The sequence below is a fragment of the Marinomonas sp. PE14-40 genome (assembly GCF_051623805.1).
Classification (GTDB): domain Bacteria; phylum Pseudomonadota; class Gammaproteobacteria; order Pseudomonadales; family Marinomonadaceae; genus Marinomonas.
The window spans coordinates 3,138,356-3,369,041 of sequence record NZ_CP130700.1 but is presented as its reverse complement, the minus strand read 5'-3'; the positions used below and the strand labels follow the sequence as shown (position 1 = coordinate 3,369,041).

The following is a 230,686-nucleotide window of genomic DNA, read 5'->3' as shown; positions in this document are numbered from 1 at the left end:
TAAAGGGTTCTAGCGCTTTCTGTCTCAATATAAAGAGCAGATTGCCATTCTTGACTATGATTTTAAATCACACTAGCCGTTGAAAATAGAAAATTATCACCAATCTATCTTAGATAATGAATTTTTACATATTGCTTTAATGCGATAAAGCCAAACAAATAAGGATACCTGTTTATGTCTGTATCAGTATGGGACGCAACAAAACTACCTGAGTTCTCCAGCATTAAATTGGCTGAAGTAGAGCAAGCGTTAGATGCTATTCTGGCGACAAACCGAGATAAAATAGAAACTTTGACTAAGCGTGAGCTAGACCAAATTAGTTGGGCAAACTTTGCCGCCCCAATGGAGACCCTAAGTGATGAACTTAATCAGTTTTGGTCCCCCGTAAGCCATTTAAATATGGTGCAAAATACCTCTGAATTAAGAGATGTGTATAACGCTTGCCTACCTAAACTGACTCAGTACTTTACTGACCTTGGGCAAAATAAAGCCTTGTATCAGGCTTACAAAACCTTAGCCGAACAAGACGTTGATTTAGATACTGCTCAAAAAGAGGCTCTGCGCCAAAATATCCGCTCCTTTGAGTTATCTGGTGTGGCGCTAGAAGGTGATGAAAAGCAAAGGTACGGCGAAATTAGCACACGTTTATCAGAACTTAGCAGCAAGTTTGGTGAGAACGTTCTAGATGCCACTCGCGCTTGGACTAAGTTGATTACGGATGAAGCAGAGCTAGCTGGCTTACCCGAGTCCGCTCTGGCACAAGCTAAGCAAATGGCGCAAGCAAAAGAGCTAGATGGCTGGTTGTTTACCTTAGATGCGCCTTCTTTTATGCCTGTGATGAGTTATGCGGACAATCGAGAACTAAGGTTTGAAATGTATCAAGCCTTCTCTACTCGCGCCTCTAACCAAGGGCCAAACGCTAACGAGTTTGATAATGCACCGCTTATTGATGAGATGCTGGCGCTTAAGAAAGAAAAGGCAAGCATTCTAGGGTTTGATAATTATGCTGAATTATCGGTCGCAACTAAGATGGCGGATAACGGTCAGCAAGTTATCGATTTTCTTGAAGATCTAGCGGTTAAATCTAAACCTGCTGCAGAACAGGACTTAGCTGAGCTAAGCGCTTATGTTAAGCATGAGTTTGCAGTTACTGAGTTAGAAGCTTGGGATGTAGGCTACTACTCTGAGAAGCTTCGCGAGCATAAATATGCCATTTCTCAAGAAGTACTAAGACCTTACTTCCCGATTGATAAAGCGTTGGCTGGTCTATTTAAAGTGGCTAATAGCCTATTTGATGTGGAAATACGCCAAGAAGTCGAATTTGATACTTACCATGAAGATGTGAAGCTCTTCACCGTAAGCAAGTCTGGTGTGGATGTAGCACGTTTCTATCTTGATCCGTTTGCCCGTGAAGGCAAACGTGGTGGCGCTTGGATGGATGACTGTCGTTGCCGTTACCGTATGGAAGATGGTCGCTTACAGTTGCCTGTTGCATACCTTGTCTGTAACTTTACCGCCCCGATTGATGGTAAACCGTCTCTCTTGACTCACAATGAACTGACAACGTTATTCCATGAGTTTGGCCATGGCTTGCATCATATGCTGACACAAGTGGAAGTATTAGATGTGTCTGGTATTTCAGGCGTGGCTTGGGATGCCGTTGAGTTACCAAGTCAGTTTATGGAAAACTGGTGCTGGCAGGAAGAGGCGTTAGCCTTTATTGCTTGTCATCATGAAACGGGTGAAACCTTACCTGCCGAATTACTGGAGAAGATGTTAGCAGCGAAAAACTTCCACGCAGCGATGCAGATGGTAAGACAAATAGAGTTCTCTCTTTTTGACTTTAGATTACACAGAGAATATCAAGAGGGTACAGATGTTCAGAGCTTGCTAGATGAGGTACGCTCAAATGTGGCTGTGATAAAAGCACCTGCTTTTAATCGCTTTCAAACGGCATTCTCTCATATCTTTGCAGGTGGTTATTCTGCTGGCTATTACAGCTATAAATGGGCTGAAGTACTCTCTGCTGATGCATTTTCTAAATTTGAAGAAGAGGGTATTTTTAATGCTAAGACGGGTTTAGCCTTTAGAAGTACAGTACTAGAAAATGGTGGCTCCCGCCCTGCAGCAGAGCTTTTCGCTGCTTTTAGAGGCCGTGAACCTAGCATAGAAGCCTTGCTACGCCACAATGGCATAGCCGCTTAAATAAAGCATTTTTAATAGCAGTTTTCCAAGGGCTAATTTAACCATTAGCCCTTTTTTCTGCCCAGCTAAAGGGCGGGATATGTTAATATGCAGCTTGAATTTGTTTTGCGCTTGAGAAAATAGCTATGACTGTTAAACGTTTTATCGCGGGTGCCGTGTGCCCACGCTGTAGTGAGATGGATAAGTTGCGCGCTTGGCGTGATGATGAGTTAGAAATTCAATATCGTGAATGTGTGTCTTGTGGCTACAGTGACGAGCAATCCACTGTGATTCAAGCTCAACCAACAGAGTTAAGCACTCGTGTTAATCAGCCTCATGTGAGTGAACCAGAAGCTGAAGCCTCTGTTATCCAGTTTGTGCCTAATCCAAGTACAACCAAACACTAAAAATGTATTCAAATAGGATCTAAGCGTTATTAAATTTCAATGCGCTTAGATTTGATTGAAACCTTTCCCTCCCCATGCCTTATTTGTCTATGACAACTGTGCTGATTTAGATAACTCGAATTTTCTTTTTAACTTACTGAATTGATGCAAACAGTTTACTTATTAGTTGCAAGCTACTCCTGTCTAATAAATATTTCACAATACTAATTTATTGAAATCTAAAGCAATTGAGCCAATTCATCTTCAGAGAGTCAGAGTGGACCTAATTTTGTAAAAAAATCGGCCGATAACTCAATGATAAGAGTAAAAACCTCACGTTATTACTCATAGAAAGGGAGAGCCAGTTATTTAGTGGGGCGATGTTTGATGTCTTTTTTTGCTGTATTTCGTTTTATTTTTTTGAGTGCTTTGCTGATACCTTTGGTGTCTTGCGTCGCTGTGCCTGATTTTGAAGCCATGTTTGGGCCCTATAAAAGTGCCAAGCTTGAAGGTCAAGATATCAAAATAATGGCTGAAGATAAGTCATTTGAAATCGTGTCGGGTGAATTTGAGCCGCCCTTTCAAACCTCCCCTATGTCCCCCATCATTTGGACATCTATTTATAGTGAAACCCTCCCTGATGGTTCTATTTATGACACCCGTCTCGAAGACTCTGCCGTTCATGCATTAACTTACGGCGCTAAAAAAGTGAGACTTTATCATCCTGTTGTCGATCAGCCTTTGTACGGAGTGTTACTTTTCAATCAAAAACCTGTCACGGCCGTGGGTCCTGCTGCCAACTTCTACTCCATTCAAATTCCAGAAGATAAAATTGAAAAGGTTAAACAAGGTACGGTGCAAGTCTTGTATGAATCGGTTGATCGAACCGATTACAGCATCAATATGTATGCTTGGGTGCTTTGGGTTTCTGCTGAACCTTTCGAGTAAAATGACTCTCCTTTCTAGGTGTTAATTTAAGCCTTTTTTGGGCAAAGCATGTATCTCAGTTTCTTTAGAGCGTATAGTGCAAAATAAAGTCTTATATAAGACCTGTTTTTTGCAGTTAGAAGCTATTTAGGGAAGAGACATGGTATTTGATCTCAACATCTTGTTTTTGCTGGTGGTTTTTGCAATTGGTAGCTATGTGCAAGCCAGTACCGGCTTTGCCTTTGGCTTGATTGTCATTAGCAGTATTTCGGCATTAGGGTTAGCACCAATCGAAGTCACAGCCTTTGTGGTGAGCTTGCTAAGCTTGATGAACTCCATCATAGGTCTACAAGGTGGGCAGTGGCGCAAAGCAAACTTTAAAGCCATCTTATACTTCTCTATCCCTTGTTTGCCGGCAACCTTTGTTGGGATTTGGCTATTAGCCTTTTTAGGCGAAAATCAGCTAAACATCCTTAAAATTATTTTAGGTGTGACTATCGTGGGTAGTAGCTTGATCATGATGTTACAGACTAATCTAGCAAAGAAAGGATCTTCGATTCCCGTTTTCTTATTAGGTGGTCTCTCGTCAGGTTTGATTGGTGGTCTGTTTTCTACTTTTGGTCCACCGCTAACCTATATTATGTATCGACAGCCAGATACTTTAAAAACCATTAGAACCACGCTTCTATTAGTATTCGCCATTACCTCTATTATGCGTTTATCTTTTGTTATGGCGACACAAGAGGTGAGCATGCAAACCTACTTACTCAGTGCAATTGGGTTTCCTGCTGTGGTGTTAGCGGCTTTAGCAGCGCGCTATTACCCTATTCCTATTTCTGTCGATACTATGCGCCGTTGTGCCTATGGCATATTACTGGCGTCTGGGATAAGTCTGATTGTACAGGGTTGGTAGCTCCCTAAAAGAGTGCTAATTAAGGTCCACTAGATAGTGAAGTTGTTCGCTATCTACGCGGCTGACTCGATATTCAACTAAACGGCCATCTAATGCTTTGGCTTGGCGTGTGACTTCTAATAAAGGCATACCAGGAGTAACACCAATCAATTCATAGTCAGTGTTATTGGCTATGACAGCGCGTATTCTATCTGCTGCTTTATTTATCGTGACGTTAAAGCGCTCTTGATAATAGTGATAAAGGGAGTTGGGTAAATCCCCTTCTATGTCTAGCTGAGTGAAAAAGCATTGAGGTAAGTATATTTGCTCTGCAATACAGGGTTTTTGTGCCAGTTTGCGGATACGTATTATCTTAATAACCGCATCCCCTTGGCAGAGCTCTAGCTGGTTAGCTAGTTCTGCATTAGCATCAATGAGTTCGATATCAATGAGTTCAGCACTGGGTAAGCCTTTCTCTTCTTCATCATTGGCCTTGTAATGAAAGAAATGAAATAGCATATCTTTTAGCGTGTTTTCAGATACAAAGGTGCCAACCCCTTGGCGGCGAAAAACGATGTTACTTTCTCCTAGGGAATTTAATGCTTTGCGAACAGTACCTTGGCTAACATTTAATATATCGGCCAATTGGAACTCGCTGGGAAGCATCTCACCTGGTTTCCATTCACCGGCAATAATTTTATTGGTAATCACCTGCTCTATTTTTTGATAGAGAGGCTGAAACTCACTGGCATTTTGTTCTTTAAGGCTCATGTTACTTAGCAATCTCTGGTTAAAATCAGGCAGCAAAACAAAGTATAAATAAGTTTTGGCGCTTTAAATACCGTCGATATTTTCATCTTTTAGTTTATGGCTTGATAACGTATTAAATTAAAGGCAATAAAAAAGCCCTTCAATACTCAGTATTAAAGGGCTTTTATTTGCCAGCTAAAGGCGATTAAACCTTTAGATTACACCAAGCTCAACAAGACGCTCGTGTAGGTAGCTACCTGCTGTGTGGCGTTCAGAAAGCACGACTTCAGAATGAGGATGTAAGAACAAAGGCAAAGAAATACGAGACTTAGTCTTATCCGCCCCTTCTGGGTTAATCACGCGATGTGAAGTCGATGGGAAATATCCGTCAGACGCTTCTTGCAGCATGTCACCAATGTTGATGATAAGCGTACCAAAGTCACAAGGAACATCCATCCAGCCGCCATCTTGTCTTTGAACTTGTAAACCAGGCTCATTGGCAGAAGGAAGAACGGTCAAAAGGTTAATATCTTCGTGTGCACCTGCTCGAATCGCACCTAGTTCTTCATCACCTTTAAGTGGCGGATAGTGCAAAACACGCAATAGAGTTTGTTCGCTATCTTCTACCATGCTAGATAGGTTTTGAGAGTAGTTTTTGGCGACATCTTTTGGTGTGTGTGCTTCAACCCAACTAAGGAGCTCTGCAGCTAGCTTATTCGCTTCTTTGTAGTACTGAGCAAGTTGTTCTTTTAGCTCAGCAGGACATTGGCCCCAAGGGTAATAGTGGAAGTATTCTTTGATATCTTTCTTGCTATGACCTTTTGCAGTTTCAGACACATCTGGTGGGAAGTAACCATCTTGAGTGCCAACATTGTAGCGGTAGTCATTCTTTTCTTGGCTATCAAAAAATGTTTGCCAAGCTTGGTATATATTACTGACAAGTTCTTGTTGTATAGGGTGATTTTTTAAAACACCAAAGCCTGTTTCGTGCAGGGATTTAACAAAATCTTGTTGTGCTGTAGCGCTTGTGTAGTCAACGGCTTCTAATTTCATGGGTAGATCCTAAATTTTCAAAACGAGTTATTTCACGTCGTGCCAAAAGGAGACGTGGAGAGTTAATTTAACTGTAGTTGAAAGAGTGGCTTAAGATGACCAACCGCTGTGAAAGAACATCCGCATATCGATGGCTTCAGCGAAGTAATGACGTTGCCAACTTGCCAAATCCACCGTATCCAAGCGTGGGCTAGACATAAATGCCTTACCTTGCTCTGATGATGGGATGAAGTCTGCGATTTGCATTACGGAATTCCTAAAATAGGGAAAATAAAGAGGTTAAATTGAATTAACTACTAGCAAGTGTACCTTTAGGTAAGCTAGTTTTAAAGCGCTAGTTAACGAAAAAAATAATTTCAGGTCTGGGGAATTGACAGACTTGGCCTATACTGCAAAAGTTAATAGCGAGAGTTCACTCAGGCTTTTAGCAGTGATTGTTTGCTAACTTAAGCCTGATTCAGTTTGATTTTTTATTTTAAAAAATAAGAGGGTCGTATTATGAAAAATGCATTTGAGTCCCTGAAAAATCACTTTTTAATCTCCATGCCCCAGCTGAACGATCCAAATTTTCAGCAAACGGTTACCTATATCTGCGAACATACTGCAGAAGGTGCCATGGGGATTATTATTAATCGTCCATCAAAAATTGACTTTACTGAATTAGCGAATCACCTAGGAATACAAATCAACACTCCCCACCTGGCTAACGAGCCGATTTACAGTGGTGGTCCGGTCGAATCTGAACGGGGTTTTATCCTTCACACCAGTGATAAAACTTGGGTTAATACATTACCTGTTACTGAGGAGGTTGCTCTATCTGCTGCATTAGAAACATTGGAAAACATCGCCCATGGTGAAGGGCCTGAATCCTTTTTAATTAGCTTAGGTTGTGCCGGTTGGACGGCTGGGCAATTGGAAGAAGAAATAAGTAATAATGTTTGGCTAGTATGTGAAGCTGATTTGGACGTATTATTTAATACACCAAGTGATCTTCAGTTCTCAGCAGCGACCAAGGTGTTAGGGATTGATATGAACTATCTCTCATCGGATGTAGGACACTGTTAAATATGAATATAACGTCGATTTCTGACGTCAATAAAAACGCCGCTCGAACCCTGCTAGGGTTCGATTTTGGAACAACTCGAATTGGCATTGCCGTAGGTCAAGAAATTACGGCAACCGCCACACCTTTAAACCCGATAAAAGCGCGTGATGGTATTCCAAATTGGGATACTATTGCTGCTGTTGTAAAAGAATGGCAACCAGATGGCTTTGTTGTGGGTTTACCTCTCAATATGGACGGCAGTGAAAACGAAATGTGTCAAAGGGCAAAGAAGTTTGCCAATCGTTTGCACGGGCGTTACAACAAGCCTAGCTATATGATGGATGAAAGACTGTCCTCTTATGAAGCTAAGGGCCAAGTCATTAGAGAAGGAGGCAACCGTAATTTTAAAGCAAACTCTGTTGACGGTTTAGCAGCGCAAATGATTTTAGAATCTTGGTTTTTAGAAAACCAAGAATAATATTTCCATCATGATGCCAAATGCATCATAGCGAGCAAATAGAGATTAATGCATGAATCTGGATATTGAAGCAACGTTGGAGCAGATGTCAGATGCTCTTTCTTCTTATTGTCAGGATAAGAAAATCGAAAACCCAGTTATGGTGGGAATTCACTCAGGAGGAGTGTGGGTTGCTGAACGTCTTTTTAAGCGACTCGTAACGGATGTTCCTTTAGCCACGTTAGATATTACTTTTTACCGCGATGATTTTACTCGCGCAGGGTTACATCCAAAAATTAAACAAACCTCTTTGCCAAGTGTGGAAGATAAGCACATTATTCTTGTGGATGATGTTTTGATGTCTGGCAGAACGATTCGAGCAGCCATGAACGAAATTTTTGATTATGGCAGACCTGCGAGTATCAGTTTGGCAATTCTTTATGATCTTGATCAAGGCGAGTTGCCAATTAAAGCCGATGTGGTTGGACAGGTGTTAAACTTAAATCCTGACCAAAGGGTTAAGCTATCTGGGCCTGATCCGATAAAAGTTTCCTTAATTGAGACATAAACTTAGGCTTTCTCGCTTTCTTTTTGTAGCAACAAGTACGACAATTAGTACATGGCGTTATCTTATTTGGCGCAAAATAATTTAGTCATTTATGGCACTGAATAAGTGTTATGAAAAGACGTAAATTAGACATTATCATTAAAGAGTTCACGTCAAATTGTCATGCCCAGGGTAGTTTCTGCACTGGGCATTTTCCTATCATTTAGCGAGATGATTAGAATAAGGCGGGATCGTCTTCCAGTTGAGGACATTAAGCATGATACGCTCCGAATCTCGGGCACTACAATTAAACGATCAAGGTCAACTTAAGCACTTCCTAACGCTTGATGGATTAGATAAATCCATATTGACCGAAATACTAGATCGCGCCGACTCATTTTTAAGTATGGGTGAGCAATCGGTAAAAAAAGTACCGCTACTTCGCGGTAAAACAGTTGTTAATCTCTTCTTCGAAAACTCCACCCGTACTCGTACTACCTTTGAATTGGCTGCAAAACGTTTATCTGCTGATGTCATCAATCTCAATATCGAAACATCAGCGACGTCAAAAGGTGAATCTTTACTAGATACCTTACAAAACCTTGAAGCAATGCAAAGCGATATGTTTATCGTGCGTCATGCGGATAGCGGTGCGCCACACTTTATTGCAGAGCACTGTACGCCTAATGTTGCCATCATAAATGCAGGGGATGGTCGTCACGCTCACCCTACTCAAGCTATGTTGGATATGTTGACTATACGTCGCCATAAAGAAAAGTTTGAAGGACTTAAAGTGGCAATAGTGGGCGATATTTTACACTCACGTGTTGCACGTTCTCAGATCCACGCACTGAGCACTTTGGGTGTGGATGAAGTGAGACTTATCGGTCCTAAGACGTTAGTGCCTGAACATTTTAAAGAAATGGGTGCGGAAATCTTTCATGAATTAGAGCCTGGTCTTGAAGATGTTGATGTCATCATCATGCTGCGTTTGCAAAAAGAGCGAATGCAAGGTGCACTGTTACCAAGTGAAAGTGAATTCTATCGTCTTTACGGTTTGACCGAAGCCTCTCTTGCTTGGGCGAAACCGGATGCCATAGTGATGCACCCAGGTCCAATCAACCGTGGTGTTGAGATTTCTTCTGAAGTTGCTGATGGTGAACATTCAGTGATTTTGAACCAGGTAACCAACGGCATTGCTGTTCGTATGGCGGTTTTGTCCATGGCGATGAGCGGCCAGCTACAGGAAAAAGAGCAACAGGCGTCATCCACAGGAGAGATGGTTTAATATGAAAACGTGTATTAAGAATGGTCGTATCATTGACCCTAGCCAAGAACTGGATGCGGAATTAGACCTTTATATTGAAGATGAGAAAATTGTCGCTTTAGGGGATGCTCCTGCTGGTTTTGTTGCCGATGAAACGATTGATGCATCTGGACAATGGATTTTGCCCGGTTTGATTGATTTGGCCGTTTCCTTACGTGAACCTGGTTATACCCAAAAAGGTAACATAGCGTCAGAAACCTTAGCGGCTGCCTCGGGTGGTGTAACAACTCTTGTTTGCCAACCTGATACCAAGCCTATTGTTGATACGCCTGCTGTTGCAGCCTTAATTCAAGATAAGGCTTTTGAATCGGGACGCGCGAATGTCCTCCCTATTGGGGCCTTAACTCAAGGTCTTGAAGGTGAAAAATTAAGTAACATGGTCGCTTTGACTGAAGCTGGCTGTGTCGCTGTCTCCAACCATAGGCACCCTATGGTGAGCACTAAGGTGCTATCTCGTGCGCTTGAATATGCATCAACCCATGACTTATTAGTCATTTTTCACCCAGATGAAACTAGTCTGTCAGATGGTGGTTGTGCTCATGAAGGTGTTGTCTCGACCATGCATGGTTTATCTGGCATACCTGAAACGGCTGAAACTATCGCGCTTGCACGCGATCTTATGCTGATTGAAAAGACCAAGGTTAAGGCGCATTTCGCTCGCTTAAGCTCGGCTAAGGCGGTTGAGATGGTAGCTGATGCTAAAGCATCAGGCCTAGATGTGACAGCAGATGTGGCATTACATAACCTTCTACTCACTGATAACGTGTTAAGCGAGTTTGATGGTCATTATCATGTCTTGCCACCACTTAGATCTGAAGATGATAGGTTAACACTGATCGAAGGAATCAAAGCGGGCGTCATTTCAGCGATTTGTTCTGACCATCAGCCCCATGAAAAAATGGCTAAGATAGCACCGTTTTCTGCCACTGAGCCTGGCATGGCTAATTTAGAGATTCTTTTACCGCTTGCGATGACACTGATGGACGAAGGTGATTTCGACTTTAACTTGCTTCTGTCATGCTTAACTCAAGGTCCAGCATCTTGTTTGGGAATTGATGCAGGTTCATTAGCAGTTGGCAGTTATGCTGATCTTGTGTTATTTGATAGTACTCAAAGGTGGGAATGGTCAGGATCTAATCGTAAAACCAAAGGTCAAAACTCACCATGGATTGGAGAAAACCTGATAGGTAAAGTGGTATCTACCTACCTTTCAGGCCAAAAAGTTTTTCCTATCAATTAGTTAAGTCAGCATGACTGTTAACAAATTGTAATTGAAATGAAAAAAAGCTTACGCTTGATAGCTTTACTTTTAGTTGTGTAGAGTTAATCTAGTTTAAGGGTAATAGATTCAACCTAATGGCCAGGATTACATGACAAACCAATTATCAGAGCATGACATGCAAGTTAAAATAGCCCAACTGGAGCAACAGTTGGAACAGGTCCGTAATGAGCGCGATGCGATGTCGCTGATTTACGACTCAAGCTACCAGATTCTTCACTACATTGCAGAGGGTGCACCGACTGCAACCATCTTTGATGGCATGATGGATCAAATTGAGCGTTATTTTCCAAGCTATCAAGCCTGTTTAATGTTGGTCGATGAAACTGGCTCTCAGTGGCGAGTAGAGGCTGGTACAGGGATAGAGCACGACTTAGCGACACCTTCTGGTGTGATCGAAGACTTCCCTATGCAGTACTTCACTAATCATCTTGAACAATCTAAAGAATGTCTTTTATTCGTGCCAAACCTGACACAAAATCCGGCTTGGCGAGAATGGAATAAGGTACTTAATCAATACGACGTTGATGTTTGTATCGCTCAACCTTTCAATTTCGAGAATGAAGGCTTCTTAGGTTACATGGTGGTATTTGCCCCGAGTTCTGAATCTCAAAATATTAATGTATTTAAGCGTCTTCTTGATTGCCTAATGCACATGTTGCACTTGTCTAGCCTAAGACAAAATGCGCAAACTCGTTTGCTTAACTCAGCAAACCATGACCCTTCAACTGGATTAGCTAACCGCTATAACTTTAATACCAACTTCTCCATGATGCTGAAAGACGCTAAGCGTCACTTCCAGCGTTTATCTGTGATAGTGATAGAAGCGCATCAGTCTAAAGACTTTAGCGCACCTGCGGCAGAAGACATTAAAGACAGCATTATGAAAGTCGTGGCGAAGCGGCTACAGAAAAGTGTGCGTGACAATGACTTGTTAGCGCGTTTTAGTGATGCTGAATTTGTTATGGCGTTAAGAGTTAAGCACCTAGAAGACTCTGAAATCATTGCCAATAAGATTTTGCAAAGCATGGAAGAAGCGATTGTTATCGAAGGGCTGAGTTACAATATTACCCTTTCACTAGGTATTAGCTACTACCCAGAACACTCAAGTTTCTCTGAGCTTTATTCTGCTGCTACTCATGCGAAGAATAATGCCACAGCAGAACAAAAATATTGCATTGAATACCATGGTCGTTTCTGCAAAAGCAGCGCAGATTTATATGACTTTTAGTAAATAATGATATGATGCCTAACTTATAGCGAGTGTGAGCTCTGGTGTCGGGTTTACCCATGACACCAATGATTTACATTAGGTTAGGCATATTATCCAACTCGTTCAGTAGCTATCTAATCAGGTTATGAGATAGCGTCATTAGACAAGCTGCTTTCTTAATACTGAACAAACCTGATAAAGCCTGATTGTTTTGAGTCACCAGTCGTGCTGGTAAAGATAAGAAACCGACCACACCCGCCAAAATTATTTCATCAATTTTCTGTTAGGAGTGAAAACTCTCCATGGCTATTGCCGAAAATATTTCTCAGACAAAACAGCAAATAGCACAGCTTGAGCAGGCGTATCAAAGAGCTGAGCACAGTGTTGCCCTACTGGCTGTGAGCAAAACCAAACCCATCTCTGCAATTGAAGAAGCATATGCCCAAGGGCAGAGAATGTTTGGCGAAAACTATGTGCAAGAAGCCGCTGATAAAAGCCAGAAACTGGCTCATCTAACGGACATTGAGTGGCATTTTATTGGACCGATACAATCGAATAAAACACGTACCGTTGCCGAGTCTATGAATTGGGTGCATACCCTAGACAGAGAAAAAATTGCTACCCGCTTGAGTGAACAAAGGCCAGCAGACTTACCAGCACTAAATGTGTGTATTCAGGTAAATATTAGCGGAGAAGCCTCTAAATCCGGTATTTTACTCACCGAATTAGACACACTTGTTGAAATTGTGAACAATCAGCCCAATCTTATTCTTCGAGGCTTGATGGCAATACCCGCGCCACAAACCTCTTTAGAAGATCAACTCGCAACCTATAAGCCTTTATATCAGGCTTATCAGGCGTTGGCTGAGAAATACGACACAATTGATACCTTATCCATAGGTATGTCGGGTGACATGGAAGCAGCGATTGCCAGCGGTAGTAGCATGGTACGCATTGGTACCGCTATATTTGGCGCCAGAGATTACACTTAGATTTATGTGAATTTAGATTATCATTAGGGCAAACCGAGTGATTGAAGATTAGGAACTAACATGCAAGCAAGCATCGCTTTTATCGGCGTAGGCAATATGGCAGGCGCAATTATTCGCGGCCTGATTCAAAACGGTTATCCAGCAGATTTAATTACAGGCACAGCAAGAGGTGAGGAAAAGCGTCAGGCTTTTACTCAAGAACTTGGCATCAATATGACAGACGACAACAGTGCAGCTGTTGCTGAAGCTGATGTGGTTGTTTTATGCGTGAAACCCGCACAAATGTCTGATGTGATCGCTGGTTTTAAGTCAGTGATTAGTCCAGACCAAGTTTACTTATCTGTCGCAGCTGGCTTAGGTTTAGAGAGCTTAAGCGATTGGTTAGGCGATGTGGCAATTGTACGTAGCATGCCAAATACACCTGCACAGCTAGGGTCTGGTATGACAGGCTTGATTGCCAACGACAAAGTAACAGATGCCCATAAAGATTGGGTGACTGAGTTATTTGCCAGTGTGGGTGACTCTCTATGGGTCGAAGACGAAAAGCAGATGCACACGGTAACGGCTCTTTCTGGCAGTGCTCCCGCTTATTTCTTTCGCTTTTTAGAAGCTATGATCAAAAGTGGCCAAGCACAAGGCTTAGATGAAGCCTCTTGTCGTAAATTGGCATCTCATACCATGTTAGGTGCTGCTAGGATGGTGACAGAAACTAGCGAAGATATAAGCCAACTACGAATCAATATTACGTCCCCTAATGGGACAACAGAGCAAGCGCTAAACTCGTTTGAAGCGAGTGATATTGACCTGATAGTTGATCAGGCAATGCAGGCTTGTATTAATCGATCGAATGAAATGGCGACTTTATTTGCCTCAACAACAGACAATAAGGACTCATAACGATGACGTCAGATCCACTCATCTTTTTACTGAAAACACTGGCAAACCTCTATTTGTTTGTGGTTTTGCTAAGACTCGTTCTACAACTAACAAAAGCTGATTTTTACAACCCAATCAGTCAGGGCATTGTAAAAGCAACTAACCCTCTAATTCTGCCGATTCGAAAAATAGTGCCTTCTGTTGCACGTGTTGATAGCGCTTCAGTTGTTTTAGCTTTATTAGTGCAGTTGGTAACGGTTGCGGTCATCTTCTTCCTTTCTGGCTACAATGCCGGCCCTTCTCAATACTTCATTTATACTGTGATGGGCGTGATTTATCACTTTTTAGACCTGTATTTCTGGGCTATGCTGATTTCAGTTATTTTAAGTTGGGTAGCGCCTAATGCGAGTCATCCTGGGGCACTATTAGTGCAACAAATAACCGAGCCTTTATACCGCTTTGTTAGAGGCTTTGTGCCTAACCTTGGTGGTTTAGATATTTCACCGATATTTATTTTCTTAGGTATCTCCTTTGCTAAGCAAATGCTTGCAAGTTACGGTGTCATATAAGATTTTCTATGATTATGCCTTCTAGTTAATGTCAGGTATCTAATCTAGTGAATTGAGTACAAGGGCGTTATTCGATATGATGCGCGCCTTTGATGGAAAATATGTGTAGAAACAAAGTGTGTTATTCACTGTTTCCTCCTTTAAAATATAAGTTCGGATGAGTGCTATGAGTGCAATTGCGGTTTACCCTGGAACATTTGACCCTATTACCAATGGCCATGCTGACTTGGTTGAGAGAGCTGCACGTTTATTTAGCAAAGTGGTAGTTGCTGTTGCAGCTAGCCCTAAAAAACGCCCAGTGTTAGATCATGATGTACGTATTGCCCTAGCGCGCAAAGTATTAGGCCATTTACCAAATGTTGAAGTGGTTGGCTTTGATAACTTGCTAACTGAATTTACTCGTTCAGTGAATGGGCAAGTGGTTGTGCGTGGACTACGTGCGGTTTCTGACTTTGAATACGAATTCCAACTAGCGAATATGAACCGAGTGATAGCACCAGATGTTGAAAGTTTATTTTTAACACCTTCTGAAAAACACTCTTATATCTCATCTACACTAGTGAGAGAGATTGCTTCTCTAGGTGGCGACTTTGGTTTGTTCGTTCATCCTGAAGTGGAATCTGTATTGCAAGCACGCTATCTAAGCTTGAAAGCTGAATTAGAAGCTAAATAGGTTTATTAGATAGTCGTTAGCGTTAGGAAATTATTATGTCTCTAAAAATTACAGACGAATGCATCAACTGTGATGTATGTGAACCTGAATGTCCTAACGAGGCCATTTACCCAGGTGAGCTAATCTATGAAATAGAGCCAGCTAAATGCACCGAATGTGTGGGGCATTATGATGAGCCACAATGTCAGATAGTCTGCCCAGTAGACTGTATTCCTCTTGATCCTAATCATAAGGAAACAGAAGAACAGCTAATGGAAAAATACCTAACCCTGACAGGCCAGCTGTAGCAAATAGTTTGCATAAAAAAGCCAGTACTGGAATCCAGTGCTGGCTTTTTTTATGCCGTTATATTTAGTGAGTAAAAAGTGCCTGCAAACCCTGCTTATCTGGCAAAGCATTATCGTCATCTACCATCACGATCAGAGAGTTCGCTTGGATCTCTAACTTAGCTTTTGGCTGAGTCACTATCTCACCTTGAGTGTTTTCATAACCCAAAGCCGTACCTATCCCTGCTTTCATCAAAGTAATCACTACATCAGCCCAGCTTGTATCACGAATCGTGACCTGCAAACGAACCGTGTGATCCCCTTGGTGGCGGAATAAGTCTTCGAGTACTTGTTCTGTGCCAGGGGCGATAAGAGAGCGCACCAACATTTCAGGGTAAGCTCTTACAGGGCGAATAACCGCATTAGCGCCCGCTTCTTTAAATCTAGCTCTATTATGGTCATTAACCGCCTCAGCTAAGATATAGGCTGAGCTATTAAGTGCTTTGATACGGTGAAGAATATCGAAGACGAGGCTATCACTGTGAGCATTTTGGCTATCAGGGCTCAGTACCACGATAAACTTGGCTTTTTCAGCACTACAGGCTTCTAACGCACCTTCATTAGTGGCTTCACCTGTCTGGTGAACTGCACCAAAGCTTCGTAAACTAAGTGGCAAGCCTTCCGGAAAGTCAGGCGTCAAAAACTGAATAGGCGTATTTTCAAGATCAGGGGTATTACATACTTGATCAACCAAACGCTCTAAATAGGATTCAGTGTATAAAGTCGGGGTATTGATAATTAACAAATGGTCATGCATGTTTTCCCACTCCAATTGGCCTTTAATGCCCATCTCTTTCTTTTGAATTCTAAGTTCTATGTAATCACTGGCAATCTGTGCAAGTAAGGCTATGCCTAATCCGTAAATTAGCACTATGGTGGCCGCTTGCCCCCAAAAACTTGCAGCAGAAATATCGCCATAACCCGTGGTACTTGCCGATGTCATAGTGAGCCAAAAGGCTTGCCACCAATCCATCTCTTCAAATAGCACCATGGCGATGCTATGGGCAGCCAACACCAAGGCTAATAGCATAAAACGGGTTTTTAAATCTCGAGCAGCATGCATAAAGACACGCTTACGAAAATCACCGCGCTTTCTTTTCTTCCTGAAACTTGACCAAAATGAATGCATCTTAGTGAATCACCCCTCTTACTTAATCCTAATCGCTAGCGTTTAACTGGCTTCTAGTCTAAATCTGCTGGCATAGCATAATCCAGCTGACGCCAAGACTCATACACCATGATGGCAACCGTATTAGACAGGTTCAAACTACGGCTATTAGGTTGCATAGGCAGTCTTAGTCGCTGCTCTTCTGGTAAGGCTTCGATAAACTCTATGGGTAAACCACGGGTTTCTGGGCCAAATACCAAGACATCGTTTTCTTCAAACTTAACTTCGCTTGGTACCTTGCAACCTTTGGTCGTTAACGCATAAACCTTGCCTAACTCTTGAGAGTCGACAAAATCTTGCCAGCTTTTATGGCGTTTTACACGGGCTACTTCATGATAATCCAAGCCAGCACGACGTACTTTTTTCTCGTCTAAATCAAAACCTAAAGGCTCGATCAAATGCAGCCTATAGCCAGTATTGGCACATAAGCGAATGACATTACCTGTATTAGGTGGAATTTCCGGTTGGTACAAAACAATATTAAGCATAAATTGGGCCTCTTTAGATAGGCTGCATATTATCAGAAATTCAAGGATAGCTAAGTCATTGTTAAAAAAATCAAAATTATTTAAAAAAGTGGTTGACGACTAAGCCGTCTCATATATAATACGCCGCACTTGCCCTGATAGCTCAGTCGGTAGAGCAGAGGATTGAAAATCCTCGTGTCCGTGGTTCGATTCCGCGTCAGGGCACCATTATTTCCGAAAAAGGTCAGCTTTCAAGCTGACCTTTTTTCGTTCAGTCTTTCGCAAATAGAGCAATTTGCAAAAGCAAAAAGCCCCATAGGCCTTGGTCTGTGGGGCTTTTTTATTGCCTAAATTTTATAGTCTTATGCTTATTGGTGCGAGATACTGCTTTACCCCTATCATGGCATGAGTCATCAACGCTGGTTTAGGTACTCTCTCCAGAACACTTGCGGCATCACAAGAAAGGCTGGCTTTTACATACAATCACCTTTTTTAGCATTAACATGTCCGGTAGGCTTTATGGACAGAGGCCAAGATTGGTCTTATTTAGATCTAGAGAATAATCAAAACTAAGGAAAGGTATGGACGCCATCGAAAAAAGAGATACAAGTATCGCCAATCAGCTAGGAAGCAATGAATTACCTGAGTTTGATGCCATAGGCGTTGAGCAGCTCGAAGCCATGTTACGTTTAAGGATGGCCGACTTTCTCGTTAACCAGCAAGAAGTAGACGGCCAAATGTGTAAAGGCAGCCTCAACCTACTGTCCGAAATGTCAGATGTCCCCTCCTCTTACTTACATCAGTTCTTTCAAGAGAAATCTATTTGCATTACCAACATGAACAAGTTGGCCAACCATTTCAACGTGAAGTACATAGTGATGAACTTTCCAGTATGATATGACACGCCTTTTATTTTACAAATAGCCCTACAAACCTTTGAAATAAAAGGATGATTTTAAGTCTATTAAATTTGGTCATTCTTTTTTTAGCTAATAAGCTCTCTAATGATTCGCTTGAAAGCGAGATGGTCTTACTACCTACTGTAAGATCATCTCTAAAAAACCTTTGACCTGTCTATTGGTGACACCTTGAAAATACCTATCCAGTTGAATAAGGTGAATCAATTATGCTCAGTCTCATGAAACAATATCAATTACCCAAACCCTTGCAGGGCGTGGCTCTCGCTCTGGTTTCTACGTGTCTGTTTGTGTGTGTAGGCGCCCTAGTGCGAATTCTCAGCGAGCAAATAGACCTGTTTCAAATTCTCCTTGTGCGCCAGCTCGTGTTTATTCTGGTACTGACGCCTGCTATCTGGGTGTCGTTAGATGTATTGCTCAAACCTGCCAAAGTAAAACTACATCTGTTGCGTATTTTAGGAGCCTTTTTAGCTTTGTACCTAGGCTTTGTCACGGTCAGTAATTTGCCTTTGGCAGATGCAACGGCCCTTGGATTTACTCAAGTGTTATTTGTCGCCTTCATTTCTAAAATCTTTTTATCCGAAACTGTTGGCGTGAATCGAGTTATGACCGTTTTGGTGGGCTTTGTTGGTGTCATGCTGGTGGTGCAACCCAGTTTTGAAGCGGCCTCCTTCTTGTATACCTTAGCGGGTTTAGGTGGGGCTTTAGGGGCTGCGATTGCTGTGGTGTGTGTGCGTCAGATGTCGAAAACAGAATCACGTACTGTCTTGCTTACTTACCAAGCTGTGTTTGTTGGTTTGATTGCGCTCATTCCTAGTTTGTTCGTCTGGCAATGGCCCACAGCCAGCCAGTGGCTCTTACTCGTGCTCGTGGGTGTTATTTCATCTATCGCTCAGTGGATTGGTGTTAGTGCTTACAAACTTGCTGAAGCAAATATTGTGGCTAACGTCGAATATGCCAAAATGATCTACTCATTGATATTGGGCTACTTTCTCTTTAGTGAATTACCTAATGAGTTAGCTGTGGTGGGTGTTGTTATCATTATTGGTAGTGCGTTTCTGCCTTTCATGGATAAAGTGTTTAAGAAACGAACCTCTTTTTAAAGCTTAAAAAGGGTTAACTGTTGAGTGTTAATTGAGCACTTTTTTTTGCAATGAGAAGTGACGCTAAGATACTGAAAAATAAGGTCGCGATTTCGCAAAACATCCTATATAATGCTGCGCGATTGCCCTGATAGCTCAGTCGGTAGAGCAGAGGATTGAAAATCCTCGTGTCCGTGGTTCGATTCCGCGTCAGGGCACCATCATTCAAAAAGGCCAGCTTTTATAGCTGGCCTTTTTTTGGTTTAAATTGCCACTTTTCTATTCTTTTCTTTCTTTTTAAGGCTTTCATTACCTGTTTCTTCTCAGGAAGCTTTTTTCTAAATGCGTTATCCGTTAAAGGCTTTCATCCAAGCGCTTAGATGTTGTAATAGCTGATGAGGACCTGCTGATAATTGACGACCAAGCCGTGTGATCATGTGGGCTTCCCCTTGGGCAAGAAGCTGATTATCTATGGGAATTGCCACAAGCTGCTTGTCTTCTATTTCCCTTGAGACGACAAAGGCTGGCATAAAGGTAAAGCCCATTTCTGAGCGGACAAACTGCTTTAATACCGCGATAGAATCTGTGGTTAAAACAGGTTTAAAGCGTATCTTCTCTTGGAATTCAGCCATGGCTAGCAGTTGTCGCATACCAAATTGCGGCTCTTGCAAGGCGACGGGATAGTCTAATAATTGCGTTAGGCTTAGTGGCCTTTCTAGCTGAGTAATTGGATGGTCAGGAGAGACTATGGCGCAAATGGGCTGGCAGCTAATGGCTTGAGAGCGAATATTAGGCTGGCTGGTTGGATGAAATAACAAACCCATGTGGGCTTCGTCTTCTTCTACTTGGCGAATTACTTCATTAGAGCCACCCATATTGATAGAAAGTGTTAAAGCTGGGTAGCGTTTATTAAACTCAGGTAAAGGGCCAGACATGAGATCACTGACAAAGCCTTCTCCCACTGCGAGTTTGATATGGCCTCTTTCTAAACCTTCTAACGCCTGTAGTTTGGCTAAACAAGTTTCTTCGCTAGATAAGGATTGTCGATAATAGCTGAGTAGTATTTCCCCAGCTTCTGTTGCAGTTACACCTTTTCGGTGTCTTTCTATTAGGGTACAGGCGAGTTCTTCTTCTAGTAAGGCAATTTGTCGACTGACCGCAGATGGGGCTAAATTGAGCTTGTCAGCAGCGGCTCTTACCGTGCCTAGGCTAACGGCCTCATAGAGGTAAGCAAGACGCTGTTCTTTTATCTCTTTCATTGCTTCTCCCTATGTGGCTATGCTGATTAGCTTCTCATTATAGTTCGCTATTTATGGCGAGCTTATGTTGTGCCAATTGCACCCAAAAGTTTGCGCCTAGAGCCAATACCTTGTCATTAAAATCATAGTAGGGGTTATGTAACCCTCGACCACCTTCCGCGCTACCATTGCCTATCCAGATGTAAGCCCCAGGTTTCTGCTCTAGCATAAAGGCAAAATCTTCTGCACCCATACTTGGGTCTAGATTACGCTCTACTTTTTCGCTACCAACGAGTGAATTAGCCACTAAAGCGCAGGTTTCACTATGTTCTTTATCATTAATGGTACTGGGATAAACACGGCGATAGTCTAACTCTCCCACGGCCCCATAAGCTTGGCACAGGTTTTCGACTTGCTGGCGCATATTGGCTTCAAGCAAATCCTGAGTTTGTTTAGAGAAGGCACGACAGGTACCAGATAAGGTGGCACTATCAGGCACCACATTATAAGCATCGCCTCCTTGCATCTTGGTAATACTGATGACACCCGATTCAAGTGGGTTTAATACTCTTGAGACGATGCTTTGTAGTGAGGTGATTAATTGTCCTGCTATCACGACAGGGTCGACACCCATATGAGGCATGCCTGCGTGGCAGCCATTGCCTGTGATCTTGATATCAAACACATCCATAGAAGCCATAACAGGGCCATCATGGACGGCAAAATGCCCTTCTTCTAACCCTGGCCAGTTATGCATACCGTAAACCGCATCTATGTTAAAACGCTCAAACAAACCTTCTTCACACATACGTTTAGCGCCGGCTTCACCTTCTTCCGCGGGTTGGAAGATAAACACTAAACTGCCTGCGAAATCTCTATGTTCAGCAAGGTATTTCGCGGCGCCTAATAACATAGCCGTATGGCCATCATGGCCACAACCATGCATTTTGCCCTTGTGTTTAGAGCAATGGTCGAAGGCGTTAAGTTCTTCTAGATGAAGTGCATCCATGTCGGCTCTTAGGGCGATAGTATTAGGGCCTTCTTGCTTGCCCTTAAGCGTCGCCACTACGCCAGTTTCGGCTATGCCTGTGGTGACGTCTAAGCCAAAACTTGTTAGTAGCTCGGCCACTTTGGCCGCCGTTCTGTGTTCTTCAAAGGCGGTTTCTGGATGAGCGTGGAGATCTCTGCGCCATTGACGCATGGTCTGGTGTAATTCCCCTTCGGTTGGGATGAATGACATGCTTAGTCCTCAGCTTCTTCTGGGTATATTTCAATAATGGTATTGCCCGCATAGCTTGCCGGGATGCGCAAGCCACCTTCTTCTGTGGTGTGGTAGCTTACCTGATTTTTGTCCAAATGGGCTTTCGCCTTGGTAATAGAGTGTGTTGTGACGCGAATCGCGACACCACTCGGCTGTTGTTCAGGGGTAATAGGCACCTCTACACCTGCAAATCTTATTTGAGCCTGTGCTGGTGTGAATATTTCAAAATCACCTCTATCTGTACTCACTTCTAACATGCTTTCTGTAAGTGTTACTGCCTCTTCGCCATAGATACCGACAAACCTTGGATAAAGGATTTCTGGCGAGTCTGCCACATAACTGACTTTGGTAATGGCATTTGCGCCATTAGCATGTGTCATCCAGTCTTTAACCCAGACTAGATGGGGCTTGTGCTGGTGGCAAAAGAAATGAGAAATAGCCGGAAACTCAGTATTAATTAGCATAACAAGGGAGACAACAGCTTCTTCCTCGCTGCCATCTGGCCTGTGGGCGATACGACGAAAGTCCACTAAACCTTGGTTTTCGACGTGTCTATCCTGCATTAATTGATGATCTTGCCTAGCATCTTCACTGTGCAGTGCGACTAGGGCTAAGCCTTCTTTGCGCGCTAAGGAATCACTGATAAAACGGCCAAAGGCAAAGCCTTTCTCATTTTTCTGATCCAGCTTAGAGGCGTCATAAATACTGATCACTTCGATAAAGTTCTCAGGAAACATAAGCAAGTGGTTGTCTGTTCCCCAAGGGTGATGGTGTCTAGGGTTAATAAAGAAGCCTAAGCGAGCAAAGTCTTTACAGGCCTTGTCCATATCCTTGACTGCAACCAGAGGGTGATCTATTCCAAGATGATTCTTAGTCATGCCTAATCCTTATGCTTTTTTATGTTTGAAATGAGAGGGCTAGATGCAAGCGGCTGAGCAACCTTGCCAACCACTGTGGTATTAGCCGCAACCGCTTTTACCACCACAGTGCCCCCTGCTACCTTGGCGTTTTCACCAATTTCGATATTGCCAAATACCTGAGTGCCCGCGCCGATAAAAGCGCCCTTACGGACTTTAGGGTGTCTATCGCCCTCACCTTTTCCTGTGCCGCCTAGGGTGACACTTTGGAACAAAGTCACATCATCTTCAATAACTGCCGTTTCGCCTATCACGATACCTACCGCGTGATCCATAAAGATGCCTGCACCTATTTTCGCCCCAGGGTGTATATCGACCCCAAAGAGAGAGACCATGCGGCCCTGAATATACAAGGCGAGTGCCTCTTGATTGTGGTGCCAAAAATAGTGAGAAAACCTATGACACTCAAGGGCTTGATAGCCACCAAAGTACAATAAGGGAGTGTAATGATCCTTGATAGAGGCATTCGTTTGTAATTGACACAAAAGGTCTGCCAAGGCGGCTTGGTATATCTTAGGTTCAGCTAACATGGCGGCTTCTAATGTGTCTTGCCATGTTTCTACTTGCTCTGGAGAGTCGCTTAGCTTTTCGGCAAGTACATAGGCAAGCGCAGCCTGATAGCTAGGATGTTGAAGGATGTTTCTTTGGTAAAAGCGACTTAGTAGCTCAAATTCATTTGCTACCGCTTGCGCTTCCTCAAGAATCTTTTGCCATAGATTCTCTGTGTCTACTTCGCGTTTAAAATCGGCCATCTTACCTCCGAATAAAAAAGCAGCGCCTCTTACACTAGTTAAAACAAGCACTAGTTAAAACAAGCAAAACAAGGCGCTGAAAAAGTGCGCTTCTGCCATATCCTGTGAATCAGAGGTAGCAGAAACGCTAGGGTCTCATCGTGAAAAGATGAGGCTGCACTTACTCTATTGAATACCCAAATTGAATCGCCGCATCTCTGGCGGTTTCGACCCAGACACTCTTGGTTTGAGTGTATTCCAACAAGCCTTCATAGCCACTTGAGCGGCCATAACCACTCTCGCCAAATCCACCAAAAGGCGACATAACATTGATGGCTTTATAACTATTTACCCAAAAAGTGCCGGCATTCACTTGAGCTGCCATTCTATGGGCTCTTCCTACGTCCGCTGTCCACGCTGCTCCCGCTAGACCAAAGCGACTTGCGTTAGCAATGGCAACGGCTTCATCCTCATCATCAAAAGGAATCACAGACACCACAGGGCCAAAGATCTCCTCTTGTGCCACGGCCATGGCATTATCAACGTCAGCTAATACGGTGGGACGATAGAAGTAACCTTCTTCACCGCCATGAATATCTGCTCGACAGCCTCCGCTAGCAACCACAGCACCTTCAGCAACCCCTTGATTAACCAAACTATTGATATGCTGGTATTGGGTTAAGTTATTAATTGGGCCTACCATGGTGTCGTCTAGCCAAGGCAAACCAACTGGAATTTTGCTGGTCGCAGAAGCAAGCCTCTCGACCATTTCTGCGTAAACTCCTCTTTGTACTAATAAGCGTGAACCTGAGACACAGCTTTGCCCCGCCGCTGCAAAAACGGCTGCTTGTGCGCCGACGACGGCTCTGTCTAAATCACCGTCATTAAAGACGATATTGGCAGACTTGCCACCTAGCTCAAGTACACAAGGGATCACCCTTTGGGCGGATGCCGCAGCTATGATGCCGCCTGTTTTAGGTGAGCCAACAAAAACAACTTTTTTTGTTGCTGGGTTCGCAATAGCAGCGGCACCTGTGGTGTGGCCTAAGCCATTAATAACGTTAACTAAACCCTTGGGTACACCTGCTTCCTCAATTAATTTAACCAGTACAGTTGTGCTTAAAGGGGTTAATTCTGAGGGTTTTAATAACACGGCATTGCCGGCACAAATGGCAGGTGCTATTTGCCAACCTCCCGTAAAGACAGGAGCATTCCATGGGGTAATTTGAGTGACCACACCATAAGGTTCGTGACGTGTGTAGTTCAGGTGGCTAGTGGGTACAGGGATAACCTGACCTGTCATCTTGTCACACCAACCGCCATAGTATTCAAACATATCCGCGACTTTAGCGACCTCTACTCGACAATCTCGAATGGGCTTACCGGCTGAAATAGACTCTAGCTGGGCAACTTCTTCTGCGACTTGGCGTATTTTAGCGCCACAAGCCCACATAATCTGGCCTCTGGCGGTTGCTGTTTTCGCCCACCAGAGTTTTTGCGCAACCATGGCGGCATCCGCAGCGGTTTGTACAATTGCTTCGCCTGCATCTTGGTAGCTCATAAAGTGCTGGCCTGTGGCAGGGTTAGTCAGATGAATTGTTTCGCCTTTACCTAAAGCCATTTCACCCGCTACCCAACTGCCAAAGCGACTATCACCTAAAAGTGTGATTAGAAGTTGCTCGACTTCTTGCTCTCCGTTTTTTTGGATATTAAGGCTCATGACTTTTCTCCTGTTGGGTGTTCGTTGATCTGGTCTATATTTTTGATGATGCAGTTAAAGTCGTCTTGATCGGCGATATTGTCCGCACTTGCACGCCAAATTGACGAAGTTTGCTCAGCCATTGGCAAGCTTAGCCCCATGTCTTCAATCAGCTGCTTAGCAAGACGCACATCTTTACGCATAAGTTGCATGGTAAAGCCTGAGTTAAATTCCTCATTTAAAATCCAGCGAGGAAAGTTCACCTCACTCACCGCACTTCGGCCCGAACCCGCATTTAAACCTGCAATTAAAGCCTCTGGATCAAGCCCGGCTTTTTTACCAAGAGAAATGGCTTCGGCGGTGGTCACAAGATGGGCAGCGCATAAAAGGTTGTTGATTAACTTAGCTACATGGCCATTACCAGATTCACCTAGGTGCACAACCTTGCTGCTCAGCGCATCTAAAAAAGGTTTTGCTCTTTGTAAGGCTGTGACGTCACCCCCGACCACCATCACCATGGTGCCAGCCGCTGCGCCCGCTGGTCCGCCACTGACTGGGCTGTCTAAAAGCTGGTGGCCATGACTCGCTAACTCAGCTGCTAGAGCGCGTGTTACCTCAGGTTCAGAGGTAGACGTATCCATAATCAAGCTATTGGCTTGCGCGTTTTCTATAATGCCGCCCTCACCCTTGATAACCGCTTGCACATGTTTAGCCATAGGCAGAGACAGAATAATCACTTGGCAGCTTTGGCAAAGCGCTTTTGTATCAGCTGCAATGGTAACGCCCAAAGCTTGGGCTGCTTGCTTTTGCTCTTCGCCAAGATCTGTCCCTATGACATGAAAGCCCTCTCGTATCAGGGTTTTAGCCATGCCATAGCCCATGCTACCTAAACCGATAATACCGACTGTTTTGCCTGTCACCTTTTCACTCATATTCACTTCTGTCATAGCTGCCTCTGAATTCTTTACTTAGCTTTCATGCCATTCTTACTAATCTCTTTGTTATGAATAAGTAGTTGGAAGTGAATTTATTGTTCTAATTTTCGCAACACAGAATAAGATGAGAGTTTTGGTACAGCGCAATAACGTTCAATCTTTTCGAATAAGGCTGATTTAAGCTGGAGGCATTCATATCGTGTGAGAATCTTTTGAGGATACTTAAATGTTTGCTGTCGTTATTTCTATGATGTTGTTTGCCCTGATAGGCGCTATTTCCCCAGGGCCTGTGAATATTATCGCCACAGGAACCGCTGCCAGTTTTGGTTTTAAACGTACCCTTCCACATGTGATTGGCGCGACGCTGGCATATACCTTGATTGTGTTCTTGGCTGGTATTGGTTTAAGCCAGCTGCTCTTTGCATTTCCTAGTTTGAGCCAAGTGCTACAAGTGTGTGGCTCTGCTTTTTTGCTTTATATGGCCTATAAAATTGCCTCGGCACCTGTGCAATCCATGGAAGACGATAGTCAGAAAAAATCGCCTCCTAGTCTATTGCAAGGGGCTTTAAGCCAATGGCTCAACCCTAAAGCTTGGTTAGTGTCTATGTCTGGTGTAGCGGTATTTGTGAATGTGAATAACCCTTACTATCTGTACCTCTTAGCCTTCTGTCTCGTTTCATTCTTTATGTGTTTTATTGGTATAGGTTCTTGGGCTTTGATGGGAGATGTAATTCGTCGCTTTTTATCTAATGCTAAACAGCAAGTGTTATTTAATCGACTTATGGCGATCTTGTTAGTAGTCTTAGTAGCCTTGATGATTAGCTTTTAGCCAAAGGAAGGAGGCAGTTGATGGCCCAAGACGATACGGTCTTTTTCAAAAAAAGTCCTTTATTACCTTATGCCGAATTACGTCGAGCCAATGGGTCTACTGCTTGCTATCAAACACACAGCCATGATGAGTTCTCCTTTGGTGTAATAGATAAGGGCAGAGCAAATTATCAAAACCTGAATAAGCACAATGACATCTCCCAAGGTGATACGGTTACCATCAACCCTGGCGATGCTCACTCATGCAACCCTGCCGATGGTGAATGGTCCTATCGTATGCTGTTCGTAGATGCGGCTTATTTAGGCCAGCAGCAACACGAGATTTTCAAAGGAGATACATGGGATTTTTTGCCATTTGATGACAATTATCAGAAAGATGCGAGAAGTTACCAACTTTTTGAACAGCTTTTTAATAGCTTGTTATCACAAAATGACCTACTGGCTGCCGAGTGCTTGTTACTAGACTATATACAGCATGCTTTTGAAGCCAAACATGCGATACACCCTGACCTGATTCGCCCTGATATTAATCGAGTTAGCCGTGTTAAAGACATGATAATGGATGCCTTAGAGCAAAATATTGCCTTGGATGACTTCTCCCAAGAAGTCGGCTTGAGTCGTTATCACCTAGTACGCAGTTTTAAACAGGCCTATGGCCAGTCCCCCCACGCTTTTCAGCTAGATCAGCGTATCAAGAAAGCCAAACTGCTACTGCAAGATGGCCGTAGTCTTATCGATACCGCAAGTGATTTAGGCTTTGCAGATCAAAGCCACTTTCAACGACATTTCAAAAAACGTATGGCCATTACCCCAAGACACTACCAGTCTTTTTTTGTTTAAAATCAAAGTCTTGAAGGCTATTTGTTTGGATTGTTGACGTCATTCCTTCTTTAGTCAGCAATATCTAATTGTAAAAACCTCATGCTCGATTCATCTATTTACTATCAAAATTCCAACCTCAAATACTCTCTTCAAACTAACAAGCTAAACTTAATCATTCACTATTTTAAAAATTATTCTTGTACATTATAGTTTTATGTACAAGAATAAACTTATACAAAAAATTTTATTGTATAAATAACTGTCTGTTTTTGTACAACTCGATGAGTCTATTGGAGTGGGCTATGTCTTTTGAAAATAAATTGCCTGTTGAAAAAAACGAATCTGCAAACCGAGAAACATCCGCTGAGTGTGTTGATGTGGCGATTATCGGTGCAGGGACATCAGGGTGTTTGATGGCGAACTTGTTGCAGGAAGCAGATATAAATTGTGTTTTGATCGAAAAAAGCAGAGGTCTAGGTGGACGCTGTAGCCGCCGGCGAGTAACGGTTTCTGCACCATCTTCGGTTGCTCCAAATATGCTGTCTAACAAGAGTCCGAATAACGAACCTCAAGTGAGCCTTGATATGGGGGCCGCGTCATTTTCTCCGGAATCCATCAAGTATAAAACCCTTGAAGATCGTATTCATACTTGGCAAGAAGCGGGAATTTTGACCTCTTGGCGTTATCAAACTTGTCACTTTGGTTTTGAAGCCTTTGAACATCTTGAAGAGCCTGCCTATGAGCTTACCGCGTTTCCTTCTATGAATACTTGGCATAAACATATGGCGACAGAGGTTAAGCAAATTACCTCTTGTCGGGTTAGCCAAATTAATCAAATTAGCTCGGTATGGTACTTATACGATGAGGAAGGTGAGCTTATTGTGATGGCCAATAAGGTCATTATCACCAGTCCTGCTGAGCAAACCTTAGGCTTGTTAACAACATCTGAATTATTTGAAAAATCTCCTGAATTTCAACGAGTTAAAACAGCTTCTGAGATGAGTTTAGGCCAGTATGTTTGTGCGATAGAAACCAATACCTTCTTTGATCACAGGGTAGGCGTGTATCAAGGCGGGCATGGCATTTTAGCGAAAGCGACCCGCTTATCTTATAAAAGCATTTTGCATGAGGCGGTCAATCATGCTGCTGATAAAGACATATGGATGCTAGAGAGCTGCCCTAAATGGGCCAAGGCACAGGAACAAGAGGGTGTTTCTCATGAAGACGCGGCGTTAGAGCTGGCCCAAGCATTCTGTTTACAGTTTGCCATTCATGATCCTGTGCGTATTTTAACCTCCCATTATTGGCGTTTAGCTAGGCATAGGGTGGGCTCAGATGAAAGCCATTCTTATATTTTAGATACAGAATCTAATCTGGGCATTTGTGGAGACTGGCTAGATTCAGGTGATATTGCGGGGGCGCTTAACAGTGCTCAAAGCCTTTTTAATGCGATGAATCAAGCGCTTATAAATGATGACCTAAGCCATCAAGGGGATAGAGTATGAATGTATTCGAGGTGACGCTTCAGCCTGCTAGTCTGAAAAATATCGTCATTATTGGTTGCTCCGGTGCTATAGGTAAAGCCCTCGTTGAGGCGCTTATTAGCCGCTTTCCTGATGCTAGTATTTATGGCTTTTCTCGTACCGCTTCTTTTCATTCTTTAGAAAAAAAACCAGATAAATATCAAGAGGCTAGGATTGATTATGAAGATGAAGCGTCTATTGCGAAATGTGCTGCTTTGGCCGCAGAAACGGGCCCTCTTGATCTAGTCATAGTGGCGACAGGCATATTACATCAAGGGGAGATAACGCCAGAGAAATCATTGAGAGACTTATCTGCCGAAAAGATGATGGCACTTTATCAAGCCAATTGCATTACGCCGAGTTTATTAGCGAAACACTTCATCCCAGAATTAAATAAGGGTTCGACTTCAGTTTTTGCTGCCTTATCCGCCAGAGTGGGCAGTATTTCTGATAATGCTTTAGGTGGTTGGTATGCCTACCGTGCTTCGAAATCCGCCCTTAACATGGTGATCAAAAATGCGGGAATAGAAACCGCAAGGCGTAATAAGAGCGCCATCATAGTGGGCCTGCATCCAGGTACAGTAGACAGTGATTTATCCAAGCCATTTCAGGCCAATGTCCCTGCAGGCAAGCTCTTTCGCCCTTTAGACTCAGCTAACTATTTACTGCAAACCTTATTGCAGTTAACGCCCAATCAAACTGGCAAGTGCTTTGCTTGGGATGGTCAGGAGATAGCGCCATGAGCAAACCTTTAGTGATCCATTGGTTTCGCCAAGACCTGCGTTTATCGGATAACCCTGCGCTGAGCGCTGCCGTTCACCAGGGCGATGTGCTGCCTATTTATATTCTTGATGATAAGAATGCTAACGAATGGGCGATGGGAGGAGCCAGCCGCTGGTGGTTACATCATTCTTTAACTGCGTTAGAGACTTCACTAGCAGATCGTTTAAATCTGTATCAGGGTGAGCCACTTAAGGTGCTGTTAGCGCTTATTGAAAGGCTTGGTGTGACACAAGTGGTTTGGAATCGTTGTTATGAGCCTTGGCGCATGGCACGAGATGAGAAGATTAAGCAGGCATTGAAAGAGAAGGGCATTCGAGTTGAAAGCTATAATGGGTCGCTGCTATGGGAGCCTTGGCAGATTAAAAAGCCGGACGGCACACCTTATAAAGTCTTCACACCTTTTTATCGTAAAGGCTGTTTAAAAGCTGACATGCCGAGAGAGCCCTTACCTCGACCTAATAATAAAGATGCTTATCTTGTGGATGATAAATGTCAGACGTTAGATAGCTTAAATCTGTTACCAAAAATTGCTTGGGATGAGCCATTTAAGAGCCTGTGGCAGATAGGTGAAGATAAGGCACAAAGCCAGTTTTTTCAGTTTCTAAAAGAAGGGCTAGCCAGTTATAAAGAAGGGCGAAATATCCCTTCGAAGCCTTTTGTATCACGCCTTTCCCCACACATTCATTTTGGTGAAATCTCGCCAAATCAACTTTGGTATGGGGTGCAAAGAGAAGCGGACAATGAGCATGTGGATCATTTTTGTAGCGAGCTGGGTTGGCGTGAATTCTCCTATAGCCAATTGTTTGTGAATCCCAACTTACCCACTCAAAACCTTCAGCCTAAGTTTGATGACTTCCCTTGGCTGGCGAACGATGGGACGCATGAAAGCGCGTTACTTAGTGCTTGGCAGCAGGGGAAAACAGGCATTCCTATGGTAGATGCTGGCATGCGAGAGCTATGGCAAACTGGCTATATGCACAACAGGGTACGTATGATAGTCGCTTCTTTTTTGGTGAAAAATTTGCGTATTCACTGGCAGCATGGCGAACGTTGGTTTTGGGATACATTATTGGATGCAGACCTTGCCAATAACAGTGCCAGTTGGCAATGGGTTGCAGGTTCTGGTGCGGATGCTGCGCCTTACTTCAGGATCTTTAACCCTGTGGTACAAGGACAAAAGTTTGATACCGAAGGAGAGTACATTAAAAGGTTTGTACCCGAAATTTCTTTGTTACCGAAAAAGTACCTATTCTCGCCTTGGGAAGCCCCTGAGTTAGTGCTGCAAGAAGCCGGAGTCAAATTGGGAGAGACTTACCCTCATCCTATTATTGATTTAAAAGCCTCCCGCGAAGCCGCATTAGAGGCGTTTAAATCACTTAAATAAGCTAGGATTTAGCGACTGATTAGCTACCGAGTATCTTCATCGGAAGTGAAAGCGCTTCGTTATCGCCTTGGCCAAGCACATAAATAATGCTGGCTAAGGCAATCATGGTGCCTAGATACCAAACGATAGAGAAGATTTGTCCATATCTATCTAGCGGCAATAGCTGATTATGCTTGCGCATTTTCCATTCCATCATGATCTCACTACTACCAATTGCGAGCATAAGAGCAAGCAAGGCTAGGCCAAAGTAGTAACTCGTCAGTACACCTAATGCCGCCCCAAGAATACAGAGTACCAAGCCCACCACAGAGTGCATGGAAAAAGTAATACTCTTCATAATGTGGCCGCCATCTAATGGCAAAATAGGTAATAAATTGAAGAGGTTAAGTAGGGCGTTATACACCGCGAGTCCGGCAAACATTTCTATCCCCGTGAGCCAATAAATGACTAAACTGGCTAAGGATAAGATCAGCCCAAAGAAAGGCCCCATGATAGCAATGACCACTTCTTGCCAACGGGTGTTTATCTTGTTTTCTGAGAGCGCTAAACCGCCCACAAAGGGGATTAGATAAATGCCTTTGGTTTTCATGCCAAAGTATTTCATGGCTCTAATATGACCATATTCATGTACCACAAGGCAGAGGATTAAACCCAGCGCAAAAGGCAGTGAAAACAACCAAGAGTAAGCGGCTAAACTACCAGCAACTAGCAAGGCTTTGATGACCTTAACGCTTTTAAATAATTTAAAGGCTAAAGACATTAAGCCAAACGCGCTGACCTTTTCTTTTGGCCCTTGTCTTTCTTCTGGAATACGTTTTTCGATATCGGACTGTTGCACGCGATTAGAGCTAACCATTTCTTGGTTGATCTTGAGTTCATACTCTAAACCAAAGGGTTGCCAATCTAGCTGACAATTGAGCTCGCATAGGATTTCGGTTTCGCCATTTTGCAGGCTAAAACTATGATTCGACATTGGGTCTGGATCTGCACTGGCATTTTTTTCTGAGACTAACTGATTATCCCAAAATAATGCCTGCCAACCAGATAAAGTGCCTTCTAATCTTAGCTCTTTGCCCAAACAATCTATACTGAGTAATTGCACTGCAATTGTCCTACATTTGTGTGATGAGGGCTCATTATCATCAAAAAATGCTGTGTGACAAGGTAAGGCATAAACCATTTGTTTCACAATTGTGGATTTATGTGAATTTACCCATATTCAAGTGTTCAGTTTTTTGCGCTCTTGTTACTATGATTGAGTGAAATGGACTCAACACAAACAATAAAAACTAAAGCCAGTTATGAATGACCCTTTTAGTAAATTAAAAACAGCCGTCTGGGTTTACGATATAGATAATTTTTGTATTTCTTGGGCGAATGAAAAAGCATTAGATCTTTGGGAAGCGGATAGTCCTGAAGAGCTACGCACGCGTGATTTCAAGGTTGGCTCTTCGGATGCGGTAAGGTCGAGTTTATTAGACTACCAGCAGGCTTTTCGAAGAGGCGAAACTCGAGGCGAATTTTGGACTTTCACTCCTAAGGATATTGTCAAAAAAGCCTTGTTAATCATGAGTGGGCATGTGCTTAAAGATGGCCGTATGGCGATGCTTTGTGAGGCACTTACCTTGGACCTGATTCCAGATATGGAATTGGTCGGCTCGACGGTGATGATGTCGAGTTATCAGCTTGATGGTACTTTTATCAGTGCCAACCCGCCTTTCAAAGAAGATGTTGGCTCAGAAGAAATTAGACTTGATGAACTCATCGTATTGGGCAGTAAGCTGGCTCAGATTTACGAGAGTCTAGAGGCCAGTAGCCAATTCAAAGGGGACGTATTATGTCGTCGTCAAGGCATGGAGGTTTGGTATCACCTTGATGCCACATTGTCTTCTCAAGATGGTGTGAAAAAAATTCTTATCCATCAATACAATATTCATAATCGTAAGCTGCAAGAAAGGGCTTTCGAAAAAGACTCTCACACAGACTTACTAACGGGTTTATTAAATCGCCGAGGTTTGTTCGATCGCCTTCAAAGCTATCGTGATGATAAAAAGCACTTTGCCATTTTTTACCTTGATCTCGATGGCTTTAAGATGATCAATGATTCATTTGGTCATGCTTGTGGTGATCAGGTTCTTAAATCTGTGTCTGCTCGCTTATCGGCAACCATATTTTCTAAAGGGCATGCTTGTCGTTTTGGTGGTGATGAATTTATTTGGACCTGTGAACTAGATGAACTGCCATTACCTATCGATGTCTTGAGTGAAAAGCTCCTGAGTGCAGTTTCTCATACCTTTTACGGTGAATTTGGTGTGCCTATGGATGTGGCGGCCAGTGTTGGGTCGGCAATTTACCCTCAAGATGGTATTACTACCCAAGAAATTATCAGTTGCGCTGATGCGGCTATGTATATGGCCAAACGAACCGGCAAACGCCGTGCAGTTTGTTATCGCCCAGGTATGGAAAAAGAGAACAAACGCCTAGGCATTCTGGCGCAAAACCTTTCTCAGGCGATTAAAAACCGTGAGCTGAGTTTGCATTACCAACCTATTTATCATGTTGGTACTAATAAAATAGATTCTTACGAAGCGCTCATTCGTTGGCAGTGTGAATCCTTAGGGTATATTTCGGCCGATGAAACCATTCGTATCGCAGAATCGACTGGCTTGATTCACAGCATAGAGAATTGGGTGATCAGACAGGCTCTGCAAGACCTTAAAGAGTTTCGTGAAGGTGCAGATAACAGCATTCGTATGTCGATTAACATTTCTGGTTTGCACCTAGCCCAAGCGGACTTTGTTAGCAGTTTAGAAGAGAAGATCATTCAAGCTGGGTTAACCCCACAAGATGTGATTGTTGAACTCACAGAGACCGCTTTGTTAGATGGCATAGATGACGAAGACAGCAATGTGAATCAACTGCATAAACTTGGTGTGGGTATCAGCATAGATGACTTTGGTACCGGTTACTCATCTCTAGCTTATCTACATAAAATTCCCGCTGATGTGGTGAAAATAGATAAGTCTTTTGTTGAACAAGTGGGGAAAGACAGCCGTACGATAGACTATATCCATCGACTTATTTCATCCCTTGGTAAAACAACCTTGGTGGAAGGGGTTGAAACCCAAGAGCAAAAAGAGATTGTTCAGGCTTTAGGTATTAACTTGCATCAGGGCTATTGGTTCTCTCGACCTCAATCCTTGATGTTCTTCAAGAGCCAGCCCATTTCACCTAGAGTGATAGAAATAGGCTAGCTGAGAGTCTTAGACCGTTTCAAACTTATTGTGATGGCTTTTACCTAAAAGCCATCACGTTTGATAATCGGATAGGCTGTTGCCACTAAGAGAGAACAAATCCTCTGTAAATCCCGCAAAATATCCACATGAATTTGAGACGACTCTAAGCTCGCCGATATTTGCTCTCTTAGCCTTTGAGTGTGCTGCTCACGACACAAAATAATCTTATTACGATACACATGTTTAGCATCGACTAACTCATTGGCAAGGCCTGGATTTTGCGACACATAAACCGCTTGGGATAAGCGGAAAATCTCAAACAACTCTTCAAATAGGGTGTCCAATTCTTGCTGACCACTTTCTGAAAACGCAATGCCAGCCTTGTGTTTCTTACGAGCTAGCACCATCAGACTTGCGTCGACGATATCTCCAACATGCTCAAGGTTAGTAGCAAAGTTGAAAGCATCTTGCCAGTTGTTTTGGGCTTCTTTGGTGGACTTTAAGTTTTCAATCGAAGACAAGTAGTAGGTGACTTCACGGTGAATATGGTCGATATCATCGTCTAAACTTTTGATTTTGGAGATGCCTTTGGCGTTATTAAAAGCTTCAGGAATACCTTCGAGCATCTGAAAAGCAATATCAGCAATACGTAGTGTTTCATTACGCACATTTGCCATGGCTCTTACGGGATGGCCAATATCATCTTGAGACAAATAAACTGCCCCTATGGATTTTGATTCGGCTGGGGCCTCTGGTGCAGGGAAATAGCTCTCCAAGAAACGAGCTAATAATGGCAAGCTGATAATGAAGAGTGTGCCATTCAAAATGTTGATTGATAAGTGGAACACCATAGGTGAACTCAGCCCCATTGCTTCTAGCGAAATTAAATGGCTAATTTCTAAGAAATAGACAGCTAAACCGATGCAAACCACGCCAATACGAATGACAAGGTTACCGATAATAATTAAGCGGCCCTTTTGATTTAAGCTCCAACCAGAGCTTAACGCTGGCAGCGCGCCCCCTACATTGGCGCCAAGCACCATCATGATGGACATATCTAACGGGATAGCGCCAGAGCTCGCCAAGCTCGCCACAATGAGGATAACCGCCAGACTAGAATGAACGACCCAAGTAAAGAGTGCCACCAAGAAAAGCGTTAGGGCAGCATCATGGCCCAAAATGCTTAACAAGATATCCATACCATTGCCGCTACGCATACCAGAAGTGGCTTGCGATACCAGGCTCAAGGCGAGCAATAATAAGCCTAAGCCCATGCTGATACGACCCCAATACTTGAATCGCCTTTTACTGGCATGTTGGAAGCTGATGTAACCGATTAATAATAAAAAGGGTGAAAAAAGAGATAAGTCATAACTCAAGATGAGTGCCATGAGACTGGAGCCGATTTCAGCACCGACCACTAAGGAGAGAGCGGGAATAATACCGAGTGCGCTAGAGGCAACAAAGCCTGCGGCGAGTAAGACCACAGCGGTTCCGGATTGCAGTGCTGCGGCTGAAACCACACCTAACATCATGGTTTGGGGTCGATTACGCGTCATGAGACGTATCGCATTTTCTAAGCGTCGTCCATAAGCACGCTCAAAACCTGTCTTAACCATGCGTATTGCCCAAAGAAGAAGTGCAATAGCGCCCGCTAGATGTATTAGTTCATTCATTTATATTATCCAGTCGTGAAAAGTCTCCGAATAGCCACACATTAATCTTAAGTCGTGAGGGCGAAAATCCCCAAGTTTTAGCAAAAAAACAAGGTAAATCAGATAGTTTAGTTTCAAATTTATGTATTTTAAGGTTTTCATTGTTTCGAACGAAAATCAATCTTAAATGTTACAAAATTGTTAAATTTACAAAAATTAGGCATCCAATCGAAAATTTATTGTAATGAAACGAAAATAAAATTGATTTCATATGAGCTTTTTAATGATGATAATTATAAGTCAATCAAAAAATGTTCGTTCGAAAGTAAATTATAGCTTTCATTTGAAACTAAAGTTAGGTAAAACATAAAACGGAATCAATTTTTGCTGCTTTTTTGATCGATTAACAACTCGATCGGTTAAATAGAAGTGTCATATTTGATTGTTAAATTTCGCCTCGAATTACAAAAATAAGCTCATACGAGGAGCCTTGTTATGCAAAAACGTAAATTATCTGCCCTGCTGTTAGGTGCATCTATTGCTAGTTCTGGTTTTGCTGCGACTGAAATTGAATGGTGGCACGCCATGGGTGGTGCACTGGGAGAAAAAGTTAACGAAATCGTTGCTGACTACAATGCCTCGCAAGATGCTTTCAAAGTGAAAGCAACTTATAAAGGTAACTATTCAGAGACAATGACCTCAGCTATTGCCGCTTTTCGTGCTAAGCAACAACCTGAGCTTGTGCAGGTTTTCGAGGTGGGTACAGCAAGTATGATGGCAGCTGAAGGCGCTATTTACCCTGTACACAAACTAATGCGTGATTCAGGGCAAGCTTTTGACGGCTCTAAATACCTAAGTGCTGTGACAGGTTATTACACAGACAATGATGGCAACATGTTGTCTATGCCATTCAACAGTTCTACTCCTGTGCTTTATTACAACAAAGCTATGTTTGCTAAAGCGGGCGTAACGCCACCTAAAACCTGGGAAGAAATGCAAAGCGTGGGTGAAAAACTGCTGGCTTCTGGCGCGAAATGTGGCTTCACTACTGCATGGCAGTCTTGGGTACATCTAGAAAACATGAGCTCACGTCATAACCAACCTTTTGCAACCAAAGCAAATGGCTTTGGCGGTATGGACACACGTTTAGCCTTTAACAGCCCTTTGCATGTGAAGCATGTGAGCAAGATGGGTGAATGGCAGCAAAATGGCATCTTTAGCTATTCAGGTCGTCGTAACGATGGTTCAGCTAAGTTCTACAGCCAAGATTGTGCCATGTATACCGAATCTTCAGCGGGTTACGCAGGCATTAAGAAAAATGCCAAGTTCGATTTTGGCGTCGTTGAGTTACCTTACTGGTCGGGCGAAGTTAAACAACCCTCTAATACTATCATTGGTGGTGCCTCTTTATGGGTACTTAAAGGCCATAAATCAGAAGAATATAACGGTGTTGCGTCTTTCCTAAACTACCTTTCATCTGCTGATGTACAGGCAGATTGGCACCAATTCAGTGGTTACCTTCCTATCACAACAGCGGCTTATAACTTGACTAAAGGTGAAGGCTTTTATGCTAAAAACCTAGGAACAGAAATAGCCGTTCAACAGATGACTACAGGTACACCAACTGAAAATACCAAAGGCTTACGTCTCGGTAACTTTATCCAGATCCGTGGTGTGATTGATGAAGCCCTAGAATCTGTTTGGAATGGTGAAGCTGATGCGCAATCTGCACTGGATAATGCAGTGAAGCGCGGCAACATGATGTTGAGCAAATTTGAAAAAGCGAATAACTAGTTAAGGTTAGAACGCGTGCTAGCGTTTGAAACCTTGATTGTCATCGTAACAGTTTTCATCCTATCGCTTTGAAAGGATAGGGTGAGAACTACCGCTAAACCCGATTTCTGGAAACACCATGAATGTTACTTTCCCCCATAAAACCTTGCCTTGGCTTTTGATCGCGCCGCAACTCTTGGTGACTTTGATCTTCTTTTTATGGCCAGCAGGACAAGCCGTAGAGCAGGCTTTCTATCAAGAAGATGCGTTTGGTCTTAGTCGTGAATTTGTTGCTCTTGAGAACTTTATTGAGCTACTGCAAGACCCTTATTACTACAACTCTATTGGCGTGACACTCTTCTTTAGTTTTGCCGTTGCCATAAGTGGTTTATCTATCGCGTTAGTGTTGGCCACCATGGCTGATCGTATTATTCGTGGACAAATGGTGTATCAAACTTTGCTGATTTGGCCATATGCCGTGGCACCTGCATTGGCGGGTGTGCTGTGGTGGATATTGTTTGACCCAGCCCAAGGGCCGATTGCTCTGTGGCTTGAATATATGGGCATCGAATGGAACCACTTTATAAATGGTGGTGACGCCATGATCTTGGTTGTGGTCGCCGCTACTTGGAAGCAAATTAGTTATAACTTCTTGTTTTTCTTAGCGGGTTTACAGGCTATCCCGCGTTCTTTGATTGAAGCGGCGGCGATAGATGGCGCAGGCCCTGTAAGGCGTTTCTGGGATATCGTATTTCCATTGTTATCACCCACGGCTTTCTTCTTGTTGGTGATGAATATTGTGTACGCCTTCTTTGAAACCTTTGGTGTCATAGATGCCACCACAGCGGGTGGTCCAGGGCAGAGCACTAAGATATTGGTTTATAAGGTTTATGAAGACGGTTTTGTCGGCCTTGATTTAGGTGGCTCTGCTGCTCAGTCAGTTATTTTGATGATGATAGTTGGCTTGATGACAGTGGTTCAATTCCGCTTTATTGAACGCAAGGTACAGTATTAATGAGACAGTTTAAATTGATAACAGAATTGATGAAAATCCATCTAAGGAGATCGGTATGATAGAGAATCGTCCTTGGTTAACTTTTATCAGTCATAGTGTTTTAATTTTAGGCATTATTGCCGTGGCGTTGCCAATTTGGGTTGCTGTTGTCGCCTCGACTCATCCTGCTGACGCGTTTGGTCAGGGTAGTGTGCCGCTTTGGTTTGGTAACTATGCCACTGAAACTTGGCAAACCGTGCTCTTTAGCGCGGCAGGCAATGGGGTTGATGTACCGGTTTGGAAAATGATGTTTAACTCCCTCGTCATGGCACTAGGGATCGCATTTGGTAAAATTGTTATCTCTTTGATATCTGCCTATGCCATTGTTTTCTTTCGCTTTCCCTTTAGGTCTTTGTGCTTCTGGCTCATTTTTATGACCCTAATGTTGCCTGTGGAAGTACGCATTCTTCCTACCTATGAAGTGGTTGCAAAGCTTAACCTGCTTAACTCATACACGGGTTTAGCGCTGCCATTGATTGCCAGTGCTACGGCAACCTTCTTATTCAGACAGGCCTTTATGGCCATGCCTGGAGAATTGGTGGAAGCCGCTCGTATGGATGGTGCTGGCCCGATACGTTTCTTTTTTGACATTCTATTGCCGCTGACTCGCACTAATATAGCGGCCTTGTTTGTCATCTTGTTTATCTATGGATGGAACCAATACCTTTGGCCCTTGTTGATCACCACAGACGATGCTTATTACACCTTGGTGATGAGTATTAAGCGTATGGTGTCGGTTGCAGATGGCGCAATCGAATGGAATAGCATTATGGCCACCACAATTTTAGCCATGTTACCCCCGGTTGCTGTCGTTATCGGCATGCAAAAAATGTTTGTTAAAGGTTTAGTTGATTCGGAGAAGTAAGCGCCATGGCTGCAGTTGTTTTAAATAAAGTGGGCAAAAAGTACCCAAACGGTTTTCATGCGATTCCAGCGGTCGATCTGGATATCAAAGATGGTGAATTTATTGTTTTAGTCGGACCTTCTGGTTGTGGTAAATCGACGCTATTGCGTATGGTTGCAGGACTTGAAACCATTACCAATGGTGAGCTAAGTATCAATGGCACTCGTATGAATGATAGAGAGCCGGCTGATCGTGATATTGCTATGGTGTTTCAAAGCTATGCGCTTTATCCCCATATGACAGTGGCTGGCAACATGGGTTATGGCCTTAAAAATCGTGGTGTAGACAAAGAGACCATAGAACAAAAAGTGAATGAAGTGGCTAATATGCTGGATTTAACTCACTTGCTAGAACGTAAACCTAAGCAGCTATCTGGTGGTCAAAGACAAAGGGTTGCCATGGGGCGTGCCATGGTTCGTGATCCTCAGGTTTTCTTGTTTGATGAACCTCTATCAAACTTAGATGCCAAACTTAGGGTGCAAATGCGAGTAGAAATTCGCCAATTACAGTGTCGGTTAGGCACAACCACCTTGTATGTGACTCATGATCAAGTGGAAGCTATGACCTTGGCTGATAGGCTGGTGGTACTGAATCAGGGGCATGCTGAGCAAATCGGTTCACCGCTTGAATTATATGAGCGCCCAGCGACCCCTTTTGTGGCGGCTTTTATAGGATCGCCTGCCATGAATTTATTTTCGGCTACCTTAGACTCAAACAGTTTAGTTTTAGGTGAAAATGCGGAAGTTATTTTAAAAACACACCATGAATTTAACGGACAAGTCACTTGGGGAATACGACCAGAGCATCTGGTGGTTTGTGAAGGCGGTGCAGATTTCAAAATGCGTGTAAAAGCAGTTGAATCTTTAGGGGCAGAAACCCTAATATATGGCGCCATTGATGGGGTGAACCAGGATCTAGTTTTACGTTTATCTGGCCCACATCAACCAGAAATTAATAGTGAAATAGGCTTACAAGCACCACAGGATAAATGGCACTTGTTTGATGCTAATACCCAACAAAGACTCCCGTAATTAGGAGTGGTTAGGCCTGTATTACAGGTCTAGTTTTTATTTAGGAAAAGAATAATGACATTTGAAACAAAAGTGATGGGACACAGAGGGGCAGCTAAGATTGCGCCAGAAAACACCTTAGCAGCAATCAGTGCAGCAGCGAAAGCTGGCACCCAATGGGTTGAGATTGATGTCACTTTAGCGGCTGACGGCCTTGTTATTTATCATGATGACACCTTGGACCGTTGCTCAAACGGTACTGGTTTAGTGAAAGAAAAAACGTTAGCTGAACTAAAAACGTTAGATACAGGCCTTTGGTTTGATGAAGCCTTTGCTAACGAAAGAATCCCTACCTTGGTTGAAGCTCTAGAGCATATCCAAGAGTTGGGTTTGTCTTTGAACCTTGAAATCAAATACGAACAAGAAGATGTAGATAGCATAGTGCCTGCTGTTATGGTTACTTTGGCTGAACACTGGAAAGATAAGTCTAAGCTTTGTATTTCAAGCTTTAACGAAGCGGTATTAGTGCGAGTACGCAGCTTAGATGCGGATTTACGACTAGGGCAGCTGTATGAAGACATTCCGGCGAACTGGTCTGAGACATTGGCTAATATCCAAGCCTTTAGTCTTAACTGTGACCATTCTTTACTTAAAAAAGACACTGCATTAGCGATTAAAGAAGCGGGTTACCTACTCTTCTGCTACACAGCTAATGACCCAGAACTAGTGGTTGATCACTGGTCATGGGGTATGGATGCTGTCATTACCGATGATCCAAGCATCTTTTTTAATACCGGCATTAAATAACCAGCGGGCTGATAGCCACAAAGCGGAAAAATCTAATGAGTTTAAGTGAGCGTCAAAACCAAATTCTTAACTGGGTACAACAGGTTGATTATTTGTCGATTGAGACCCTAGTGGAACGTTTTGACGTTTCTTCTCAGACTATACGTAAGGATGTGAACCATCTGGCCGAATTACACCTAATTCGCCGTCAGCATGGGGGCATTACCTTGATGTCGACCGCTGAGAACCTGCCTTTTGATAACCGCCAATATTTAAATGGCAATGCAAAACAGAAAATTGCCAACGCCTTAGTTGCTCAAATTCCTGATGGGGCCTCCTTGGTACTTGGGGTGGGAACCACTGTGGAGTATGTGGCTAAGGCTTTGGCGAATCATAAAGACTTGCAGGTTTTTACCAATAACCTGACGGTTGCAGGTATCTTGTGCGCTTTTCCAAATATTCAGGTCAGAGTGGCTGGTGGCAAGATGCGTCACTCTCACCGAGACCTAGTGGGGGTAGAAACAATTGAGTTTCTACGTGAGTTCTATTTCGATTTCGGCATCATAGGTTGTGGCGGCCTTGACGAAGAAATGGGTGTGCTTGATTTCGACCCAGAAGAAGCGGCTATTAGTCGTGTCATCATAGAGCAAAGTCGACATAATGTGCTGGTCTGCGACCAACACAAATGGGGGCGTAAGGCTATGGCGAGAGTTCAGCCTTTTAGCCATATCAATCAATTCTTTACCGACGCAGTGAGTGCTGAACAAGCCGCTCTGTTAGCTCGTCATAATGTAGATTTAAACCTGATAGATTAGATAACTCATGCCTGATAAAAAGATAGTAAACCTTGAGCAATTAAGTGACACTCAGCTGGCTCCGATCAAATATATATTGACGGATGTAGACGACACCCTTACCTGGGAGTCCGACTTACCCACAGCAACCTACCAAGCGATGAGTAATCTAATCGAAGCAGGTTATGTCTTGATTCCTGTTACCGGTGGCTGTGCTGGCTGGTCTGACCTAATGGCGCGCATTTGGCCTGTTTCAGGGGTGATAACAGAAGGTGGAGCTTGTTTTTTACAGAAACAGATTTCAGGAAAATTAGAATATCACTACTGGCATACTGCCGAAGAAATGCAGGCGAAAAAACTAGAGCTACTGTCTGAGGTAGAGGCCTTATTACCTGAATTCGCGCCTTTAAAACTGGCGCAAGACCAAGCTTATCGCTTAACCGATGTGGCGGTAGATTATGCACAAGATCAGAATCCACCTTTACCAGAGCTTAGAGATGCCTTGCTTGCAAAGCTTCATGGCCAAGGTATACAGGCTAAAGCGAGTTCGATTCATATTAATATCTGGCATGGTGAATATGATAAATTTGCCATGGCCGAAAGAGTGCTAAAACAGCACTATGGATTGAGCCATGTAGAGATGCTAGAGCAAGTCATTTATGTGGGCGATGCGCCAAATGATGAAAGTATGTTTGCACAATTCCCTATCAGTGTTGGCGTGGCGAATATAGGTAAGCATCTAGCTAATATGACACATCAGCCTAGTTGGATCACCCATAACCCAGGTGGACATGGTTTTGCAGAACTTGCTGCCAAGTTGTTGAATAAATAAAAATTTATAGACTAATTCCTACTAGACCACCTGTATTAGAAAACGAAAAAGCCCATCGAAAGGGAAACGAGGGGCTTTATGTTTTCTGTGTCACTTTTGCTCGTCGATCTGTATGAGCCTATGCGAAATTATGCAGCTTGAGTATCTAAGCTCGCATTCAAATCATCAAAACCACCCACATAGTCTTTGCCTTTAAAGATCTGAGGCACAGTGCGTACTTCTTTACCGACCAAGGCAGACAGCGCATCTTGGGTAATGCCTTCATCATGAATATTCACATAGCGGTACGGCAAACCTTGCTCGTCTAAAAGCTGCTTAGCGCGACGGCAAAAACCACAGTTATCATGACCAAAAATAGTGTAACGAGACATAATCAATTCCTCTTAATCTTGTAAAACCGAGTGTTTAATCTGAGTGCTTAGCAGTGCGTTTGGCCAGTGCTTAAGCGATGTAGTCATATTAGGGAATTAGAGTTATTAGGTGAAATTAATTAAAACTAATTGAGTGTTAGGTTTTAGCTATTTTGACTTAAGCCTTCTTTATTGGCATAAAATCTTGCAAAGGTTAGTATTCATTTCATAAGAATCATTCTCAATTTCTATTACTGTTTTTGCCATGCTTCATGATCACAAGGACTTTGCTTTGCTCGACTCCTCACCTCTCTCTTCTCAACTTAATGTGTTTTTAAAGCAGGTCTTACCGCAAGATGTGTTTTCTCACTTAATTGCGCTTGAGGTTTCTGAAGAGTTTAGGGATGGGTTATTAAAACAAGGAATTGCGCTTAATGTGGCAGATGGTGCAGTGCTTAAGCGCCAGTGCGAGTATTTAGCGGGTCGTTTCTGTGCCAATGAAGGTTTGAAGCAGTTGGAGCACAAGCTTGCCATTGAGATAGTGAATAAAGAGGTAGCTACAGGTAAAAACCGAGAGCCTTTGTGGCCTCAAGGTGTGCTAGGTGCCATTAGTCACTCTAGTCGCTTTGCCATGGCTGTGTTGGCTCAAGATAAAGGCATTTACCTAGGTATCGGAATCGATATTGAAGAAGAGATGACTGAGGTTTTAGCTTGTGATGTATCGGGTCAAATCATGTCAGAGAAAGAAAAACGATTAAATAAAAGGTCTGATGGCTTTGACAATAAAAGTTTTGTCACCTTGATTTTTTCAGCAAAAGAGTCGATTTTTAAAGCCTTGTATCCCAGTGTTGGCGAGTACTTTGGCTTTGAAGCCTGCGAGTTAATTGGGCTAGACCTGGCTAAGCAGAGTTTATGTTTTCGCTTAACTCAAGATCTATCTAGCTATTGGCAAACAGGAAGTATTCTAAATGTCTCTTACTTATCTATGGATGACATGCTTGAAGCAAATCTCAGTTCAAATCCAGATCAAAGGAATGACTTAAAAAAGCCAGTTGCTAGTTGGTTAACATGGATCTGTGTTCAGAAGGCCTGAGAGTAATTTTGGCTTTCCCGTTGTTTCTTTCTTTTCCTTTTTCTTTTTTTGGCGCTTTTCTCTAGCTGCATTGTTTCCTAATCATTGCTTTTGGATGTCAGACTGATTTAATATTGCGAGAATGATAATTATTATCAATAAAAGCTAAACTTAATAAGGATGATGAAAGACAATGGCTATCCCAAGAATTGCTCAGTATGAACTGCCTGCAACAGAAACCTTTCCTGCGAATAAGGTTAAATGGACAATTGACCCAGAAAAGGCCGTGCTGCTTGTTCATGATATGCAAGATTACTTTGTGAATTTCTTTGATACACAAGCCAGCCCTGTGCCAGCCCTTGTTGAAAATATTGCGGAACTGAAGAAAGTCGCTAAAGCCGCTGGTATTCCTGTCATTTATACGGCGCAGCCAGCAAACCAAGATTTAGAAGAACGAGCATTACTTACAGACTTTTGGGGGCCAGGCTTAAAGCAAGATACTCAAGTCATTGAGGCATTAGCACCAGAAAATGACGATATTCAATATACTAAATGGCGTTACAGTGCGTTTAAAAAGTCACCTTTGCTAGATTTTCTTAAAGAAGAAGGTCGAGATCAGCTAATTGTGTGCGGAATTTACGGACACATAGGTGTGCAAGCAACAGCGCTGGATGCTTTTATGATGGATATTAAGTCTTTTGTTATTGGTGATGCGATTGCAGACTTTAGCTTGGAAGAGCATCAAGGCACATTGGATTTTGTAACAGGACGCTGTGGTTCGGTGAAAAGCTTAGAACAGGCAGTGAGTGAGATCGCTAGTTAAAAAAATACCTAGGGAAGGTGACAAGCTTCTTTGGTTTGTTCACCTTCCCTAGAAATAGCTGCTCTTTGATGGCAGCTTTATTTCCCCCTTTCTTTATTCTTCTTATAGTGTTTTTTACTAATTGATTTAAAAGGTGTTTTACTGTTTTAGGTAGACTTTCCTTGTCTCTTTAACAGCATTAATTATTAGGGGTAAGGCATCGGATAACTCGATTGGCCGAGCCAGTTGCTCATCTTTCTGGTGATCTGATAACTCTGGTTTAAGGGCAAGAAATGCATGGTAAATAGGTAAAAAGTAGCTTCTTAGGTAGGTGTTTTTATCACTATTTTCAGACATAAGCTGATCAAAAAAATCCCACTCCTTTTTGGCTATTAAAAGGAGTAATAACTCCATTAACCAAGCCTCTTCTAACGTCCATTCAGCTTCTATATTTATCCTTTCTTGCCCATTTTTTAGGGTCTTGAATTTGAGGTAACTCATTAATAAAGAATGAGATTGCTTACGACAGCCTTCTAATAGGGTGGCAAAGCTTGCTTGAATTAAGAGCAAAGGAGAAGTCTCTTGCGCCTGCACAATGACGACTTGCATGGATAGCCGGTAAGCCTGCTTTGTTTCTTGTGCATGACTGAGATATAGGGAGACCAGCTTATCTTCAACGTGAAAACCCTTAGATTGAGCCAGTTGGCAAATGGCTAACTTGATACGATAAGCAAGGTTGGCCTCAAGTTCTGTATTAGCTAAATCAAATAGGCTCAATAAACCTAGGTAAGCTTGTTCATAACCCTTGCTTGCAGCGGTTAATAAAAAACTTAAGCGCTCGCCCGGTAAGTACGCCTTAAAGTATTGGCTAGCACTGTCGCAGTAGGCTTGGCCGTCTATTTCACCTTCGCCTTGTTGTAAAAATGCATGATGAAATAATGCTTCTAGCTCTGTTTGGCTCACATCTTCATTTGTTTTAAGGGCTTCTTGATAAGCCAGTGATTGCAAGCGAGAGCGAACCACTGTGTTATTTTGCTGAACCTTGTATTCGTCCATATAGGGAATCGACAGGCTGAAATAACTTAGCGTATTAAGACTGTGGGTAATTAACGTTTGTGTTTTTGGAGAGGAAAAGCGCATTAAGTAACTGATATGAAAGCGCTTATCTGTGATTCGATAAAAGAGGTTTTTATTTTGGCTGGGGATTTTCTCTACCCAGGTTTGTTTTTCTAGCTGGGTTAATTGGGCCGAAATCGTTTTACTGGCAAGATCACACTCTTGAGTAAGCTGGGCTACCTTGATTGCCTGCCAATGGCTGGCGAGAGTATGCACTATTAGCTGTTGTTGAGATGAGAGGTGCTGCATTTTAAAGTCATATTGAGCCTGATAATGGTGTAATACATAGCGCAAATAGTGATAGCTGGTTTGAAGGGCGGTATCTAACATGGCTTGGGAAAAATATGCCAAAGTTTGAGCATTGGCATGGCTGAAGCGCCTTACTGCCTCTAACTTATGAGCTGCAAAATTGAGGCAGTTCTGCTCAACTTGATATTTTTGCTCTACGCTGAGCTGTCCCTTACTAGATTGTCCCTCGCTTGATTGTCCCTCGCTTGACTGCTTCTTGCTCGATTGATTCTTTAGGGCCTTGTTAGCTTGGCTTGGTGCTTTATGCAGCATGTCTTTATGAAGCAAGCTAATGAGTAGTTTATAGGCCAATGTCTTGTCTAATTGGGGGATATCCAAGCTGACAAAAGGTTTAGCTAATTGGCTGTTCTGCTGGCAACTGGCGATCAAGCGATAATAAGGTTGCTCTATGGTGAGGATATTTTTGACAAAAAATAAATTGTCAGATTTATCTAGTTGTTTTAAAAGAATATCTAGGTTGTCTATCAAGAGGATTAATCTGCTGTTGGTGCTATTAATCTCTTCAATTAGGCTGGGCCAACTAATGTTTTCGCTAGGGTGGAAGAGGTTTGTTAACTCTTTAGAATGATTGCTTCTAAGTTTGCTTAAAATGCGTGAGCACAGATCCTTGATAGAACGAATACCGTATTCATATTCGTTCAGCCTCACTATGAGCGAAGTCTTCTTATGGGGCTCTTTGTTTGTCGTCTGCTCTTTATTTTCTTTTAAGTGCTGAGCAAGCTGTTTAATTAACTGGCTTTTTCCTGAGCCCTTTTCCCCTCTTATGAGTAAGTGCTCTTGTGCTTTTAACTGCCCATTTTTATTTGATCCTAGCTGTGTTAAAAAGCTTTTTCCCTTATGGTAAATAATTGAAAATAAAGAAGAATAAATACTGACCTTGGCGTTTTCTTCTTGCTCTTCGTTCTTGTTCTTTGTGGGCTTAGTTAATAATGACATGCCTCATCCCTGATCTGGATTTTAGTACCCAATACAGCTTTCAAGTGAGGCTAAAGCGCCCAACCTGAAAAGGAATACAGATGAGATAAAATTAGTTGGCAAAATATTAATTGTCAAAAAAATAAATGAAATTTTGACAATAAATATTTTGTTAGTGATTTTTAGTGGTCTTTGCTCTCTTTTAGAGCTTGAAAGCACTCACTAGGGACTTCTGTTTGCTTGCCAAGCTTTCTAAGTCTTGGCTATGTTGGTTATTGGCTTTAGAAGACTGAGCAATATCATCTGCTACAGTCACAATACGATGGATATTTTCATTAATAGAGTCCACTTGGGTGTTTTGCACTTGGACTGCTTCGCTGATGGATTGGTTGGATGCATTGACGGCATTGATGGCTTCACTGAGTTCACTATAAGACGCGTTAATTTGATCGGCGATATTGGCCATGGATTCGGTTTCTGATTGGCTGGTGGCCATAGCCTTGAGTACTTGATCGGCGCTTTGTTTTAGTTGCTCGACAATACTTTCAATATCATGAGTGGCAGTTTGAGTGCTACTGGCTAAGGTTCTTACTTCATCTGCGACAACGGAAAACCCACGACCATGCTCACCCGCACGGGCGGCTTCGATAGAGGCATTCAGTGCCAGCAAATTCGTTTGTGAGGTGATGTCTTGGATGCTGCTGACAATATCACCTATCCCCGCAATTTCTTTGACTAAGGATGCAATGGATTGATTTGCTTGCTGCATTTCAATGCCCATTCTATCTGCAGAAGCCTTGTTATTATTAATGCTCTGGCTATTAGCTTGAGCCAGTTTATGCAGATGTTGCACTTCTTGATTGGAAGTTTGAGCGTGATTAGCAACTTGGCTAGCACAATTATGAAGCTCTTCGATGGAGCTTTTCATGTCATTGGTTTCTTGGTGCTGATAGCTAATCTGTTTATCGGTTTTCTGGTTGTTAGAGCTGGTTTCTTGGCTAACCCCAGCAACCTCCTCTGAGACACTCGCAAGTTGTTGAATAATATCAATAAGCTTGATTCTTAGTGTGTTGATTTGAGTGGCGATTTGGCCAAATTCATCAGTCTTATTTAGGTGGATATTCTTGCTTAAGTCCCCTTGAGTCATTTTTGCTAAATTCTTCATGATCAAAGAGAGAGGGCGTCTAATACTGTTGACGGTTGAAAAGCCAATAAAAAGAGCGGCGCTAAACGAGATAACCAGAAAAATGGTTTGGATTTGGCTATAGCTTTGATTGCTGCTGACCGTTGATTCGTAGGTTTGTTGAGATAATGCTGAAATAGCTTGGCTTAACTCTGAAAAGTGAGAGTCGGCTAAATTTACTTCTTCGGCTAAGGATTTCTGTAAGTTCACGCTGCGGTTTTGTTGGGCTACGACAGGGGTAAGTTTGGCGTATACCCCCTCACTGTCATTAAGGGTGAAGTCCATGAAGTCGATATAAAACTGCATTCGGTCGAGAATGATATCGCGATAGCCACCTAACTCTTTTAGGGTGTTTAACATGGCGGCATGTCTATCTGTTTGTAGGGCTAGAATACGCTCGTATTCGAATTTGTCGGTAATGGCCAAAGTGATGTTAATGTCGCCAACAAACTCCTTGTTGATTTGATCCATAAATTGAAAGCTATAGCGATCTGATAGCGCTTCATCAGGGCTTAAATCTAGTGTCAGCTCTTCCACATCTGAATGATAAAACTCCCATTCTTCTTTGAAGTTTTCTAAGGCACTAATTAAGGCGATTCCTTGGCTACTTTTAAGGTTGTTGTCATCCTGTAGCATTAAACCCAAGCCAAAGGTTTGCTCGCTGGCAGGGAGAGCCAAAGCTAGCTGCTTTTCTAATTCGGGGTAATCAATTAGCTGTTGTTCGAGTCGTGTTTGAGTTTGGTTAAATTGGTTTTTAATCTCTTCGAAATCAGTCTGAATACTTTCTCTTTGTGCTGCTTCTGTGGTGGACAAATGCTGCATAGTGAGTTTGTTGGCTTGTAAAAGCTGTTTTGATAACTGGTTTATATTATTACTAATAGGCATCAAGGAATCGAGCTGAAATGCTTGCTGGGATAATAAACTTGCCTGATTCATAAAGCTCACAACCGCTTGGGAAAGCATGAGCAATAATAAGATAACAAAGCCAATAATGGTTTTTTGGACAACAGTAACTCTCATCTTAGGACCTACCTATCGACAATTAGACGCAAAAACGTTGATTAACGTATATGAGTTATAAGGGATAAAAAAAGGCGCAATCCAGTGGATTACGCCTTCTTAGTTAGCTGCGACTAGGCACTGGCCTGTCGAGAATGGATTGGCCCTTTTCATTGAATAAGTAGCAATGAGAAAGTTGTGCACCAACATCAATGAGATCACCGTGTCGGCTTAAGTCATTACCTGATACTTCAAGGGTTAAACTCTTATCTTGGTAGCTAGCATATAAGAAACTGACACCACCTAGGTGTTCGGCTACATCTACAGAGACTTGGATTTTAAAGCACGCTTTTTCATCATGGGCGATAAGATGCTCAGGGCGAATACCGACTTTAACCTTGTCACCTACGCGACAAGTATTCGCAATAGCAGGTAAGGTAATGCTTTGGTCGCCAATGTTGATTGTGAGATCTTGTGCATTGACCGCACTGACTTTAGCATCTAAGAAATTCATTTTTGGTGAGCCAATGAAGCCTGCGACAAACTCATTTACTGGGTTATGGTAAAGAGTCATAGGCGAACCAACTTGCTCAACATTACCGTCTTTTAGTACAACGATTTTGTCAGCCAATGTCATGGCTTCAACCTGATCATGGGTAACATAAACCATGGTAGCGCTAAGTTGTTGGTGTAACTTAGCGATTTGAATGCGCATGTCGACACGTAATTCAGCATCAAGGTTAGAAAGCGGTTCATCAAACAAAAAGACTTTTGGTTCGCGCACAATGGCACGACCAATAGCCACCCGTTGACGTTGTCCGCCAGAAAGTTGTTTTGGTTTGCGATTGAGCATGGATGTGAGCTGCAAGATGTTCGCCGCATGACTCACCCTTTCTTTGATTAAGGCAGGGTCAGCGCCATTCATACGAAGGCCAAAACTCATATTTTCTTCAACAGTCATATGAGGGTAAAGAGCATAAGATTGGAAAACCATGGCAACACCGCGATCTGCGGGAGCGACTTGGTTCATATTGACATCATCGATGAGTAGATCACCGTCAGTAATATCTTCAAGTCCTGCAATAAGCCTTAAAAGAGTTGATTTACCACAACCAGACGGTCCAACAAAAACAACAAATTCGCCGTCTTGTAAGTCCAGATCTACCCCGTGTATGGTTTCAACTTCATTAAAACGCTTGATGACATTTTTTAATTTTATGGTTGCCATTATCTGTTAAACCCTAATAGTTTTGCATGATTAAAGCGTGATGCCTTTAGCTCAACATCACGCGGAGGCCATGGCCCCCATACGTTTGGATACTTCTTGGCAGGCTTCTTTTATGCGTTTTTGAAATAGTTCAAAACGCTCATCATCCACCCTAAAAACAGGTGCCGTGATACTTAGCGCTGCAATCGGTTCGTTGCGATAATTAAAAATCACAGAAGCCGCACATTGAATGCCTTCTTCGTGTTCTTGCATATCAAGAGACACGCCAGTTTGGCGAATCTTTTCTAATTCATTTCTGAGTTTCTTTTCGGTATCGAGCGTGGTTTCAGTGTGCTTAATAAAGCTTTGTTTGCTGATCGCATCAGCCAGTTCTTCTTCAGGAAGATAGGCAATCATGGCCTTGCCTACACCAGTACAATAAGCAGGACCTTTCTTACCAACCGCCGAGAATAAACGTAGGCTTTTTTGGCTTTCCATCTTATCGATATAAATTACTTCGCCTCTATCAAGTACGGCAAGGTGGATAGTTTCACCTGTTTCTTGCCAAAGCGTCTTCATCTGATCAGCCGCTAGATCACGTATATCCATGCTAGACCAAGCCTTATGGGCAAGTTCAAGTAAGCCATAACCTGGATGGTAAAGTTGGGAGTGATCTTCAAGGCGAACTAGGCCTTCATCGACTAAGGTATTGAGTATGCGATGGGCAGTTGCCTTGGGTAATTCTGAGCGTTCAACTAGGTCTGCAAAGCGCATTGGATCTTGGGCACAACACACTTCTTTTAAAACCATAAGGGCCTTGCTAAGCGAAGAGCCGCCAGATTTAGCGTCGGTATCAGCCATTCTTTTCTCCTTAAAATTCGGTTTATGAAAGTGGTGCTTAGTATCTACTCTTGTGTTGAATATGACTAGCAAACCTAATTAATAAAAGTGACATATTTAAGTAAAACTTAAAAAATGAAACTCCATTCCATTATTTGCACGAAACTGGAGAATGTCAAGATACTAGGGCGAATTTTAAAACTTGCAAAAATTGAAACTATGTTCCATTATTTGACTTGAAGTGATGTCAGGCGTCTTTTAACGGCATCAAATAATGATAAAAATAAGAGGTGATTTCTTCATGCAGAAGCTCCACAGCAGACAGCAGCAATGGATGCCTGTGCTATTTTTAGCACCTGCACTCATAATGTTTGTGGTTTATGTGATTTTGCCCATTAGTCAAAGCGTATTATTAAGCTTTTATGAATGGGACGGTTTGGGTGATAAAACCTTTGTTGGTTTAGATAACTATTTTGAATTGTTTGAAGATGAGCAATTCTGGTTAGCCTTGAAAAACAACATTTATTGGATGGTGTTTTACATGTTGGCACCGCCTTTAGGACTTGCCGTTGCCTTATTTTTAAACCAAAAAGTATTAGGCATTCGATTAGTTAAATCCCTCTTTTTCTTCCCTTTTGTTATTTCTCAAGTTGTAGTCGGCCTTGTTTTTGCCTGGTTCTACGACCCAAGTTACGGTTTGTTTAATATCGCTTTGACCAGCTTAGGTTTTGAACCTATTGCTGTGTTATCTGATGAAAACTGGGTGACCTTCGGCATTATCGCAGCGGGTCTTTGGCCACAAATCGCTTATTGCATGATTCTTTATCTCACAGGGTTAAACAACCTAAGTCCTGATCAGTTAGAAGCCGCTCGTCTTGACGGTGCGCACGGTTGGAAAATGCTTTGGCATGTGATTTTGCCTCAATTAAAGCCGGCTACTTTTATCGCCATTGTGGTGACTGTGATCGGGGCGTTACGAAGTTTTGACCTAGTTGCCACCATGACAGCGGGTGGGCCATTTGGTACCTCGAATGTACTTGCCTACTTTATGTATGAGCAATCTATTTTCAATTATCGCGTAGGTTACGGTGCTGCCATTGCAACTGTCTTGTTCCTAATTATGGATGTTTATATTGCCTACTTCCTATGGCGCATGCTGAAGAGTGAGAAAGCCTAATGTTTCCAACTCCAATAGAAAAATTATCAAAGTCGGTCAATATCAGTTATCGCGTGGCGATCTGGGTTGCCCTTATTATGTGGTTGTTACCTTTAATTGCGGTAATGATGACATCGGCACGCTCTGTTGCTGATATCAATATGGGTAACTACTGGGGCATTCCCGAGCAGTGGATGATTCTTGAGAACTACACTCAAGTTTTCACGTCGACGCCAATGGCCCGCTACCTTTTTAATTCCATCATGATTACTGTGCCTGCCGTTATCGGTGCAGTCGCTATCTCCACATTGGCAGGTTATGCCTTAGCTAAGTTTAAGTTTCGCGGTAATGTCCTTTTGTTCGCGACCTTTATTGGCGGTAACTTTGTACCCTTCCAAATTCTGATGATTCCAGTTCGTGATCTGACTATCTCTATGGGTCTATACGATACGGCAACAGGTTTGATTTTATTCCATGTGGCTTTCCAAGCGGGTTTTTGTACTCTCTTTATGCGTAACTTCATTGTCGGTTTACCCGATGAACTGATAGAAGCAGCGCGTGTGGAAGGGGTAAGCGAATGGAAGATTTTTTGGCATGTGGTTTTACCGCTAGTGCGACCTGCTATCGCAGCCTTGTCAGTTCTGATCTTTACCTTTATTTGGAATGATTACTTCTGGGCATTAGTGCTAGTTCAAAGTGATGAAGTACGACCCGTGACTGCCGGCATTAGTGCCTTGATGGGACAATGGTTAGCCTCTTGGCAGCTGATTTCAGCAGGGTCAATTGTTGCGGCGTTACCGCCTGTTATTCTTTTCTTCGCCATGCAAAAACACTTTATCGCAGGCCTGACACTCGGCGCGACTAAGGGTTAATGCTATGACAAATACACAAACAAATTTGCCGTCTGATTTTCTTAGACAAGATGTAGCGGATAAAACCTTAGTGCTTTATTGCCCTAAGGTGGGTGCACCTGAGTTGCTATATTTCTCGACTAGCTTGCCGCTAGAGACTGATCTTGTTGCACTAAGGTTGAGCCAACAAACTAGTATTCCACAGGCTATGTTAGATGAACCTGCGCCTTTGTCTTTATTGCCAGAAGCGGGCAAGGGGTGGCAAGGTTCTCCTGCTATGGAGATTGCTGCGAATGACAGACCGACGTGGGCACCACGTTGGTCTTTAGATAGGGTATTGAGCCGTGATGCTGGCTATCAAGTCTTCTTGTCTGACAATATCGCTGAATTAAGTGTTTGCCTAAGTTTAGGCTTAACTCAAGAAGGTATGTTTAAGCAAAGCCTTAGAGTGACTAACTTAGGTGAAGGTGAGCTGGACGTTCAACGTCTGGCGTTAACCATGCCGATTCCGGCTCACTTTACCAAACGTATGAGCTTTTATGGGCGCTGGTGTCAGGAATTTCAGCAACAGATTTCTCCATGGTTTGATACTTGGGTACAGGAAAACCGTGCAGGGCGTAATTCTCACGCAAACTTCCCTTCACTGATTGTCGGAGATGAGTTTTTCTCTGAGCTTTCAGGAGACCTATATGGTTTGCACCTTGCCATAAGTGGTAATCACAGATTAAAAGCAGATTACACCTTAGAAGGTCATAGATATGTGCAGGCAGAAGCTCTCTATCTAGCGGGTGAAATTAAGCTTAAAAAAGGCGAGTCTATCTCGACGCCAGATCTTTTGGTCTGTAACAGTGATGCTGGTTTGAATCAAATGAGTCAGGCTTTCCATCAACATGCTCGTAGCATTCTAAAGCTTGAAACCCCAAGGCCTGTTCACCTTAATACTTGGGAAGCTTTCTACTTTGATCATGATATGACACAGCTAAAAGCGTTGGCTGATGCCGCGGCTGAGGTTGGGGTAGAGCGCTATATTCTAGACGATGGTTGGTTTAAAGGCCGTAATGGCGAAAGAGCTGCCCTAGGTGATTGGTATGTAGATGAAGTGAAATACCCGCAAGGGTTAACGCCTCTTATTGAGCATGTGAACAAGCTTGGTATGGAATTTGGTCTTTGGTTTGAGCCAGAAATGCTGAACCCAGATTCAGACCTATATCGAGCACATCCAGACTGGGCCCTGCAATTAAGTGACTACGCTAATGTCATGGGCCGCTATCAAATGGTTCTGGATCTCGCCAATCCCGAGGCTTACCAATATATTCGTGAAAGACTTTTCAGCCTACTTGGCGATCATAATATTGCCTATGTTAAGTGGGATATGAACCGTGATTACAGCCAAGCAGGAACAGATCTTGCGCCTAAAGCTCATGCACAAGTGCAGGCACTATATCGATTATTTGGGGAGCTAAATGAAGCGTTTCCATCGGTAGAGTTTGAATCGTGTTCATCTGGTGGTGCACGAGTAGATTTTGGTATCTTGGCTTACTGTAAGCGTTTTTGGGCATCAGATTGTAATGATGCTTTAGAAAGGCAATCTATCCAGCGTGGTTTTAGCTATTTCTTCCCACCGGAAGTGATGGGATCTCATATTGGCCCTGATAAGAGCCACACAACCAGTCGTATTCATGATGTTAATTTTAGAGCAGGCACCGCCATGCTTGGGCATCTAGGTATCGAATGGAATTTGTTAGAAGCCAACCCAGAGCAAAAGGCGAATATTACCAGTTGGATAAACCATTATAAGTCGAATCGTGACTTGCTTCATAAGGGCAACAATTGGCGCTTACCAAGTGCTGATGGCTGCGCTCAAGCGAATTGGGCAGTGAATTATGCAGCGACTCAAGGTGTGCTGGTTTATTGCCAAATGACTATGCCAAAACAAGCGCAACCTTTACCGCTGAAGTTGCCTAATTTAGTTCCTACCCAAAATTATAGGATCAAGGTGCTAGAGCACAGCCCTATTCCTAATCATTTAATGAAAGCTATGCCTGCTTGGTGGGGGCAAGACCTCATTCTCAATGGTGCCAGCTTAACCAAGCTAGGCCTGCAATTACCCATTTTAGACCCAGAATCTCTGCTATTGCTGGCAATAGAAGCATGCTGAACATGCTGCTTTAAGTATTCACGAGGAAAGATCAAATGACTGATAACAAGAAGCCATCCACACCAGAAGAGTTAAATCTGGTTAACCTTGATGATGAGAAACCTAGCACAGGTAAGCCATTAAGAAGTCAGCAATGGTATGGCAAGTTAGATAAAGATGGCTTTATTCACCGTAGTTGGATGAAGAACCAAGGTTTACCTGATCATAGCTTCGATGGCAGACCGATTATTGGTATCTGTAATTCTTGGAGTGAGCTCACTCCATGCAATGCTCATTTGCGAGAGCTGGCTGAATATGTAAAACGTGGTGTATGGGAAGCCGGTGGTGTGCCACTTGAGTTCCCTGTGATGTCTTTGGGTGAAACCCAGATGAAACCAACCGCCATGTTATTCCGTAACTTGATGAGCATGGATGTGGAAGAGTCCATGCGAGCTTACGGTATTGATGGTGTGGTGTTATTAGGTGGTTGTGACAAGACAACCCCTGCACAACTGATGGGTGCCTGCTCGGTCGACTTACCCACCATCATAGTGTCTTCTGGTCCTATGCTAAATGGTAAGTATCGTGGCCAAGATATTGGCTCTGGTACCGATGTTTGGAAATTCAGTGAAGCAGTGCGTGGTGGACATATGAGCCTTGACGAGTTCATGCGTGCTGAGTCTGGTATGTCTCGTTCTCGCGGTACTTGTATGACGATGGGGACAGCCTCAACTATGTCTTGCTTGGTTGAAGCCTTGGGCATGTCTTTACCAGAAAACGGTACCTTGCCTGCCGTAGATGCAAGACGCCAAGCGCTTTCTCACCTTACCGGTAGACGTATTGTTGAAATGGTAAAAGAAGATCTAAAACCGTCTGATATTCTAACCAAGTCTGCGTTTGAAAATGCGATCCGAGCCAATGCTGCTGTGGGTGGTTCAACCAATGCTGTGATGCATTTATTGGCTATTGCTGGCCGTGTTGGTGTGGACTTAAGCCTAGATGATTGGGACAGAATTGGGGCTGAAATTCCTTGTCTTGTTGACCTAATGCCATCGGGTAAATATCTCATGGAAGACTTCCATTATGCTGGTGGCTTCCCTGCTTTAATTGAACGAATGCGTCACCTCTTTGATATGGATACTAAGAGTGTCACAGGTGTGAGCTTAGGTGAATCCATGCAAGGTGCTGAGTGCTTTAATGATGATGTGATTAGAACCTTAGATAACCCGTTGAGAGATAAGGCAGGTATTGCTGTGTTACGCGGTAACTTGTCCCCATTGGGTGCCATTATTAAGCCCAGTGCTGCGACACCTGCTTTGTTACAGCACAAGGGTAAAGCTGTGGTGTTTGAAAACATTGAAGACTACAAAGCCCGCGTTGATGACCCTGAGTTAGACATAGATGCGGATTCTATCATGGTGCTTAAAGGTTGTGGCCCTAAGGGTTATCCAGGGATGCCTGAAGTGGGCAACATGGCGTTACCAAGCAAACTATTAGAGCAAGGCATTACCGATATGGTACGTATCAGTGATGCTCGTATGAGTGGTACGGCATTTGGTACCGTGGTGTTACATGTTGCACCGGAATCGACTATTGGCGGCCCTTTAGCCTTAGTTGAGAACGGTGACGAGATCTCCTTAGATGTGGCGGGTCGCAGTCTACATTTGCATATCTCAGATGAAGAAATGCAAGCCCGTAAAGCCAAATGGCAACCAGAAGAAAGTGAATATCATAGGGGTTACGCCAAACTTTACATCGACCATGTCCTACAGGCAGATCAAGGTGCCGATCTTGATTTCTTGGTGGGCAAAAGTGGTTCTGTTGTTAAAAGGGAGTCTCATTAATGTCCCAGGCACAAATTGAAAATTTAACCAACTACCCTAGTTTGGATGGGCGCCATGTCTTAGTGACAGGAGGTGCGTCGGGAATAGGGGAAGCCTTAGTGAAAGCCTTGGCACAACAAGGCTGTGCAGTGAGTTTTTTTGATATTGATGAAGAAGCGGGTAATCAATTAGCCCAAAGCCTCAATTCACATGGTATGCGAGCTCATTTTGAGTTGGTGGACCTCACTGATATTGAGATGCTGAAAGACAAAATCCAAGCAAGACTTGAGGTTTGGGGGGCAATTCGTGCTTTAGTCAATAATGCGGCTAATGATCATAGACACACACTAGCAGAGCTAAGTTCGGACGAATTTGATCAATGTATGGCGGTGAATCTAAAGCATCACTTCTTTGCGGCACAAAAGGTGGCACCACTTATGGCAGAAGCCGGTGGTGGCAGCATTATTAATATGAGTTCTAACTCTTGGATGTTGGGTCTAAGCGGTTATCCAGGTTATGTCACAGCAAAAGCGGGCATAAGTGGTTTAACAAAAGCGCTAGCACGAGAGCTTGGACCAACTAAGGTACGAGTAAATACTGTACTGCCTGGTTGGGTCATGACAGAGAAACAAAAAGCCCTTTGGCTGACGCCAGAGGCAGAAGTTGAGTTAATGCAGCAACAAGCATTACAGGAAAAGATTCAACCTGAAGATGTGGCGGATCTAGTCCTCTTCTTGGCAGCAGACGATAGCCGAATGATTACTGGACAAAGCCTGGTGGTAGATGGTGGCCGTTTATGAGTAAAGCGTCTCAGGAATCAGCGCGAGTGCAGGATTATCTCTGCATTGCAGTTGATTGGGGAACGTCAAATTTGCGAGCTTATTTGCTTGATCAAGAGGGTAACTCGCTTGATCAAAGGGAAAGTAATAAGGGCATTTTAAATGTTGTACCTGGTCAGTTTGAAACCGTACTGACTAATTTAGTCGGTGACTGGTTAACCCAGGGATTGCCTATTCTAATGGCAGGCATGGTAGGCAGTCGCACAGGTTGGCAAGAAGTCGACTATCAAACCTGTCCACTTAGCCTAGAGACCTTGGGTGAAAAACTACATTGGTTAGAGACTGGTCTGGATTGTCCTGTGGCCATCGTGCCGGGCTTACAAGGGCGTGGTGTCAGTGGTTGCAATGACATAATGCGTGGTGAAGAAACCCAATTATTAGGTGTGCTTGATTGGTTGCAAAGCCAGCAATCAGACGAAGATGTCTTGTGCTGTATGCCGGGTACTCACTGTAAGTGGGTACGTATCGAGCAAGGCCAAATTAAGCAATTTTCTACCACTTTTTCAGGTGAGTTATTCGCCAATATCAACCGTGACTCTAGTTTAGTGAGAGGCTTACCTAGCTCAGAAACCTTAGACGTTGAAGCTTTTAAATTAGGTTTAGCGACCAGTCAGCAACAAGGTGGATTGTTACATCACCTCTTTAGTGTGCGCAGTAATTACATCAGTAATGAGCTTAGCCCTGATCAAGTGCGAGATTACTTGTCTGGTGTGGTCATAGGTCATGATGTGATGGATATGCTAAAGGCGATTCCGGATCAAACTGAAACAGCTCAAAAGGCTGGAAAAGTGCATCTCATTGGCAGTCGTGGACTGTGTGACAGGTATGCCATTGCTCTGGAATCCATGGCAATAGAGCATCTTTTTATTGAGGCGGGAGAAGCCAGTATTCGCGGTCTCAAACGATTAGCAGAGCAAAACCAAGGCTGCTTTCAGACTTTTAATCAAGAACGAAATTTAGGGGAGTGTAATCAATGAAAGACTTTTCAACATTAATGGCCCAATTACCTATGGTTGCTATTCTTAGAGGGATTAAACCCGAAGAGGTATTGGATCATGCTGAAGCTTTGATTGACGCCGGTTTTAGTATTTTAGAAGTCCCCCTTAACTCTCCTGAACCTTTTAAAAGTATTGAAATGCTACAACAAAAATATGGCGATAAAGCTTTGATTGGTGCTGGTACTGTGATGCGTAAGGATCAAGTTGAGCAACTTGTCGAAATAGGAGCGGGTCTGATGGTTTGTCCTCATACGGACGTTGAACTTATTCGCGCAGCTAAAGCGGCAGGATTATATGCTTTCCCAGGTTTCTTTACCGCTAGCGAAGCCTTTGCTGCCATGGACGCTGGTGCCGATGCGATCAAGCTTTTCCCAGCAGAAGCGATGACTTCACCCAAAGTGATTTCTGCCTTATGCGCGGTTGTTCCTAGAAGCGTTCGTATTTGTCCTGTAGGCGGTGTAACACCTGACAATATGAGTTCATACATTGATGCGGGGGCTCAGGGATTCGGTTTGGGTTCAGCGCTCTATAAAGCAGGACAAAGTGTAGAAACAACCGCTAAGAATGCTCAAGCTTTTGTGGCTGGTTGGAAGGCTATTTCAGAGGCTGCACGCTAATGTTATCCATGACCTCTGTAAGCATTAAACAGCACCAATTATCCGAAGGGCCTTTTTGGTGTGATAGAAGCAATGCTTTGTATTGGGTCGATATTCCAGGACAAGAAGTTTGGTGTTGGCATCAAGCAAGCGGACTAAGAAAAAGCTGGCGCTTCGATAAAAAAGTCTCAGCGGTATTCACCACTCAAAGTTACCGTTTATTACTTTGTCTAGCAGACGGCGTTGCTTACTTTGATCCTGAAACAGAAGCCTTAGAATATCTCTGCAAGCTTGATGAAGATAGGCCTAATAATCGTCTTAATGATGCCAAATGTGATCAGGATGGTGTGCTTTATGTTGGCTCTATGGATGATGATGAGAACTTAACAACGGGTCGTCTTTGGCAGGTTGATCAAACGGGTCAAAAGACCTGTTTATTAGATGATATCGGTATCTCAAACACCCTCGCTTGGGACTATTCTCGCGATCGCTTCTATTTTGCTGACTCAATGAAAGGGGAAATACATGCTTTCCCTTGGTCTAACTTTCGAGATGTAAGAAGTGACGCTGCTTTTGTCAAAACACCAGAAGGCTTTGGTCCTGATGGATCTTGTTTAGATAATGATGGCAATCTGTGGAATGCCATGTGGGGCGCAGGAAAAGTAGTGTGCTATACCCCAGAAGGGGTGACGAAGCATGTTATTGACCTCCCTTTTAAATGCCCAACAAGTTGTGCCTTTGGTGGAGAGAAGGGTGATATTTTATTTGTCACTTCAGCCAGTGTAGGCGAGATCAACCCTGCAGATAAACCCTTTGCAGGACAAGTCATTGCGATTAATTTGTTTAAAACCTTAGGCATAAACGTAAGTGGCGCACCGAGCCAAGCGTTTGCTGGAGCATAAAGTATGAAGTTAGGTGTTTGTTATTACCCTGAGCATTGGCCTAAATCTCGTTGGCAGGCTGATGTTAACGCTATGGCTGAGATAGGTATTGAGTATGTGCGTATAGGTGAATTTAGCTGGAGTCGCCTTGAAGGGGTTGAAGGTGAATATACTTGGGGTTGGTTAGATGATGCCTTGGAAGTCTTGGCGAATGCCGGGCTTAAAGTGATTTTAGGGACACCAACAGCCACACCGCCTAAGTGGCTGGTGGATAAGCATCCTAGTATGCTGGCCCGAGATGAAGCTGGCCAAATAAGAGGCTTTGGTTCTCGTCGTCATTATAGTTTTGCTAGCCTTGATTACCGCCAAGAATGTCGTCGAATTGTGACGGATATGGCTAAGCGTTATGGTGCGCATGAGGCGATAGTCGCTTGGCAAACGGACAATGAATACGGTTGTCACGATACTATTTTAAGTTATGCGGAAGTGGATCTTGCGGCCTTTAAAGTTTGGTTAACAGAGAAGTATTCTAATATTGAAGCCCTCAATCAGGCTTGGGGTAATGTTTTTTGGAGTATGGAGTATGCAAGCTTTGACGAAATAGAGCTGCCTAACCTGACGGTTACCGAGGCTAACCCTGCCCATCGACTCGACTTTCACCGCTGCTGTTCAGATCAGGTTGTTGCCTATAACAAGCTCCAAGCAGATATCTTGCGCGAGTATTCTCCAGGGCGAGATCTAGTGCATAACTATATGGGTTTCTTTACCGCTTTTGACCATCACAAGGTGGGACAAGATCTAGATGTCGCAAGTTGGGACACTTACCCTCTTGGCTTTCTTGATCAAGAAGCGATTTATCAAGATGAAGAAAAACAAACTTATTTACGCACAGGTCATCCTGATTTTGGTGCTTTCCATCATGACTTATATCGTGGCTGTGGTAAAGGGCGCTTGTGGATTATGGAGCAACAACCGGGCCCGGTTAACTGGGCGCCACATAACCCAACACCTGCCGATGGCGCGGTAAGGCTTTGGACTTGGGAAGCCTTTTCCCATGGGGCTGAATTAGTTTCTTATTTCCGTTGGCGCCAAGCGCCGTTTGCTCAAGAGCAAATGCACTCAGGTTTGTTAAGGCCTGATGCTAGCAAGGCCGAAGCCGCTTTCGAAGCACAACAAGTGTCTGATGAAGTGAACCAGTTAAGCCAGCAATTGGGCCTAGATAAGGATGAGCTAGAAGCTTTACCGAGTGCTGGTAGTGTCGCACTGATGTTTGATTACGATGCCTGTTGGGCATTGGATATACAGCCGCAGTCTCAGGCATATCGCTACTTGTTCTGGTGTTACCGGGTTTATGAATCCTTAAGAGAGCTTGGGTTAAGTATCGATATCATCTCGCCTAAGAGTGATCTAAGTGCTTATAAAATGTTGGTATTGCCAGCGCAAGTCGTGATTGACGATACCCTTCAGCAAGCGCTAGATAAATTTGAAGGTGTCTTACTGGTTGGGCCGCGCTCTGGTAGTAAAACCTCTGATTATCAGATCCCTGAAGAATTAGCACCAGGTAAGCTGCAAGCATTAATGCCGCTTCAAGTTGAGCGTGTTGATGCCTTACCAGAGCATACTCAGCCTTTGGTTAATGGTGCTTGGGGAGAAGGCAAGCTAAAGCATTGGCGAGAGCAGATAAATACTGAGTTAGCGGTTTATTTAGAAGATGAACAAGGTAAGCCAGTTCTAGTGGGTGAGAATAAGCGTTTTTATCTTGCTGCTTGCTTAGATAAGCCTCTGTTAAAGGCCTGTTTTGAAAAGCTTGCTTTGCTTGCTGACATTCCAAGCTTTTATCTGCCTAAAGGTGTCAGGGTTCGCCATAGAGGTAAGCTGATATTTGTTTTTAACTACGGACAAAATTCAGCGAACTATACGCCTCCAGCTGCAACTTGTTTGATTGGCCAAGCTCAGATTGCACCAGCTGGTGTCAGTATCTGGTTGAAATCTTAGAAATGTACAAAAAATAAACTGAAACTAGGTTTCATTTATTGACGAAAGTAAAAAATTGCTTAATACTGAAACTGTGTTCCGTTTTATAAAAATAATAGTGAGGATCTACTCAACATGAAAACCATTAAGTCTTTAATTGCTGGTACAGCTATGGCTGCTGCCGCTTGGTCGGTACAAGCTGGCACGCTTGTGATTAACTCAGACCAAGCTGATCCAGCGCCTAAAAAAGCTTTTGCTGAAATCGTTGAAAAATTTACCGCTGAAAATCCGGATGTCGAGATTAAGTACAACTTATACGACAAAGAAGGTTATAAAACGGCAATACGAAACTGGTTAGCAACATCGCCACCAGATCTAGTTTTCTGGTATGCGGGTAACCGTATGAAGACGTTTGTTGAACGTGGCATGTTTGAAGATGTAAGTGATATTTGGGACAGCGAAGATCTGCACTCAAGCATGAGTACAGCAGAAGCAGCTATGACAATTGATGATAAGCAGTGGGGCATTCCATATACTTATTACCAATGGGGCGTTTACTATCGTAAGGATATCTTTGAAGCGCGCGGTCTAAGTGAGCCAAAAACTTGGGATGAGTTTTTAGCTGTCTCTGCGGCATTGAAAGCAGATAAAATTGCGCCAATTGCGATCGGCACTAAGTATCTTTGGACTGCCGCTGGTTGGTTTGACTACTTGAATTTGCGAACTAATGGTTTGCAGTTCCACATCGATCTAATGGATGGCAAAATTCCATACACAGATGAGCGTGTACGTAACACTTTCGAGAACTGGAAGCAGCTTGTTGAGCCAGGCTATTTCTTAGAAAACCATGCGTCATACTCTTGGCAAGAAGCTCAACCATTTATGTATAATGGCAACGCTGCTATGTACTTAATTGGTAACTTCATTACGCCTAATTTCCCGAAAGAGTTGGATGGTAAAATGGGATTCTTCCAATTCCCACAAATCGATCCAAGTGTTCCTATGGCTGAAGACGCGCCGATGGATACAGTACACATTCCTAGCAAGGCGAAAAACAAAGAAGACGCACGTAAGTTCTTGAAATTTATGGCTCGTGCTGACAATCAAACCTTGGTTAACGCTGCCTTATTACAGATTCCTCCGCACAAAGATGCAAAAGCTGTTGATAACTACTTCCTTAATAAAGGTGTAAATATGTTATCAAATTCGGCTGGTACAGCTCAGTTTTATGACAGAGATACTGCACCAAGTATGGCGAAGGAAGGGATGAAAGGTTTCCAAGAATTCATGGTTAAACCTGAGCGATTGGATGCCATTTTGAAGCGTCTTGAGAAAGTGCGTAAGCGTACTTTTAAAGTGAAGTAAGCTTTCATTCGCGATGCAAAAGCAGTGCTCTAATAGAGTGCTGCTTTTGTCGTTTTAGGGTGTTATTAAATGCACTCACCTCATTGGGAAATTCAGCTTAATTGAGTATTTACCGATTAGCGCAGTCATTAGGTTGAGGGCTAATTGATAGGGAACTAGCCTGAAAATACGCAAAGAACTTACTAAATCACCTTAAATGTTACAAAATAAGCATAGTTAGATCAGGCTTTTTGATAAATACTTAGAGCCTGAATCAATGTAAGGTCAATGTCATGAAAGCGCGTGTTTTATTTACAGTCTCGCTTATTCTATCAAGTATATCTCTATCGTCGCAGAGTTTGGCGGCAAGCTTGGTATTCAGTTCTAACTTGCCTGATATATTAATCCCATCTGAAAAACCAAATTTGAGTCGCTTGGCTGGCTTTGTGGATGAGCTGGAGCAAGACAGTAGTGGAGAAGTTCTTTTCATTCATGGTGGTGATAGCTTATTCCCCAATGCGCTCTCTAATTATGATTCTGGGGCACATATGATAGATGTACTGAATCATATGCAAGTGGATTTATTTGCCGTCAATCAAAGAGAGTTTGCCAATGGTCTTGATCAGCTGACATTAAGATCAAGTGAAGCCAACTTCCCTATGGTGTTGTCAAACCTATTGGATAAGCGTACCAATGATACGGTGGAAGGTACCTTTCCAAGTTACATCTTAACCGCAGATAATATTAACTTTGGTTTTATTACGATTTTAGACGACTCTATTAACCAAACGTATTTACAAGGTGAAGTTTCAGTATTAAATGTTGTTCAGACAATTAATAGACTTAACAGAAATTTAAGAGCAGAGGGTGCGGATAAGGTCATTTTAATTACTGAAAATGATGTGATTAAAAAAATAGATGAAAGTGCATATAAACCTCTTGATTTAGTATTGGTAGCCAAAGAAGGGAAGGATTATATTGATAATGATTCTACGCCGATAAAAGTATTTAGCGGTGGTCACGATGGCGATTTGGCTATTATCGAGTTCAAGAGTAAAAATGCTCAGTTAAATGCTCGTATTGAAAGCTATCGTGATAAACAGGAAAGTAAATCTGTTTATCAAACTGTTCAACGGTATATAGATAGACTGAATATTATTTTAGAATATGAGTTAGCCGTTCTGACCACGCCACTTAATTCACTGCGTGCCAACATTCGCACTAAAGAAGCGGCAATAGGTAACTTATTTGCAGATAGCATGCGAGATTACGCAAAGACTGAACTGGCTGTGATAAATAGCGGAAGCATTCGAGGTTACCAAGAGTATCCCATTGGTAAAACATTAAAACGCTCTCATATTAACCGTGAACTGCCTTTTGGGGACCATATTCATACCATTGAAGTGAATGCTGATGAAATTCACGCCATGATGGAAAACTCCTTAAGTAAGGTTGATGTCATGTCAGGGCGCTTCCTACAAATTTCTGGTTTTAATGTGAGTTATGACTTGTCTCGTTCGCCTTTTGATCGGGTACTAGAAATCAATGTAGCTGGAAAACCACTCGAAGAGCGTAATTACACACTATCTTTATCTGGCTATTTATTAAGGGGTGGAGATGAATATGAGATGTTTAAAGAGAAGACTGAGTCCTATACTTTAAAAGAGACTCGTCTGTTATGGACAATAGTATCTGACTATATAGAGCGTCATAAAGAAGTGAATGTGGCGCTTGATGGGCGCTTAGAAGATTTAACACCTGAGTAGGGTTAGCACAGGAGTTCTAATGAAGTTTGAATCATTACCAAAACATTTTTTCCATTCTCTAAAATTCAAAATGTTAGTTGGTTTTGTGCTTTTGTTTGCTTGTATCGGAATGATGAATTGGATTTCAATGGATAGGATGCAAACCTTTGAAAATACCATAGTACATAATACCCAAGAGCAGTTGCCTATCATGGAGGCTGCTTCATTAATGCAAACACAAGTCGCTTTTTTATCTGGCTTGATGACGCAAATGACCGAGGCAAATTCTCAAGCTGAGTTGCGTATTGTTTCGGATGAAATTAACTACCTTTTAAAAGGGATTGAACAACAGCTAGAGAGGCTGGATGTGAATACCCCGACTGAGCACTTGTTAGCGATTTTAACCAAGCTAACAAATAGCCTAGAGGCGACTGCACATATACAAAGTCAGCACATCATTAAAAGTAAACAAGTATCGCAAAACATAAAGCATATTTTGTCCAATGCTTTGGACAGCATGGAACGAGGGAATTTACTGCACCGCCAAATTTGGATACCTATCTCAAAAGAGATTTCGCTTTTATTATCTAGTACTAAATTATTTGAGATCTCTGCTTCTGAACGAAAAATTAAAAGAATTATTGCTCAACATAAAACATCTAAACACTTGTTGGATGAAGATGATCAAGCGTTATTGCAGCAAATAATGGGTGATGTCGGTCTTTTTTATCAACTTAAAGTAAGAGAAGAAAAGCGCAAGGATCTCTCTAGTATCACCACTCAGAATCAAATCTTATTAGACGGTATGACAGAAGATAGTTTGCGCCTTTTTGATCAAAAAAGTCAGGAGGTCAAAGCCCGAGCAAATGAGTTGATATCTACTATAGATCAGGCCCGTTTTAATTATTTTGTCATCATCGCCTTTGGTTTGATTCTATTTGTTTTGTCCTTACTTTATTTAAAAGACATTTTGTTCTCACGCCTTATTATGTTGAGTAATTTGATTCGTTCGGGGAATTTGACTAAGCATGATCTACAAAATTTTGATTTAAAAAATGAGATAGGTGATATTGCTTATCAACTCAGTAATTACCTTACTACGATAGACAGTCAGCGTAATCAACTGCAGCAGGCAAGTGAGCAGTTAGCCAATGTAATTAAGTTTTCAAAATTACGAATAGCGATTGTTCAAGACGAGCAAATTGTTTATCACAATCAGTCTTTTCCGCGTTTATTTGATCGCACAGAAATGCGTAATGTGGGTGAACTCCCTGCTGAAATATCAAAAGCAATCACCCGAAATGGACTAATCCGACATACTAGCTCAATTATTTTAAAAAGTTTTTACAGTGAAGCTTGGCAGAGGTGGTTTGATGTCTCTTCTGTGACCATTTTATGGGAAGGTAAGGAGTCTAGCCTTGTCAGTTTAGTGGACGTAACTGATAGGGAAAATGCAGCAAAAGAGTTTAAAGAGACTATTTCTTTGGTGGAAAAAGAGTCTCAAAAAGATGCTTTAACAGGCCTTTATAATCGTAAAATCTATGCCTCTACTTTGGAGTTGTTAGAACAGCAGTCGCAAGATGAATCCTTTGCTATGTTGGTGTGCGATATTGATAACTTTAAAGCTTATAATGACAGTTATGGGCACCAAAGTGGTGATGATGCGTTAAGAGCTGTTGCGCAAACGATTGCGAGTTTCTGTCAACACAAGGATGTTGCCTTGCGTTATGGTGGTGAGGAGTTCTTGCTGGTGCTGTTTGATCGTAACGATGAAGAAGTAAGTGATATTGGTCAGCGCATTATTAACCAGGTTTACGATTTAAATATTCTGCATAAAACGTCTGAGTTTAAGCGAGTGACCATTAGTATCGGAGTTGCAATCAAAGGTGAATCGTTAGTGACTCACCCAAGAAGTTGTTTTGAATTAGCCGATCAAAGATTGTATATGGCTAAACGAAATGGCCGTAATCAATTGATAGATCAAAGTACACCGTTGGAATTAGAAGGTTAGTCTTTATGCCAAGTATTTGGCGGAAATTGCAAATTCCAGATCCGATTCGTATCGGTCGCTCTCAAAAAATGCCAGAGTTAGGACCTCGTATATTATTTTTTAGTGGCGGCTCTGCATTAAATAAAATCAGCCGAGCTCTAAAAAGCTATACCCATAATTCTATTCATTTAGTCACGCCGTTTGATTCTGGTGGTAGCTCTGCCAAGTTACGTGATGAATTTAATATGCCAGCGGTAGGCGATATTCGAAGCCGTCTCATGGCCCTAGCGGATGAAACTGTCTTAGGGCAGCCTGATGTATATGATTTGTTTCATTATCGCTTAAACCCAGATCAGGACAATCAGACCTTAAGGCAAGAGTTACTGCGATTAGAGTCTGGTGAACATCCTTTCATGATTAAAATTACCTCACCTCTAAAAGAGTTAATTCAGACCCAGCTTTCTATTACGAATGCCAGTATCAGTCAGGACTTTGACTTAAGGGGTGCCAGTATTGGTAATCTCATCATTGCGGGTGGGTATTTAAACAACGAGCAAAAGATAGATCCGATAATTTTTCTTTTTTCTCGCTTGGTTAAGGTGCTAGGTGAGGTGAAAACCATTACAGATACATCTCATCATATGGTGACCTTACTAGATAATGGTGAGACCTTGGTGGGCCAACATAAAATGACAGGCAAAGAATGTGGTGCTATTTCTTCTGCTGTAAAAGAAATCTATTTAACGCAAAGTCTAATAAGTTCAAAACCCGCTGCAGTGAAATTAGGCTCTGACCGGCATAAAATGATCAAAGAAGCCGATTTAATTTGTTATCCGCCGGGTAGTTTTTACAGTAGTGTTTTAATTAATCTAGTACCAGAAGGTGTGGCTGAGGCTATTTTAGCGAATCCTAACCCTAAAATTTATATTCCTAATTTAGGAAACGATCCAGAGCAATTTGGATTAACCTTGTTACAGCAAGTAGAAACTATTATTCGCTTTGTACATAAGGGAGAAAGTGAGCAGAATTCATTAGGCGCTTTGGACTTTTTATTACTTGACGAAAAGCTCTCTTATAATGGTTTAAATGAAATAGAAGCCTTAGGGGTGACTATAATAAGAGCGGATATTGCGGATGAAAAAGCGCATAACTATCATGATAGGAAGTTATCAGAAGCTTTAATTTCGATACTCTGAGTTTTTTTGACATTTTATTGTAAATAATTAGCCTTATTGGATAAGTTTGACTAGTTTTTGAACAGGAAATAAGCATAATAGCGGCCATTAAGGATAATAGAGTTCGCTAAGTAAATTATTAAATTATCCTTACCTGCTAGATGATGGTTACAAATGATAACCTAGTGTACTTTCCATTACTGTTTATTGCCGCTAGTAACCGTTAAAGTTTAAATTAAATTCTAATATACGTGCAAAATAAGCATATCAATATATAGTTTAAATATTCATAAGTTAATGGTTTAAGCCTAATAGTTTTATACCTAAAGTGAGATTTCATGAGTGCCAAAGTTCTTATCTGTGATGATTCCAGTGTAGCGAGAAAACAGCTGTCAAAGTTGTTGCCGGCAGATTGGACGGTCACAATTTTGTTTGCTGAACATGGTGAGCAAGCGTTAGATATTCTGGAAAGTGAAGACATAAGTTTAATGTTTTTAGACTTAAACATGCCTGTACTTGATGGTTATCAAACCTTAGAAAGAATGCAACAGGCTCAAATGACAACCAAGGTGATTGTTGTTTCCGGTGATGTTCAAGCCCAAGCGCTTGAGAGAGTTCAGTCATTAGGTGCAATTGATTTCCTTAAAAAGCCAGCCACAAAAGACATAATACGCGCCGCTCTTGAACAACATGGTTTAATGGGTGATGAATCAAATGATGACCCTCATTTGATCATGGAAGATGAGGGTATAGACTTCTCATTAAATGATTGCCTTCAAGAAGTTTCAAACGTTGCTATGGGGCGCGCGGCAAGTGTACTTGCTGACATGTTAGGGGTATTTGTTAAATTGCCTGTGCCTAATGTGAATATGTTAGAGGTAAGCGAACTGCAAATGGCATTAGGCTATAACGGTGAAAGCAACCGTTATTCAGCAGTCTCACAAGGATTTGTGGCGACGGGTATTGCACTCGAAGCTTTACTGGTTTTCTCTGATTCAAGTTTTCCTGATATGGCTAAGCTGTTGGGTTACCAAGAAGAACTAGATAAGAACTCTGAAGTAGAGTTATTGATGGATGTGTCTTCCGCGCTAGTTGGACCTTTTATTTTGGCTTTAGCCCGCCAGTTAAATATTGATTTTAGTGATAGCCACCCTGTTGTATTAGGGCAACATGTTAAGAATGATCACCTAATTAATGCGAAAAAAGCGGCCTGGAAACAAACCCTAGCAGTAGAAATTACCTATGAGGTTGAAAACTATCAAGTGAGCTGTGATTTGATCTTATTGTTTACAGAAGACTCAGTGGCCACACTTGAGAATCTACTCTCTTACTTATCGGAGGACGAATAATGTCGAGTGCAGTAGATGAAATGTTAGAACTACATTGGCTGTTTGATATGATTCAGACAATCGATGTTGGGTTAGTGGTACTGAATACAGACTTTGAAGTTGAGTTGTGGAATGGCTTTATGGAAAACCATTCGGGCATTACCTCATCAAGCGCGAAAGGAAAGCAGCTATTTTCAATGTTTGAAAATATCCCTGCTGAATGGCTAAAGAATAAGCTTAATAATGTTAAATCTCTTAAGACGCCTTTCTATATTTCTTGGGAACAGATGCCTCATCTTTTCCCATTTACCTCCTACCGTCCAATTACCAGTTTGGCCGATAAGATGTACCAGAATGTGACTTTGAGACCTATCTCCCATGTAGATGGCTCTATTAAGCATTTATGTATGGTTATTTATGATGTGTCTGATATTGCCACCAGTAAGGTTTCTCTTTCCAGTGTGAATGTGAAATTAGACTATGTTAAACGTAACGACATGGTGACAGGTCTTAAAAACAGAAGCAGCCTTGAGCAAGTATTAGCAACAAACTTTACGGCTTTTCAAGCGGATACCAGTACCAATCATTCCCTTATTTTGATGGAAGTAGATGAGTTAAGACAATTCCACCTAGAGCATGGTTATAGTGTGGGCGATGAAGTCTTTGAAAAAGTGGCAGAATTACTGGGTGAATCTGTTCGTACAGGGGATTTTGTCAGCCGTTTTACTAGTGGTATGTTTGCGATCCTGTTAACCAATGTGACTCAGGTTAAAGCCGAACAATACAGCCAAGGTTTAGCAAAACGTGTTGCTTCAACCAAGTTTGGTACCTCAAAAGGGGATATTAAATTAACCATGAGTTTTGGGGTTGCACAAACTCGTGATACTGATACTTCTGCTGAAGAATGGTTAGGTCGAGCGGATAAAGCGCTCTTTGCCGCACAAACTAAGGGTGGGAATTGCTCCGAAGGTGCGGTATAAAATACAAAAAATGATCTTTAAAAAGCCCTGATTATTTCAGGGCTTTTTTTATGCAGGCGTAACCCTTATATTTTGTATTTTAAGATCCTGTTTATTTGTTGGGTGTGACAGTTTGATATGTATCTATATCAAGACTAGTGAATTAAACCTAAGTAAACCTCAAATGGTCTTATATTAATTTAGTGATCTTATCGCTAAGATGCTGTTTCGGCTAATTGAGGAGAGTTAAATGGACAAGCAATTGATGGAAGACCTTGAAATGGTAGGGGGAATGCTAACCCCAACGAGTCTTCGCGGTTGTGATGAAATTTTAATAGAACAGCCAGGCTTTAGTGCTCGTATTGCACTTTGGGGTGGCCACTTGGTTAGCTTCACACCAGAAGGTGAAGAAGACCTATTGTTCCAATCAACCCAAGTCACGCGTGACTCGCGCTTTTCTAGAATCCATATGGGTGTACCTGTATGTTGGCCTTGGTTTGGTGCACATGACACTAATAAGGAGCTCCCTGCCCATGGCCTTGCCCGTTATTTTCGTTGGCAGCTAGCCGAAGCCGGGCACTTTAAAAATGGTGATGTGAAAATTCAGTTAAAGCTGGCATCAGAACAGCACCCTTTGATTGAAGATATGTGGGTGGATGCATTTGAATTAAGACTAGTATTTCGATTAGGCGATGGCTTTGAAGTTAATTTTTCTGCCGCGAACTTATCGGATAATGATGTGCAGATTTCTGAAGCGTTACATACCTACTTTAATGTAGGCAATAGCGAGCAAGCCGAAGTGAAAGGCTTAGAGACTTGTCACTACCAAGATAAGTTTGAAGGCTTAGAGTCCGTTCAGTCAGGGTCAATTCAGCCTTGTACCGAATTGGATAGGGTGTATCTAGATACACCTGACACGACTTTATTAATCGACCCTGTGTTTGCTCGTACTCTTTCCATAAGCCAAGAAGGTGCAGCGAGTACCGTAGTTTGGAATCCCGGCGCAAAAAGGGCAAAAGAAAGAGTAGATTTACAAGATGATGAGTACTTAAATTTTGTTTGTGTAGAAAGTGCTAATGCCCTATCGAATACCTACACTCTAACGTCAGGTTCGATTCATCAGCTTAAATTAAAAGTAAAATGGGAAAAGCACTGACCTATTCATTTTATTAAGATCAAAAAAAAGGGCATTTTAAATGCCCTTTTTTATTAATCGATATCATATTCCATGATAAGTGGTGCATGGTCTGCAAAGCGCTGATCCTTATATACGCTACCTGAGCGTATCACCTGTTTTAAGCCAGGTGTGGTAATTTGGTAATCCAAACGACCGCCTTCATCTAGCTTCCAAGCACGTTCATAATCTGGCCACCAAGTATATTGCTTGTCTTGCTTGTTGATCTGGCGATAAGCGTCTATGTATTCATGCTCATTAAATATCTCGTTTATCCATTGACGTTCTTCAGGTAAAAAGCCTGAGTTGCGCTGATTTACAAACCAGCTGCTGACATCAATAGGAGAGCGAGCAACATTCGCCGTTCCACAAAAAATAAACTCTCTGCGCTTACGTCGGGTTTTGATTAAGTGGTTCTTGAAACCTTCCATAAAAGCATACTTATGATCTTGTAGCTCTTGCTCATGATTGGAACCATGAGGGGCTAGGAAAGATGCGATGCTGACTTTATCAAAATCTGCCTGAATGAATCGACCTTCAAAATTACATTCACTAAAGCCTATGCCTGTCATGATAGCTTTTGGCATTGTTTTACAATAAATAGCCACGCCAGCTGTATCAGGGTCATTCAATGAATCAAAAAAGTAAGTGTTATACCCTGCTGGAAAAAAGACGTTATCGTTTAAGCTGGCTTCTTCTGCCTGAATATCTTGTAGACACACTACATCTGCGTCTTGTTTTATCATCCAATCAAAAAAGCCGCGGTCTGCTGCTTGTCTGATACCGTTTACATTAAGGCTTATGACCTTCATTTCTGGTCCCTACAATTCAATGCCATGTGTTATATTAGCGCCTATCTTAATTGAGGCTTTGTTCGCGAGCCTTCTAGAAGCACACTTTTCGTTTATTAATGCAATTTTGGAGCCAGGTATGAAACCTTACCAAAAAGAATTTATTGAATTCGCCATTTCTCAGGGAGTACTGAAATTTGGTGAATTTACCCTTAAATCTGGTCGAGTGAGTCCATATTTCTTTAATGCTGGACTGTTTAACTCAGGTCAAGCGCTTGCCAAATTAGGTCGCTTTTATGCTGCCGCTTTGGTTGAAGCGAATGTGCCTTACGATGTTTTGTTCGGACCAGCTTATAAGGGTATTCCTTTGGCAACAACTACAGCTGTTGCCCTTTATGATCATCATAATGTAGATACCCCCTATGTATTCAACCGTAAAGAGAAAAAAGCACACGGTGAAGGTGGTAGTCTTGTTGGTGCGGAGCTTAAAGGCCGCATCATGATTATTGATGATGTTATTACTGCAGGCACTGCCATTCGTGAAGTGATGGCTATCATCTCTGAAGCAAACGCATCACCTGCAGGTGTGCTGATTGCTCTAGATCGACAAGAACGTGGACAAGGTGAATTGTCTGCTATTCAAGAAGTCGAACGTGACTTTGCTATGCCTGTTATCAGTATCGTCTCTCTTAATGACATTATGACTTATTTAGCAGAACAAGAGTCTGAGGCATTCTCTCAGCATCTTGACGCGGTAAAAGCATATCGTGATAAATACGGTATCTAATAAGCCATAATAAGCATTTACTGCCTATAAGGACGTAGTTTTCTCTACGTCCTATTGTATTTTAATTCTCTGCTATTAACAGCTAACTATTAAGTTTTGGGACAATAATTTCCATTGTTCCGGCCAATGTGCACTTGCTTTGTTTTTAAACTCGCTTCGTACATACTGGCGAATCTTACCTTCTGCTGTTGCAACCAATATATTGGCGCTCGCTGCGACACTAATACTAGTGCGTAAACCTTGCTTAAGCTCAGCTTCACGTAGAATTTGCTTTATTTGAGTCTCAATACGCTCAAACAATTGGCTAATGCGCTTACGTAAACGTTCAGTTTCGCCTGCAAGGGCGTCACCTGTTAGTAAACGACACATACCTGGGTTTTGATCTGCAAAGCCTAAGGTTAATTGTAAGATCAATTGCACCTTATTTTGTACATCGTTTTCTTCCTGAATAATACGATTAATCCGCGAAAATAAGCTGTCTTCAATAAACTCAATCAAGCCTTCGAACATTTTTGCTTTACTTGGAAAGTGCCTATACAAAGCGGCTTCTGATACGCCGACTTGCTTTGCTAATGCTGCTGTAGTGATCCGTGCACCAGGGCTGCTTTCAAGCATTTGAGCCAATGCTTGAAGTATCTGAGTGCGACGGTCAATCTTCTTATTACTCATAATTTTTTCCAATATCAAAATAGTGCTTTAGGCGAGCTGTCCCTTGCACAAACCTAATATCTAATAGCCTAATTTAATGATTTGTTGGTAATTAAGGTACCAACCCCTTCATCAGTAAAGATTTCTAACAAGGTAGAATGAGGGACACGACCATCAACAATGTGGGCACTGGTTACACCTGCGTTAACTGCAGAAAGTGCACAACTGATTTTTGGTAACATGCCGCCATAAATGGTGCCGTCAGCGATCAATGCATCAACTTGAGCGGTACTTAAGCCAGTTAATACATTGCCATCTTTATCTTGAACACCTGAAATGTTGGTCAGTAGCATGAGCTTTTCAGCATTCACTGCTTCCGCTACTTTGCCTGCAACTAAATCTGCATTGATATTGTAGGAGTTACCTTCAGCATCAACACCGATAGGTGCAATGACTGGGATAAAGTCACTGTTTTCTAGCATTTTAAGAACGCTAGTATCGATAGAGTCCACTTCACCTACATGGCCAATATCAACGATCTCTGGTGCTGCACCCGGGCTTGTTTGTGTTTTAACAAACAATTTCTTCGCCTGAATAAAGCCGCTGTCCTTACCTGTTAAGCCAATTGCTTTACCGCCAGCATTATTAATTAAATTAACGATACCTTTATTGACCTGACCGCCTAAAACCATCTCAACTACGTCCATAGTACGTGTATCTGTGACACGCATGCCGTTGATAAATTTAGATTCGATGTTGAGCTCTTGCAAAAGCTTGCCGATTTGAGGGCCACCACCATGAACAACAATCGGATTGATACCAATCAGTTTCATTAAAACGATATCTCGCGCAAATCCAGCTTGAAGCGCTAGATCTGTCATTGCGTTACCGCCATATTTGATAACCAAGGTTTTGCCGGAGAAACGTTGTATGTAAGGTAAAGATTCGCTCAGTACGCTGGCAATTTCTAATGCAGAATCACGCGTTAAAGGCATGAAGGTAGGGCTCCTAAAGTTAAGCTCGTACAAAGTCATGGACTCGGTAGAGAATCGTATAATTATTATGTTTTTAAAGAATGCTATAAAGATGTCAGTAAGGCTAAGTGCTAGATTTTGGGGCTAAGCACGTAAGCGAATACTTATAGAATAATAACGTGATATTTATCTATAAACTACCGAAACTTTGGTCTAAGCGCGTTTGCTTTTGTATCTAGAGGTTAATAATTTGGAGGGAAGAGGGGAGCGATCAAAATGAAATCTAACTTTTTGATCGCTATGTGTAACTAATTGTTATTTAGTACCGGTTGAACCAAAGCCGCCCGTACCACGGTCACTGCTTTCAAATTCGGTAACAATATCGAATTCTGCTTGGACAACAGGGAGTAAAACTAGCTGAGCAATACGCTCACCTGCTTCTACCGTAAACTCTGTTTGACCTCGGTTCCAGCAAGAAACCATTAACTCACCCTGATAATCAGAATCAATTAGACCTACAAGATTACCTAGTACTATTCCGTGCTTATGACCTAAGCCTGAGCGTGGCAAAATAGTCGCTGCAAGACCTGGATCTTGGATGTAAATGGACAGACCAGTAGGGATTAATTTGGTATCACCTGGCTTTAAGGTGATAGCCTCGTCTAGGCAAGCTCGTAAGTCTAGACCAGCAGACCCTTCTGTTGCATAACTAGGAAGAGGGATGTCAGTGCCAATTTTGTCGTTAACAATTTTAAGTTGAATCGCTTGTTTCATGATCTTTATGTCTATGCCTAAATGAATGGGATTAATGTGCTTGGTACTGGCTCTGGATCAGAGTGACTAGATATTTCGCTAGTTCAGTTTTGGCCGCTTGCTCTGGTGTCCATGTTTGATCTTTGCCTACCACTGTGACCTGATTTTGATCTTGGTTAAAGCCTATGTCAGAGCGAGATACGTCATTAGCAATAATAAGATCTAAGCCTTTGCGTGTGAGTTTGTCTTTTGCATAGGCCAATAGGTTTTGGGTTTCAGCGGCAAAGCCAACAACGAATTTAGCCTGTTGCTCAGATACCATGGTAGCAATGATATCAGGATTCTTGACTAAGGTGAGCTGCATTTCATCTGAGCCTGCCTGCTTCTTCATTTTTTGCGAAGCAACGTCTTTTAATCTGAAATCTGCTACAGCAGCGGCACCAATAAAAACATCAGGCTGATTGTCTGCGGCAATTTCTCTGCACTTATCAAGCATGTCTAACGCGGATTTTACCGGATGAAGCTCAACCTCTGTAGACGCTTTAACAGCGACAGGTCCACTCACCAAAGAGACTTTTGCGCCAAGGGATTGGGCAACATTTGCTAAGGCATAGCCCATTTTGCCTGAACTGTGATTACTGATGAAACGCACAGGGTCTATGGCTTCCATGGTAGGGCCAGCGGTAATTAACCAGTGTTGTCCTAGTAAAGGTTGAGCCTCTTTTTGGCTTTGCTCAATGGCATTAAAAATAGCTGCGGGTTCACTCATACGGCCGTAACCCACATCGCCACAGGCTTGATCGCCAGAATCAGGGCCAATGAGTTTGATGCCTCTTTGAAGTAAAAGCTTGATATTGTCTTGTGTTGCAGGGTGAGACCACATGGCTTGATTCATCGCAGGAGCAAGCCAAATGTCTGCCGTGGTGGCAAGACAAAGAGTACTTAATAGGTCATTTGCCATACCTTGGGTTTGGCGAGCAATAAAGTCAGCAGAAGCGGGCGCGATAAGGATAAGGTCTGCCCATTTAGCTAATTCAATGTGGCCCATGCCAGCTTCAGCATCCACATCCAATAAACTGGTGCGAACAGGTAAGCCAGAAACCGCTTGTAATGTCATTGGAGTAACAAAGGCCTTGGCGCCTTCTGTGAGTACTACCTGAACATCTGCACCTGCTTTTTTTAGTAATCTTACTAATTCAATGCTTTTGTAGGCTGCAATACCGCCAGTAATACCCAATAATATCTTTTTGTTCGCAAGTGCAGACATAAAACTATGCTTCTCAATTCGTTTGTAGACTATAAGTGAGTAGTTGAGACCAAGGAAGTTGGCATAGGTTCTCAAATTAGCAAGATTAACATGGATCAAGGAGGACTTCATGGGTATCAAGCAATGGCCAGAGGCACAAAGGCCGAGGGAAAAACTGATAAAGCAAGGCGCGCAGGCCTTATCTGATGCTGAGCTATTGGCGATTTTTCTGCGTACCGGTACGCAAGGGATTGATGCGGTTGAGCTGGCACGGCGAGTAATAGCTCATTTTGGTAGTTTACAGGCATTAATTTCGGCGTCTAAATCAGAGTTCTGTGCCTGTTTAGGGTTAGGCGAAGCAACGTTTTCGCAACTCCAAGCAGTAGTGGAGATGAGTAAACGTTATCTTAATGAAACCTTAGAAAAAGATGACGTCTTTACTTGTGTTGATAGCGTACAACTTTTCTTAAAAGCCAAGTTAAGGCTAGCAAGTCGAGAAATTTTTGCAGTTATGTTCCTAGATAGCCAGCACAGGCTAATTCATTACCAAGAACTTTTTTATGGCACCATAGATGCGGCGGCGGTTTATCCAAGAGAAGTCGTTAAGATGGCGCTGGCGTATAATGCGGCGGCTTGCATAGTTGCCCACAACCACCCGTCTGGTGTTTCAGAGCCCAGCCAAGCTGATATCTATATCACACAAAAGCTGCAACAAGCTTTGGGTTTAATGGATATTAATCTGCTTGATCATTTTGTGATTGGAGATGGTAAGCCTATTTCTTTAGCGGAAAGAGGTCATGTATGAGCACTCTTTTGCTGTTTTATTGATCATTTTTTAACAAAATAATTGCGAAGCACTAAGGGTTATGGGAGAATTCGCGCCGCTATTCCTCGGTACGGGATATTTTTGGCTTATTTCAAGTCATGCTCCGCCTGAGGGAGTGAAGCACACTTCCAACAATTCTGGATAGCAATATAAGGTATTATATTATGTCTCGCGTATGTCAAGTTACAGGGAAACGCCCAGTTACGGGTAACAACGTTTCTCACTCAAAGCGTCGCACTAAGCGTCGTTTTTTGCCAAACCTTCACTGGCACCGTTTTTGGGTAGAAGGCGAAAATCGCTTTGTACGCCTACGTGTGTCTTCTAAAGGTATACGTATTATCGATAAAAAAGGCATTGAAGCAGTTCTTACTGATCTTCGTGCTAACGGCGAAAAAGTATAAGGAGCTGAACCATGGCATCTAAAGGCGCTCGCGATCTAATTCGCATGGTATCATCTGCTGGTACTGGCCATTTTTACACTACGGATAAAAACAAGCGAAATACTCCTGACAAATTGGAGTTTAAAAAATTCGATCCTGTTGTTCGTAAGCATGTAATGTACAAAGAAGCGAAAATTAAATAATTTTCAATTCTTTATACAAAAAAGACCGGCTTAGGCCGGTTTTTTTGTATAGGTAACAGCCCCTAAAATTTGGGCTACCTAAAGAAACTGTCAAAAAAACCTTCACCATGCCTGAATTACCAGAAGTTGAAACCACTAAATGTGGTATCCAGCCCTATCTACAAGACCAGCATATCCTTGATGTCGAAATACGTCAGGCGCAACTTCGTTGGCTGATTACACCAGAACTTGCCGATCAAGTCGCAAGCGAAAAAGTGATTTCTCTCTCTCGTCGAGGCAAGTACATAGGGATTCATACGGCTAAAGGCACCATTATTATCCACTTGGGAATGTCAGGTAGCTTGTATTTAGTGCCGGCAGAGACGCCCCCTTTATTTCATGATCATGTGGATTTTAAACTCAGTTCAGGTCAATGGTTAAGGTATACAGATCCAAGGCGTTTTGGCGCTATTCTCTGGACGCAAGAGGATTGGTTAGAGCACAGTTTAATAAAAAGCCTTGGACCTGAACCTTTATCAGAAGCCTTTACAGGGGCATATCTTGCTGCCCGGGCTAAAGGAAAAACTCAGGCAGTGAAGACCTTTATTATGGACAGTAAGCAAGTGGTAGGTGTGGGTAATATCTACGCTAATGAAGCCTTGTTTATGGCAGGTATTAAACCGAATAGAAGGGCAGGACAAGTCAGTGCAAAGCGCTTGGCTGTCTTGGTAGATTGCATCAAGCTAGTGTTAGCTCGAGCAATTGAACAAGGAGGTACAACGTTGAAGGACTTTGTAGGTGGTGATGGAAAACCTGGCTATTTTAAACAATCACTGAATGTTTACGGGCGAGCAGGCTTACCTTGCGTTAAGTGTGAGACTGACTTGCTTGAAATCCGACTGGGACAGCGCAGCACGGTTTACTGTAAAGAATGTCAGCGATGATTATTTTGTAAACAGTTGAAAAAAAGTTTTACCAATTGGAAAAATTTTTGATATGCTGATTCACGTTGGAACCTGAACTGGTCTCAAATTACACGATTATGTAGTAAAAAAACACAAATCGACTAAGTTTAATGGGTTTTTCCCTGCTTTAATGTCACTTTGGATTGCGATAATGGTGTAATAAGTTTATTTTTGACCAGTTAGGCAGCATCTTTTTAAAATGCTGTTACAAACATACTAATAACTACAAGAGGAATTCTAATGAAAGGTGTCTTTCTTGCATCCGCTACGGCGCTAGCAATTGCAGCTTCAGCTCAAGCTGCAGATATCAAACCTGCTGTTGTATACGACCAAGCGGGTAAATTTGATAAATCCTTCAACGAAGGTGTTTACAACGGTATTACTAAATTCACTCAGGATTCTGGTGTTCAGGTTCGTGAATTTGAACCGAAAAACGAAGCTCAGGTTGAACAGGGTCTTCGTCGTTTGGCAAAACGTGGACACTCTCCAATCGTTGCTGTGGGTTTCTCTATGGCATCTGCTCTTGAAAAAGTAGCAAAAGACTTCCCTGACACTAAATTCACCATCATCGACATGGTTGTAGGCTTGCCTAACGTTCAATCTATTGTCTTTAAAGAGCACGAAGGTTCTTTCCTTGTAGGTTCATTAGCTGCTATGGCATCTAAAACTGACAAGGTTGGCTTTGTTGGTGGTATGGATATTCCTCTTATCCGTCGTTTTGCTTGTGGTTACGAGCAAGGCGTTAAATACGTTTCTTCTAACGCAGACGTATTCCAAAACATGACTGGTTCTACTCCTTCTGCTTTCAATGACCCAACTAAGGGTTCTGAATTGGCTAAGAGTCAATTCTCTAAAGGTGCAGATGTAGTATTCGCAGCCGCTGGTGGTACTGGTATCGGTGTTTACCAAGCAGCGAAAGATGATGGCAAATTCGCTATCGGTGTTGATTCAAACCAAAACCACATCCAACCAGGTACTATGCTGACTTCTATGGTTAAGCGTGTTGACCTAGCTGCTTATAATGCTTACACAGCAGCGAAAGAGGGTTCTTGGGCTCCAGGCGTGACTGTTTTAGGTCTTGCTGAAGGTGGTGTTGATTGGGCGCTTGATAACAACAACGCAGCGCTTGTATCAGACGAGATGAAAGCGAAAATTTCAGCTATCCGTGCTGATATCGTAAATGGAACTATCTCAGTTCATGATTACATGTCCAACAATTCTTGCGACATCTAATCTAATAAGAAACAGTCGTCTGTCATAAGCAGACGGCTGTTTTTTTTGCTTAGAATAAATTTCTGAAACTAATGTGTTTAAAAGAAACTTTTGTTGCAGATAGCACATTAGACGCTAATGCTTAGCCCTTATATAAAGATTAAGTTCTTTTTAAGTCAGATTGTCAGCCTGTATAAAGTTAGGTGTTAGTTCATCAAAAAATAAATGCAGCAAACTAAGGTGGCTAGATCCTTGTTCTGAGTGTATTTTGAACAATGTTAAACATGGCTATCTATAATTAACCGCAGATAAATCACAAATTCTTATGAATAATAATACAAGCCCATACGCGATTGAATTGCGCGATATTAGTAAGCGCTTTGGAGCAGTCCAAGCCAATAAAGACATTTGTCTTCAAGTCCCCGCAGGCACCGTTCACGGCATTATTGGTGAAAACGGCGCAGGGAAATCCACTTTAATGAGCATCATTTATGGCTTCTACGAAGCGGATACTGGTGATATTGAAGTGGGGGGTGAACTTGTCAATATCCGCACCTCTGAAGATGCTATTCGTTTCGGCATTGGTATGGTTCACCAGCATTTTATGTTGGTTGAAAACTTTACAGTGCTAGAAAATGTTGTTCTAGGTGCCGAAGGTGGTGCCATGCTTAAAGGTGGTTTGGATGCTGCCCGTAAAGAATTAAAGCGACTAGAGCAAGAATACAATCTAGATGTGGATGTGGATGCGGTTGTTGAAGATCTTCCCGTTGGTTTACAACAACGAGTTGAAATCTTAAAAGCACTTTATCGTGGTGCGAAAATCCTAATTTTGGATGAACCGACAGGGGTTTTAACCCCACAAGAAGCAGATCATCTGTTCCGAATTTTAAACTCCCTGAAAGAACAGGGTGTTACTGTCATGATTATTACTCACAAGCTACGTGAAATCATGGCATCCACTGACAATGTCTCAGTTATGCGTCAAGGCCAAATGGTTGCTCACAGGGTAACGGCTGAAACGGATAAAGAAGAGCTTGCAGAGCTTATGGTGGGTAAGAAAGTCCGCCTAGTGGTGGATAAAGAAGAGGCTAAGCCAACAAACGTAGCCCTTTCTGCTAAAAACTTAAGCTGGTTTGATGAGCAAGGTGTTAAGCGCCTTAAAGATGTCAGCCTAGAATTAAAAGCAGGTGAAATTGTGGGTATTGCTGGTGTATCTGGTAATGGCCAAAGTGAGTTGCTAAATGCTTTGTCAGGTATTACTCCTTTATCTGACGGCGAGATTCATTTCAATGGTGAAGTGATTACTGCCAAGAATAAGAAAAACGCGTCGCAAATGCGTGATTTGAAAATGGCACACGTGCCAGAAGATCGACATAAGATGGGCCTAGTAACAGGTTTTGAAGCCTATGAAGCGGCTATCTTGGGCTATCACAACTCTGAAGCTTATAACGGTAAAATTTTATTAGATCGTAAAGCCATGTTAGATGAGTGTAATGAGCGCATGCAAAAGTGGGATGTTCGTCCTGCTGATCCTTTCTTGAAAACAGCTAACTTCTCCGGTGGTAACCAGCAAAAAATCGTTATTGCCCGTGAAGTAGAGCAAAACCCAGATGTGTTATTGATTGGCCAGCCAACACGTGGTGTTGATATTGGTGCGATCGAAAACATCCATGAAGAAATTGTTAAATTGAGAGACTCAGGTAAGGCGATCTTACTGGTCTCTGTAGAACTGGATGAAATTATGGCCTTAAGTGACCGAATTATCGTCATGTTTGATGGTGCGGTTGTTGGCGAAATTGATGCTAAAGAAGCGGATGAACGCACACTTGGCTTGATGATGGCGAATGCCTTGAACGAAGAAGAAACAGCAGGAGGCCAAGCATGAGTCAGCCGAAAGTTCCGGTTTGGGTGAATCTTGCCCTTATCCCTTTTATTAATATTATGTTGGCCTTTTTGGTGTCAGCCTTGGTTATTCTAGCCATAGGTGAAAACCCAATTGAAGCTGCAGGTTACCTAGTTTATGGCGCTTTTGGTTATGAAGAAGGCATAGGCTATACCTTGTATTATGCCACTAACCTTATCTTTACTGGTTTAGCCGTCTCCATTGCCTTTAAAGCCGGCATCTTCAACATTGGTGGTGAAGGACAAGCTTATATAGGTGGTTTAGGTGTGGGTCTTGTGTGTCTTGCCGTTGACCAAACAATGCCTTTCTACGTGATTGTTCCGCTAGCGATTATTGGTGGTGCAGCATTTGGTGCCGCTTGGGCTTATATTCCTGCATATCTAAGTGCACGTCGCGGCAGTCATGTGGTAATCACTACTATCATGTTTAACTTTATTGCGTCTTCTTTGATGGTTTATCTGATGGTGAACTGGCTTAAACAAGAAGGTCGCATGTCACCTAACAGTCGTACATTTGAAGAGTCAGCTTGGCTTCCTTACATGCATGAAATGCTAGCAGCTATTGGTATTAACTTTGAGCAATCACCGCTTAATGCTTCTTTCCTTTGGGCGTTAGTTTGCTGTGTTCTGATTTGGGGCTTGGTATGGCATACACGTTGGGGCTACCAGCTACGTACTGTTGGTACTAATGCAACAGCGGCTGTTTATGCCGGCATTGATAACGGCAAAGTAACCATCTGGGTAATGTTGATCTCAGGTGCTTTAGCAGGTTTTGTTGGTCTGAATGAAATCATGGGTGTTCACCATAGCCTACTGCTTAACTTTACCGCTGGTTTTGGTTTTGCAGGTATTGCTGTTTCCCTAATGGGACGTAATCACCCAGTCGGTATCATTTTGGCTGCGGTATTGTTTGGTGCACTTTATCAAGGTGGTTCCGAGCTTGCTTTTGAGATTCCAAGCATCACACCAGAAATCGTGGTGGTGATCCAAGGTCTAGTTATCCTCTTTTCTGGGGCGCTAGAGCATATGTGTAAAGATCGTGTTGAAGCTTTCTTCACCCGTACTTCAGCAGCTTAGGAGATAGCGCATGTTTGAAACACTTATTCTGATTCTAGATGCCACGTTACGTGTCTCTACACCTCTAATTCTTGCTGCTTTAGCAGGTTTGTTTGCTGAGCGTTCTGGTATCGTTGATATCGGTCTGGAAGGTAAAATCCTTGGTGCTGCCTTTGCCGCAGCGGCAGCAGCGGCCGTATTTGGTTCTGCTTGGATTGGTTTACTTTTTGCCATTATCGCGTCAGTTGCTCTAGCACTGATTCATGGCTTTGCTTGTATTACTCACCGTGGTGATCATATTGTCAGTGGTGTGGCGATTAACACCATAGTCGCCGGGCTCACCGTTACCTTAGGGCTTGATTGGTTTAGCCAAGGTGGCCAAACACCTGCTTTGACTGGCGATGCTCGATTTACGTCTATTACTTTCCCGTTTGCTGACGCACTAGCGGATGTACCGGTAATAGGTCTGATTTATTCAGAGTTATTAAGCGGCCATAACATTCTCGTTTATCTAGCCTTTGCGATTGTGCCTCTTGCGGTTTGGATTATTTACAAAACTCGCTTTGGTTTACGTCTACGTGCAGTAGGTGAGAACCCACATGCGGTGGATACTGCGGGTATCAGCGTTGCCTTTATCCGTTATCGCGCCATGATCATTTGCGGTATTTTATGTGGTCTAGCCGGTGCTTATTTATCGACTGCTCATAATGCAGGCTTTTTGAAAGATATGAGTGCTGGTAAAGGTTATATTGCTTTGGCGGCTTTGATCTTCGGTAAATGGCGTCCTGTTCCTGTGATGTTTGCTTGTCTGTTATTTGGTTTCCTAGATGCTGTTGCGGTACGTATGCAAGGTGTTCAAGTGCCAGGTATTGGTGAAGTGCCAGTACAGGCAATCGAAGTATTACCTTATGTTCTGACTGTATTATTACTTGCTGGCTTTATCGGTAAGGCAGTGGCACCAAAAGCCGTCGGTCGACCCTATGTGAAAGAGAGAGGCTAGTATGTCATCTCTTGATGTGAAAAAAGCAGTAGCGCTAGCGAATAAAGCGATGAGTAAGGCTTATGTGCCTTACTCAGAATTTAAAGTTGGCGCTGTTATCGAGACACTAAACGGCAAGGTTTATTCTGGCTGTAATGTTGAAAACGCGGCTTATCCTGAAGGCACATGTGCTGAAGCCGGTGCGATTTCAGCTATGGTGCTTGATGGTGAACAGAAAATAGACAATATTTATGTATTGGGTAATGGTGAACAGCTGGTCACGCCTTGTGGCGGCTGTCGTCAAAAAATCAGAGAGTTCTCAACGCCTGATACTCAAATACATATTTGCGGGCCAGAAGGCGTACGCAAAACCCTATCAATGGAAGAGCTTCTTCCCTTCTCATTTGGGCCTGAAAATTTGAAAAAATAACAGGTCCGATATTGGCGCTTTCCAAGAAGGAGAGCGCTAATCAAAATCGCCAAGGAACCGCGTACTTATCACAGGAGTGGCTTACTTTAATTAAAAGGAAAGACGTGTATGAAGGCTTATCAATTAAGTGCAGATTATTTGCAACAAAAAATCGGTGACCGCAAACCTGAGGTTGCTATCATTCTAGGCAGTGGATTGGGCTCATTAGCTGAAGTAATCCAAGATCCTATCTACATCCCTTACGGTGAAATCCCAGGCTTCCCTAAATCGAGCGTACATGGCCATAAAGGTCGTTTGGTAATTGGTCGTTTAGGTAACAAAGAAGTTGCCTGCATGCAGGGCCGCTTCCATGTGTATGAAGGTATTGCACCTGAAACACTGCAAATCCCAATTCGTACTTTAAAACTGATTGGTTGTGACACCTTATTGTTAACCAATGCTGCTGGTAGCTTGAACGAAGATATGGGCCCAGGCAGTTTGATGTTGATCGAAGATCACATTAATTTCTCTGGTGTTAACCCGCTTGTAGGCGAAAACGACGATAGCATTGGGCCAAGATTCCAGGACATGACACGTGCCTACGATCCTGAGCTAAGTGATGGCATTAATGAGGTGGCAAAAGGGCTGAACATTAACCTGTTTAAAGGGGTTTATGTGTGGGCCTTAGGACCAAGCTTTGAAACACCTGCAGAAATTCGTATGTTCCGTACTTTAGGCGCTGATGCTGTCGGCATGAGTACTGTGCCAGAAACGATCGTAGCGCGTCATTGCGGTATGAAGGTTGCGGCAATTTCCTCTATCACCAACCTAGGTGCTGGCATGTCAGGTAACTCATTAAGCCATGAAGAAACCCTAGATGAAGGCCAAAAAGCCGCGGCGGAATTAAGCAAGCTGGTTATCGCTTGGTTGGAGAGCTAATCATGTCTGATCAAGTAAAATCTATTGCTGAGATGAGTGATGCAGAGCTTGCAAAACTCGCTCTTGGCTTATTGGATTTAACCAGTTTGAATGATGATGACACAGAGTCCAAAATTACGGCTCTGTGTGAACAAGCGCAAATTGACAGTGTTGGTAAAGTGGCTGCTTTATGTATTTATCCAAGATTCATTCCTTGGGCAAAACAAGAATTAGCGCGCCTTAATATTGCTGATGTGAAGATAGCCACCGTCAGTAATTTTCCACAGGGGCGGGATAACTTGGCGGCGGCTGTCGCTGAGACGAAAGCTTGTCTCGCTTATGGCGCAGATGAAGTCGACGTGGTTTTTCCTTACCGTGCTTTAATGGATGGCAATGAGTCTATTGGTTATAAGCTTGTAAAGGCTTGTAAGGCTGCCTGCGGTGAAAAAACACTTAAGGTCATCATAGAGTCGGGTGAGTTAAAAACACCTGAGTTGATCGCTAAGGCGAGTCAGATCTCAATTGCAGCAGGCGCTGATTTTATCAAAACCTCAACCGGTAAAGTGCCAGTTAATGCGACACCAGAGGCGGCTGATATTATGCTAACGCAAATCATTGATAGCCAAAAAGCGATTGGTTTCAAACCTGCTGGTGGCGTTAAAACCCTTGCAGACGTCAGAGAATACCTGACTTTGCTAGAATCTAAGCTAGGTAAAGAGGCGTTAACTGCGACCACCTTCCGTTTTGGGACTAGCTCACTTTTAAAAGCCTTATTAGAGGCAATGGGTGAAGCAAGCGACGGAATCACAACAGGAGCATACTAGTATGAGCCGAGCAATCATTTTAATGATGGATTCTTTTGGAGTGGGTGCGGCACATGATGCGGCAGACTTTGGTGATGTGGGTTCTGATACCTTTGGTCATATCGCAAAAGCCTGTGCAGAAGGCCAAGCAGAAGTGGGTCGAACTGGGCCCCTAAAGCTACCTAACTTAGAGAAAAAAGGCCTAGGACATCTTGCTAAAGCCAGTACCGGAAACTATCCACAAGGCTTTGATTATCGAGGTCCTGTGGATGCTTTGCATGGTTATGCACAAGAGCTAAGTAGTGGTAAAGACACCCCAAGTGGCCATTGGGAGTTGGCGGGTGTACCTGTATTATTTGATTGGGATTACTTTCCTAATACGCCAAAATGTTTCCCTGTGGACTTTATGGCAGAGCTATCAAAACGCGGCAAACTAGAAGGTGTTTTAGGTGAATGCCACGCTTCTGGTACCGAAATCATTGCCCGTTTAGGTGACGAGCATATGCGTACGGATTTCCCTATCATCTATTCGTCTGCTGACAGTGTGTTGCAAATAGCAGCCCATGAAGAAAGCTTTGGATTAGAGCGCTTATTGACCTTGTGTCAGATCGCTCGTGATCTCCTGGACGAAATGAAGATGAACATAGGCCGTGTTATCGCTAGACCTTTTATCGGGTCAAATGCAGATAACTTTGCTCGTACGGGAAATCGTCGTGACCTTGCCGTTGAACCGCCAGCGAAAACAGTTTTGAACTACCTGGCTGAAGCAGGCGGTCAAGTGATTAGTATTGGTAAAATTGCCGATATTTATGCTCACTCTGGTATCACTCATAAGGTGAAAGCAACGGGATTGATGAAGTTAGTCGATGCGACGATTGAAAGCATTAATACTGCGCCTGATAATAGCCTTATCTTCCCTAACTTTGTCGACTTTGATTCTTCATACGGACACAGACGTGATGTGTCGGGTTATGCCGCTGCATTAGAAGCCTTTGATGCCCGTTTGCCTGAAATCGAAGCGGCGCTTAAGCCGGGTGATAGAGTATTTATTAGTGCCGACCATGGTTGTGACCCGACTTGGCCCGGTACGGATCATACCCGTGAGCATGTGCCTGTGATTTGTTTTGGCCCTGGCATTGAAGCCGGAGCTGATGCTGAGGCAACGAACATAGGCACACGTAAGAGCTTTGCTGATATTGGTCAGAGCATTGCCTCTCATTTAGGATTAGCCAAGCTAAGTTATGGCGAAAGCTTTTTATAGCTAGTTAATCTCTATTATGAATAAACAAAAACGTCCTTAGGGGCGTTTTTATTTATGTGCCACAATCGATCTAATTAAAAGAAGGGAAATATGTCAAAACCACTTAACTGGGGCATTCTAGGTACCAGCTTTATCTCGGCAGTGATGGCGGACGCGATTTTAGCAGAAGCGAATACGCACTTATATGCTGTTGCAGGCCGCTCTCTTACTCCTTTAAAGGACTTCACCGATAAGTATGACTTCGATAAGGTCTATCAAGATTACGATGCGTTAATCGCAGATCCAGAAGTGGATGTAATCTACATTGCTTTGCCAAATCACTTACACCATGAATATGTGATTAAAGCGGCGCAAGCAGGTAAGGCTATCTTGTGTGAAAAGTCCTTGTCTGTGGATATGGCGAAAACCCAAGCGGCATTAGATGCTGTGGCTGAACATAAAGTCTTTTTCTTAGAAGGCTTGATGTACTTAACTCACCCCTTTGCCCAAAAAATCAGCCAACTGCTGCAAACTAAAGCGATTGGTGAGATTAAGGCGATACGCGGTAACTACTGTGCGGCTATTAGTGAATTTGTGAATCCAGAGAGTAAAGGGACCCTTTACAATTTAGGTTGTTACCCACTTTCTCTTATGCATTTGGTTATGCAACAAGCCTTTGGTGATGATGTTTTCTCTGACTATCAGATTCAGGCGTTTGGACGTCGTGGTAAAGACGGCAATATCTGTGATACCAGTGCTAACTTCCTATTTAACAATGGTGTACAAGTGCAACTGCATACAGCAGAAGACTTTGGTATGCACTCAAGCTTCAGCATTCTAGGTAGCGAAGGTTATCTAGAGCTGAAATCAAACCCTTGGTTACCCCAAGCAAGTGGTAACAAAATCTACTTCGCCAAATATGATGGGGAAGGGAATGAAACCGAGTTCGAGCATATTGAAGTGGATGCGCCAGGTAATGGTTTTATCTCACAAGTGACAAAGGTTCGTGAAGCCCTAGAGCAAGGTAAGTTAGAACTTGCGCGCCCTGCGGCACGCCCTCAAGATTCCTTTACCATGATGCAGTTATTAACGGATTGGGAAGCGGCTGCCTCCTAAAAACCTTAGGATTGCGTGAAATGAAAGGTCGCTTAGGCGGCCTTTTTTTATGCCTAATATCAATAATTCATATAAGAGTGGCAGCCTAGGTGAGAATAAAAACTGAAAACCTATTGTACTAGTACATGAATACGGTATTATGTGCGCATATTAGATAAATGGCGTTTAGCTATTAGGTGGAGTAAAGAGTGAAAGATCTAATCACCTACTTAAGAAGTGCAAGCTCAGATGACGAGATGCAGAACAAGCTGACAGGGCTTTTGACCCCTAGTGAAGTACTCGAAATGAGCAAACGTTTGCAAATATTTGCCATGCTCAAAGAGGGTGTGCCGCAGCGAGAAATTGCCAAACAACTGGGTGTCGGCATAGCGACCGTGACGCGAGGTTCGAGAGCCTTAAAAGAATTAGAACAAGCCTCATCAGATAAAGATGAGCAATAAGATGGATATAAACATGAGTGTAAAACCAGAAGCCATTAAGTTGCCGAGAAAGCCTCACTATGTGAATGTCACGGCAGATTGTGATTTTTTTGATTTGTTTAAAAAAGTCGAAAAGCGTTTTGATACCTGCTTTATGTTGGAATCATTGGGTGAAGATAGCTTTATCTCACGCCATTCCATCATAGGTTTTGACCCGGAAAAAATACTTTGGGCGCAAGGTAATACGCTTACCATTGAAGAAAGAGATGGCTCTTCGCAAAGCTACCAAAGCGATAACCCTTATTACTTGCTGCGTGAAATTGTGCCGCAAAATATTTTGTCGCGTAAATACTCAGGTGGTTTAACTGGTTATGTTGGTTATGATGCCATGAACTATTTTGAGCCAAGCTTGAGCCTGAATGTCAGTGATATGTTTGAAGCCTTTAAATTCGGCCTTTATACAGATGGTTTGATTCTCGACAAGATGACAGGCGAAGTTTTTTACTTCTACTATCAAGACAGCCGCATGGACCTGATTGAAAGTATGTTGGCTGAACCTACCCCAGAAAATGGACCGCTTGTGGTAACACCACAGGGTGAATCCATGAGCAAAACAGACCATGCTAAGGCCGTGGCGAAGGTCAAACAGGATATTATTGACGGTAAGATTTTCCAAACTGAAGTGGGCTTTAAAAAATGGTTCACCTTAGAAGGCGATAACATCAACATCTATGAGCAGCTACGTGAAGTGAATCCGTCTCCTCAGATGTACTATTTAAAATTTAAAGAGCAAAAAGTCATTGGCGCTAGCCCTGAACTACTTTTCCGTTTACGCCAAGGAGAAATGGAAACCTTCCCGCTAGCAGGTACAGCTAAACGTGGTGCTGATGAAACAGAAGACAGAGCCTTGGCCCGTGCCTTATTGAATGATCCAAAAGAAATTGCTGAACACAATATGATAGTCGACCTACACCGTAATGATATTGGCCGTGTGGCGCAATTTGGAACGGTAAAAGTACGTAGTTTGATGGACATTAAACGCTTTAGTCATGTGCAGCATATTTCCAGTGAAATCGTGGGCATCATGGCAGAAACAGAAGACATGTTCTCAGGTCTTGCTAGTAACTTCCCTGCAGGTACGTTAACAGGTGCCCCTAAAATTGAAGCCATGAAGATTATTGATGATCTTGAAGGTGAAGGTCGTGGCCCTTATGGTGGCGCAGTGGGTCATTTCTCCTTTAACGGTGATTGTACCTTTGCCATCCCAATTCGTACCGTCTTTGCTAATGGCGAAAAAGCCTATGTGCAAACCTGTGGTGGTAATGTATTTGATTCCAACGCCGAAGATGAATATGAAGAAATTCAACGCAAGTTCGCTGGAACCAAGCGCGTACTTGATCAATTTGCCCCAGCTGATAAAAAAGGAGCCTGAGTATGAAGGTTTATATTATTGATAACTATGACTCTTTTACTTACAACCTTTATCAGTTTATTGGTGAGATTCTGACTAGCGAGAAAATGCGTGGCAACATTCAAGACTTTAGCGTCGTGGTGAAGCGTAATGACGAGGTTAGCATTGAAGAGCTAAAAGCCCTGTCACCTGATCGTATTATTATCTCACCTGGCCCTGGCTCTCCTGATGATGAAGCCTACTTTGGTGTGTGCGCAGACATTATTCGTGACCTAGGTAAAACCATCCCTATGATGGGCGTGTGCTTAGGCATGCAAGGTATGGTGCATGTGTTTGGTGGTAAGGTGGTTAAAGCGCCTTTACCTATGCACGGTAAAACTAGCCCGATAGCACATAATGGCGAAGGCATCTTTAAAGACATTCCTGATCAGCTAGAAATCATGCGTTACCACTCGTTAGTAGCAGAAAACGAAAGTTTCCCTGAAGCCTTAGAAGTGACCTCTAGTGTAGGTGAGTTGGCAGAAGCCGACTTTACTAACTTAGATGTTATTCGTGCTGGTGGTGATTTTGAAATTATGGGAGTGCGTCATAAAGAGTACCCAATTCAAGGGATTCAGTTCCACCCAGAATCCTTTGCCACAGAAGGTGGTAAAGATCTTATCAGGAATTTCTTGTTTCAGGTTTAATCTGCACTAAGCCGCAACTTTTCTAAAAGCCTCGAAGAGACATCTTCGGGGCTTTTTGGTGTCTGATTCGGCTGGTAATGCTAGGAAAGTTGTGAATAGCCCTCCCGTCTCAGGCTTTTAGACCACGCGCTTTGGGTCTTAGAGTAATGCTCATGCGACATTTCAGAAAAAGTGTCATCCTGTGTTGTCCCTTATTGAAAGGTTCCTACACTGGCCTTCTATTAATCAAACACAAAGTGACGCCTTGCTTGACACTCTTTCTGATAAGACTGAGAAGAGGTGACTTAATCACTGCTTCTCTAACTTAATATGCTTATTTTCTAATGTTTTGAGCGTTTGAGTAAACTCACTACGCTCTGAGCTCCGCATTCTGTTTTTCATCTGCTATTCTTTTACTGAATAGGGTTCATAAGTTGTTAACTTAACCTTTTGTCTTTGCGGTTGAATCTCAATGAGGTAATGATCTAACTTTATGCGTGATTATGTACGTCAATTGCTCCTATCACCTCTCAGAATTTTTTACGTCCTTTTGCTTGTTGGCGCGGTGACGTCTTTTTTTGTGTTAAAGCAGGTAGAAGCGCTAGCATATGAAGGTCACAAGGCATCGGCTCTAGCATTAGGGCAGAATCATGCTGCCCTAATTAATACGACTATTGCCAATAATATGTCGGCAAATTATGCTTTGGCCGCCATGGTAAAAGAAACAAATGGGGATCTGAGTTTCTTTGATTCTTATGCAAAAAGTCTGCATCAAATTTACCCTGTGGTCTCTCACTTTACCTTATCGCCTAATGGCATTATCAAACTGGTTTACCCCATGGCGGGGAATGAAGCATCGGTTGGTCTGAATCAGTTGAAATTTAAGCAACAACAGGAAGAAGCCAATAAAGCACGAACTTCTCGTCAGTTAACCTTGGCAGGACCTGTGAAAATGGTACAAGGGGGCGTCGCTATTATTGGGCGTTGGCCTGTACTTTTGCCTAATGCTAAAGGAGAAAATACGTTTTGGGGCTTTACAAATGTAGCTGTGACTCTAGATGCTTTGCTCAATAAGGCCAATTTTCAGGAGCTAAGTCAGCAAGGGTATGAATACCGCTTGGTTAAGCTGCTTGCCCAACAAGAGGTGCTGATAACCGACTCTTCTGCTGTCGATTTTAATGACTCGGTCAATATAGATATCAAGGTGCCTAACGATGTTTGGCAGCTCCAGCTTATGCCTGTGTCAGGTTGGTCTTCTTGGTTTGGGTTGAAAGGCGAAATCTTAATGACCGCTTTGATTAGTCTATTAATTGCTGGGCTAGTGGGCTTGCTAAGGCACATCTATATCTCTAAACAAGGCTTAGAGGAAGTGGTTAAACAGCGTACTCAAGATATGAGTCATGTCAATAAGCGCTTGTTGGGATTACTTGAAGCCATTCCGGACCTCTTACTTGAGATAGATGATAAGGGCGAGGTTTTGCATTGCCACTTTCCCAATAAACTATTAGCTAGTCAGTTTGGCCCTGAGATTGTTGGCCGTAATTTGATGGAGCTGTTTCCTCTGGAGGCGGTCAGTGTTTATAAAAACTCGTTTGAAGAAGCACAAGATAAAGGATATTCAGAGGGCAATAGTTTTTGCCTTGAACTAGGTGAGAGTGAGTACTGGTTCGAATTATCCGTGTCTTTTACTGAAAGAGTCGAAGAAAATCGTCCTTGCTTTGTGGCACTCGCAAGAGATGTAAGTCGTCGTAAAAAATCAGAGAATGAACTAAGAATTGCCGCGACGGCTTTTAATACCCAAGACGGTATTTTGATCACGGATATGCAACATAAGATAGTGAGGGTGAATAAGGCATTTCAGCGTATAACGGGTTACCAAGAGACTGAAATAATCAATGAAGACATACGTATTCTAAGGTCTGGTCGTCATGATGATGCCTTTTTCCGTAAAATTTATAATCACCTTGATGAGTTTGGTTATTGGGAAGGAGAAGTCTGGAACCGTAAAAAGTGTGGTGAAATTGCGCCTGAGCTAACCACGATTTCAATTGTTTATAGTGATGAAAACCTGCCTCTCTATTATGTCTTTATTATCAAGGATATTAGCTTAACCAAGCAAAATGAGCAGATGATTAATCAGCTAAGCTTCTATGACTCTTTAACCTGCTTACCAAACCGAAAAATGATTTCTGAGAAGGTTGAGCAGCTTATTCATCAAGCTCAATTTGTCACGGAAGAGGTGAGTGTTGAAGGGCATTATGCGCCATTAATGCGCCATGCTTTACTTTTCATCGATCTAGATCACTTTAAAAATATTAATGATAGCAAAGGCCACTCAGTGGGTGACAAACTTCTGCAACAAGTGGCATTAAGGCTGGTGGATGTCGTCAGAAAAACAGATATGGTGGCGCGCTTTGGTGGTGATGAATTTATCATACTATTAGAAGGCGTCGATATCAGTTTTGATCCTGGCAGAGCACTGTATCGGGCCAAGCGTGTGTCAGCTAATCTCAATGATGCTATTTCCAGAACCTTTGAGATCAATGGAGACCACTTCTATATTTCTAGCAGTATTGGCATTACTGAAATTGACGACTCAATCAATGAAGTTTTTGATGCATTCAAGCATGCCGAACTGGCTATGTATGAAGCGAAATCAACAGGCCGTAATCGCTACTGTTTTTATTCTCCGCAAATGCAAGAGAAGATACTACAAAGGGTCAACTTAGAAGCGGCTATGCGAGAAGCGTTGGATAGGAAGGAGTTTATCTTACACTACCAACCTCAGTTTGATCGTTCGGGCAGTATGCGAGGTGTCGAAGCCTTGATTCGTTGGATGCATCCAGAAGATGGCGTTATTTCACCTGCTCAGTTTATTCCATTAGCAGAAGAGTCAAAATTAATTATTCCAATCGGTGAGTGGGTGGTAAGAGATGCGTGCCAAACCTTAGCCAAATGGCAAAAAGACCCAGCATTAAAGCTGGTTAAGATGTCTGTGAATGTGAGTGCCTTACAGTTTTCTCAAGATGACTTTGTTGAGCTGGTAGAGCTGATTTTGGAAGAGACTGGGGCCCAAGCAAAATTACTACAATTTGAACTGACAGAAAGCATGTTAATCAATGACAAGATGAATATCTTAGAGAAGATGCACGCCTTAAAAAAACTGGGGGTGCTGCTGTCGCTTGATGACTTTGGAACCGGTTATTCGTCCCTTTCTTATTTACAGCAGTTACCTTTTGATCAACTCAAAATAGATCAGTCATTTGTTAAAAATTTATCTGGTCATGGGGACCATCATCCTCTTGCTTTGACAATTACCACAATGGGGCATAGTTTGGGTCTAGAGGTGATTGCAGAAGGTATAGAAACGAATGACCATCTGCTTATGTTACAACGTTTTGGCTGTGACTTATTTCAAGGGTACTTTATGGGGTACCCAATGATGCTAAAAGAAATAGAACGTATTTCACATGAACAGGCTAATCAGCCAAAAATGTGAGACGGGTTAAATAGATTGATTGATATTGATATTGATTTATTTTAATGACAAATATTAGATAATTGATACTGTTAAAATGCGAGTCGTTTATAACAGCTGCGAGGAAGGTAATGGAACATAGCTTTTTACTAGATGCCTACAGACGTTGTGCCGAAGTGCTTTCTGATATCGCGCTTGGTGCATCTCAGTGTCAAATATTCGAAACCTTACAGTCCATTATTGAGGACCTAGATGAAGAACGCTTTGCCAGCATTCTCAGACTTGATCCCCATGACAATACCTTACATTTGACGGTTGGAAATAAGCTGCCTGACTTTTATAACGATGCGATAGAAGGTTTAAAAATTGGCCCAAACGTTGGGAGTTGTGGTGCGGCTGTTTTTTCTAATAAACCGCTGATAGTTGATGATGTCACTACCCATGAAAACTGGGTCGCGTTTAGTGACCTAGTAAAAAAAGCCAATCTTGGCTCCTGCTGGTCTGTACCTATCGTGCTTTCTAAAGGAGAAATGTATGGGTCTTTTGCCATTTATAGCTCATCTAAAGCGACTCCAAGAGAAGAGGAGTTAGAAATTCTGACGTTAGCTGCTCATATTGCAGGTGTAGTAATTGAAAAACAAAGATCGGAAAACCAACTGACCTTTAATGCCACCCACGATCCTCTAACTCGTCTAAGTAATCGTAGTTTGTTTGATAACTTGGCGAGCCAAGCACTTAAACAGTCTAAGCGTAAGCGCGAACCTATTTGTATATTATTTATCGATATTAACAATTTCAAATATGTGAATGATCATTATGGTCATGACATGGGAGATAGGTTGTTATGTCTGCTAGCTGACGTACTTACTCAAGAGTTGAGAGAGGCTGATATTGCCAGCCGTCGAGGGGGGGATGAATTTATCCTCGCTCTAGTAGGGACAGGTAAAGAAGGGGCTGAGGTGCTGATTAACAGGGTCAGTCAACATTTTACTGAGTCGCAAAAAGCATTGTTTACTGACTATCAAGTGACTATGGCAATTGGTATCTCCGAATCTAAAAAAGGCAGTTATCAACCCATTTCTGAAATGATAAAGCATGCCGATATCGATATGTACCGCAACAAACGCTCATTCAAAAAGAGCAACTAAAGGTTTTTCGCTAGATTAAAATGCGTTAAGTCTGGCTTAAGGTTCGCTCCTTATACTCCTTCTTAATCTAAAGAAGGAGTGATACTCATGAAACCCATTCAAAGTTTAATCGTTTTCCTTGCCGTATTTGGGCTATCAAATTCTGCCTTTGCAAAATCCGTTGATTTACAGCTAACCATGAAAGGTTATAACGGAGATGGCGCCTATGTAGCTGTCTATCTGATGGATGCTAATGGTCGTTTAGTACAAACCCTTGCTGTTGAAGGCCGTAAGAAAAAGTATCAAAAGCATTTACGAGATTGGAAGCGTGCCAACCGCTCTTTAAGGTTCGATGGTAAAACAGGTGCAAGCTTGCATAAAAATCGTAGCAGAAATTTTTTAGTCACTATTGATGATAAATATATAGATTCAAACCACTTTATCCATATCGATACCTCGGTAGAAGATAAACGTGATGTGCCTTCTGATGTTGTTGTACCTCTAACTCAACAAGGCATTGGACAAGCCGTATCAGGCAAGGGTTACGTTAAATCGTTTGTTTATCGCTTTTAACTTCTATTCATCCTTTAGCTTCTTTTAACCCTGTTCTATAGCCAGTCTGTTTCCCCTTTTTCAGGCTGGCTACTAGGAGGACTTATGTCTCGTTTAATTCATACTTGGTTCGCGATTCCTGCCACCCTCTTTATTATTCTGATTGCCTTATCTGGCAGTATTTTATCTTGGGAGATCCTAAACGAAGCCGCGACAGCGCCTAAGTTAAATCTTGGTCAGACTTCTTTAGCAACACTTACCGATAAGGTAAAACAAAATTACCCGGGTGCAGAGCAACTAACACGAACACAAAACGGGCTCTTTTTAGTCTCCTATTCAAATGATCAGGGCTATGGGGAAGACCAAATTGATCCTGTGACAGGCCTAAAAGTACAAGCCCACCAAAGGTCTGACCTTTATAACTGGATGAAAAGCTTCCACCGTTCTATGCAAATGGGAGATGCAGGCAGAATGCTGGTGGCGGTTGTTGCTTTTGCTTTACTTGCGTTGAGTATCAGTGGGCTTTTGTTAATGGTTCGACGCCTTGGAGGCATTAAGCACTTCTTTAAATTAGCCAAAGGCAGTACAAGTCAAAAACTCCATATTGAATTGAGCCGTTTTGCCCTAGTAGGTAGCTTAGTATTGACGGCTACTGCACTGTACCTAAGTGCAACAACCTTCTCTTTGTTGCCAGAAGCAAACTCTGTAGAACTGGATTATCCTGAGCCAGCTTTTGTTGCGCTACCCTCTTTAGTACCGTCTTCTTTAGAGCCGTCTTTTTTAGAGAATAGAGGAAATGCGCAAGTTTTACCTATCTCTCATTTACCAGCACTTAAAGAAGTAGATGCAAGTGAACTTGTTAGCCTTGAATTCCCTTATGCAGATGATCCAAGCTCAGTGTATACCTTAGAAACTCAGTTTGGTTTAGGTTATATCCACCCAGAAACTGGACTGTGGTTGGATTTTCAACCCCACTCAAGCTTCTATCAAGTCAGCAAATTTATTAGTGCGCTTCACACTGGTGAGGGAATGGGACTTTGGGCACTTTTCATAGGACTGACAAGCCTGACACTGCCGATTATTGGCATCACGGGTATCATCATTTGGATGCGTAAACGTATTAATTCGAAGGCTTTTGGACAAGCGGATAGCTTAAATTTACAAAACTATGTACCTGCACAAGAGGCGAATATTGTCATTTTAGCGGGCAGCGAAGGTTTGAGTACTTGGCGCTTTGCTCAAGAGTTTTCACAGGCGTTAATCACGGCGGGTAACAAGGTACATCTGAATAAAATGAATCAGGTGGAAGGCCAATATGCCAATGCAACGCATGTCTTTTTTATGACATCTACCTATGGGGAAGGCCAGGCACCCTCAAGCGCCTCACTTTTCTTGGAAAAAGCGAAAGATCTTAGCTTGCCAGATGGTTGTCAGGTCAATGTCTTAGGCTTTGGTGATAGACAATTTACTCACTTTGTTGGTTTTGCTAAGCAAATTGAAGCCTTAGTTGCCAAGAAGGGCTTTAAGCAAATGCTGCCTTTAACCGCGATTGATAAATTTTGCCAAACGAGCTTGGAAACTTGGATAGAAAACGTCTCTACCTGCCTTAATCAAAGTCTATGTTTGAAATTAGATAAGAAAAAAGTCAGTCAATTTCAGATGCAACTTGTTGAGCAAAGCCATTATGGTGATGAAGTAAATGCCCCTGTTAGGATCCTGCGCTTTAAAGCTGGAGCCCAACCTGAAAGCGTATTAAATCCAGCGATTGATGAGGCTTTTGCTTTAACGCCTGATATGTCATGGCCAGCGTTTGAAGTGGGTGACCTTGTAGGCATCATGCCTCCGGGTTCTGACTTTGTTCGCTATTATTCCTTAGCCAGCTGTGATCAAGATGGCATGTTGGAAATCTGTGTACGTAAACAAGTTGAAGGGGAATGTTCTGGTTTCTTACATGGCCTAAAAGAGGGGGATTCGATACAAGCCTTTATCCAAAAGAAAGCCTCTTTTAGACCTGCTCAAGATGCAAGCTCAGTCATCATGATAGGGGCAGGTACAGGAATGGCACCGTTACAGGGCTTTATCAAACAAAACGAAAAACAAGTACCTTATTACCTTTACTGGGGTGGCAGACTACAAAATTCGGACTTTATCTATGAGGATAATTTAAGCCAAGCTTTAGCCACATCACGATTAAAGCAGCTGCGCCTCGCTTTTTCGCGGTCGGCTAAACCTCAATATGTACAAAATCTATTAACGGATGATGCCAAGGATATTTCCAAACGTATTCTAGATGGTGCACAAATTATGGTATGCGGTAGTAAGGTGATGGCTGATGGCGTAAGAACATCATTAGATAAGATTCTGAAACAAGAGCAGCTATCTGTTTCTGAATTAGAGCAAGCAGGACGCTATGTACAGGATGTGTATTAATAAACTGCTATAAAAGAAGCCCTGACGGTTAATCCTGTCAGGGCTTTTTATATGAGGCGTTAAAGAAAGGGCTAAGCTAGCTGAGGAAACAGATTTGCAACCAATGCTTTACCTGTGGCGATGCCGCCTTGGTTATGAGCGTCGAGCAAAGCTGAACCCACAATGGCAATATCCGCTAGACCTGTTAGCTCAGCTACCTGTTGTGGTGATCTGATGCCAAAACCAACCGCTAACGGAACATCCGTATGCTGGCGAATTTCAGCTAAATAGGCGGCTAAATCAAACTCAGTTTGCAAGCTGGATTTCTGCCCCGTCACCCCAGAACGACTCACGCAATACAGCATACCAGTGGCCTGACCTGCGATCTGCTTGATTCGCTCTTTTGGCATATTTGGTGTGATTAACCAAATGGCGTCCAGATTATATTCGACACAGGCTGCTTGGTATTCAGCCGCGTGCTCAATGGGTAAATCTGGCAGAATTAGTCCAGTTAAACCTTGTTCTGCTGCCTCTTTTACTAGCTTTGTAATACCAAAACGGTAAACCGGATTGAGATAGCTCATTAGCAAAATTTTAGAGTTTGGATAATCTCGTCCTAAGCGCCCAAGATCGGCTAAACATTGCTGCATTTTAGGTTCAGATTCTAAGGCCTTATGGCAGGCTTTAACTATGCTTGGCCCATCTGCCACTGGGTCTGAGAAAGGAAACTGAACCTCTAAGGTCTCGACGCCCATTTCAAGTAAGGTTTGCATCCATTCAAGACTGGCTTCTATGCTAGGGTAGCCATAAATAACGTGTGTCATGGCCAAAGGTTGGCTTGTTAATGGCTGCTTGGCATTAATAAAATTAGCTAACTGGCTCATGCGTGTGTCTCCTGGGATAGACTCTCAGATAGATCCTGAACGGCATCTTGTTCATGATAGTTTTGAAGATACTCCTCTAAGAAAGGCGCAAACTCTTTATCGTCAAAGGCTTTGGCTACGTTGAAAATATCTTTATCACCACGGCCAGATAAGTTAATGACTATGTGCTGATCGGGTCGCATGTCTGCGGCTTCTTTAAAGGCAACCGCGAGAGCGTGTGATGACTCCAGTGCAGGAATAATGCCTTCTTTTTGCAAGAGTAATGAGCAAGCAGCTAAAACTTCTTCATCATTGGCATACGTCATACGGACTCTTTGTGTTTCTGCCAAATGAGCAACAATTGGCGATACCCCAACATAGTCTAATCCCGCTGCGATTGAGTGAGTTTCCTGTAGCTGACCTTGGTCATCTTGTAGGAAAACACTGGCAAAGCCTTGGGCAATGCCTGCTTGACCTAGGTTGTGTGATAAACGAATTGAGTGATCGCCCATATCCATGCCACGGCCCGCCGCTTCTACACCGACCATTTCCACTTCCTTATCTTCTAAGAAAGGCGTGAATAAGCCTAATGCGTTAGAGCCACCGCCCACACAGGCATAAAGTCGATTAGGCAGTTGATCGAATTGAGCTAATGATTGGCGCTGTACTTCTTGGCCTATAACTGACTGAAAATAGGTCACCATTTCAGGGAAAGGTGCGCAGCCACATGCCGTCCCAATGAGATAATGGCTATCTTCATAGCTTGAAGACCAGTCACGTAGAGCCTCATCTAGCGCATCTCTTAAGGTTTGCGAGCCTGTTTTGACGGGGATAACGGTGGCACCAAGTTGGCGCATCCAAAAGACATTCGGGTATTGGCGTGCCACGTCTTTAGCGCCCATGTAGATGGTGCACTCTAGCCCTAATCGAGAAGCGACCAAAGCCGTTGCGATACCATGCTGGCCTGCACCTGTTTCAGCAATGACACGTTTTTTACCCATGCGTTTAACCAATAAACCTTGGCCAATCACATTATTCATCTTGTGAGCACCTGAGTGATTTAGGTCTTCACGTTTTAGGTAAACCTGGGCGCCACCTAGATGCTGAGTGAGATTCTCACAATGAGTCAAAGGCGTTGGACGACCAGAATACTGCTGCCATTGCTTATGCAGTTCTGCCACAAAGCTAGGATCATTCTTCGCTTCTTCAAAGGTGGTAAGAATCTGTTGCTGGCTGCTGTATAAAATCTCTGGAATATAGCTGCCGCCATATTGTCCGTAAAAGCCGTTTTCGCTTTTCATTGTGTGACCTCAAAGTGAGTGATTAATTTAACGCTCAGTTAATTAATTAACTATACCGTTTAGTTAATTTAATGTGATAATCAAATTTGGTCAAGCCCTGTCTTGATAATAATTTTGAATGCATGATTAACTAGTTGATTTAGCTTGCTTAGTTTATCTACTTAGATAGGCAATCGTTTTTTGTGAATAGTTCTTGTAAATAGTTTTTGAGAAAAGGAAAGTGTTATGGCCCGTGGTCGCCCTTCAAAGAAGTCGCATATTATTGATACCGCTCTGACATTATTTAGCCGAGTGGGCTATCAAGGTACCAGTATCGATCAGGTGGTTGTGGCGGCAAAAGTCTCTAAACCGACGGTTTACAGTAACTTTTCCAGTAAACAAATTCTTTGGCATCAGGCTTTAACGCGCATCTTAGAAAATGCCGAGACTGACCTTGCAGGCCTGAATGATCAGACTAAGTCGCCTTTGCAGCAGTGGCTAACGATTTGGAATGTTTGGCTTGGTGATAAAAACCGTCTGGCTGTGTATCGCATTATGTTAGGTGAGAGCCATAAGATGGAGGAGACCAGTTTTAGTTTGTTTAAGCAATTGGAAGCCTTATTTGATAAGGCGCTAGATAGCTTGTTGGCTGGACTCGATAAACCCCTTAGCCCGGCGCAAATTTATGTGTTAAAAGCGACCAGTAAAGAGGCTCTGTTAATGCCTAACTTGTATGCGAGTCAGGCATTAACCCAAGATGCTAATTTGTCGGCTGAGCTGACTGCGCTTCTAAATTCTCTCCTGTCTCAAGATTAGAGACTCTGAACTCTCTGACTTCGCGGACGCAATAAACACAGACAGTCGGAATAATGACGGTCAGAGCACAAAGTATAAGAACGATTTGAAAGCCTAATGACTCATACAAGAAGCCTGCGACCACGATACCCAGTGGCGCAAGACCAATTGAACCAATATGGTCATAGGCGCTAACGCGCGAAAGCATATGGCTGGGAATCGCCTGATGTAAGGTGGTCGTCCATAGAATCGAAAACATCTCCCAGCCTATCCCGCCTAAAAATGCAGCCAGCATAATCCAATGTAATGGCAGTGGCATAATTAAAGCTAAGCTAATGAAACTAAAGCTAAAAGAGGTCAAGGTAGCGACTTTCAAAGGGTGAGTGAAACGCATATAAAATGACGCAACCCCACCAACGATAGTTCCCACACCAATTGCTGCGGCAATAAGCCCCCAATCGGCGGCGCCTCCCATTTGATCTCTTACGACAGCTGGGCCTATCAAGCCATAGACGGCTTCAACGGATGCCACAATAAAGCAGAATTGCACCACAATCACCCACAGCCATTTTCGGCTAATAAACTCTTTCCAGCCAAGCTTGAGCTCTTGAATGATGGATTCTCCCTGACTCTTAATTTGCTTGCTTGGACGCAAACTAATCACGAGAAAAGTGGCTAAGGCAAAGGTGCCAGCGTCAATTAACAAGGTCATACCTGCGCCAAAGGTTGCGACTAAAATGCCTCCAGCGGCGGCACCTAAAATCATGGCGCTACTGCGTGCTATACCCACAATGGCATTGGTGCCTTGCAAGTCGCTTTTCTTCACCAGCTGTGGAATTAAGCCCATGGCAGCTGGAGCATGTAAGCCAAAGGCAATTCCGTTGATGAGCATTAAAATAGTAAGATTGACTATGTTGGCTTGCTCAAAAATAAACAAGCAGGCAATAACTAATTGGGCCAATGTAGCGATGATGTCAGCCACTACTATCATGCCTTTGCGCGAGGTGCGATCCGCTATGGCTGCACCAAGAAGCATAATAATGATCGACCCAGTAATAGGCGCCGCAATCACAATGGCTGAATCTTTAGTTGAACCTGTGAGTTCAAGTACACCAAATGCCATGGCTATCGGGGCCATAGCCGTACCAAAAAAAGAGATAAAATAGGCAATGCTTATCTTAGTAACATTGCCTTGTTTTAATAATGAAAAGATCTGCTGCTTATCCATGCAAAATATCCAGATTCCCTAGTTAAATATCGAATAGGCCGTCATGTTAGTGCAGAGAAAGGGCAATAGCTAGCTCTCTCTTAGCGTTCATCTTATCTGTGTTTTAGCTAACTAGTGGTTAAGTTCTAGGACTGCTAAGATGTTTTTCTTTCAAGGTTGAATGGGCAGGATGCAGAATGGTTGAAGTGGTAACGCAATTTAAGCAAGGATGTTTCAAAGCGACTCTTGTTTTCCTATCAATTTTAATCAGTATGGTTGCCCAGTCACAAACTCTATTAAACAACGCCCCTAAAGGCGCGCTTGTCATCACTCAGTCTGATTGGCATTCGCAAAACACCCAATACCTTGCTAACCCTGCAAGCTTGATGAAAATACTCACTGCTACCTTAGCAACAGAGACCTTAGGCAAAAACTACCGTTTTAAAACCGAACTTGCTTACGATGAGAAAACACTCAAGAAAGATCGATTAAGTGGGCCTTTAACACTTACGCTCACTGGTGATCCGAGTTTTACGCAAAAAAACCTACATTCCTTACTGATGACACTTTCCAAAGCAGGGGTAAAAAAGTTAGATAAGGTTGAAATTGATGCGAGCCGTTATCAAGGCCATGCATGGAGTTTAGGGCAAGTATGGAATGATCATGGTATTTGTTTTGCCGCACCAACGAGCGCTGCCATGATAAATCGAAACTGTGTTTTTGGTAACTTGAAGGCAACAAAAGCCGGGCAGTTGGCTCACTTTTATCTCACTCCCAACTCGCCTTTGATTGTCGAAAACCAAGTGGTGACCCTCGCGGCCAACCAAGCCGAAAGCTGTCAGATACTGCTTAAGGTATTAGGAGCGAATCACTATCGATTGACCGGCTGTATTGATGAAAAACGTAAAACCTTGCCCTTAGGATTTTCGGCAAATGAAGCGAATACCTTTTTTGCGCATATTCTCCTGCAAGAGCTGACTTTATTGGGGTTCGGTTCTGAGATAGAGGTTAGCTTCATTGATCACGCTCCCTCTTGGCTCGCAAAAACTGATAAGAGTGTTAAGCGCATCACACATCATTCAACCCCATTACCCAAGCTGGTGACGCGTATGCTGCAGAGGTCGGATAACCTGATTGCAGATGCTTTATTTAAGGCGTCCGGTCATCAATATGCCTTGAATGAAGCGGCAGATGTTGCCAGCCTTAAGACGCTTGATGCTTATCAAAAAGGAAGCTTGGCGCTTATGTCTTTATTAGACAAAAATCAGATAGATAGCCAAGGTCTGGTGGTACGAGATGGGTCAGGTTTATCTCGTGAAAATTTGCTGTATGCCACTAGCTTGTATCAAGTTTTGGAGCTTTGGTTATCTCATCCTAAGTTCGCTTGGTTAGTTGAAGTTCTGCCTATCGCAGCACAATCAGGTACGTTAAAAAACAGAGAAAGCTTAAAGCACGACATGTTAAAAGGGCGTGTTTTAGCCAAGTCTGGCTCTATGCAAGGGGTGGTGAATTTAGCGGGCTTTGTTCAAGTGGCAGATGAAAAAAAAGGCCTTAAATTAAGGCCTTTTGTTTTTATGGTAAATCAGTTTTCTAAGTCTAAAGCGGTTAAGCCTGCCAAATTTAGTATCGAGGAGTTAGCTCTGTTTAAATTTGAGTCCGGCTTTTTAATTCAGGGCTTTAGGCCTTAACAAACCTATTCATTTAGGCAAGTGCATTTTGTTGCTTGCTTTTATTGGTACTGAAAAATACACAGGCCATAGCTATGATCACCGCAGGTATCATCAGCATATTTAGCATCTCCCAACCTAGGGCACTTTGCCAATAGCCTGCCAACATACTGGCGATTGCTGCAAAGGCAAATACTAAAAAGTCGTTTAAGCCTTGAACCTTTGCTTTGTCACTTGGTTGGTAGGTTTTGCTTAGCAAGTTTGTGGCGCCAATAAAGGTAAAGTTCCAGCCTATGCCTAACATCACAAGGGCAAAGAAGAAGTGCCAATAGGTGATGCCGAACTGGTTCAGTATCAAGGCCGCTAATAAGAACAAGCAACCTGCTTGAATCACCTTGGTAGTACCAAAACGGGCAATCAGTTTACCGGTAAAGAGAGAAGGGACGAACATGCCTAACACATGCCATTGGATAACACTGGCGGTGCTACCAAAATCAAAGCCACAACCCTGCATGGCGAGCGGTGTGGCTGTCATCACTAAGACCATGACCCCATAACCGATAACACCTGCAACCACGGCTGCGATTAAATCTGGCTGGCTTAAAAGCTCAATATAGGATCTTGGTGTGCCAGATTGCTCTTCTAAGGTTGGTTTTTTCAACGGTAATAAAGCGACCAAGATAGTGGTGCTGATATAAAGAATGATTAAGGCCGCAAAAGCACCAATGTATTGGGTATCAGGTACTAAAAATTCAGCCCAAACGGCAAGGTTAGGCCCTAAGAAGGCGGCGAGAATGCCCCCTGCCATGATTAAACTAATGGCTTGAGGTGCTTTGCCTTCAGGGCAGTTATCTATCGCTGCAAAACGATATTGCTGGCCCACACCTATAGCAACACCGAGCAAAAAGGTCGAGCTAGAGAAAAGTGCAAAGTGGTTAATCGAAAGTGAGTAGTAAGCGAGAAATGCACCGCCCACACCAATTAAATTACCGATTAAAAAAACACGCTTACGGCCAAGGTGTCGCATAAGTAATGCGGCGGGAAGGGTTACGCCCATCAACCCCAGAAATTGTAAGGCAATAGGTAAAGTCGCTAGTGCAAGGTTAGGGCTAAGCTTATGGCCGATAAGGGCGGTAACTGAGACTAATAAAATGTTTCCTGTAATTAATAGGGCCTGACCTAAGGCTAACCCCCAAACACTGATCCCCAACATATCTCCATCCTTTTATGTGACTTTTACATAAGCTTATTACTAAGAGTTATCATCATAATGCAAAAGTCTTGTTATTAGGGAAAAGTTTCGATGAAAAAAATGCAATAAAACCAGCGCCAGATTCAGTTTGGTCAGACGATTTAACGCTGCTTTCTACATCAATTTTATTTTACTTTCTATTATTTAGGGGAGATGTGTTATTCGGCGCTTCCTTTACTGAGTTAGTGCTTCGCACTTGCTTCTGAATAAGGTAACTTAATCTTAGGTCCCTTAAGTCTTTGTTATGAGGTATGTATTTGCAGGCTTACTTTTTACGTCGTACGTTACTTATTATCCCTACTTTCATTGGGGTAACACTTTTGGTTTTTGCCATGACACGCTTTGTGCCTGGCGGCCCAGTGGAACGTATGATTGCGCAAATGCAGCAGCAAACCCAAGATGGTGGCCGCGCGGTTAATTCTCAAATTTCTCAAACCCTGTCACAAGATCAAATCGATGAACTGAATGCTTTTTATGGATTAGATAAACCTGTTATAGAGGCGTATTGGGACTGGTTAAATCGCTTAGTCCGATTAGATCTTGGCGAATCCAGTCGCTATTATGAACCCGTGTGGGACATGATAGTCGAACGTCTCCCCATCTCTTTATTTTATGGTTTCTGGACCTTTATTATCAGTTACCTCGTCTCCATTCCCTTGGGAGTATTAAAAGCCCTGAAACATGGTGGCAAGATGGATAATGTCAGCTCTGTGATGATATTCACAGGCTATGCTTTACCCAACTATGTTGTCGCTGTCCTCTTGATAAGTGTTTTCTCTTTTCAGCTTGAGTGGCTGCCTATGGGCGGTTTTGTCGGGGATGATTTTGATTATTTAGATTTCTGGGGCAAGGTTTGGAATATTACTCAACATGCTGTTTTGCCAATGATTTGTTATGTCATAGGGGATTTCGCCATTCTTACCATGACAATGAAAAACAGCCTGTTAGAAAATCTAGCGGCGGATTATGTGAAAACAGCCATGGCAAAAGGCTTGTCATTTAAACAGGCGGTAACACGACATGCCTTTCGTAACAGTGTCATCCCGATCGCGAGCCATTTAGGCAATGTGGTGTCTGTGTTTGTGGCGGGATCTTTTTTGATTGAGGTGGTATTCGATATTGATGGCATAGGCTTGCTAGGTTATGACGCTCTGATGGAGCGGGACTATCCTGTGGTAATGGGGATATTAGCTGTGTCTTCTATCTTGTTAATGTTGGGGAATATCTTGTCAGACCTGTGTGTGGCTTTGGTCGACCCTAGAGTGAAGTTTGGAGCCTAAGGTGTTTAGTATTAATCCGCTCACTCAAAAAAAGTTAACGCGCTTTCGTCAGATAAAGCGTAGTTACTATTCTTTTATGCTTCTCTCCTTGTTGATTCTGCTGTCTTGTATTGCAGAAGTCTTTGTTAACAGCAAAGCCCTCATGGTGAGCTATCAAGGCCAATGGTATTTCCCTACTTATACTGGTGTAAATACAGGGGAAGACTTTGGTTTAGATTACGCCTATGAGGTGGACTATCGTGTGTTAGCGCAAACGTTTTCCGAAGAAGATCAAGGAAATTGGGTGCTGATGCCACCTGTGCCTTGGAATGCGTTCGAGCAAGACTTTGATGGTGTTAATTACCCACCTAACCCTCCATCTTGGCAAGATAGCCATTATCTAGGTACCGATGTATTAGGCCGAGATGTGGTGGCACGCTTGGTTTATGGCTTTCGTATCGCCATTTGGTTTGCCTTACTAACCCTTACCCTGTGTTATAGCATAGGCGTCGTGATTGGCTGTTTAATGGGGTATATGGGCGGGAAATTCGACCTTTTGATGCAGCGAGGTATAGAAATTTGGTCCATGGTGCCTTTCTTGTATGTCATCATGATTCTTGTCTCAATTATCCAACCCAGTTTCTTTCTTTTCGTCTTGATCAATGTGATGTTTGGTTGGATGGGCATTACTTGGTACATGCGTACGCTAACCTATAAGGAAAAAGCACGAGAATATGTGCAAGCTGCAAGGGTCCAAGGGGCAGGTTTGTGGCGTATTATTTTGAAACACATTTTACCCAATACTATGGTGATGATAGTGACCTTAGCACCCTTTGGTGTGGTGGCTAATATTAGTGCTTTAACCGCACTGGATTATTTAGGCTTAGGTTTGATGCCTCCAACCCCAAGTTGGGGAGACTTACTGCAGCAAGGGAAATCTAATATGGATGCCTACTGGATTGGCGCCTCTGTGGTCAGTGCCATTGTTTTGGTATTAACCATGGTGACCTTTATCGGAGAAGGGGTGAGAGAAGCCTTTGATCCTAAAAAATATACTCGTTATCGTTAATTTCTTGCTTAGGAATAAAGGTATGAAAACAATGACTTTTTTACGGGCTAGCTTGAAAACAAGCTTAGGTGCTTTGCTTTTATCTGGCTTGGCTCAGGCGGCGACCTTACCCGCTAACCTTAATTGGACATCTGGCCCAGATGCACCGCTTTACGCAGATAAGAATGCGAAACAAGGTGGTGTTTATAACTTGCGCTTAAGCACCTTTCCACTGACCTTTCGTACTATAGGGCCTGACTCAAACGGATCGTTTCGACCTTTCTTGTTAGATGGCCAGCCGGGGCTGTTACAAATGCATCCCAATACGCGGGAATATTTACCGTCATTGGCCACCGAATGGGCCTTTGATGATGACCAAAAGACGGTGTATTTTAAGCTAGATAAAACTGCCCGCTGGTCAGACGGCGCTGACATTAGCTCGGCTGATTTTGAGTTCTTATTTGACTATATGCGCAGTGATAACGCCAAAGCGCCTTGGTATAAGGACTATTACACTAATAGCATCACAGGGATCACGGTTTATGACGAGGATACCTTTGCTCTGCATTCAGCTGATAGATTGCCTCAAGATGATTTATTAGCACGTTTAGGGGCAACACCCAGACCCAAACACTTTTACCCAGACGGTTTGCCGGAAAACTTTATTAAGCGCTATAACTGGAAAACTGAACCCGTTACTGGGCCTTATGTCTTAGGTAAGGTGAAAAAGGGTAAGTCTATTGAGTTTGTGAAGGTGAAAGACTGGTGGGGATATAACAACCCTTACTATCAAAATCGTTATAACGTGGACAGAGTGAGGTTAAAGATCATTCGTGACCAAGATGTGGCCATGAAGCATTTTGAAAAAGGCAGCATTGATGCTTTTTCCATGATATTACCTGGAGTTTGGCATAACCAAGGTAAGGGGCCACTTTATGATAAGGGGTTTATTGAAAAATCTTGGTTGTTTAATGACACTCCTCAAGGGGCCGCTGGAGTTTGGTTAAACCTTGAGAACTCATTATTGCAAGATACCAATGTGCGTAAAGGCCTCACCCATGCTATGAATGTGGACAAGATGATAGACACTGCGTTGTTTGGGGATTATGTCCATTTGCAAAGTTTTGGCTCAGGTAAAGGGGTTTATGATCACCCTAATATGAAGGCAAAGCCTTTTGACCCTAAGTTGGCTGCTGAATATTTTGCTCAAGCAGGTTATGACACGCTAGATCGTGATGGTATTAGGGTAAACGCCCAAGGTGAGCGTCTTGTATTAGTGATGAACTATTCTTGGAAAGCTCATTCTGCAAGAATCACCGTATTAAGAGAAGAAGCTAAAAAGGCGGGTTTAGACTTACAATTAAATTTGGTTGAAGGGGCGACTGGGTTTAAAGCGGCTTTAGAGAAAAAACATCAAGCCGTTTTTCAGGGTATGGGGTCAGGGATGAAACCTGTGTATTGGCAGTATTTTCACTCTGCTAATGCCAAGCCACAGACCAATAACTTTACTAACTATCAAGACCCAGAAATGGATAAACTGATCGACGCCTATGATAGCGAATTTAATGTTGAGAAAAAGGCTGAGCTTTCCCATCAGATTCAAGAAAAAATCATGGCGTGTGATTGTTTTATCCCTACCTACTCAGTGCCTTACACCCGTCTAGCTCATTGGCGTTATGTTCGCTTGCCTACCACTTTAGGTGTTGGACTAAGTACGGCTTTAGCAGATGAGTCTGGCTTTGAATATGGTTTGTTTTGGTTGGATGAGGAAATTAAAAAAGAGACACTCAAAGCGAAAAAATCAGGGCAGAGCTTTCCTGTGGTTAACCGAGTTGAAAAACACGGGGCGGAATCCCTTTAATGAGCCATAGTCATGAGCAAGCGCCATTAGACACAAAAAGGATGGAAGCAGAGCATATTCTTCAGGTAGAGAAACTGGCTGTCAGCTTTGAAACGGACTCTGGCCTCATCACTGTATTAGATGATGTGAGCTTTAGCGTAATAAAAGGCCAAACCTTGGGCCTAGTGGGTGAATCCGGCTGCGGTAAAAGTGTCACAGCTGCCAGCATTATGGGGCTCTTGCCTCAGCCATATGGCAAGGTGGTTGGCGGCGATATTTTGTATCAAGGAAACTCCATTACCGCGCTCAGTTTACCAGAGCGTTATGCTTTGCGTGGGAATCGTATTTCTATGATTTTCCAAGAGCCCATGACAGCCCTGAATCCTGTACACACGATTGGCAGACAGCTGAGTGAAGTGTATGAATTACACAAACCCGAGTTAAGTAAAAAGGCGCGTAAAGCATCAGCCATTGCGATGTTAAATAAAGTTGGCATTGCTGAACCTGAGATACGTTTTGATCTTTATCCCCACCAATTATCTGGCGGTATGAGACAAAGGGTGATGATAGCGATGGCATTGGCCTGTGAGCCAGATATCTTGATTGCTGATGAGCCAACAACGGCGCTGGATGTCACTATACAGGCTCAGATTCTTGAACTCATGCGTGACCTACAGACTGAAACAGGTATGGCGATTATCTTTATCACCCATGACCTTGGTGTAGTGGCTGAAATGTGTGATCAAGTTGTCGTTATGTATGCGGGCAACGTGGTGGAGCACACTGATGTGTTTACCTTGTTTGAATCTCCAAGCCACCCCTATACCCAAGGGTTAATGCAGTCTATGCCTAGGCTAGACGCACCAAGTAAAACTCAGTTAAACGCTATTCCTGGTAATGTGCCTAGCTTGTCACTTATGCCAAAAGGTTGTCGTTTTAGTAACCGATGTGAATTTAGTACCTCACAATGTGAGGCGTCAAAGCCAGAGTTAGAGACTTATCACAACCTTGACTTAGGCTCGCATTCAGAGGTTCATTTAGTGCGTTGTTTTCATTTAGAGGATGTCAACAATGTCTGAGACGTTATTAGAAGTTCGTCGTCTCAGTCAGCACATTAAATTGTCAGATTCTTGGTTTTCAAAAGCCAGTTATTTATATGCGGTAGATGAGGTGTCCTTCAGCTTAAAAGCGGGTGAAACACTTGGGCTGGTGGGTGAATCTGGCTGTGGAAAAAGTACATTAGCTCGTAGCATACTGAAATTGATGGAGCCAAGTGCTGGTCAAATCTTGTTTAAAGGGCAGGATATAACCCACTATACAGGGAAGCAAATGGTCTCATTACGCAAAGAAATGCAGATCATCTTCCAAGATCCTATGGATAGTTTAAATGGACGCCATACAGTGGGGGCCATTTTACAAGAGCCTTTTGAAATCCACCAAATGGGCGATGCTAAACAAAGGCGGCAATGGGCCGAGGAACTTTTGCTTAAAGTAGGATTACCGATTGAGGCGATGGAGAAATATCCTCATGAATTCTCAGGGGGGCAAAAACAAAGAATAGGCATAGCCAGAGCCATAGCGTTAAAACCTAAAGTGATTGTCTGTGATGAAGCGGTATCTGCTTTGGATATGTCGGTGCAAGCCCAGATAATGAACTTGTTGTTAAGCTTACAGCAAGAGATGCAATTGGCGCTTATTTTTATTGCCCATGATTTGTCTGTGGTAAAACATATCTCAGATAGAGTTGCTGTGATGTATCTTGGCAAAATTGTTGAGTTAACGAGCGCACAACGTCTTTATGAGAGGCCCTTACATCCTTATAGTCAGGCACTTATCTCTGCGATACCTGTTGCAGACCCAAGAAAACGTAAAGCGCGACAAGTGCTACAAGGGGACGTGCCTTCTGCCATTAACAGACCCCAAGGCTGCTATTTTTCTAGCCGCTGCCCTAAGGCCATTGATAAATGTAAAGAGCAGGCGCCTCAACTAAAAACATTAGCAAACGAAGCGCACTTAATTGCCTGCCACTTAGTGGATGAGCTTGAATAGAAGCGCGACAAACTAAAATGTCTATCATATGCGCGACTGTTCAAACTCACGTTCAGTACTTCTTAAACCTTATTCGACTTTAAAGAAGCGTGTTTCCTTCTCCAAATTCGCCGCTAGCTTGGTCAGTTCCACACTTGATGAGGCGATGTTGTCTGTGGCGCTGGTGGTCTCTGCTAAACCTGTGTTCAGACTTTCCACATCATAGATGATTTTATTGATTACCTTAGATTGATCTTGCGTTGCTGTGGTAATGAAGTGACTCAACTCTGCAATGTTATCCATGCTTTGAGATATTTGGTCGTTAATCTCGGTAACTTCTTTCGCATGGTCTTTAACTTCACCTGCCTGTTGAACACTTTGTGCCATGACATTAACCGAAGCATCGGCACCTTCAATAATCTGCGTTATCATATTATCGATTTGTTGAGTGGAAACTTGGGTTCTTTGTGCTAATTGTCTGACTTCATCTGCTACAACCGCAAAACCACGCCCTTGTTCACCTGCTCTAGCCGCCTCAATAGCAGCGTTCAGTGCTAGTAGGTTAGTTTGCTCTGCAATGCCTTTGATCTCATCTAACATACCTGTTACTTGGTTAAAGTCAGTACGTACTCTTTGTACCCTTTGCTCCGATTGCGCAATTTGTTCAGACATAGATAAGATTAGTTGGTAAGTACTACCTAACTTGTCGTTACCTTCATGCACCATTTTACTTATGTCAGATACGGCACGCGAGGTGTCCTGAGTATTCGTCGTGACTTGATTAAGTGTGACGCTCATATCTTGCATGGCATTCGTTAACTCAGTTGAGAACGCTTGTTGCTCTGCCATCGTTGAACTGGTTTGGGTGGTGACGGCGGCAAGTTCTTCAGAGGTTGAAGATTGCTTGCTGGCCACATGAGAAATATTCCCTACCATTTGACGTAAGTTGGTCAGCATTTGTTGCATTGCTGTTTGTAAGTCCCCAACTTCATCATGAGAGTTTACTTCTACTTTGGAGGTGAGATTGCCTTTAGCTATGAGGGAAGCAATATCAGAGACCTGACTGATTGGCGTTGATAAGCGACGAGCCACAATGTAACCAATAAAAGCGACGAAAAAGAGGCTGACTAGCATGATAGCTGCGACGAGATAAATGTTTTCCTTGATAGAGGCAAACGCCTCGGCTTCATCTATTTCTGATAAAACTGCCCAGTTGAAGTTATCAAATTGGATAATGTCATAGGAAGAAAGCACAGGGTTGCCATTGTAATCTATGATGAGATCCGCACCCTTGTTACCTGCTAATGCTTTTTTAGTGGCGCTTGTATCAACACCATTGTTTTCAACTGTGCCAGCAAAACTGGCTTTCACACTATGACCTTCTGCATCTAAGAATGAATCACTACGCATTTTCAGGTCTTGGCCGACGAGGTAGCTTTCGCCTGTTACTCCCATACCTTCACGTACATTCATTATGTTGGCTATACCTTCGAGCGGAAGTTGTAAGGCAATATAAAGACTTACCTTACCGTCTTTATCCTGAATTGGTTGTGCGATAAAGGCTGCTGGGTCGCCATTGCTAGGTGCATAGGGGGCAAAATCAATAAAGCCATACGCTTTACTTTGATTCACCTGACGAACTAGTTCACCAAGGTTTGAGCTAGAAAATTTACCATCAAGGATATTGGTGTGGTAATCCGCTTCTTTGGTGACAGTATAGAAAATAAAGCCATCTGGGTTAATGAGGAAAAGGTCGTAATAACCGTATTGCTCTATATAGTGTTTATAAAACTCAGTGTTATTTGATGTTTGTGGATTAAGTGCTTCTGCGACATCAATTTCAGAGATCATTGCCCAGCGAATATTCGAACCAACGTCTAAGTAATCCCAACTACTAAGTACAGGATTATGGTTGTAATCTAAGGTGATATCCGTACCTTTTTCACCTGCTAATGCGTTTAAAACCGCTTTGGTCTCCACTTTATTTTGGCCGGCAAACGAGGCTTTAACGGAATAATCTTGTGGGTTTAAATAAGAATCAGAACGCATAAAGTGATCTTGCCCAACTAAATAAGATTCACCTGTGTCACCCATACCTGTTCTATGGCCTAGAATTTCATTTATTTTCTCTAGAGGTTGTTGGTAGGCAAGGTAACCAATTCTCTGGCCTGCTTGGCTTACTGCTTTTACTGCGAAAGCTGCTGGGTCATTGTTACTTGGGGCATATGGTAAAAAGTCAGCGAATTCAACATCACCTTGTTGGCTCTTTTGCGCTAGTTCAAATGCTTGATGGAATGAGCTATTACCTAAGTCATTTTTGAGGTTTTGGCCAAGATCATTTTCTCGGGTGACCGAGTACACAATGTCGCCTTCAAGGTTTATTAAGAAAAAGTCATACCAACCAAAATAGTCTAATAAATTTGTGTATTCCTGATCATATTTATCCAAGCTTGCTTGCCAGGTATTACCTTGCTGAAAAGATAGGTTTAACTCTACTAAGGCATCTTGCACGGACGCTTGAGATGAAAGTAGCTTCAACTGGGTGCTGTTATTATCTAGGTAATCTTTTAATTGCGCTTTCTTTATATCTTGTACGGCATCTAGTTTGGCAAAAGCCTGAGAACTTAGTGTATCGGCAATATCTACCAATACGGCCATATCGCCTTTACGTTCATTAAAGTAGGTTTCTAGTGACTTTTTCTTAATTTGGTTGATGGCGGTAAGTTGATTATAGACCTTGTTCTTAGCGTCTTGAGTACTGCTATAGGTAGTGATAATGCTAACAATCAGCATAGGGAACAGCCCAATAGCGATAAATAATAAGGTGAATTTAGCCTTTAAATTTAATCTTGCTTTCATTGGTTCTCCTCATAGTAAATCTTCTTAAATTCTTCTTAAAAAGAAAATGAATGATATTCACTATATAGATATGAGAGATCAATGTCTTATGGATGGGTGGACTATATATGAGTGAATAAGTAACCAAATTGCTAAAAAATGGCTTTTCTGTATTTGTGTGTAAATTAATGTGGGACTTTGGAGAGTTTGCCTGTTGTTTTGAGTTATTCGACAACAGGCAATATGTTGATTTGTTTGCTTTCTTTAGGGGGGATTAGGCTGATCGTCTAATGTCAGAATGGTCTGCGCTGGCTTCTATTTCGCTCAATGATTGCTTGAATTCAGCTAAGAAGGAGTTAGGAAGAGGCTTGATACCATCTTTGGATAGTGTCGCCAATTTATGCGGCTGGTGAGTGAAGATAATGTCTTTTTGATATTCTTTTGAAGTGAAACCCTTTTTGATATTGCGATTGTGCTTATTAAGGATTTCTTTATATATGGTTGATTCAATTTCTTCTAATTCACTGGCGCTAATCATGATTCTTGATAAGCCTAAGCTGACGGGCGCATCTGAGTTAATTAGCTGCTTCTTCAAGGATTCTTCGATCCTTTTGTTCAAAGCGGAATCTGGGTGGAAGTTATAAAAGCTTTGGCCTTTGAAGATGAACTTATTGCCTTCTTGTAGGTTGATAATTCCGAGGATTTCTAAGCTTCTTAAATATGGGTAAACACTTAGCTCGTCCAATCCATATTCTTCAAGTAGTTGCTCAAAGTTATCTGATTTAAATCTGAGTTCACGATAAAAGTCATATAATTCCGGGTAGCGAATAAAAATCTCATCTTGGGTTTTGCTAAATAAGGTGAGTTTTGAATTTTCTAATTCGAATGCTAAGTCATGCACTTCTTCTAAGCTGGTCTTTGCCGCCTGGCAATAGGTGAGCAGCCTTTCAAGTGCTATGTTTGGGTTATGTAAGTGACGCTTTAAGGTAGATAGGGGGGTATCTAGTTCTTTTGCTAGATTTGGGTAGGTTAAGCCGTTGCGCTTAATCTGAGTCCTTAGAGCTAATAAAATGTATTCTGGATTTGCTGGTCGCATGATTCCTTCCTGTTTTTCGGTTTTGCTTAGCTTAATATGTATATATTTAAAAATCATTTACACAATATTTCAGATTCAAGCAAAAATAGCTTTTTTCCAAGCATCTCAGTTTACACACAATTTAGGCTAAACTGCGACTATTTATTCGGAATAATGATATTCGTACTATTTATGAGGAAAATTTTTATAAATTGATTGAGTTATTTCTTACTTTGATAACGAGTTGAAATACGAATAGGTTAAGCGTCATTCTTACTTAACGTTCTCTTTTTTTGTATTGATATTGAAGGTGAAATGGACAGTTTATAAAGGTAAAGCCAAGGAAATAGGTAGGTAAAAGAAGTCACTAGATAAAGAAACAGATGAGCACTAAGCCTTATGAGATGTCATCAAGCTGAATTGAGAATATCAGCCGTGATGAGCATCTTTAACAGCATAAAGCTGAGCTTAACTCTTGTCTCTTATTCATATCGAATAACAAGCAGGTATTACCACCTTGTTTCTTTGCTGCTTTTTTTGCTTGCGCGGCAATTTCTGCAACTTGTAAATGGTTCTGGCATTGGTTTGGTAGCAGGTGTACTACACCTATGGCTAAGCTGAGTAAGCTATGAAATCGCATCTCGCCATTACGATCTAATGCGTCCACTCCCCCTGCTTTTAATTGCTCATCGCTATAGTGTTGCTGAATACCTAACGCAAAGTCTGTTAGCACTTTATCGCATCTTGCTTGCCAGCTTTGATCCGAAAAAATGACAACAAAGTCATCACCACCTATATGCGAGATAAAGTGCTGAGCCTGATTCACATGCTTTTCAATCAGTTTACCAACTAGCTTAATAACCTCATCTCCTGCTGCATAACCGCAAACATCGTTGAAAGGTTTGAAGTGGTTTAGATCAAAATAAGCAATGAAAAAGTTTTGGCTTGTTTGCATTCTCTCATCAATCTCTCGATTTAATGGCACATTACCAGGCAATAAGGTGAGAGGATTAGAGTAAGTTGCATTCTGGATCTTGAGTTCAGTAATCTGTTTTAACAGATCTTTTAAGCTACCCATGCCTATATATTTGCCTTGCTGGGTAATGATGATTTCATTATTTAAACTGGTCGCATCTTGATTGGTTAGCTGTAACGACACGGTTGATAAGCTGATATGGCTTTCTACAATGAGAGCATCCTGAGTGAGCATTTGGCTCACATCTGTGTGTTCGTATAGCGCCCTGCCGTATGGTGTGGAAAATAACTCATGTAGCTGGCTGCGACGAATAACACCTATGGGTTTACTGTCTTTAAGAATAGGAATTGCCATGATTTCTGGTGATTGACTAAAAAGCTGACTCGCGGTTTTTAATTCTTCACCGGCTTCAAGAGTCGGAACTTTTTTAGAGAGGGACATCACGCTGTCACGTACATGTTTTTGAAAACGGCGACGGCTTAAGGTGACATTTAAAATATCACTCTCTGTCTCAACTGGATTAGGTGTGGGACGACCTAATACATAACCTTGTCCTTTTTTAACCCCAAGTTTGATGAGCTGATTAAGCTCTTCTTGAGTCTCTATGCCTTCGGCAATAATGTCGCAGTTTAAGCGATTGCCTATGGCAACCATGGCACGGACAAACTCTTTCTTAACTGGGTCTTGATCCACGTCTTGAATGAAGTGTTTATCAATTTTGACTATCTCAGGTTGAATTTCTGACCAAAGTTGAAGGCCTGAATAGCCTACCCCTAGATCATCTATCGCCACTTTGAAGCCCATTTGACGATAATGTTCTATGGTAGCCTGAGATAGGCCATCGTGTTCGAATTTATGTTGCTCAGAGAGCTCCATTACTATGTTATGTTGAGCTATATTTAAACGTTGTAAAATGGCAAGTGTCATGCCTTTTTGATGTTCAGGTGAACTCAATAAAGAAGCGCTTACATTTAAGAACAGCTTCCCTGGTAGCTTTAGTTCAGCAAACCTGATGATCGCTTTTTCGCGACACAGTAATTCTAACTGATGCAACTTATGGTTCTCTTCTGCTAGCTTAAATAGCATTAGAGGCGAATGTAAATCAGATCCCTCTGGCCCTCTAGAAAGCGCTTCGTGGCCGTATAGTTCACCCGAATTTAGATCATAAATAGGTTGAAAGTAGGGCGTGATAGCTTCGTTAGCTAAGATCCTGAAGAGCTCTTTGTTTACATCTAACTTGTGCATTCTAATCCTCATTGATGGCTGCAAACGCAGTTAGCCATGACATGGCTGAAGATTAAGTTAGTTTGATGACAATTAGATGACATTGTATAAACTTGTAGCTTTGTAATTGAGTTAACATAAAGAGTTAAATTGAGCGATTTTTGAATTACTTTAAGTATCCATAAATATGTTACTTTAGCCTGACTGAGCCAGTTACCAGAGATCTAACGGATAGATACAAACGAAATAAATAAAGGGTTGTTATGTTGCTAAGATATTTAAAACAATTGCCGAATGGCATTTTGATTCTATGGTGTTATTTAATTTGGTATCTGGTAATCGCATCCTCTTATTTTGTTTGGGATATGAGGTTATGGCTTAACTCTATGGGAATTGCACTTATTGTGGGGACAGCCTTAATACTTGCAACCGGACCGCTTAGTGTTGATCGTATCAAAAATAATTTTTTTCAAGTAATGCGACTGGTGCTCTGTCCTTTCTTTGTGTCTAGTTTTTCTGCATTAACGAAAGGTAAGGGTTTTTTCTTAGTCTTCTCACCTATTCTGCAAGAAAACCTGATTGCTTTATTGGCTTGCTGTGCCTTTGTTGTGCTTACCTTGTCAGTAAAACGCATGGGTAGTTAGAGGCTCTACTTTTCAGGTATTCATTGTTATTTGTGTGCTTGATTTACAAGGAATGATATGACGGCATCACAGCTGCAAGATTTTTATGATACTCATGCCAAAGCAAGGTGGCTTGCTTTGCTGAGTGTCTGTTTAGCTATTTTTGTCACATCTGTCAGTATGTCGGCAGCCAGTATTGCTATTCCTAGTATTGCTAGAGATTTAGACGCCAGTGCCCGAGCGGTGAGTTGGATGCCAACGAGTTTTCTGTGGGGCAATATTGTTTTGCTGTTACCCGCTGGACGCTTGGCTGACTTGGTAGGAAGAAAGTGCATGTACATCACGGGAGTGGCGTTTTTCTCTCTGTTGTCTTTGTTTGTTTTTCTGGTGCAGGATATCGCTTCACTTTTGACGTTAAGAGTGTTTCAAGGCTTTTCTGTGGCATTAATTACCGCAACCTCAATGAGTATTGTTGGGGCGGTGTTTGCTAATTCTAATCGTGGTGCTGCTTTAGGTTTGACCTCATCTTCCGTGTATTTAGGGCTGAGTTGTGGTCCCATTATCGGTGGCTGGTTAACTCAAGAGTTTGGTTGGCGTGCGGTTTTCTGGATGCCGACGCCTGTGATGCTCATTGCCCTACTATTAATTTTTAGTTTTGTTAAAGGTGAATGGAAGACTTCACAAGTTGAGCGGCTTGATAAGCTGGGGAGCATATTGTTCGCGGCTTGGGTAAGTGCCTTTTTTATTGGTATGTCAGATGTTGAAGATATGGCCCACCTTGTCTCACTGGCTTTGGGGGTTTTACTCTTATATGTGTTTATAAAACAGCAGGGACGATCCAAATCGCCTCTTATTCGTATTAGCGCGTTGCGTGCAAACCGTGTGTTTAGTCGTTCTATCTTGTCTAGCTTTTTAATGTATAGCGCTAATTTTCCAATCGTTTTCTTGATGAGTCTTTATCTGCAATACATTCATGAACTCTCACCCTTTGAAGCTGGGCAGCTTGTCTTAATTCAGACCTTTATCATGATGATCTTAGCGCCAATTTCTGGGCGTTTGTCAGACAGATACGAGCCTAGGTATTTGGCAACTCTGGGATGCTTTAGCTTCGCACTAGGCTTAGCGTTGCTATTAAGGCTAGATATGGATACCTCTCTTGCTTATGTTTTTGTTGGTTTAATCTTTTTAGGAATCGGTTTTGGCTTATTCTCATCCCCTAACAACAACGCCATTATTGGGTCTGCCTCAAAGGATAAGTTGAGCATTGCATCTGCCTTAGTGGGCTTGTCACGCAATATGGGTAATCTTTTTAGCACAGGCGTGGTGATGATGTTGATGTCGATAATGTTAGGCAGTCAAAGCATAGGGCCAGATAATTTAGAGCAGCTTTTGTGGGTGGTGAGAGTGGTAATAGTACTTACGTTAATAAGTGCATTATCTGCCTGTTACTACTCTTTTACTCGTGGTCGGATTCATTAGTTTTAACGCGTTTAAATAACCATTAAAAAAGCCCCGTAAGGGGCTTTTTTAATGTAGCTTGAAGCAAAACCAAATCTTTAATTTTGCTTATTGAGCATTGGCCAAATTACCTTGAGTTAAATAGGTAAAAATTTCATCAGCTAAAGATTTAGCTGCTTTTTTATAGGCAGACTGAGTGGCTTGTTCTGGTGTTGCAGAGATGCCTCGTCCAGTTAAGCTCCAGCTTGCCAGCATTTTCGAACTATCACGGGAAACCTCATCAAGAGATGCGTTAAGGTTAACAAACTGATAGGTGCGACCTTCTTTCAATTGCTTATTAGTACTAATATGCAGGTTGATGCGAAGCGGGCTAGTTGCATTGCTTGACGGTGTTAAACCTTTATTTGTTAGTTCACTTCGAAGCACCTTGATTAACGACTGGCTTCTTGCTGATTGGCTACTTACTTGAATAGAGAGCTGGGTTAATAGGCTAGAAAGCTGCGTTTCTAAGCCTTTAATTGTCTCGCTTTTCGCTGACGCTAGATTCGCGTTTGTGCTGTATAGCTGTAATAGATCAAGTTTTTGTGCACGTTCAGACAAGATAGGTAGAGCCGGTAAAATAGATTGCCATTGTTCAACTAGATTACCTTGGGTTTTCGCCTCTAAGGCAATGGCTTCTAGCTGGGTATCTAGTTCTGTTATCTCACGGCGCAAACGGGCTGTGATTTTAGCTCTATCAAGTCGCTGTAAAACATACACGTATTTGCCGGTCGCAACGTTTTCAAGCGTTTCACTTTGCTCTAATACCAGTGACTCAGTGTCCATGCGTGTAGTAGATGAAAACGATTTCAGTACTTGCTCAGACTGAGATGTGCTCTGGCTTACTTGAGTGCTTTGCACATTACTTTGGGAAATCGTCACTCTTAACTGATTTGCCATGTCCGCATTAGCTTGCTGACGCGCACCTTTAATATCAGCCACTAGGTCTTCCGATTGGATGACACTACCGACACCGTAAAGATAACGAGTATCACTTGGCGGTGAGAGTACCCAGCTTGGTGTCGTATTTTTTGCGGCTGTATTTAGTGAGCTGCTACTTGCTTTAGTTGCAGGTGTCGCTTGATTCGAGCTGGCAGCCTGAGTTGGCTCGCTTGATTCATCTGACTTTACAAATAGCTCGGTGCAAGCACCGAGCATCAAGCTAGAAACTAGAATTAAAGAGCGAGACCACATGTTAGAAGAAACTCTTATCGGCAAGTTTCTTAAGTTTTTTCTGTCCATTCCAAACTTCCCTATTGGTTGTCATATCAATCAATTTTAGGTCAACTTGATAGAAAGTAACTCGCTTGTCGCCATCGGAATCAACAATAGAGTTGATGGTGCCTGAAAGAGCAAAACCAGCGCCTTGTTCTTCACCGAACTGTGCCGCAGTACCTTCGGCAGAGTTTAGCTCTTGGTCTTCTCTTTCAGTACGGATGTCAGCACGTTCGCTACCAGATGCAACAAAGTCAACTTTACCCGCGCGTAGTAGAGAGCGTTTGATGTCATTGATAAAGGTATCAACTGGAATGTGTTCATGGCTCTTATTACGAATGCTTTGTACGATAACAGTCGGGTTGCCTGAATTTTTAAAACTGAAATCTCTGAACCAAGGGAAAGACAACATATCTGTCATCATTTCTTCTGCAACTAGGCTCGAATCTTTATCGTTCCAACGATCAGATAAGGCTATCTCTTCGTCAACAGATACACGTTTAACACTGGTTGTACCACAAGCCATTAACATCAGGCTTAAGAAACCAACCACAAGGGTTTTCCAAGAAAAACTAGTCATTTTGTGCTTCCTTTATTAGCAATGTCTAAAACCTTTATCTCTAAGATGAGGTTATATCAAAAGTTAGTTTGGGTTACGAATATTCCAGACTTTAATTTGGTTTTTATTTAACTCAAATGGGTCTAGTGTAAAGTTTTTACCATTGGCTTGATAATTCAGAGACTGTAAGCCGGTTTCAGCCGCGTGTCGTGTTAAACGAACTTGAGCGGGTAGTGTTGACCAGTTTCGTGTCTCAGAAGATGCCGATGCTAATACTGCAATTTTACCGACCAAACCTAATAATAAACTGGCGGTCTCATCTTGTACTTCACTAGAAACTTTATAGGCCAAGTAATTACGTAAAAGTTCCCTTAATAGCGTTTCATAAATATCACGGCTCGCCTGACTTAACTGAACCTGCATAGTGATATCCGCTAAAGATGTCATGCGAACAGATTGTTCTTTCGCAGCCCCAGAAGCCCCTAGGCTGGTGGTAAGTTTGGTTTGAGTATTATCTAGCACAACAGGGTCATAATAAGGAACAGCAATTCGTACTGGCGCCTCATTTAACATCTTGTCTATGCCAACCGATCGCAATGAACGCCAGCCAGCATTACCAAGAATAATGCGTTTAGTGAATACACCTGCAAAAGTGCTCCAAGCGCCACCTGCTTGATAGTTAGCAAATAGATTTAATAACCCCTGATCAGCATAGACCATGCTAAACCAGCGTGATGCATTATTCGCATCTTGATGTGTGCCTGTGTAAAGAGGTTCTAACACTAAAGAATAACTTTGTGGTGAAGCGTACAGCATCAAGTTAAGCTCTTTTCGCTCAGGCACAAAGCCTTGTTCTTCTAATACAATAATTTCAGCTGGTTTTTTATCGTAATCAGCTAACAATGCTTGGTACTTCTTATTCAGCTTTTCTTTTGCAAGGCTTGGGTACTCGCTTTGCCAGCCGCCCGCTTTTTTCATCATGCGTATGGTATCAAGCCAAGCTCTTTGGCCCGCGTCTTTAGGCAGATTGTATTGCTTGGTATAACCCTTGTCGTACAGGTTCGCTGAGGCTTGGTAAGCGATACGGGCATCATCATATTCGCCGCTGACTTCATACTGAAGGCCTTCCATATATCTAGCCCAAGCGTCATCGCGGTAAACATAGTCGTCACTATTTATGCCACCCGTATAGAAACCAGAAAGCCAATCAACAGCCTTAGATAGAAACGTTTTATTAGCGCCATCTATGTCGTCATAACTTGGGTTAAGTGCTGCAATTTCATTTAACTTAAGGTCAATGCGTCGAGACTCAACGAGCGCAGCATCAAGTAGGCTTTGTCTTTGTTGTCTGCTAGTTGCTTGTTCTGCTAGGGCAAGGTAGTTGAGTGACTTGAAGAAGTTGATATAAACACGCTCAAAACCGGTCGGCTGGAAATCCCCTTGCATGGGGTTGGCAAGTAATGCCCAAGAGCGGCTGCTGATACTTTCTTCCAAAAAGGTATCGCTGAGTCTTTCTGCTTGTTCTAGTAACTGATTACTGCGCTCGTAATCGCCTTGGTATTGGGCCAGAGCGCCAATTTCTAACAGGCGTAATAAATGATCTTGAGAGCTATCAAGTGTGTCATTGATAACCTCTTCTGCTTCATGCCATTGCCCTTGCTTAGCAAGGTCTCGACCGTCACTAATGTCTTGGTTGTAAGTAGCACAACCTGATAAAAATAAAACGGAAAGAAGGGCTAGATAGGCGCTTCTAAAGTCCTTTTTGCATATATTCATGGGTAAACAACACTAGTATTAGGGCAATACAGGCACAGTAAAGGACCATCCAACGTATTTTCATACATCGGGCACAAGGTTTTTTCTTGCGGACACTTTTGGTTTTTGCCATGCTCTTCCCTGGGTGAGTGGAAACAATAAGCTGTGGTTGATTATTTATAACACAAAAAAAAGGGCAATTAAGCCCTTCTTTTTATCACTCAATAATTTATTGAGAGGTTTCTTCAGCTTGCTGCTTTTTAAGGCTATCCATATAAAGCGCATCGAAGTTTACTGGTGCAAGCATCAAAGCAGGGAAGCTACCTTTAACGCAAAGTGCGTCGATGTTTTCACGAGCGTAAGGGAAAACAGTACCTGGGCAGAAAGCACCTAGTGCGTGGTGTAGCTGCTGATCATCAAGACCTGCAATGGCAAATAGACCGCCTTGTTGAACTTGTACTAGGAAAGCGTTTTCGCCATTGTTCTTAACATTCACAGTGACTTCTAATACCACTTCATACAGGTTCTCGCCTACTTGACGACTTTTAGTATTCAGTTCTAGACCAACTTCTGGTTTCCATTCTTCCTGAAAAACCATAGGTGAACGTGGAGATTCAAACGAGATGTCTTTTAAAAAGATACGTTGTAGGGCAAGTTGCGGTGCAACTGCTTCTGTATTTTCAGCCATTGTATTTCCTTAGTCTTATGTATTTTTTAGTATTTTTAGTCTGGTATTAATGCATTACTGAGACAGTAACGCATCTAACTTACCACTACGTTCCAAGGCAAATAATTCATCACAACCGCCGACATGATGCTCTTGGATCCAGATCTGAGGGACGGATGTGCGGCCACTCTTTTCTGTCATTTCACGGCGTAGAGCAGATTGGCCATCAACATTAATTTCGTTGAATTCGACCTGCTTCATTTTTAACAATTGTTTCGCTCTAATACAAAAAGGACAATAGTCACTTGAGTAAATAGTTACCTGAGACATTTTGACCTCTCTAGCTAGTTACTAATGGCAAATTAGCGCCTTGCCACTCAGCAATTCCGCCTTGCATTTTATAGACAGTGTAACCTTCTTTTTGCAGCTCTTTCGCGCTAGCGCCAGAAGTCATACCTGTTTTACAAACTAAGATGATGGGGTTTGATTTATGATTCTCAAGTGTCGCCATCTGATCTTTTATTTTTGTCGCAGGAATATTGATTGCGCCGGTAATATGACCAGTTTTAAACTCAGCAGCAGGACGAATATCAAGGACAACAGCTGATTCGTTGTTCATCATGTTAGTGGCTTCTCCTGTGGACAAGCTACTAGCGCCACCTTTCTTCTCAACCCAAACTACAAGTGCTAGTAAGGCAATAAAGAGAGAAACCATTTCCCAATGGTTGGTGGAAAACTCAATTAGTTGGTTCATCATACGCGTAAGACCCATTAGACCTATCAAAAAACTGCAGGCATTATACACGGCAAAAGCAGGGCGTACATGATAGAAATAGAATCTCAGGGCGACTTGAATAAGTAGAAGAGGTAAAAGACGTAAGGATATGAATATTAAATTAATAAAAGCGGGTTTCAGTGCCTTGCTGATTATCTTAGTCACGGGCTGCACAAGTCAGGTTAAACAACCTCAAACACAAGCCAAAATAGAACCAGTGCTTGACGAGCTACAACGGCTTAAACAGCAAAGATCTCAATTACAATTTCAGTTTTCCAGGTTAACCGATGAATGGTGGCAAAGAAGTGGTGAACTTGCCTCTACTCAGTCTGAGTTGCCCTTGCTATCTAATAACCCAGATACGATTAGCGAGATTAATCGCGTGCTAAAAAACAAAAACGAGGCGCTGACAAAAAAGTTAATCGCACTTAATAAGAAAGTTGAAGCGAGAAAAAGAGGGGATATTGAAGGCATAAAGCTGAACTTAGCGCTTAAATATGCGGGTTATAAAGCGGCAAATGCGGAAAAATCCAAAGCGGTACAGCCAAGCCAGATTAATCTAGTGCAAGGCGAGACAATGCTTTGGCAGCTATATACTAAACAAGGCTTCGCACTACCCAGAGTGCCTGTGACCTTAAGTGAAGCTAATCAGCTTTTTATCGAGAATCAGTTGATTGCGCAATTAGAACTTGATGGGCCAAGCTCAAGCTTTATTACCAGTGTCACGCTTTATGGACAGCAGATTTATGCTGCAGGGCAGTTAGATATTATGTTGGCACCGACTATCGCGAAATAGTGGTGCCAACAAATTGGTCGCGCAAGAGGATCTTAGTGAGAGATTATTGATTAGTAGAATCAAAAATCTTATCGGCATTACCTTCGATAAAGCTATCAAACACTTCACCGTTTTCCATCTTGTGTCTTAGGGCAAATTCGTAGAAACAAGATGGAATTTCAACCTTCTTAGTAGAAGAAAATTCAAACTTAATCTTATCCGCCATAGTCGATGACTGTTCTAGGCAAAGTTCAGGTGTGCCTTTAATCAGACCACCAACTTCGTTTAGAGTATAACCTTCATCGATTAATAACTGATTCACGCTTTCAATCGTGTCAAAGTTCTCTAAGTGGTTAATGCTAACGGTAAAGTGGTTTGCTTTAAGGCCCATAGTCGATAACCACGCCGCATATTCACTTTCAGCGGCAAGTACTTGGTACTCTTCGTAGCTAGGCTTGCTCCATAGGCGACCCTGCCAAAAAATACTTGGAGATTGAACAACTTGTGTTGGAATCTGATTAACCAATTTATTAATCACTTCTTGTGCAACCTCAGATAATTCATGAGATAGCAGTTCACTGACAAAAATTTTAGGCTGAGTTGGATCTGAGTGCTTGAAGCATTTAGCAAACAGGTGTTTCTTTTCAAAGGTGAAAGCACCGTAAGCTTGGTAGCCAATTTGCTCAAGCATAGGTGTTAATTTATCTAGGCTAATAGGGGAGTTCGCAAAGGTACGAAATGCCACGTGGTCATTCAGTACTTTTTCACCCTTGCTTTCAAATAATTCTTGAATGCGTTTTGCTTGAGGTGTGACTGCAATATAGCTGTGCCATAGGGAATGAAAAAAATCTTGAACTAACATCTTGGTATCCTGTTTCAGTTGAACTGCATTTAACTTGCATTAACTGTAGCGAATAACAGGGCAAGTTAACAAAAGCTTAATTATCATCTTCTCATGCAAAAAAGTTGGGCATGACTTATATCACAATCTTTTAATTGTTTATTTACTCTCTCGATCAGTTATCAAGCAACTGCTTTTGAAGTGCTTTCTGCAAGTCCATTTTACTGTTTAAAATGCTTTGCAATAGCCTGTTTGGCAGGCTTTGTGACTTGTGGTGAGCCAGACCGACAAGACGTTTGAAGTTAGCATCATTAAGAGGGCGTAAACAGATATCTGATCTCTGTCTGGCTGAGTGCTCTGGAATAAGCGAAATGCCAAGGCCTGCTGCAACTAAATCGAGTGCGTATTCTTCGGTTTTAACCTGTGCTCTAACATCTACCTGAATACCTTGCTTGTGAATTAAATAGTGCCAAGATTCAATGATGTCGCAGGGAGTGCGACTAATAAAAGGCAGGCCATCAATTTGTTTGAGACTAATGTCTTTTTGCTTTGCCAGCATGTGGTTTGGTGCCATTGCTAAGACATAATCATCTTCCCATAGAGGGTGGAAAATATCTTCACTGGTTAGATAGCGCTGGCAGGTAAACCGCAAATCAGCCTGTTCAGATTCATCCACTAAGTTAAGTTGTAAGTTAGGTACTTGCTCTAACATGGTCTTAATGACTTGGCTGACTAATGACCCTGATAAAAAAGGCATGAGAGATACGGATAAATCTAGGTTGTTTTGTGGCGTATTGAAGAGGCTGGGTAAGGCTTGTAAATCGTTAATGACCTTACAAGCGTGCGGGTATAAGTCTTTCGCATTGTCCGTGGCAGTCACCCCTTTTGAATGGCGCGTAAATAGAGTGACTTTTAATGCATCCTCTAATTGAGCTATTGCGGCAGAAATGGAAGGCTGAGCAACAAAGCAGCGTTTTGCTGCAGCACTTAAGCTTCTCTCCTCATAGACGGCGGTGAAATACCTTAGACTGCGAATATCCATAGTTTTGAGCTCTATTAAATCAAGAATAAAGAGGTAATAAGGAATGAGTATGCGTTTAGCTATAGGAAAAAACTAGAGCGTTACAAGGAAAAGTGTATTTCCTCTTTGTTTTTAGTGGCAGTAATCTTGATGGAAATCGTTGAAATCTTTTCTATTTGAGGTGTCTATGTCGACTCTAACTTGTCTTGAAACTATTGGTATTAATCGTCTTCGTGAAGGTGATCATTTTTTTAGTGTGTTAACGGGAAACCACGAGGCGCTGGGACAAGGCGATAGCTTTACGGCATCTAGCCCAATTAATGGCGAGCCTTTGTCTTCTTTTAAAAATGCGAGCCTTGACCAGCTTGACTCGATTAATGACGAGATGAGCCAAGCTTTTAAAACCTTCCGTACGATTCCTGCTCCGCTTCGTGGTGAGCTGGTACGCCGTATTGGTGATGAGGCGCGTAAATATAAAACAGAACTTGCTCAAATTATTTCTTTGGAAGCGGGCAAAATCATGCCTGAAGCCCTAGGTGAAGTGCAAGAGTGGATCGATGTGTGTGATTTTGCTGTCGGCCAATCAAGAATGTTACATGGTTTGAGTATTGTGAGTGAGCGCCCAGGCCATAGAATGATGGAGCAGTGGCACCCACTTGGCCCCGTTGCTGTGATTACTGCGTTTAACTTCCCCATGGCCGTTTGGTCTTGGAATGCCATGCTAGGCTTGGTTTGTGGTAACCCAATTCTACTAAAGCCTTCCGAAAAAGCGCCACTTTGCGCGCTTGCCATGTATAGCATTGCACAAAAAGTATTGACTGATATGCCTGAGATTCCAAAAGCAGTATGCAGTGTCGTTATTGGTGATCGTCAAGTCGGTGAAGCGATGGCGGCAGCGCCAACTTATCCACTTGTTTCTGCGACTGGTTCAACCGCTATGGGTCGTCAAGTAGCACAAACGGTAGCGGCTCGCTTAGGCCGTTCTTTGTTAGAGCTAGGTGGCAACAACGCCATGATAGTGTCAAAAACAGCGGATCTTGATTTAGCACTCAGAGCTATCGTCTTTTCTGCTGCGGGTACAGCAGGTCAACGTTGCACAACGTTGAGACGTTTGATTACTCACTCTTCAGTGGTTGATGATTTAGTTGCACGCCTTGTGAAATCTTATTCCTCTTTGCCTATCGGTGATCCATTAGTAGAAGGTTCTTTAGTTGGGCCGTTAGTTGATGAGCAAAGCTTCAATGCGATGCAATCTGCTTTAGAACAAGCTAAAGCTCAAGGTGGAGAAGTCGTGTTTGGTGGCCAGCGTGTCACGGCTAACGTACCAGCAGGTGGCTTCTATGTGCAGCCCGCAATCGTTCGTATCGCTCATGATGCTGCAATTGTTCAGCAAGAAACCTTCGCGCCCATTCTTTATGTGCTGAGCTTTGATGAGTTTGAAGAAGCCATTGAGATTCAAAACAATGTGCCTCAAGGTCTGTCTTCAGCTGTATTCACAGAAAGCATGCGTGAAGCGGAGGCCTTTATGTCTCCAGCGGGTTCCGACTGCGGTATTGCTAACGTCAATATTGGTACCTCTGGTGCTGAGATTGGTGGCGCATTTGGGGGTGAGAAAGAAACTGGCGGCGGTCGTGAAAGTGGCTCTGATGCGTGGAGAAACTATATGCGTCGTACCACAAACACAGTGAACTATGGTGGTGATTTACCATTGGCTCAAGGCATTGTTTTTGAGTAACTTAGAGTGATCTAAGCCCCCTATTCTGGTTAGTCTTAGGGCTAACCAGAGCCTTCCCTTATGCGAGGTAACACTATGACCGACGCGAATTTATCTCTCTGGCGAGCCTCTGCAAAAGAGCAGCTTAATCTCACCTCGTTAAATGACTCTATCCAAGTGGATGTCGCGATAATAGGGGCAGGATATTCTGGGTTGTCTTGCGCACTTACTCTGGCTGAAAAAGGCGTTAATGTGGCTGTGCTAGAGGCAAATACGGTGGGTTTTGGTGGTTCTGGTCGTAACGTCGGTCTTGTGAATGCTGGTTTATGGATGCCTCCAAATGAAGTTGAAGATGCGTTGGGTTTGGATGCGTCTAACTTGCTTTATCATGCGTTGGCGCAAGCACCAGATTTGGTTTTTTCGTTAATTGATGAATATAAGATTGATTGTGAAGCGACCCGTAACGGTACCTTGCATGCTGGTGTTGGTCGTGTCGGAATGAAGCAATTAGAGAATCGCTTTCTGCAATTGAGTCAGCGCCAAGCCCCTGTGGTTTTGCTTGGTGAAGGTGAGGCAAGGACTCGTATTGGTTCAAACGTTTTTTCAGGTGCTTTGTTCGACCCTAGAGCTGGGACGATACAGCCTTTATCCTATGCCTTGGGGTTAGCTAGAGCAGCATTATCTCAATCGGTCAGTATTTATCAAAACAGTCAGGTTGTGAGCATTGATGTGCATGCTCAAAAGTGGCGTCTTAAATGTAGCTCTGGTGGTGAAGTAATGGCTAATAAGGTGGTTATGGCAACTAACGCTTATCCAGAGAAGCTTTTTCCTCAAATACAGCAATCCTTTGTGCCGATACAATATAGTCAATTTGCTAGCCAAGCTTTGCCTGATGATATCTTGCAACACATTTTACCCAATAAAGAAGGTGTTTGGGATACTTGTACAGTGATGAGTTCTTTGCGTCTTGATCAATCTGGACGCTTGATTTTTGGTGGTATGGGAGGAGCAGGACTTAATACCCGTTTATTAGATTGGGCCGATAAAAGGGTGAAGCAATTGTTTAGCCAATTACCTAAGTTGGATTGGCAATATGCTTGGAGCGGTCAAATTGCTTTTAGTCATGATCATCTGCCTCATTGTCACCAGCTTGATGATGGTATCTATAGTTTGGTTGGATATAGCGGTCGTGGTATTGGACCGGGTACCGTTATGGGGAAAGAGCTAGCCCGTTACCTTATAAACCCTGAGCATAAAATGCCGCTACAAATGACTCAAATAAACAAGGTTTCTTTACGAGAGATGAAACGATCCTTTTATGAGGTTGGGGCGCACATCTATCATTATGGCCAGCTTTTGACTTGATATGAATGTGTTTGAATCGGCTTTAAATATTGTTATCAAAGTATTTTTGGTGTTTTGGGCTGTTTAGGTGCGTTTTTTCGAAGAAATGGCTAATTTCCTCAGTTTTTTGTGTTGTCTTAGATCAAACTCGGTTACAGTTTCTACCTTCTTATGTAACAAGTTGTGGCAAATTTAAATGCGCCGATACCTACCTTCGTCTACCGCCCTAAAATGTTTTGAAGCATCTGTTCGTCATCTGAGTTTTACCCGTGCTGCCCAAGAGCTACATTTAACTCAAAGTGCTGTAAGTCGACAAATCCGTAATCTTGAAGAGTTTTTATCAAGAGACCTCTTTATTAGGCTTAATAAACGTTTGGTATTGACCGGTACTGGTGCCGCTTACTACAAAGAAGTGGTGCCCTTACTAGACAGCATGGAAAGTGCCTGCTTAAAAATGTTACACAGGGAAGATGAAAAAATCTCTCTGCAACTTGCTTCTTTACCGACCTTAGCTTCTTTTTGGTTAGTGCCTAAATTGGCTAAATTCCAGCGTGCTCACCCGCAGTTTAATATCAAGGTGAATGCTATGGATGTGACGGATAATCTAGACCCTAAACAAGTTGATGTGATCTTGCATTATGGCGGTGATCATTGGCCAAAAGGGGTATCGCATCATTTAATGAATGAGTATGTGATTCCTGTTTGTTCGCCTGAACTTTTGGCTGAGCAAGGTTTAACGATGAATACTGCTAAACGTAGCGATATTAGTTTGTTTCCTTTGATGCATTTAACCTCACGCAGTAATGCTTGGTCTGAATGGATGGCACAGCAAGAATTAGCGGCCAGCCATTTAACAGGGCCAGGTTTTGAGCATTTCCATATGTTATTAGAAGCGGCTAAATCTGGAATGGGTGTGGCGATCATGCCAACCATGATAGTAAAAGATGCGTTGGCCTCTGGTGTACTCGTGGCGCCTTTTGGCGAGGCTTGTATGACTCCTCATGAATATTTCCTTTCTTACCCTGCTAATAAGGCTGATTTAGAACAAGTGGTCACATTCCGTGACTGGTTGTTAGAACAGGTCGACCCTCAAACTCAAGTTGAATCTTTAGCTGCTGGATAATCAAACAAAATTAGCCCTAACTGGCTGAGATCTTGTAACAAAATTACAAGCCTGTGTTAGTATCGAAATACGACGATTATTTAACTTAACGGGTATCGGTACAATGGCGAAGAAGACAACCGCACTTTTTATTTTGGATGGCTGGGGCTATAGCGAAACATCTAAGTCAAATGCAATTGCAGCGGCAAATACGCCTAATTGGGATAAATTATGGCAGACAAGGCCACATAGCTTAATTCAAACATCAGGTATGGCGGTTGGTCTACCTGAAGGCCAAATGGGTAATTCAGAAGTTGGCCACATGAACTTAGGTGCTGGTCGTACGGTTTATCAAAACTTCACTCGTATTGGTAAAGCCATAGATGAAGCTTCATTTTTTGAAAATGAAGCTTTAGCAAATGCAGTTGATACAGCGGTTAAAGCAGATAAAGCCGTTCATATTTTAGGTCTATTGTCAGCTGGCGGTGTGCATAGTCACCACGAACAAATTATGGCCATGAGCGAAATGGCAGTAAAACGTGGCGCTAAAAAGGTCTATGTTCACGGTTTTACTGATGGGCGCGATACGCCTCCTCGTTCTGCACAAACACCCATTGCTGAACTTGAAGCTAAATTAGCTGAGCTAGGTACTGGTCGTATTGCAACTTTAACCGGTCGTTATTTCGCAATGGATAGAGATAACCGTTGGGAACGTGTTGAAACCGCTTACAATGCGATTGTATCTGGTCAAGCTGACTATCAAGCTGATACAGCTGAACAAGCGATTCTTGCTGCGTACGACAGAGATCAAAACGATGAGTTTGTGCCTGCAACCGTTATTGGCGATGCCGTGACTGTTGAAGACGGTGATGCCATTGTCTTTGCTAACTTCAGACCAGACCGTGCTCGTCAAATTACTCGTGCTTTTACTGATGCTGATTTCTCTGGTTTTACTCGTCAAGCAATACCAAAACTAGGTGCGTTTGTAACTTTCACCGAATATGCGTCTGATATCAAGGCGAGTGTCGCTTATCCTCCGCTGGCTCTAAGTAATACACTTGGTGAAGTCTTGGCTAAGCTAGGCAAGACTCAATTACGTATTGCTGAAACTGAAAAATATGCTCATGTCACCTTCTTCTTTAATGGTGGTGAAGAAGCTTTGTTCGAAGGAGAAGAGCGTGCACTTATCCCTTCACCTGATGTAGCAACTTATGACCTAAAGCCTGAAATGAGTGCGCCAGAAGTGACAGATAAGCTGGTGGAAGTTATTTCAGCTGGTACTTATGACACTATCATTTGTAACTTTGCTAATGGCGATATGGTTGGGCACAGTGGAATATTTGAGGCAGCGGTTAAAGCTGTAGAAGCCGTTGATGCTTGTATTGGTCGCGTGTTAGAAGCTTTAGAGGTTAATGGTGGCGCTTGCTTGATTACCGCAGATCACGGAAATGTGGAACAAATGTTAAGTGATGACGGTACTCAGCCGTTAACTTCACATACGATTGAACCTGTGCCTCTGGTACTTGTCTCTCCTGATGTGAGTTTATCAATTAAAGGCGGAGCGTTAAGCGATATTGCGCCAACGTTACTTGAGATGATGGAAATAGAAGCACCGGCAGAAATGACTGGTCAAAGCTTACTATTACGAGATTAACCTAATCTGAATAGATTGAGAGTGTGGTAACGACTTTATGGGCAAATTGGTACTTGTTTTGTTTGTGAGTCTTTGCTCCTTCTTTTCATTACATGTGACTGCTGCAGAGCCAAAATCTGCAGCAGAAGCTGAGCAACAAATTAAGGCTTTGCAAGAAGAATTAAAGTCGCTCAATGTGTGGTTGAAAGAGGTGCAGTCAGAGAAATCACAAATTGAAGGTCAGTTAGAAGGTAAAGAAAAGTCTATTAATGAGCTCTTGAAACAAATAAAAACCATTCAAGACAATATTAAACAGAGTGATGGTCAGCTCAAGGAGCTGGCCATAAAACAACGAAAGCTGAAAATAAGTATTCAGCAACAGAATCAACAGATAGCCGCCCAAATAAGGGCGGTTTATCGTTCTGGTGAGCAAGAAGGCATGAAATTTTTGCTCGATGGCCGTACGCCTGAAGAGATAATGCGTATGGTGAGATACAACCGATATTTCTCCCAAGCACGCCAATCTTTAATTAATGGCTATGGAATACAGGTAAATGAACTAAGCTTAATTGAAAAGAGCATGCGCTCTCATAGGGCACAGCAAGCGCGAGAAGAAGCGAAACTTGTTGAAGAGCGCAAGGTGTTAGCAAAACAACAGAATGAGCGTCAGCAGATTCTGGCTAAACTTCAAAAGGATATTCGATCGGGAGGTAATAAGGCAAAAACGCTAAAACGTAATCAACAGCAGTTACAAGCCCTATTGCTTAAGCTTGAAGAAGCATTAGCTGAAATGCCTGTTATTGATGAGAAGGTAGCGTTTAGTTCCTTGAAGGGTAAGTTAAATAAACCCCTAGGACGGTTAAATGTACTGCGAGAGTCAGGGCAAGTGAACTTAGGTGGCGTTACATTGTCTGCCAAAGAAGGTACTGAAGTGAATGCGGTTTACCACGGAAGGGTGATTTTTTCTGATTGGCTAAGAGGATTTGGCCTAGTACTGATTTTGGATCACGGTGATGGATATATGTCTTTATATGGCTATAACCAGAGCTTGCTCAAAGAGGTCGGGGAATGGGTCAATACCAATGACCCAGTCGCGACGGTCGGGAGTTCAGGTGGTCGTACTATACCGGGGCTATTTTTTTCTATTCGTCATAACGGTACCCCCGTTAACCCGCTTAAGTGGGTAAAACAAGGCTAAGCCCGCTTATTTGCATTAATAAGGTTGGTGAGCAAAACATCAATCTTGATGCGAATAAAAGGTATGGTCAGAGGTTCAAGTATGAATTTTTTAAAAGCAATAAGTGCCGCGTTTCTTGTGGTTGTGTTAAGCAGCCCAATCGCGCAAGCCAAAGAGCAACAGGTCCCACTAGCGGAAATTCAATCTTTCGTTGAGTCTTTTGAAACCATAAGCCAAGGCTATGTGGATGAGCTCTCTGATCAACAAATTCTAAGTAAGGCGTTAAAAGGAATGGTAGCGGCTCTCGATCCTCATTCTGAATACTTAACGCGTGAAGAAATCTCCAAGTTTCGAGAGATGACATCTGGCAAATATGCGGGTGTGGGCATAGAAGTCGAAATGATAGAAGGGCAGCTTGTGATTGTATCGCCAATTGACGGCTCGCCAGCGGCTTCGGCTGGGCTTCAACCTGGCGATACTGTGCTTCGTATTGATGATACCCTGATTAATGATATGGGCTTGCAAGAAGTGATTGTCCTTATGCGTGGTGAGGTGGGAACTAATATTCACCTGACCATAGAAAGAGAAGGTGAGTTAAAAGATTTTGATATCATGCGTGGCCTAGTGCAAAGTGCCAGTGTGACGAATAAATGGTTAGAGAACGATGTGGGTTATGTGCGGATTAGCCAATTTCAGGGCAGTACAGGCGCTGAGTTTCAACGAGCGTTAGAGGCAATGAAGGCAGAACACCCGTTAGAAGGTTTAGTGCTCGATTTGAGAAACAACCCGGGTGGCGTATTACAAGGTGCCGTTTCTGTTGTGGATGCTTTTTTAAGTGATGGCATCATAGTTTATACCGACGGTCGCCATAAAATGTCTAAAGCCCAGTTCAATGCAACAAAAACGAAATATCTAGATGCTGTTCCAACCGTCGTATTAGTGAATTCAGGTTCTGCTTCTGCCTCTGAGATCGTGGCTGGCGCATTACAGGATCATAAGCGTGCCGTTATTATGGGCACTGAAACCTTCGGTAAAGGAACCGTGCAAACTGTAGTGCCATTAACAGATGGTTCAGCAATTAAGTTAACCACAGCGCTTTATTACACACCAAAAGGGCGATCAATTCAGGCTCAAGGAATTATTCCTGACATGGAAGTACCTCAAGCCAACCTTGTTATACAGGACACAGGGTTTATCGTTAAAGAGGCTGATTTGAGTGGTCATATTGCAAATGGCCTAGGTGGAGAGGATAGAAATAGCCTAGATGCTGAAAATAGCTTCGATGATATCGCAAAAAATGACTTTCAATTGTTTCAGGCCTTGTCTGTACTCAAAGCCTTCCCTAAACTTGTGCCTCAATAAAACCTGTACTAGTTGAGAAATTATGTTTGACCCATTTCTGCGAGCAATAAAACGCTCGCAGCTTCTATTTGTAAGCCTATTAATATCTTCGTCCTCTTTAGTTTATGCTGATGACTCTGGCCCACTTGTTATTGACGAACCTGAATCATTAACTCAATCTCTTGAATCACAAACAGATGTCACGGATGAGACACTCAACCTTACGGAACTAGTACCTGTTGCAAGTGAACTTGACTCAAGCCTTGAGACTCAAGCTGCTGGCCCTGAATTAGAGCTAGCAACAGAGGGTGAAAAAACAGAAATGACAGAGGTTGAAAAAGAGCCTCTTGTTGCACAAGAAGATGCGAAAGTCAGTACCCAAGTACAAGACACCCAGCCACTAGGGCCTGTTATAACGACACCTGAAGCGGCGTCTAAAACATCAAATAGTCCTTCAACACCTTTGTTACCCAGTTACCCTAATATCAAGTTAACTGGTGCTGAGGATGAATCCTTGGACTTTTTATGGCAAAAAACCTTTCCAACCCTAAAGCACTCAGAGCCTAAAAGTATTCAGTTAGTTGAACAAAATGAGACTGTCTCTAAACCAGAAGAGACAAGTGTAATTGACGATAGACCAAGTATTACCATTATTATTGATGACCTTGGTTATAACCGTCGAGGTATGGAAGAGTCTTTGTCACTGCCTGTTGAAGTGGCTTTGGCTATTTTACCTCATACCCCTTTCTCTAAAAAAACGGCACTTGCTGCAACTGAGCAAACTCGCAACATCATACTGCATGTACCGATGGAGAATGAAAGAGAGCTTAAGTTAGGGCCAGGTGGCCTTTATAAGAGTATGGGTGAAAAGGAATTAAAAGAAACCTTGAAAGCTGGCATTGAGAGTGTGCCAGGTATTCAAGGTATCAATAACCATATGGGCAGCTTGTTAACGCAAGATACTCAAAGAATGGAATGGGTAATGGAAGTGATCCAGCCAATGGAGCTCTTTTTTATTGATAGCTTAACGAGCCCTAACAGCGTGGCACTAGCTAATGCTCTTAAGTTTAATCTAACCACAACTCGCCGTGATGTCTTTTTAGATAATATTCAAGATGAAAAGGCCATTGATAGACAATTTAAACGTTTGTTAGCCATAGCAAAAAAACGTGGTAAGGCGTTAGCGATTGGCCACCCTTATCCTGCAACCATGAATTATTTATCTAAACGCTTAGCGAAACTAGATGATGATGGGATCAGGTTGATCTCAATTGCTGAATACATTGAATAGGACTCAATAAACCAAATCGGACTAAATTTAAAAACAATTAGATAAGAAGTTTTTAAGTAAAACTTCTTATCTGCTTTAAACCCCTTCTGTCTCAATATCCTACTGTATATCGTATAAAATCCGCTAAAAACAATGGAAATGTCTAGTTACTGCTTGTTTTTCAGTCTATTTCTTTTGTATTTCTTTGTTCTTGTAAAATATTATTTGGTTATTTATAACTCAATTGTGTTGACCTATCCGCGTGTTAAAGATTAATGTTTATCTCATATTGAGTCGCGAAACAGAGTTAATCTGGCACTTTATATGTTCTATTTACTCGTCAATTCAAGCCGATGAATGGAACGCTTCTTGCTTTAATATAATAATCATAAACTGGAATGAGTAGGAGCTTGACTAATGTCAAATGCTATTGTGAAAAAATCTTTACTTTCTATCGCAATCGCTGGTGCTATGGGTGCATCAGTTCTAGCACAAGCGGATGTTGTTATTGGTGTAGCAGGCCCTCATACGGGTGCATATGCTGCATTTGGTGAGCAATTATGGCGCGGTGCTGAACAAGCCGCTAAAGACATTAATGCTGCAGGTGGTATTAATGGTGAAATGATTAAACTAGTAAAAGCTGATGATGCTTGTGAACCTAAGCAGGCCGTTGCTGTCGCTAACCGCTTAGTAGATTCTGATGAAGCTGTTGGCGTTGTTGGTCACTTCTGTTCTTCTTCAACTATGCCTGCTTCAGATATTTATGAAGAAGCTGGTGTATTAATGGTAACCCCTGCCTCAACTAACCCTCGTGTAACCGACCGTGGTTTATCTAACGTTTTCCGTGTTTGTGGACGTGATGACCAACAAGGTGATGTTGCTGGTGCTTACATTATTAGTGAATTAAACGCGAAGCGCGTTGCTATCATTCACGATAAAGATACTTATGGCAAAGGTCTAGCTGACGCAACTAAATCTGCGTTGAATAACTATGGTGTTAATGAGGTTCTTTATGAAGGCCTAACACGTGGTGAGAAAGATTTTAACGCCTTGGTTACTAAAATTCGTTCTGTTGATGCCGAAGTAGTTTACTTTGGTGGGCTTCACTCAGAAGCTGGCCCGCTAGTACGTCAATTACGTGAGCAGGGGTCAAAAGCTATCTTCATTTCTGGTGATGGTATCGTATCTAACGAATTCGCCGCTGTTGCTGGTTCGCCTGAGTACATTGATGGTGTACTAATGACATTCGGTGCAAACCCACAATCTTACCCAGCAGGGAAGAAAGTGGTTCAAGTCTTCAAAGACAGTGGTTATGAGCCAGAAGGTTATACTCTGTACTCATATGCAGCTATGCAAGTGGTTGTTGAAGCCCTTAAAAATAATGACCTTGATCCAATCAAAGGCGCTGATTGGTTGAAATCAAACAGTGTTTCTACTGTCATGGGCGTTAAGGACTTTGACTCGAAAGGCGACCTAAAAGTGTCTGACTACGTTATGTATGAGTGGGACAACATGGGTAACTATGCTCAAGTAAACTAATACTCTATTGGTTTATTAGCATAATGCATGAAGATCACAACCAGCTTGGCTGGTTGTGATTCCTTTCTAAGTTTTTAAAATCCCCACGAGGTCTTACGATGGATATCGTTCTCCAGCAGTTGGTTAACGGTCTTACCCTTGGGTCTGTTTATGGACTCATTGCTATCGGGTATACCATGGTATACGGCATTATCGGTATGATTAACTTCGCCCACGGCGATGTATACATGGTGTCCGCATACATTACTGCGATTGTTGTCGCATTATTATCTTTCTTCGGAATAGAATCTTTCCCGATTATTATTATCGGTACTCTCTTTATCACAATTGCCGTTACTGGCGCATATGGTTGGGCTATAGAACAAATTGCCTACCGTCCCCTTCGTAATTCCGGTCGTTTATCAGCTTTGATTTCTGCGATTGGTATGTCCCTCATATTACAAAACTATGTACAAATCAGCCAAGGTGCACGCCAGCAGGGTATTCCAACCATGCTTACAGGTGCTGTCAGATTTGATATTGGCGATGGTTTTGTACAGATTACCTATATGAAACTGGTAATTTTGTTAGTGGCCTTCTTAGGTATGGGTACACTGACTTATATTATTCAGAAAACAAAATTAGGCCGTATGTGTCGAGCGACACAACAAGATAGAAAAATGGCATCCATATTGGGTATTAACACTGACCGTGTTATTTCCATTGTCTTTGTAATTGGTGCCTCAATGGCTGCCTTAGCGGGTGTTTTGATTACCTTAGATTATGGCGCATTTGATTTCTATGTGGGCTTTATTATAGGGATTAAAGCGTTTACAGCTGCTGTACTCGGCGGCATTGGCTCCTTACCGGGTGCCATGTTGGGTGGAATCATTCTTGGCGTTTCTGAATCCTTGTTTGCTGGTCTGATTAGTTCAGACTACAAAGATGTTTTCTCTTTCTCCTTGCTTGTGATTATTTTGATTTTCCGTCCAAGTGGTCTTTTAGGTAAACCTGAGGTGGAGAAAGTTTAGATGAACGCAACGATTGATTATAAAAAGAGCACCATTGATGCCGTCATTGCAGGTTTAATGGCATTAGTGCTATTTGGCCCTGTTGTCGGTGTCGTGCTACAAGGTTACGGCTTTACCACAGAATTTGATCGGGTTGCTTGGATGGTTGCGGCGGTTGCAATTGGCCGTTTTGTTATCTCCAGCTTCTTACAATCGAGTAAGGGTAAAGAGATCCTCTTTAGGCACAGCTCTGGTGATGATACTGGGGTAGTGGTTAAGTCGCCTGACTATAAATCTAATATGGTTTGGATCATTCCTGTTGTCATCTTAATTGGCTTGATGGTGCCTTTCATTGCATCTAAGTATGTACTGACAGTCATTATATTGGGTTTGATTTATGTCTTACTTGGCTTAGGTCTAAACATAGTTGTTGGTCTAGCGGGTCTGCTTGATTTGGGTTTTGTTGGTTTCTATGCCATCGGGGCTTATGGTTTAGCCTTAGGTTATGAGTATTTAGGTTTAGGCTTTTGGTCTATGTTACCTATTGCTGCTATTTTGGCCGCAATAGCCGGGGCAATCTTAGGTTTCCCCGTACTGCGAATGCATGGTGACTACCTGGCTATTGTGACCTTAGGCTTTGGTGAAATTATTCGATTGATATTGAATAACTGGTCTGCCGTGACTCATGGTCCAAATGGTGTATCAGCACCACTACCACAACTCTTTGGATTAGAGTTTAAACGACGATCCCGGGACGGCACTCCATTCCATGAATTTTTCAATTTAGATTACAACTCTGGTTTCAAGTACATGTTTATTTACTTGATTCTATTTATTGTTGTTTTGCTCGTGCTTCATGTTAAGCAACGTCTAGTGAAAATGCCGATTGGTCGTGCTTGGGAAGCCCTGCGTGAGGATGAAATTGCCTGTCGATCTTTGGGTTTAAACCACGTACTGGTTAAGTTGTCAGCCTTCATGATGGGTGCATCGGTTGCTGGTATTGCAGGTGTTTTCTTTGCCACTTACCAAGGTTTTGTTAACCCGTCTTCCTTTACATTTATGGAATCTGCTTTGATTCTTGCAATCGTTGTATTGGGGGGAATGGGATCAACCTTAGGGGTAGTAATCGCCGCCTTCTTCTTGACTGTGGCGCCAGAATTGTTGCGTGAGTTTGCCGAATATCGTGTCCTCATGTTTGGTGTCTTGATGGTAGTTATGATGATTTGGAAGCCTCGTGGTTTAGTCAGGGTGACGCGAACAGGCTTTGCGACGCGTAAGGGGGTATTGAAATGAAGCAGGAAAATATCCTAGAAGTTGAAAACCTTGTCATGCACTTTGGTGGTATCAAAGCGTTAAACGATATTACTTTTGATATTAAACGTGGTTCGGTTTCTGCTCTCATCGGTCCAAACGGTGCAGGTAAGACGACTGTATTTAACTGCTTAACCGGTTTTTATAAAGCCACAGGTGGTCAAATCACCCTGGGTGCAAAAGGTAAAGAAACCAGTGTTATCAAGGTGTTAGGCGAGAATTTTAAAGCCAGTGATTACTTCTCTCCAGTAGCCTTTGCTAATCGATTGAAGTATAAAATGTTTGGTGGTTCTCACCTGGTTAACCGTGCTGGCCTTGCTCGTACTTTCCAAAATATTCGTTTGTTTAAAGAAATGTCTGTGGTGGAGAACCTTTTGGTTGCCCAGCATATGACAGTAAAGCGCAGTATATTGGCAGGCATTGCTAATACTGAGTCTTTCAAACAAGCGGAAGAAGACGCTTTGCAAAAAGCCTTCTATTGGTTAGGCGTAGTCGACCTTGTGGCTCACGCTAACCGTTTGGCGGGTGAGCTCTCTTATGGTCAGCAACGTCGTTTAGAAATTGCACGTTCCATGTGTACTAACCCTGAGATCATTTGTCTTGATGAGCCGGCTGCGGGTCTTAATCCATCTGAAACGGATGCGTTAACCAAGATGATTCGTATCTTGCGAGACGAGCATAATGTCACCGTGCTATTGATTGAACATGATATGGGGATGGTCATGGATATCTCTGACTATATTGTGGTGCTTGATCATGGTCAGGTCATCGCTAAAGGTGGTCCTGATGATATTAAGAATAATCCAAAAGTAATTGCTGCCTACTTGGGTGCTGAAGACGAAGATGAAGAGGTAGGCCTATGAGTACATTAATGCAATTTAAAGACGTTGATGTCTATTATGGCCCGATTCAGGCTCTTAAAAAGGTATCTTTGGATGTGAATACCGGCGAAATTGTGACCTTAATTGGTTCCAATGGCGCAGGTAAGTCGACCCTACTTATGTCTATATTTGGTCAACCTAGAGTATCTTCTGGTGAAATTATATACCGTGGCGAGGATATCTCGAAAAAGTCAGCACACTATGTGGCGTCTAATGGCTTGGCTCAATCTCCAGAAGGGCGTCGTGTCTTTCCTGGGATGTCGGTGGAAGAAAACCTCTTGATGGGGACTATTCCAATCGGCATGAAGCATGCTGAAGAAGATATGCAAAAGATGTTTGAGATTTTCCCTCGCTTGAAAGAGAGGCGTAATCAAAGGGCATCTACTATGTCTGGTGGTGAACAACAAATGTTAGCGATTGCTCGTGCTCTAATGAGTCGTCCTAAGCTTTTGCTGTTGGATGAACCCAGTTTGGGTTTAGCGCCAATCGTGGTAAAGCAAATCTTTGAAGTGCTAAAAGAAGTCGCCGCTTCTGGTATGACTATCTTCTTAGTTGAACAGAATGCTAACCATGCGCTGAAGCTTGCTGACCGTGGTTATGTCATGGTTAACGGTGAAATTCGCATGACAGGAACAGGTGATGAATTGCTGGTTAATCCAGATGTTCGTGATGCCTACCTTGGCGGACATTAAACCGAGCTAAAATAAAAAGCCTCGTCTTGGATCCAAGGCGAGGCTTTTTTATGGGCAGTACAAGACGCTTATCTCATAAAACGACTATTTGAGATAAAACTACTGTCTGATTACTTGATCATCCAATAAGCTTTTTATCTGAGATGGTTGTTTAGATTGTCCTAACGGGACATCAAAAACAGCATCTATATTATCTCTAAAGTAAGCTAAAACTTGCTCTAAACTCAGTGCAGGATCTAACCCCGCAGGATTGGCTGACGTAGAAACAATACAGGCTTTAAAAGCTTGGCAAATCGCTTGAACCCCCTCATGTTGGCTCAGTCTTAACGCAATGCTTTGGTGTTCACCTCTTACCCAAGTTGGTGCAATGTCTTGGTCTGGCACTATCCAGCTAGTGGGGCTTAAATAGTGTGTTGTTAGCTTTGTTTGTAGTTCAGGGCTAAGTTGAACTAACCAAGGTGCTAAATGGGCTTTATCTCCCGCCACTAGAATCATGCCTTTATGCATAGGGCGAGATTTAATATTGAGCAATTTGATAACGGATGCTTGATTATGAGGGTTACAGCCAAGCCCCCAAACTGCCTCAGTTGGGTAGGCAATAATGCCGCCTTGATTCAGTATATCGGCAATAATTATTGGGTCAGACGTTATGATCATGGTGCGGTATTTTAAACTGATATGAATGAGAGAGGAGTCGCAAAACGTGAGACAGATGTAAGCCCCAGAACCGTTTCTGAGGCTAGCATCTTTGTCTTACTTAAAGCATTTTTGCTTAATACTATTACTTAAGACATTGTTTCAATTTTTTCTCTGATCTCAGCCATCTTGCTTGTCATTACTTTTTCTAAATGTACAAGTTCTTCAACAAGCTCTGCTTTAGTGATCTTATCTTCTTTTTGTTTACCAACTATTTTACCTAGTTCTTCAACGGCTCTTAGCACGACAAGAGATGGCTCTTGTACTTGACGATAAGTTTGTTGTCCGCCGTCAGCTAGGACAGTTTTTGTTGAACGACCAAATTTGAATTTCTTGCTTTTTGGAAGTAACGAACCCTTTTCACGACGATAATAAACTTTTAAAACGTCATAGCCATTTTCATAACGAAGTGTAAATTTTTCGATGTCGTCAAAACTAGTGACGCCCATTGATTCCAAAGTTTGATACATATTCATTGTCCTATCAGCTTATTTTGCTTTTATAAAAATAAATCGCTTCCTACCTATTTAACAGGAAGTAGTGTGGCTCAAAAGCTGATGTCTCGGATAGAGGCTTATAACGTCGCTTTCATAACCACATTAGTTCATTACTAAATTATTGTGGGTACGAAAGCAAGTTTTTAAAGGATAAATGAAAGGAATTCGTGAAAACTCCACGCTAATTAAAAATTAAGCTGATTTAGGTCGAATTTTTAAGTAAATCATAAGAAGAGGGCTCACTCTTCTTGCTCACTGCTATCTATGCCTAGCTCTTTAATTTTGCGTGTTAGGGTGTTTCTTCCCCAGCCTAATAATAGGGAGGCATCTCGGCGACGGCCCGCTGTATGTGTTAAAGCTGTTTCTATCATAATGCGTTCAAATTTAGGCACAGCATCATCTAAAATGGCTTTTTGACCTTGAGCAAGCGCATTATCTACCCAAGTTTTAAGGCCGTCTTCCCAGCTAGCGTAATTATTTTCACTTGGTGTCGTTTCAAGTAATTCTGGCGGTAAATCTTGCACCAAAACCTCGCGACCTGATGCCATCACAATTAGCCAGCGACAGGTGTTTTCTAATTGGCGCACATTACCTGGCCAATCCATACGAGCAAGGTAGTCTTCAGTTTCCTTGGTGAGTATTTTGGGTTCTACTGATAGCTCCTCGGCAGCGCGCTTTAAAAAGTGGCGTGCAAGTTGAGGAATGTCTTCGCGTCTTTCGGCTAATTTGGGTAAATGTACACGAATCACATTGAGGCGGTGAAATAGATCTTCGCGGAATGACCCCTCTGTTACTTGATTCTCAAGGTTTTGGTGAGTAGCTGCAATAATACGTACATCAACTTTAACGGGTACATGGCCGCCCACACGATAAAACTCACCATCGGCAAGTACACGTAAAAGACGAGTTTGTGTCTCAGCCGGCATGTCGCCGATTTCATCAAGGAATAATGTGCCGCCATTGGCTTGTTCAAAACGGCCTCGCCTTAAGGTGTTAGCGCCAGTAAAAGCGCCTTTTTCGTGGCCAAACAATTCTGATTCAATTAAATCATGAGGAATGGCTGCCATATTAAGTGCAATAAATGGGCTGGCAGATCTTGGGCTGTGTTTATGTAGCGCATGGGCAACCAGTTCTTTACCTGTGCCTGACTCACCGTTGATAAGCACAGTGATATTTGAGTTCGCTAATCGACCAATAGCGCGAAATACTTCCTGCATGGCAGGCGCTTCACCTATGATCTCTTTTTCAACAATTTCAACTTTTGGCGTTTCTTCCTCTATGCTTGGCATAGATTTGTGATGATGCAATATCGCGCGCTTTACTAAGCTAACGGCTTCTTCTACATCAAAAGGCTTAGGTAAATATTCAAATGCACCTCCTTGATAAGAGGCCACAGCACTATCTAGATCGGAATGCGCTGTCATTATGATGACGGGTAAATAAGGGTTGTCTTCTTGTATCTTGGTTAGCAAGGTAAGACCGTCCATGCCTGGCATACGGATATCGCTAATGATAACGCTTGGTTTTTCGTGCTCTAGCAGATTCATAAGTGACTCTGCGTTATCAAATAACTTAGCTTGGATACCTTCTTGCTCTAGTGTTTTCTCTAATACCCAGCGAATCGATCTGTCGTCATCGACTATCCATACTGTATCTTGTTGTGACATGTAATTTTCTCCTTGCCTCAGTTTGCGCTTTCAATGGGCAGCAATATATTAAATAGGGTCTGGTGAGGCTCACTCTTACATTCAATGAGACCGTTGTGTTGATTTATGATGGATTGTGCAATAGATAGGCCAAGTCCGGTGCCATCTGGGCGGCCACTGACCATAGGATAAAAAAGGGTTTTTAAAATTGGCTCAGGAATGCCCGGACCATTATCTATAACGCTGATTTTACAAACTAATTTATGGCGCTTTGAACCTATGGTGAACTGACGTAAAGCACGCGTCATGATGCGTACTTCTTTATTATCTTGAGAGTTATCTTGCAGCAATGCTTGCATGGCATTACGTACTACATTTAGAAGGGCTTGGATCAGCTGAGAACTGTCCCCCATAATATCTGGAATACTTGGGTCATAATCTCGAATAAAACGAACTTGTTCATTGGCTTCAACCGTTACAAGTTGATTTACCCGTTCAATGACTTTATGGACATTTAAGAGCTCTATTTTAGGTAACTGTCTTGGGCCTAAAAGACGGTCGACTAAATCTCTAAGGCGGTCAGACTCTTCAATGATGACTTGGGTGTAATCTTTTAATCCTTCATCTTTAAAGCTACGACTAATAAGCTGAGCCGCACCACGTATGCCTCCTAGTGGATTTTTGATCTCATGGGCGAGACCTCGAATCAGCTCTTTACTGGTTTGGTGAGTGACCAATAACTCATCTTCTTGGGAGATACGCTTCATCCTATCTCTAGGATATAGCTCAATCAGTAGGCTTTCTGTGCTGCTAAGTACACCCATGACAGGTGTAACCGTGTAATCCAAGAATAGCTTTTTGCCATTAGGCATTTCTAATCTGGCTTCACGCTTGGTAAATGGGTAGCCAGTATTTGCTGCATTATGAAGGGCTGAAATACTGCTTTCATCTTCGAAGAAAACATTCTCAATACTCTGTCCATAGACACGGCGACGACTTACTGCCAAAAGCATTTCTGCTGCAGGGTTGAGATACTCGATAAGCAGTTCATTATCTAGCTTTACCACGGCGGTTGATAAATGATCAATCAGTAAACTATGCACGTTATTATCCTCTTACTTCCCTTTAACTCTGCAAGATACGAACCAAAACTAGAAAAGCGTAAAACGGGGTCGTATCAGTATAATGTGTCATTAATATAGATATTTTAGCGCACCATTATTGTGCGCGCGAGAGGTGTGCTCTTTTTTGGGGCATAAAAAAACCCAGCCTAAGCTGGGTTTTTATTAAGCTTAAAGCCGCAAGCTTTAGTCTTATAGGCTGTAGTACAATTCGAACTCAACTGGGTGAGTTGTCATAGATACTTGTAGCGCTTCTTCTGATTTAAGAGCGATGTAAGCATCGATCATGTCGTCAGAGAATACGCCACCTTGAGTCAAGAACTCACGATCGTTATCAAGTGCTTCAAGAGCTTGTTCTAGGCTAGAAGCAACAGTTGGGATTGCCAACGCTTCTTCTGCTGGAAGGTCATATAGATCTTTATCAGCAGCATCGCCAGGGTGGATCTTGTTCTTAATACCGTCGATACCAGCCATCAACATTGCAGAGAAAGCTAGGTAAGGGTTAGCGGTTGGATCAGGGAAACGCGCTTCAATACGCTTACCTTTAGGGCTAGCAACGTAAGGAATACGGATAGAAGCAGAACGGTTACGAGCTGAGTAAGCGAGCATAACTGGTGCTTCGAAGCCTGGAACAAGACGCTTGTAAGAGTTTGTTGAAGCGTTTGTGAAAGCGTTTAGTGCACGAGCGTGTTTGATGATACCGCCAATGTAGTAAAGCGCCATCTCAGAAAGACCTGCATACTGATCACCAGAGAACTGGTTCTCGCCGCCTTTCCAGAAAGATTGGTGTACGTGCATACCAGAACCATTATCGCCAACGATAGGTTTTGGCATGAATGTCGCTGTTTTACCGTAAGCGTGAGCAACATTGTGTACGCAGTACTTCATTACTTGTACTTCGTCAGCTTTCTTAACGAGAGTGTTGAATTTAACACCGATTTCGTTTTGACCCGCTGTCGCTACTTCGTGGTGATGTACTTCGATAACAAGACCCATAGACTCCATTGCGCCACACATAGCAGCACGTAGGTCGTGGTGAGAGTCTACTGGTGGTACTGGGAAGTAGCCGCCTTTAACGCGTGGGCGGTGGCCCATGTTACCGCCTTCGAAAGACTTGTTAGATGCCCAAGCAGCTTCTTCAGAGTTGATTTCAACCATAGAGCCTGACATGTCAGTTTTCCACTTAACATCGTCAAAGATGAAGAACTCTGGCTCAGGACCAAAGAAAGCTGTGTCGCCAAGACCAGTAGACTTTAGGAAGTCTTCTGCGCGGATTGCAACAGAGCGTGGGTCACGATCGTAACCTTGCATTGTAGAAGGTTCGATAATAGTACAACGAACAATGATAGTTGCTTCTTCTGTGAAAGGATCAACTAGGCAAGAATCATCTTCAGGCATCATGATCATGTCTGATTCGTTAATGCCTTTCCAACCAGAAATGGAAGAACCGTCAAACATTTGTCCATTTTCGAAGAACTCTTCGTCAACTGTAGATGCAGGGATAGAAACGTGATGTTCTTTACCTATAAAATCTGTAAAACGAAGGTCTACCCATTTAGCATCGTGTTCGGCAATCAATGCCAGAGTTTTGTTTGACATACTAGCTCTCCAGTAATTTAGTTTATTCCTAAGTGCGTGAGTAATTTTCACATAACTTTTGCTGTGCTTCACAATGAAGCGTTTCTTATTGGAAATAAAGCATTTTCTGTGCCACCTAACCTGAAAAATAATTAAAGTCTTATTTTACAAGGTGTTATGAAGCTATTTATTTATTTCTGTCGTAATGCGGAAAATAAGTATAGATCATATCTCTCTTTATGCTCTTTTTTAGTGCGCGTTTTATTTGTGGTGTCACTTATTGGTGCAAATAAATAGTTTTCTGCTTTTCCGACTTTTCTTTATAATGTGTTCACATTATTTATTCAGTCGTAAGCAGCCATGAAATTCATTGTTAAGTTCTTTTCAGAAATCACTATTAAAAGTCGCCCTGTCCGTAAAACCTTTGTGAAACAGCTCAGACAGAATATTCGTCAAGTGTTAACAGAGCATGACGAAAATGTTGTCGTAACAGGAAATTGGGACTTTATAGAGGTGCTATCTGAAAAAGATGAGCTGCGAGATGAGTTTACTCATCGATTAGCGAATATTGCGGGCATTGCACACTTCCAATATGTGCGTGAATTCGAATTCACGACGTTAGAAGCCATCGTTGATGAAGCCATCGTCTCATACGGAGATGTACTCGAAAATGCCGTGTTTGCAGTCCGTGTAAAGCGTGTGGGTCAACATGACTTTACCTCTGTTGATGCAGAGCGCCAAATTGGCGGTACCTTAAAAGCACGTTGTAATGCGTTAGCGGTAAGATTAAAGAATCCTGAAGTACTGGTGCCAATTGATATAAGAGACAATCGAGTTTGGATTATTGAGCAGCGTGTAAAAGGCCTAGGTGGTTATCCTATTGGTTCTCATGACCCTGTATTATCTTTGATTTCGGGTGGTTATGATTCTACCGTATCCACTTATATGACTATGAGTCGTGGCCTTAAAACCCATTTCTGCTTTTTTAACCTAGGTGGCGATGCTCACGAAATAGGTGTGAAACAAGTTTCTTGGTACCTGTGGGAAAAGTACGGTTCTAATATTGGGGTTAAGTTCGTCACTATTCCATTTGAAGATGTGGTGGGTGAAATACTAACTAAAGTTGATAACTCGCAGATGGGCGTTATTTTAAAACGCATGATGCTAAGAGCGGCGGGTAAGGTAATGGAAGATCTTGGTGCAAAGGCGCTGGTAACGGGCGAATGTGTTGCACAAGTATCGAGCCAAACCTTGGTGAATCTAAAAGTGATTGATGATGTAACAGATGAACTCGTTATTCGTCCACTTATTACAACGAATAAACAAGAAATTATTGATCAAGCGACCAAAATTGGTACCGCTGCTTTTGCGGCTAGTATTCCTGAGTATTGTGGTGTGATTTCGGTGAAGCCGACAACTCGCGCTAAGCTTCCTAAAATAGAGCATGAAGAAAGTAAGTTTGATTTTGCTGTTTTAGATGCCGCAGTTGAAAATGCTAAATCTGTTTCTATCCGTACTGTGATGGAAGATGTTGATAAACAATATCAAGGTGAAGTGCCAATTGTACGAGTGCCTGTTTCGGATGAGGTGATTATTGATATTCGCCATCCTGATGAAATTGAGAAGAAACCATTGAAAGTTAGTGGCCGACCAGTGATTGAAATTCCGTTTTTTGCGCTAGAAAATAAATGGTCAGAATTAGATAAAGAGACAACACATCTGCTTTATTGTGGTAAAGGTGTAATGAGTAAAATACATGCCGCCTCTTTACTCGGTAAAGGCCATGAAAAGATAGGCGTATATCTGCCTTAATTAAAGAAAAGTCGCAACTTTACACTTAAAAAGCCAAAACTTGATCTAAACATCTTGTTTTGGCTTTTTTTGTATTGCTCTAAAAAAGCTTGTTACGCAATATTACACAAAGGACAAAAAGTAACCAATAGCTCCCAAGTGAGTTTGATGTTAATCAAATAATGAGGCTTTTTAATGCCTTAATATTTTTCTTTCTGATCTATCTCATAAGGAAGGCAAAATGAGTTCTCATAATGAACAACAGCTTGCATCGGATGCAAATATACTTTCAACCACAGATCTAAAAAGCAAAATCCAATACGTGAATCCCGACTTTGAAAAAATCAGTGGCTATAGCATGGATGAGCTAGTGGGTGAGAAGCATAATATTATTCGCCATCCTGATATGCCTTCTGCTGCTTTCACAGATATGTGGCAACACCTTTTAGAACAAAAATCTTGGATGGGGGTGGTGAAGAACCGCTGTAAAAATGGTGATCATTATTGGGTTGATGCTTATGCTAGCCCTGTCATTAAAGATGGAGAGGTATTGGAATATCAATCTGTAAGGCGACGACCAAACGAAAAGGTTAAAGCCAGAGCTGAAACTGTCTATCAGGCGCTTAACCAAGGTAAAAAACCTAGTTTTGCTAAGTATCCTCGCTTTTCACTCTTCTCTAAAATACTGGCTTCAAACAGCCTTATCCTCTGTCTGTTATTCTTATTAGTGCAAAATCAAACATCAAGCTTTATCAGTCTGATGGAATTTATCTCATTGCTGGCTTTATCAAGTTTAGTGACTGTCTGGCTATTTAAACCTATTCAAACCTCTCTTAAAAAAGCAGCAAAAATTTCTGATTCAGATTTAGCCAAATACATTTATACCGGACGCGTAGATGAAGCAGGGCAGATAGAGTTAGCGCTAACCCGTTTAAAAGGTGAAACGGCCGCCGTTGTTGGCCGTATTAGCAACTTCTCTAAAATCATACGACGTAAGCAGCAAGATCTTCAGGATTGCATTGCCGATAACCAAATGGGTTTGATGAGTCTCTCTAGTGATTTTAACCATATTGAAAGTGCCATGAGTAATATGTCGGGTGCCATCAGTGATGTGGCCCATAACTCGACCCAAGCGGCTAATATTGCAGGGCAAGCAGCAATGGATATGCAGTCTAGTTTGGCTGCAGTGAATGAAAGTGAGCAAGTAGTTGGCGGTATGATAGCGAAAGTTAAAGATGCCACCAATATAATGGACGACCTAGAGTCGCAAAGTTCAGCCATCAGTTCTGTGGTCGAAGTGATTCGAGATGTAGCAGAGCAAACTAATCTGCTAGCTTTAAATGCTGCTATTGAAGCTGCCCGTGCGGGAGAGCGTGGCCGAGGTTTTGCTGTAGTCGCCGATGAAGTACGTGCTTTAGCCACTCGTACTCATGATTCAACCAATGAAATCGTGAAAGCGATAGACAGTTTACAGCTAAGTGCCGAAGCTGCTTCAAGACAAATGCGGGATACATTAGAGAGCGCTCATCAATGTGATACGCAAACACAAAATGCGGTTAATTCAATTGGTGCTGTGCAACAAGGTATAGAAGGTATCCATAGTCATGCGGATCAAATTGCACAAGTGATGGAAGAGCAAAATGCAGCCGCTAAAACGATTAATGGTTACATGTCTCAAGTGAGTCAAACCACCAATGAAATCGCTTCACGCAGTAAACAAGATTTGAACACTTGCAATGAAATGCAAACTTTAGCGCAAAAAATGGATGCCCTAGCAGGACAATTTTGGGTGAATCTGACCTAGATCATCTTGTTTTGTACGATGTTTTTTAGAAACAGAAGAATAAAGTGAGTTATTTGAGTGTTTTTTTAACAAATTGTTAGCAAGATCGCCTATAATGCGCGCAACTTTTTATCAGCTAGCCGAGAAACACTACTGTGATCGAGAATTTAAGAAACATCGCCATTATAGCCCACGTTGACCATGGTAAAACTACCTTGGTTGATAAACTTTTGAGCCAATCAGGTACCCTCGATCGCAAGGACGAAGGCGCTGAGCGTATCATGGACTCGAACGACCAAGAGAAAGAACGTGGTATTACCATTTTGGCTAAAAACACAGCCATCAAATGGAATGACTACCGCATCAACATCGTAGACACACCTGGACACGCCGACTTCGGTGGTGAAGTAGAACGTGTACTATCTATGGTTGACTGTGTATGTCTATTGGTTGATGCCGTTGATGGCCCTATGCCTCAAACTCGCTTCGTAACCTCTAAAGCATTCGAACAGGGCCTACGTCCAATCGTTGTTATCAACAAGATTGACCGTCCTGGTGCTCGTCCTGACTATGTGATGGATCAAGTGTTTGATCTTTTCGATAGCCTAGGCGCAACTGAAGAGCAATTAGACTTCCCTGTTATTTACGCATCAGCAATCAATGGTATTGCAGGTACTGATCCAGAAGAAATGGCTGAAGACATGACGCCACTTTATCAAATGATCGTAGATAGCGTACCAGCGCCTCAAGTAGATCCTGAAGGTGACTTCCAAATGCAGATTTCTGCACTGGATTATGACAGCTATGTTGGTGTAATCGGTGTAGGCCGTATCACACGTGGTAAGCTTTCTCCTAACCAACAAGTCGTTGTTAAATCTGCTGATGGTTCTGAGCGTAAAGGTAAAGTACTAAACGTGAAAGGCTACATGGGTCTTGACCGTATCGATACTGAACTCGCTACTGCGGGTGACATCGTATGTATTAATGGTATCGACAAGCTAAGTATCTCTGATACCTTGTGTGATCCAACAAATGTTGAAGCACTACCTGCGCTAAGCGTAGATGAGCCAACCGTTAGCATGAACTTCATCGTTAACGATTCTCCATTCGCTGGTAAAGAAGGTAAGTTCGTTACCACTCGTAACATCAAAGACCGTCTTGACCAAGAGCTTATCCATAACGTTGCATTGCGCGTTGAACAAGGTGATACACCGGATAAATTCATCGTTTCTGGTCGTGGTGAGCTTCACTTATCTGTATTGATCGAAACAATGCGTCGTGAAGGCTTCGAAATGGGTGTTTCTCGCCCAGAAGTTGTCACGAAAGAAATCGACGGCGTTTTGTCTGAACCATTCGAACAAGTGGTTATCGATGTTGAAGACCAGCACCAAGGTTCAATCATGGAAGAGCTAGGTTTGCGTAAAGCAGAACTAACTAACATGGAACCAGATGGTAAAGGCCGTACACGTCTTGAGTTCATGATGCCTTCTCGTGGTTTGATTGGTTTCCGTGGTTTGTTCCTAACACTTACTTCTGGTTCAGGTATCATGACCAGCGTATTTGACCATTACGGTCCAGTAAAAGTAGGTGAAGTTCAAAGCCGTAAGAACGGTGTACTAGTGAGCATGTTGTCAGGTAAAACTGCTGCTTACTCTCTATTCAACCTACAAAGCCGTGGTCGTATGTTCCTAGGTCATGCGGTTGAAGTATACGAAGGCCAAGTTATCGGTATTCACTCACGTGATAACGACCTAGCGGTTAACCCTGTTAAAGGTAAGCAGCTAACTAACGTACGTGCTTCTGGTACTGATGAAGCCCTAACACTTACTCCACCAATTCGTCACACACTTGAGCAAGCGCTTGAGTTCATCGAAGATGACGAACTAGTAGAAGTAACACCGGACAGCATCCGTGTACGTAAGAAACTATTGACTGAAAACGAACGTAAACGTGCGGGTCGTAAGTAAGTTAGGCACCCTTTAGTCTAGCGGCTAAGAGTGTTTCAAAAAGCGCCTTCGGGCGCTTTTTTTGTGGGCTTGATTTATTAATGGATAAATGAACAATCATCTCATTAGCGATAAAAAATTAAGGATTCAAATGAAACTACTTATACAAAGAGCAAAGCAAGCCAGTGTGACTGTGGCGGGTGAGGTGATTGGCGCCATAGATCATGGGCAAATGGTGTTGGTGGGTATCGAAAAAGCCGATACAGAAGCAGAGCTTCAACGTTTAGCGGATAAACTTTTGAAATATCGCATGTTTAGCGATGAAGAAGGCAAGATGAACCTTAACGTCAAGCAAGTTGAGGGTGGCGTGCTCTTGGTGTCTCAGTTCACCTTGGCTGCTGAAACTAAAAAGGGCCTAAGACCCGGGTTTTCAACGGCTGCTGTACCGGCTGAAGCAGAGCGTTTGTTTAATGTATTTGTCGATATGGTGCGCAAGCAGCACGACAAAGTGGCGACAGGTGAGTTTGGGGCAGACATGCAGGTCGCCTTAATTAATGATGGCCCTGTTACTTTCATGTTGGACTAGAGGCTTCCTGTCGAGCTAAAGCGTTTGATTTAAACAGCGTTTGAGTCGGCAAAAGTTTCTAGCAAGGTTTCCACCATAGCCTCAGCCGCAATAGAAAGCGGTGCTTTAGCTTTGGTGATGATGCCGACATTTCTGGCAATAATAGGCGCTTTAATGGGTAAGCAAATAGCACCTTGCTCTTTCATTTGGCGTTCGCACAAAGCGGGTACTACCGCCACGCCTAAGCCTTCCGCTACCATGCGGCCTACGGTGGCAAGTTGGTGTGCATCAAAGGTGACCTGCAAATCAATCGATTCTCTAAAAAGCGCTTCTTCAATCATGCTCCTAACGCTAGAGGGTCTTTGTAGCGTGATAAAGTCATAGTCCAATAATTGTGACCAAGTTAATTCTTTGATGTCTTTTAAGGGGCTATTGCTTGGTATGACCGCAATAAACCTATCGTTAAATAGGGTTTGAAAACTCAAATCCTGGGTGTTTTCTGGCGCAAAGGAAATGCCAATTTCTATCTGTCCTGAACGAACTAACTCCACCACTGTGTCTGCGAGTACGTCATGTACCTCGACCTTTATATTCGCGTGTTTTTGTCTATATTTGAGCAAGCCTTGTGGTAACAGGGAGGCAGCGAAGGATGGCATGACGGCTAAGGCAATTTTCCCCATATTTAAGGTAAACCTTTGATGTAGCTCATGTTCTGCATCGGCCCAAGAGGCTAATAATGACTTTGCAATTGGCATAAGTGCCTCACCTTCTGGGGTGAGGTGGGTGGTTCTCGTGGTGCGGGTAAAGAGCCTGCCGCCTAGGGAGTCTTCTAAATTTTTAATGGATAAACTGACAGCGGGTTGCGACATATGTACCAAGGCAGCAGCTTCGGCAAAACTTTTGGTTCTTGCAACAGCAAGGAATACTTTGAGTTGTTTCGGGTTCATGTCAGTTATCCATTGTTAATAATGCGTTATCTAATAAATAAAAAGATTAATAAGTAAAAAGTATTAATAGATAAAAATTATAAACTTAATTAATGAGTGAAGATGATACAAACTAATATCAAATAAAGCATGTATTAATTTGAGGTGAACACATGGCTGGTTTTAATAAGGTAGTAGACACCTACGAGGAAGCCCTTGCAGGTCTAGAAGATGGAATGACGGTTTTAGCAGGCGGTTTTGGTCTGTGTGGTATTCCAGAAAATTTGATTAGTGAAATTAAGCGCAAACAAACCAAAGACTTAACAGTGGTTTCTAATAACTGTGGTGTTGACGGTTTTGGTCTTGGCATCTTGTTAGAAGATATGCAGATCAAAAAAATGGTGTCTTCCTATGTGGGTGAGAACGCCTTATTTGAAAAACAGCTTTTAGAAGGTGACTTGGAAGTTGAGTTAACACCTCAAGGTACTTTGGCTGAAAAAATGCGTGCTGGCGGTGCAGGCATACCTGCATTTTATACCGCAACAGGGGTAGGGACACCGGTTGCTGAAGGTAAAGATACACGCGAATTTAATGATCGTGAATACCTATTAGAAGAGTCAATTACAGGTGACTTTGCCATAGTAAAAGGCTGGAAAGCAGACAGATATGGCAATGTGGTTTATCGCCATACTGCGCAAAATTTCAATCCACTCGCAGCAACGGCAGGCAAGGTTACCGTGGTTGAAGTGGAAGAATTAGTCGAAACCGGTTCTCTTGATCCTGCTCATATTCACACTCCTGGTATTTATGTGGATAGAGTGATTGTAGGTACCTTTGAAAAACGTATTGAAAAGCGAACTGTGTCTGAATAAGGCGTTTGATTTCTAAATTATATAGGTGATTTTATGACTCTTTCCCGTGATCAAATGGCCATTCGAGTGGCACGTGAACTACAAGACGGCTTTTACGTAAACCTAGGTATTGGTATTCCCACTTTAGTGGCTAACTTTGTGCCAGAAGGTATGGAAGTAATGTTGCAATCGGAAAACGGTTTACTCGGTATGGGTGCCTTTCCAACGGAAGAAGAACTAGATGCAGACATGATTAATGCGGGTAAACAAACCGTAACTGCAGTGTCTGGTAGCTCTATTTTCTCTTCGGCTGAGTCCTTCGCCATGATTCGTGGTGGCCATGTGGATCTAACCGTATTAGGGGCATTTGAAGTCGATGTGAGCGGTAACATTGCATCTTGGATGATTCCTAAGAAATTAATTAAAGGCATGGGTGGCGCAATGGATTTGGTAGCCGGTGCTGACAATATTATTGTTACCATGACCCATGCATCAAAAAATGGCGACTCTAAGTTATTAGATGCCTGCACCTTGCCTCTTACAGGTAAAGGCTGCATCAAGAAAGTATTAACTGATCTGGCTTGGCTTGAGATTGAAGACGGTGCTTTTATCCTAAAAGAACGTGCTCCAGGTGTGTCGGTTGAAGAGATTCAAGCGAAAACCCAAGGCCGTTTGATCGTACCTGATCATGTTCCAGAAATGACGTTTTAATTAAGAGGCAGGTAGTTAAGTTATGCAAATTGTAATTGTAGCGGCAGGGCGTTCGCCAATTGGCGCGTTTAATGGCAGCTTATCGTCTTTGTCTGCGGTTGAGTTGGGTAAGCAAGTATTAGTGGGGTTGCTGGAAAAGCAGCCCGTATTAACGAATCAAATTGATGAAGTCATTTTAGGCCAAGTACTGGCAGCGGGCTGTGGTCAAAACCCTGCGCGTCAAACTGCACTGAATGCTGGATTGCCTGAGTCGGTATCTGCATTAACCATTAATAAGGTATGTGGCTCTGGCTTAAAAGCGGTGCAAATGGCGGCTCAAGCTATCTTAGCGGGCGACGCTCAAATGATTGTGGCTGGCGGACAAGAAAGCATGAGTCAAGCGGCACATGTTTTACCTAATAGTCGTAATGGCCAAAAAATGGGTAATTGGGCATTAAAAGATACCATGATAAGTGACGGCCTCTGGGATGCCTTTAATGATTTTCATATGGGGATTACCGCTGAAAACATTGCACAAAAATGGGATGTTAGTCGTGAAGATCAGGATGCGTTTGCGCTTGCTTCACAACAAAAAGCGCAAGCGGCCATGGAAGCAGGTCAATTTGAGCAGGAAATTATCCCTATTCGTGTGCCACAGCGTCGTAAAGATGATCTGATTGTGGATACCGACGAACAGCCAAGACATGGCACTGAGCTAGCGTCTCTTGCCAAGCTTCGCCCTGCTTTTAATAAAGAGGGGACAGTGACAGCGGGTAACGCATCGACCATTAATGATGGTGCGGCTATGGTTGTCGTAACTACCAAAGAGAAAGCAGATGAACTAGGTTTACCTGTACTTGCTACTCTGGATGGTTTTGCGAGTTCAGGCTGTGCCCCAGAAATCATGGGAACAGGGCCAATTCATGCTAGCCGTAAATGTTTAGACAAACTGGGTTGGGATATCGCCAGCCTTGATCTAGTCGAAGCCAACGAAGCGTTCGCGGTACAAGCGATGACAGTGAATAAAGAGCTTGGCTTTGATACCACTAAAGTGAATGTAAACGGTGGTGCGATTGCACTTGGGCATCCGATAGGTGCATCAGGCTGCCGTATCTTGGTGAGCTTGATCCATGAGATGCAAAAACGTGACGCCAAACGAGGCCTTGCGACCTTGTGTATTGGTGGCGGTATGGGAATCGCAGCAGCGCTTTCTAACTAATTGTTTTTCTGCTCCCTTGTAGCGCTCATCAATAAAAAGGGTGTCCATTGGACACCCTTTTTATTTTGTCTGAGAAAGTTACTGCTTTAGAAAGTAATTGTTCTAGAAGGTAACTACTTTAGAAGACAATAGTTAAGATTTAGGGCGCCTAATCGCAATGCCTTTACCAGCATTGAGAGGTGTGTCCAATAGGTTGTGAGCAACTTGTATCTCATTAACTAATGCTTGAGTCTGCGCTAAGAAAGGTGCTGCTCTATGTGCTTGCATATCCATATGTAATAACAAGGTTTCCATAGTGGCTAATTCATCATGTGTTTGCCCATGGTACATGGTCATGAAGAGCCTTAGTTTTTTATTATCACTTTCTAATAATTGCCCTTGGATAATGATGGGCTCAGCTTCGGCGACTTCTTTTAGGTAAGTCACCATGCTTTGTAGTGTGTAAATAGAGACGCTGTGCACCTCTCTAAAGGTTTCATCCAGACCAATATGCAACATAAAGGCGTCAATAGCCTGACTAAAAGCGACCACATAATAGGCATCATTCATGTGCCCGTTATAATCTATCCACTCAGGTAGCACTGGGCTTTCGAATAAATTAATCATATCTGGCTCGTTTGGCTGCTCAGCCTGTGCAGTTTGATTTGGCATTTTTGCTCCTAGTTCAGGTAAATGGTTTGACTGGCTCCTATGCTAGGCATAAAAAATCTATGCTATTGATTAAAATCGCATATAAATTGATTATTATCGACAAACTAGTCGTCAGAGGAGATGAAACTTGTTTGGTGATCCATCAAGAACGAGCGTGCAAAAGATTCACTTTCTGTTACTGCCTGGCTTCTCTCTGTTTGGTTTAACCTCCATGTTAGACCCTTTACGCCATGCCAACCGTACTCAAGGTGAAGACTTGTATGAATGGCAGCTTATCTCAGAAGGCGGCGGTTTAATCTCAAGCAGTGACAGCATTGAGATAATGACTCATACCCATATTAAAGCCATAGATAAGTGTGAAACCTTGATTATCTGTTCGGGCAGTGATCCTGATCTGACTACCACACCAGCTCTATTAGGCTTTATTCGACAGCAAAGCCATTATGGTGCGGATATTGGTTGTCAGGATACGGGGGCATATATTGCGGCTGCGGCGGGTATCTTGGATGGTTATCGCGTCACTATGCATTGGGAAAACCATGAAACAACCCAAGAGGCATTCCCTAAGGTAACCTTAGTGCAAGAGCTGCTAGTGATAGATAGAAAACGTTTTTCTTGTCCTGGTGCCTTAGCTGGTTTGGATATGATGCTCTATCTGATTAGAGCGCAACATGGACAAGAGCTGGCGACCTTAGTGGCTGATGAGCTTGTTTATACCCACCAAAGAGAACATAGCGAACCTCAACGACGTTCCTTGCAACTTCGTTTAGATAGCCGCAACCCAAATTTGCTCGAAGCCGTGCAATTAATGGAGCAAAATATTGAAGAACCTCTATTGATAGCTGAGCTGGCTGAACATGTTGGTATTTCAGATAGAGAGCTAGAGCGTTTATTTAAACGACATCTAGAACAAACCCCAAAAGCATTTTACCGTCAGCTTAGGCTAGAGAAAGCCCGCTGGATGTTACAACAAACTAAAGACAGCGTAACCTCGGTGGCGACTGCTTGTGGCTTTGTTTCTCTTTCTCATTTTACCCGCTGTTATCAAGCGCAGTTTTCTAAGCTTCCTAGCCGAGAAAGGTAGTTCTAAAGCAAAACATTCGTCTCAATATGTCGTAAACAGATAGGTGTATCTATTTACGACATCCCTTATTTTTTGTGGTTTTTAGGTTATTAATCATCGATTTTAGACAAAATCATCCTTTTTTAAGGTGTAACTTTGATGTCACTTGATGATGAGAGCGAGACATACTGACTTGCCTCTCGTGTTTATTTAACCCATGAAAGAGTCCTTATGATGAATCAAGATGTCATTATTACTTGCGCTATTAATGGTGCTGGGGATACAGCAGATAAAAACCCGAATGTGCCCGTTACCCCAGAGCAAATTGCTAATTCAGCGATAGAAGCTTGGAATGCCGGTGCTGCCATTGCCCATATTCATGTTCGGGATCCAGAGACAAAGCAAGGCTCTAGACGAGTCGAGCTTTACGCTGAAGTGTGTGAGCGTCTTCGAGCATCTAACTGTGACATTATCATTAATCTAACCGCTGGTATGGGTGGCGACCTTTATATTGGACCAGAAGAAAACCCAACCGCATTTTGTCCCGAAACGGATCTAGTCGGTGGGCTCGAACGTCTTGTTCATATTGAAGAGCTAAAACCTGAAATCTGTACCCTAGATTGCGGCTCATTAAATTTCGGTGATAACAATCTTGTCTATGTGTCGACACCCGACATGCTTCGCCTTGGCGCTGCGCGTATTAAAGAGCTCGGTGTGACGGTTGAATTAGAAATCTTTGATACCGGTAATCTTTGGTTTTCTCTGCAAATGATGAAAGAAGGTTTGCTTGATGACAATGCTATGTTCCAGCTGTGTCAGGGGATTCCTTGGGGAGCACCACCGGACTTTACTTTATTGAAAGGTATGGTGGATATGCTGCCTGATCACAGTCAATGGACAGCGTTTGCCTTGGGCCGTAATCAATTACCTTGGGCTGCTCAGTCTGCCTTATTAGGTGGTCATGTCCGTGTTGGCTTGGAAGACAACTTGTATTTAGGTAAAGGTGTCTTGGCAACGAATGGCCAATTGGTCGAGCGCTCAGTCAATCTTATCGAGAGTATGGGAGCACGTATTTTAAGCCCCACTCAAGCCCGTGAAAAATTACGCCTACGTGGCACTCAATAGGAGAGAGATGATGGCGCGTCCTAATCCGGATCAGGTATCAAAAGTTGGGGTAATAGGCACAGGTGTTATTGGTGGTGCTTGGGCTCTGCATTACCTTCGTATGGGAATGGAAGTCGTTGCTTACGACCCTGGCCCCAATTCAAAAGAAAAATTATTGACCATGGTCGACAATATTTGGCCCACGATTGAAAAATTGGGTTTAAGAGAGGGAGCAAGCAAAGATAAATTACGCTTTGTAGATTCTCTGGATGCTTTAGCTAATCAAGTTGAGGTTATCCAAGAAAGTACGCCAGAGCGATTGGATGCTAAACGTAGTTTGTTTGCAGACCTTGATCGTATCGTTCCTGCTGATGTGGTGATTATTTCCAGTACGTCAGGATTTGCTATGACAGATATGGCAAATGAGCTTGAAGCTCAGCCTGACAGATTTGTCGTTGGTCATCCTTTTAACCCACCTTATCTGGTGCCTTTTTGTGAAGTTTGTGGCGGTGAAAGAACCAGTCAGGAAGTGGTTGATTGGACCGCAGCCTTTTATGAGGCGACGGAAAAGCAAGTCGCGAAAATGGATAAAGAACTACCGGGCTTTATTGGTAACCGTCTACAAGAAGCCTTATGGCGTGAAGCCTTACATATGGTAGCTAACAAAGAATGTTCAGTGGAAGACATAGATAAGGCGATTGCATACGGACCGGGCTTACGTTGGGCCATCATGGGACATTGTTTAACCTTCCACTTAGGTGGTGGGCAAGGCGGTATGGCACATCTATTAGATCACTTTGAGGATGCATTAGAAGAGCCTTGGACGCGCCTGAAAGCGCCGAAACTGACACAAGAACTGAAAGATGACATGGTGGCTGGGTGTTTGACACAAGCCAATGGCGCGTCCATCGATGAGCTTGTACAAGAACGTGATGATTGCCTGATTCGTATTATGCAGACACTAGACGAATATCGGGCAGAGAAAGGTATTAAACGCTAAGCGTTTGATATGTGTGAGTTCAGGATGACTGGTCTGGCACGGATGCCAATGAGGTGAAAATGAAGTCGTAATAGTAACAAAGAAAGCTCTCTTAATAAAAACTATAGAAATGGAGAATACGCTTATGTCGTCTACCCCTCAAGAAGGCTTTGAAGCATCAGAGTCTAGGGTATTTAAAGCTGAAAAATTGGCCCAAGCCGGGCTATTTAAAGGTATGCATAAGGGCATGACGATTAGTTCGTCACTCTTGGTACTTTTGTTCGTATTATTTACTGGGACGAATACTGAATTAGCTGGGGAGCTATTTGGCAGTATTCGTACTTGGATTGAAGTAACTTTTGGTTGGTATTACATGGTCACCATTGTTTTCTTAATCGCTGTTTGTGCCTTTATCGTCTTTAGTCGGTTTGGTAGCGTGCGTTTAGGTGATGATGATAGTCGGCCTGATTTTAGTAACTTTGCTTGGTTTTCTATGCTTTTCTCTGCTGGTATTGGCATAGGCATCTTATTTTTTGGGGTCGCTGAGCCTATTTTCTACCTAGATAACAGTGGTGCGTTTGGTTACCCAAATAACCCCTATGCCGATATGGCAGGTGCAGGCGCTATTGGCTATGATCGCGCGGTAGATGCTCTGAGAGTGACATTTTTCCATTGGGGTTTTCATGGATGGGCTGTTTATGTCATCGTCGGTATGTCATTAGCCTATTTCGCTTATCGTAAAAAACTTCCTTTAGCGCTGCGCTCTGCACTCTATCCTTTTATTGGTGATCGTATTTATGGGCCTATAGGGCATATTGTCGATATTTTTGGAGTGCTAGGGTGTGTGTTTGGTGTGGCGACATCACTTGGTTTGGGGGTCAGTCAGATGTCGGTTGGGCTTGAAAGGCTAATAGGTGTTGATTCTGGTGTACCGACACAACTATTTTTGATTGTTTTGATTACCATAGTTTCTGTGTTGTCTGCGCTATCTGGGGTTGGGCGCGGTATTAGAATTATTTCTCAGTGGAATATAATTGTCTCTATTCTCGTGGTTGCATTCTTTTTATTTGGCGGACCGACAAGTTGGTTATTAGGTATCTTTGGGGCTTCGTTAGGGGACTATCTCGCAAACTTTGTTCAAATGGGGCTTTGGTTCCCAGAAGAAGATGGCCCTGCTAAATGGCAAAATGGCTGGACCGTCTTTTACTGGGGGTGGTGGTTAGCTTGGGCACCTTTTGTTGGTTTATTTATCGCGCGTATTTCTCGCGGACGTACTCTAAGAGAGTTTGTTATTGGAGTCTTGTTAGTACCTACCATTATCATCTTTGTATGGTTGGGTATCTTTGGTGGTACTGCACTTTTCCAAGAATTGACTAGCAGTGCAGGCGTGGGTAACGCAGGTATTATTGAGCTTGTTAAAGCTTGGAATTTGCCTGCGGCTTTATTTGCCAGTGCTGACGGTATCTTTGGCGAAGGTGTCATAGGCTGGATTGTGTCTGCCATGATGGTATTTCTGCTGATGAGCTGGTTTGTGACGTCTTCAGATTCAGGCACTTTGGTATTAACGACTATCCTATCTTTAGGGAATGAAGAACCGCCAAAAGCTTTTCGTATCTTTTGGGGCGTTGTTATTGGATTAGTTGCCGCAGCCTTGTTAGTTGCTGGTGGATTAAGTGCTCTACAAACAGCAAATATTGCAGCTGCGCTGCCGTTAAGCTTGATTATTATTGTGATGACGCTAGGTGTGCTTAAATCACTCTTTAACGAAGTGAATGGTCTGGGTAAGACAGGAGCGGGAGGCGATAGCGAGACGCAATTAGTCAAAGATTAACAACTTTAGCTTGTTGGCTAAAACTTTAAGATACGGCCGTAAAATAAAGGCCGTATCTTTTTTTTAGGAGATTGGATGCAAACCTCACCATACCCAAAGACGCAAAAGCCATTAATTGCAGATGATGATGGGGTTTTTACCTTATCTTTTTTGCTTTTACCTGAATACGCTATGGCGTCGCTGCTTTCTGCTATTGAACCTTTGCGCATAGCGAACCGTTTGGCGGGTAAAACGTTATTTAGGTGGCAGTGCTTTAGTGAAGAAGGGGAGGCGGTTTTAGCTAGCAATGGTTTAGCGCTGCAAGAATCCAAATCAATAAACAGTTGTGATAAACCGAGAAACCTCTTTGTGAATGCGAGTTTCCATCCGGAAAAACACACTTCAGATAAATCTATTAAATGGCTACGTGAATTGCATCGTCTCGGGTTCATGATAGGCGCCCTAGATACTGGGTGCTATTTGTTAGCTAAGGCAAAGCTATTAGAAGGTTATCAAATTACTTTGCATTGGGAAGCTAAGCCCGCTTTTCAAGAACGTTATCCTGAACTTGAAATTAGTGACGAACTCTTTGAAATTCAGGATAAGCGCATCACCTGTGCTGGTGGTACTGCTGCAACCGATATGATGCTGTATTTAATAGAAGCCTATTTTGAACCAGAGCTGGCGATTTTAGTGTGCGAGCAACTCATTAAAAGTGAGGCTCGAAATCCAGCCGATCATCAAAGAGCTAGCCAAGGTGAAAAACTTAACTTACATCATCCTAAGATTTTAAAAGCCTTAGAGTTAATGGCATCCAATATCGAAACCCCGCTAACCACATCGGATTTAGCTGACTGTTTGTCTATTTCTGTTAGGCAGCTCGAAAGATTGTTCTTACAGTATTTAGCTTCAACGCCTTCAGCTTATTATGTGCAAATGAGAATAGAGCACGCGCGTTATCTCTTGTCTGATTCTGGTCTTAGTATCTCAGAGATTGCTCTTGCCTGTGGTTTTAGCTCAACCGCGCATTTTAGCCGTCGTTATCGAGCGCTTTATGGTACAACGGCTAGCCAATATCGCTCTGGCATAGAATAGCTGTCCTATTTTATGACCGCTAAGCCTCTATTTTGTTTGAGCCCTTAGAGCGCATCCCTTTCAAGTACTCTTATGCGAGATAAAAGTTCATCTCTGTCGATATAACAGCCTTGTAGGTGCCTTGATCCTGTTTTCAGGTCGAACGCATTACGGGCGTGTAAGACTCTACGATTATCAAAGACGATGAGATCACCGCTGTTTAAGCGATGAAAGAACTGAAACCTTTCTTCTCGAGTAAGTCGTATAAAACAACTGTAGGCTTTATATAGGGCTAGGGTTTGATGTGCTGGCGCATCAATTGGCCCTCTTAGAAAGTTAGCAAGACGGACTTCAATAACCTGCTTTTTTTCATCAAGCACTATCGCTGTGCCTCGAAAGCGGTAGTCACTGTGTTTGTCTTTGTTATAGAAGGCCATGGGGATACGGGATAAGCTTTCAAACTCTTCTGGGTAATGTTCGCGCATATGCTCGGCTATCTTAAAACCATCTACCAAAATTGATTCGCCACCTGCGGCATCGTTGACTAGGCAGTGTAAAAACTGCAACCCAGGCTGTAACTCTCGTGTCGGTAAATCTGTATGCAAAGGTAAGCGTAAATCAGTATAAGCGGTACTGTTGGCATCGGCTTTTGCCTGAACATTAAAAATAGTTCCAAAGTTAGTTTCTCGAATAAAAGAGATGCGGTTTGCCACCTTAATCAGGGCGTTTGGCTCTCTTTCTACACTCTTAATAAGCGCTATTCCATAGTCCCTTAAATCTTTTAGCCAAGTTAAAAGGTGTTGGTCGCTTTGCATGATATTGACGCAAGTACTGGTGGGTAACTTTTGATGTATTGTTTCTTTATCCCACACTTTTGCGTGCCACTGTTTAGCCTTTAAGGCGCTGTCACTATAACAATGACTGAATAACCAGCCGGGGTGATACTGGCTAATATGATCAGCATGATCCCACTTGATTACTAGTCTATTATCATCGGATAAGTAGGCTTCTTGGGGTTTTATTGTTTCTGGCACATCACAAATTTCAAATACCTGCTCTCTTGTGAGTGTGGCAATACATTCAGAACAATGACAATTATCTCTTAACCAAAGATAGTGGTATTCGCTCTCATGGCCGTTATCCCAGGTGATTAAAAGCGATTCGTTTCCTAGTTGAAGAGTTAGCGGGATTTGCTTTATAGGGTAAGGGGTAAATGATGCAATTTCTGTATGGGCGTCGGCTAATGTCATCGTACTTTCCTAGTTAATGTTTCAATGAGAGAGGTAACTCTTTGAATCATCTTATAACGAGGATTAACGATTTTTGTGGTACCGAGTCGACATCATATTGCACCAATCCGACAGATTTATGAGGGTGTTTTACTCGCCAATCTTAAGTTTTAGCTATAAAAAAAGAGAAGCTAGGCTTCTCTTTTTAATTTGCTTGTAAGAGTCTTTATTCTGTCTGAGTGGATTCTTCACTAGGCTTTTCTTCTTCGACCTTGACGGTTCTTCCTGCTAATAAACCAACTTCAAATAACATCCACATAGGGATAGCTAACAGGGTTTGAGAAAAGATATCTGGAGGGGTGATCAACATGCCCATAACAAAGCAGCCAAGAATAATATAAGGGCGCTTTTTAGATAAGGATGCAACGCTTGTGACACCCGCTTTGATCAAAAGATAAGTCGCAATAGGAATCTCAAAAGTAACACCAAAAGCAAAAAATAGTTTTAAAACAAAATTAAGGTAACTATTTATGTCTGTCATAACGGTCACTTCACTTGGGCCGACTGAAGTAAAGAAACCAAATACAAGTGGCAATACCACGTAATAGGCAAACGCTACGCCGCCATAGAAAAGAAGAACACTCGAAACGAGTAAAGGAATCGCGAGTTTCTTTTCATTTCTGTATAGGGCTGGGGCAATAAAAGCCCAAGCTTGGTATAAAGTAAAAGGAATGGAAATTAAAACGGCGACGAAAAAAGTCAGTTTTAAAGGGGCTAAAAAAGGAGAAGCAACTTCCGTTGCAATTAATGAACTCCCTTCTGGTAATAGTGCCCGTAAAGGTTCTGATATTGCTAGGTATAGTTCATTCGCTATGGCATAAAGTGCTAGAAAACAAATCAAAATAGCCAAAACGGATTTGAGTAAGCGGTTTCTTAATTCGATAAGGTGAGAAACTAGCGGCGCTTGGCTCTGATTATTTTGTGTTTCACTGCTCATATTAACATCTTAAATCTAGGGGTTAGCCAGTAACAGACTTGTTATCCGCTTCATTGGGTTGGGCTGTTGCTTGGACTTGCTCAGACGCTTCAACAGAGGCGTCTTGAGAAACTTCTGGCTCATCTTTAGTCATAGCACTTTCAGGCAAGGGAGTGATAGTGTTTTGAATCACATCTGGCGAGTTGGACGCTGGTGTTTCTTGCATGATGCGCTGATTATTTAAGTCCAGTTTACGCTGTAGTTCTTCTTGATCTAGTTGAGCATTGATCTCACGTTGAACCGAGTTGATACTACGTCGTATCTTACGAACCCATAAACCGGCTGTTTTTGCGGCGTGAGGTAGGCGTTCTGGTCCAAGGATCAGAAGGCCTACAATAAACACGACGATTAACTCAGAGAAGCCAATATCGAACACGGATTATGCGCTCTTATCGTCTTTTTTAGTCTCGCCATCAATTGCTTTCGCTTGGGCGTTACTATCATCATCTTCTTTGTTTACGGCTTCTTTAAAGCCTTTAACTGCACCACCTAAATCACCGCCTAGGTTTTTAAGTTTCTTAGTGCCGAAAATTAAAATAAGAATGGCCAAAACGATCAATAGTTGCCAAATGCTGATTCCACCAAGCATAGTTTTTCTCCTAATTCAGATTATCTGGTTATTTAGTGCGGTTGGCTTTTTCTTCCAAACCGGACAAGTTAAAACGACGGGCCAGTTCATTTAAAACATCTTCTGGACCTAAATCTAGGTGAGAAAGCATGATTAAAGAGTGAAACCATAAGTCAGCTGTTTCATAGATAAGATCAGACTTATCGCCAGATGCTGAGGCATCTTTTGCCGCTATAATAGCTTCAACAGATTCTTCGCCGACCTTTTCCAATATCTTATTTAACCCTTTTGCGTGCAGGCTAGCAACATATGATGAATCTGGGCTAGCACTTTTGCGCTCTTCTATCGTTTGTGCGAGCTGGGCTAATACTTCTTCTTTCATTGTAAAATCTCTTGTATTACTTCTTTAATACTAACAGGTATATACCAACAGCGAATAGGGCCAAGCTAGTTAAATCCGCGTGAGCAATACGAGTGAGGCTAACCTCATCCGCATTTAACCAAGCTGTAACTAAACTGATAACACCTAATATTTTAAAAGGTAGCATCCGATTGTTACGTTTTAGCTCTTGTTCTAATTTAATAATTGCCTGAGTGTTTTGTTGATGCCTAACATCTTGATGGCTGATCTGCTCCAGCGCTGAATAGATTAAATTAGGGATCTTAGGTAGGTGTCCTGCCCACTCAGGTGCTTGAATTTTTATTTCTTCAAAGACTCTTTGGGGGCCAATTTGACCTTTTAGCCAGCGTTCTAAGAAAGGCTGTGCGGTTTCCCATAGATCTAAATCTGGGTAAAGTTGACGGCCTAAACCTTCAATATTGAGTAGCGTCTTTTCCAATAAAACAAGCTGGGGCTGAACTTCCATATTAAATCTGCGTGCAGTTTGGAATAATCCAATAATGACTTGCCCAAAAGAAATGTCTTTTAATGGTTTAGCAAACATGGGCTCACAGACACTACGAATAGCTGATTCAAAGGCGTGCACTGGCGTGCCTTTTGGAACCCAACCACTTTCTACATGTAGCTCGGCAACGAGTCGATAATCACGTTTGAAAAAGGCGAGTAGGTTTCGCGCTAGATAGCTTTTGTCTTCATAGGAAAGGCTACCCATGATGGCGCAATCTATACCTATGTATTTTGGTGATTTTGGATTAGTAACATCGACAAAAATATTACCTGGGTGCATATCCGCGTGAAAAAAGCTGTGATCGAAGACTTGAGTGAAAAAGATCTCAACCCCTCTAACCGCAAGGCATTTCATATCTACATCGGCTTGTTTTAATTCGTCGATATTGGCCACCGGGATACCAGAAATTTTTTCTGCCACCATGACGTTTTTGCGAGTGTAATCCCAATGAATCTGAGGTACGTAAAGTAGATCTGAATCTTCAAAGTTACGCCTTAGTTGGGCTGTATTAGCCGCTTCTTTGGTCAGGTCTAGTTCATCAAGAATGGTATGTTCGTAATCTTCAATAACTTCAACGGGTCTTAAACGTCGGCCATCGTCATTGATATTGCGAACTAATTTAGCAATAGCGTAAAGCAGGCCGATATCTTTGCGAATGGTCTTTTCTATCTTTGGTCGAATAACTTTGACGACAACTTCTTCACCGCTTCTTAAGGTCGCGCAATGCACTTGTGCAATAGACGCTGAGGCAAGTGGTTCTATGGTGAAATCTTGAAAAACGTCTTCGACATTTGCACCTAAGGCTTTTTCAATCAGGTTGCGGGCTTCTTCTTTATTAAAAGGCGGGACTTTATCCTGTAATTTAGCCAGTTCGTTGGCAATATCTTCATCAAGCAGGTCACGGCGTGTTGATAAAATCTGACCGAATTTAACAAAAATAGGGCCAAGAGAGATCAAGGCCATACGCAACCTTTCGCCTCTGGTATAGCGTTTACTGGGTTTAAGTAAACGACTTACTAGACCAATGGAATATTTTAGGTACCAAGGAAGTTTATCGTAAGGTAAAAAAGCATCCAGACGAAAGCGTATAATTACGGCCAGTATCCGTAGCGCACGAGATAAATTTTGAAACATTTTTACAGCTTAAATCCCTTGTGTAGCGCAACGATGCCGCCAGTCATGTTTTGGTAACTAGTACGTTCAAAACCAACATCGTCCATCATGCCTTTTAGCGTTTCTTGGTCTGGGTGCATACGAATAGATTCTGCTAAGTAACGATAACTTTCTGAATCGTTAGCAATTAATTTACCCATCATAGGCAGCAAACGGAAAGAGTACTGGTCGTAAATGTTGGATAAGCATTCAGATTCAGGCTTAGAGAACTCAAGAATCAAAAGGCGACCGCCTGGTTTTAATACACGATACATGGATGCAATCGCAGCGTCTTTATTCGTTACATTACGAAGACCGAACGCTATGGTGATGCAGTCAAAGGTGTTGTCAGGAAATGGCAGAGCTTCGGCATTAGCTTGTACAAACTCAACATTACCAACGACTCCTCGGTTAGCCAATTTGTCACGGCCAACCTTTAACATAGAATCATTGATATCCGCTAAAACAACTTTACCTTGAGAGCCAACAATACGAGAAAACTTAAGGGTTAAATCGCCGGTACCGCCAGCAATATCTAGCACCTTGTTACCAGAGCGAACGCCAGACTGATTGATTGTATGCATTTTCCATAGGCGATGAACACCACCAGACATGAGGTCATTCATGATGTCATACTTGGCTGCTACAGAATGAAAAACCTTGGCAACGGCGTCGACTTTTTCGTCAACTGGAATTTCTTGAAAACCAAAATGTGTCGTTTTGTCGTGTTGATCTTGCATGAAAATGTGTCCTAAACCCGAATTTTAAGGGTGACTAGTATTCCGCTTTTGCATGTTTGACTAATAAAGTGAAACGAAGAAGACGGCTAAAGGTTAAAATATAAGACTATTATGAAGATCTATGAGTAAAAACTCTATTGCTCTCACATAAATATTACGAGATTTTTGACAAAACAGAGTTACTCACTGATAACCTTGTTTCTACCTGCACTTTTAGCTTGATAAAGTAGTTTATCTGCCCGTTCAAATAGGTCCTCATGGGACTCATTTGCAGCAAGTTGAGCGATACCAATCGAGATAGTAATAGGGACGGGCTCACCATTCACATTAAATGGCATTTTCTCAACCGCATCACGAATTGCTTCGGCTTTATTTTTAGCATCAGAGAGTTTGCAATTAGGTAATAGAAAAACGAACTCTTCACCACCATAGCGGAAAACCATATCTTTTTCTGAAAGCACACTTTTGAGTTGGCGAGGCAATAGATTGAGTACTTTGTCGCCGGCTAAATGTCCCCAAGTGTCATTCACATTTTTAAAATGGTCTATGTCGAATACACCTAATATTAAAGGGCTTTTGCTCTTTTGAGCCAGCTGACACATAGGCATGATAGTGTCTTGGTAAGCGCTGCGATTAGGTAAATTAGTCACAGTGTCTGTTGTTGCTTGCGCGATTTTTTGCTGCAAGTTAATACGTAAATTTGAGCTGTCCTTCTCCATCTTGGTGACTTTCTGTCTTAGCTGAGTGATAGATTGAGTCGCGTTTTTCTCTTGCTCTACCATTTGCTTTTGGTATTCAGTCATGGTGCTGGAAATATTATCCAAACGTACTGAGATCAGTTTTTGCAATTCGGTTAGATCATTGGCCTCATCGACCGCTGTTGAGGTTTCACTTACTTGTTGCTGAATCTTGTCATTAAAGCTTTCTCTATGGGTAGAAAGCGTTTTTTGCGCCTTATAACTATTGCCAACACTGATATTAATTGACGCCAGTTGCTTATTTAGTTTGCCTAGATAAGAGGTCAGCTCTTGTTGCGACGAGCCTAGGGCTATCATGGTTAAATTTATGCTCTCGGACAAAATCTGCGGCACAATTTGAAGTTTCTTTTCCTGTTCAAGCAAAGACTTAAGTTCGCTTACTTGTTCATCATATTCGATAGGAAGCGGTAAATTACCTAATAAGTTTAATAGAGTACGCGAGATATCATTAACCACATCTTGTTCGGATTTGGCTGATTTTGTTTCTTCTTTGGTAAAGAGTCTGCTGAAAAATGATCGCTTTTTAACCGATTCTTGATTGAAGGTCGCTTTAGTTAAGGTTAAAAATTCAGCTAAAAGAGCTGGCCATTGATAGCTACTTTGCCAGTGAGAGCGAATGTTCGTCTCTAGAGCATTCTTTTTTTGATTAGGGATATGATGATTAGGTAGGCTGTTTAAGGACTCGATAAGGTCCAGTAAGCTATCTTTAAATAACTTAGCTCTTTCCGCTCTGGATTTGTCGGATGCAATAAGCCTTGGTTCGGCTTCTTTCAAAGCAAGGCGAACGTCATTTTCGTCCGCCTCACCAGAAATTGTACGCCTGATTTGAGCTAATGTTTTATCTAGCTCAGGGTCCATGCCCTCAGCCATCATACTTGTTCTAGAAACTGCCTTACGCAAGGCTTCGACAAGGTTATCACTAGATGGATCAGGCATTGGGCCTCGCTTAATTAATTTTTCATAGATTGGCGTTCTTGTTCGATCAAGAAATCAACCACGCTATAAATTTTATTATTACCACCTGCAGATTGTGCTGTGACCAGGTATTTTCCATTTACGATTAAACCTGGAACACCACGTGCGCCGTAAGCTCTAATTTTTGCATCAGCTTGGGAAAGACGGCTATTTACTGCAAATGAGTTAAATTGCTTTTTAAAGTTAGCTTCACTTACTCCGAATTGAGTGAAGAACTCAGCAAGTTTATCTTCAGAGTTTAGCCTACGTTTGTCTAGATGAATCGCATTAAATATTGCGGCATGTGTTTTTTCTTGTAAACCCAATATTTCAGAAACGTAATATGCTTTAGCTTGAGCTTGCCAGCTACGACCGAAAACAGCAGGCATAAACTTAAAATCTACATCGTCTGCAATGTTTTTGCTCCAAGCCTGAGTGACAGGTTCAAGGCTAAAACAATGTGGACATCCGTACCAAAAAATCTCAACAACTTCTATTTTGTTGGGGTTGGTAGTACGTACAGGGTTTTTAATCAGTGTATAGCCGTTCCCAGGACTATAATCAGCTGCGAATAAAGATGCAGGTAAGCATAGTAATACAGCCAAAGTGATTAAGATCTTTTTCATGAAATCATCCTATGTATTAGAAAAAACTAGGGGCATATCTATGCCAATAAAGTTGCGAGCAGTAAGTTAAGATACTGTTCGTAAACAAAAGTTCATTCGAATGTTGGAAAAATACAAAAAAACCTCCAATTGGAGGTTTTTTAATCTCAAGCCTCTGAAGTAATGCACTCACTTAGAGGGTTGAGCTAGGTTTGGATTCCGCTCAGGTTAAAGAGCTGACTAGTACAAACCTTGAATGTAGCTAGAAACAGCTTTGATTTCGCGATCATTCATTTTGAATGCGATATCTTGCATGATTCTAGATGGATCGTTTACACGCTCGTTGCTTTGGAATTTCTTCAACTGAGCGGCAGTGTAACCTGCGTGTTGACCTGCAAGTGCAGGAAATGCTGCTGAACCTAGACCTTTACCTGCTGGACCGTGACATGCCATGCAAGCTGGAACGCCTGTTTTTGGGTTACCAGTACGGTAGATAGCTTTACCCGCTTCCACAAGTTCTGGATCAGCCTGACCGGTCACAACTGGGTTGCTAGCAAAATATGCAGCAATGTCGCTTAGGTTTTGGTTGTTGTAACCATCTAATAAGCCAGTCATTTCTGTCACAGGACGTGTGCCAGATTTGATGTCTTTAAGTTGCTTTAGTAGGTAACCTTCTTGTTGACCTGCTAATTTAGGAAAGTTGGCAAGTGCGCTATTACCATCCGCACCGTGACATGCTGCGCAAACAGTCGTCAATTCTTTACCTGCTTCTGGGTTACCTTGCGCTACTGCGGCAGAAGATGCCCCCATTGCGACCAACATACCAATTAGTACTTTTTTCATTCGCTGCCCCTGAGAATCCAATCAAAATGTGACGACTTTACCTGGCGAGTATAGCCATCACCTAATTTGCCCGCCTATTAAACCAGATTTTCCAGCATGTTTAACTAGTTTAAACATGGTAAATAAGCAAATTAGCAGGCATTATATACAACCAGATGTAAAACGTGAACGCTAATCCTACTCTATTGACGAATATCAAGTATATGACACCCTTTGATTCCATTTTTCGCTCGGCCCATTTTATTAAAAGTGCTGAGAAGTTATCCCAATGCCCAGTTGACCAAGGTTTAGAAGTTGCCTTCGCGGGGCGCTCTAATGCGGGTAAATCAACTGCCCTAAATACCTTAACTGATCAGAAAAAACTGGCCCGTACGTCGAAGACGCCAGGACGTACTCAGTTGATTAACTGTTTCGGATTAAATGTTGAAGATCGTCGTCTAATAGATTTGCCAGGATACGGTTTTGCAAAAGTGCCTGTTGCCATGAAAATGAAGTGGCAAGCGCATATGCAAGACTACTTGATGAACCGCCGTTCTTTGGCTGGTGTCGTGTTAGTGATGGATATACGTCATCCTTTAAAAGAATTTGACCATATGATGTTGGACTGGTCTAAGTCTAACAAGATGCAAGTGCATGTTATTTTAACTAAGTCTGATAAGTTAAAGCGTGGCCCTGCAAAATCAACTAAGTTGCAAGTGGCTAAAGCTCTTAAAGATTTAGAAGTGATAGGTACTGTACAAACTTTCTCTGGTTTGAATGGTGATGGTATCGATGAGCTTCGTTTGAAACTGTCTACTTGGCTGAGTTTAGATATGTTTATTGAGTCTGAAGCAGAATAATTTTGCTGCAGCTATAAAATTGCTAAAGCTATAAAAAAGCCGCGATTAATATTAATAGTCGCGGCTTTTTAATGTCTGTTATTGCTGATTTAAGCTTTATAACTCTTCAATATCGTCAAAATCTGTATGGCCTTGGATTTTGTCTGTTTCTTCATTGTTAAAAAACTTTTCCATCTGCTCCATGATGTACTTGCGTGAGTCTGCTTGCATCATATTAAGCTGCTTTTCATTGATCAGCATAGTTTGCAGGGCTTGCCACTCTTGCCAAGCCTGTTTTGAAATGTTTTCAAGAACATCAATTCCTTTTTGTCCGGGAAAAGGCGCGCGATCTAAACCTTCAAGCTGCTTCTGATGCTTTTTGCAAAAAACTGTTTGTGCCATCTTTTCGGCCCTTATCTTGTTCGTATAAAAATGAATAATGTTTAAATAATGGGGCTTTAACCCAAGGTTTCAAGCTATAAAGTTAGCTTGATTCATTGCCTTATTTATCTAATAAAGGCGTCAAAATCTTGCGAATCGGTGTTGGTAAGCCTAATGTCATCGCTTCTTCTAATGTATACCATTGATATTTACCGTCTTCACCTATTTCGTCGCTGGCTTGGATGCTTGCTAAGTAAGGTGTTATTTCTAAGTGGTAATGACTAAAAGTATGGCGGAACCCTGTGAGCGCGCTAAGGTTCTCTATTGTTACTTTAAACCTTTGTTCTGTGGCTAACGTTATGGCTTCATCTTGGCTTTCAGGCAAACTCCATAATCCCCCCCAAATACCCGTGCTAGGCCTTTTTTCTAACAAAACCTTTCCATCAGGATTTTGTAGTACCAACATATCTGTTTGTCTTGTTGGAATACTCTTTTTAGGCTTCTTGATTGGGTAATCTGTTGGTGTACCTGAGGCAAGGGCTTGGCAATCTTCTTGAATGGGACAGAGCAAGCATTGAGGCTTACTGCGAGTACAGAGAGTGGCACCTAAGTCCATCATAGCTTGGGTGTAATCGCCACAACGCTTTGCTGGCATATAGCTTTCAGCTAGCTCCCACATGGCATTTTCGGTTTTCTTTTCACCTGGCCATGTATCAATTGCATGGAAACGACCTAAAACTCTTTTAACATTTCCATCCAAAATAGCCGTTTGCTCATTGCGAGAGATGGATAAAATGGCTGCAGCCGTTGACCTACCAATGCCTGAAAGTTCACACACGCCTTCTAGGCTTGCCGGAAAAGTACCATCAAGCTCATTAGCCAGTACTTTTGCTGCTTTATGAAGGTTTCGAGCACGGGCGTAATAGCCTAAGCCACTCCAGTGAGCGAGTACCTCATCTTCTGGGGCATCAGCGAGACGGTACACATCCGGAAAGTTTGTCATGAATTTTTGATAATAGGGAATAACAGTCACGACTTGGGTTTGTTGTAACATGATTTCTGAAATCCACACTCGGTACGGCGTTTTATCCATTTGCCACGGTAGATCTTTGCGTCCATGTTGATCAAACCAAGTTAAAACTCTGTCTGCAAAATTATCGATAGGCTGCATTTTTGTGTCACTTAAATAAAGGTGGCGGCATGATATCACTAGTAATTAGCTTGCCATAACCTTTGCTTTAGGAAACTGCGAATAAGTCACCTCTTCTCAGTCTACTCTTTTAAGGTATATGGGGGAAAAGTGTCAAACAAGGTATCGCTTTGACGCAATCTAGGCACATTTCGAGAAGAGGTAACACAGAATGAGGCTTTTTTGAGATGTCATTTAAGTATTCAAAGACCTGAAGGGCGTGGTCTAAAAGCCCTATCTTTATGTTGAGAGCCTTATCAATAGAATCACTATTAAGTTTCGCCCCTCGCCATAAATCTAGGGGCTTTTATCTACACGCTGAGGCGGGGGGGCTTATTTGCAGCTTCCTCAAAGTAGAACTTAATATATGCGAATAAAGTTGGTCGATTTTCCTCTTTAATTCCTTAAGATAACTGCTTTTAGCGCCATTTTGAGTATATAATCGAGATCCTATGCAAATTTGAAAGTCGTTCAGCATACTCGTTACGACAGTCCGTATGAGTAGCATTCTCTTAGTGAGTCTAGAGAGAACTCTTTTATTTTATTGATACAGCCAATACCAACAACTCCAGGAGAGTAAGCCCCATGTCAGATCGGATCGCTAGTGTTGAACGTAATACGCTTGAAACACAAATTAAGGTAAGTATTAACCTAGATGGAACAGGTAAATTTAACTGTGAAACAGGTGTGCCTTTTTTAGATCATATGTTAGATCAAGTTGCACGACATGGTTTGATTGATTTGGATATCCATGCTGTGGGTGATTTACATATTGATGCTCATCATACTGTAGAAGATCTAGGTATTACCCTGGGCCAAGCTTTTAATCAGGCTGTAGGTGATAAAAAGGGAATTAAGCGTTATGGACATGCTTATGTGCCATTAGATGAGGCCTTATCTCGTGTAGTTATCGATTTTTCAGGTCGTGCTGGACTAGAAATGCATGTTCCTTTCACTCGTGGCTCAGTCGGTGGTTTTGATGTTGACCTCTTCTCGGAGTTTTTCCATGGATTTGTTAACCATGCTAAAGTGACACTTCACCTTGATAACTTACGTGGTAAGAACACTCATCACCAAGCCGAGACCGTGTTTAAAGCATTTGGTCGTGCTCTACGTATGGCGCTTGAAGTTGATGAGCGTATGGCAGGTCAAATGCCATCTACTAAAGGTTGTTTATAAGCTGTAAGGCTCAGAGGACATAAGAATGACATTAGCAAGTAACAAAACAGTTGCAGTCATTGATTACGGAATGGGAAATTTACACTCGGTAGCAAAAGCATTAGAGCATGTTGCTGACGAGAATACCCAGGTAATAGTAACAAGTGATCCAGCTGCTATTGATGCAGCAGATAGAGTGCTATTACCGGGTGTTGGTGCGATTCGTGATTGTATTGGTGAAATGTACAACACAGGATTAGTGCCAAGTATCCAAAAAGCGATGAAAGAAAAACCATTTCTAGCGATTTGTGTGGGGATTCAATCTTTAATGTCCCACAGTGAAGAAAATGCAGGTGTAGACTGCTTAAATCATTTTGCTGGCAATGCACTTTTCTTCGGCGAAGAGCACAAAGATTATGATGGCAGTAAGCTAAAAGTCCCTCATATGGGGTGGAATCAGGTTAAGCAGAGCATTGCCCACCCTTTATGGAAAGATATTCCTGATCAGGCTCGTTTCTACTTCGTACACAGCTTTTATGTTGTGCCAGAAGACAAAAGTGAAGTGGCTGGGACTTGTGACTACGGCCATGAATTTTGTGTCGCTCTAGCGAGAAATAATGTGTTTGCAGTTCAGTTCCACCCTGAGAAAAGTCATAAAGATGGTTTACAGCTTTATAAGAACTTTTTGAACTGGGATGGCAAGCCTTAGTTTGTTTTTGAATTATGCCTGAATATACGGCAGCAAGAGTTGAGGAGTCGAAATGGGCTTAGCAAAACGTATTATCCCTTGTTTAGATGTTGATAATGGACGTGTGGTCAAAGGGGTTCAGTTTCTTGATATTCGTGATGCGGGTGATCCAGTAGAGGTTGCTAAGCGTTATGACGAGCAAGGTGCTGATGAAATCACTTTTCTAGATATTACAGCTAGTTCAGATGACAGAGCAACCACAGTACATATGGTTGAAGCCATTGCTAGTCAGGTTTTTATTCCCTTGACGGTGGGTGGCGGCATTCGTACTTGTGATGATATTCGTCGCATGCTGAATGCGGGTGCTGACAAGGTCGGTATTAATACGGCTGCAGTTTTTAATCCTGAATTTGTAAGAGAAGCTGCCCAGCGTTTTGGCTCACAGTGTATCGTGGTTGCGATCGATGCAAAAAAAGTGAGCCAAGAAGGTGAAGAAGATAAATGGGAAATATTTACCCATGGAGGCCGTAAACCAACTGGTTTAGATGCGGTTGAGTGGGCTAAGAAGATGGTTGATTATGGTGCGGGTGAAATCTTGCTAACCAGTATGGATAGAGATGGTACTAAAAACGGATTTGATCTAGGTGTTACTAGTGCAATCAGTGACGCTGTGCATGTGCCTGTGATCGCTTCTGGTGGCGTAGGTAATCTAGAGCATCTCGTTGATGGGGTTATTCAAGGTAAAGCGGATGCTGTACTTGCTGCAAGTATCTTCCACTTCGGTGAATATACAGTACCTGAAGCTAAAGAGTTTATGGCTGAACGTGGCATAGAAATGCGCCTTTAGTTATTGCTGACATGATCGGCTTATCATTAGCCGATCATGTTTTGTTGTTATAGGCCTATGGCTTTTAGAGAAATTCTTTTGCGCTTCTCATCCACTTCTAATACCTTTACTTTTAAAATATCGCCAACTTTTACTAAGCTCGCTGGATCTTTTACGAAGCGGTTCGCTAGTTGTGAAATATGAACTAAACCATCCTGATGTACACCAATATCAACAAAAACGCCAAAAGCCGCTATATTAGTTGCAACACCTTCTAATACCTTGCCTTCTACTAGATCAGAAATCTTTTCTATTCCTTGGTCAAATTTGGCGTATTTAAACTCAGGTCTAGGGTCTCTTCCCGGTTTGGCTAGCTCTAGAAGGATATCTTCAAAGGTATAGTGATCAATATGAGGGAATTCACTACGCAGCGATTTAATCTTGTCGATGGCTTGTGTGTTACTGATTAATGCTTTTATCGAAGAGCCAAGCTTGGTCGCTATCTCAGCTACCAATGGGTAGCTTTCCGGGTGAACGCCAGATGCATCCAGAGGGTTATCACTGGTCTGAATTCTTAGAAAACCTGCGCAATGCTCAAAGCTCTTATTACCTATGCCTTTAACTTGCTTCAACTCACTTCTAGTGTTAAAGCTGCCATGTTCATTCCTGTAGGTGACAATGTTATTGGCTAAGCTTGGGCTAAGGCCTGAGATATGCTCTAACAAGCTTGCAGAGGCTGAGTTTAGATCAACACCTACCTTGTTAACACAATCTTCAATAACAATGTTCAGCGCTTCTTTTAATCGGCTTGTTTTTATATCGTGTTGATACTGTCCCACTCCAATTGATTCAGGGTCAATTTTAATGAGTTCTGATAGGGGGTCTTGTAATCGTCTAGCAATGGATATTGCGCCTCTAATAGTCACATCTAAATCAGGAAACTCTTTGCTAGCAATTTCTGATGCAGAATATATAGAAGCCCCTGACTCGCTGACAGTGACACATATTACATCTAAGTTTTCTCGTTTAATTAAATCATTGAGTAATTTATCTGTTTCTCTTGATGCTGTGCCGTTTCCTAGTGCGATTAAGCTAACCCTAAAATTTTTAATTAAACTTATTAATGTTTCTTCACTTTGGTGTGTTTTGTTTTGTGGCGGGTGGGGGTAGATAACAGCATCTTTTAGAAAGTTACCCTGTTCATCAATGACGGCTATTTTGACTCCATTTTTGAATCCGGGGTCAAGGGCCATGATTCTTTTATTACCAGCAGGCGCTGCCATTAATAAGGCTTCTAAGTTCTGGGCAAAAACTTTCGATGCTTCATTTTCTGCTTTATCTTTCAATTGAAGCAATAGGTTAGATTCTATTTTAGGGAGGACTTTAGTTAGCCAGACCTGGTTTAAAATTTCTTCTTGAATGAAAGAAATTCGATTTTGTCGAACTGCATATTTTAAGTTCAGACTATTTAAAAAATTTATTGCTAGGCGAGGTATTTCATTTGTAGACAAACTGAGTGCTAGTTTAATAAAACCTTCTTTTTTCCCTCTAAAAAGAGCAAGAGCTCTATGGGAGGGGATATTTTTAACTGCCTCGCTATAGTCGAAGTAATCACGGTACTTTTCACCTACTTCTTTTTTTCCTCTAATAACACGGCTGTTGATCATACCCGTATTATAAATATAGGTCTCACAGGCTTGTATGAAATCTGGCTTCAATAATAGAGGTTCACTGATCAGATTAATAATATGTATTTTAGCGTCTTCGATAGAGATATTTTCATCAATATTCTTAGTATGTGCTAATAGCTTCGCATCGTTCCAGGATGTCCAGTGATTCCATGATTCTAAAGCTAGTGTCTCGAAGCCTAGGTTTCTTGCTAATTCAAACACACTAAGTTTGGTTGATTTGTAGGGTGCGTAAATTTCTTCAAGTTGTTTTTTTGTTTGGCTTGCTTGAATGCTATTTTTTAAATCGTTTGTGAGTTGTTTATTATTAGTTAGTTTCTCTATTAATTTAGTTTTATTGCTTTCAAGTTCTTGTAATTGCTTTTGTCTTATTTGGAAATTACGTAAATCAATATCACTCAAACCTTGAGTTTGATCCTTTCTGTAGCGAGCAATAAAAGGGATGCTTGCGCCTTCATTAATCAGAGACAGTGTGTTTTTTACAATTTTTACAGAAATATTAAATTCTTTCGCTAGTTGGTTTTCTAAATTAAACATTTATTACTTAATCCAATAGTTATCATTACAAACTTTTTACAAAAAAATAAGAAATCCATTATTCTTGCATGATTTCAAAGGAATAGTTTCATGAATCGGGCTTTAATAATGAATAAAATGACTTTAAAGCACATTATATATACGGTTTTTTAAATTAAATAATTAAACACATTAGATTTTTTGCAATTCTTAATTTAGAATGCATTTTGATTTTAATGTGTAACGTGCTTATATTTAATTTATCACGTTTTTATATTCAGAGGATAATTATGAGTCTTTTACTTGAACTTGCTGGCAATAAAGCAAAAGCACGAGCTGCTGCAAAAGAATTAACCATTGCCCAATTAGAAAACCTAATCTCTGGTTTCTCTAATGCACTAGAAAAGCTTAAGGAAGAGGAAAGCTTACGACAAGCTGAAGAGGCTCAAAGGACTGAGAAAGCGGAAGAGCTAGCAAAACTTATTGCTCAAAGCGGATTAACACTTGATGAAATTGCTGCACTTTCTGCACCTAAAGCAATTGCAACTAAAGGTAAAAGTGTTGAGCCAAAATATCGTTTGGAAATAAATGGTGAAGAGCATTTATGGACTGGACGTGGCCGCACACCAAAAGTATTCCAAGAATACTTTGATGCTGGTAATAGCCGTGAGAGCTGTGAACTTTAAGTTCATTTGATTAAATTGAGACAATTAATTTAATTGTCTCAATTTTAATGTCTCGTTATTTCTTGGTGTAGATTAAATCCCAAACACCATGACCTAGTTTTTCTCCACGTAACTCAAACTTTGTTAATGGACGCCACTCAGGTCTTGGGTGATAGTTGTTTGCACCAACAGAATTTGTGTAATTTGTTTGCGCTTCCATTACTTCCATCATGTGTTCTGCATAAGGCTCCCAGTCGGTTGCCATATGAAAGTTACCAGACTCACTTAAAATCTCAGCAATTTGGTTTGCAAAGCTTGCTTGTACTATGCGACGTTTGTTGTGTTTCTTTTTATGCCAAGGATCAGGGAAGAATAATTGAAAGCAGCTCACAGAAGATTTAGGAATGCATTGAGCCATTACTTCTATCGCATCATGGCAATATACTCTTAAGTTTTTAACCTCTTCTTCTTTAGCTGTCATCATAAGCTTGGCAACACCTGGAGGGTGAACTTCGATGCCAATGAAATCTTTCTCTGGAGCATTTTTTGCCATTTCGACTAGGGATTTACCCATGCCAAATCCGACTTCAACAACAACATCTGCTTGACGGCCAAAAACATCTTGGTAATTAATTAGTCCATTTCCTACATCAAGCCCATAAAAATCCCAGTTTTCGTCATAGGCTTTTTGTTGACCTTCGGTCATTCTGCCACCGCGAACAACAAAACTACGGATCGTTCTTTTATGTTCAATTTCGTCTAAATTGGGTGTGTTTTCTTGGTTTTTGTCGAGTTCTGTCATGATTTTTAATGCAATAAATTGGAATTTAAAATGAGGGGCAATCCTAGCCTAATATGACCCTATTTAGCTAGTCGTCTCGGTTTTTAATCTTAAAAAGAGCCATATCATATATCCCCATCCAACGAGAAAGAAAAGCCCTCCGATAGGTGTTAGTATGGCGAGAGATTTATTGCTTGTGATAGCCATAAAAAACAGACTACCGCAAAATAAGAGGCTGCCGATACTAAAGAGAGAGCAGCAGTGCCTTATTTTAGGTAGGCTACTGTAGAAGGACAAAGTAAAAAGCGATGCAAGGCTGTGATACATCAGATAGTCACTGGCTGTTTGCCACCAGACGATGTTTTTATCTGGTAGCATGTTTTGAAGTGCATGGGCACCAAATGCGCCTGCTGCTACAGAAATTAAGCCAAGCAAAGGGGGGAGAATATAGAATATTCTCGAGATATTGGAGTTGTACTGATTCATTCTAAAATATTAATCAAGAGTGTTTAGTAGGCCATTACTGCCAATCGCATAATATTTATCACCTGTACCAAAAGCGACAGCAAGGACAGATGAGCCTGTCGGCCTTAATTTGTCTTTTTTGTTTAGCGTCCAGGATTTAAGTGTATCACCCGTTAAGACACTTAATAGTTTGACGCTACTATTAATACCACCCACTAATAAATATCGATTGTCAGTAGAGAATTTTGCTTTCCCATAGGTGATATTTCTAGAAGTGAGGCCACCTGTGCTTATTTCACTGACGACTTCGCCTGTGCTCGTTGACCATATCTTAGCTGTACCAAGCTGAGCAGCGGCAAACACATATTTGCCATCTAGAGAAAGTGCAACAGATGCAATGCGATTAGATAGTTGCCACTTTTGGCGCTGTTCGCCCGTTTTTATATCCCACAGAGTGACGTTGTAGTTATCATCTCCGGTAACAGCCATATCTCCGGTTTTGTCTAAAGCAACAGCGCGAACGATAGCACCCGTTCTGAGTGTTTGTTTGATACCACCGTTTTTGACATCAAAATAGCGAGCGGTTTGATCATCCATACCGACTAAAGCAAAGTCGCCGTTGTCATTCGCCATCAGTGATTTAATGTCGCCAGGTGTATTCCAAAAACCTTCAGACTGTCCTGTCACTGTATTCCACAAAACTAAAGTTCTAGCGCCACCAGTAATGGCATAGCTCCCGCTTGGGTCTATATCCACGCTAATTAACGGAGTGAACTCAGCTTTAGCATGGTTCCAGTTAAATCGTCTTTCGTTATTTTGAACAGACCATAAACTACCACCATGCTGGATCGAGCCAACTAGAGACGTTGTTGCATCATCACTAATGTCGGCCGAATACAGGCCTTGGCTTGCTAACTCTGAGGTGCTAACAGCATCCCCAGATGAGCAGGCAACTAACAATGTAGAAAGAGAAAAAACTAAAAAGGATTTAACCAACATCGTATTAAGCACTTTTTTCGCTATGGGCCTCGTGTAGTTCTTCTATCAAGCGATCTTCTAAAGTGAATCTTTCCGCCATTACTAGGCTTAAGGCTTGTAGAGAGAATGGAAGTGCACCAAGCAATTCGTTGCAGTGCTCTTTAGTATCAAATTTGTCATTGAACTCAATCACAACTTCGGTCGTACCCTGAATTTCTGGTAGTAACTGTTTTAGCAGTAGTAGCGCGCCATCATCATTAAAGGCTTCCGCTTCTTTAGCTAGTTGTTCATATACTTCAAAATGTCCTGTTGAAATATAATCAATTAACTGTTCACACACTTGTTGGATATTGTTTGTATCCAGAGGGGTAAATTCACCACGCTCTTTCAACTGAACAAAGTTAATAATGAGGGCTTGGCGTGCATTTAACCAGCGATCTATTAAGTCGTGTACGCCACCCCAACGTTCTTGTGCAGATTTACAACCTTCTAACATGAGTATGACTCCATTTTGAGATTAATATCATCAACGATAAGTCTCTTACTTATGGCATTTAGATATGGCATTTGAGAGATATCGCATGTCCTAACGCTTCCTAGCATATGCCCATCATCATTAGGCTGCAAGCAATGATGATGGGGAATTTAAATTGTAAATATCCTCAGCTTATTGTTTCTTAACGCTGCAAAAGATTACAAAATTTATAATGGCAATTCCAGCAAATGCAACTAGCGTCCAGCCAGGTATGCTTAAGCCTAAAAATGTCCAAACAACATCACCACATTCACCAGTTCCCATGATCATGGCGCTCATAATTTCTTGCCAAGGAAAAACTTCAACCATGTAGCTCAGCCCTGGTAGACATGCTGGTAGTTGGTCTTCTGGCAAATTCTGTAGGTATAAGTGTCTAATGGAGAGAGCTGCACCTAAAACAGAAAAAGTAGTAATTGCTAGGGCGTAATATTTGATCGCTGAGCTAGACTTATGTAAGAAAGAGATGAGAGCGATAACGCCAACGATTAAAAACATAATCCTTTGCAGCATGCATAATGGGCAAGGCTCAAGGCCCATTTCATATTCCATGTAAAAGGCAACGCCTAATAGTGCGAAGGAGGTCAATGCGATAAGCCCGTGAAAGGCTGTTGGAGTTAGCCATCTGAAAATGCTGTGACTCGATTCTTTAAACGTCAATTGGTTTTCTTTGCTAGGCATTGCAATTCCTTAAAGATTATTAAACTAATTACTACTGACAAAACTCCTGATAGGGAGTTAGTATACTGTCAATTTAACTTTTAATGAGAGAGCTCATGTTGTTCCGTATTGTTTTTTCCCTACTTATTTCAAGCTTGGTATTAGCTTCGAGTGCATTTGCTGAAAATGATTCCCCATCAATGCCAGTTTATATTGAATTAAGACCAGATTTTATTGTGAATTATACAACTGAGAATAATCGACTCAAATATATTAAAGCAAGTATTACCATTAGAGCCTCTGGTGCCCAGAGTGCGGGTATAATCGAAGCGAATATGCCGATTGTAAGAGACGGTTTGGTGATTTACCTGTCTGAACTTAGGGCGAGCCAGTTGAAAGGTGCTATCGCGAGGGAAGAATCTCGTAAAGGGGCTATTGATGTGCTTAACGAAAAGCTAAAAGAAGAAACAGGTCAAGAGCCTATCTTAGATGTGTTGTTCTCTAGTTTTGTAACCCAGTAAGAGCTTAGCAAGAAAGCCATAATATTTATGGCTTTCTCATATCTAAGTTTGCTTTACCTTATTGAGGTTTTAGGTACTCACTTAAGAACTCATCAAAAGTTAGCTCATCACTCTCTTCAATCTGCTTTTGACGCTGAATAGATGCAATAGATTCCTGTTGGAACTCGCTTTCAATCTTTGAGTTTAAAGGTTGTTCTTGCCATTTAATTTGATGTTCATTTGCAAGTGCTAGCATCGCTTTGGCGTAACTGCCTTCTTCTATTGATAAATTAGATATCTGTTCTGAAGGCAATGGTTGTTTGCGATTTATCTTGTCAATTTGCAGTTGAACAGCACTGATATAAGCCGTGTTTCCTGTTAGCTTTGTCAGTGTGTTAGCGACTTCTAAAATATCATCTAATAGCATGCCTGCTTGATTTTTAATGCTAGCAGGGCCCTCTAAGAAGCGAATGACCTTATCAAGATCCCGCCCTTGTGTAACCGTTTCTTGCTGTAGCGACCTCAATGCTTCGCATTCTTCCGAAGTGAACTTCTCATCTCCGCGCAACATACAGTAAACTAAGTATGTGTCGAGGAAGTAAAGGGTGTCTTTGCTCATACCAATAGCCGAGAAAGGATCTAAATCCATTATTCTGACTTCGATATATTCAACCCCTTTATCTCTTAATGCTGCACTTGGGTGTTCACCAGACTGCGCCACTCGCTTAGGACGAATGTCGCTATAGTATTCATTCTCAATTTGAAGGATGTTGGAGTTTAATTGGCGATATTTACCATCAACCTTAACACCAATTTTTTCATATTCAGAATAAGGCGTTTGAATCGCATTACGGATCGTTTGGATATAGGTTGATACTTCGTTATAGCAAACATAAAGATCTGCCTGAGCATCATTACTATAGCCTAAATCACTCATTCTTAAAGAAGTTGCATTGGCACCAATTAAGGTGTCAGGGCTGGTTTCTGTTAGTTTGTTGTGGCCATTAGGTAAAAAACTTTTATCTATTGCAGGAGATGCACCGAACAAAAGAGGGAGTAACCAAGAGCTACGTCTGAAGTTTCTGATTAAAGCGAAGTAAGACTCAGATTTGAAGTCGGTAGACGAAGTTTTGCTGTCTTCTTTGTGATTTTTTAGGAAACGCCAAAAACCTTCATCGAAAGAAAAATTATAGTGCATGCCTGCAATACACTGCATGACACGACCATAACGAGAGGAAAGCCCTTGTCGGTATGCGTGTTTTAATTGGCCTGAATTTGAACTGCCGTACTCTGCAATAGGCACATCTTTATCACCATCTATAAGGCCTGGCATACTTGCTGGCCAGAGTGACTCGCCCTCTTTTTTAAGCTCTTTACTAACAAATAAGTGAATGTTGTCGAGCTCTTCTAGTGCACCTTCTACGTTAGGGTGAACACTGGTAATAAATTCCAGTAGTGCTTCTGAATAGTCTGTCGTAACAGAATTGTGAGTGAGTGCTGAGCCAAGAGATGTCGGATGAGGTTTATGTGAAACACGACCATCTTTATTGTTTACTCTTAGGGCTTCACGCTCTATGCCGCGATGAAATGTGAGTGCGTTAGAATCTTGTTCGTTAATGCAATATTTAGAAAGTGCTTGTAAGGCATTGTGTAAAGAGGTCGACAAGGCAAGTTCCTTAAAGGCAATAAAAATGATTGGCTGATTGTACTCTGTTTCAGATTAGACACAATATGATAAAAGCGACTTATGTTTCTGCTCTTTGCTTTCCTTAATATTTGCGATTTATTCTAAATGATTTGAACTTAATATAACTTGTTTTTGTCTTTTAATAATTTGGTGAGAATCGAGGATAGTCTCTGTATGATATGGCGCTAAATATAGTGGCTATCCACTTTTAATTTAACGGCTGTTTTTTTTAACCTTTTATGGGCTGCTTTAGACATGAAACCTAAGTTTCTCTTATTGATCTCTGTTATTGCTCTACCTCTTCTGTATTGGGTTTCAAACAATGCGGCAGAGTTGGTGTTGGCTGATAATGGAGAGGCGAAAGTGCTTTCGACCAATGCATGTCAATTTGGTCAAGATATCTGTGAAGTGAGTATTGGTCAGCAAAACTATCTTATATCGGTCATGAATGACTTTTCAGCCGGGCAAGCAATACAAATTGAAGTTGAGCCAAAGCAACTTGTAGGAAGTGAGCAAAGTGATTTAGAGGGTGTACACTTTCTTCTTCAAGGTAAAACCATGTATATGGGAATAAGTGAGACACAACTTCAATATGTTGATGGTAAATGGGTTGGTTTACTTAGAATTCCGTTTTGCACGACGCAAGTTATGTTATGGCAATTAGATATGACGATGCAGGAAAAATGGGGTTCTAGTTACTTAGCTAGATATGAGTTTGAAATGAGACAGTGAAAAAAAAGCATATAATTGTTGGAAAATGTTTGTAAGTTAGTTGCAACTAATATATTTGCTTTTAAAAAAAAAAGAAACGGCCTAAAATGCCTGTCATTTTTGAATAATGACATAGTATTGTTTATGTCGATTAGAACTCAAGGAACATTTGTGGAACATTTAACTACTAAAGTAATACCCAATCAAGCCCAGCAGCACCTTCAGGTGCAACGACAAGATGATGAAATAGATTTAAAAGAGATACTTGTTTCTCTTTGGAAGGGTAGGCTTGTTATTGCGCTGGTTTCTATACTCTTTTTTCTTGTAGCGATGACATATTCGCTATTAAGTGCTGAAAAATGGGAAGCTAAAGCCCTGATAGCTGAGCCAGATCTAAGTCAGTTTCAATTACTTCAAAACCAAGTTGGTAAGCTTTCTCCCTCTTTTAGTGAAATATCATCCAATGGAGCGATGATTCGTAATAAGAAATTAGATGACTTTTTGTTGCCTAGTGTATTGTTGGAAAGTTTTGTGCAACAGTTCAAAAAACAAAAGAATAAAAAAACATATTTAAAGACTAATGTCGAGTTCAGAAAAAGGCTTGATGCATTAGAAAAGGGCGATAATGAAAAACTTAATAAAATACAAGAGCAAAAACTTTATCAGACTTGGTACAAACGATTAGAGATTAAAAAACGTGTAAAACCTCAGCATGATAAAACATCTGACACTTATCAGGTTATTGCAGAGTCGAAAACATCAGAAGAAAGTTATGAGCTGCTATTAGGCTACTTATCATTTATTGATAAGAAAACACGTCTTTCCATACAAAAAAACCTTACCGCCTTGATAAGTGGTAAAAAAAATGAAATTAAGCAACAAGTTTATATGTTAAAGGAACAGGCTAAAAGTCAGTTGCTAGTGGAAAAACTTAAGTCTAAATATGAATTGAATATTGCAAGAAATGCCAGAATATCAAGACCTTTAGAAAATTATGATGTTGATCTGCGTGGTGTTTTTAGTGTGGCCCTAGGAGCAGAGGCTTTAGAGGCAAAAGTTAACGTTTTAAATGATTTAGAAAACTTGAGCCTTTTTGAGCCCATGATAGCCCAGAAGGATGCAAAGCTTAGTCTACTTTATAATCTTAAAGTTGTTCCTGATTTAGATTTTCAAGTCATGCAGTATATAGAAACTCCAGAAAAACCATTTATATTGTCTGCCCCAAATAAAAAAGTAATTTCTATTTTAGGCGGAGGGAGTGGTTTAGGTCTAGGCATTATTATTGTTCTCCTTGGTGCAGCGTTTAGAAAAAATAAGCGTAAAAATTAAGTGATTTGTAAGGATGAGTGTAATGTTAAAAAAAGCAAGTTTGATACTCTTAATGGGAGCTGCATTATTAATTGGGCTTGGTAGTGCATTATTTAAAGGGAAAGAGACTAACGGATCAAACAGTGCTTTTTCTTCTTTGGGGGGTGAATTTACTCTTAATGGTGTGGATGGTCCTGTCAGCTTGAGTGATTTTAGAGATGATAAGCTTGTTCTTATGTTTTTTGGGTTCACTCATTGTCCTGATGTTTGTCCTATTTCATTGACTAATGTCGCACGTGCAATGAAGCAGCTAACGCCAGAGCAGGCAGAGCAAGTGCAAGGTATGTTTGTCAGCTTAGATCCTGAGCGAGATACGCCTACAATACTGTCTAACTATGTATCTTTCTTTAATGAAAGTTTTGTTGGTGTTACAGGAACCAAGGAGCAGGTTGATAAAGTTGTTCAGCAGTATGGGGCTGTATACCGTATTGTAGAGCTTGAAGATTCTGCTATGGGTTACAGTGTAGATCATAGTTCTAGACTTTACTTGATTGATAAAAAAGGTGAGCTGGTGAAGCTGCTTTATCATGATTCAAAACCTGAAGAGATAGCGCAGGCGATAGTTGCTACCTTAGCTCAATAGGTTTTACACTTCACTTTCCCTTAAAAGGTGAGTGATAAATGTCGAAGATAACATTGGAACAATGGCGAGTTCTCCACACAGTTGTTGATGCAGGAGGGTTCACTCAGGCTGCTGAAGTATTACATAAAAGTCAGTCCTCTATTAGCTATAGTATTACTAAGCTGCAGCAGCAGTTAGGTTTTCCCATTCTTGAGATGGAAGGGCGAAAAGCGAAGTTAACTGATAGAGGTTTGATATTGCTGGAGCACTCACGTACATTATTGCAACAATCAGAGCAGTTAGAAAACCTAGCTAATGCATTAAATCAAAACTGGGGTGATGAGTTGTATATTTATATTAGCCCCAGTGTCCCTTACTCTTTACTTCTCCAAGCTATTACTGAATTCAAGATAGTATCTCCGGGAACTAAGCTAAACTTTAGCGAAGAGCTTGTTTCGCTAGCAAGACCTGAACCTAATAATGCTCATGCGAGTATTAAGCTAACCACTAACGACTCTGGAAGTGATTTGTTCTCCTCAATTTTGATGCTTGAGATGGTGGCTGTTGTTTCAAAAACTCACAAACTTGCTTTTCAAGCGGATGGGGTTTGCTCTGCAGACTTGAAACGTGAGAGGCAAATTGTGATTGATAGTCATTTGATGAGTGGTGATACTTTTCAGGTTGCCAATATCCCAGCGGCAATTGCCATGGTTGAAAGTGGGATGGGGTATGCCTATTTGCCCCTATGTGAAGTAGAAAGTGAGTTGGCTTCGAATAAATTGTGTTGTTTAAACTTAATTAACGATTCTATTTTATCCTGCCCTGTTTATGCACATATTGAAAATCCAGAAGGGCAAAGCAATAGTGCAGAGTTATTTATTAATATTCTTAAAAATTAAATGGTCAATTGCTTGTCATTTTATTTATGACAATTTGGGTTGTTTTGATTTAACACTCAAGGTTTAATTGCAAAATATTAAATTAATAATGAAAGATAATAATTCTTTGGGGTGTTTATGAATCAGGATGTCGTAGTCTTAGCTGCTGGAAAAGGCAGTAGAATGAAGTCAAACAAATCTAAGGTGCTCCATAACATTGCAGGTGTGCCTATGATAAGACGAGTGCTAGATACGGCTACGACACTTGCTAATGTTAATTTGCACCTTATCGTTGGGCATCAAGGTGACACTGTTGCGAAAGCTTGTCAGAGCTTTGAAGCTAACCTAGTTTGGCAGAATAACCCAAAAGGAACGGGCGATGCGGTTAAGCGAGCCGTTGATAGTTTAGATCCAGACGGGATGACGTTGACCTTATATGGTGACGTTCCTTTGATTCGTTCTGAAACTTTACAAAAAATGGCATCGCTAGCTAATGATAATACCTTGGTGCTGTTAACCGTCGTTTTAGAAAGTGCACAAGGTTACGGTCGTATTGTGCGCAATGAAGCAGGCAAGGTAACGGCAATTGTCGAACAAAAGGATGCTTCTGAGGCAGAGGAAAAAATTAAAGAAGCGAATACCGGTATTTTGCTAGCGCCAAATCAAAAGCTCATTCCTTGGTTATCTCAGCTGAAATGTAATAACGCTCAAGGTGAATATTATTTGACTGATGTTATCGCCATGGCGGCACGAGATGGTGTTGAAATAGTGACTGTGCACCCAAGCTCTGAAGCGGAAGTGTCTGGAGTGAATGACAAAATTCAATTGGCTCAGTTAGAAAGAGAGCTGCAAAAAAATCAAGCAGAAATACTTATGGCTGAAGGTTTAACGCTTGCTGACCCTGCTCGATTTGATTTACGTGGTAAATTGAAAATAGGCATGGATTGTCAGGTCGATGTTAATTGTATCTTTGAAGGTGATGTTGAGCTTGGGGATAATGTTTCTATCGCTGCTAACTGTCACCTTAAGAATTGTGTGATTGGTGATAATACCGTTATTAGCTCAAATACCTTGATTGAAAATAGTCAGGTGGGTGATAACTGTAATCTAGGGCCTTTTGCTCGCCTAAGACCGGGTTCTGAGTTGGCAGAAGGTGCCAAAATCGGAAACTTTGTAGAAACAAAGAAAGCGATCATTGGAAAAGGCAGCAAAATTAGTCACCTTAGTTATGTGGGTGATACCCAAATGGGTGAAGGGGTGAATGTTGGGGCAGGCACTATTACCTGCAACTATGATGGTGTTAATAAGTCGCTGACTCAAATTGGGGATGGTGTATTTGTTGGCTCTAATACTTCTTTAGTTGCTCCTGTTGAAATTGGTGAAGGTGCCACTATTGCTGCTGGATCAACTGTCACAAAAACAGTTAATAAAGATCAATTAGCTTTTGCCAGAGCACGTCAGACAAATAAAGATAATTGGCCAAAACCTGTTAAAAAGAAATCGTAAGAACGATTTTCAAAAAGACAATTATTTTGAAAATAACATTTATTGAATGATTAAAAGATTAAACATGCTTTAAACATATCTTGTTTAAAGGTGTTGTTAAGGAAAATATTATGTGTGGAATTGTTGCTGCAATAGCAAAAAGAAATGTTTCAAAAATCTTAATTGAAGGTTTGAGTCGTCTTGAATATAGAGGATATGACTCTTCTGGTGTGGCGGTTAATAATGACGCTGGTGTTTATTCTCACCGGGCTGTGGGTAAAGTTCAGGCTTTAAAGGATAAGTTTGAATCTACCCCGTTAGATGGTCAAATAGGGATTGCTCATACTCGTTGGGCAACTCACGGTAAGCCAACAGAAGCGAATGCTCATCCTCATTTTTCTAGCGATGATTTAGCGCTTGTTCATAATGGTATCATTGAAAATCATGAGGTATTGCGTAATAGCTTGATTGAGCAGGGTTATCAATTTAAATCTGAGACAGATACGGAAGTGATTGTTCACCTTATTCATGCTGAACTCAAGCGTGCGAATCAGTTTGATCTTCTATCAGCAGTGCAAGCGGCATTGTTTCAACTAGAAGGTGCTTTTGCGATCGCGGTTACCCATAAAGCTGAAAAAGAGCGCTTTATTGCTGCGCGTAAAGGTAGCCCCCTCGTTGTTGGTGTTGGTATTGAGGAAAATTTTGTTGCTTCAGATCAGCTGGCTTTATTGCATGTTACTGACCAGTTCATCTTCCTTGAAGAGGGTGACGTAGTCGATGCTAGCCGAGATTCAGTAGTTATCTATGATGTGAGCGGTGAACAGCAAGATAGACCTGTTCATGTGTTTAATCATAATGTTGATGCAACCGATAAAGGTGAGTATCGCCACTATATGATGAAAGAAATTTATGAACAGCCAGCGGTTATTAGTGCGTGTCTTGAGGGTCGTACCAGTAAGGATAAAGTCTTAACCAGCTGCTTTGGTGCTGACTCTGCTTTTTTAAAGGATATTGAGAACATTCATATCGTTGCTTGTGGGACAAGTTATCATGCTGGTATGGTGGCAAAATATTGGATCGAAGATCTAGCTGGCCTTCCTTGTACGGTTGAGGTGGCAAGTGAGTATCGTTATCGTAAGGTTGCTGTACCTAAAAATACGTTATTTTTAACGCTTTCTCAGTCTGGTGAAACAGCGGATACTTTGGCTGCCCTTCGTATGGCAAAAGAGCTAGGTTATCTAACGACGTTGGCTATTTGTAATGTGCCGTCAAGTACCTTGGTGCGTGAGTCAGCGTTAACCTTGTTAACTAATGCTGGCGCAGAGATCGGTGTGGCATCTACAAAAGCATTCACAACTCAGCTGACTGCTTTGTTGATCACGAGTGTGGCTATTGCCGTAGAGCAAGGTTTGTCAGAAGCTAAGCAGGCTGAGCTTGTTCAGGCAATGCGTGATCTACCGGCTCATGTTGATGCTGCTTTAATGCAAGACTCACATATTAAAAATGTGGCAGATAAATTTGCGAATAAGCACCATGCTTTATTTCTAGGTCGTGGACCTATGTTCCCGATTGCACTTGAAGGAGCGTTGAAACTTAAAGAGATTTCTTATATTCACGCTGAAGCTTACCCCGCAGGTGAATTAAAACACGGGCCTTTAGCGTTAGTTGATGAGAATATGCCAATTATCACCATGGTGCCTCACAATAACTTATTGGATAAGTTAAAATCCAACCTTCAAGAAGTTAGTGCGCGTGGTGGTGAGTTGTTTATCTTTGCTGATAAAGCAACTGACCTACATAACGAAGACGCGATCACCTTTACTGAAGTGCCAAAAGTGCCTGAAATACTAGAGCCAATAGTTCATACCATTCCAATGCAGTTATTGTCTTATCATGTTGCTGTTGTTAAAGGTACGGATGTGGATCAGCCTAGAAATTTAGCTAAATCTGTCACAGTTGAGTAGCTATTTATTTAACTGGAATACTTGGTTGGGAGTTTGAACCTTTTGAGATTAAAGTCTAAATTATTCCATTAGTCTCATTACTTAAATGCATTTTGATTTATGATCTTCGAGACTATAAGGAGACGAAAGAAAATCTATCAAAAGATTATTAAAAGGTCTGCGTAAACATATAGTCAGTTTCATTTTATTTAGAGATAATGCATTACTTTTAAAAGTAGTATAGTTTAGTTGTTTTCGTGTTTAATTATTCATAAGACGGTAAAAATGAAAAAAATAGCAGTCATAGGTCTTGGTTATGTAGGGTTGCCTTTAGCGGTAGAGTTTGGGAAAAAATATGAGACGCTTGGGTTTGATATAAACCAATCTAGAGTGGATGAGTTGAAGGCTGGTATTGATTCAACATTAGAAGTCGATGAGTTTGAACTTAAAAATATTCCTTTAATAAACTATTCTTCTGATGTAAGTGATTTACATCATTCTGATTTTTATGTGATTACTGTTCCAACACCTATTGATGCTCATAATCAACCAGATTTAACTCCTCTGATTAGAGCTAGTGAAATGCTTGGTGCGGTTTTATCAAAGGGGGATATTGTTGTATATGAATCTACGGTATATCCAGGCGCTACGGAAGAGGTATGCGTGCCTTTGCTGGAGTCATTTTCAGGTTTAAAATTTAACGAAGATTTTTACGTCGGTTACTCTCCGGAGCGTATAAACCCAGGAGATAAAGAGCATAGGGTTACTAATATTTTGAAAGTAACTAGCGGTTCAACCCCTGAGATAGCGGAGACAGTTGATCAGCTATATAAAACTGTGATATCTGCAGGTACTCATAAAGCATCATCCATTAAAGTGGCAGAGGCTGCAAAAGTAATTGAAAATACACAAAGAGATGTAAATATTGCTCTTATTAATGAATTGTCGGTGATTTTTAATAAGTTGGGTATTGATACTTTAGAGGTATTGGAGGCAGCAGGAACAAAGTGGAATTTCTTACCATTTAGACCTGGTCTAGTTGGGGGGCATTGTATAGGTGTTGACCCATATTATTTAACTCACAAAGCTCAGTCGGTAGGATATAACCCTGAAATGATTTTAGCTGGTCGCCGCCTTAATGATGGAATGGGACAATATATAGTCTCTCAGTTAATAAAAGCAATGCTCAAAAAAAGAATCCATATTGAGAAAGCGAATGTTTTAATTATGGGGTTAACTTTTAAAGAAAATTGTCCAGATTTAAGAAATACAAAAGTTATCGACATTATTAAGGAGCTTAAAGACTATAACGTAAATGTAGATGTTGTAGATCCGTGGTGTTCTAGTGATGAAGCTTATTCGGAATATGGTATTCAGCTTTTAGACAGTCCTCGAATTGGAGAATATGATGGCGTAATAATTGCTGTTGCTCATGATGACTTTAAAGAGCTAGGTGCTGAAAAAATTCATACATATGGTAAAAGTAAACATGTTTTATATGACTTAAAATATGTTCTACCAAAAATGACCGTGGATATGCGTCTTTAAGAGTAAATTACCAAGGTGAGTGTGAGCTCATCTACACCTATGGAAAGCTCATGATTAAATATGAAGAATTGCAAAGAACTTTATTGAAATCCCCTAAAGTTTGGTTAATTACTGGAGTGGCAGGATTTATTGGGTCGAATTTGCTTGAAGAGCTTCTAAAGCTTGATCAAATTGTTGTTGGGCTAGATAATTTTTCGACTGGTCATTTACGAAACTTGAATGAAGTTGAAAGACTTGTTTCACCTGTTCAATGGAAACGCTTTTCATTTATTGAAGGAGATATCCGAAGCTATCGGACTTGTCTAGACGTAATGAAAGGTGTTGATTATGTTTTGCACCAGGCTGCATTGGGTTCTGTTCCTCGCTCAATAGCAGATCCAATTGCAACAAATGAAACGAACATATCTGGTTTTCTTAATGTTTTGCAGGCTGCAAAAGAAGTGGATGTATGTAGCTTTACATACGCTGCAAGTAGTTCAACCTATGGGGACCATCCAGCGCTCCCAAAACTTGAGGATAATATAGGAGCACCACTTTCTCCATATGCTGTTACAAAATATGTGAATGAATTATACGCAAGTGTATTTGCAGAGACATATGGCTTCAAATCAATAGGTCTTCGATACTTTAATGTTTTTGGGAAGAGGCAGGATCCAAACGGTGCTTATGCTGCAGTTATTCCTAAATGGACCTCATCTATGATTAAAAATGAAAAAATCTATATAAACGGTGATGGAGAAACTAGTAGGGACTTTTGCTTTATTGATAATGTGGTTCAAATGAATATTCTATCGGCCCTTGCTAGCTCTGCTGAAAAAAACAAAGTATATAATGTTGCTTTAGGGGATAGAACAACCTTAAATCAGCTTTTCGAATTGATTAAGGCAAATATAGAGACTCAAGGGTTGAGTGTAGAATTGAGCCCTACATATAGAGAGTTTAGAAGTGGTGATGTAAGGCATTCACAAGCAAGTATTGAAAGGGCTGAATCTTTACTAGGTTATAAACCTCAGTTCAAGATAAATGAAGGACTATCTGAGGCTATGCCTTGGTATGTAGAGTTTTTTAACAAAAACTGTTAATTCTTTTTCTAGGGTGGAATATGGAAATAATTGTAGAAGTAGCTCAAGCCCACGATGGTAGTTTAGGTATGTGTCATTCATATATAGATGCATTAGCTGAAATAGGGGTTGATACTGTAAAGTTTCAAACACATATTGCTGAAGCAGAAAGTAGTGAAGAAGAGCCATTTAGAGTTAAGTTTTCACGCCAAGATGTTACTAGACAAGAATATTGGAAACGTATGTCGTTTACTGTTGAGCAATGGCAAGGGTTAAAAGATCATTGTGATGAAGTAGGTTTGAAGTTTTTAAGTACGCCGTTTTCATGCGCTGCAGTTGATTTGCTAGAAAAAATTGGAGTTGAAAGGTATAAAATCGGTTCAGGTGATTTAACAAATGAATTGCTCCTAAAAAAAGTCGCATTGACTAAAAAGCCAATAATTATATCTACTGGAATGGCTAGTTTTGATGAAATAAATAAAGCTGTTAAGTTAATTAAGGTTGAAAATATAAAACTCTCCCTTATGCAGTGTACAAGCTCTTACCCAGTGCCACTTGAAGAAGTGGGGGTTAATGTATTAAAAGAATTTAAAAAAGAGTTTTCAATAGATGTAGGGTTATCTGATCATTCGGGAACAGTTTTTCCATCAGTATATTGTGCGGCTCATGGGGTTGATTTAATAGAAGTACATGTGGCATTTTCGAAAAAAATGTTTGGTCCTGACACTAGGTCATCACTTGACCTTGATCAAATTAAAGAAATAGTTCAAATGAATACTGCATTTAATACTCTTAGATCATCTGAGGTGGTAAAAGTAAAAGACAGTAGATTTGCCGAGATGAAAAGAATATTTGGGAGATCGCTTGCATTAAACTGTAATAAGGTTAAAGGTGAAATGATCAGACTTAGTGATTTGGAATCCAAAAAGCCTGCAGGTTTAGGGCTGCCTTGTGAAAATATTGAAACTATTATTGGAAGAAAATTAAATAAAAACCTAAATAAATGGGATTTTATTACTGAGGAAGATCTAGATGGTTAGGAATGTATGCGTTGTTGTTGCTAGTCGTGCAAATTATGGGCGAGTTAAATCTTTGATGGCAGCAATTAAAGATCATGAACAATTACATCTTCAACTTGTTGTAGCTGCATCTACATTACTTGATAGGTTTGGGAGAGCTGTTGATATTATTAAAGCAGATGGATTTGAACCTGATAGATCGATTCATTATTTAATTGAAGGTGAAAATTTAATAACTCAAGCAAAATCAACAGGGCTTGGTATTGTCGAGCTTTCAAGTGTATTTAGTGATTTAAAACCTGACATGGTTGTTACTGTTGCTGATAGGTATGAAACTATGGCTACTGCAATAGCTTCTACTTATATGAATATACCACTTGTGCATATTCAAGGAGGAGAAGTAAGTGGGAATATTGATGATAGAGTTAGGCACGCAATAACAAAAATGGCTGACTATCATTTTCCGTGTACTAAACAATCAGCGTTACGTATAAATAGGATGGGTGAAAACGAAAATACTATTTTTAACTATGGTTGCCCTGCAATGGACCTAATAAGTAAAGATTCTTATTCAGTTAATAGAGTTGAGTTGGAGCGGTATTCAGGTGTAGGAGACAAAATTGATTGGTCTAAACCATATATTTTGATGGTACAACATCCTGTTACTACTAGTTATGGTGATGGGTTGAGTCAGATTAATGAGACTTTAGATGCATTAAAAAAGTTTGAAGGCATACAAAAAGTTGTTTTGTGGCCTAATGGTGATGCTGGAACCGATGATATTTCAAAAGGCATACGAGTTTTTAGAGAAAATAAATTGGCTAATGGTTTTCATTTTTTCAAAAATTTTTCAGCAGAAGACTATGTTTCAATATTGGCAAATTCTTTGTGTTGCGTTGGAAACTCATCTTCATTCATTCGTGAAGGTAGCTTCTTAGGTGTTCCCTCAGTAATTGTTGGTGATAGGCAAAGAGATAGGGAATGTGGGAAAAATGTTCAATTTGTTGCTTACAATAAACAAGAGATAGTTGAAGCAATTACATCGCAAATAAATGTTGGACGCTATGATAGATCATCTTTATTTGGTTATGGAGATGCAGGCTATAAAATAGCAGAAGAGCTTACAAAAATTGATTTGAAATATCAAAAATCTATTAATTACTAGAGGCTAACTTGAAAGTATTCTGTCTAATACCTGCTCGAGGTGGATCAAAAGGTGTTCCTAGGAAAAATGTAAGGAACTTAGGGGGGATTCCATTAATTGCGCATACAATTAAACTAGCGATAAATAGTAATATTTTTTCTGAAGTATATGTAACAACAGAAGATAATGAAATTTCTAAGGTAGCATCTGATTATGGAGCTAAAGTTATAAAAAGGCCTGTGTTATTAGCTCAGGATGAAACAAAAATGTTTCCAGTTGCTTCTCATGCAATTAATAATATAGCTGAAGTTTCGGAAGATGATGCTATTTTTCTACTACAACCTACCAGTCCATTTAGAGTTGTGCAGGATTTAATAAAGCCCGTTAGCATGATAAAAAAAGAGTTTGTTAATTCTGTCGTTGGAGTTACTGAAGTTGGAGACAATCACCCTGCTAGAATGTACAAATGTAAAGGTGATACGTTGATTCCATTAATGTTAGATAAGATATCTTTGAATAGGCAAGATCTTCCCAAAATATATCATAGGAATGGAATGGTATATTGTATTAAAATAAAGACCTTGATGAAGGAAGAGAACTTTTATCCTGAAGGAAGTTTAAAATATGTTATCCCGGCAGAAAGAACAATCAATATTGATGAGGAGATAGACTTTAAATATGCAGAATTCTATTTAGGTGAGAATAATTGAAAATATTGATACTTGACCCTGATCGATACTCACAAGAAGCAATAAGCATATATAACAAACTAGGTCAAGTTGACTGCTATTCTGAAAGTATGGGCGGCATAGAGTCGATTATTCATTGTTATGAGATTTTGGTTTTTAGATTTGCTGTCAAACTTGATTCAAGCCTTTTAGAAAAAGCAAAAAAACTTAAATATATTTGTTGCAATGTCACCGGAACTGATCATATTGATGAAAAATATGCTGAGGCTATGGGGGTAAAGATAATCTCTTTAAAAGGTGAGGTTGAATTTTTAGATGGAATTCATGCAACGGCAGAATTAACATGGGGGTTGTTGCTAAGTTTAATTAGGAGTATTACTGGCGCTACTAATAGTGTGGATTTTGGGGAATGGAATAGAGATGAATTTTTTGGTTCTGAATTATTTGGAAAAACCTTGGGTGTAGTAGGGTATGGCCGGATAGGTAAAAAGATAGCCAAATACGGTAACTGCTTTGGAATGAGAGTAGTTTACTATGATGTGAAAACAATACTGAGTGAAGGTGAGGAAACTCATGTTTCTTTAAATGAGTTGCTTTCAATGTCTGATATCATCTCTTTACACATACCATTAAATAAATATACGGAAAACATTTTCAATTACGATTTATTTGAAAAAATGAAAAAAAAACCTATTCTATTAAATACCTCCAGAGGTGGGATTATAAATGATGCTGCTCTAATTAATGCGCTTGAGAATGATATCGTCAGAGGTGTTGCTCTTGATGTGTTAAATGGTGAGGTTGATAGTGATTTTCAGACAACTAACCCTATTTTGAATTACGCTAAGAATAAAGCTCATGTATTGATCACTCCTCATATAGGGGGAGTTACAAAAGAGTCTTGGGAAAAAACAGAAGTTTTTATTGCTAAAAAAGTTACTTCTCATATCACACTAAAGGAAAAATAAGTGACTGAAAATAATTGTAGTGTGTGTAATAGTCAAGAATGGGGTAAAAGTTATTCATACTTCTCTCCTTTAAATGAAAAATATAAAGCTAAAGTGAGCTTATGTAAGGTTTGTGGGCATGGGCAGATAGTGCCAATGATAAACGCTCAAAGAATAAGTTATAACAATGAAATGTTCTTGGGTGGGAAATATATATCAAGTAACGAACGTGAAAAAGCAAAAAATAAAAAGCTTAATGTACTTAAAGAACGTTTATCAGATTTAAACCTGACAAATAAGAAAGTTTTAGATATAGGTGCTGGTGAAGGTTGGTCCATTCCGTTCTTTAATAGTAGTGGTGCTAAGTATTTTGCTATTGAGCCTATAGACTCGTTGGCAATGAAAATTAAAAAAACTAGTGGAATAATTATTTCATCAGATATTTTTGAAGTTAATAAAAAATATGAAAGCACTTTTGACCTAGTTGTGTTTCGACACATTATTGAGCATTTACCCGAGCCTGCAAAAGCTCTAGAAGTTATTAACCGATTATTGGTTGATGATGGCTTATTGTATATAGCTGCTCCAAATGCTTCCTTTCCCGATTTGAAAAAAGGTTTCAGTACAAGTTTTTTAAGGCCAGTGCATGTACAGTATTTCAACTCTCCTAATTTGGTTAGGCTGTTAGAGTTATCTGGTTTCGTAGTTACAACATTGGACGATGGAAAAGAGATCTATATCTTGGCTCAGAAAAAGAAAAATAATACCTCAGGGAAATATCAAAACACATACGATAAACAGAAAAAAATTTTTGATGATGCTTTTCTATATTCTTTGAAAAAAGATATTTACTGTAATTTTAAACAGATGATTAAAATATGTTTATTAAAGATAAGATTTTTAAAGAAATAGTCTGGCGAATTCTTGGTAGAGAAAAAGTTGGAGAATTAAAGTACGCATTGAATTTTGTTATATCTACACTTAAAAGAGTTTTTCTAAAAAGAAAAAAAATAAATTTATATCAGAGCTGTAAAATTACAGTTTATAAGAGCAAAAAAAAATATGGGCAGATATTTTTTGGGTATCATGATTTAAACCCAATTAATAGGAGGAGAAATAAAATTCTAGCTCATGAACTTCCATTTTCCACAAACTCTAAAAATAATGGCAAAGAAGTATCTGTTGGTTACTTTGATTTAGGCTCGCCTAGTGAATATATAGAGTTTGGTAAGACAAATGCTTGGTCTTGGCAAATGGGTGCAAGATTGAGGTGGCTAGATGAATCTAGAGTAATTTATAACTCGATAGTAAATGGGAAGTATGGCTCGGTTATCTACGATGTTGATTTGAAAAGTAATTCAGAATCTATAGAAGTTGCGTTATATGATATTTCTGTTTGTGGGAAGAAAGGTTTATCTTTAGATTTTAGTCGGTTACAGACTTACCGGCCTGGATATGGCTATAGTTGTGACATTATAGAAAATAATTTATTAAATGGAGGTGTTTATAGTTATTGCTTTGAGAGTAAAGCATTAAAGGAAATTATTTCTCTGGAGCGACTATCAAAATTTGAATGTGACTTTCCACCAAATGATTTGCAATATATAAATCACCTGAAGTTTAATAAGGATGGTGATCGTTTCTGTTTTTTTCATATTTCAGTATGTTCAATGTCAGGTAAAAGATTTACAAGATTGATTACATCTGATTTTTATGGAGAAAAATTATTTACTTTAATCAACAAAGGAACTCCATCGCACTTTTGTTGGATATCGAATACTGAGTTATTAGTAACAGTATCAAATAACGGTAGTGTTGGATATTATAAGTATATAGATCTAAATAGGAAATATGATAAAATAGAATTTCATTATGGAAATTTAGATGGTCACCCTATGTATAGCCAAGAGGACGGAATATTTGTATCCGATACATATCCTAATAGCCTTAGAGAGCAAGTTTTATATTCTATTGATGATAAGAACTATTCAGTTCTGAAAAAGTGTTCCTTTTATACTCCCTATAAATTTAAAGGAGAAGTTAGGTGTGATTTACATCCTAGAATAGACTCAGGTCTAGTTGTGGTGGATTGTGCTACTAATAATAAAAGAGAATTAATTACTGTTGAGTGGTTGTAGATTTTGAATTAATGTTAAATACTTTAAGTTCAGGTGTTATAAGAGTGTGGTCTGGAAGAGTTGTAGCCCTTATAAATTCTTTTATATTACCACCGATATTATTGAGTACCTTAGGTAAATATGACCTTGGCCTTTGGCTTATTATCACACAAGTAGTTGCATTAATATCTATTGCTGAAATGGGAATAAACACTGCTTTATCAAATAAAATTTCAAAAGCAATAGCACTAAATGATAATGCTCTAATTTCAAGATATTTTAGGGCATCATTATCTTATTTATTGCTTCTTGCAGTACTCCTAGGATTGATTTTCTATTTTTTTATGGAGTATGTGATAATGTTTTATGAAATAAAAGCAACGTCTGCTTTTGAAGATGCTTTTGTTTTAGCTATACTTTTTTCGTTGATGTCACTATCGATAGGCTTTACTGCTGGTTTTTTGCAGGCATATCTTAAATTTGGTTTATTATTAAAATTTCAAATATTACAAACAACTATACAATTGATTTCAATGTTATTTGTTTTGCTATATTTTGATGTGAGCTTAATTTATATAGTTTCTGCATATTTTCTCCCATTAATTGTCGTTAATTTTTTAAAACTTTTATATGTTATATTTGTGCTGAAAGTAAGGTTTGGGTTGTATGAAAAAGAAGATTTTGAAGCATTGAAGAGTGTTTTATCATTGGGTAGCGCAAGTTTTTTATTGACCTTTTCTTCTTCAATGCTATATCAAGGAACGACATTCATTTTTGCGAAAAAATTTGGAATAGATAATTTATATCTATTTAGTTATCCATTGTTACTTCTTAAAGCATTTATGCCATTTGCCACATCAATTAATAGAGTTTTTTTACCTCTTTTATCAAGAGTAGATCCATCAAAAAGGACACAGTACTTAGATATGTTTTCATCAGTTTTAAAAATTATGATGAATGGATGTGTTCTTGTTTTTATTGCTGTCGTTACTTTTGGGTTTGAGTTCTATGCGTATTGGCTATCTTACGCTGAGTTAAATTCAAGCGACTTAGAAAAACTAACATTCATCACTATTGTTTTGTTTATGGGAGTTCCTATCCTGATGGTGTCTCAACTATCTCGAGCAATATTAATTGTAAATTCACAGCATTGGAGACTTGGTGTTATAGAACTTTCTTACGTCTTAATAGGCTTTGTGATTTTTTGGTTATTTTCAGAACATTACTTTATTAGCTACTACTCTTTTCCATTTATGATTTTGTTTGTGTTTTTGCTAAAAGGGTTTGGTTTTAGCTCATATATATCCCTAAAAAGTATGTCAGACAAACCAATTAAGAGGGTTTTTACAATAATTTTTTATCCTCTTTTATTTCAAGGGGGTTTTTTGGTCCTTTACTATTTTAGTAACGGGCTTTCTTATGAGCTCACTTATAGTAAAGCTATAATTTTTTTCGTAAGTTTAATTGTTTTTGTATATTTTGTGTTTTGTTTTATAAAAACTAAAAAAGATATGGAGTTGGTTTGAATATTATTTTTGGCGCTCAAGGTAGCATATTAAATGTTTTCAATGATATTGATAAACTGTTAAAAGCTAAGGGGGATATTTCTCAAAGTTTTTACTGGGTTTCAGACTCCGAGTTTTATAATGCTAACTCTTCTAATTTAGATGTTATTGATGACAACATATTAAAGGAATGGGAATATACTAATAAGGATGCAAGGTCTACTTCTCTTAGTTTTGAAATTATATCGTGCCTTGAGGAACGTTATGGAGAAATAAGACCAATTTGGAATAGTGTTGTTGCTGATCGTCGGTTGATGTTTGGTGAGTTTTGTAAATCTAAACAAGATTATAAAACAAAATTCAATCATCAAGAAATTCAAAATATTATTTATAATTCATTGAAAGATATAGATGAATTGTTTGACAAGGCTGCACCAGACTTAGTTGTTACATTTGTTCCTGTTACTTTTGGTGATTATTTATTAAATATGGTTGCCGAAGTAAGGGGGATTAAATGCTTAATTCTTCGATCTGCTAAAATTAACAATTTTGTTACCTTTTCAGAAACTGTTACTGCTTATTCAGATGCTTTTGCAAATTTATACAATAGTATTAAAAATAAGGAAAGAGAAAACCCTTTCAGTCTTGCGGCTAGTGAGTTTTTAACCAATGCTAGAAAAGCTCCATTAGAGTATGAGGGCTCAGTTATCTCTGCAAACTCAAAATCAAAAGACCTGTTTAAACGGTACTGTCTAGGTTTTGCTGGAGTAATTCGTGATAAGGTTAACCAGCGTAATTGTAAAGTTGATAATCATGTTCCTGGGAAATTTAATTCATACCTACATTCAAACTTATTACGTGAATATAAAATATGGAAAAATGAAAAAATATTAAAGAGTAGAACTATATCACTTGAAGAGATTGATGGTGATTTTGTTTTTTTTCCAATGCATTCAGAACCTGAAATAGCTTTATCTGTTTATGGTATTGATCATCAAAATCAAATTGAAACGATTCGCAGGGTAGCTCAATCTATACCAATTCATTGGAAAGTGATTGTTAAAGAACATCCAAGGTCTGTATCCTATAGAAGCGAGGGGTATTATAATGCTTTATTGAATATCCCTAATGTTTATTTTGCACCCGCAAAAAATAAACCGTACCATTGGATTCTAAAAGCTAAAATTATTACTGTTATTAGTGGTTTTGTTGGTATAGAGGCTTCTATTTTAGGTAAGCCGGTTATTGTTCTAGGTGATGTAAATTTTTCCTTACTACCACCTTCTATGGTAAGAAATGTAGATTCAATGAAAGATTATTATTCCTGCTTTAAAGAGTTAATTGAGAGTTATAAAATAGATGATAGTGCTTTGATTTCATATATTTCTGCTTCAATGTATGATGGTGTGGCTGTGAATTTATATAGTGACTTGTTAAAAAAATCTTCAAGAATTTCTGGTGAAGCAGGAAGTTACGATAAACAAATATCTGATTTAGCTAATTCAATACGAGTAAAGGCCAATATAAATGCAACACAATAGTTTTATTGTCTCCAAGCCCGCTTGTTATTGCGCTATTGTTGCTGTTTTTATGTTTATTTTTGGTTATTATCGTCTAACTTTTACTGGCTTTACATCTGATGAGTTACTGTTTACGGGTGGTTTTTTTAATACCTATGAAGGTGATGCTAATTATCAATATTATATTGCAACATGGATTCTTAAAGGTTTATATGATATCGGCTTATATTCAAGTTTAATATTGAATATAACTCTAACACTTTTTTGGTTGTACTATTTGTTTAGATTTTCATCTGAAAATAAAACATTTTCTTCTTCTTACTTCTGGCTTCTATTATTTTTATTGCCATCGAATCTTTTTTTCGCTTCTGCGTTTTTACGTGACTATTATGCCTTCCTAATATCTATTGTTTTTTTGTGCTTCTTGATTGGAAAAGGAGGTAGAGCGAAGTTTTTTTGCATACTAGCGTTAATGTTTATGTTTAGAACTGAAGCTGCTTTAGTATTACTTTTTGCTACTTTTCTTTCAAAATTTAAAAACCCGCTATATTATTTTTTTCCTCTTGGAATATTGATAATTTTTTTTGCTTTAAATTACACTTCTTTTTATGACTTCTTCTCTTATAGATCTTTAGCATTACAAGATGATTCATTAGGTTTTGGAATATTTCAATTTAATAAAACACCTTTAAATGCTTTTTATAGTACATTGATAAATTGGCCAATGTACTATATGCCGATGTTAGTAGCAGACGTTGAAACTTTTGGAGAGTGGTTGTTTCTCTTTGATTCGATCTTAGGCGCTTTGCTATTGTTAATGGCTGTTGTTTTTTTTAGTAGAGCTACCTTCAGAAGTGAAAGAGCTTATCGAGTCTGTATATATATATTATTATTATCATTTCTTGTTGCTATGGTGGAGAGTAGTCCCCTTACTATGATGAGGCATAAAGTTGCTTATATGCCATTTCTATTTTATTTAGCATTTAGAAATTTTAATTACAAGTTTAAATTTTAAAGGTGAAAAATGGATATTATATATCTTTCAAATGCTATTATTCCGTCACGAACAGCGAACTCAATACATGTTATGAAAATGTCCTCAGCTTTTTCTTCACTGGAAGGGGTTAGAGTAAATTTGTTTGCACGTTCAAATTACATGGAAGAGCAAGTAGATTTGTTTGAGTATTATGGGTGTGAAAATAAATTTGATATTACGTTGAGGGGTAATGGGATGAAAAAAGGAGCTAGCCTGTTAAATCTACCTTCATTAGCTTTATCTCTTTCGAAGTATAACAAAGATAAAACACTTGTATATGCTAGAGATGTTTACGGTTCTTTTTTGGCAACTTTACTTGGTTTTGAAGTTGTATATGAATCACATGGAGTACCAAAAAATAGGTTGGTTAAAACTTTAGAGGGTTTTTTATTTTCAAAAAAAAATTTTCTAAAGTTAGTTGTTATATCAGATAAATTGAAGCAATTATACTTAGAAAAAAGTAAGATAAAAAAAAATAAGATATTAATAGCTCATGATGCCGCTGATAAGAATAGTTACTTAGGTGAAAGAAACTTTTTCAATCGTGTTAAAGTTGGATATGTAGGTCATCTTTATAAAGGGCGCGGCATGGATATTATAATTAAGCTAGCGCACAGTTTTCCTATGTTTGATTTTTATATTGTTGGAGGAGAAGAGGCAGATATTAAGTTTTGGTTACCATTTCAATCAAAAAACCTTAAATTTTTAGGCTTTATGGCACCAAGTAAAACTGATGAGTTTAGAGCTGGCTGTGACATATTGTTGATGCCCTATCAGCGTGGACTTTCAACTTCAGGAAGTAATCTTGACACGAGTGAGTGGATGTCACCTATGAAGCTTTTTGAGTATATGGCTTCAGATTCAGCAATAATTGCCTCCGACCTCCCTGTACTTCGCGAAGTGTTAAATGAGAGTAATTCAGTATTGGCTGAGTGCGATGATATAAATATGTGGGTTTCTGCATTAAATAAACTTTGTGACGACTCTTATAGAGAAAGGCTTGCTAAAAAGGCACTTGCTGACTTTAACTTAAATTACTCTTGGACTAAAAGAGCAAATAGGGTGCTTCTAGAGTGTGGCCTTATAAAAAATATAACTAATAGTTAATTGGTGTTTTCTTATGAAAATTTGTATTAATGCATTTAGTGCTCTAAGAGGTGGGGGGCAAACATATATTGCTAATTTCCTTCGTTCTATAGAGGTTAGTGATGAGCTAGAGATTTATTTGCTTTTGAGTAAAGATAATTTTGATCAGTTTTCTTATTTAAAAAACAAAGGCATTAAAGTCTACCTTATAAATGAAATTTCAAAGTCAATATTTCACCGTGTTTATTGGGAGCTTTTTTCATTACCTCGATTTTTGAAAGATAATGGTATTGAGCGATATTATGCTCCGGGCGGGATAATGGTTACACCATTACCTAGCACTGTAAAAACAGTAACCGCACTGAGAAATATGTTGCCATTCTCCCCTTCTGAGAGGAAGAAGTTTCCTGCGTTATCTTATATAAGATATAAATTACTTTTACTAAAGTTCATTTATTTAATTAGCTATAAAATGGCTGATAAAGTTATCTTTATATCTGAGACTTCTAAAAAGGAGGTTTTGAATTATTTACCTTCTCTTGATAGTAAAGCAAAAGTAATTCCTCATGGGATAAACAAAAATCTTTTGAACACTGAAAGTGCTATAGATGAAAGGTTAGTGAACCAAGAATACTACTTGTATGTATCAATCCTTGATTATTACAAAGGGCAATTAGAGTTGATAAAAGCTTGGAAAAAGCTCATTGATTCTGGGTTTACATCAAAGTTAGTGCTTATTGGGCAAAACTACAATAAGTATGGAGAGAAGGTGTTTAACTTGATAATTGAGAACGGTCTAGAAGATTCAATTATTTTATTGGGTGCAGTAGACCATCAGAAATTAAGTTCATATTATAAAAGTGCTAAGGCGCATATCTTTTCATCATCGTGCGAGTGCTGCCCTAATATTTTACTTGAAAAAATGTCCTCAGGAGTTCCTATTTTATGCTCGGATGTTGCTCCAATGCCTGAATTTGGAGGTGATGCTCTTCATTATTTTAACCCTCGTAGTATTGATAGCATAGTTTCAGCGGTCAAATTTTTTGACAGTAATGAAGGCTATCAAAAAGAACTATCAACTAAGGCGTTCGAACGGTCAAAAAAATTTGATTGGGAAAAAACTTCTCGTGATACAATTAACTATATTATAGGGTGAGAGTTAATTTAATGTTCAATAATAAAACGTTACTTATTACTGGTGGAACAGGTTCTTTTGGTAATGCTGTTTTAAGGCGCTTCCTTGATAGTGATATCGCTGAAATTCGTATCTTTTCACGAGATGAAAAAAAGCAAGATGACATGCGGAAAATGTTTAACAATGATAAGTTAAAGTTTTATCTTGGCGATGTTCGTGACGCTCAAAGCATATCTAATGCTATGCGAGGCGTAGACTACGTTTTTCATGCTGCAGCTCTCAAGCAAGTTCCTTCTTGTGAGTTTTACCCTTTGGAAGCAGTTAAAACTAACGTATTAGGAACTGAGAATGTGTTAGAAAGTGCCATTTACCATGGTGTTGAAAGAGTTGTATGTCTGAGTACAGATAAAGCTGTTTACCCTATTAATTCGATGGGGGTATCAAAAGCTATGATGGAAAAGGTAATTGTAGCTAAAAGTAGAAACCTTAATGGCACAAATACCACTATTTGCACTACACGCTATGGTAATGTTATGGCATCACGAGGCTCAGTAATTCCCTTGTTTGTAAGGCAAATAATTGAAGAGGAGCCTATTACGATAACTGACCCTTCTATGACTCGCTTCATGATGACATTAGATGATGCTGTCGATTTAGTTATCCATGCTTTTTTGAACGGGGAAAACGGGGATATATTTGTTCAGAAAGCACCAGCAGCAACAATAGATGTATTAACTAAGGCTATTTTTAGCATTATGGACAAAACGGATCACCAGGTTAATATTATTGGTACTCGACATGGCGAAAAACTTTATGAAGCTCTATGCAGCCGAGAAGAGATGTTTGTCGCTAAAGATCAAGGAGAGTATTTCTGTATCCCTGCAGATAATCGTGATTTGAATTACTCTAAGTTTTTTGAAGAAGGTGATCAAGACCTTTCAACCGTAGAAGATTATAATTCGCACAATACTGCAAGATTGGATGTTGAGGGTATGAAAGGTTTATTAAGAAAGTTAGATTTTATTGGCGATATTGAAAAAGGAATACTAAATGTTCCAGAGGGCATTTAAGTGAAAGTTTTAATCATTGGTGCGACCGGTATGATTGGGCATAGTCTGTGGATAGGCTTAAGTAAGATACATGATGTAAGCGTACTAGTGAGAAAGCCTAAAGCTCTTATACCTGATATGCCAAATATTGACCGTTCTAAGATATTTGATGGCATCAATGTACTAGATATTGATAAAGTGGAAAGAGTTGTAGAGCGGGTTCGTCCAGATGTAGTTTTTAACTGTATCGGAATTGTAAAGCAATTAGAAATATCTAGTAATCACAAAGCTTGTATTGAGTTGAACTCTCTGTTTCCACATAACCTTGCTCAAATTTGTGAAAAACTTAATGCTAGAATGATCCAGTTTAGTTCTGATTGTGTTTTTGATGGTGTAAATGGGAAGTATTCAGAAAGTGATGTACCTAATGCTACTGATTTGTATGGAAAAACTAAGGCTTTAGGTGAGATTGATTATTTAGAAAATGTTGTGACATTGAGAACCTCTTTTATCGGCCGTGAAGTTTTTCCTCATGGAGGGCTTGTTAACTGGTTTGAGGCTCAAGAAGGTAAGATGGTTAAAGGTTTTTCAAAGGCTATATACTCTGGCCTTCCTACAAATACATTTATAAATGTTTTGAACGACTTTATTTTGCCAAATTCTGAGATCCATGGGATTTATCATTTGTCAAGTAATCCAATAGATAAGTGCTCCTTATTACGATTGGTGAAGGATAGTCTTGGCTTGAATATTAGTATTGAAGAAGACCCTTCTTTTGTTATAGATCGCAGCTTGTCATCACAAAAGCTACGAATAGAAACTGGATTAACACTTCCTGATTGGAGTGAGCTTGTAGAAGATCTCAAAGTAAACGAAGAGTTCTATCGAAAGCTAAATCTGAAAAGTAATTAAATAATATATGATTCTAACTAAAATTTTTGTTGGAAGATTAAAAGGATAAGTACATGAGCTTAAAAGTAATGGTAATTGTTGGTACTCGACCAGAGATAATTAAGTTAAGTCGCATATTAAGTTTGTTAGAGCAACATATGAACACAGTACTAGTTCATACAGGACAAAACTATGACTATGAACTTAATGAGGTTTTTTTTAATGACTTAGGTGTTAGAAAACCCGATTACTTTCTTGACTCTGCTAAAGGTAATGCTGCACAAACTATAGGCAGTGTTATTTCTAGTATTGACCTTGTACTAGATGATGAAAAGCCTGATGCTGTTCTTTTGTACGGTGATACAAATAGCTGTCTGTCAGTTATTCCTGTTAAAAGAAGGAAAATTCCAATTTTCCATATGGAAGCTGGAAACCGCTGCTTCGATCAACGAGTCCCAGAAGAGCTTAATAGGAAAATTGTTGATCACCTAAGTGATATAAACATGGTGCATTGTGAGCATTCAAGACGTTATTTGTTAGATGAGGGAATAAAGCCTGAAACTATTATTAAAACAGGCTCCCCTATGCGAGAAGTATTAGACTTTTATCAATCTGACATATCTTCATCAAATGTACTTGAGAGGCTAGAATTAGTACCTAAAGATTTTTTTATTGTCTCAACGCATAGAGAAGAAAATATAGATTCGGAAGAGAATTTTAACAACCTGCTAGACAGTTTGAAAGCAATTGCAGATAAGTATGGTAAAAGAGTAATAGTATCGACTCATCCAAGAACAAGAAAGAAACTAGAAGAAATTGGTTTAGAAAACTTACATGAAAAAGTTGAATTCCTTAAACCTTTAGGTTTTTTTGATTATATTAAATTGCAAAAAGAAGCTTTTTGTGTGATTTCTGATAGCGGAACAATTACAGAAGAATCTTCTATATTGAGTTTCCCTAGTATTATGATTCGTCAAGCGCATGAGAGACCAGAAGGTATGGATGTTGGCGCTGTGATTATGTCTGGACTTTCTAAGGAAAGGGTTCTTGATTCAATTGAGCTTGCTACAACAGAGCATTCGACTGTGAGTATTACTGATTATGCCCCTAATAAAGTATCAACTCATGTTGTAAAAGTAATTCAGAGCTATACAGATTACATAAATAGAACCGTATGGCATAAAGAAATTTAAGATTAATTACTTTTTACTAAAAGCCACTTGTTATTGAAGAACTCAAATGCGTATTGCAATTTTATCAGATGACTATTTACCACATAGCACTTTAGTTCACGCTAAAATGCTTCATGAACTTGCTGTTGATTTGAAAACTAAAGGAAATGACGTTGTTGTTATAACTCCAGGACTATTTAATAAAAAAGCTAAATTGCTAATTGATGAAATTGATGGTGTAACTATTTGGAAGTTTCATTCTGGTCAAACCCATGGAGCAAGTAAAATTAAAAGAGCTATTAATGAGAGTTTGTTTTCTCCAAGAGCTCTGCTTGCAATTAAGTCAGAGTTGAATAAAGAAAAGTTTGATTTATGTATTAATTATTCTCCTACAATATTTTTCGGATATTTAGCACGCTATTTAAGAAAAAACTACAATACTTATATTTACTTGATTTTACGTGATATGTTTCCTCAGTGGGTTATAGATGAAGGAATGATTTCAGGGCGTTCAATAATAGCAAAGTATTTTCGTTTTTTTGAAAAATTAAATTATGATGCGTCTAATAGTATTGGCCTCATGTCTGAGGCTAATGTCGTTTATTTCAAGTCTATATATTCGGGTTATGATAATTTAAAAGTACTTCCCAATTGGGCTGCAATAAAGCCATTCCAGGTTGAAAAATATACGCTGAATATTCGTAAAAAGCTGTCTTTGCATGATAAAGTTATATTTTTTTATGGTGGTAATATCGGACATGCTCAGGATATGGGTAATCTTATTCGCTTAGCAGAAAGGTTAAAGGGAGTTGAAAATGCTCACTTTTTATTCATTGGGCAAGGGGATGAATTTAACTTAGTAGAAAAAAGAATTCATGAGTTATCTTTGAATAATTTAACGTTGCTCCCCTCCATAAATCAGGATCAGTATAAAGAAGTTCTATCCCAGGTAGATGTGGGGTTATTTTCTTTAGCAAAAAGCCATAAGGCACATAATTTTCCTGGTAAGTTATTAGGGTATATGGTGCAATCACTACCCATTTTAGGTAGCGTAAATGATGGCAATGATTTAATTGAGTTTGTTAATAAAAAAAATGCAGGTTTTGCTTATGTTAACGGTGAAGATGAAAAACTATACCAATCAGCTTTAGAATTACTTAATAATTCATGCTTGAGAAAGTCTATAGGTGAAAATGCATTTCAGCTCTTAAATGATCATTTCTCTGTAGATACTGCATCCAAAAATATTTTATATGAAGTAAATGCTTTTTCACGTGATTTATGATTTTTATCTTTTCTTATTTAATAAAGTGTCGTTCTTGACTGCTTTTGATTTTTATTCTGGCTTTGTTTTTTCATTGATTTAGAAAAAAATTACAGGTCTTATTTAGTATGACTTTTTAATTAGTCATTGAACAGTTTAATTTTAATGAAATTTTATAAGCGAAAATATTAATGAATAACGAACACAAACTTAAATCGAGTCTTATTCTGTGGTGCTTCGGATTAATTGACTTAGTATTTCCTTTATTAATTCTTTTCTTGTTAAATGTTTTTTTTCTTGATTTTAACTGGAGAGAGTCTTATGAATGGCTAGGTATTATATCAGGGGCGTCTTTGTTGGTAGGCACGTATCTATTAAATGGTTATAGTCGTTATAAGGAAAGAACTTTCGCAAAGAAAATTGAAACAGTTTTTAAATCATGGTTTCTTAATGTTTTACTTCTTATTTTTGTTGCATACCTGAATCTCTCTATATTGAACTTTTCAAGATCTGCTATTTTGCTTTGGGCCTTTTCGACCCCCGTCGTTATACTGTTTGCTAAAGTTTCTTTTAGCTATCTATTTGATCTTTTTAATTTTTCCAGTTTGAAAGTAGTTTTTATTGGAGAGTGCTATAAATTTACTAATCGTGATTTAAAAAACCTTTCGTCAAAGAAAATTGAAAGTGTCTATATTGTACCAAATCAGTTTGAACAATATTTAAATGATGGTGATGTTGATTATTTTGTTATCAATTTAGATGCAATAGATAGTGTCGGATTCTTAAAAGACATTTCTAAATATAACTGTACTAAAACTCGCTTGATTAGCTTAAATTCTTTTATGGAAAGTTTTTTGAGAAAATGTTATGTGCCATATGAATCTATATCTCTTGATTACCTCAATGTGATTAATCCATATTCAAAGTTTGAATATTTTTTAAAAAGAGTTTTTGACCTCTCTTTTTGTTTTGTTGCATTCTCACTCTTGATCCCTTTTTTATTTTTAATTATTTACAAAATAAAAAAGGAATCGCCGGGTTCTATTCTTTTTAAGCAAAAAAGAATAGGTTTAAAGTGTAAGGGTTTTACTGTTTATAAATTTCGAACTATGCATGAAAACTCTTTTTTTAACCCATATACTGATGTGAAAGACACTAGAATTTTTCCTTTTGGAGAGTTTATGAGGAGAACGAGGGTTGATGAACTACCTCAACTTTATAATATTTTAAAAGGAGATATGCATCTGTTCGGCCCAAGGACAGAATGGGATATACTAGTCGAGAATTATGAACAGAAAATACCTTATTATCATGAACGCCATTTAATTTGTCCTGGGGTATCTGGTTGGGCACAAGTACTTTATCCATACGGATCTAACGCAGAAGATGCAAGGCAAAAACTTATGTATGACTTGTATTATATTAAACATTGGAGCATTTGGCTTGATATTGAAACTGCTTTTAGAACTTGTGCAATTGTTCTTGGTAAAAAAGGAATGTAGTTAGTTTAATAGGGCTAACGTTTTACTTGTTCTAGGTATTAATTAATATGCTGAATGTTAAAAATATTTATGAAAGCTGTTATTTTAATGGTTTTATGTTCTGTCTTATTTTAGTTTATACATCAAGCTATATAATTTTTGAAACTTTATCGAAAACCACTCTTTTGATATTTTTATTGTTTTCTTTCCCTTTGGTTGTTAAGGATAATGATTTATTTAAAAAAGATCCAATGTTTATATTGTTGCTTTTTTCTATAGTTGTTCAGTTTTTTTCTTGGGTTAATTCTCAAATTTATTTTCCAGAATTTTCGAGCGACTACCCTAAATTAGATAGGTTACTAAAACTTTTTTCATTTATATTCGTTGCATATTGGCTTGGCGGTTCAGTAAAAAGAGTCCTTATGACAATGCTTTCTTTTGTTTTAGGTTTTATTGTTAGTGTGTTTCTTTCAGTAGGATTTTATGAAAGTTTAATTGATGGGTTTAATGGATTTAGAGTTGATTTTGGGATTAAAAACGCTCAATTTACCTCAATGTTTTCTGGGGTTTCATTAATTATAACTGCTTTTTTCATTTTAAATAATAAAGTGTTTTTTGAAAAAAGATTTTTAACTTTATTTATTTTTACATTGTGTTTTACCTTCAGCTCTTTGTTTTTACTTTTCTCACAATCAAGGCAAACTTGGCTGGCAATTTCGATTACGCTGTTTCTTGCCCCTATATTTGCTAGTTTTTTATTTGAAAAATTTTCAAATAAAAAACTTTTAACTTCTTTCTTTATTATTTTACTGTGTATATATAGCTTTAGTTATACTGATTTTTTTGAAAAACGTTTTGTACAGCAAACTATTAAGATGGAAGAGGATGTAATTAATAATTTTCTTTCTGGTGATTTTGATGAAATTCCATCTTCTAGTGGGGGGATTCGATTGAAATCTTGGATTGATGCTGTAGATTGGATTGGTAATCACCCTATTTTGGGTAGTGGAGAAAATTCTATTAATCAGGTTATGCTTCAATCTAAACGCTTTACTTCAAATGTTAAAAAAAAATATACTCACCTTCATAGTTATCATATTGAGCTTTTAGTCGCGTATGGCTTATTAGGTGCACTAGTTATCTATGGAATGTATTATTGGTTAATTCGCTCTCTTGTACTCGCTCACAGAGAAAATCCTGACTTAAAAACGTATACAGTGCTTGGAATGTGTTTTTTAATTTTCTGGATCATTATTAATTCTTTTGAATCCTTTAGTTCGCGAAGTTATGGGGTGTATGTCCATAATATTATGTTTGGTTGTTTATATACTTTCTACTTTGCTCAACAGAGAAAGAAGTTAGAGGAAACTGAAGTATGCGCATAGCAGTAGTTGTTCATACTCTCAAAATGGGTGGAATGGAACGTGTAGCGACTTCTTTAGCCGACGCTTTTGTGCAATCAGGGCATAAATGTGATCTTGTTTATCTTAAAGATCGCAAGGTTGATCTTAAACCTAATACTGATGTACCTGTCCACTTGTTTAATTTAAAACGAGCTGCCTTAGGTAAGTTTCATGGCCCTATATGCTTTCTCGGCTCAAAAATTTTAAATGCTATTTTTAGAAAGTCTAATTTGTTGTGGTTTAATCGTCTTGAAGCAAAGGTTTTTGAAAGTAAGCTTAAAGCGCTAGAAGTTAAAAATGGTTCAGCATTTGATTTAGTTATTTTTAGAGGTCAGGGTACCTTTGAACATGTTTGGATATTGAATGACTCTAGGTTTGTTTTTGTTTGTGAAAATGTACAAAAGAAGTATATGTACAAAGGCCTTTCTAAAAAAGTTTTCCATTCATTATTTGATTACCGTAATGTCGCTTGTGTTTCGACTGGAGCATTAGATAGCTTTTTAGATATGGCAAAAACACATAATTTAGCATATAAAAAAGCTATTATGTTGAGTAACCCTTGCGACTTTAACTTTATCCGTGAATCCGCTAAGTCAAAAGAGTCAGTGCACGTCAAACCCTTTATTCTCGGTTTAGGTCGTTTAGTTCACCAGAAAAACTTTTCACTTTTAGTAGAAGCTTTTGCAATTGCCCGAAAAAAATATCATATTGAGCATGATTTATTAATTGTTGGTTCAGGGCCAGATGAAGTCATTATTCGTAAAAAAGTTAATGAATTAGATCTTGATAGCAGTGTTCATTTTAAAGGGAGTGTAAGTGAACCGTTCCACTATTATAAGCAGTCTGATCTTTATGTTTTAAGCTCTAAACATGAAGGTTTAGGTATGGTTCTTCTGGAGGCATTGGCCGTTCAAACTAAAGTTATTGCGACTGATTCTCCTGGTGGTGTTAGGCAGATTATGAATGGGGAACTTGAACTATTTCTGTCTGAAATGGCACCAAATGCCCTAGCTCAAAAAATAGCTTTTGCGTTATCTTTCAAAGAGACAGAAGAGTATACAAAGGATGTCGAGAGAGTGCTTTCTCAGTTCGATCGTTTTAACATTGTTGAAAAATATATCGAAGAATTTGTGTAATTAATAATTTCTTTGCAGCAATAAAAAAACCCACCATATGGTGGGTTTTTGATTTGAGTAATAAGCTTACTGAGCTTCAGCGACAGCCGGTGTTTCGATCGCTAATAGCTCCACAACAAACTTAAGTGCTGAATGTGGTGGAATAGGGCCTGTGCCGCCTGGACCGTATGCTAGGTCAGATGGGATGTATAGTTCGTACTTAGAGCCAACTGACATAAGTTGTAGGCCTTCAGTCCAGCCTGGGATTACTTGATTCAGAGGGAAGCTGATTGGCTCGCCACGCTCGTATGAGCTATCAAACACGGTGCCGTTAGCTAATGAACCTTCGTAGTTCACTTTGACTGTATCAGTCGCAACTGGCTTCTCACCAGTACCTTCTGTCACTGCTTTATAAAGCAGGCCAGAGTCAGTTTTCATTATGCCTTCTTGTGTTTCAATCGATGCTAACCACTCAACGGAACCCGCTTTAGCTTGTTCTGCTTCTTGTTCCTGAGCTACGCGTGCTTCTTCCATTTTTTGCTGTTGGAAAGCTTGGAATATACCTTTTAGTTCTTCTTCAGGGATCGCAGGAGTTTCGCCTTTATATGCTGATTGGAAACCTTTCATAAAAGAATCAATATCTAGATCTTCAACACCCATGCTTAATTGAGCACCTACCATGGTACCAAAGGTATAACCTAGTTTTTGTGACTCTGTTTCTGGGCTGTAAGTTGCGTCTGCAGCAAATGCTAGAGAGGTCGATAGCGTAAGTGCTGCAATCAATGTTTTTTTCATAAAAAGCGTTCCATTCAATAAGGTGTTATCGATATGTTAGTGTTGATTCGTAAGTTCGATCAACGGAATTATTTAAAGTTCCAAAATGCTAGTCTAGATTCCCAATCTTTACAAAAAACTTAAGAAATATCTAACATAATAAAGAGTCTTTATAAGAGCTGAGGCTATTAAGGCGATAATTCAAGGTGTATTTAAAAATAAACTTGTTTATCATCTTAAAGCTTAAGCAATCACCTTGTTCCAAAGGGCAAGAATTTGAGCTTGATCTTCTTTACTCATATTCTCATTCGCGAATGCGTCTTTGAGAGCGGCTTCAAAATTTTCATCGAACTCAACTTGACCGTGAGCATCAATGCCACCATGTACACCTAAAAGGCCTAATAAATAGGCGCAAAAGAAGAGCGTATCGTTATCTTCTGTAGTGTGTTCAATTTCTCTTAATTGGTCGCAAATTTGATCTGCGCGTTGGGCAAATGACATTGTCATAAAAGGTATCCTATCTTTATTTTTTTACCAATAGTTCTATAAAACAAAGCCGCTATATAAGCGGCTTTATTTATTCTTATGGAGTTAGCTTGGTATTAAATGGCTGGCATATCACCAAGTTTTAGTGTGCTAAGAGTACGGCTTCTTACCTGTTTCAGCAACTCTTTATCTTGAATCAAAGATAGCCCATAAGAAGGCACCATCTCTTTCAACTTAGCTTGCCACTCTGGGCTATTCATTTTATCTGCAAAGCAGCGTTCAAGAATGCCTATCATGGTATTCACGGTTGTCGATGCACCTGGTGAAGCGCCTAATAGAGCGGCTAAGCTCCCATCATTTGAGGCAATCGCTTCGGTACCAAATTCAAGCTTACCGCCGCCAGTTTCTTTGTCTTGTTTGATGATCTGAACACGTTGGCCAGCATAGGCTAGTTCCCAGTCTTCATCTTTAGCATTAGGATAAAAGGTTCTAAGTGCATCAACTCGATCTGCTTGAGTCTGTCTCACTTCGCTCACAAGGTATCGAGTCAAATCCATGTTATTTTTGCCAACTGAAAGCATTTGCTTAAGATTATTAAGTTTGATGCTTTTTGGTAAATCTAAGAAGGAGCCGTTTTTCAAGAATTTAGTGGTAAAGCCAGCAAAAGGGCCAAACAAAATAGCTTTTTTACCATCTATGATACGAGTATCTAAATGAGGGACAGACATAGGTGGCGCACCTATCGGAGCTGCGCCATAAACTTTGGCAAAGTGTTGCTCAACAATTTCAGGCTTATCACATACAAGCCACTGTCCACTTACAGGGAAGCCGCCATAGCCTTTACTTTCTTCGATGCCAGACATTTGTAAAAGCGGTAGTGCACCACCGCCTGCACCAAGGAAAACAAACTTACTGTTAATAGTCTGCTTTTGGTTTTTATCTTCAAGGTCGACATCCCAGCTGCCATCTTCTTGCTTAGAGAAGCCAGTGACACTAGTGCTGAGAAGTAAATCGACACTTTCATCATTATCAAGGAAAAGGCTCATGTTACGCGCTAAAGCGCCAAAATTTACATCTGAGCCATGAGCGATACGTGTTGCAGCACAAGCTTCATTGATATCACGGTCCTTCATGATAAGCGGCATCCACTTAGCGAGAACGTCAGGGTCTTCTGAATATTCCATACCCGCAAATAAATGATGCTCTTTCAGTGCTGCATATCGTGTGCGTAAAAAGTTAACGTTCTTTTCGCCCCAAACTAGGCTTTGGTGCGGAACGGAATTGATAAACTTACCTGCTTCAGGCAAAACGCCTTGCTCAACAAGGTAAGACCAAAACTGCAAGCTCACTTCAAATGCGGCGTTAATCTCTAACGCTTTATCAGTGCTGACGCTACCGTCTTGGTTTTCTGGTGTGTAGTTTAATTCGCAATAGGCCGCGTGGCCTGTGCCAGCGTTATTCCAGCCATCCGTACTTTCTTGTGCCACATTGTCTAAGCGTTCAACCAATGTGATTTTTAATGAAGGGTCAAGCTGCTTTAGCAGCGTGCCAAGGGTAGTGCTCATCGCACCAGCCCCTACTAATAGTACATCTACAGATTTCTGGGTCATTACTGTATCGCCATTTCATCGCCAATTTTGGTGGATTGAGAGCAATCTTTAACATCTATTTTGTACGTTATAGTACTTATTATTGTGAGTAAAAATGGATAATTTTACTTAAAGTTGCTTCTCTCAACAGTATGATAATTCAGGTCAGGTTATGACCAGTATGTAACTTTCTGTTGCGTGGATGGGCTAAATTATACGGATTTTATGATCAATGTCTTGTTAGACATCGGTATGATGCGTATTTATCTCTGTTATGTTTATTATTAGTTCGAGTATATTGGTAAAACTCAGACGATGTCAGATTTTGACTAAGATTTTGCGTATTTTAGTGATAAAGTTTAGATACTGTTCTTTCTGTTTTTTGGTTTTTAAAACAAACGTTTCTATTTTGTGTAAGGAGAACTTGATCAGGTGAAGAGTTTAACAATTGCTCAGGTGATGAAGGCTGATCCTATCTTTGTTGATATGGATACCCGTTTAGGTGAGGTGAGAAATTTATTGGAGAAGCATGCTTTTCATCACCTACCGGTATTAGATGGGGAAGAATTGGTGGGGATTATCTCTGATAGGGATATCCTTAGATTGTTAAGCCCTTTCCTAGATACGGCGGCAGAAATGACAAGGGATCTAGATGTGCTTGATAAGGCGGCTCATCAAGTGATGACACGACAACCTATCTGTGTGTCGCTGGATGACTCATTAAACAAGGTTGTTGAATGGATGCTTAGCGCACGCATATCCTGTATACCTGTTTTGGATAAGGGGCATCTCGTGGGAATAATAACCTGGAGAGATCTGGTCTCTTTGATGGAGTTCGACACTTAATCTAGGCGTAAAGCCGTTTTACCCCTAGATTATTTAGTCAGCATTCTGAATGGGTTTCAAATACTAGTGAGTTTTTGCGTGTTCACCAAGAACATGGACTAAATCCGCTTCTATAAATTGGTAGTGTTCTGCACAGAACTGGCAATCAATATTGATAGAGCCTTGTTCTAATAAAATCTCTTTTATCTCTTCTGCACCAATTGAAATTAATGCTTCAAGCGTTCTTTGGCGAGAGCAAGAGCAATTGAACTGCATTGCTTTAGCATCATAAAAGCGTAACTCTTCTTCATGATATAGGCGATGAAGAAGTTCTAGTGTATCAAGTTTTAAAAGCTCTTCATCTTTCACTGTTGAAGCTAGATGTACGAACCTTTCCCAAGCGTCTTCATCGTCTTCTTTTGCTTGTTCCGCAGGTAATCTTTGTAGAAATAGGCCTGCACAGCTTGCGCCGTCAGCGGCTAACCAGACACGGCTAGGTAATTGCTCGGATTGAGTAAAATATTGCTCGAGGCATTCTGCTAAAGAATTACCCACTAGTTCAACAACGCCTTGGTATCTGCGACCATTGGTTGGTGTAATGGTAATAACAAGGTAGCCACCTGCTAGGGTTTCTTTTAGCGATATCTGTTCAGGGAACTCTGCACCGTCTTGCCACTGGGCAATACCACGTAAATTTTGTAGTTCATCACATTCCACCATAATAGCGGATAACTCACCTTCACCCTTTGCTTGTAACGAAAGGACGCCATCAATCTTGATAATGTCTCTGAGAAGCGCAATTGCTGCCACAAATTCACCTAATAGGTTTTCTAGAGGAGCAGGGTAGTTTTTGCGTTGAATGATCTCTTGATAAGCTTGATTCAAAATAACGCGCTCACCGCGTACATTGGTATTATCAAAAGAAAAGCGTTGGATTTCGTTTAATTGATTCGCACTTAGTTGGCTTGTGTCGTTCACGGTCGTATTACCTTAGCTTGTAAGGAGGCAGGCTTAAATTTGTCTCATTACTTAATGTTAAATTTACCTTCTATTTTACGCTCGCTATCAATAATCATCCACTGGCTAAATTCCTTTATTAGCTTAGGTTCAGGTTTTTTTTCATGACATTGAGAAAATGCCTGCCAGCAAAGACTTAAGTTGAATTCAAGAAGGGCATTAAAATTGCCGTAATTTTTCTGTTCTGTAAGAGTCAACTCACTTATATAACTGCGTTTTATTGCATAAAGTAAGGCCTGCGCTTTTTGTTCTGCCCTAAGTTCACAGGCTTTTAATTGCTTATAAAGAGGGTCTTGTTTAGAATTTTCGCCAACATTTTTTCGTGCCAGCCTAATAGAAGGAATAATCTCACTTAACCAGTTTTGTAATTGGCTATTTTGTTTTATGAATTGAGGCTCTAGAATGCAGCCTTCAGCACTTAGCCAAATACTATAAAGCAGAAGATTGACCTGCATATTATGTTGGTCTTGCAAGGCCAGACAATAGTTCGCAACCTCAGGTTTAACATATAAATCAAGAGAGAATTGCCAAAATGCATTCAGTAGCAAGGCTTCGTCTTGCTCTTCTATCGCTTGGTTAGTGGTAGTTTTTGAATGAGCTGAGCACATAGAACACCTTATATTCGCACTTTGTATTTCAAATAATAGTTAGCGCGTAATGATCCTTATAGAAACTAACTGCTCATTGAAAGCAGAACAGCATGACTAGAGAATAATTGAAACATGATCCAGTTTACCCAAGTAAGTTTACAGCGAGGCCGTCAATTTCTGCTAGAAATGGCTGATTTGACCATATATGAAGGCCAAAAAGTAGGCTTGATTGGCGCTAATGGCGCAGGTAAATCATCACTTTTTGCTATGTTGCGTGGTGATCTTCATGCCGATACTGGCGAAGTGGTCTTCCCTCAGCAAAGACGCATTGCCTTTATGGCACAGGAAGTCACAGATACTGATCGTAGTGCATTAGATTATTGTCTTGATGGTGATGAATGGCTAAGAGAAATTGAAGCAAAAATAGAACAAGCGGAACAGAAAAACGATGCTAGTGCTCATGCCCATTGGTTAGGTGAGTTTGAAACTGCCCATGGTTATAGCTCAAGGTCGAGAGCTGAGACTTTGCTGCAAGGTTTGGGTTTTAAAATGGCAGATATGGCGAAACCAGTGACTGACTTTTCTGGTGGTTGGCGTATTCGTTTGAACCTTGCCAAAGCCCTTATGTGTCCTTCTGATGTGTTATTGCTTGATGAGCCGACTAACCACTTGGATCTCGATGCTGTGATGTGGTTAGAGTCTTGGTTGCGACAATATCCTGGTACTCTGATTCTTATCTCTCACGACAGAGACTTCTTAGATGCCATTACTACCCACATTATTCATCTATATCAGAAAAAGCTGACTGTCTATAAAGGAAATTACTCAGATTATGAGCGCCAGCGTGCTGCTCATCTAGCACAACAGCAAGCTAACTATGAGCGCCAACAAACGCGTAAAGCACACTTGCAAACCTATGTAGATAGATTCAGGTATCAGGCGACTAAAGCTAAGCAGGCGCAAAGTCGCTTGAAAATGTTGGAGAAAATGGGCGATATCGCCCCTGCTCATATTGATTCACAATTTCAGTTCAGCATTCCAGTAGCAGATAAAACATCTGCACAGTTGGTTAACCTGGTCGAAGCTGATTTGGGTTATCAAGTGGAGGGAACGGGTCCAATATCTCAATTGCCTCACTGTAATTTCAATTTACGAGATGGCCAGCGCATTGGTTTGTTGGGGCCAAATGGTGCCGGTAAATCAACCCTAATTAAATCTCTGGTAGGCGAACTCGCCTTGCTTAGTGGTAATAGAGTGTGTGGTGAGAATCTAAAAATTGGCTACTTCTCGCAACATCAGTTAAGCGCCTTAGACCTTGATGCCAGCCCAGTGCTTCATATTCAAAGGTTAACTGCGACAGCGCTAGAAAGTGACATACGTCGTTATTTAGGTGGTTTTGGCTTTATTGGTGATGATGCATTGCGTACAGTGCGTGATTTTTCTGGTGGCGAAAAAGCGCGTTTGGCTTTGTCACTAATTGCATGGACCAAACCTAACCTACTGATTCTTGATGAGCCGACTAACCATTTAGATCTAGAAATGCGCCAAGCACTGACTGAAGCATTGCAAGAATTCCCTGGTTCTATCTTATTGGTATCTCACGATCGACACCTACTTAACAGTACTGTAGATGAGTTCTATTTGGTTGCGGATAACCTGATTGCTGAGTTTGATGGTGATTTAGCCGCTTATTATGATTGGTTGCAAAAACGACAGTTAGCTGGTCGCCAGCAAGAAAAAGCTAACGCTAATGTTAATCTTGAGAAGGTTGATAAAAAAGAAGAAAGGCGTAAAGCCGCAGAACTAAGGCAGCAGCTGAGGCCCCTTAGAAAACTCATCGAGAAACATGAAAAAGCCGTACATAAAGCACAAGAAAAACTCGATGATATCAGTGAGAAAATGGCTGATGGCGAGCTTTATGAAGCAAAGAACAAAGATAAGTTGCAGGCCTTATTAGCGGATGAGGCTAAATGGAAAAAAGAATTGGAAGACAGTGAAGAAGCTTGGTTCGAGGCACAAGAAAGCCTAGAAGAGGCAGAAGCGTCTCTCAGTTAAGTTAGATATTTCAATTAAGAGGCTTTTAAGGAGCAACCTAATGACATTCCCTCTAGTGCGTATGCGTAGAATGCGTAAAGACAGTTTTTCTCGTCGTTTAATGCAGGAAAACCAAGTCACTGCCAATGACCTCATTTATCCTATGTTTGTGATAGAAGGTGAAAATGAGCGTGAAACTGTGCCTTCCATGCCGGGTGTAGAACGTGTATCTCTTGATCAGCTTTTACTTGAAGCTGCTGAATTGGTTGAGCTTGGTATACCTGCGATTGCATTGTTTCCAGTGGTCCCAGCAGAGAAAAAGTCACTTGAAGCCGAAGAAGCTTATTCTGATGATGGTTTAGCTCAGAGAGCCGTTCGTGCACTTAAATCTGCTTTTCCTGATTTAGGTGTGATTACTGATGTTGCACTTGACCCTTTTACCACGCATGGGCAGGACGGCATTATTGATGACACAGGCTACGTATTAAATGATGTCACCACAGAAATCTTAGTCCATCAGGCTCTTTCTCATGCTAAAGCGGGTGCAGATGTTGTTGCGCCATCAGACATGATGGATGGCCGAATCGGCGCTATTCGTGAAGCGCTTGAAGCGAATGGCTTTATCAATACCCGCATCATGGCGTATTCAGCAAAATATGCATCTGCTTATTATGGCCCTTTCCGTGATGCGGTAGGTTCAAGTGGTAACCTAGGTAAAAGTAACAAATTCAATTACCAGATGGATCCAGCTAATTCTGACGAAGCCATCCGTGAAGTGCAATTAGATATTGAAGAAGGCGCGGATATGGTGATGGTAAAGCCTGGCATGCCATATTTGGATATTGTTCGTCGTGTTAAGACTGAGCTTGCCGTTCCTACTTTTGCTTATCAAGTGAGCGGTGAATATGCCATGCAGATGGCTGCCTTTGCCAATGGCTGGTTAGATAAAGATACCGTCATGATGGAATCTTTGTTGGCTTTTAAGCGAGCTGGCGCAGATGGGATTTTGACGTATTTTGCTAAAGATGTAGCACGTTTACTTAAAGCTTAAGGTCCTTTTTGCTTTAAATTTGAATTATTTAGCAATAAAAATATGTGTTAGTACAAGGATGTACGTTAATTTCATAAAATTGTGTTATACAAGTAAGAGTGATTAATAAAAAGTCAGCTCTTAGGATAATAGAATTTTATTCAAAACAGAGCGTAATACTTACACCTTAGTTGATTTGAGGTAGTGACGCGCATGGTTGATCTAGTAGAACATAATGCACCAGAAACAGTGAAAACATTAGAGAAGAAGCTGGTGGAAAAGAAAGTGACGGAAAAGAAAACTAGCGACAAGAAATCGCCTGAAAAAAAAGCAGCAGAGAAAAAAACGTTAGACAAAAAAGAAATGAACGAAAAGAAAGAGTCTCCTGCTGTCGAGACGAGAGACGTTAATGAGCCTGCGTTAGAAACGATTCCAGAACAGCCTCAAGACCTAAACAAACTCGCAATAGATAAACGTAAGCCGGAAGAAATAGATCTCAATGACTCTGAGTTATATTTTAACCGAGAGTTAAGCAATCTCGCTTTTCACGCTCGTGTATTAGAGCAGGCGATAGATGAAAACCACCCAGTGCTTAACCGTCTCATGTTTCTTTGTATTTTTAGTAGTAACATGGATGAGTTTTTTGAGATTCGTGTTGCTGGCCTAAAAAGCCAATTAGAATTCAGTCGTGAACAAACCGGCCCAGACGGCCTTTATCCAAAAGAAGTTTTACGTCAAATCAGTGACCAAGCGCATAAACTGGTTCGTCGTCAGTACCGTATTTTAAATGACATTATCTTTCCTAAACTATCTGAACATAATGTTCACTTTATACGTCGTAGTTTATGGACTGAGTCACAAGCGGCTTGGGTTAAAAAATATTTCCGTGAAAATGTCTTGCCTATTATTAGCCCTATTGGACTAGACCCTGCACACCCTTTCCCTCGTCTTGCTAATAAAACCTTCAACTTTGTAGTTGAACTAGAAGGGCGAGATGCCTTCGGGCGTGAAAACGGCCTTGCTATCGTACCTGCGCCAAGTTCATTACCGCGTTTGGTAAAAATGCCTGCTGAAGTGAGTGAAGATGGTGATAATTTAGTTTTCCTGTCTTCTATCATTCACGCCCATGCGGATCAGCTATTCCCTGGCATGACAGTAAAAGGCAGCTATCAATTCCGTCTGACACGTAATGCTGACTTGGAAGTTGACTCAGACGATATCGGTTTAGATTTAGCAGGTGCCTTAAGAACAGAGCTACAAACACGCCACTATGGTAGTTCAGTACGTTTGGAAGTTGCCGAAAATTGCCCAAAAAGTGTCATTACTTCTTTGCTTGATCAGTTCGACTTGCATGAAAATGACCTTTATTTGATTGACGGCCCTGTTAACTTAAGTCGACTCCTTGCCGTGCTTGATTTAGTGGATCGTCCTGATCTTTTGTACTCTCCATTCTCTCCGGGTTTACCGCGCAAGCTGTCTACTTCTAAAGGGGATGATATGTTTGAGGCGATAAGGCAAAAAGATTACCTCTTGATGCATCCTTATGAATCTTTCGCCCCTGTGATTGATTTCTTAAGTAATGCAGCGAAAGATCCAAATGTGGTTGCTATTCGTCAAACGCTTTATCGTACTGGAGCTCGTTCCCCTATTGCCAATGCCTTGGTAGATGCCGCGCGTAATGGTAAAGAGGTGACCGTAGTCATTGAGCTAAGAGCGCGTTTTGATGAGGCGGAAAACCTTGCCTTAGCAAGTAGGCTACAAGATGCCGGGGCGATTGTCGTCTACGGGGTTGTTCGCCATAAAACTCATGCCAAAATGATTCTAATAGTGCGTCGTGAAGGCAGTGTTCTAAGACGTTATGTACACCTAGGAACGGGTAACTACCATGCTGGTAATGCGCGTTTATACACTGATTACAGTCTGCTGACCTGTGATAGTGATATCGGTGAAGATATTCATAAAGTATTCCAACAGTTAACCGGTATGAGTAAAGAGTTGAAGGTGAAGAAAATCCTTCACGCTCCTTTTACTTTAAGAGATCGTTTGCTGGATATGATTGCCAAAGAAGCTGAAAGTGCTAGAAGTGGTAATCCATCGAGAATCATTATTAAAGTTAATTCACTTACCGAGCAAAGGTTAGTGCAGGCGCTTTATAAAGCCTCTCAAGCAGGGGTTAAAATTGACCTGATTGTGCGTGGAATATGTACCCTGCGACCTGGCATTAAAGGTGTGTCTTCAAATATTAAGGTGCGTTCGATTATTGGGCGTTTCTTGGAGCATACAAGGGTCTATTACTTCTACAATAACCGCTCTCCTTTGGTGTATTTATCAAGTGCTGATGGCATGGATAGAAACTTGAACAACCGAATTGAAGTTGCTTTCCCTATTCAAGACCCGAAACTAGCGAGACGTGTTAAGAAAGAGTTAGAAACTTATATTACGGATAATACTCAAAGCTGGGTGTTACAAAACGATGGATCATACCAACTTAATAAACCCCGTAAGGGCGAGTACAGAAGTGCACAACGTACCTTGTTAAGTAATTTAGCTGACTAGTTTGATTATTTAATTATAGGAATGAAAAAGGCCGAGAATCATTCTCGGCCTTTTTGTATCTAACTTTTTGATTAACTAAAGGTGAGAGTGAAGTTTTTGGCCAATAGATAATCGGCTTCGAGCTGTAAATTTGCGAATGTTAATGGACGTGCTTCAAGCCAACCGGGTAAGAACTCTATATGTAGGGTGTTGTCTTTTGCCTTCATTGAAAAGATAGGCATATCACCTTCTTTTCTATCATGATGTAGGTTGATAGCAAAACGCAGTAATACAGCTAATCTGTCTAGTTCCTGTTGATCCCTTCGAGTAAAGCGGTAATTTAATGACTGAGTAAATTTACGGCGGTGGCGCAAAATTAAGTTGGCTAACGCCTGTTGTTCTTGTTGAGAGAAGCCAGGCAAATCAGATTCACTGATAATATAAGCCCCATGCTTGTGGTATCGACTATGGGATATTCCCATGCCTACCTCATGAAGTAGGCTTGACCAGCGTAAGAAGTTCTCACTAGAGATACTGTTTATTTGCCAATCTTCTTTGACTTGAGCCAAAGCGGATAGGCCAGTATGCGCAACTAGCTTCGCTTGCTCTTTATCTATGTGATATTGGTTTAATAAGTATTGAACCGTTGTTTCACGAATGTCTTTCTCAGCGTAACGGCCCATCACATCAAAGAGTACGCCTTCACGTAAGGCACCTACAGATAAGTCCATGCTTTTAATTTGAAAACATTCAAATACGGCAGTTAAAATGGCAAGGCCTGCAGCAAAGGTCGTTTTGCGCTCTGCCTTAAGGCCTGCTAGGTCAAGATTATCCGCGTGACCCGCATCAAATAAGGCTTTTTGAATGGTTTTGATGCCTTTAAGCGTGATGCCTTTTTTGCCCCAATTATTTTCCTTAATAATATTAAAAGCGGCTTTAATCGTGCCAGATGAACCTATAGCAAGATCCCAGTTTTCTTCAAG

208 protein-coding genes and 2 tRNA genes (1 of these 210 only partly in view) are annotated in these 230,686 nt (G+C 41.2%); 141 read left to right on the top strand and 69 right to left on the bottom strand.

Annotated elements, in window-relative coordinates:
- The first annotated feature begins 174 nt into the window (after positions 1-174).
- The 4 genes from prlC to Q0A08_RS15595 all read left to right on the top strand — a co-directional run bounded on the left by prlC (position 175) and on the right by Q0A08_RS15595 (position 4,410).
- Positions 175-2,205, top strand: coding sequence for an oligopeptidase A (gene prlC, locus Q0A08_RS15610; RefSeq protein WP_438462439.1), 2,031 nt, complete (start codon positions 175-177; stop codon positions 2,203-2,205).
- A gap of 125 nt (positions 2,206-2,330) precedes the next feature.
- Positions 2,331-2,591, top strand: a complete 261-nt coding sequence (locus Q0A08_RS15605) for a YheV family putative zinc ribbon protein (protein WP_438462438.1) — start codon at positions 2,331-2,333, stop codon at positions 2,589-2,591.
- A gap of 366 nt (positions 2,592-2,957) precedes the next feature.
- Positions 2,958-3,518 carry a hypothetical protein gene (locus Q0A08_RS15600; protein WP_438462437.1) on the top strand — a complete coding sequence of 187 codons (561 nt, stop codon included), beginning with the start codon at positions 2,958-2,960 and terminating at the stop codon, positions 3,516-3,518.
- Between the two features lie 139 nt (positions 3,519-3,657).
- Positions 3,658-4,410, top strand: a complete 753-nt coding sequence (locus Q0A08_RS15595) for a TSUP family transporter (RefSeq protein WP_438462436.1) — start codon at positions 3,658-3,660, stop codon at positions 4,408-4,410.
- Between the two features lie 15 nt (positions 4,411-4,425).
- On the opposite strand, the gene Q0A08_RS15590 is transcribed toward Q0A08_RS15595, so the two are convergent.
- Entirely contained in the window at positions 4,426-5,160 is a 735-nt protein-coding gene (locus tag Q0A08_RS15590) for a GntR family transcriptional regulator (protein WP_438462435.1), read from the bottom strand.
- A gap of 192 nt (positions 5,161-5,352) precedes the next feature.
- Positions 5,353-6,192, bottom strand: a complete 840-nt coding sequence (locus tag Q0A08_RS15585; RefSeq protein ID WP_438462434.1) for an isopenicillin N synthase family dioxygenase — start codon at positions 6,190-6,192, stop codon at positions 5,353-5,355.
- 498 nt (positions 6,193-6,690) lie between these two features.
- On the opposite strand from Q0A08_RS15585, the gene Q0A08_RS15580 reads away from it, so the two are divergent.
- From Q0A08_RS15580 to Q0A08_RS15530, 11 genes are all read left to right on the top strand, one after another.
- Positions 6,691-7,257 (top strand): YqgE/AlgH family protein, encoded by a 567-nt coding sequence (locus tag Q0A08_RS15580; protein WP_438462433.1) that lies wholly within the window; start codon positions 6,691-6,693, stop codon positions 7,255-7,257.
- A gap of 2 nt (positions 7,258-7,259) precedes the next feature.
- The gene (gene ruvX / locus Q0A08_RS15575) at positions 7,260-7,715 is read left to right on the top strand and encodes a Holliday junction resolvase RuvX (protein WP_438462432.1); all 456 of its coding nucleotides are present in this window, start codon (positions 7,260-7,262) and stop codon (positions 7,713-7,715) included.
- A gap of 52 nt (positions 7,716-7,767) precedes the next feature.
- Positions 7,768-8,262 carry a bifunctional pyr operon transcriptional regulator/uracil phosphoribosyltransferase PyrR gene (gene pyrR / locus Q0A08_RS15570; RefSeq protein WP_438462431.1) on the top strand — a complete coding sequence of 165 codons (495 nt, stop codon included), beginning with the start codon at positions 7,768-7,770 and terminating at the stop codon, positions 8,260-8,262.
- A 256-nt stretch (positions 8,263-8,518) separates the two neighbouring features.
- Positions 8,519-9,529 carry an aspartate carbamoyltransferase catalytic subunit gene (locus Q0A08_RS15565; protein WP_438462430.1) on the top strand — a complete coding sequence of 337 codons (1,011 nt, stop codon included), beginning with the start codon at positions 8,519-8,521 and terminating at the stop codon, positions 9,527-9,529.
- Position 9,530: 1 nt separating this feature from the next.
- Positions 9,531-10,808, top strand: a complete 1,278-nt coding sequence (locus Q0A08_RS15560; RefSeq protein WP_438462429.1) for a dihydroorotase — start codon at positions 9,531-9,533, stop codon at positions 10,806-10,808.
- Between the two features lie 130 nt (positions 10,809-10,938).
- Complete coding sequence (locus Q0A08_RS15555; protein WP_438462428.1) at positions 10,939-12,078, top strand: GGDEF domain-containing protein; 1,140 nt, start codon at positions 10,939-10,941, stop codon at positions 12,076-12,078.
- A 284-nt stretch (positions 12,079-12,362) separates the two neighbouring features.
- Entirely contained in the window at positions 12,363-13,052 is a 690-nt protein-coding gene (locus tag Q0A08_RS15550) for a YggS family pyridoxal phosphate-dependent enzyme (RefSeq protein WP_438462427.1), read from the top strand.
- Between the two features lie 60 nt (positions 13,053-13,112).
- Positions 13,113-13,949: a pyrroline-5-carboxylate reductase gene (gene proC / locus Q0A08_RS15545; RefSeq protein WP_438462426.1), complete on the top strand. Its 837-nt coding sequence runs from the start codon at positions 13,113-13,115 to the stop codon at positions 13,947-13,949.
- 2 nt (positions 13,950-13,951) lie between these two features.
- On the top strand, positions 13,952-14,497 hold the full coding sequence (locus Q0A08_RS15540) for a YggT family protein (protein WP_438462425.1): 546 nt from the start codon (positions 13,952-13,954) through the stop codon (positions 14,495-14,497).
- A 166-nt stretch (positions 14,498-14,663) separates the two neighbouring features.
- The gene (coaD, locus tag Q0A08_RS15535) at positions 14,664-15,170 is read left to right on the top strand and encodes a pantetheine-phosphate adenylyltransferase (protein WP_438462424.1); all 507 of its coding nucleotides are present in this window, start codon (positions 14,664-14,666) and stop codon (positions 15,168-15,170) included.
- 35 nt (positions 15,171-15,205) lie between these two features.
- Positions 15,206-15,457 carry a YfhL family 4Fe-4S dicluster ferredoxin gene (locus tag Q0A08_RS15530; RefSeq protein WP_009834292.1) on the top strand — a complete coding sequence of 84 codons (252 nt, stop codon included), beginning with the start codon at positions 15,206-15,208 and terminating at the stop codon, positions 15,455-15,457.
- A 64-nt stretch (positions 15,458-15,521) separates the two neighbouring features.
- On the opposite strand, the gene Q0A08_RS15525 is transcribed toward Q0A08_RS15530, so the two are convergent.
- Together Q0A08_RS15525 and trmL are read right to left on the bottom strand one after the other, a co-directional pair.
- Positions 15,522-16,625: an ion channel gene (locus Q0A08_RS15525; RefSeq protein ID WP_438462423.1), complete on the bottom strand. Its 1,104-nt coding sequence runs from the start codon at positions 16,623-16,625 to the stop codon at positions 15,522-15,524.
- Between the two features lie 53 nt (positions 16,626-16,678).
- Positions 16,679-17,152 (bottom strand): tRNA (uridine(34)/cytosine(34)/5-carboxymethylaminomethyluridine(34)-2'-O)-methyltransferase TrmL, encoded by a 474-nt coding sequence (gene trmL / locus Q0A08_RS15520; protein WP_438462422.1) that lies wholly within the window; start codon positions 17,150-17,152, stop codon positions 16,679-16,681.
- Between the two features lie 131 nt (positions 17,153-17,283).
- Between trmL and Q0A08_RS15515 the strand changes: the two genes are divergently transcribed.
- The 4 genes from Q0A08_RS15515 to Q0A08_RS15500 all read left to right on the top strand — a co-directional run bounded on the left by Q0A08_RS15515 (position 17,284) and on the right by Q0A08_RS15500 (position 19,351).
- Positions 17,284-17,359 (top strand) — tRNA-Phe (locus Q0A08_RS15515).
- Positions 17,360-17,712: 353 nt separating this feature from the next.
- Positions 17,713-18,027, top strand: a complete 315-nt coding sequence (locus Q0A08_RS15510) for a hypothetical protein (protein ID WP_438462421.1) — start codon at positions 17,713-17,715, stop codon at positions 18,025-18,027.
- 230 nt (positions 18,028-18,257) lie between these two features.
- Entirely contained in the window at positions 18,258-19,151 is an 894-nt protein-coding gene (locus Q0A08_RS15505; RefSeq protein ID WP_438462420.1) for a DMT family transporter, read from the top strand.
- Positions 19,152-19,275: 124 nt separating this feature from the next.
- A tRNA-Phe gene (locus Q0A08_RS15500) sits at positions 19,276-19,351 on the top strand.
- A gap of 126 nt (positions 19,352-19,477) precedes the next feature.
- On the opposite strand, the gene Q0A08_RS15495 is transcribed toward Q0A08_RS15500, so the two are convergent.
- The 6 genes from Q0A08_RS15495 to Q0A08_RS15470 form a co-directional block, all read right to left on the bottom strand.
- Positions 19,478-20,389 carry a LysR family transcriptional regulator gene (locus Q0A08_RS15495; RefSeq protein WP_438462419.1) on the bottom strand — a complete coding sequence of 304 codons (912 nt, stop codon included), beginning with the start codon at positions 20,387-20,389 and terminating at the stop codon, positions 19,478-19,480.
- Positions 20,390-20,426: 37 nt separating this feature from the next.
- The gene (locus Q0A08_RS15490; protein WP_438462418.1) at positions 20,427-21,608 is read right to left on the bottom strand and encodes a M20 aminoacylase family protein; all 1,182 of its coding nucleotides are present in this window, start codon (positions 21,606-21,608) and stop codon (positions 20,427-20,429) included.
- A gap of 2 nt (positions 21,609-21,610) precedes the next feature.
- On the bottom strand, positions 21,611-22,507 hold the full coding sequence (locus Q0A08_RS15485) for a VOC family protein (RefSeq protein ID WP_438462417.1): 897 nt from the start codon (positions 22,505-22,507) through the stop codon (positions 21,611-21,613).
- Positions 22,508-22,509: 2 nt separating this feature from the next.
- Positions 22,510-23,298, bottom strand: a complete 789-nt coding sequence (epsC, locus tag Q0A08_RS15480; protein WP_438462416.1) for a serine O-acetyltransferase EpsC — start codon at positions 23,296-23,298, stop codon at positions 22,510-22,512.
- A gap of 160 nt (positions 23,299-23,458) precedes the next feature.
- A complete protein-coding gene (locus Q0A08_RS15475) occupies positions 23,459-24,997 on the bottom strand; it encodes an aldehyde dehydrogenase family protein (protein ID WP_438462415.1) in 1,539 nt (512 codons plus the stop codon).
- Positions 24,994-25,923 (bottom strand): NAD(P)-dependent oxidoreductase, encoded by a 930-nt coding sequence (locus tag Q0A08_RS15470; RefSeq protein ID WP_438462414.1) that lies wholly within the window; start codon positions 25,921-25,923, stop codon positions 24,994-24,996. Before Q0A08_RS15470 ends, Q0A08_RS15475 begins: the two co-directional genes overlap by 4 nt.
- Before the next feature lie 214 nt (positions 25,924-26,137).
- Here Q0A08_RS15470 and Q0A08_RS15465 point away from each other — a divergent pair, with 214 nt between their 5' ends.
- The 5 genes from Q0A08_RS15465 to Q0A08_RS15445 all read left to right on the top strand — a co-directional run bounded on the left by Q0A08_RS15465 (position 26,138) and on the right by Q0A08_RS15445 (position 31,251).
- Positions 26,138-26,740, top strand: coding sequence for a LysE family translocator (locus Q0A08_RS15465; protein WP_438462413.1), 603 nt, complete (start codon positions 26,138-26,140; stop codon positions 26,738-26,740).
- A 20-nt stretch (positions 26,741-26,760) separates the two neighbouring features.
- Positions 26,761-27,579: an AraC family transcriptional regulator gene (locus tag Q0A08_RS15460; RefSeq protein WP_438462412.1), complete on the top strand. Its 819-nt coding sequence runs from the start codon at positions 26,761-26,763 to the stop codon at positions 27,577-27,579.
- A 284-nt stretch (positions 27,580-27,863) separates the two neighbouring features.
- A complete protein-coding gene (locus Q0A08_RS15455) occupies positions 27,864-29,066 on the top strand; it encodes an NAD(P)-binding protein (RefSeq protein ID WP_438462411.1) in 1,203 nt (400 codons plus the stop codon).
- Positions 29,063-29,827, top strand: coding sequence for an SDR family NAD(P)-dependent oxidoreductase (locus Q0A08_RS15450; protein ID WP_438462410.1), 765 nt, complete (start codon positions 29,063-29,065; stop codon positions 29,825-29,827). Before Q0A08_RS15455 ends, Q0A08_RS15450 begins: the two co-directional genes overlap by 4 nt.
- Complete coding sequence (locus Q0A08_RS15445) at positions 29,824-31,251, top strand: cryptochrome/photolyase family protein (RefSeq protein WP_438462409.1); 1,428 nt, start codon at positions 29,824-29,826, stop codon at positions 31,249-31,251. Before Q0A08_RS15450 ends, Q0A08_RS15445 begins: the two co-directional genes overlap by 4 nt.
- Positions 31,252-31,270: 19 nt before the next feature.
- On the opposite strand, the gene Q0A08_RS15440 is transcribed toward Q0A08_RS15445, so the two are convergent.
- Positions 31,271-32,353 carry a site-2 protease family protein gene (locus tag Q0A08_RS15440; RefSeq protein ID WP_438462408.1) on the bottom strand — a complete coding sequence of 361 codons (1,083 nt, stop codon included), beginning with the start codon at positions 32,351-32,353 and terminating at the stop codon, positions 31,271-31,273.
- Positions 32,354-32,552: 199 nt separating this feature from the next.
- Between Q0A08_RS15440 and Q0A08_RS15435 the strand changes: the two genes are divergently transcribed.
- Entirely contained in the window at positions 32,553-34,505 is a 1,953-nt protein-coding gene (locus Q0A08_RS15435; RefSeq protein WP_438462407.1) for a putative bifunctional diguanylate cyclase/phosphodiesterase, read from the top strand.
- A 44-nt stretch (positions 34,506-34,549) separates the two neighbouring features.
- Here the strand turns inward: Q0A08_RS15435 and Q0A08_RS15430 are convergent, their stop codons facing one another.
- Positions 34,550-36,163 (bottom strand): Na/Pi cotransporter family protein, encoded by a 1,614-nt coding sequence (locus Q0A08_RS15430; RefSeq protein WP_438462406.1) that lies wholly within the window; start codon positions 36,161-36,163, stop codon positions 34,550-34,552.
- Positions 36,164-36,637: 474 nt separating this feature from the next.
- Here Q0A08_RS15430 and ugpB point away from each other — a divergent pair, with 474 nt between their 5' ends.
- The 7 genes from ugpB (at position 36,638) to Q0A08_RS15395 (ending at position 43,295) form a co-directional block, all read left to right on the top strand.
- Entirely contained in the window at positions 36,638-37,936 is a 1,299-nt protein-coding gene (gene ugpB / locus Q0A08_RS15425; RefSeq protein WP_438462405.1) for a sn-glycerol-3-phosphate ABC transporter substrate-binding protein UgpB, read from the top strand.
- A gap of 118 nt (positions 37,937-38,054) precedes the next feature.
- Positions 38,055-38,930 (top strand): sn-glycerol-3-phosphate ABC transporter permease UgpA, encoded by an 876-nt coding sequence (gene ugpA, locus Q0A08_RS15420; protein WP_438462404.1) that lies wholly within the window; start codon positions 38,055-38,057, stop codon positions 38,928-38,930.
- Positions 38,931-38,985: 55 nt separating this feature from the next.
- A complete protein-coding gene (gene ugpE / locus Q0A08_RS15415; RefSeq protein WP_438462403.1) occupies positions 38,986-39,834 on the top strand; it encodes a sn-glycerol-3-phosphate ABC transporter permease UgpE in 849 nt (282 codons plus the stop codon).
- Between the two features lie 5 nt (positions 39,835-39,839).
- A complete protein-coding gene (gene ugpC / locus Q0A08_RS15410; RefSeq protein WP_438462402.1) occupies positions 39,840-40,904 on the top strand; it encodes a sn-glycerol-3-phosphate ABC transporter ATP-binding protein UgpC in 1,065 nt (354 codons plus the stop codon).
- Between the two features lie 54 nt (positions 40,905-40,958).
- Entirely contained in the window at positions 40,959-41,690 is a 732-nt protein-coding gene (locus Q0A08_RS15405) for a glycerophosphoryl diester phosphodiesterase (RefSeq protein ID WP_438462401.1), read from the top strand.
- 35 nt (positions 41,691-41,725) lie between these two features.
- Complete coding sequence (locus Q0A08_RS15400; RefSeq protein ID WP_438462400.1) at positions 41,726-42,484, top strand: DeoR/GlpR family DNA-binding transcription regulator; 759 nt, start codon at positions 41,726-41,728, stop codon at positions 42,482-42,484.
- Positions 42,485-42,491: 7 nt separating this feature from the next.
- Positions 42,492-43,295 carry an HAD-IIB family hydrolase gene (locus Q0A08_RS15395; RefSeq protein ID WP_438462399.1) on the top strand — a complete coding sequence of 268 codons (804 nt, stop codon included), beginning with the start codon at positions 42,492-42,494 and terminating at the stop codon, positions 43,293-43,295.
- 128 nt (positions 43,296-43,423) lie between these two features.
- On the opposite strand, the gene Q0A08_RS15390 is transcribed toward Q0A08_RS15395, so the two are convergent.
- The gene (locus Q0A08_RS15390) at positions 43,424-43,666 is read right to left on the bottom strand and encodes a glutaredoxin domain-containing protein (RefSeq protein WP_046015533.1); all 243 of its coding nucleotides are present in this window, start codon (positions 43,664-43,666) and stop codon (positions 43,424-43,426) included.
- Positions 43,667-43,937: 271 nt separating this feature from the next.
- Here Q0A08_RS15390 and Q0A08_RS15385 point away from each other — a divergent pair, with 271 nt between their 5' ends.
- On the top strand, positions 43,938-44,738 hold the full coding sequence (locus Q0A08_RS15385; protein WP_438462398.1) for a 4'-phosphopantetheinyl transferase family protein: 801 nt from the start codon (positions 43,938-43,940) through the stop codon (positions 44,736-44,738).
- A gap of 172 nt (positions 44,739-44,910) precedes the next feature.
- Complete coding sequence (locus tag Q0A08_RS15380; protein ID WP_438462397.1) at positions 44,911-45,540, top strand: isochorismatase family protein; 630 nt, start codon at positions 44,911-44,913, stop codon at positions 45,538-45,540.
- Positions 45,541-45,678: 138 nt separating this feature from the next.
- Here the strand turns inward: Q0A08_RS15380 and Q0A08_RS15375 are convergent, their stop codons facing one another.
- From Q0A08_RS15375 to Q0A08_RS15360, 4 genes are all read right to left on the bottom strand, one after another.
- Positions 45,679-47,880 carry an AAA family ATPase gene (locus tag Q0A08_RS15375; RefSeq protein ID WP_438462396.1) on the bottom strand — a complete coding sequence of 734 codons (2,202 nt, stop codon included), beginning with the start codon at positions 47,878-47,880 and terminating at the stop codon, positions 45,679-45,681.
- Positions 47,881-48,061: 181 nt separating this feature from the next.
- Positions 48,062-50,062 (bottom strand): HAMP domain-containing methyl-accepting chemotaxis protein, encoded by a 2,001-nt coding sequence (locus tag Q0A08_RS15370; RefSeq protein ID WP_438462395.1) that lies wholly within the window; start codon positions 50,060-50,062, stop codon positions 48,062-48,064.
- Between the two features lie 103 nt (positions 50,063-50,165).
- Positions 50,166-51,269, bottom strand: a complete 1,104-nt coding sequence (locus Q0A08_RS15365) for an ABC transporter ATP-binding protein (RefSeq protein WP_438462394.1) — start codon at positions 51,267-51,269, stop codon at positions 50,166-50,168.
- Between the two features lie 57 nt (positions 51,270-51,326).
- Positions 51,327-52,109, bottom strand: a complete 783-nt coding sequence (locus Q0A08_RS15360) for an IclR family transcriptional regulator (protein ID WP_438462393.1) — start codon at positions 52,107-52,109, stop codon at positions 51,327-51,329.
- Positions 52,110-52,389: 280 nt separating this feature from the next.
- On the opposite strand from Q0A08_RS15360, the gene Q0A08_RS15355 reads away from it, so the two are divergent.
- The 16 genes from Q0A08_RS15355 to Q0A08_RS15280 all read left to right on the top strand — a co-directional run bounded on the left by Q0A08_RS15355 (position 52,390) and on the right by Q0A08_RS15280 (position 73,040).
- A complete protein-coding gene (locus Q0A08_RS15355) occupies positions 52,390-53,265 on the top strand; it encodes a carbohydrate ABC transporter permease (RefSeq protein WP_438462392.1) in 876 nt (291 codons plus the stop codon).
- Positions 53,265-54,116, top strand: a complete 852-nt coding sequence (locus Q0A08_RS15350) for a carbohydrate ABC transporter permease (RefSeq protein ID WP_438462391.1) — start codon at positions 53,265-53,267, stop codon at positions 54,114-54,116. Before Q0A08_RS15355 ends, Q0A08_RS15350 begins: the two co-directional genes overlap by 1 nt.
- A 4-nt stretch (positions 54,117-54,120) precedes the next feature.
- The gene (locus Q0A08_RS15345; protein WP_438462390.1) at positions 54,121-56,253 is read left to right on the top strand and encodes an alpha-galactosidase; all 2,133 of its coding nucleotides are present in this window, start codon (positions 54,121-54,123) and stop codon (positions 56,251-56,253) included.
- Positions 56,254-56,288: 35 nt separating this feature from the next.
- Positions 56,289-58,076: an IlvD/Edd family dehydratase gene (locus tag Q0A08_RS15340; protein ID WP_438462389.1), complete on the top strand. Its 1,788-nt coding sequence runs from the start codon at positions 56,289-56,291 to the stop codon at positions 58,074-58,076.
- Positions 58,076-58,855, top strand: coding sequence for an SDR family NAD(P)-dependent oxidoreductase (locus tag Q0A08_RS15335; protein WP_438462388.1), 780 nt, complete (start codon positions 58,076-58,078; stop codon positions 58,853-58,855). Before Q0A08_RS15340 ends, Q0A08_RS15335 begins: the two co-directional genes overlap by 1 nt.
- On the top strand, positions 58,852-59,871 hold the full coding sequence (locus Q0A08_RS15330; protein ID WP_438462387.1) for a 2-dehydro-3-deoxygalactonokinase: 1,020 nt from the start codon (positions 58,852-58,854) through the stop codon (positions 59,869-59,871). Before Q0A08_RS15335 ends, Q0A08_RS15330 begins: the two co-directional genes overlap by 4 nt.
- Positions 59,868-60,509 carry a 2-dehydro-3-deoxy-6-phosphogalactonate aldolase gene (locus Q0A08_RS15325; RefSeq protein ID WP_438462386.1) on the top strand — a complete coding sequence of 214 codons (642 nt, stop codon included), beginning with the start codon at positions 59,868-59,870 and terminating at the stop codon, positions 60,507-60,509. The genes Q0A08_RS15330 and Q0A08_RS15325 overlap by 4 nt, the downstream gene beginning before the upstream one ends.
- A complete protein-coding gene (locus tag Q0A08_RS15320) occupies positions 60,509-61,390 on the top strand; it encodes an SMP-30/gluconolactonase/LRE family protein (RefSeq protein ID WP_438462385.1) in 882 nt (293 codons plus the stop codon). The genes Q0A08_RS15325 and Q0A08_RS15320 overlap by 1 nt, the downstream gene beginning before the upstream one ends.
- Before the next feature lie 3 nt (positions 61,391-61,393).
- Positions 61,394-63,364, top strand: a complete 1,971-nt coding sequence (locus Q0A08_RS15315; protein WP_438462384.1) for a beta-galactosidase — start codon at positions 61,394-61,396, stop codon at positions 63,362-63,364.
- A gap of 114 nt (positions 63,365-63,478) precedes the next feature.
- A complete protein-coding gene (locus tag Q0A08_RS15310; RefSeq protein WP_438462383.1) occupies positions 63,479-64,708 on the top strand; it encodes an ABC transporter substrate-binding protein in 1,230 nt (409 codons plus the stop codon).
- 272 nt (positions 64,709-64,980) lie between these two features.
- Positions 64,981-66,453, top strand: a complete 1,473-nt coding sequence (locus Q0A08_RS15305; RefSeq protein ID WP_438462382.1) for a bifunctional metallophosphatase/5'-nucleotidase — start codon at positions 64,981-64,983, stop codon at positions 66,451-66,453.
- Between the two features lie 19 nt (positions 66,454-66,472).
- On the top strand, positions 66,473-68,443 hold the full coding sequence (locus Q0A08_RS15300; RefSeq protein WP_438462381.1) for a diguanylate cyclase: 1,971 nt from the start codon (positions 66,473-66,475) through the stop codon (positions 68,441-68,443).
- 5 nt (positions 68,444-68,448) lie between these two features.
- Complete coding sequence (locus Q0A08_RS15295; RefSeq protein ID WP_438462380.1) at positions 68,449-69,618, top strand: GAK system CofD-like protein; 1,170 nt, start codon at positions 68,449-68,451, stop codon at positions 69,616-69,618.
- Positions 69,619-69,935: 317 nt separating this feature from the next.
- Entirely contained in the window at positions 69,936-70,946 is a 1,011-nt protein-coding gene (locus Q0A08_RS15290; RefSeq protein WP_438462379.1) for a response regulator, read from the top strand.
- Positions 70,946-71,905: a diguanylate cyclase domain-containing protein gene (locus Q0A08_RS15285; protein WP_438462378.1), complete on the top strand. Its 960-nt coding sequence runs from the start codon at positions 70,946-70,948 to the stop codon at positions 71,903-71,905. The genes Q0A08_RS15290 and Q0A08_RS15285 overlap by 1 nt, the downstream gene beginning before the upstream one ends.
- 229 nt (positions 71,906-72,134) lie before the next feature.
- Positions 72,135-73,040 (top strand): D-hexose-6-phosphate mutarotase, encoded by a 906-nt coding sequence (locus Q0A08_RS15280; protein WP_438462377.1) that lies wholly within the window; start codon positions 72,135-72,137, stop codon positions 73,038-73,040.
- Between the two features lie 53 nt (positions 73,041-73,093).
- Here the strand turns inward: Q0A08_RS15280 and Q0A08_RS15275 are convergent, their stop codons facing one another.
- Positions 73,094-73,870, bottom strand: coding sequence for an exodeoxyribonuclease III (locus Q0A08_RS15275; protein ID WP_438462376.1), 777 nt, complete (start codon positions 73,868-73,870; stop codon positions 73,094-73,096).
- Positions 73,871-73,988: 118 nt separating this feature from the next.
- Between Q0A08_RS15275 and pyrE the strand changes: the two genes are divergently transcribed.
- Positions 73,989-74,636, top strand: a complete 648-nt coding sequence (gene pyrE, locus Q0A08_RS15270; RefSeq protein ID WP_438462375.1) for an orotate phosphoribosyltransferase — start codon at positions 73,989-73,991, stop codon at positions 74,634-74,636.
- 75 nt (positions 74,637-74,711) lie between these two features.
- On the opposite strand, the gene slmA is transcribed toward pyrE, so the two are convergent.
- From slmA to coaBC, 4 genes are all read right to left on the bottom strand, one after another.
- Positions 74,712-75,305 (bottom strand): nucleoid occlusion factor SlmA, encoded by a 594-nt coding sequence (gene slmA / locus Q0A08_RS15265; RefSeq protein ID WP_438462374.1) that lies wholly within the window; start codon positions 75,303-75,305, stop codon positions 74,712-74,714.
- Positions 75,306-75,373: 68 nt separating this feature from the next.
- The gene (gene argB / locus Q0A08_RS15260; RefSeq protein WP_438462373.1) at positions 75,374-76,279 is read right to left on the bottom strand and encodes an acetylglutamate kinase; all 906 of its coding nucleotides are present in this window, start codon (positions 76,277-76,279) and stop codon (positions 75,374-75,376) included.
- Positions 76,280-76,573: 294 nt separating this feature from the next.
- Positions 76,574-77,032 (bottom strand): dUTP diphosphatase, encoded by a 459-nt coding sequence (gene dut, locus Q0A08_RS15255; protein WP_438462372.1) that lies wholly within the window; start codon positions 77,030-77,032, stop codon positions 76,574-76,576.
- Positions 77,033-77,063: 31 nt separating this feature from the next.
- Complete coding sequence (gene coaBC, locus Q0A08_RS15250) at positions 77,064-78,278, bottom strand: bifunctional phosphopantothenoylcysteine decarboxylase/phosphopantothenate--cysteine ligase CoaBC (RefSeq protein WP_438462371.1); 1,215 nt, start codon at positions 78,276-78,278, stop codon at positions 77,064-77,066.
- Positions 78,279-78,387: 109 nt separating this feature from the next.
- On the opposite strand from coaBC, the gene radC reads away from it, so the two are divergent.
- The 20 genes from radC to Q0A08_RS15150 all read left to right on the top strand — a co-directional run bounded on the left by radC (position 78,388) and on the right by Q0A08_RS15150 (position 100,327).
- Positions 78,388-79,062, top strand: coding sequence for a RadC family protein (radC, locus tag Q0A08_RS15245; protein WP_438462370.1), 675 nt, complete (start codon positions 78,388-78,390; stop codon positions 79,060-79,062).
- 185 nt (positions 79,063-79,247) lie between these two features.
- Positions 79,248-79,484 (top strand): 50S ribosomal protein L28, encoded by a 237-nt coding sequence (rpmB, locus tag Q0A08_RS15240; protein WP_009834227.1) that lies wholly within the window; start codon positions 79,248-79,250, stop codon positions 79,482-79,484.
- A gap of 11 nt (positions 79,485-79,495) precedes the next feature.
- Positions 79,496-79,666 (top strand): 50S ribosomal protein L33, encoded by a 171-nt coding sequence (gene rpmG / locus Q0A08_RS15235; RefSeq protein ID WP_009834226.1) that lies wholly within the window; start codon positions 79,496-79,498, stop codon positions 79,664-79,666.
- A 107-nt stretch (positions 79,667-79,773) separates the two neighbouring features.
- Positions 79,774-80,589 (top strand): bifunctional DNA-formamidopyrimidine glycosylase/DNA-(apurinic or apyrimidinic site) lyase, encoded by an 816-nt coding sequence (gene mutM / locus Q0A08_RS15230; protein ID WP_438462369.1) that lies wholly within the window; start codon positions 79,774-79,776, stop codon positions 80,587-80,589.
- Positions 80,590-80,850: 261 nt separating this feature from the next.
- Complete coding sequence (locus Q0A08_RS15225; RefSeq protein ID WP_438462368.1) at positions 80,851-81,843, top strand: BMP family lipoprotein; 993 nt, start codon at positions 80,851-80,853, stop codon at positions 81,841-81,843.
- 304 nt (positions 81,844-82,147) lie between these two features.
- Complete coding sequence (locus Q0A08_RS15220) at positions 82,148-83,707, top strand: ABC transporter ATP-binding protein (RefSeq protein ID WP_438462367.1); 1,560 nt, start codon at positions 82,148-82,150, stop codon at positions 83,705-83,707.
- On the top strand, positions 83,704-84,801 hold the full coding sequence (locus Q0A08_RS15215; RefSeq protein ID WP_438462366.1) for an ABC transporter permease: 1,098 nt from the start codon (positions 83,704-83,706) through the stop codon (positions 84,799-84,801). The genes Q0A08_RS15220 and Q0A08_RS15215 overlap by 4 nt, the downstream gene beginning before the upstream one ends.
- Positions 84,802-84,811: 10 nt before the next feature.
- On the top strand, positions 84,812-85,780 hold the full coding sequence (locus Q0A08_RS15210; RefSeq protein ID WP_046015563.1) for an ABC transporter permease: 969 nt from the start codon (positions 84,812-84,814) through the stop codon (positions 85,778-85,780).
- Position 85,781: 1 nt separating this feature from the next.
- Positions 85,782-86,189, top strand: coding sequence for a cytidine deaminase (locus Q0A08_RS15205; protein ID WP_438462365.1), 408 nt, complete (start codon positions 85,782-85,784; stop codon positions 86,187-86,189).
- A 108-nt stretch (positions 86,190-86,297) separates the two neighbouring features.
- The gene (locus Q0A08_RS15200) at positions 86,298-87,107 is read left to right on the top strand and encodes a purine-nucleoside phosphorylase (protein ID WP_438462364.1); all 810 of its coding nucleotides are present in this window, start codon (positions 86,298-86,300) and stop codon (positions 87,105-87,107) included.
- Between the two features lie 2 nt (positions 87,108-87,109).
- Positions 87,110-87,910, top strand: a complete 801-nt coding sequence (deoC, locus tag Q0A08_RS15195; protein ID WP_438462363.1) for a deoxyribose-phosphate aldolase — start codon at positions 87,110-87,112, stop codon at positions 87,908-87,910.
- A 1-nt stretch (position 87,911) separates the two neighbouring features.
- Complete coding sequence (locus tag Q0A08_RS15190; RefSeq protein WP_438462362.1) at positions 87,912-89,150, top strand: phosphopentomutase; 1,239 nt, start codon at positions 87,912-87,914, stop codon at positions 89,148-89,150.
- A gap of 90 nt (positions 89,151-89,240) precedes the next feature.
- Complete coding sequence (locus tag Q0A08_RS15185) at positions 89,241-90,245, top strand: Gfo/Idh/MocA family protein (RefSeq protein WP_438462361.1); 1,005 nt, start codon at positions 89,241-89,243, stop codon at positions 90,243-90,245.
- Positions 90,246-90,433: 188 nt separating this feature from the next.
- Positions 90,434-90,685, top strand: coding sequence for a Trp family transcriptional regulator (locus Q0A08_RS15180; RefSeq protein WP_009834215.1), 252 nt, complete (start codon positions 90,434-90,436; stop codon positions 90,683-90,685).
- Between the two features lie 13 nt (positions 90,686-90,698).
- Positions 90,699-92,096, top strand: a complete 1,398-nt coding sequence (locus Q0A08_RS15175) for an anthranilate synthase component I family protein (protein ID WP_438462360.1) — start codon at positions 90,699-90,701, stop codon at positions 92,094-92,096.
- Between the two features lie 2 nt (positions 92,097-92,098).
- Positions 92,099-92,761: an anthranilate synthase component II gene (locus tag Q0A08_RS15170; protein WP_046015569.1), complete on the top strand. Its 663-nt coding sequence runs from the start codon at positions 92,099-92,101 to the stop codon at positions 92,759-92,761.
- A 472-nt stretch (positions 92,762-93,233) separates the two neighbouring features.
- Positions 93,234-96,239: an EAL domain-containing protein gene (locus Q0A08_RS15165; RefSeq protein ID WP_438462359.1), complete on the top strand. Its 3,006-nt coding sequence runs from the start codon at positions 93,234-93,236 to the stop codon at positions 96,237-96,239.
- A gap of 110 nt (positions 96,240-96,349) precedes the next feature.
- Positions 96,350-97,366 carry a sensor domain-containing diguanylate cyclase gene (locus Q0A08_RS15160; protein ID WP_438462358.1) on the top strand — a complete coding sequence of 339 codons (1,017 nt, stop codon included), beginning with the start codon at positions 96,350-96,352 and terminating at the stop codon, positions 97,364-97,366.
- Between the two features lie 87 nt (positions 97,367-97,453).
- On the top strand, positions 97,454-97,918 hold the full coding sequence (locus tag Q0A08_RS15155) for a DUF2271 domain-containing protein (RefSeq protein WP_438462357.1): 465 nt from the start codon (positions 97,454-97,456) through the stop codon (positions 97,916-97,918).
- Positions 97,919-98,002: 84 nt separating this feature from the next.
- Positions 98,003-100,327, top strand: a complete 2,325-nt coding sequence (locus tag Q0A08_RS15150; RefSeq protein WP_438462356.1) for a PepSY domain-containing protein — start codon at positions 98,003-98,005, stop codon at positions 100,325-100,327.
- A 71-nt stretch (positions 100,328-100,398) separates the two neighbouring features.
- Here Q0A08_RS15150 and trpA read toward each other — a convergent pair whose 3' ends face one another.
- Both trpA and trpB read right to left on the bottom strand, forming a co-directional pair.
- Positions 100,399-101,190: a tryptophan synthase subunit alpha gene (gene trpA / locus Q0A08_RS15145; RefSeq protein WP_438462355.1), complete on the bottom strand. Its 792-nt coding sequence runs from the start codon at positions 101,188-101,190 to the stop codon at positions 100,399-100,401.
- Positions 101,187-102,470: a tryptophan synthase subunit beta gene (trpB, locus tag Q0A08_RS15140; protein ID WP_438462354.1), complete on the bottom strand. Its 1,284-nt coding sequence runs from the start codon at positions 102,468-102,470 to the stop codon at positions 101,187-101,189. Before trpB ends, trpA begins: the two co-directional genes overlap by 4 nt.
- A 225-nt stretch (positions 102,471-102,695) precedes the next feature.
- On the opposite strand from trpB, the gene Q0A08_RS15135 reads away from it, so the two are divergent.
- A complete protein-coding gene (locus Q0A08_RS15135; RefSeq protein WP_438462353.1) occupies positions 102,696-103,265 on the top strand; it encodes a TetR/AcrR family transcriptional regulator in 570 nt (189 codons plus the stop codon).
- Here Q0A08_RS15135 and Q0A08_RS15130 read toward each other — a convergent pair.
- On the bottom strand, positions 103,210-104,472 hold the full coding sequence (locus tag Q0A08_RS15130; RefSeq protein WP_438462352.1) for an MFS transporter: 1,263 nt from the start codon (positions 104,470-104,472) through the stop codon (positions 103,210-103,212). The genes Q0A08_RS15135 and Q0A08_RS15130 overlap by 56 nt on opposite strands.
- 176 nt (positions 104,473-104,648) lie before the next feature.
- Here Q0A08_RS15130 and dacB point away from each other — a divergent pair, with 176 nt between their 5' ends.
- Positions 104,649-106,139 (top strand): D-alanyl-D-alanine carboxypeptidase/D-alanyl-D-alanine endopeptidase, encoded by a 1,491-nt coding sequence (gene dacB / locus Q0A08_RS15125; protein WP_438462351.1) that lies wholly within the window; start codon positions 104,649-104,651, stop codon positions 106,137-106,139.
- A gap of 13 nt (positions 106,140-106,152) precedes the next feature.
- On the opposite strand, the gene Q0A08_RS15120 is transcribed toward dacB, so the two are convergent.
- Positions 106,153-107,331, bottom strand: a complete 1,179-nt coding sequence (locus Q0A08_RS15120; RefSeq protein WP_438462350.1) for an MFS transporter — start codon at positions 107,329-107,331, stop codon at positions 106,153-106,155.
- A gap of 290 nt (positions 107,332-107,621) precedes the next feature.
- Between Q0A08_RS15120 and Q0A08_RS15115 the strand changes: the two genes are divergently transcribed.
- From Q0A08_RS15115 to Q0A08_RS15095, 5 genes are read left to right on the top strand one after another with little or no spacing between them, the layout of a single operon-like run.
- Positions 107,622-108,650, top strand: coding sequence for an ABC transporter permease subunit (locus Q0A08_RS15115; RefSeq protein WP_438462349.1), 1,029 nt, complete (start codon positions 107,622-107,624; stop codon positions 108,648-108,650).
- A 1-nt stretch (position 108,651) separates the two neighbouring features.
- Complete coding sequence (locus Q0A08_RS15110) at positions 108,652-109,698, top strand: ABC transporter permease (RefSeq protein WP_438462348.1); 1,047 nt, start codon at positions 108,652-108,654, stop codon at positions 109,696-109,698.
- Positions 109,699-109,720: 22 nt separating this feature from the next.
- Positions 109,721-111,538, top strand: coding sequence for an extracellular solute-binding protein (locus Q0A08_RS15105; RefSeq protein ID WP_438462347.1), 1,818 nt, complete (start codon positions 109,721-109,723; stop codon positions 111,536-111,538).
- Positions 111,538-112,596 carry an ABC transporter ATP-binding protein gene (locus tag Q0A08_RS15100; protein WP_438462346.1) on the top strand — a complete coding sequence of 353 codons (1,059 nt, stop codon included), beginning with the start codon at positions 111,538-111,540 and terminating at the stop codon, positions 112,594-112,596. The genes Q0A08_RS15105 and Q0A08_RS15100 overlap by 1 nt, the downstream gene beginning before the upstream one ends.
- Positions 112,589-113,566 carry an ABC transporter ATP-binding protein gene (locus Q0A08_RS15095; RefSeq protein WP_438462345.1) on the top strand — a complete coding sequence of 326 codons (978 nt, stop codon included), beginning with the start codon at positions 112,589-112,591 and terminating at the stop codon, positions 113,564-113,566. Before Q0A08_RS15100 ends, Q0A08_RS15095 begins: the two co-directional genes overlap by 8 nt.
- Positions 113,567-113,635: 69 nt before the next feature.
- On the opposite strand, the gene Q0A08_RS15090 is transcribed toward Q0A08_RS15095, so the two are convergent.
- The 3 genes from Q0A08_RS15090 to Q0A08_RS15080 form a co-directional block, all read right to left on the bottom strand.
- A complete protein-coding gene (locus tag Q0A08_RS15090; protein ID WP_438462344.1) occupies positions 113,636-116,404 on the bottom strand; it encodes a methyl-accepting chemotaxis protein in 2,769 nt (922 codons plus the stop codon).
- A 253-nt stretch (positions 116,405-116,657) separates the two neighbouring features.
- Positions 116,658-117,479 carry a hypothetical protein gene (locus Q0A08_RS15085; RefSeq protein WP_438462343.1) on the bottom strand — a complete coding sequence of 274 codons (822 nt, stop codon included), beginning with the start codon at positions 117,477-117,479 and terminating at the stop codon, positions 116,658-116,660.
- Positions 117,480-117,906: 427 nt separating this feature from the next.
- On the bottom strand, positions 117,907-119,679 hold the full coding sequence (locus Q0A08_RS15080) for a GGDEF domain-containing protein (protein ID WP_438462342.1): 1,773 nt from the start codon (positions 119,677-119,679) through the stop codon (positions 117,907-117,909).
- Between the two features lie 242 nt (positions 119,680-119,921).
- Between Q0A08_RS15080 and Q0A08_RS15075 the strand changes: the two genes are divergently transcribed.
- Together Q0A08_RS15075 and Q0A08_RS15070 are read left to right on the top strand one after the other, a co-directional pair.
- Positions 119,922-120,302 carry a hypothetical protein gene (locus tag Q0A08_RS15075; RefSeq protein WP_438462340.1) on the top strand — a complete coding sequence of 127 codons (381 nt, stop codon included), beginning with the start codon at positions 119,922-119,924 and terminating at the stop codon, positions 120,300-120,302.
- 57 nt (positions 120,303-120,359) lie between these two features.
- Positions 120,360-121,760 (top strand): MFS transporter, encoded by a 1,401-nt coding sequence (locus Q0A08_RS15070; protein ID WP_438462338.1) that lies wholly within the window; start codon positions 120,360-120,362, stop codon positions 121,758-121,760.
- A gap of 87 nt (positions 121,761-121,847) precedes the next feature.
- On the opposite strand, the gene Q0A08_RS15065 is transcribed toward Q0A08_RS15070, so the two are convergent.
- From Q0A08_RS15065 to Q0A08_RS15040, 6 genes are all read right to left on the bottom strand, one after another.
- The gene (locus Q0A08_RS15065; RefSeq protein ID WP_438462337.1) at positions 121,848-122,972 is read right to left on the bottom strand and encodes an LPP20 family lipoprotein; all 1,125 of its coding nucleotides are present in this window, start codon (positions 122,970-122,972) and stop codon (positions 121,848-121,850) included.
- A 1-nt stretch (position 122,973) separates the two neighbouring features.
- Positions 122,974-123,573 carry a penicillin-binding protein activator LpoB gene (locus Q0A08_RS15060; RefSeq protein ID WP_438462336.1) on the bottom strand — a complete coding sequence of 200 codons (600 nt, stop codon included), beginning with the start codon at positions 123,571-123,573 and terminating at the stop codon, positions 122,974-122,976.
- A 63-nt stretch (positions 123,574-123,636) separates the two neighbouring features.
- Positions 123,637-125,328 carry a hypothetical protein gene (locus Q0A08_RS15055; RefSeq protein WP_438462335.1) on the bottom strand — a complete coding sequence of 564 codons (1,692 nt, stop codon included), beginning with the start codon at positions 125,326-125,328 and terminating at the stop codon, positions 123,637-123,639.
- A 208-nt stretch (positions 125,329-125,536) separates the two neighbouring features.
- Positions 125,537-125,995, bottom strand: coding sequence for a protein-export chaperone SecB (gene secB, locus Q0A08_RS15050; protein ID WP_438462333.1), 459 nt, complete (start codon positions 125,993-125,995; stop codon positions 125,537-125,539).
- 54 nt (positions 125,996-126,049) lie between these two features.
- Positions 126,050-126,304 (bottom strand): glutaredoxin 3, encoded by a 255-nt coding sequence (grxC, locus tag Q0A08_RS15045; RefSeq protein ID WP_438462332.1) that lies wholly within the window; start codon positions 126,302-126,304, stop codon positions 126,050-126,052.
- A 10-nt stretch (positions 126,305-126,314) separates the two neighbouring features.
- Entirely contained in the window at positions 126,315-126,731 is a 417-nt protein-coding gene (locus Q0A08_RS15040) for a rhodanese-like domain-containing protein (RefSeq protein WP_438462331.1), read from the bottom strand.
- Positions 126,732-126,858: 127 nt separating this feature from the next.
- Between Q0A08_RS15040 and Q0A08_RS15035 the strand changes: the two genes are divergently transcribed.
- Positions 126,859-127,545, top strand: coding sequence for a hypothetical protein (locus tag Q0A08_RS15035; RefSeq protein ID WP_438462330.1), 687 nt, complete (start codon positions 126,859-126,861; stop codon positions 127,543-127,545).
- A gap of 43 nt (positions 127,546-127,588) precedes the next feature.
- Here the strand turns inward: Q0A08_RS15035 and Q0A08_RS15030 are convergent, their stop codons facing one another.
- Positions 127,589-128,386 (bottom strand): DUF1338 domain-containing protein, encoded by a 798-nt coding sequence (locus Q0A08_RS15030; RefSeq protein WP_438462329.1) that lies wholly within the window; start codon positions 128,384-128,386, stop codon positions 127,589-127,591.
- Positions 128,387-128,540: 154 nt separating this feature from the next.
- Positions 128,541-129,407, bottom strand: a complete 867-nt coding sequence (locus Q0A08_RS15025) for a LysR family transcriptional regulator (RefSeq protein ID WP_438462328.1) — start codon at positions 129,405-129,407, stop codon at positions 128,541-128,543.
- A gap of 166 nt (positions 129,408-129,573) precedes the next feature.
- Between Q0A08_RS15025 and amaB the strand changes: the two genes are divergently transcribed.
- From amaB to Q0A08_RS14965, 12 genes are all read left to right on the top strand, one after another.
- Entirely contained in the window at positions 129,574-131,121 is a 1,548-nt protein-coding gene (gene amaB, locus Q0A08_RS15020; protein WP_438462327.1) for an L-piperidine-6-carboxylate dehydrogenase, read from the top strand.
- A 75-nt stretch (positions 131,122-131,196) separates the two neighbouring features.
- Complete coding sequence (locus Q0A08_RS15015; protein ID WP_438462326.1) at positions 131,197-132,465, top strand: NAD(P)/FAD-dependent oxidoreductase; 1,269 nt, start codon at positions 131,197-131,199, stop codon at positions 132,463-132,465.
- Positions 132,466-132,640: 175 nt separating this feature from the next.
- Complete coding sequence (locus tag Q0A08_RS15010; protein ID WP_438462325.1) at positions 132,641-133,567, top strand: LysR substrate-binding domain-containing protein; 927 nt, start codon at positions 132,641-132,643, stop codon at positions 133,565-133,567.
- 103 nt (positions 133,568-133,670) lie between these two features.
- Positions 133,671-135,200, top strand: coding sequence for a 2,3-bisphosphoglycerate-independent phosphoglycerate mutase (gpmI, locus tag Q0A08_RS15005; RefSeq protein ID WP_438462324.1), 1,530 nt, complete (start codon positions 133,671-133,673; stop codon positions 135,198-135,200).
- 37 nt (positions 135,201-135,237) lie between these two features.
- Complete coding sequence (locus Q0A08_RS15000; protein WP_438462323.1) at positions 135,238-136,377, top strand: murein hydrolase activator EnvC family protein; 1,140 nt, start codon at positions 135,238-135,240, stop codon at positions 136,375-136,377.
- An 81-nt stretch (positions 136,378-136,458) separates the two neighbouring features.
- On the top strand, positions 136,459-137,718 hold the full coding sequence (locus tag Q0A08_RS14995; RefSeq protein WP_438462322.1) for a S41 family peptidase: 1,260 nt from the start codon (positions 136,459-136,461) through the stop codon (positions 137,716-137,718).
- A 22-nt stretch (positions 137,719-137,740) separates the two neighbouring features.
- Positions 137,741-138,988 carry a divergent polysaccharide deacetylase family protein gene (locus tag Q0A08_RS14990; protein ID WP_438462321.1) on the top strand — a complete coding sequence of 416 codons (1,248 nt, stop codon included), beginning with the start codon at positions 137,741-137,743 and terminating at the stop codon, positions 138,986-138,988.
- Positions 138,989-139,384: 396 nt separating this feature from the next.
- On the top strand, positions 139,385-140,506 hold the full coding sequence (locus Q0A08_RS14985) for a branched-chain amino acid ABC transporter substrate-binding protein (RefSeq protein WP_438462320.1): 1,122 nt from the start codon (positions 139,385-139,387) through the stop codon (positions 140,504-140,506).
- Positions 140,507-140,604: 98 nt separating this feature from the next.
- Positions 140,605-141,516: an ABC transporter permease subunit gene (locus Q0A08_RS14980; protein ID WP_438462319.1), complete on the top strand. Its 912-nt coding sequence runs from the start codon at positions 140,605-140,607 to the stop codon at positions 141,514-141,516.
- Positions 141,517-142,788: a high-affinity branched-chain amino acid ABC transporter permease LivM gene (livM, locus tag Q0A08_RS14975; protein ID WP_438462318.1), complete on the top strand. Its 1,272-nt coding sequence runs from the start codon at positions 141,517-141,519 to the stop codon at positions 142,786-142,788. It abuts the gene before it with no gap.
- Positions 142,785-143,669: an ABC transporter ATP-binding protein gene (locus Q0A08_RS14970; protein ID WP_438462317.1), complete on the top strand. Its 885-nt coding sequence runs from the start codon at positions 142,785-142,787 to the stop codon at positions 143,667-143,669. The genes livM and Q0A08_RS14970 overlap by 4 nt, the downstream gene beginning before the upstream one ends.
- On the top strand, positions 143,666-144,379 hold the full coding sequence (locus Q0A08_RS14965) for an ABC transporter ATP-binding protein (RefSeq protein WP_438462316.1): 714 nt from the start codon (positions 143,666-143,668) through the stop codon (positions 144,377-144,379). Before Q0A08_RS14970 ends, Q0A08_RS14965 begins: the two co-directional genes overlap by 4 nt.
- Before the next feature lie 99 nt (positions 144,380-144,478).
- On the opposite strand, the gene Q0A08_RS14960 is transcribed toward Q0A08_RS14965, so the two are convergent.
- The 5 genes from Q0A08_RS14960 to glnA form a co-directional block, all read right to left on the bottom strand.
- The gene (locus Q0A08_RS14960; RefSeq protein WP_438462315.1) at positions 144,479-145,036 is read right to left on the bottom strand and encodes an L-threonylcarbamoyladenylate synthase; all 558 of its coding nucleotides are present in this window, start codon (positions 145,034-145,036) and stop codon (positions 144,479-144,481) included.
- A gap of 128 nt (positions 145,037-145,164) precedes the next feature.
- A complete protein-coding gene (locus Q0A08_RS14955) occupies positions 145,165-145,545 on the bottom strand; it encodes a DUF3461 family protein (protein WP_438462314.1) in 381 nt (126 codons plus the stop codon).
- A gap of 266 nt (positions 145,546-145,811) precedes the next feature.
- A complete protein-coding gene (gene glnG, locus Q0A08_RS14950) occupies positions 145,812-147,239 on the bottom strand; it encodes a nitrogen regulation protein NR(I) (protein ID WP_438462313.1) in 1,428 nt (475 codons plus the stop codon).
- Between the two features lie 17 nt (positions 147,240-147,256).
- Positions 147,257-148,321 (bottom strand): nitrogen regulation protein NR(II), encoded by a 1,065-nt coding sequence (glnL, locus tag Q0A08_RS14945; RefSeq protein ID WP_438462312.1) that lies wholly within the window; start codon positions 148,319-148,321, stop codon positions 147,257-147,259.
- A gap of 210 nt (positions 148,322-148,531) precedes the next feature.
- Positions 148,532-149,938 carry a glutamate--ammonia ligase gene (glnA, locus tag Q0A08_RS14940; RefSeq protein WP_438462311.1) on the bottom strand — a complete coding sequence of 469 codons (1,407 nt, stop codon included), beginning with the start codon at positions 149,936-149,938 and terminating at the stop codon, positions 148,532-148,534.
- Positions 149,939-150,277: 339 nt separating this feature from the next.
- Between glnA and thiI the strand changes: the two genes are divergently transcribed.
- The 4 genes from thiI (at position 150,278) to dtd (ending at position 156,023) form a co-directional block, all read left to right on the top strand.
- The gene (gene thiI / locus Q0A08_RS14935) at positions 150,278-151,729 is read left to right on the top strand and encodes a tRNA uracil 4-sulfurtransferase ThiI (protein ID WP_438462310.1); all 1,452 of its coding nucleotides are present in this window, start codon (positions 150,278-150,280) and stop codon (positions 151,727-151,729) included.
- A 220-nt stretch (positions 151,730-151,949) separates the two neighbouring features.
- Positions 151,950-153,512, top strand: coding sequence for a methyl-accepting chemotaxis protein (locus Q0A08_RS14930; protein ID WP_438462309.1), 1,563 nt, complete (start codon positions 151,950-151,952; stop codon positions 153,510-153,512).
- Positions 153,513-153,646: 134 nt separating this feature from the next.
- Entirely contained in the window at positions 153,647-155,458 is a 1,812-nt protein-coding gene (typA, locus tag Q0A08_RS14925; protein WP_438462308.1) for a translational GTPase TypA, read from the top strand.
- Positions 155,459-155,588: 130 nt separating this feature from the next.
- Complete coding sequence (gene dtd / locus Q0A08_RS14920) at positions 155,589-156,023, top strand: D-aminoacyl-tRNA deacylase (RefSeq protein ID WP_438462307.1); 435 nt, start codon at positions 155,589-155,591, stop codon at positions 156,021-156,023.
- A gap of 29 nt (positions 156,024-156,052) precedes the next feature.
- On the opposite strand, the gene Q0A08_RS14915 is transcribed toward dtd, so the two are convergent.
- Entirely contained in the window at positions 156,053-156,949 is an 897-nt protein-coding gene (locus Q0A08_RS14915; RefSeq protein ID WP_438462306.1) for a LysR family transcriptional regulator, read from the bottom strand.
- 152 nt (positions 156,950-157,101) lie between these two features.
- On the opposite strand from Q0A08_RS14915, the gene Q0A08_RS14910 reads away from it, so the two are divergent.
- The 3 genes from Q0A08_RS14910 to Q0A08_RS14900 are packed head-to-tail and all read left to right on the top strand — an operon-like array spanning position 157,102 to position 159,688.
- A complete protein-coding gene (locus Q0A08_RS14910; protein WP_438462305.1) occupies positions 157,102-157,800 on the top strand; it encodes a CoA transferase subunit A in 699 nt (232 codons plus the stop codon).
- A gap of 33 nt (positions 157,801-157,833) precedes the next feature.
- A complete protein-coding gene (locus Q0A08_RS14905) occupies positions 157,834-158,490 on the top strand; it encodes a 3-oxoacid CoA-transferase subunit B (protein WP_438462304.1) in 657 nt (218 codons plus the stop codon).
- Positions 158,491-158,512: 22 nt separating this feature from the next.
- Positions 158,513-159,688 carry an acetyl-CoA C-acetyltransferase gene (locus tag Q0A08_RS14900; RefSeq protein WP_438462303.1) on the top strand — a complete coding sequence of 392 codons (1,176 nt, stop codon included), beginning with the start codon at positions 158,513-158,515 and terminating at the stop codon, positions 159,686-159,688.
- 132 nt (positions 159,689-159,820) lie between these two features.
- Here the strand turns inward: Q0A08_RS14900 and Q0A08_RS14895 are convergent, their stop codons facing one another.
- Positions 159,821-160,339: a thioesterase family protein gene (locus Q0A08_RS14895; RefSeq protein ID WP_438462302.1), complete on the bottom strand. Its 519-nt coding sequence runs from the start codon at positions 160,337-160,339 to the stop codon at positions 159,821-159,823.
- Positions 160,340-160,493: 154 nt separating this feature from the next.
- Here Q0A08_RS14895 and Q0A08_RS14890 point away from each other — a divergent pair, with 154 nt between their 5' ends.
- The 5 genes from Q0A08_RS14890 (at position 160,494) to Q0A08_RS14870 (ending at position 166,390) form a co-directional block, all read left to right on the top strand.
- On the top strand, positions 160,494-161,423 hold the full coding sequence (locus Q0A08_RS14890; protein WP_438462301.1) for a GlxA family transcriptional regulator: 930 nt from the start codon (positions 160,494-160,496) through the stop codon (positions 161,421-161,423).
- A gap of 213 nt (positions 161,424-161,636) precedes the next feature.
- Positions 161,637-162,527, top strand: a complete 891-nt coding sequence (locus tag Q0A08_RS14885) for a 3-keto-5-aminohexanoate cleavage protein (RefSeq protein WP_438467651.1) — start codon at positions 161,637-161,639, stop codon at positions 162,525-162,527.
- Between the two features lie 10 nt (positions 162,528-162,537).
- Positions 162,538-163,506 (top strand): 3-hydroxyacyl-CoA dehydrogenase NAD-binding domain-containing protein, encoded by a 969-nt coding sequence (locus tag Q0A08_RS14880; protein ID WP_046015621.1) that lies wholly within the window; start codon positions 162,538-162,540, stop codon positions 163,504-163,506.
- A 124-nt stretch (positions 163,507-163,630) separates the two neighbouring features.
- Positions 163,631-165,316: a BCCT family transporter gene (locus tag Q0A08_RS14875; protein WP_438462300.1), complete on the top strand. Its 1,686-nt coding sequence runs from the start codon at positions 163,631-163,633 to the stop codon at positions 165,314-165,316.
- Positions 165,317-165,391: 75 nt separating this feature from the next.
- Complete coding sequence (locus Q0A08_RS14870; protein WP_438462299.1) at positions 165,392-166,390, top strand: GlxA family transcriptional regulator; 999 nt, start codon at positions 165,392-165,394, stop codon at positions 166,388-166,390.
- A gap of 44 nt (positions 166,391-166,434) precedes the next feature.
- Here the strand turns inward: Q0A08_RS14870 and Q0A08_RS14865 are convergent, their stop codons facing one another.
- The 10 genes from Q0A08_RS14865 to Q0A08_RS14820 all read right to left on the bottom strand — a co-directional run bounded on the left by Q0A08_RS14865 (position 166,435) and on the right by Q0A08_RS14820 (position 175,162).
- On the bottom strand, positions 166,435-167,619 hold the full coding sequence (locus Q0A08_RS14865; protein WP_438462298.1) for a TauD/TfdA family dioxygenase: 1,185 nt from the start codon (positions 167,617-167,619) through the stop codon (positions 166,435-166,437).
- A 205-nt stretch (positions 167,620-167,824) separates the two neighbouring features.
- Complete coding sequence (gene tatC, locus Q0A08_RS14860) at positions 167,825-168,595, bottom strand: twin-arginine translocase subunit TatC (protein WP_438462297.1); 771 nt, start codon at positions 168,593-168,595, stop codon at positions 167,825-167,827.
- Positions 168,596-168,617: 22 nt separating this feature from the next.
- Entirely contained in the window at positions 168,618-169,010 is a 393-nt protein-coding gene (gene tatB, locus Q0A08_RS14855; protein WP_438462296.1) for a Sec-independent protein translocase protein TatB, read from the bottom strand.
- 3 nt (positions 169,011-169,013) lie between these two features.
- Positions 169,014-169,223, bottom strand: coding sequence for a Sec-independent protein translocase subunit TatA (gene tatA / locus Q0A08_RS14850; RefSeq protein ID WP_438462295.1), 210 nt, complete (start codon positions 169,221-169,223; stop codon positions 169,014-169,016).
- Between the two features lie 28 nt (positions 169,224-169,251).
- Positions 169,252-169,584 carry a phosphoribosyl-ATP diphosphatase gene (locus tag Q0A08_RS14845; protein ID WP_438462293.1) on the bottom strand — a complete coding sequence of 111 codons (333 nt, stop codon included), beginning with the start codon at positions 169,582-169,584 and terminating at the stop codon, positions 169,252-169,254.
- Between the two features lie 16 nt (positions 169,585-169,600).
- The gene (gene ubiB / locus Q0A08_RS14840) at positions 169,601-171,244 is read right to left on the bottom strand and encodes a ubiquinone biosynthesis regulatory protein kinase UbiB (RefSeq protein WP_438462292.1); all 1,644 of its coding nucleotides are present in this window, start codon (positions 171,242-171,244) and stop codon (positions 169,601-169,603) included.
- Positions 171,245-171,246: 2 nt separating this feature from the next.
- Positions 171,247-172,002, bottom strand: coding sequence for a bifunctional demethylmenaquinone methyltransferase/2-methoxy-6-polyprenyl-1,4-benzoquinol methylase UbiE (ubiE, locus tag Q0A08_RS14835; protein ID WP_438462291.1), 756 nt, complete (start codon positions 172,000-172,002; stop codon positions 171,247-171,249).
- 179 nt (positions 172,003-172,181) lie between these two features.
- On the bottom strand, positions 172,182-173,696 hold the full coding sequence (locus Q0A08_RS14830; RefSeq protein ID WP_438462290.1) for a diguanylate cyclase: 1,515 nt from the start codon (positions 173,694-173,696) through the stop codon (positions 172,182-172,184).
- Between the two features lie 14 nt (positions 173,697-173,710).
- A complete protein-coding gene (locus Q0A08_RS14825; RefSeq protein WP_438462289.1) occupies positions 173,711-174,340 on the bottom strand; it encodes a thiol:disulfide interchange protein DsbA/DsbL in 630 nt (209 codons plus the stop codon).
- A gap of 219 nt (positions 174,341-174,559) precedes the next feature.
- A complete protein-coding gene (locus tag Q0A08_RS14820; RefSeq protein ID WP_438462288.1) occupies positions 174,560-175,162 on the bottom strand; it encodes a c-type cytochrome in 603 nt (200 codons plus the stop codon).
- Positions 175,163-175,365: 203 nt separating this feature from the next.
- On the opposite strand from Q0A08_RS14820, the gene yihA reads away from it, so the two are divergent.
- Complete coding sequence (gene yihA / locus Q0A08_RS14815) at positions 175,366-176,001, top strand: ribosome biogenesis GTP-binding protein YihA/YsxC (RefSeq protein WP_438467649.1); 636 nt, start codon at positions 175,366-175,368, stop codon at positions 175,999-176,001.
- Positions 176,002-176,097: 96 nt separating this feature from the next.
- Here yihA and Q0A08_RS14810 read toward each other — a convergent pair whose 3' ends face one another.
- A complete protein-coding gene (locus Q0A08_RS14810; RefSeq protein ID WP_046015635.1) occupies positions 176,098-176,382 on the bottom strand; it encodes an oxidative damage protection protein in 285 nt (94 codons plus the stop codon).
- A 100-nt stretch (positions 176,383-176,482) separates the two neighbouring features.
- Entirely contained in the window at positions 176,483-177,532 is a 1,050-nt protein-coding gene (mutY, locus tag Q0A08_RS14805) for an A/G-specific adenine glycosylase (RefSeq protein WP_438462287.1), read from the bottom strand.
- 603 nt (positions 177,533-178,135) lie between these two features.
- Here mutY and hisB point away from each other — a divergent pair.
- From hisB to hisF, 3 genes are read left to right on the top strand one after another with little or no spacing between them, the layout of a single operon-like run.
- The gene (gene hisB / locus Q0A08_RS14800; protein WP_438462286.1) at positions 178,136-178,729 is read left to right on the top strand and encodes an imidazoleglycerol-phosphate dehydratase HisB; all 594 of its coding nucleotides are present in this window, start codon (positions 178,136-178,138) and stop codon (positions 178,727-178,729) included.
- Positions 178,730-178,754: 25 nt separating this feature from the next.
- Positions 178,755-179,417 (top strand): imidazole glycerol phosphate synthase subunit HisH, encoded by a 663-nt coding sequence (gene hisH, locus Q0A08_RS14795; RefSeq protein ID WP_438462285.1) that lies wholly within the window; start codon positions 178,755-178,757, stop codon positions 179,415-179,417.
- A gap of 52 nt (positions 179,418-179,469) precedes the next feature.
- Positions 179,470-180,243 (top strand): imidazole glycerol phosphate synthase subunit HisF, encoded by a 774-nt coding sequence (gene hisF, locus Q0A08_RS14790; RefSeq protein ID WP_438462284.1) that lies wholly within the window; start codon positions 179,470-179,472, stop codon positions 180,241-180,243.
- Between the two features lie 47 nt (positions 180,244-180,290).
- Here the strand turns inward: hisF and Q0A08_RS14785 are convergent, their stop codons facing one another.
- Positions 180,291-182,447, bottom strand: coding sequence for a helix-hairpin-helix domain-containing protein (locus tag Q0A08_RS14785; RefSeq protein ID WP_438462283.1), 2,157 nt, complete (start codon positions 182,445-182,447; stop codon positions 180,291-180,293).
- Positions 182,448-182,716: 269 nt separating this feature from the next.
- Between Q0A08_RS14785 and Q0A08_RS14780 the strand changes: the two genes are divergently transcribed.
- A complete protein-coding gene (locus Q0A08_RS14780; protein WP_438462282.1) occupies positions 182,717-183,112 on the top strand; it encodes an H-NS histone family protein in 396 nt (131 codons plus the stop codon).
- A 55-nt stretch (positions 183,113-183,167) separates the two neighbouring features.
- Here the strand turns inward: Q0A08_RS14780 and trmB are convergent, their stop codons facing one another.
- From trmB to Q0A08_RS14755, 5 genes are all read right to left on the bottom strand, one after another.
- Entirely contained in the window at positions 183,168-183,893 is a 726-nt protein-coding gene (gene trmB / locus Q0A08_RS14775) for a tRNA (guanosine(46)-N7)-methyltransferase TrmB (RefSeq protein ID WP_438462281.1), read from the bottom strand.
- A gap of 63 nt (positions 183,894-183,956) precedes the next feature.
- Positions 183,957-184,358 carry a DUF423 domain-containing protein gene (locus Q0A08_RS14770; RefSeq protein WP_438462280.1) on the bottom strand — a complete coding sequence of 134 codons (402 nt, stop codon included), beginning with the start codon at positions 184,356-184,358 and terminating at the stop codon, positions 183,957-183,959.
- Between the two features lie 9 nt (positions 184,359-184,367).
- Positions 184,368-185,348, bottom strand: coding sequence for a WD40 repeat domain-containing protein (locus Q0A08_RS14765; protein ID WP_438462279.1), 981 nt, complete (start codon positions 185,346-185,348; stop codon positions 184,368-184,370).
- Positions 185,341-185,811 carry a sigma D regulator gene (gene rsd, locus Q0A08_RS14760; RefSeq protein ID WP_438462278.1) on the bottom strand — a complete coding sequence of 157 codons (471 nt, stop codon included), beginning with the start codon at positions 185,809-185,811 and terminating at the stop codon, positions 185,341-185,343. Before rsd ends, Q0A08_RS14765 begins: the two co-directional genes overlap by 8 nt.
- A 171-nt stretch (positions 185,812-185,982) precedes the next feature.
- Positions 185,983-186,528, bottom strand: a complete 546-nt coding sequence (locus Q0A08_RS14755; RefSeq protein WP_438462277.1) for a disulfide bond formation protein B — start codon at positions 186,526-186,528, stop codon at positions 185,983-185,985.
- A gap of 95 nt (positions 186,529-186,623) precedes the next feature.
- Here Q0A08_RS14755 and Q0A08_RS14750 point away from each other — a divergent pair, with 95 nt between their 5' ends.
- Positions 186,624-187,028 carry a flagellar basal body-associated FliL family protein gene (locus Q0A08_RS14750; RefSeq protein ID WP_438462276.1) on the top strand — a complete coding sequence of 135 codons (405 nt, stop codon included), beginning with the start codon at positions 186,624-186,626 and terminating at the stop codon, positions 187,026-187,028.
- A 58-nt stretch (positions 187,029-187,086) separates the two neighbouring features.
- Here Q0A08_RS14750 and gshA read toward each other — a convergent pair whose 3' ends face one another.
- On the bottom strand, positions 187,087-188,673 hold the full coding sequence (gene gshA / locus Q0A08_RS14745; protein ID WP_438462275.1) for a glutamate--cysteine ligase: 1,587 nt from the start codon (positions 188,671-188,673) through the stop codon (positions 187,087-187,089).
- A gap of 276 nt (positions 188,674-188,949) precedes the next feature.
- Between gshA and Q0A08_RS14740 the strand changes: the two genes are divergently transcribed.
- From Q0A08_RS14740 to Q0A08_RS14615, 26 genes are all read left to right on the top strand, one after another.
- Positions 188,950-189,426 carry a hypothetical protein gene (locus tag Q0A08_RS14740; protein ID WP_438462274.1) on the top strand — a complete coding sequence of 159 codons (477 nt, stop codon included), beginning with the start codon at positions 188,950-188,952 and terminating at the stop codon, positions 189,424-189,426.
- A gap of 150 nt (positions 189,427-189,576) precedes the next feature.
- Positions 189,577-190,734: a Wzz/FepE/Etk N-terminal domain-containing protein gene (locus Q0A08_RS14735; protein WP_438462273.1), complete on the top strand. Its 1,158-nt coding sequence runs from the start codon at positions 189,577-189,579 to the stop codon at positions 190,732-190,734.
- A gap of 22 nt (positions 190,735-190,756) precedes the next feature.
- Positions 190,757-191,356, top strand: coding sequence for an SCO family protein (locus tag Q0A08_RS14730; RefSeq protein WP_438462272.1), 600 nt, complete (start codon positions 190,757-190,759; stop codon positions 191,354-191,356).
- Positions 191,357-191,394: 38 nt separating this feature from the next.
- Positions 191,395-192,234 (top strand): LysR family transcriptional regulator, encoded by an 840-nt coding sequence (locus tag Q0A08_RS14725; protein WP_438462271.1) that lies wholly within the window; start codon positions 191,395-191,397, stop codon positions 192,232-192,234.
- A gap of 117 nt (positions 192,235-192,351) precedes the next feature.
- A complete protein-coding gene (gene glmU / locus Q0A08_RS14720) occupies positions 192,352-193,719 on the top strand; it encodes a bifunctional UDP-N-acetylglucosamine diphosphorylase/glucosamine-1-phosphate N-acetyltransferase GlmU (RefSeq protein ID WP_438462270.1) in 1,368 nt (455 codons plus the stop codon).
- A 110-nt stretch (positions 193,720-193,829) separates the two neighbouring features.
- Positions 193,830-195,662, top strand: a complete 1,833-nt coding sequence (gene glmS / locus Q0A08_RS14715) for a glutamine--fructose-6-phosphate transaminase (isomerizing) (protein ID WP_438462269.1) — start codon at positions 193,830-193,832, stop codon at positions 195,660-195,662.
- A 264-nt stretch (positions 195,663-195,926) separates the two neighbouring features.
- Positions 195,927-197,189: a Vi polysaccharide biosynthesis UDP-N-acetylglucosamine C-6 dehydrogenase TviB gene (tviB, locus tag Q0A08_RS14710; protein WP_438462268.1), complete on the top strand. Its 1,263-nt coding sequence runs from the start codon at positions 195,927-195,929 to the stop codon at positions 197,187-197,189.
- A 50-nt stretch (positions 197,190-197,239) separates the two neighbouring features.
- Positions 197,240-198,271 (top strand): NAD-dependent epimerase/dehydratase family protein, encoded by a 1,032-nt coding sequence (locus tag Q0A08_RS14705; protein ID WP_438462267.1) that lies wholly within the window; start codon positions 197,240-197,242, stop codon positions 198,269-198,271.
- Positions 198,272-198,291: 20 nt separating this feature from the next.
- Positions 198,292-199,290 carry an N-acetylneuraminate synthase family protein gene (locus tag Q0A08_RS14700; protein ID WP_438462266.1) on the top strand — a complete coding sequence of 333 codons (999 nt, stop codon included), beginning with the start codon at positions 198,292-198,294 and terminating at the stop codon, positions 199,288-199,290.
- Entirely contained in the window at positions 199,283-200,434 is a 1,152-nt protein-coding gene (neuC, locus tag Q0A08_RS14695; RefSeq protein ID WP_438462265.1) for a UDP-N-acetylglucosamine 2-epimerase, read from the top strand. Before Q0A08_RS14700 ends, neuC begins: the two co-directional genes overlap by 8 nt.
- Before the next feature lie 8 nt (positions 200,435-200,442).
- A complete protein-coding gene (locus Q0A08_RS14690) occupies positions 200,443-201,123 on the top strand; it encodes an acylneuraminate cytidylyltransferase family protein (RefSeq protein WP_438462264.1) in 681 nt (226 codons plus the stop codon).
- Complete coding sequence (locus Q0A08_RS14685) at positions 201,120-202,070, top strand: NAD(P)-dependent oxidoreductase (protein ID WP_438462263.1); 951 nt, start codon at positions 201,120-201,122, stop codon at positions 202,068-202,070. Before Q0A08_RS14690 ends, Q0A08_RS14685 begins: the two co-directional genes overlap by 4 nt.
- Positions 202,071-202,961 carry a class I SAM-dependent methyltransferase gene (locus Q0A08_RS14680; RefSeq protein ID WP_438462262.1) on the top strand — a complete coding sequence of 297 codons (891 nt, stop codon included), beginning with the start codon at positions 202,071-202,073 and terminating at the stop codon, positions 202,959-202,961.
- Positions 202,928-204,187, top strand: coding sequence for a hypothetical protein (locus tag Q0A08_RS14675; RefSeq protein ID WP_438462261.1), 1,260 nt, complete (start codon positions 202,928-202,930; stop codon positions 204,185-204,187). The genes Q0A08_RS14680 and Q0A08_RS14675 overlap by 34 nt, the downstream gene beginning before the upstream one ends.
- Before the next feature lie 11 nt (positions 204,188-204,198).
- On the top strand, positions 204,199-205,692 hold the full coding sequence (locus tag Q0A08_RS14670; RefSeq protein WP_438462260.1) for a hypothetical protein: 1,494 nt from the start codon (positions 204,199-204,201) through the stop codon (positions 205,690-205,692).
- Positions 205,689-207,212, top strand: coding sequence for a capsular polysaccharide export protein, LipB/KpsS family (locus Q0A08_RS14665; RefSeq protein ID WP_438462259.1), 1,524 nt, complete (start codon positions 205,689-205,691; stop codon positions 207,210-207,212). The genes Q0A08_RS14670 and Q0A08_RS14665 overlap by 4 nt, the downstream gene beginning before the upstream one ends.
- Positions 207,199-208,206, top strand: coding sequence for a hypothetical protein (locus Q0A08_RS14660; RefSeq protein WP_438462258.1), 1,008 nt, complete (start codon positions 207,199-207,201; stop codon positions 208,204-208,206). The genes Q0A08_RS14665 and Q0A08_RS14660 overlap by 14 nt, the downstream gene beginning before the upstream one ends.
- 9 nt (positions 208,207-208,215) lie before the next feature.
- Positions 208,216-209,334: a glycosyltransferase family 4 protein gene (locus Q0A08_RS14655; RefSeq protein ID WP_438462257.1), complete on the top strand. Its 1,119-nt coding sequence runs from the start codon at positions 208,216-208,218 to the stop codon at positions 209,332-209,334.
- A 13-nt stretch (positions 209,335-209,347) separates the two neighbouring features.
- Positions 209,348-210,469, top strand: a complete 1,122-nt coding sequence (locus tag Q0A08_RS14650) for a glycosyltransferase family 4 protein (protein ID WP_438462256.1) — start codon at positions 209,348-209,350, stop codon at positions 210,467-210,469.
- A gap of 11 nt (positions 210,470-210,480) precedes the next feature.
- On the top strand, positions 210,481-211,518 hold the full coding sequence (locus tag Q0A08_RS14645) for a polysaccharide biosynthesis protein (RefSeq protein ID WP_438462255.1): 1,038 nt from the start codon (positions 210,481-210,483) through the stop codon (positions 211,516-211,518).
- On the top strand, positions 211,519-212,409 hold the full coding sequence (locus Q0A08_RS14640; protein WP_438462254.1) for a dTDP-4-dehydrorhamnose reductase family protein: 891 nt from the start codon (positions 211,519-211,521) through the stop codon (positions 212,407-212,409).
- 53 nt (positions 212,410-212,462) lie between these two features.
- Complete coding sequence (gene wecB, locus Q0A08_RS14635; protein ID WP_438462253.1) at positions 212,463-213,581, top strand: non-hydrolyzing UDP-N-acetylglucosamine 2-epimerase; 1,119 nt, start codon at positions 212,463-212,465, stop codon at positions 213,579-213,581.
- Between the two features lie 46 nt (positions 213,582-213,627).
- Complete coding sequence (locus Q0A08_RS14630) at positions 213,628-214,845, top strand: glycosyltransferase family 4 protein (protein WP_438462252.1); 1,218 nt, start codon at positions 213,628-213,630, stop codon at positions 214,843-214,845.
- 170 nt (positions 214,846-215,015) lie between these two features.
- Positions 215,016-216,326: a sugar transferase gene (locus Q0A08_RS14625; RefSeq protein WP_438462251.1), complete on the top strand. Its 1,311-nt coding sequence runs from the start codon at positions 215,016-215,018 to the stop codon at positions 216,324-216,326.
- Positions 216,327-216,373: 47 nt separating this feature from the next.
- Positions 216,374-217,690, top strand: coding sequence for an O-antigen ligase family protein (locus tag Q0A08_RS14620; RefSeq protein WP_438462250.1), 1,317 nt, complete (start codon positions 216,374-216,376; stop codon positions 217,688-217,690).
- Positions 217,681-218,844 (top strand): glycosyltransferase, encoded by a 1,164-nt coding sequence (locus Q0A08_RS14615; RefSeq protein WP_438462249.1) that lies wholly within the window; start codon positions 217,681-217,683, stop codon positions 218,842-218,844. The genes Q0A08_RS14620 and Q0A08_RS14615 overlap by 10 nt, the downstream gene beginning before the upstream one ends.
- A gap of 66 nt (positions 218,845-218,910) precedes the next feature.
- On the opposite strand, the gene Q0A08_RS14610 is transcribed toward Q0A08_RS14615, so the two are convergent.
- The 3 genes from Q0A08_RS14610 to mqo form a co-directional block, all read right to left on the bottom strand.
- A complete protein-coding gene (locus Q0A08_RS14610) occupies positions 218,911-219,618 on the bottom strand; it encodes an FKBP-type peptidyl-prolyl cis-trans isomerase (protein WP_438462248.1) in 708 nt (235 codons plus the stop codon).
- Between the two features lie 222 nt (positions 219,619-219,840).
- The gene (locus Q0A08_RS14605) at positions 219,841-220,104 is read right to left on the bottom strand and encodes a YfcL family protein (protein ID WP_438462247.1); all 264 of its coding nucleotides are present in this window, start codon (positions 220,102-220,104) and stop codon (positions 219,841-219,843) included.
- Positions 220,105-220,199: 95 nt separating this feature from the next.
- On the bottom strand, positions 220,200-221,693 hold the full coding sequence (mqo, locus tag Q0A08_RS14600; RefSeq protein ID WP_438462246.1) for a malate dehydrogenase (quinone): 1,494 nt from the start codon (positions 221,691-221,693) through the stop codon (positions 220,200-220,202).
- A 411-nt stretch (positions 221,694-222,104) separates the two neighbouring features.
- Here mqo and Q0A08_RS14595 point away from each other — a divergent pair, with 411 nt between their 5' ends.
- Complete coding sequence (locus Q0A08_RS14595; protein WP_438462245.1) at positions 222,105-222,518, top strand: CBS domain-containing protein; 414 nt, start codon at positions 222,105-222,107, stop codon at positions 222,516-222,518.
- A gap of 63 nt (positions 222,519-222,581) precedes the next feature.
- Here Q0A08_RS14595 and hslO read toward each other — a convergent pair whose 3' ends face one another.
- Both hslO and Q0A08_RS14585 read right to left on the bottom strand, forming a co-directional pair.
- Positions 222,582-223,475: an Hsp33 family molecular chaperone HslO gene (gene hslO / locus Q0A08_RS14590; RefSeq protein WP_438462244.1), complete on the bottom strand. Its 894-nt coding sequence runs from the start codon at positions 223,473-223,475 to the stop codon at positions 222,582-222,584.
- 47 nt (positions 223,476-223,522) lie between these two features.
- Positions 223,523-224,122, bottom strand: a complete 600-nt coding sequence (locus tag Q0A08_RS14585) for a TIGR02444 family protein (protein WP_438462243.1) — start codon at positions 224,120-224,122, stop codon at positions 223,523-223,525.
- 114 nt (positions 224,123-224,236) lie between these two features.
- On the opposite strand from Q0A08_RS14585, the gene Q0A08_RS14580 reads away from it, so the two are divergent.
- From Q0A08_RS14580 to ppk1, 3 genes are all read left to right on the top strand, one after another.
- On the top strand, positions 224,237-226,159 hold the full coding sequence (locus Q0A08_RS14580) for an ATP-binding cassette domain-containing protein (RefSeq protein WP_438462242.1): 1,923 nt from the start codon (positions 224,237-224,239) through the stop codon (positions 226,157-226,159).
- A gap of 40 nt (positions 226,160-226,199) precedes the next feature.
- Positions 226,200-227,189, top strand: a complete 990-nt coding sequence (gene hemB, locus Q0A08_RS14575) for a porphobilinogen synthase (RefSeq protein ID WP_438462240.1) — start codon at positions 226,200-226,202, stop codon at positions 227,187-227,189.
- Positions 227,190-227,381: 192 nt separating this feature from the next.
- Positions 227,382-229,724, top strand: a complete 2,343-nt coding sequence (gene ppk1 / locus Q0A08_RS14570) for a polyphosphate kinase 1 (protein ID WP_438462239.1) — start codon at positions 227,382-227,384, stop codon at positions 229,722-229,724.
- A gap of 71 nt (positions 229,725-229,795) precedes the next feature.
- Here the strand turns inward: ppk1 and Q0A08_RS14565 are convergent, their stop codons facing one another.
- Positions 229,796-230,686: the 3' portion of a Ppx/GppA phosphatase family protein gene (locus Q0A08_RS14565; protein ID WP_438462238.1), read on the bottom strand. Its footprint extends 627 nt past the window's final position; the window shows 891 of its 1,518 coding nt (coding positions 628-1,518); its start codon lies beyond the right edge, outside the window; the stop codon is at positions 229,796-229,798.

Bases quoted from the DNA above. Each gene is read 5' to 3' on its own strand.
- Q0A08_RS15345 (WP_438462390.1), top strand. From the start codon at position 54,121: ATGACAAATACACAAACAAATTTGCCGTCTGATTTTCTTAGACAAGAT.
- trmL (WP_438462422.1), bottom strand. From the start codon at position 17,152: ATGCTTAATATTGTTTTGTACCAACCGGAAATTCCACCTAATACAGGT.
- Q0A08_RS14645 (WP_438462255.1), top strand. From the start codon at position 210,481: ATGTTCAATAATAAAACGTTACTTATTACTGGTGGAACAGGTTCTTTT.
- Q0A08_RS15300 (WP_438462381.1), top strand. From the start codon at position 66,473: ATGAAGTTTGAATCATTACCAAAACATTTTTTCCATTCTCTAAAATTC.
- Q0A08_RS15530 (WP_009834292.1), top strand. From the start codon at position 15,206: ATGTCTCTAAAAATTACAGACGAATGCATCAACTGTGATGTATGTGAA.
- Q0A08_RS14755 (WP_438462277.1), bottom strand. From the start codon at position 186,528: ATGCCTAGCAAAGAAAACCAATTGACGTTTAAAGAATCGAGTCACAGC.
- Q0A08_RS15360 (WP_438462393.1), bottom strand. From the start codon at position 52,109: ATGGCTGATACCGACGCTAAATCTGGCGGCTCTTCGCTTAGCAAGGCC.
- Q0A08_RS14670 (WP_438462260.1), top strand. From the start codon at position 204,199: ATGTTAAATACTTTAAGTTCAGGTGTTATAAGAGTGTGGTCTGGAAGA.
- Q0A08_RS15510 (WP_438462421.1), top strand. From the start codon at position 17,713: ATGGACGCCATCGAAAAAAGAGATACAAGTATCGCCAATCAGCTAGGA.
- Q0A08_RS15280 (WP_438462377.1), top strand. From the start codon at position 72,135: ATGGACAAGCAATTGATGGAAGACCTTGAAATGGTAGGGGGAATGCTA.
- Q0A08_RS15315 (WP_438462384.1), top strand. From the start codon at position 61,394: ATGAAGTTAGGTGTTTGTTATTACCCTGAGCATTGGCCTAAATCTCGT.
- Q0A08_RS15035 (WP_438462330.1), top strand. From the start codon at position 126,859: ATGAATATTAAATTAATAAAAGCGGGTTTCAGTGCCTTGCTGATTATC.
- yihA (WP_438467649.1), top strand. From the start codon at position 175,366: ATGACACCCTTTGATTCCATTTTTCGCTCGGCCCATTTTATTAAAAGT.
- argB (WP_438462373.1), bottom strand. From the start codon at position 76,279: ATGCCTTTAACGCGTGATTCTGCATTAGAAATTGCCAGCGTACTGAGC.
- Q0A08_RS15290 (WP_438462379.1), top strand. From the start codon at position 69,936: ATGAGTGCCAAAGTTCTTATCTGTGATGATTCCAGTGTAGCGAGAAAA.
- pyrE (WP_438462375.1), top strand. From the start codon at position 73,989: ATGAAACCTTACCAAAAAGAATTTATTGAATTCGCCATTTCTCAGGGA.
- mutM (WP_438462369.1), top strand. From the start codon at position 79,774: ATGCCTGAATTACCAGAAGTTGAAACCACTAAATGTGGTATCCAGCCC.
- Q0A08_RS15210 (WP_046015563.1), top strand. From the start codon at position 84,812: ATGTTTGAAACACTTATTCTGATTCTAGATGCCACGTTACGTGTCTCT.
- Q0A08_RS15435 (WP_438462407.1), top strand. From the start codon at position 32,553: ATGAATGACCCTTTTAGTAAATTAAAAACAGCCGTCTGGGTTTACGAT.
- Q0A08_RS15600 (WP_438462437.1), top strand. From the start codon at position 2,958: ATGTCTTTTTTTGCTGTATTTCGTTTTATTTTTTTGAGTGCTTTGCTG.
- trmB (WP_438462281.1), bottom strand. From the start codon at position 183,893: ATGACAGAACTCGACAAAAACCAAGAAAACACACCCAATTTAGACGAA.
- Q0A08_RS15310 (WP_438462383.1), top strand. From the start codon at position 63,479: ATGAAAACCATTAAGTCTTTAATTGCTGGTACAGCTATGGCTGCTGCC.
- Q0A08_RS14725 (WP_438462271.1), top strand. From the start codon at position 191,395: ATGTCGAAGATAACATTGGAACAATGGCGAGTTCTCCACACAGTTGTT.
- Q0A08_RS14580 (WP_438462242.1), top strand. From the start codon at position 224,237: ATGATCCAGTTTACCCAAGTAAGTTTACAGCGAGGCCGTCAATTTCTG.
- Q0A08_RS15010 (WP_438462325.1), top strand. From the start codon at position 132,641: ATGCGCCGATACCTACCTTCGTCTACCGCCCTAAAATGTTTTGAAGCA.
- Q0A08_RS15470 (WP_438462414.1), bottom strand. From the start codon at position 25,923: ATGACAGAAGTGAATATGAGTGAAAAGGTGACAGGCAAAACAGTCGGT.
- Q0A08_RS14655 (WP_438462257.1), top strand. From the start codon at position 208,216: ATGGATATTATATATCTTTCAAATGCTATTATTCCGTCACGAACAGCG.
- dtd (WP_438462307.1), top strand. From the start codon at position 155,589: ATGAAACTACTTATACAAAGAGCAAAGCAAGCCAGTGTGACTGTGGCG.
- deoC (WP_438462363.1), top strand. From the start codon at position 87,110: ATGTCTGATCAAGTAAAATCTATTGCTGAGATGAGTGATGCAGAGCTT.
- Q0A08_RS15455 (WP_438462411.1), top strand. From the start codon at position 27,864: ATGTCTTTTGAAAATAAATTGCCTGTTGAAAAAAACGAATCTGCAAAC.
- Q0A08_RS15335 (WP_438462388.1), top strand. From the start codon at position 58,076: ATGTCCCAGGCACAAATTGAAAATTTAACCAACTACCCTAGTTTGGAT.
- Q0A08_RS14825 (WP_438462289.1), bottom strand. From the start codon at position 174,340: ATGAAAAAGATCTTAATCACTTTGGCTGTATTACTATGCTTACCTGCA.
- mutY (WP_438462287.1), bottom strand. From the start codon at position 177,532: ATGCAGCCTATCGATAATTTTGCAGACAGAGTTTTAACTTGGTTTGAT.
- Q0A08_RS14610 (WP_438462248.1), bottom strand. From the start codon at position 219,618: ATGAAAAAAACATTGATTGCAGCACTTACGCTATCGACCTCTCTAGCA.
- amaB (WP_438462327.1), top strand. From the start codon at position 129,574: ATGTCGACTCTAACTTGTCTTGAAACTATTGGTATTAATCGTCTTCGT.
- Q0A08_RS15375 (WP_438462396.1), bottom strand. From the start codon at position 47,880: ATGTCATTATTAACTAAGCCCACAAAGAACAAGAACGAAGAGCAAGAA.
- Q0A08_RS15085 (WP_438462343.1), bottom strand. From the start codon at position 117,479: ATGCGACCAGCAAATCCAGAATACATTTTATTAGCTCTAAGGACTCAG.
- Q0A08_RS15380 (WP_438462397.1), top strand. From the start codon at position 44,911: ATGGCTATCCCAAGAATTGCTCAGTATGAACTGCCTGCAACAGAAACC.
- rsd (WP_438462278.1), bottom strand. From the start codon at position 185,811: ATGTTAGAAGGTTGTAAATCTGCACAAGAACGTTGGGGTGGCGTACAC.
- Q0A08_RS15080 (WP_438462342.1), bottom strand. From the start codon at position 119,679: ATGCACAAGTTAGATGTAAACAAAGAGCTCTTCAGGATCTTAGCTAAC.
- Q0A08_RS15285 (WP_438462378.1), top strand. From the start codon at position 70,946: ATGTCGAGTGCAGTAGATGAAATGTTAGAACTACATTGGCTGTTTGAT.
- dacB (WP_438462351.1), top strand. From the start codon at position 104,649: ATGGTTGAAGTGGTAACGCAATTTAAGCAAGGATGTTTCAAAGCGACT.
- thiI (WP_438462310.1), top strand. From the start codon at position 150,278: ATGAAATTCATTGTTAAGTTCTTTTCAGAAATCACTATTAAAAGTCGC.
- Q0A08_RS15590 (WP_438462435.1), bottom strand. From the start codon at position 5,160: ATGAGCCTTAAAGAACAAAATGCCAGTGAGTTTCAGCCTCTCTATCAA.
- Q0A08_RS14995 (WP_438462322.1), top strand. From the start codon at position 136,459: ATGAATTTTTTAAAAGCAATAAGTGCCGCGTTTCTTGTGGTTGTGTTA.
- Q0A08_RS15475 (WP_438462415.1), bottom strand. From the start codon at position 24,997: ATGAGCCTTAATATCCAAAAAAACGGAGAGCAAGAAGTCGAGCAACTT.
- Q0A08_RS15585 (WP_438462434.1), bottom strand. From the start codon at position 6,192: ATGAAATTAGAAGCCGTTGACTACACAAGCGCTACAGCACAACAAGAT.
- glnA (WP_438462311.1), bottom strand. From the start codon at position 149,938: ATGTCAAACAAAACTCTGGCATTGATTGCCGAACACGATGCTAAATGG.
- Q0A08_RS15205 (WP_438462365.1), top strand. From the start codon at position 85,782: ATGTCATCTCTTGATGTGAAAAAAGCAGTAGCGCTAGCGAATAAAGCG.
- ugpB (WP_438462405.1), top strand. From the start codon at position 36,638: ATGCAAAAACGTAAATTATCTGCCCTGCTGTTAGGTGCATCTATTGCT.
- Q0A08_RS15175 (WP_438462360.1), top strand. From the start codon at position 90,699: ATGAGTGTAAAACCAGAAGCCATTAAGTTGCCGAGAAAGCCTCACTAT.
- slmA (WP_438462374.1), bottom strand. From the start codon at position 75,305: ATGAGTAATAAGAAGATTGACCGTCGCACTCAGATACTTCAAGCATTG.
- gpmI (WP_438462324.1), top strand. From the start codon at position 133,671: ATGGCGAAGAAGACAACCGCACTTTTTATTTTGGATGGCTGGGGCTAT.
- tatC (WP_438462297.1), bottom strand. From the start codon at position 168,595: ATGAGCAGTGAAACACAAAATAATCAGAGCCAAGCGCCGCTAGTTTCT.
- hisF (WP_438462284.1), top strand. From the start codon at position 179,470: ATGGGCTTAGCAAAACGTATTATCCCTTGTTTAGATGTTGATAATGGA.
- Q0A08_RS15370 (WP_438462395.1), bottom strand. From the start codon at position 50,062: ATGAGAGTTACTGTTGTCCAAAAAACCATTATTGGCTTTGTTATCTTA.
- Q0A08_RS14650 (WP_438462256.1), top strand. From the start codon at position 209,348: ATGAAAATTTGTATTAATGCATTTAGTGCTCTAAGAGGTGGGGGGCAA.
- Q0A08_RS15075 (WP_438462340.1), top strand. From the start codon at position 119,922: ATGTTGCTAAGATATTTAAAACAATTGCCGAATGGCATTTTGATTCTA.
- Q0A08_RS15550 (WP_438462427.1), top strand. From the start codon at position 12,363: ATGGCTATTGCCGAAAATATTTCTCAGACAAAACAGCAAATAGCACAG.
- Q0A08_RS15090 (WP_438462344.1), bottom strand. From the start codon at position 116,404: ATGAAAGCAAGATTAAATTTAAAGGCTAAATTCACCTTATTATTTATC.
- Q0A08_RS15390 (WP_046015533.1), bottom strand. From the start codon at position 43,666: ATGTCTCGTTACACTATTTTTGGTCATGATAACTGTGGTTTTTGCCGT.
- Q0A08_RS15350 (WP_438462391.1), top strand. From the start codon at position 53,265: ATGTTTCCAACTCCAATAGAAAAATTATCAAAGTCGGTCAATATCAGT.
- Q0A08_RS14820 (WP_438462288.1), bottom strand. From the start codon at position 175,162: ATGAAAAAAGTACTAATTGGTATGTTGGTCGCAATGGGGGCATCTTCT.
- secB (WP_438462333.1), bottom strand. From the start codon at position 125,995: ATGGCTGAAAATACAGAAGCAGTTGCACCGCAACTTGCCCTACAACGT.
- Q0A08_RS14915 (WP_438462306.1), bottom strand. From the start codon at position 156,949: ATGAACCCGAAACAACTCAAAGTATTCCTTGCTGTTGCAAGAACCAAA.
- Q0A08_RS15365 (WP_438462394.1), bottom strand. From the start codon at position 51,269: ATGGCAACCATAAAATTAAAAAATGTCATCAAGCGTTTTAATGAAGTT.
- ubiE (WP_438462291.1), bottom strand. From the start codon at position 172,002: ATGCAAGATCAACACGACAAAACGACACATTTTGGTTTTCAAGAAATT.
- Q0A08_RS15040 (WP_438462331.1), bottom strand. From the start codon at position 126,731: ATGATGAACCAACTAATTGAGTTTTCCACCAACCATTGGGAAATGGTT.
- Q0A08_RS14780 (WP_438462282.1), top strand. From the start codon at position 182,717: ATGAGTCTTTTACTTGAACTTGCTGGCAATAAAGCAAAAGCACGAGCT.
- Q0A08_RS15595 (WP_438462436.1), top strand. From the start codon at position 3,658: ATGGTATTTGATCTCAACATCTTGTTTTTGCTGGTGGTTTTTGCAATT.
- Q0A08_RS14905 (WP_438462304.1), top strand. From the start codon at position 157,834: ATGACTCTTTCCCGTGATCAAATGGCCATTCGAGTGGCACGTGAACTA.
- Q0A08_RS14960 (WP_438462315.1), bottom strand. From the start codon at position 145,036: ATGATCATAACGTCTGACCCAATAATTATTGCCGATATACTGAATCAA.
- Q0A08_RS15330 (WP_438462387.1), top strand. From the start codon at position 58,852: ATGAGTAAAGCGTCTCAGGAATCAGCGCGAGTGCAGGATTATCTCTGC.
- Q0A08_RS15560 (WP_438462429.1), top strand. From the start codon at position 9,531: ATGAAAACGTGTATTAAGAATGGTCGTATCATTGACCCTAGCCAAGAA.
- hisB (WP_438462286.1), top strand. From the start codon at position 178,136: ATGTCAGATCGGATCGCTAGTGTTGAACGTAATACGCTTGAAACACAA.
- Q0A08_RS14730 (WP_438462272.1), top strand. From the start codon at position 190,757: ATGTTAAAAAAAGCAAGTTTGATACTCTTAATGGGAGCTGCATTATTA.
- Q0A08_RS15460 (WP_438462412.1), top strand. From the start codon at position 26,761: ATGGCCCAAGACGATACGGTCTTTTTCAAAAAAAGTCCTTTATTACCT.
- Q0A08_RS15495 (WP_438462419.1), bottom strand. From the start codon at position 20,389: ATGAAAGAGATAAAAGAACAGCGTCTTGCTTACCTCTATGAGGCCGTT.
- Q0A08_RS14740 (WP_438462274.1), top strand. From the start codon at position 188,950: ATGAAACCTAAGTTTCTCTTATTGATCTCTGTTATTGCTCTACCTCTT.
- ppk1 (WP_438462239.1), top strand. From the start codon at position 227,382: ATGGTTGATCTAGTAGAACATAATGCACCAGAAACAGTGAAAACATTA.
- Q0A08_RS14630 (WP_438462252.1), top strand. From the start codon at position 213,628: ATGCGTATTGCAATTTTATCAGATGACTATTTACCACATAGCACTTTA.
- Q0A08_RS15525 (WP_438462423.1), bottom strand. From the start codon at position 16,625: ATGCATTCATTTTGGTCAAGTTTCAGGAAGAAAAGAAAGCGCGGTGAT.
- Q0A08_RS15605 (WP_438462438.1), top strand. From the start codon at position 2,331: ATGACTGTTAAACGTTTTATCGCGGGTGCCGTGTGCCCACGCTGTAGT.
- Q0A08_RS15450 (WP_438462410.1), top strand. From the start codon at position 29,063: ATGAATGTATTCGAGGTGACGCTTCAGCCTGCTAGTCTGAAAAATATC.
- Q0A08_RS15000 (WP_438462323.1), top strand. From the start codon at position 135,238: ATGGGCAAATTGGTACTTGTTTTGTTTGTGAGTCTTTGCTCCTTCTTT.
- Q0A08_RS15325 (WP_438462386.1), top strand. From the start codon at position 59,868: ATGAAAGACTTTTCAACATTAATGGCCCAATTACCTATGGTTGCTATT.
- Q0A08_RS14750 (WP_438462276.1), top strand. From the start codon at position 186,624: ATGTTGTTCCGTATTGTTTTTTCCCTACTTATTTCAAGCTTGGTATTA.
- epsC (WP_438462416.1), bottom strand. From the start codon at position 23,298: ATGGCCGATTTTAAACGCGAAGTAGACACAGAGAATCTATGGCAAAAG.
- Q0A08_RS14875 (WP_438462300.1), top strand. From the start codon at position 163,631: ATGTCGTCTACCCCTCAAGAAGGCTTTGAAGCATCAGAGTCTAGGGTA.
- Q0A08_RS15565 (WP_438462430.1), top strand. From the start codon at position 8,519: ATGATACGCTCCGAATCTCGGGCACTACAATTAAACGATCAAGGTCAA.
- Q0A08_RS15215 (WP_438462366.1), top strand. From the start codon at position 83,704: ATGAGTCAGCCGAAAGTTCCGGTTTGGGTGAATCTTGCCCTTATCCCT.
- Q0A08_RS15540 (WP_438462425.1), top strand. From the start codon at position 13,952: ATGACGTCAGATCCACTCATCTTTTTACTGAAAACACTGGCAAACCTC.
- Q0A08_RS15025 (WP_438462328.1), bottom strand. From the start codon at position 129,407: ATGGATATTCGCAGTCTAAGGTATTTCACCGCCGTCTATGAGGAGAGA.
- Q0A08_RS15115 (WP_438462349.1), top strand. From the start codon at position 107,622: ATGTATTTGCAGGCTTACTTTTTACGTCGTACGTTACTTATTATCCCT.
- Q0A08_RS15305 (WP_438462382.1), top strand. From the start codon at position 64,981: ATGAAAGCGCGTGTTTTATTTACAGTCTCGCTTATTCTATCAAGTATA.
- hemB (WP_438462240.1), top strand. From the start codon at position 226,200: ATGACATTCCCTCTAGTGCGTATGCGTAGAATGCGTAAAGACAGTTTT.
- Q0A08_RS14785 (WP_438462283.1), bottom strand. From the start codon at position 182,447: ATGTTTAATTTAGAAAACCAACTAGCGAAAGAATTTAATATTTCTGTA.
- Q0A08_RS14625 (WP_438462251.1), top strand. From the start codon at position 215,016: ATGAATAACGAACACAAACTTAAATCGAGTCTTATTCTGTGGTGCTTC.
- ugpE (WP_438462403.1), top strand. From the start codon at position 38,986: ATGATAGAGAATCGTCCTTGGTTAACTTTTATCAGTCATAGTGTTTTA.
- Q0A08_RS14660 (WP_438462258.1), top strand. From the start codon at position 207,199: ATGCAACACAATAGTTTTATTGTCTCCAAGCCCGCTTGTTATTGCGCT.
- Q0A08_RS14880 (WP_046015621.1), top strand. From the start codon at position 162,538: ATGGCGCGTCCTAATCCGGATCAGGTATCAAAAGTTGGGGTAATAGGC.
- Q0A08_RS15580 (WP_438462433.1), top strand. From the start codon at position 6,691: ATGAAAAATGCATTTGAGTCCCTGAAAAATCACTTTTTAATCTCCATG.
- Q0A08_RS15015 (WP_438462326.1), top strand. From the start codon at position 131,197: ATGACCGACGCGAATTTATCTCTCTGGCGAGCCTCTGCAAAAGAGCAG.
- Q0A08_RS15275 (WP_438462376.1), bottom strand. From the start codon at position 73,870: ATGAAGGTCATAAGCCTTAATGTAAACGGTATCAGACAAGCAGCAGAC.
- tatA (WP_438462295.1), bottom strand. From the start codon at position 169,223: ATGCTTGGTGGAATCAGCATTTGGCAACTATTGATCGTTTTGGCCATT.
- Q0A08_RS15555 (WP_438462428.1), top strand. From the start codon at position 10,939: ATGACAAACCAATTATCAGAGCATGACATGCAAGTTAAAATAGCCCAA.
- Q0A08_RS14990 (WP_438462321.1), top strand. From the start codon at position 137,741: ATGTTTGACCCATTTCTGCGAGCAATAAAACGCTCGCAGCTTCTATTT.
- Q0A08_RS14615 (WP_438462249.1), top strand. From the start codon at position 217,681: ATGCGCATAGCAGTAGTTGTTCATACTCTCAAAATGGGTGGAATGGAA.
- Q0A08_RS15170 (WP_046015569.1), top strand. From the start codon at position 92,099: ATGAAGGTTTATATTATTGATAACTATGACTCTTTTACTTACAACCTT.
- coaBC (WP_438462371.1), bottom strand. From the start codon at position 78,278: ATGTCTGCACTTGCGAACAAAAAGATATTATTGGGTATTACTGGCGGT.
- coaD (WP_438462424.1), top strand. From the start codon at position 14,664: ATGAGTGCAATTGCGGTTTACCCTGGAACATTTGACCCTATTACCAAT.
- Q0A08_RS15130 (WP_438462352.1), bottom strand. From the start codon at position 104,472: ATGGATAAGCAGCAGATCTTTTCATTATTAAAACAAGGCAATGTTACT.
- wecB (WP_438462253.1), top strand. From the start codon at position 212,463: ATGAGCTTAAAAGTAATGGTAATTGTTGGTACTCGACCAGAGATAATT.
- Q0A08_RS15445 (WP_438462409.1), top strand. From the start codon at position 29,824: ATGAGCAAACCTTTAGTGATCCATTGGTTTCGCCAAGACCTGCGTTTA.
- Q0A08_RS15220 (WP_438462367.1), top strand. From the start codon at position 82,148: ATGAATAATAATACAAGCCCATACGCGATTGAATTGCGCGATATTAGT.
- Q0A08_RS15150 (WP_438462356.1), top strand. From the start codon at position 98,003: ATGTCTCGTTTAATTCATACTTGGTTCGCGATTCCTGCCACCCTCTTT.
- neuC (WP_438462265.1), top strand. From the start codon at position 199,283: ATGGTTAGGAATGTATGCGTTGTTGTTGCTAGTCGTGCAAATTATGGG.
- prlC (WP_438462439.1), top strand. From the start codon at position 175: ATGTCTGTATCAGTATGGGACGCAACAAAACTACCTGAGTTCTCCAGC.
- Q0A08_RS15030 (WP_438462329.1), bottom strand. From the start codon at position 128,386: ATGTTAGTTCAAGATTTTTTTCATTCCCTATGGCACAGCTATATTGCA.
- Q0A08_RS15100 (WP_438462346.1), top strand. From the start codon at position 111,538: ATGAGCCATAGTCATGAGCAAGCGCCATTAGACACAAAAAGGATGGAA.
- Q0A08_RS15465 (WP_438462413.1), top strand. From the start codon at position 26,138: ATGTTTGCTGTCGTTATTTCTATGATGTTGTTTGCCCTGATAGGCGCT.
- Q0A08_RS14885 (WP_438467651.1), top strand. From the start codon at position 161,637: ATGAATCAAGATGTCATTATTACTTGCGCTATTAATGGTGCTGGGGAT.
- Q0A08_RS15295 (WP_438462380.1), top strand. From the start codon at position 68,449: ATGCCAAGTATTTGGCGGAAATTGCAAATTCCAGATCCGATTCGTATC.
- Q0A08_RS15200 (WP_438462364.1), top strand. From the start codon at position 86,298: ATGAAGGCTTATCAATTAAGTGCAGATTATTTGCAACAAAAAATCGGT.
- glnG (WP_438462313.1), bottom strand. From the start codon at position 147,239: ATGTCACAACAAGATACAGTATGGATAGTCGATGACGACAGATCGATT.
- Q0A08_RS14910 (WP_438462305.1), top strand. From the start codon at position 157,102: ATGGCTGGTTTTAATAAGGTAGTAGACACCTACGAGGAAGCCCTTGCA.
- Q0A08_RS14605 (WP_438462247.1), bottom strand. From the start codon at position 220,104: ATGACAATGTCATTTGCCCAACGCGCAGATCAAATTTGCGACCAATTA.
- Q0A08_RS15190 (WP_438462362.1), top strand. From the start codon at position 87,912: ATGAGCCGAGCAATCATTTTAATGATGGATTCTTTTGGAGTGGGTGCG.
- mqo (WP_438462246.1), bottom strand. From the start codon at position 221,693: ATGACCCAGAAATCTGTAGATGTACTATTAGTAGGGGCTGGTGCGATG.
- Q0A08_RS14810 (WP_046015635.1), bottom strand. From the start codon at position 176,382: ATGGCACAAACAGTTTTTTGCAAAAAGCATCAGAAGCAGCTTGAAGGT.
- ubiB (WP_438462292.1), bottom strand. From the start codon at position 171,244: ATGTTTCAAAATTTATCTCGTGCGCTACGGATACTGGCCGTAATTATA.
- rpmB (WP_009834227.1), top strand. From the start codon at position 79,248: ATGTCTCGCGTATGTCAAGTTACAGGGAAACGCCCAGTTACGGGTAAC.
- Q0A08_RS15225 (WP_438462368.1), top strand. From the start codon at position 80,851: ATGAAAGGTGTCTTTCTTGCATCCGCTACGGCGCTAGCAATTGCAGCT.
- Q0A08_RS14895 (WP_438462302.1), bottom strand. From the start codon at position 160,339: ATGCCAAATCAAACTGCACAGGCTGAGCAGCCAAACGAGCCAGATATG.
- Q0A08_RS14930 (WP_438462309.1), top strand. From the start codon at position 151,950: ATGAGTTCTCATAATGAACAACAGCTTGCATCGGATGCAAATATACTT.
- Q0A08_RS14985 (WP_438462320.1), top strand. From the start codon at position 139,385: ATGTCAAATGCTATTGTGAAAAAATCTTTACTTTCTATCGCAATCGCT.
- Q0A08_RS15095 (WP_438462345.1), top strand. From the start codon at position 112,589: ATGTCTGAGACGTTATTAGAAGTTCGTCGTCTCAGTCAGCACATTAAA.
- Q0A08_RS14980 (WP_438462319.1), top strand. From the start codon at position 140,605: ATGGATATCGTTCTCCAGCAGTTGGTTAACGGTCTTACCCTTGGGTCT.
- Q0A08_RS14900 (WP_438462303.1), top strand. From the start codon at position 158,513: ATGCAAATTGTAATTGTAGCGGCAGGGCGTTCGCCAATTGGCGCGTTT.
- Q0A08_RS15155 (WP_438462357.1), top strand. From the start codon at position 97,454: ATGAAACCCATTCAAAGTTTAATCGTTTTCCTTGCCGTATTTGGGCTA.
- Q0A08_RS15395 (WP_438462399.1), top strand. From the start codon at position 42,492: ATGCCTGATAAAAAGATAGTAAACCTTGAGCAATTAAGTGACACTCAG.
- Q0A08_RS14770 (WP_438462280.1), bottom strand. From the start codon at position 184,358: ATGAATCAGTACAACTCCAATATCTCGAGAATATTCTATATTCTCCCC.
- Q0A08_RS15490 (WP_438462418.1), bottom strand. From the start codon at position 21,608: ATGTCATTCATCCCAACCGAAGGGGAATTACACCAGACCATGCGTCAA.
- Q0A08_RS14830 (WP_438462290.1), bottom strand. From the start codon at position 173,696: ATGCCTGATCCATCTAGTGATAACCTTGTCGAAGCCTTGCGTAAGGCA.
- Q0A08_RS14675 (WP_438462261.1), top strand. From the start codon at position 202,928: ATGTTTATTAAAGATAAGATTTTTAAAGAAATAGTCTGGCGAATTCTT.
- Q0A08_RS15400 (WP_438462400.1), top strand. From the start codon at position 41,726: ATGAGTTTAAGTGAGCGTCAAAACCAAATTCTTAACTGGGTACAACAG.
- Q0A08_RS14970 (WP_438462317.1), top strand. From the start codon at position 142,785: ATGAAGCAGGAAAATATCCTAGAAGTTGAAAACCTTGTCATGCACTTT.
- dut (WP_438462372.1), bottom strand. From the start codon at position 77,032: ATGAAACAAGCGATTCAACTTAAAATTGTTAACGACAAAATTGGCACT.
- Q0A08_RS14955 (WP_438462314.1), bottom strand. From the start codon at position 145,545: ATGTATCAAACTTTGGAATCAATGGGCGTCACTAGTTTTGACGACATC.
- ugpA (WP_438462404.1), top strand. From the start codon at position 38,055: ATGAATGTTACTTTCCCCCATAAAACCTTGCCTTGGCTTTTGATCGCG.
- Q0A08_RS14870 (WP_438462299.1), top strand. From the start codon at position 165,392: ATGCAAACCTCACCATACCCAAAGACGCAAAAGCCATTAATTGCAGAT.
- rpmG (WP_009834226.1), top strand. From the start codon at position 79,496: ATGGCATCTAAAGGCGCTCGCGATCTAATTCGCATGGTATCATCTGCT.
- Q0A08_RS15120 (WP_438462350.1), bottom strand. From the start codon at position 107,331: ATGTTGGGGATCAGTGTTTGGGGGTTAGCCTTAGGTCAGGCCCTATTA.
- Q0A08_RS15165 (WP_438462359.1), top strand. From the start codon at position 93,234: ATGCGTGATTATGTACGTCAATTGCTCCTATCACCTCTCAGAATTTTT.
- Q0A08_RS15505 (WP_438462420.1), top strand. From the start codon at position 18,258: ATGCTCAGTCTCATGAAACAATATCAATTACCCAAACCCTTGCAGGGC.
- Q0A08_RS14965 (WP_438462316.1), top strand. From the start codon at position 143,666: ATGAGTACATTAATGCAATTTAAAGACGTTGATGTCTATTATGGCCCG.
- trpA (WP_438462355.1), bottom strand. From the start codon at position 101,190: ATGAGCCAGTTAGCTAATTTTATTAATGCCAAGCAGCCATTAACAAGC.
- pyrR (WP_438462431.1), top strand. From the start codon at position 7,768: ATGAATCTGGATATTGAAGCAACGTTGGAGCAGATGTCAGATGCTCTT.
- trpB (WP_438462354.1), bottom strand. From the start codon at position 102,470: ATGAAAAGCGAAAACGGCTTTTACGGACAATATGGCGGCAGCTATATT.
- livM (WP_438462318.1), top strand. From the start codon at position 141,517: ATGAACGCAACGATTGATTATAAAAAGAGCACCATTGATGCCGTCATT.
- Q0A08_RS15065 (WP_438462337.1), bottom strand. From the start codon at position 122,972: ATGTGGTCTCGCTCTTTAATTCTAGTTTCTAGCTTGATGCTCGGTGCT.
- proC (WP_438462426.1), top strand. From the start codon at position 13,113: ATGCAAGCAAGCATCGCTTTTATCGGCGTAGGCAATATGGCAGGCGCA.
- radC (WP_438462370.1), top strand. From the start codon at position 78,388: ATGGGTATCAAGCAATGGCCAGAGGCACAAAGGCCGAGGGAAAAACTG.
- Q0A08_RS15160 (WP_438462358.1), top strand. From the start codon at position 96,350: ATGGAACATAGCTTTTTACTAGATGCCTACAGACGTTGTGCCGAAGTG.
- Q0A08_RS14700 (WP_438462266.1), top strand. From the start codon at position 198,292: ATGGAAATAATTGTAGAAGTAGCTCAAGCCCACGATGGTAGTTTAGGT.
- Q0A08_RS14845 (WP_438462293.1), bottom strand. From the start codon at position 169,584: ATGAAAGAAGAAGTATTAGCCCAGCTCGCACAAACGATAGAAGAGCGC.
- Q0A08_RS15355 (WP_438462392.1), top strand. From the start codon at position 52,390: ATGCAGAAGCTCCACAGCAGACAGCAGCAATGGATGCCTGTGCTATTT.
- Q0A08_RS15070 (WP_438462338.1), top strand. From the start codon at position 120,360: ATGACGGCATCACAGCTGCAAGATTTTTATGATACTCATGCCAAAGCA.
- hisH (WP_438462285.1), top strand. From the start codon at position 178,755: ATGACATTAGCAAGTAACAAAACAGTTGCAGTCATTGATTACGGAATG.
- Q0A08_RS14705 (WP_438462267.1), top strand. From the start codon at position 197,240: ATGATTAAATATGAAGAATTGCAAAGAACTTTATTGAAATCCCCTAAA.
- Q0A08_RS15430 (WP_438462406.1), bottom strand. From the start codon at position 36,163: ATGAATGAACTAATACATCTAGCGGGCGCTATTGCACTTCTTCTTTGG.
- ruvX (WP_438462432.1), top strand. From the start codon at position 7,260: ATGAATATAACGTCGATTTCTGACGTCAATAAAAACGCCGCTCGAACC.
- Q0A08_RS15060 (WP_438462336.1), bottom strand. From the start codon at position 123,573: ATGACTAGTTTTTCTTGGAAAACCCTTGTGGTTGGTTTCTTAAGCCTG.
- Q0A08_RS15135 (WP_438462353.1), top strand. From the start codon at position 102,696: ATGGCCCGTGGTCGCCCTTCAAAGAAGTCGCATATTATTGATACCGCT.
- Q0A08_RS15485 (WP_438462417.1), bottom strand. From the start codon at position 22,507: ATGACTAAGAATCATCTTGGAATAGATCACCCTCTGGTTGCAGTCAAG.
- Q0A08_RS15105 (WP_438462347.1), top strand. From the start codon at position 109,721: ATGAAAACAATGACTTTTTTACGGGCTAGCTTGAAAACAAGCTTAGGT.
- Q0A08_RS14620 (WP_438462250.1), top strand. From the start codon at position 216,374: ATGCTGAATGTTAAAAATATTTATGAAAGCTGTTATTTTAATGGTTTT.
- glmS (WP_438462269.1), top strand. From the start codon at position 193,830: ATGTGTGGAATTGTTGCTGCAATAGCAAAAAGAAATGTTTCAAAAATC.
- grxC (WP_438462332.1), bottom strand. From the start codon at position 126,304: ATGTCTCAGGTAACTATTTACTCAAGTGACTATTGTCCTTTTTGTATT.
- ugpC (WP_438462402.1), top strand. From the start codon at position 39,840: ATGGCTGCAGTTGTTTTAAATAAAGTGGGCAAAAAGTACCCAAACGGT.
- tviB (WP_438462268.1), top strand. From the start codon at position 195,927: ATGAAAAAAATAGCAGTCATAGGTCTTGGTTATGTAGGGTTGCCTTTA.
- glmU (WP_438462270.1), top strand. From the start codon at position 192,352: ATGAATCAGGATGTCGTAGTCTTAGCTGCTGGAAAAGGCAGTAGAATG.
- Q0A08_RS14865 (WP_438462298.1), bottom strand. From the start codon at position 167,619: ATGACATTAGCCGACGCCCATACAGAAATTGCATCATTTACCCCTTAC.
- Q0A08_RS15320 (WP_438462385.1), top strand. From the start codon at position 60,509: ATGTTATCCATGACCTCTGTAAGCATTAAACAGCACCAATTATCCGAA.
- Q0A08_RS14585 (WP_438462243.1), bottom strand. From the start codon at position 224,122: ATGTGCTCAGCTCATTCAAAAACTACCACTAACCAAGCGATAGAAGAG.
- Q0A08_RS15055 (WP_438462335.1), bottom strand. From the start codon at position 125,328: ATGAATATATGCAAAAAGGACTTTAGAAGCGCCTATCTAGCCCTTCTT.
- Q0A08_RS15405 (WP_438462401.1), top strand. From the start codon at position 40,959: ATGACATTTGAAACAAAAGTGATGGGACACAGAGGGGCAGCTAAGATT.
- Q0A08_RS15185 (WP_438462361.1), top strand. From the start codon at position 89,241: ATGTCAAAACCACTTAACTGGGGCATTCTAGGTACCAGCTTTATCTCG.
- Q0A08_RS15340 (WP_438462389.1), top strand. From the start codon at position 56,289: ATGACTGATAACAAGAAGCCATCCACACCAGAAGAGTTAAATCTGGTT.